The organism is Ruminococcus sporogenes, assembly GCF_054655175.1.
On the sequence record NZ_BAAHOA010000003.1, the window covers coordinates 288357 to 519042 of the forward strand.

220 protein-coding genes, 2 tRNA genes, 2 other RNA genes and 3 pseudogenes (2 of these 227 only partly in view) are annotated in these 230686 nt (G+C 41.1%); 158 read left to right on the plus strand and 69 right to left on the minus strand.

What is annotated here, in order from left to right; translation table 11 throughout:
• The 26 genes from aroQ to ACYQ0N_RS11700 all read right to left on the minus strand — a co-directional run.
• A protein-coding gene (gene aroQ / locus ACYQ0N_RS11575; RefSeq protein ID WP_177531693.1) for a type II 3-dehydroquinate dehydratase crosses the window boundary here: on the minus strand, positions 1-306 show its 5' portion. Its footprint begins 132 nt before the window's first position; only the first 306 of its 438 coding nucleotides appear in the window; its start codon is at positions 304-306; the stop codon falls past the left edge of the window.
• Positions 307-311: 5 nt separating this feature from the next.
• Positions 312-1172 (minus strand): TIM barrel protein, encoded by an 861-nt coding sequence (locus ACYQ0N_RS11580; RefSeq protein ID WP_177531694.1) that lies wholly within the window; start codon positions 1170-1172, stop codon positions 312-314.
• Between the two features lie 43 nt (positions 1173-1215).
• The gene (locus tag ACYQ0N_RS11585; RefSeq protein ID WP_177531695.1) at positions 1216-1704 is read right to left on the minus strand and encodes a YqeG family HAD IIIA-type phosphatase; all 489 of its coding nucleotides are present in this window, start codon (positions 1702-1704) and stop codon (positions 1216-1218) included.
• 176 nt (positions 1705-1880) lie between these two features.
• On the minus strand, positions 1881-2054 hold the full coding sequence (gene rpsU / locus ACYQ0N_RS11590) for a 30S ribosomal protein S21 (RefSeq protein WP_009984057.1): 174 nt from the start codon (positions 2052-2054) through the stop codon (positions 1881-1883).
• Between the two features lie 211 nt (positions 2055-2265).
• The gene (gene leuS, locus ACYQ0N_RS11595; protein WP_460162749.1) at positions 2266-4674 is read right to left on the minus strand and encodes a leucine--tRNA ligase; all 2409 of its coding nucleotides are present in this window, start codon (positions 4672-4674) and stop codon (positions 2266-2268) included.
• Between the two features lie 55 nt (positions 4675-4729).
• Positions 4730-5089, minus strand: a complete 360-nt coding sequence (locus ACYQ0N_RS11600; RefSeq protein WP_460162750.1) for a hypothetical protein — start codon at positions 5087-5089, stop codon at positions 4730-4732.
• Entirely contained in the window at positions 5076-5453 is a 378-nt protein-coding gene (rsfS, locus tag ACYQ0N_RS11605; protein ID WP_177531698.1) for a ribosome silencing factor, read from the minus strand. Before rsfS ends, ACYQ0N_RS11600 begins: the two co-directional genes overlap by 14 nt.
• 19 nt (positions 5454-5472) lie before the next feature.
• Positions 5473-6789 (minus strand): LCP family protein, encoded by a 1317-nt coding sequence (locus tag ACYQ0N_RS11610; protein WP_177531699.1) that lies wholly within the window; start codon positions 6787-6789, stop codon positions 5473-5475.
• The gene (gene yqeK / locus ACYQ0N_RS11615) at positions 6789-7382 is read right to left on the minus strand and encodes a bis(5'-nucleosyl)-tetraphosphatase (symmetrical) YqeK (protein WP_177531700.1); all 594 of its coding nucleotides are present in this window, start codon (positions 7380-7382) and stop codon (positions 6789-6791) included. Before yqeK ends, ACYQ0N_RS11610 begins: the two co-directional genes overlap by 1 nt.
• A 28-nt stretch (positions 7383-7410) precedes the next feature.
• Positions 7411-8004 (minus strand): nicotinate (nicotinamide) nucleotide adenylyltransferase, encoded by a 594-nt coding sequence (nadD, locus tag ACYQ0N_RS11620; RefSeq protein ID WP_177531701.1) that lies wholly within the window; start codon positions 8002-8004, stop codon positions 7411-7413.
• A 1-nt stretch (position 8005) separates the two neighbouring features.
• Complete coding sequence (locus tag ACYQ0N_RS11625) at positions 8006-8299, minus strand: YhbY family RNA-binding protein (RefSeq protein ID WP_177531702.1); 294 nt, start codon at positions 8297-8299, stop codon at positions 8006-8008.
• Between the two features lie 3 nt (positions 8300-8302).
• The gene (gene rdgB / locus ACYQ0N_RS11630; RefSeq protein ID WP_177531703.1) at positions 8303-8893 is read right to left on the minus strand and encodes an RdgB/HAM1 family non-canonical purine NTP pyrophosphatase; all 591 of its coding nucleotides are present in this window, start codon (positions 8891-8893) and stop codon (positions 8303-8305) included.
• Positions 8886-9836, minus strand: a complete 951-nt coding sequence (ftsY, locus tag ACYQ0N_RS11635) for a signal recognition particle-docking protein FtsY (protein WP_177531704.1) — start codon at positions 9834-9836, stop codon at positions 8886-8888. The genes rdgB and ftsY overlap by 8 nt, the downstream gene beginning before the upstream one ends.
• A gap of 38 nt (positions 9837-9874) precedes the next feature.
• Positions 9875-13441 carry a chromosome segregation protein SMC gene (gene smc / locus ACYQ0N_RS11640; protein WP_460162751.1) on the minus strand — a complete coding sequence of 1189 codons (3567 nt, stop codon included), beginning with the start codon at positions 13439-13441 and terminating at the stop codon, positions 9875-9877.
• An 83-nt stretch (positions 13442-13524) separates the two neighbouring features.
• Positions 13525-14556 carry an elongator complex protein 3 gene (locus ACYQ0N_RS11645; RefSeq protein ID WP_460162752.1) on the minus strand — a complete coding sequence of 344 codons (1032 nt, stop codon included), beginning with the start codon at positions 14554-14556 and terminating at the stop codon, positions 13525-13527.
• Positions 14543-15247: a ribonuclease III gene (gene rnc / locus ACYQ0N_RS11650; RefSeq protein ID WP_177531707.1), complete on the minus strand. Its 705-nt coding sequence runs from the start codon at positions 15245-15247 to the stop codon at positions 14543-14545. The genes ACYQ0N_RS11645 and rnc overlap by 14 nt, the downstream gene beginning before the upstream one ends.
• Positions 15248-15264: 17 nt before the next feature.
• Entirely contained in the window at positions 15265-16248 is a 984-nt protein-coding gene (plsX, locus tag ACYQ0N_RS11655) for a phosphate acyltransferase PlsX (RefSeq protein WP_177531708.1), read from the minus strand.
• Between the two features lie 17 nt (positions 16249-16265).
• Positions 16266-17558, minus strand: a complete 1293-nt coding sequence (gene trmFO, locus ACYQ0N_RS11660; protein ID WP_177531709.1) for a methylenetetrahydrofolate--tRNA-(uracil(54)-C(5))-methyltransferase (FADH(2)-oxidizing) TrmFO — start codon at positions 17556-17558, stop codon at positions 16266-16268.
• A gap of 12 nt (positions 17559-17570) precedes the next feature.
• Positions 17571-19649: a type I DNA topoisomerase gene (gene topA / locus ACYQ0N_RS11665; RefSeq protein ID WP_177531710.1), complete on the minus strand. Its 2079-nt coding sequence runs from the start codon at positions 19647-19649 to the stop codon at positions 17571-17573.
• A gap of 41 nt (positions 19650-19690) precedes the next feature.
• Positions 19691-20947, minus strand: a complete 1257-nt coding sequence (dprA, locus tag ACYQ0N_RS11670; RefSeq protein WP_460162753.1) for a DNA-processing protein DprA — start codon at positions 20945-20947, stop codon at positions 19691-19693.
• Entirely contained in the window at positions 20940-21758 is an 819-nt protein-coding gene (locus ACYQ0N_RS11675) for a TrmH family RNA methyltransferase (protein ID WP_460162754.1), read from the minus strand. The genes dprA and ACYQ0N_RS11675 overlap by 8 nt, the downstream gene beginning before the upstream one ends.
• 78 nt (positions 21759-21836) lie before the next feature.
• Complete coding sequence (gene rplT / locus ACYQ0N_RS11680; protein ID WP_177531713.1) at positions 21837-22190, minus strand: 50S ribosomal protein L20; 354 nt, start codon at positions 22188-22190, stop codon at positions 21837-21839.
• A 31-nt stretch (positions 22191-22221) separates the two neighbouring features.
• Entirely contained in the window at positions 22222-22425 is a 204-nt protein-coding gene (gene rpmI / locus ACYQ0N_RS11685) for a 50S ribosomal protein L35 (RefSeq protein ID WP_177531714.1), read from the minus strand.
• A 15-nt stretch (positions 22426-22440) separates the two neighbouring features.
• On the minus strand, positions 22441-22968 hold the full coding sequence (gene infC, locus ACYQ0N_RS11690; RefSeq protein WP_177531760.1) for a translation initiation factor IF-3: 528 nt from the start codon (positions 22966-22968) through the stop codon (positions 22441-22443).
• Between the two features lie 227 nt (positions 22969-23195).
• Positions 23196-23816, minus strand: a complete 621-nt coding sequence (gene spoIIR, locus ACYQ0N_RS11695) for a stage II sporulation protein R (protein WP_460162755.1) — start codon at positions 23814-23816, stop codon at positions 23196-23198.
• 62 nt (positions 23817-23878) lie between these two features.
• Positions 23879-24964, minus strand: a complete 1086-nt coding sequence (locus ACYQ0N_RS11700; RefSeq protein WP_460162756.1) for a DUF3048 domain-containing protein — start codon at positions 24962-24964, stop codon at positions 23879-23881.
• 315 nt (positions 24965-25279) lie between these two features.
• Between ACYQ0N_RS11700 and ACYQ0N_RS11705 the strand changes: the two genes are divergently transcribed.
• A complete protein-coding gene (locus ACYQ0N_RS11705; RefSeq protein WP_460162757.1) occupies positions 25280-26158 on the plus strand; it encodes a leucine-rich repeat domain-containing protein in 879 nt (292 codons plus the stop codon).
• Between the two features lie 46 nt (positions 26159-26204).
• On the opposite strand, the gene ACYQ0N_RS11710 is transcribed toward ACYQ0N_RS11705, so the two are convergent.
• The 5 genes from ACYQ0N_RS11710 to thiS are packed head-to-tail and all read right to left on the minus strand — an operon-like array spanning position 26205 to position 29740.
• A complete protein-coding gene (locus ACYQ0N_RS11710) occupies positions 26205-26783 on the minus strand; it encodes a thiamine phosphate synthase (protein WP_177531718.1) in 579 nt (192 codons plus the stop codon).
• A 2-nt stretch (positions 26784-26785) separates the two neighbouring features.
• The gene (gene thiH, locus ACYQ0N_RS11715; protein ID WP_460162758.1) at positions 26786-27946 is read right to left on the minus strand and encodes a 2-iminoacetate synthase ThiH; all 1161 of its coding nucleotides are present in this window, start codon (positions 27944-27946) and stop codon (positions 26786-26788) included.
• Between the two features lie 4 nt (positions 27947-27950).
• Positions 27951-28721 carry a thiazole synthase gene (locus ACYQ0N_RS11720; protein ID WP_460162759.1) on the minus strand — a complete coding sequence of 257 codons (771 nt, stop codon included), beginning with the start codon at positions 28719-28721 and terminating at the stop codon, positions 27951-27953.
• A 19-nt stretch (positions 28722-28740) separates the two neighbouring features.
• On the minus strand, positions 28741-29544 hold the full coding sequence (gene thiF, locus ACYQ0N_RS11725) for a sulfur carrier protein ThiS adenylyltransferase ThiF (RefSeq protein ID WP_460162760.1): 804 nt from the start codon (positions 29542-29544) through the stop codon (positions 28741-28743).
• A gap of 1 nt (position 29545) precedes the next feature.
• Complete coding sequence (gene thiS, locus ACYQ0N_RS11730; RefSeq protein ID WP_177531722.1) at positions 29546-29740, minus strand: sulfur carrier protein ThiS; 195 nt, start codon at positions 29738-29740, stop codon at positions 29546-29548.
• Between the two features lie 282 nt (positions 29741-30022).
• Here thiS and ACYQ0N_RS11735 point away from each other — a divergent pair, with 282 nt between their 5' ends.
• The gene (locus ACYQ0N_RS11735; protein WP_460162761.1) at positions 30023-31957 is read left to right on the plus strand and encodes an ABC-F family ATP-binding cassette domain-containing protein; all 1935 of its coding nucleotides are present in this window, start codon (positions 30023-30025) and stop codon (positions 31955-31957) included.
• Positions 31958-32070: 113 nt separating this feature from the next.
• Positions 32071-32913, plus strand: coding sequence for an AraC family transcriptional regulator (locus ACYQ0N_RS11740; protein ID WP_460162762.1), 843 nt, complete (start codon positions 32071-32073; stop codon positions 32911-32913).
• 34 nt (positions 32914-32947) lie between these two features.
• On the opposite strand, the gene ACYQ0N_RS11745 is transcribed toward ACYQ0N_RS11740, so the two are convergent.
• The 8 genes from ACYQ0N_RS11745 to ACYQ0N_RS11780 all read right to left on the minus strand — a co-directional run bounded on the left by ACYQ0N_RS11745 (position 32948) and on the right by ACYQ0N_RS11780 (position 40994).
• Positions 32948-33457 (minus strand): TIGR04002 family protein, encoded by a 510-nt coding sequence (locus ACYQ0N_RS11745; RefSeq protein ID WP_177531725.1) that lies wholly within the window; start codon positions 33455-33457, stop codon positions 32948-32950.
• Positions 33458-33478: 21 nt separating this feature from the next.
• Positions 33479-34309, minus strand: coding sequence for a pyridoxamine kinase (locus tag ACYQ0N_RS11750; protein ID WP_177531726.1), 831 nt, complete (start codon positions 34307-34309; stop codon positions 33479-33481).
• Complete coding sequence (gene rsmI, locus ACYQ0N_RS11755; protein ID WP_177531727.1) at positions 34306-35157, minus strand: 16S rRNA (cytidine(1402)-2'-O)-methyltransferase; 852 nt, start codon at positions 35155-35157, stop codon at positions 34306-34308. The genes ACYQ0N_RS11750 and rsmI overlap by 4 nt, the downstream gene beginning before the upstream one ends.
• Before the next feature lies 1 nt (position 35158).
• A complete protein-coding gene (locus tag ACYQ0N_RS11760) occupies positions 35159-35881 on the minus strand; it encodes a tRNA1(Val) (adenine(37)-N6)-methyltransferase (RefSeq protein ID WP_177531728.1) in 723 nt (240 codons plus the stop codon).
• A gap of 113 nt (positions 35882-35994) precedes the next feature.
• Positions 35995-37470 carry a glycoside hydrolase family 43 protein gene (locus tag ACYQ0N_RS11765; RefSeq protein WP_460162763.1) on the minus strand — a complete coding sequence of 492 codons (1476 nt, stop codon included), beginning with the start codon at positions 37468-37470 and terminating at the stop codon, positions 35995-35997.
• Between the two features lie 18 nt (positions 37471-37488).
• Positions 37489-38826: a S1C family serine protease gene (locus ACYQ0N_RS11770; RefSeq protein ID WP_460162764.1), complete on the minus strand. Its 1338-nt coding sequence runs from the start codon at positions 38824-38826 to the stop codon at positions 37489-37491.
• Between the two features lie 18 nt (positions 38827-38844).
• The gene (locus ACYQ0N_RS11775) at positions 38845-40221 is read right to left on the minus strand and encodes a sensor histidine kinase (RefSeq protein WP_460162765.1); all 1377 of its coding nucleotides are present in this window, start codon (positions 40219-40221) and stop codon (positions 38845-38847) included.
• Between the two features lie 68 nt (positions 40222-40289).
• Positions 40290-40994: a response regulator transcription factor gene (locus ACYQ0N_RS11780; RefSeq protein WP_460162766.1), complete on the minus strand. Its 705-nt coding sequence runs from the start codon at positions 40992-40994 to the stop codon at positions 40290-40292.
• Between the two features lie 321 nt (positions 40995-41315).
• Between ACYQ0N_RS11780 and ACYQ0N_RS11785 the strand changes: the two genes are divergently transcribed.
• Positions 41316-41600 carry a co-chaperone GroES gene (locus ACYQ0N_RS11785; protein ID WP_177531733.1) on the plus strand — a complete coding sequence of 95 codons (285 nt, stop codon included), beginning with the start codon at positions 41316-41318 and terminating at the stop codon, positions 41598-41600.
• Positions 41601-41639: 39 nt separating this feature from the next.
• Positions 41640-43268 carry a chaperonin GroEL gene (groL, locus tag ACYQ0N_RS11790; RefSeq protein WP_177531734.1) on the plus strand — a complete coding sequence of 543 codons (1629 nt, stop codon included), beginning with the start codon at positions 41640-41642 and terminating at the stop codon, positions 43266-43268.
• A gap of 77 nt (positions 43269-43345) precedes the next feature.
• On the opposite strand, the gene ACYQ0N_RS11795 is transcribed toward groL, so the two are convergent.
• Genes ACYQ0N_RS11795 through ACYQ0N_RS11805 form a run of 3 tightly spaced genes read right to left on the minus strand, consistent with a single transcriptional unit; the run spans position 43346 to position 46085 of the window.
• The gene (locus ACYQ0N_RS11795) at positions 43346-44539 is read right to left on the minus strand and encodes an MFS transporter (protein ID WP_177531735.1); all 1194 of its coding nucleotides are present in this window, start codon (positions 44537-44539) and stop codon (positions 43346-43348) included.
• A gap of 14 nt (positions 44540-44553) precedes the next feature.
• Complete coding sequence (locus ACYQ0N_RS11800) at positions 44554-45375, minus strand: PIN domain-containing protein (protein WP_177531736.1); 822 nt, start codon at positions 45373-45375, stop codon at positions 44554-44556.
• Between the two features lie 2 nt (positions 45376-45377).
• Positions 45378-46085: a TVP38/TMEM64 family protein gene (locus tag ACYQ0N_RS11805; protein ID WP_177531737.1), complete on the minus strand. Its 708-nt coding sequence runs from the start codon at positions 46083-46085 to the stop codon at positions 45378-45380.
• A 213-nt stretch (positions 46086-46298) separates the two neighbouring features.
• Here ACYQ0N_RS11805 and ACYQ0N_RS11810 point away from each other — a divergent pair, with 213 nt between their 5' ends.
• The 8 genes from ACYQ0N_RS11810 (at position 46299) to ACYQ0N_RS11845 (ending at position 54885) form a co-directional block, all read left to right on the plus strand.
• Positions 46299-47051 (plus strand): hypothetical protein, encoded by a 753-nt coding sequence (locus ACYQ0N_RS11810; RefSeq protein WP_177531738.1) that lies wholly within the window; start codon positions 46299-46301, stop codon positions 47049-47051.
• A gap of 122 nt (positions 47052-47173) precedes the next feature.
• Positions 47174-48499, plus strand: a complete 1326-nt coding sequence (gene xylA / locus ACYQ0N_RS11815) for a xylose isomerase (RefSeq protein WP_460162767.1) — start codon at positions 47174-47176, stop codon at positions 48497-48499.
• 276 nt (positions 48500-48775) lie between these two features.
• Positions 48776-49246: a hypothetical protein gene (locus ACYQ0N_RS11820; protein WP_460162768.1), complete on the plus strand. Its 471-nt coding sequence runs from the start codon at positions 48776-48778 to the stop codon at positions 49244-49246.
• A gap of 4 nt (positions 49247-49250) precedes the next feature.
• Positions 49251-50774 carry a xylulokinase gene (gene xylB / locus ACYQ0N_RS11825; RefSeq protein WP_460162769.1) on the plus strand — a complete coding sequence of 508 codons (1524 nt, stop codon included), beginning with the start codon at positions 49251-49253 and terminating at the stop codon, positions 50772-50774.
• A gap of 148 nt (positions 50775-50922) precedes the next feature.
• Entirely contained in the window at positions 50923-51966 is a 1044-nt protein-coding gene (aroB, locus tag ACYQ0N_RS11830) for a 3-dehydroquinate synthase (protein WP_460162770.1), read from the plus strand.
• A 4-nt stretch (positions 51967-51970) separates the two neighbouring features.
• Positions 51971-53206 (plus strand): 3-phosphoshikimate 1-carboxyvinyltransferase, encoded by a 1236-nt coding sequence (gene aroA, locus ACYQ0N_RS11835; protein ID WP_460162771.1) that lies wholly within the window; start codon positions 51971-51973, stop codon positions 53204-53206.
• Positions 53187-54281 carry a chorismate synthase gene (aroC, locus tag ACYQ0N_RS11840; protein ID WP_460162772.1) on the plus strand — a complete coding sequence of 365 codons (1095 nt, stop codon included), beginning with the start codon at positions 53187-53189 and terminating at the stop codon, positions 54279-54281. The genes aroA and aroC overlap by 20 nt, the downstream gene beginning before the upstream one ends.
• Before the next feature lie 16 nt (positions 54282-54297).
• Positions 54298-54885: a DUF4364 family protein gene (locus tag ACYQ0N_RS11845; protein ID WP_177531744.1), complete on the plus strand. Its 588-nt coding sequence runs from the start codon at positions 54298-54300 to the stop codon at positions 54883-54885.
• A 71-nt stretch (positions 54886-54956) separates the two neighbouring features.
• On the opposite strand, the gene ACYQ0N_RS11850 is transcribed toward ACYQ0N_RS11845, so the two are convergent.
• The 4 genes from ACYQ0N_RS11850 to ACYQ0N_RS11865 form a co-directional block, all read right to left on the minus strand.
• A complete protein-coding gene (locus ACYQ0N_RS11850; protein WP_460162773.1) occupies positions 54957-55601 on the minus strand; it encodes a hypothetical protein in 645 nt (214 codons plus the stop codon).
• 180 nt (positions 55602-55781) lie between these two features.
• Positions 55782-57455 (minus strand): peptide ABC transporter substrate-binding protein, encoded by a 1674-nt coding sequence (locus tag ACYQ0N_RS11855; RefSeq protein WP_460162774.1) that lies wholly within the window; start codon positions 57453-57455, stop codon positions 55782-55784.
• Positions 57456-57539: 84 nt separating this feature from the next.
• The gene (locus ACYQ0N_RS11860; RefSeq protein WP_460162775.1) at positions 57540-58007 is read right to left on the minus strand and encodes a DUF4358 domain-containing protein; all 468 of its coding nucleotides are present in this window, start codon (positions 58005-58007) and stop codon (positions 57540-57542) included.
• A 36-nt stretch (positions 58008-58043) separates the two neighbouring features.
• Positions 58044-58907 (minus strand): GDSL-type esterase/lipase family protein, encoded by an 864-nt coding sequence (locus ACYQ0N_RS11865; RefSeq protein WP_177531748.1) that lies wholly within the window; start codon positions 58905-58907, stop codon positions 58044-58046.
• Positions 58908-59242: 335 nt separating this feature from the next.
• Between ACYQ0N_RS11865 and asnB the strand changes: the two genes are divergently transcribed.
• Genes asnB through ACYQ0N_RS11885 form a run of 4 tightly spaced genes read left to right on the plus strand, consistent with a single transcriptional unit; the run spans position 59243 to position 63442 of the window.
• Positions 59243-61117 (plus strand): asparagine synthase (glutamine-hydrolyzing), encoded by a 1875-nt coding sequence (gene asnB, locus ACYQ0N_RS11870; protein ID WP_460162776.1) that lies wholly within the window; start codon positions 59243-59245, stop codon positions 61115-61117.
• A 23-nt stretch (positions 61118-61140) separates the two neighbouring features.
• A complete protein-coding gene (locus tag ACYQ0N_RS11875) occupies positions 61141-61809 on the plus strand; it encodes an HD domain-containing protein (protein ID WP_460162777.1) in 669 nt (222 codons plus the stop codon).
• 29 nt (positions 61810-61838) lie between these two features.
• Positions 61839-62921: an aspartate carbamoyltransferase gene (gene pyrB / locus ACYQ0N_RS11880; RefSeq protein WP_177531751.1), complete on the plus strand. Its 1083-nt coding sequence runs from the start codon at positions 61839-61841 to the stop codon at positions 62919-62921.
• Between the two features lie 2 nt (positions 62922-62923).
• Positions 62924-63442 carry a cob(I)yrinic acid a,c-diamide adenosyltransferase gene (locus ACYQ0N_RS11885; protein WP_460162778.1) on the plus strand — a complete coding sequence of 173 codons (519 nt, stop codon included), beginning with the start codon at positions 62924-62926 and terminating at the stop codon, positions 63440-63442.
• 88 nt (positions 63443-63530) lie between these two features.
• Here ACYQ0N_RS11885 and ACYQ0N_RS11890 read toward each other — a convergent pair whose 3' ends face one another.
• A complete protein-coding gene (locus ACYQ0N_RS11890; protein ID WP_460162779.1) occupies positions 63531-65108 on the minus strand; it encodes an NAD(P)/FAD-dependent oxidoreductase in 1578 nt (525 codons plus the stop codon).
• A gap of 228 nt (positions 65109-65336) precedes the next feature.
• Between ACYQ0N_RS11890 and ACYQ0N_RS11895 the strand changes: the two genes are divergently transcribed.
• The 7 genes from ACYQ0N_RS11895 (at position 65337) to ssrS (ending at position 72915) form a co-directional block, all read left to right on the plus strand.
• Positions 65337-66683, plus strand: coding sequence for a TrkH family potassium uptake protein (locus tag ACYQ0N_RS11895; RefSeq protein ID WP_177531753.1), 1347 nt, complete (start codon positions 65337-65339; stop codon positions 66681-66683).
• A 66-nt stretch (positions 66684-66749) separates the two neighbouring features.
• Positions 66750-67403, plus strand: coding sequence for a potassium channel family protein (locus ACYQ0N_RS11900; RefSeq protein ID WP_177531754.1), 654 nt, complete (start codon positions 66750-66752; stop codon positions 67401-67403).
• A 136-nt stretch (positions 67404-67539) separates the two neighbouring features.
• Complete coding sequence (locus ACYQ0N_RS11905) at positions 67540-68529, plus strand: deoxyguanosinetriphosphate triphosphohydrolase (RefSeq protein ID WP_177531755.1); 990 nt, start codon at positions 67540-67542, stop codon at positions 68527-68529.
• A gap of 8 nt (positions 68530-68537) precedes the next feature.
• On the plus strand, positions 68538-70283 hold the full coding sequence (dnaG, locus tag ACYQ0N_RS11910; protein ID WP_460162780.1) for a DNA primase: 1746 nt from the start codon (positions 68538-68540) through the stop codon (positions 70281-70283).
• Positions 70284-70330: 47 nt separating this feature from the next.
• Complete coding sequence (gene rpoD, locus ACYQ0N_RS11915) at positions 70331-71410, plus strand: RNA polymerase sigma factor RpoD (RefSeq protein ID WP_177531900.1); 1080 nt, start codon at positions 70331-70333, stop codon at positions 71408-71410.
• Positions 71411-72345: 935 nt separating this feature from the next.
• On the plus strand, positions 72346-72666 hold the full coding sequence (locus ACYQ0N_RS11920; RefSeq protein WP_460162781.1) for a DUF1292 domain-containing protein: 321 nt from the start codon (positions 72346-72348) through the stop codon (positions 72664-72666).
• A 57-nt stretch (positions 72667-72723) separates the two neighbouring features.
• Positions 72724-72915, plus strand: a non-coding RNA gene (ssrS, locus tag ACYQ0N_RS11925) — 6S RNA.
• 46 nt (positions 72916-72961) lie between these two features.
• On the opposite strand, the gene ACYQ0N_RS11930 is transcribed toward ssrS, so the two are convergent.
• Entirely contained in the window at positions 72962-75271 is a 2310-nt protein-coding gene (locus ACYQ0N_RS11930; protein WP_460162782.1) for a glycoside hydrolase family 9 protein, read from the minus strand.
• Between the two features lie 169 nt (positions 75272-75440).
• On the minus strand, positions 75441-75581 hold the full coding sequence (locus ACYQ0N_RS11935; RefSeq protein ID WP_177531891.1) for a cyclic lactone autoinducer peptide: 141 nt from the start codon (positions 75579-75581) through the stop codon (positions 75441-75443).
• Positions 75582-75918: 337 nt separating this feature from the next.
• Between ACYQ0N_RS11935 and ACYQ0N_RS11940 the strand changes: the two genes are divergently transcribed.
• Positions 75919-76656, plus strand: coding sequence for a LytR/AlgR family response regulator transcription factor (locus tag ACYQ0N_RS11940; RefSeq protein WP_460162783.1), 738 nt, complete (start codon positions 75919-75921; stop codon positions 76654-76656).
• 22 nt (positions 76657-76678) lie between these two features.
• Complete coding sequence (locus tag ACYQ0N_RS11945; protein WP_460162784.1) at positions 76679-77938, plus strand: hypothetical protein; 1260 nt, start codon at positions 76679-76681, stop codon at positions 77936-77938.
• On the opposite strand, the gene ACYQ0N_RS11950 is transcribed toward ACYQ0N_RS11945, so the two are convergent.
• Positions 77915-79177, minus strand: coding sequence for a bifunctional folylpolyglutamate synthase/dihydrofolate synthase (locus tag ACYQ0N_RS11950; RefSeq protein ID WP_460162785.1), 1263 nt, complete (start codon positions 79175-79177; stop codon positions 77915-77917). The genes ACYQ0N_RS11945 and ACYQ0N_RS11950 overlap by 24 nt on opposite strands.
• Positions 79178-79318: 141 nt before the next feature.
• Here ACYQ0N_RS11950 and ACYQ0N_RS11955 point away from each other — a divergent pair, with 141 nt between their 5' ends.
• The 4 genes from ACYQ0N_RS11955 to bioA are packed head-to-tail and all read left to right on the plus strand — an operon-like array spanning position 79319 to position 82925.
• On the plus strand, positions 79319-79897 hold the full coding sequence (locus tag ACYQ0N_RS11955) for a biotin transporter BioY (protein WP_460162786.1): 579 nt from the start codon (positions 79319-79321) through the stop codon (positions 79895-79897).
• Entirely contained in the window at positions 79894-80865 is a 972-nt protein-coding gene (gene bioB / locus ACYQ0N_RS11960; RefSeq protein WP_460162787.1) for a biotin synthase BioB, read from the plus strand. The genes ACYQ0N_RS11955 and bioB overlap by 4 nt, the downstream gene beginning before the upstream one ends.
• Positions 80858-81532, plus strand: a complete 675-nt coding sequence (bioD, locus tag ACYQ0N_RS11965) for a dethiobiotin synthase (RefSeq protein ID WP_177531897.1) — start codon at positions 80858-80860, stop codon at positions 81530-81532. Before bioB ends, bioD begins: the two co-directional genes overlap by 8 nt.
• 52 nt (positions 81533-81584) lie before the next feature.
• Entirely contained in the window at positions 81585-82925 is a 1341-nt protein-coding gene (gene bioA / locus ACYQ0N_RS11970; protein ID WP_177531898.1) for an adenosylmethionine--8-amino-7-oxononanoate transaminase, read from the plus strand.
• 345 nt (positions 82926-83270) lie between these two features.
• Here the strand turns inward: bioA and ACYQ0N_RS11975 are convergent, their stop codons facing one another.
• The 5 genes from ACYQ0N_RS11975 to ACYQ0N_RS11995 form a co-directional block, all read right to left on the minus strand.
• A complete protein-coding gene (locus tag ACYQ0N_RS11975; protein ID WP_460162788.1) occupies positions 83271-84248 on the minus strand; it encodes a dockerin type I repeat-containing protein in 978 nt (325 codons plus the stop codon).
• A gap of 170 nt (positions 84249-84418) precedes the next feature.
• Entirely contained in the window at positions 84419-85435 is a 1017-nt protein-coding gene (locus ACYQ0N_RS11980) for a dockerin type I repeat-containing protein (protein ID WP_460162789.1), read from the minus strand.
• A 170-nt stretch (positions 85436-85605) separates the two neighbouring features.
• Positions 85606-86571, minus strand: a complete 966-nt coding sequence (locus ACYQ0N_RS11985) for a dockerin type I repeat-containing protein (protein ID WP_460162790.1) — start codon at positions 86569-86571, stop codon at positions 85606-85608.
• 17 nt (positions 86572-86588) lie between these two features.
• Entirely contained in the window at positions 86589-87524 is a 936-nt protein-coding gene (locus ACYQ0N_RS11990; RefSeq protein ID WP_460162791.1) for a trypsin-like serine peptidase, read from the minus strand.
• 17 nt (positions 87525-87541) lie between these two features.
• Positions 87542-87826 carry a dockerin type I repeat-containing protein gene (locus ACYQ0N_RS11995; protein WP_460162792.1) on the minus strand — a complete coding sequence of 95 codons (285 nt, stop codon included), beginning with the start codon at positions 87824-87826 and terminating at the stop codon, positions 87542-87544.
• A gap of 283 nt (positions 87827-88109) precedes the next feature.
• Here ACYQ0N_RS11995 and ACYQ0N_RS12000 point away from each other — a divergent pair, with 283 nt between their 5' ends.
• On the plus strand, positions 88110-88379 hold the full coding sequence (locus tag ACYQ0N_RS12000; RefSeq protein ID WP_177531904.1) for a hypothetical protein: 270 nt from the start codon (positions 88110-88112) through the stop codon (positions 88377-88379).
• Positions 88372-89829: a proline--tRNA ligase gene (proS, locus tag ACYQ0N_RS12005; RefSeq protein WP_177531905.1), complete on the plus strand. Its 1458-nt coding sequence runs from the start codon at positions 88372-88374 to the stop codon at positions 89827-89829. Before ACYQ0N_RS12000 ends, proS begins: the two co-directional genes overlap by 8 nt.
• Positions 89830-90182: 353 nt before the next feature.
• On the opposite strand, the gene ACYQ0N_RS12010 is transcribed toward proS, so the two are convergent.
• Both ACYQ0N_RS12010 and ACYQ0N_RS12015 read right to left on the minus strand, forming a co-directional pair.
• Positions 90183-90512, minus strand: coding sequence for a helix-turn-helix transcriptional regulator (locus ACYQ0N_RS12010; RefSeq protein WP_177531906.1), 330 nt, complete (start codon positions 90510-90512; stop codon positions 90183-90185).
• A 142-nt stretch (positions 90513-90654) separates the two neighbouring features.
• On the minus strand, positions 90655-90984 hold the full coding sequence (locus ACYQ0N_RS12015) for a helix-turn-helix transcriptional regulator (RefSeq protein WP_177531907.1): 330 nt from the start codon (positions 90982-90984) through the stop codon (positions 90655-90657).
• Positions 90985-91094: 110 nt separating this feature from the next.
• Here ACYQ0N_RS12015 and ACYQ0N_RS12020 point away from each other — a divergent pair, with 110 nt between their 5' ends.
• The 7 genes from ACYQ0N_RS12020 to ACYQ0N_RS12050 all read left to right on the plus strand — a co-directional run bounded on the left by ACYQ0N_RS12020 (position 91095) and on the right by ACYQ0N_RS12050 (position 101621).
• Positions 91095-91517 (plus strand): hypothetical protein, encoded by a 423-nt coding sequence (locus tag ACYQ0N_RS12020; protein WP_460162793.1) that lies wholly within the window; start codon positions 91095-91097, stop codon positions 91515-91517.
• A 318-nt stretch (positions 91518-91835) separates the two neighbouring features.
• Positions 91836-93170: an NYN domain-containing protein gene (locus ACYQ0N_RS12025; protein ID WP_177531909.1), complete on the plus strand. Its 1335-nt coding sequence runs from the start codon at positions 91836-91838 to the stop codon at positions 93168-93170.
• Between the two features lie 630 nt (positions 93171-93800).
• On the plus strand, positions 93801-96095 hold the full coding sequence (locus tag ACYQ0N_RS12030) for a DNRLRE domain-containing protein (RefSeq protein ID WP_177531910.1): 2295 nt from the start codon (positions 93801-93803) through the stop codon (positions 96093-96095).
• A gap of 14 nt (positions 96096-96109) precedes the next feature.
• Positions 96110-97714 (plus strand): leucine-rich repeat protein, encoded by a 1605-nt coding sequence (locus ACYQ0N_RS12035; protein ID WP_460162794.1) that lies wholly within the window; start codon positions 96110-96112, stop codon positions 97712-97714.
• A gap of 288 nt (positions 97715-98002) precedes the next feature.
• On the plus strand, positions 98003-99214 hold the full coding sequence (locus tag ACYQ0N_RS12040) for an AAA family ATPase (RefSeq protein ID WP_177531912.1): 1212 nt from the start codon (positions 98003-98005) through the stop codon (positions 99212-99214).
• Positions 99215-99705: 491 nt separating this feature from the next.
• Positions 99706-99906 carry a hypothetical protein gene (locus ACYQ0N_RS12045; protein ID WP_177531913.1) on the plus strand — a complete coding sequence of 67 codons (201 nt, stop codon included), beginning with the start codon at positions 99706-99708 and terminating at the stop codon, positions 99904-99906.
• 101 nt (positions 99907-100007) lie between these two features.
• A complete protein-coding gene (locus ACYQ0N_RS12050) occupies positions 100008-101621 on the plus strand; it encodes a recombinase family protein (protein WP_460162795.1) in 1614 nt (537 codons plus the stop codon).
• A 102-nt stretch (positions 101622-101723) separates the two neighbouring features.
• Here ACYQ0N_RS12050 and ACYQ0N_RS12055 read toward each other — a convergent pair.
• A tRNA-Pro gene (locus ACYQ0N_RS12055) sits at positions 101724-101800 on the minus strand.
• Positions 101801-101948: 148 nt separating this feature from the next.
• On the opposite strand from ACYQ0N_RS12055, the gene ACYQ0N_RS12060 reads away from it, so the two are divergent.
• Entirely contained in the window at positions 101949-102701 is a 753-nt protein-coding gene (locus ACYQ0N_RS12060; protein ID WP_177531915.1) for an N-acetylmuramoyl-L-alanine amidase family protein, read from the plus strand.
• Complete coding sequence (locus tag ACYQ0N_RS12065; RefSeq protein ID WP_460162796.1) at positions 102691-103311, plus strand: epoxyqueuosine reductase QueH; 621 nt, start codon at positions 102691-102693, stop codon at positions 103309-103311. Before ACYQ0N_RS12060 ends, ACYQ0N_RS12065 begins: the two co-directional genes overlap by 11 nt.
• On the opposite strand, the gene ACYQ0N_RS12070 is transcribed toward ACYQ0N_RS12065, so the two are convergent.
• A complete protein-coding gene (locus ACYQ0N_RS12070) occupies positions 103308-104012 on the minus strand; it encodes an ATP-binding protein (RefSeq protein ID WP_460162797.1) in 705 nt (234 codons plus the stop codon). The two genes, ACYQ0N_RS12065 and ACYQ0N_RS12070, sit on opposite strands and share 4 nt — an antisense overlap.
• A 104-nt stretch (positions 104013-104116) precedes the next feature.
• On the opposite strand from ACYQ0N_RS12070, the gene ACYQ0N_RS12075 reads away from it, so the two are divergent.
• Positions 104117-104791: a Crp/Fnr family transcriptional regulator gene (locus ACYQ0N_RS12075; protein WP_460162798.1), complete on the plus strand. Its 675-nt coding sequence runs from the start codon at positions 104117-104119 to the stop codon at positions 104789-104791.
• On the opposite strand, the gene ACYQ0N_RS12080 is transcribed toward ACYQ0N_RS12075, so the two are convergent.
• The 5 genes from ACYQ0N_RS12080 to ffs all read right to left on the minus strand — a co-directional run bounded on the left by ACYQ0N_RS12080 (position 104768) and on the right by ffs (position 108123).
• A complete protein-coding gene (locus ACYQ0N_RS12080) occupies positions 104768-105292 on the minus strand; it encodes a P-loop NTPase family protein (RefSeq protein ID WP_460162799.1) in 525 nt (174 codons plus the stop codon). The two genes, ACYQ0N_RS12075 and ACYQ0N_RS12080, sit on opposite strands and share 24 nt — an antisense overlap.
• Before the next feature lie 52 nt (positions 105293-105344).
• Complete coding sequence (gene recR, locus ACYQ0N_RS12085; RefSeq protein WP_177531919.1) at positions 105345-105947, minus strand: recombination mediator RecR; 603 nt, start codon at positions 105945-105947, stop codon at positions 105345-105347.
• Positions 105948-105953: 6 nt separating this feature from the next.
• A complete protein-coding gene (locus ACYQ0N_RS12090; protein WP_177531920.1) occupies positions 105954-106298 on the minus strand; it encodes a YbaB/EbfC family nucleoid-associated protein in 345 nt (114 codons plus the stop codon).
• A gap of 82 nt (positions 106299-106380) precedes the next feature.
• Positions 106381-107952, minus strand: coding sequence for a DNA polymerase III subunit gamma/tau (gene dnaX, locus ACYQ0N_RS12095; RefSeq protein WP_460162800.1), 1572 nt, complete (start codon positions 107950-107952; stop codon positions 106381-106383).
• A 72-nt stretch (positions 107953-108024) separates the two neighbouring features.
• An RNA gene (ffs, locus tag ACYQ0N_RS12100) (signal recognition particle sRNA small type) lies at positions 108025-108123 on the minus strand.
• A 544-nt stretch (positions 108124-108667) separates the two neighbouring features.
• On the opposite strand from ffs, the gene ACYQ0N_RS12105 reads away from it, so the two are divergent.
• From ACYQ0N_RS12105 to ACYQ0N_RS12370, 54 genes and pseudogenes are all read left to right on the plus strand, one after another.
• Positions 108668-108754 (plus strand) — tRNA-Leu (locus ACYQ0N_RS12105).
• A 353-nt stretch (positions 108755-109107) separates the two neighbouring features.
• The gene (locus ACYQ0N_RS12110; protein ID WP_460162801.1) at positions 109108-109740 is read left to right on the plus strand and encodes a DUF6329 domain-containing protein; all 633 of its coding nucleotides are present in this window, start codon (positions 109108-109110) and stop codon (positions 109738-109740) included.
• Between the two features lie 39 nt (positions 109741-109779).
• Entirely contained in the window at positions 109780-110805 is a 1026-nt protein-coding gene (locus ACYQ0N_RS12115) for an amidoligase family protein (RefSeq protein WP_460162802.1), read from the plus strand.
• A gap of 12 nt (positions 110806-110817) precedes the next feature.
• Positions 110818-111294, plus strand: coding sequence for a gamma-glutamylcyclotransferase family protein (locus ACYQ0N_RS12120; RefSeq protein WP_460162803.1), 477 nt, complete (start codon positions 110818-110820; stop codon positions 111292-111294).
• A 2-nt stretch (positions 111295-111296) separates the two neighbouring features.
• A complete protein-coding gene (locus ACYQ0N_RS12125; protein ID WP_460162804.1) occupies positions 111297-111557 on the plus strand; it encodes a hypothetical protein in 261 nt (86 codons plus the stop codon).
• Between the two features lie 48 nt (positions 111558-111605).
• Positions 111606-111881, plus strand: a complete 276-nt coding sequence (locus ACYQ0N_RS12130) for a DUF4314 domain-containing protein (protein WP_460162805.1) — start codon at positions 111606-111608, stop codon at positions 111879-111881.
• 93 nt (positions 111882-111974) lie between these two features.
• The gene (dcm, locus tag ACYQ0N_RS12135) at positions 111975-113300 is read left to right on the plus strand and encodes a DNA (cytosine-5-)-methyltransferase (protein WP_460162806.1); all 1326 of its coding nucleotides are present in this window, start codon (positions 111975-111977) and stop codon (positions 113298-113300) included.
• Entirely contained in the window at positions 113293-114060 is a 768-nt protein-coding gene (locus ACYQ0N_RS12140) for a phage antirepressor (protein WP_460162807.1), read from the plus strand. Before dcm (ACYQ0N_RS12135) ends, ACYQ0N_RS12140 begins: the two co-directional genes overlap by 8 nt.
• Positions 114060-114389 (plus strand): annotated as a pseudogene (locus tag ACYQ0N_RS12145) (hypothetical protein); the annotation flags it as partial. The gene ACYQ0N_RS12140 and the pseudogene ACYQ0N_RS12145, both read left to right, overlap by 1 nt.
• A gap of 133 nt (positions 114390-114522) precedes the next feature.
• Positions 114523-115395: an LPD28 domain-containing protein gene (locus ACYQ0N_RS12150; RefSeq protein ID WP_460162808.1), complete on the plus strand. Its 873-nt coding sequence runs from the start codon at positions 114523-114525 to the stop codon at positions 115393-115395.
• Positions 115395-115535, plus strand: a complete 141-nt coding sequence (locus ACYQ0N_RS12155; protein WP_124100690.1) for a DUF3789 domain-containing protein — start codon at positions 115395-115397, stop codon at positions 115533-115535. The genes ACYQ0N_RS12150 and ACYQ0N_RS12155 overlap by 1 nt, the downstream gene beginning before the upstream one ends.
• A 183-nt stretch (positions 115536-115718) precedes the next feature.
• Entirely contained in the window at positions 115719-116573 is an 855-nt protein-coding gene (locus tag ACYQ0N_RS12160; protein ID WP_460162935.1) for a DNA adenine methylase, read from the plus strand.
• Positions 116539-116790: a hypothetical protein gene (locus tag ACYQ0N_RS12165; RefSeq protein WP_460162809.1), complete on the plus strand. Its 252-nt coding sequence runs from the start codon at positions 116539-116541 to the stop codon at positions 116788-116790. Before ACYQ0N_RS12160 ends, ACYQ0N_RS12165 begins: the two co-directional genes overlap by 35 nt.
• An 18-nt stretch (positions 116791-116808) precedes the next feature.
• Positions 116809-117504: a DUF3846 domain-containing protein gene (locus ACYQ0N_RS12170; RefSeq protein WP_460162810.1), complete on the plus strand. Its 696-nt coding sequence runs from the start codon at positions 116809-116811 to the stop codon at positions 117502-117504.
• A gap of 188 nt (positions 117505-117692) precedes the next feature.
• Positions 117693-118502, plus strand: a complete 810-nt coding sequence (locus ACYQ0N_RS12175; protein WP_460162811.1) for a hypothetical protein — start codon at positions 117693-117695, stop codon at positions 118500-118502.
• Positions 118503-118576: 74 nt separating this feature from the next.
• Positions 118577-122521 carry a SpaA isopeptide-forming pilin-related protein gene (locus tag ACYQ0N_RS12180; protein ID WP_460162812.1) on the plus strand — a complete coding sequence of 1315 codons (3945 nt, stop codon included), beginning with the start codon at positions 118577-118579 and terminating at the stop codon, positions 122519-122521.
• A 5-nt stretch (positions 122522-122526) separates the two neighbouring features.
• Positions 122527-123303: a class B sortase gene (locus ACYQ0N_RS12185; RefSeq protein WP_460162813.1), complete on the plus strand. Its 777-nt coding sequence runs from the start codon at positions 122527-122529 to the stop codon at positions 123301-123303.
• A gap of 1 nt (position 123304) precedes the next feature.
• Complete coding sequence (locus ACYQ0N_RS12190; protein WP_460162814.1) at positions 123305-123844, plus strand: hypothetical protein; 540 nt, start codon at positions 123305-123307, stop codon at positions 123842-123844.
• Positions 123845-123855: 11 nt separating this feature from the next.
• On the plus strand, positions 123856-124188 hold the full coding sequence (locus tag ACYQ0N_RS12195; protein WP_124100697.1) for a DUF3852 domain-containing protein: 333 nt from the start codon (positions 123856-123858) through the stop codon (positions 124186-124188).
• Positions 124189-124209: 21 nt separating this feature from the next.
• Positions 124210-124782 (plus strand): hypothetical protein, encoded by a 573-nt coding sequence (locus tag ACYQ0N_RS12200; protein ID WP_460162815.1) that lies wholly within the window; start codon positions 124210-124212, stop codon positions 124780-124782.
• An 87-nt stretch (positions 124783-124869) separates the two neighbouring features.
• Entirely contained in the window at positions 124870-125112 is a 243-nt protein-coding gene (locus ACYQ0N_RS12205) for a hypothetical protein (RefSeq protein ID WP_460162816.1), read from the plus strand.
• A gap of 18 nt (positions 125113-125130) precedes the next feature.
• Positions 125131-125373, plus strand: coding sequence for a hypothetical protein (locus ACYQ0N_RS12210; protein ID WP_460162817.1), 243 nt, complete (start codon positions 125131-125133; stop codon positions 125371-125373).
• Complete coding sequence (locus tag ACYQ0N_RS12215) at positions 125370-125621, plus strand: DUF6809 family protein (RefSeq protein WP_460162818.1); 252 nt, start codon at positions 125370-125372, stop codon at positions 125619-125621. Before ACYQ0N_RS12210 ends, ACYQ0N_RS12215 begins: the two co-directional genes overlap by 4 nt.
• 52 nt (positions 125622-125673) lie before the next feature.
• Complete coding sequence (locus tag ACYQ0N_RS12220) at positions 125674-127077, plus strand: DUF3991 and toprim domain-containing protein (RefSeq protein ID WP_460162819.1); 1404 nt, start codon at positions 125674-125676, stop codon at positions 127075-127077.
• Positions 127078-127086: 9 nt separating this feature from the next.
• Positions 127087-128874 carry a VirD4-like conjugal transfer protein, CD1115 family gene (locus ACYQ0N_RS12225; RefSeq protein ID WP_460162820.1) on the plus strand — a complete coding sequence of 596 codons (1788 nt, stop codon included), beginning with the start codon at positions 127087-127089 and terminating at the stop codon, positions 128872-128874.
• Between the two features lie 3 nt (positions 128875-128877).
• A complete protein-coding gene (locus ACYQ0N_RS12230; protein WP_124101270.1) occupies positions 128878-129135 on the plus strand; it encodes a helix-turn-helix domain-containing protein in 258 nt (85 codons plus the stop codon).
• A 68-nt stretch (positions 129136-129203) separates the two neighbouring features.
• The gene (locus ACYQ0N_RS12235) at positions 129204-129443 is read left to right on the plus strand and encodes a hypothetical protein (protein ID WP_124100702.1); all 240 of its coding nucleotides are present in this window, start codon (positions 129204-129206) and stop codon (positions 129441-129443) included.
• A gap of 5 nt (positions 129444-129448) precedes the next feature.
• On the plus strand, positions 129449-130042 hold the full coding sequence (locus ACYQ0N_RS12240; protein WP_460162821.1) for a DNA-3-methyladenine glycosylase I: 594 nt from the start codon (positions 129449-129451) through the stop codon (positions 130040-130042).
• Positions 130043-130246: 204 nt separating this feature from the next.
• Complete coding sequence (locus tag ACYQ0N_RS12245) at positions 130247-131164, plus strand: conjugal transfer protein TrbL family protein (protein WP_460162822.1); 918 nt, start codon at positions 130247-130249, stop codon at positions 131162-131164.
• Positions 131165-131220: 56 nt separating this feature from the next.
• Positions 131221-131913, plus strand: a complete 693-nt coding sequence (locus ACYQ0N_RS12250) for a metallophosphoesterase family protein (protein ID WP_460162823.1) — start codon at positions 131221-131223, stop codon at positions 131911-131913.
• Positions 131914-131950: 37 nt separating this feature from the next.
• Positions 131951-132214 (plus strand): hypothetical protein, encoded by a 264-nt coding sequence (locus tag ACYQ0N_RS12255; protein WP_124100705.1) that lies wholly within the window; start codon positions 131951-131953, stop codon positions 132212-132214.
• Between the two features lie 4 nt (positions 132215-132218).
• Complete coding sequence (locus ACYQ0N_RS12260; RefSeq protein WP_460162824.1) at positions 132219-132806, plus strand: hypothetical protein; 588 nt, start codon at positions 132219-132221, stop codon at positions 132804-132806.
• Positions 132796-134619 carry a VirB4 family type IV secretion system protein gene (locus ACYQ0N_RS12265; protein ID WP_460162825.1) on the plus strand — a complete coding sequence of 608 codons (1824 nt, stop codon included), beginning with the start codon at positions 132796-132798 and terminating at the stop codon, positions 134617-134619. Before ACYQ0N_RS12260 ends, ACYQ0N_RS12265 begins: the two co-directional genes overlap by 11 nt.
• 54 nt (positions 134620-134673) lie before the next feature.
• The gene (locus tag ACYQ0N_RS12270) at positions 134674-134913 is read left to right on the plus strand and encodes a hypothetical protein (RefSeq protein ID WP_177532917.1); all 240 of its coding nucleotides are present in this window, start codon (positions 134674-134676) and stop codon (positions 134911-134913) included.
• 33 nt (positions 134914-134946) lie between these two features.
• Positions 134947-135117: a hypothetical protein gene (locus ACYQ0N_RS12275; RefSeq protein ID WP_460162826.1), complete on the plus strand. Its 171-nt coding sequence runs from the start codon at positions 134947-134949 to the stop codon at positions 135115-135117.
• 138 nt (positions 135118-135255) lie between these two features.
• A complete protein-coding gene (locus ACYQ0N_RS12280) occupies positions 135256-135576 on the plus strand; it encodes an RNA 2'-phosphotransferase (protein WP_460162827.1) in 321 nt (106 codons plus the stop codon).
• Between the two features lie 82 nt (positions 135577-135658).
• Positions 135659-136861 carry a HipA domain-containing protein gene (locus ACYQ0N_RS12285; RefSeq protein WP_460162828.1) on the plus strand — a complete coding sequence of 401 codons (1203 nt, stop codon included), beginning with the start codon at positions 135659-135661 and terminating at the stop codon, positions 136859-136861.
• Between the two features lie 80 nt (positions 136862-136941).
• Positions 136942-138507, plus strand: a complete 1566-nt coding sequence (locus ACYQ0N_RS12290) for a hypothetical protein (RefSeq protein ID WP_460162829.1) — start codon at positions 136942-136944, stop codon at positions 138505-138507.
• Positions 138508-138512: 5 nt separating this feature from the next.
• Complete coding sequence (locus ACYQ0N_RS12295) at positions 138513-139670, plus strand: antirestriction protein ArdA (RefSeq protein WP_460162830.1); 1158 nt, start codon at positions 138513-138515, stop codon at positions 139668-139670.
• On the plus strand, positions 139667-139903 hold the full coding sequence (locus ACYQ0N_RS12300; RefSeq protein ID WP_460162831.1) for a DUF6103 family protein: 237 nt from the start codon (positions 139667-139669) through the stop codon (positions 139901-139903). The genes ACYQ0N_RS12295 and ACYQ0N_RS12300 overlap by 4 nt, the downstream gene beginning before the upstream one ends.
• Positions 139904-140072: 169 nt before the next feature.
• A complete protein-coding gene (locus tag ACYQ0N_RS12305) occupies positions 140073-140339 on the plus strand; it encodes a hypothetical protein (protein WP_124100713.1) in 267 nt (88 codons plus the stop codon).
• Between the two features lie 360 nt (positions 140340-140699).
• Complete coding sequence (locus tag ACYQ0N_RS12310) at positions 140700-141104, plus strand: hypothetical protein (protein WP_460162832.1); 405 nt, start codon at positions 140700-140702, stop codon at positions 141102-141104.
• A 38-nt stretch (positions 141105-141142) separates the two neighbouring features.
• Positions 141143-144007: a MobP3 family relaxase gene (gene mobP3 / locus ACYQ0N_RS12315; RefSeq protein ID WP_460162936.1), complete on the plus strand. Its 2865-nt coding sequence runs from the start codon at positions 141143-141145 to the stop codon at positions 144005-144007.
• Between the two features lie 114 nt (positions 144008-144121).
• Positions 144122-144430, plus strand: coding sequence for a hypothetical protein (locus ACYQ0N_RS12320; RefSeq protein ID WP_177532727.1), 309 nt, complete (start codon positions 144122-144124; stop codon positions 144428-144430).
• A gap of 325 nt (positions 144431-144755) precedes the next feature.
• A complete protein-coding gene (locus ACYQ0N_RS12325; protein ID WP_460162833.1) occupies positions 144756-145445 on the plus strand; it encodes a hypothetical protein in 690 nt (229 codons plus the stop codon).
• Positions 145446-145457: 12 nt separating this feature from the next.
• Positions 145458-151196, plus strand: a complete 5739-nt coding sequence (locus ACYQ0N_RS12330; protein WP_460162834.1) for a calcium-binding protein — start codon at positions 145458-145460, stop codon at positions 151194-151196.
• 143 nt (positions 151197-151339) lie between these two features.
• Positions 151340-152146 (plus strand): hypothetical protein, encoded by an 807-nt coding sequence (locus tag ACYQ0N_RS12335; protein ID WP_177531877.1) that lies wholly within the window; start codon positions 151340-151342, stop codon positions 152144-152146.
• An 11-nt stretch (positions 152147-152157) separates the two neighbouring features.
• The gene (locus tag ACYQ0N_RS12340) at positions 152158-155724 is read left to right on the plus strand and encodes an Mbeg1-like protein (protein WP_460162835.1); all 3567 of its coding nucleotides are present in this window, start codon (positions 152158-152160) and stop codon (positions 155722-155724) included.
• A 109-nt stretch (positions 155725-155833) separates the two neighbouring features.
• The gene (locus tag ACYQ0N_RS12345; protein ID WP_177531816.1) at positions 155834-156625 is read left to right on the plus strand and encodes a hypothetical protein; all 792 of its coding nucleotides are present in this window, start codon (positions 155834-155836) and stop codon (positions 156623-156625) included.
• Between the two features lies 1 nt (position 156626).
• Positions 156627-160433 carry a calcium-binding protein gene (locus tag ACYQ0N_RS12350; RefSeq protein WP_460162836.1) on the plus strand — a complete coding sequence of 1269 codons (3807 nt, stop codon included), beginning with the start codon at positions 156627-156629 and terminating at the stop codon, positions 160431-160433.
• A gap of 71 nt (positions 160434-160504) precedes the next feature.
• Positions 160505-162634 carry a type I secretion system permease/ATPase gene (locus ACYQ0N_RS12355; RefSeq protein WP_460161987.1) on the plus strand — a complete coding sequence of 710 codons (2130 nt, stop codon included), beginning with the start codon at positions 160505-160507 and terminating at the stop codon, positions 162632-162634.
• A complete protein-coding gene (locus tag ACYQ0N_RS12360; RefSeq protein WP_460162837.1) occupies positions 162627-163868 on the plus strand; it encodes an HlyD family efflux transporter periplasmic adaptor subunit in 1242 nt (413 codons plus the stop codon). The genes ACYQ0N_RS12355 and ACYQ0N_RS12360 overlap by 8 nt, the downstream gene beginning before the upstream one ends.
• 484 nt (positions 163869-164352) lie before the next feature.
• Entirely contained in the window at positions 164353-164880 is a 528-nt protein-coding gene (locus ACYQ0N_RS12365) for a sigma-70 family RNA polymerase sigma factor (protein WP_177531529.1), read from the plus strand.
• 560 nt (positions 164881-165440) lie between these two features.
• Positions 165441-165644 (plus strand): hypothetical protein, encoded by a 204-nt coding sequence (locus tag ACYQ0N_RS12370; RefSeq protein WP_460162838.1) that lies wholly within the window; start codon positions 165441-165443, stop codon positions 165642-165644.
• 25 nt (positions 165645-165669) lie between these two features.
• Here the strand turns inward: ACYQ0N_RS12370 and ACYQ0N_RS12375 are convergent, their stop codons facing one another.
• Positions 165670-166869, minus strand: coding sequence for an IS110 family RNA-guided transposase (locus tag ACYQ0N_RS12375; protein ID WP_460162679.1), 1200 nt, complete (start codon positions 166867-166869; stop codon positions 165670-165672).
• A 284-nt stretch (positions 166870-167153) separates the two neighbouring features.
• Here ACYQ0N_RS12375 and ACYQ0N_RS12380 point away from each other — a divergent pair, with 284 nt between their 5' ends.
• The 7 genes from ACYQ0N_RS12380 (at position 167154) to ACYQ0N_RS12410 (ending at position 172511) form a co-directional block, all read left to right on the plus strand.
• Positions 167154-167501, plus strand: coding sequence for a type II toxin-antitoxin system PemK/MazF family toxin (locus tag ACYQ0N_RS12380; protein WP_124100731.1), 348 nt, complete (start codon positions 167154-167156; stop codon positions 167499-167501).
• Positions 167494-167655 (plus strand): hypothetical protein, encoded by a 162-nt coding sequence (locus ACYQ0N_RS12385; RefSeq protein WP_460162839.1) that lies wholly within the window; start codon positions 167494-167496, stop codon positions 167653-167655. The genes ACYQ0N_RS12380 and ACYQ0N_RS12385 overlap by 8 nt, the downstream gene beginning before the upstream one ends.
• Before the next feature lie 78 nt (positions 167656-167733).
• Positions 167734-169278 carry a recombinase family protein gene (locus ACYQ0N_RS12390; RefSeq protein WP_460162840.1) on the plus strand — a complete coding sequence of 515 codons (1545 nt, stop codon included), beginning with the start codon at positions 167734-167736 and terminating at the stop codon, positions 169276-169278.
• Between the two features lie 55 nt (positions 169279-169333).
• The gene (locus tag ACYQ0N_RS12395) at positions 169334-169609 is read left to right on the plus strand and encodes a type II toxin-antitoxin system Phd/YefM family antitoxin (RefSeq protein WP_460162841.1); all 276 of its coding nucleotides are present in this window, start codon (positions 169334-169336) and stop codon (positions 169607-169609) included.
• Positions 169609-169917, plus strand: a complete 309-nt coding sequence (locus ACYQ0N_RS12400) for a type II toxin-antitoxin system RelE/ParE family toxin (protein ID WP_460162842.1) — start codon at positions 169609-169611, stop codon at positions 169915-169917. Before ACYQ0N_RS12395 ends, ACYQ0N_RS12400 begins: the two co-directional genes overlap by 1 nt.
• Positions 169918-170020: 103 nt before the next feature.
• Positions 170021-170956, plus strand: a complete 936-nt coding sequence (locus tag ACYQ0N_RS12405; RefSeq protein ID WP_460162843.1) for a recombinase family protein — start codon at positions 170021-170023, stop codon at positions 170954-170956.
• The gene (locus tag ACYQ0N_RS12410; RefSeq protein ID WP_460162844.1) at positions 170892-172511 is read left to right on the plus strand and encodes a recombinase family protein; all 1620 of its coding nucleotides are present in this window, start codon (positions 170892-170894) and stop codon (positions 172509-172511) included. The genes ACYQ0N_RS12405 and ACYQ0N_RS12410 overlap by 65 nt, the downstream gene beginning before the upstream one ends.
• Positions 172512-172675: 164 nt before the next feature.
• Here the strand turns inward: ACYQ0N_RS12410 and ACYQ0N_RS12415 are convergent, their stop codons facing one another.
• Positions 172676-173041: a tyrosine-type recombinase/integrase gene (locus ACYQ0N_RS12415; protein ID WP_460162845.1), complete on the minus strand. Its 366-nt coding sequence runs from the start codon at positions 173039-173041 to the stop codon at positions 172676-172678.
• 31 nt (positions 173042-173072) lie between these two features.
• Between ACYQ0N_RS12415 and ACYQ0N_RS12420 the strand changes: the two genes are divergently transcribed.
• Both ACYQ0N_RS12420 and ACYQ0N_RS12425 read left to right on the plus strand, forming a co-directional pair.
• Entirely contained in the window at positions 173073-173120 is a 48-nt protein-coding gene (locus tag ACYQ0N_RS12420) for a hypothetical protein (protein WP_460162937.1), read from the plus strand.
• 220 nt (positions 173121-173340) lie between these two features.
• Positions 173341-174174, plus strand: coding sequence for an Rpn family recombination-promoting nuclease/putative transposase (locus tag ACYQ0N_RS12425; protein WP_460162846.1), 834 nt, complete (start codon positions 173341-173343; stop codon positions 174172-174174).
• 55 nt (positions 174175-174229) lie between these two features.
• Here ACYQ0N_RS12425 and ACYQ0N_RS12430 read toward each other — a convergent pair whose 3' ends face one another.
• On the minus strand, positions 174230-174469 hold the full coding sequence (locus ACYQ0N_RS12430; RefSeq protein ID WP_177531631.1) for a hypothetical protein: 240 nt from the start codon (positions 174467-174469) through the stop codon (positions 174230-174232).
• Between the two features lie 66 nt (positions 174470-174535).
• Between ACYQ0N_RS12430 and ku the strand changes: the two genes are divergently transcribed.
• The 31 genes from ku (at position 174536) to ACYQ0N_RS12585 (ending at position 201921) form a co-directional block, all read left to right on the plus strand.
• Positions 174536-175303 (plus strand): non-homologous end joining protein Ku, encoded by a 768-nt coding sequence (gene ku, locus ACYQ0N_RS12435; protein WP_460162847.1) that lies wholly within the window; start codon positions 174536-174538, stop codon positions 175301-175303.
• Positions 175300-175455 carry a hypothetical protein gene (locus ACYQ0N_RS12440; protein ID WP_460162848.1) on the plus strand — a complete coding sequence of 52 codons (156 nt, stop codon included), beginning with the start codon at positions 175300-175302 and terminating at the stop codon, positions 175453-175455. Before ku ends, ACYQ0N_RS12440 begins: the two co-directional genes overlap by 4 nt.
• Positions 175456-175536: 81 nt before the next feature.
• Entirely contained in the window at positions 175537-175956 is a 420-nt protein-coding gene (locus ACYQ0N_RS12445; protein ID WP_460162849.1) for an Hsp20/alpha crystallin family protein, read from the plus strand.
• A 423-nt stretch (positions 175957-176379) separates the two neighbouring features.
• Entirely contained in the window at positions 176380-178323 is a 1944-nt protein-coding gene (gene qatA, locus ACYQ0N_RS12450; protein WP_460162850.1) for a Qat anti-phage system ATPase QatA, read from the plus strand.
• An 11-nt stretch (positions 178324-178334) separates the two neighbouring features.
• Positions 178335-179159, plus strand: coding sequence for a Qat anti-phage system associated protein QatB (gene qatB / locus ACYQ0N_RS12455; RefSeq protein ID WP_460162851.1), 825 nt, complete (start codon positions 178335-178337; stop codon positions 179157-179159).
• Between the two features lie 3 nt (positions 179160-179162).
• Positions 179163-180521 (plus strand): Qat anti-phage system QueC-like protein QatC, encoded by a 1359-nt coding sequence (qatC, locus tag ACYQ0N_RS12460; RefSeq protein ID WP_460162852.1) that lies wholly within the window; start codon positions 179163-179165, stop codon positions 180519-180521.
• Between the two features lie 20 nt (positions 180522-180541).
• Positions 180542-181267, plus strand: coding sequence for a Qat anti-phage system TatD family nuclease QatD (qatD, locus tag ACYQ0N_RS12465; RefSeq protein WP_460162853.1), 726 nt, complete (start codon positions 180542-180544; stop codon positions 181265-181267).
• Between the two features lie 108 nt (positions 181268-181375).
• Entirely contained in the window at positions 181376-182053 is a 678-nt protein-coding gene (locus ACYQ0N_RS12470) for a hypothetical protein (protein WP_460162854.1), read from the plus strand.
• Between the two features lie 664 nt (positions 182054-182717).
• A complete protein-coding gene (locus ACYQ0N_RS12475; RefSeq protein WP_460162855.1) occupies positions 182718-183800 on the plus strand; it encodes a DUF6329 domain-containing protein in 1083 nt (360 codons plus the stop codon).
• A 39-nt stretch (positions 183801-183839) separates the two neighbouring features.
• On the plus strand, positions 183840-184865 hold the full coding sequence (locus tag ACYQ0N_RS12480; protein ID WP_460162856.1) for an amidoligase family protein: 1026 nt from the start codon (positions 183840-183842) through the stop codon (positions 184863-184865).
• Between the two features lie 12 nt (positions 184866-184877).
• The gene (locus ACYQ0N_RS12485; protein ID WP_460162857.1) at positions 184878-185354 is read left to right on the plus strand and encodes a gamma-glutamylcyclotransferase family protein; all 477 of its coding nucleotides are present in this window, start codon (positions 184878-184880) and stop codon (positions 185352-185354) included.
• 2 nt (positions 185355-185356) lie between these two features.
• On the plus strand, positions 185357-185617 hold the full coding sequence (locus ACYQ0N_RS12490; protein ID WP_460162858.1) for a hypothetical protein: 261 nt from the start codon (positions 185357-185359) through the stop codon (positions 185615-185617).
• A 48-nt stretch (positions 185618-185665) separates the two neighbouring features.
• Entirely contained in the window at positions 185666-185989 is a 324-nt protein-coding gene (locus tag ACYQ0N_RS12495) for a DUF4314 domain-containing protein (protein WP_460162859.1), read from the plus strand.
• Positions 185990-186053: 64 nt separating this feature from the next.
• Entirely contained in the window at positions 186054-187301 is a 1248-nt protein-coding gene (gene dcm, locus ACYQ0N_RS12500; protein WP_460162860.1) for a DNA (cytosine-5-)-methyltransferase, read from the plus strand.
• Entirely contained in the window at positions 187276-188046 is a 771-nt protein-coding gene (locus tag ACYQ0N_RS12505; RefSeq protein WP_460162861.1) for a BRO family protein, read from the plus strand. The genes dcm (ACYQ0N_RS12500) and ACYQ0N_RS12505 overlap by 26 nt, the downstream gene beginning before the upstream one ends.
• Positions 188046-188615 carry a hypothetical protein gene (locus ACYQ0N_RS12510; protein ID WP_460162862.1) on the plus strand — a complete coding sequence of 190 codons (570 nt, stop codon included), beginning with the start codon at positions 188046-188048 and terminating at the stop codon, positions 188613-188615. The genes ACYQ0N_RS12505 and ACYQ0N_RS12510 overlap by 1 nt, the downstream gene beginning before the upstream one ends.
• A 33-nt stretch (positions 188616-188648) precedes the next feature.
• A complete protein-coding gene (locus ACYQ0N_RS12515; protein WP_460162863.1) occupies positions 188649-189518 on the plus strand; it encodes an LPD28 domain-containing protein in 870 nt (289 codons plus the stop codon).
• Complete coding sequence (locus tag ACYQ0N_RS12520) at positions 189518-189658, plus strand: DUF3789 domain-containing protein (protein ID WP_124100690.1); 141 nt, start codon at positions 189518-189520, stop codon at positions 189656-189658. The genes ACYQ0N_RS12515 and ACYQ0N_RS12520 overlap by 1 nt, the downstream gene beginning before the upstream one ends.
• Positions 189659-189841: 183 nt before the next feature.
• A complete protein-coding gene (locus ACYQ0N_RS12525) occupies positions 189842-190696 on the plus strand; it encodes a DNA adenine methylase (protein ID WP_460162938.1) in 855 nt (284 codons plus the stop codon).
• Positions 190662-190913, plus strand: coding sequence for a hypothetical protein (locus ACYQ0N_RS12530; protein WP_460162864.1), 252 nt, complete (start codon positions 190662-190664; stop codon positions 190911-190913). The genes ACYQ0N_RS12525 and ACYQ0N_RS12530 overlap by 35 nt, the downstream gene beginning before the upstream one ends.
• 18 nt (positions 190914-190931) lie before the next feature.
• Positions 190932-192314 carry a DUF3849 domain-containing protein gene (locus ACYQ0N_RS12535; protein ID WP_460162865.1) on the plus strand — a complete coding sequence of 461 codons (1383 nt, stop codon included), beginning with the start codon at positions 190932-190934 and terminating at the stop codon, positions 192312-192314.
• Between the two features lie 137 nt (positions 192315-192451).
• A complete protein-coding gene (locus ACYQ0N_RS12540; protein ID WP_460162866.1) occupies positions 192452-193351 on the plus strand; it encodes a hypothetical protein in 900 nt (299 codons plus the stop codon).
• Positions 193352-193425: 74 nt separating this feature from the next.
• Positions 193426-197370 (plus strand): SpaA isopeptide-forming pilin-related protein, encoded by a 3945-nt coding sequence (locus ACYQ0N_RS12545; protein WP_460162867.1) that lies wholly within the window; start codon positions 193426-193428, stop codon positions 197368-197370.
• A gap of 5 nt (positions 197371-197375) precedes the next feature.
• Positions 197376-198152 carry a class B sortase gene (locus ACYQ0N_RS12550; RefSeq protein WP_460162868.1) on the plus strand — a complete coding sequence of 259 codons (777 nt, stop codon included), beginning with the start codon at positions 197376-197378 and terminating at the stop codon, positions 198150-198152.
• Positions 198149-198688, plus strand: coding sequence for a hypothetical protein (locus tag ACYQ0N_RS12555; protein WP_460162869.1), 540 nt, complete (start codon positions 198149-198151; stop codon positions 198686-198688). The genes ACYQ0N_RS12550 and ACYQ0N_RS12555 overlap by 4 nt, the downstream gene beginning before the upstream one ends.
• Before the next feature lie 11 nt (positions 198689-198699).
• A complete protein-coding gene (locus ACYQ0N_RS12560; RefSeq protein ID WP_460162870.1) occupies positions 198700-199023 on the plus strand; it encodes a DUF3852 domain-containing protein in 324 nt (107 codons plus the stop codon).
• Between the two features lie 122 nt (positions 199024-199145).
• Positions 199146-199388, plus strand: coding sequence for a hypothetical protein (locus ACYQ0N_RS12565; RefSeq protein ID WP_460162871.1), 243 nt, complete (start codon positions 199146-199148; stop codon positions 199386-199388).
• An 18-nt stretch (positions 199389-199406) separates the two neighbouring features.
• Positions 199407-199649, plus strand: a complete 243-nt coding sequence (locus tag ACYQ0N_RS12570) for a hypothetical protein (RefSeq protein WP_460162872.1) — start codon at positions 199407-199409, stop codon at positions 199647-199649.
• Between the two features lie 72 nt (positions 199650-199721).
• Positions 199722-201122: a DUF3991 and toprim domain-containing protein gene (locus ACYQ0N_RS12575; protein ID WP_460162873.1), complete on the plus strand. Its 1401-nt coding sequence runs from the start codon at positions 199722-199724 to the stop codon at positions 201120-201122.
• Positions 201123-201191: 69 nt separating this feature from the next.
• The gene (locus tag ACYQ0N_RS12580) at positions 201192-201509 is read left to right on the plus strand and encodes a hypothetical protein (protein WP_460162874.1); all 318 of its coding nucleotides are present in this window, start codon (positions 201192-201194) and stop codon (positions 201507-201509) included.
• A 37-nt stretch (positions 201510-201546) separates the two neighbouring features.
• Positions 201547-201921: a hypothetical protein gene (locus tag ACYQ0N_RS12585; protein WP_460162875.1), complete on the plus strand. Its 375-nt coding sequence runs from the start codon at positions 201547-201549 to the stop codon at positions 201919-201921.
• A gap of 148 nt (positions 201922-202069) precedes the next feature.
• Here ACYQ0N_RS12585 and ACYQ0N_RS12590 read toward each other — a convergent pair whose 3' ends face one another.
• A complete protein-coding gene (locus tag ACYQ0N_RS12590; protein WP_460162876.1) occupies positions 202070-202234 on the minus strand; it encodes a hypothetical protein in 165 nt (54 codons plus the stop codon).
• 282 nt (positions 202235-202516) lie between these two features.
• On the opposite strand from ACYQ0N_RS12590, the gene ACYQ0N_RS12595 reads away from it, so the two are divergent.
• From ACYQ0N_RS12595 to ACYQ0N_RS12620, 6 genes and pseudogenes are all read left to right on the plus strand, one after another.
• A complete protein-coding gene (locus ACYQ0N_RS12595; RefSeq protein WP_460162877.1) occupies positions 202517-204358 on the plus strand; it encodes a reverse transcriptase domain-containing protein in 1842 nt (613 codons plus the stop codon).
• 111 nt (positions 204359-204469) lie between these two features.
• Positions 204470-205903, plus strand: a pseudogene (locus ACYQ0N_RS12600) (type IV secretory system conjugative DNA transfer family protein); the annotation flags it as partial.
• A gap of 3 nt (positions 205904-205906) precedes the next feature.
• The gene (locus ACYQ0N_RS12605) at positions 205907-206164 is read left to right on the plus strand and encodes a helix-turn-helix domain-containing protein (protein ID WP_124101270.1); all 258 of its coding nucleotides are present in this window, start codon (positions 205907-205909) and stop codon (positions 206162-206164) included.
• Positions 206165-206429: 265 nt separating this feature from the next.
• On the plus strand, positions 206430-207347 hold the full coding sequence (locus tag ACYQ0N_RS12610; RefSeq protein ID WP_460162878.1) for a conjugal transfer protein TrbL family protein: 918 nt from the start codon (positions 206430-206432) through the stop codon (positions 207345-207347).
• 17 nt (positions 207348-207364) lie between these two features.
• Entirely contained in the window at positions 207365-207628 is a 264-nt protein-coding gene (locus ACYQ0N_RS12615; RefSeq protein ID WP_460162879.1) for a hypothetical protein, read from the plus strand.
• Between the two features lie 60 nt (positions 207629-207688).
• A complete protein-coding gene (locus tag ACYQ0N_RS12620) occupies positions 207689-208480 on the plus strand; it encodes a Fic family protein (protein ID WP_460162880.1) in 792 nt (263 codons plus the stop codon).
• A gap of 82 nt (positions 208481-208562) precedes the next feature.
• Here the strand turns inward: ACYQ0N_RS12620 and ACYQ0N_RS12625 are convergent, their stop codons facing one another.
• A complete protein-coding gene (locus ACYQ0N_RS12625) occupies positions 208563-209762 on the minus strand; it encodes an IS110 family RNA-guided transposase (protein WP_460162679.1) in 1200 nt (399 codons plus the stop codon).
• Between the two features lie 281 nt (positions 209763-210043).
• Between ACYQ0N_RS12625 and ACYQ0N_RS12630 the strand changes: the two genes are divergently transcribed.
• The 16 genes and pseudogenes from ACYQ0N_RS12630 to ACYQ0N_RS12705 form a co-directional block, all read left to right on the plus strand.
• A complete protein-coding gene (locus tag ACYQ0N_RS12630; protein ID WP_460162881.1) occupies positions 210044-210631 on the plus strand; it encodes a hypothetical protein in 588 nt (195 codons plus the stop codon).
• Positions 210621-212444 carry a VirB4 family type IV secretion system protein gene (locus ACYQ0N_RS12635; protein ID WP_460162882.1) on the plus strand — a complete coding sequence of 608 codons (1824 nt, stop codon included), beginning with the start codon at positions 210621-210623 and terminating at the stop codon, positions 212442-212444. Before ACYQ0N_RS12630 ends, ACYQ0N_RS12635 begins: the two co-directional genes overlap by 11 nt.
• Before the next feature lie 62 nt (positions 212445-212506).
• Positions 212507-213760, plus strand: a complete 1254-nt coding sequence (locus tag ACYQ0N_RS12640) for a HipA domain-containing protein (RefSeq protein WP_460162883.1) — start codon at positions 212507-212509, stop codon at positions 213758-213760.
• 21 nt (positions 213761-213781) lie between these two features.
• Positions 213782-214157, plus strand: a pseudogene (locus ACYQ0N_RS12645) (type VI secretion protein); the annotation flags it as partial.
• Between the two features lie 71 nt (positions 214158-214228).
• The gene (locus tag ACYQ0N_RS12650) at positions 214229-214957 is read left to right on the plus strand and encodes a Fic family protein (RefSeq protein ID WP_460162884.1); all 729 of its coding nucleotides are present in this window, start codon (positions 214229-214231) and stop codon (positions 214955-214957) included.
• A 284-nt stretch (positions 214958-215241) separates the two neighbouring features.
• Entirely contained in the window at positions 215242-215583 is a 342-nt protein-coding gene (locus ACYQ0N_RS12655) for a nucleotidyltransferase domain-containing protein (RefSeq protein WP_460162885.1), read from the plus strand.
• 222 nt (positions 215584-215805) lie between these two features.
• Entirely contained in the window at positions 215806-217380 is a 1575-nt protein-coding gene (locus ACYQ0N_RS12660; protein WP_460162886.1) for a hypothetical protein, read from the plus strand.
• A complete protein-coding gene (locus tag ACYQ0N_RS12665) occupies positions 217377-218534 on the plus strand; it encodes an antirestriction protein ArdA (protein WP_460162887.1) in 1158 nt (385 codons plus the stop codon). Before ACYQ0N_RS12660 ends, ACYQ0N_RS12665 begins: the two co-directional genes overlap by 4 nt.
• Positions 218531-218767 (plus strand): DUF6103 family protein, encoded by a 237-nt coding sequence (locus ACYQ0N_RS12670; RefSeq protein ID WP_124101276.1) that lies wholly within the window; start codon positions 218531-218533, stop codon positions 218765-218767. Before ACYQ0N_RS12665 ends, ACYQ0N_RS12670 begins: the two co-directional genes overlap by 4 nt.
• A 29-nt stretch (positions 218768-218796) precedes the next feature.
• A complete protein-coding gene (locus tag ACYQ0N_RS12675) occupies positions 218797-219063 on the plus strand; it encodes a hypothetical protein (RefSeq protein ID WP_124100713.1) in 267 nt (88 codons plus the stop codon).
• A 348-nt stretch (positions 219064-219411) separates the two neighbouring features.
• On the plus strand, positions 219412-219816 hold the full coding sequence (locus ACYQ0N_RS12680) for a hypothetical protein (protein ID WP_460162888.1): 405 nt from the start codon (positions 219412-219414) through the stop codon (positions 219814-219816).
• Positions 219817-219854: 38 nt separating this feature from the next.
• On the plus strand, positions 219855-222761 hold the full coding sequence (mobP3, locus tag ACYQ0N_RS12685) for a MobP3 family relaxase (protein ID WP_460162939.1): 2907 nt from the start codon (positions 219855-219857) through the stop codon (positions 222759-222761).
• A 195-nt stretch (positions 222762-222956) separates the two neighbouring features.
• Positions 222957-223649, plus strand: a complete 693-nt coding sequence (locus tag ACYQ0N_RS12690) for a hypothetical protein (RefSeq protein ID WP_460162889.1) — start codon at positions 222957-222959, stop codon at positions 223647-223649.
• Between the two features lies 1 nt (position 223650).
• Complete coding sequence (locus ACYQ0N_RS12695) at positions 223651-229407, plus strand: calcium-binding protein (RefSeq protein WP_460162890.1); 5757 nt, start codon at positions 223651-223653, stop codon at positions 229405-229407.
• Between the two features lie 143 nt (positions 229408-229550).
• Entirely contained in the window at positions 229551-230363 is an 813-nt protein-coding gene (locus ACYQ0N_RS12700) for a hypothetical protein (protein WP_460162891.1), read from the plus strand.
• An 11-nt stretch (positions 230364-230374) separates the two neighbouring features.
• Positions 230375-230686, plus strand: the 5' end (the start) of a protein-coding gene (locus ACYQ0N_RS12705) for a Tle-like phospholipase domain-containing protein (RefSeq protein ID WP_460162892.1). The gene runs 3441 nt beyond the window's last position; only the first 312 of its 3753 coding nucleotides appear in the window; its start codon is at positions 230375-230377; its stop codon lies off the right edge, out of view.

A 230686-nucleotide genomic window follows, 5' to 3' on the forward strand; every position in this document is an offset into this window, starting at 1 on the left:
GTTGCTTATATGTACTTCAATAACCGGTATATTTATCGCCGATATAGCGTCGCGGATAGCATAGCTGTAATGGGTATATGCTCCGGCGTTCAGAACAACTCCGTCATATGACCGTGCCGAATGAAGTCTGTCTATGATCGCGCCCTCGTGATTTGATTGAAATATTTCACATTTGACATTCAGCTCGTCCGCCTTATCCATAACGGCGGCGCTTAGCTCAGAATATCCGTCGGTTCCGTAAATTCCCGGCTCTCTTTCACCGAGAAGATTAAGATTCGGACCGTTTATAACAAGTATCTTTTTCATTGTCATTATCCTTTCTGATTAAAACCCGTATAGCATTGTTTCATAGTCAATGCGTCCTCTGCCTGAGTTCCGGCGCTTTCGCAGATAAATACCGGAGAAAGATTTTTCCTTGAAATAATTTCCATCAATGGTTCAAAATCCGGTCCATATTCCTTATCCTCAAACGTCAAATGCTTTTTTTCTCCTCCGGGGTTTGTATACATAATTTTAGAAAAGTGACTATGAAACATCTTAAGCCTGTCCTCACCTATGGCGTCGGCAACCTTGACAATCATAGCTTCATAATCTGAGGCTGTTTTAATTCCGCCGAAGGTTCTAGCGTTCAGGTGCCCGAAATCTATGCAGGGAATAAAAGTTTCGTCCAGTTTACAAAGCTCTAATACTTCCTCAAGCGTTCCAAGCTGGTTTACCTTTCCCATTGTTTCGGGACAAAAGTGTATAGCCTCAAAGCCCTGTTCAACAGCCTGTTTTCTTGCTTTAATTAGCGTTTCCTTAGCAAGCTCAAGCGCTTCCTCACGACTTATTTTTGAACACGAACCGCTGTGAATTACTATTCTGTCCGCACCCATACGCATTGCCGCGTCGCAGCTTTGTAATATGTATTTTATACTGTTTTCACGTTTTTCTTCCTCAACTGAAGAAAGAGATATAAAATACGGAGCATGAATAGAAAGTCCAATACCGTTTCGCTCCGCTGCTGAACGAACAGTCTGCGCCGTCTTATCGCTCACCCTTACTCCGCGCCCGCACTGATATTCATACCAGTCAAGCCCAAGTTCCTTAAGATATGACGGAGCGTCCGCAGTTGATTTATATTTAGCGGAAAAGCTGTCCGAGTTTCCCGCAGGTCCGAATTTAGCTGACATAATAACTATTTTTCCTCCATTTTTAATTTATAGTAAGTCTGTATTATTTATTTTGAAGCTTCGGCAGAAACGGTTTTTCAGCCCATCTTTTAAGCTTGAAAAATCTTGTTTTCTCATGCTCAATAGGGAAAACAAAAATTCCTCTGATATTTTTAAGATTTGCCCCAAGCATATCCGTAAAAATCTGGTCGCCTACAACCGCAAGCTGTGAAAAGGGTATCCCCAATTTCACCTGAGCCCGGTTGAAGCCGCTTGATAACGGTTTTTTTCCCTCGCTTATAAAATTAAGCCCCAGCATGTCCGCAAAAGGCTTTACTCTTTCCGGATGATTGTTGGATACTATAATTAACTTTATACCGAAGCTTTTCATTTCCTTCAGCCACTCCTCGACGCCTTTACCGGGAACAGGATTATCATGGGTTGTAAGAGTATTGTCAAGATCAAGTAAAAGTCCTTTTATATTATTTTTAAAAAGAAATTCAGGCGTAATATCGTTCACGCGCCTGAAAGCAAAATCCGCTTTAAAAAGCATATCTTCTGTTCCTTTCGCCTAAGGATAGCCGTTTAAACGGCTATCCCCTGATATAATTATACACAAAAGTCATGTCGAATTTAAGAAAATAAATAAGTACGGTAAAAACAAAAAAGCGAGCTTTCGCCCGCTTTTTTCTCTTTGCACCAAGATTGCAACGCAATCGTTAATACTGATCAATATTTACGCTTACGAGCTGCCTCAGACTTCTTCTTACGTTTAACTGAAGGCTTTTCGTAATGTTCTCTTTTACGAACTTCAGCAATAACGCCGTCCTTAGCACAGGATCTCTTAAAACGCTTAAGAGCCGTGTCTAATGATTCGTTCTTACCAACGCGAACTTCTGCCACTGTTTTCCCTCCCTTTGCCTCAAAGACAGAGGTTTTTAGATGCAAACTTCTCTGCTTCTAAATATATACTAATCATTCCGCAGAAACAGCGGAAATGTCAGCTTTTCAAACCTTGTTTTGCTGCAACAGCAGATTTACTTGTAACTTATTATTCATTTTATCATAAATTGCTATTATTGTCAAGCTTTTATTTATGGAAAGTTAAAATTTGTTACTTTACAACAAAATTTATAAGTTTATTTGGTACATATATCTGTTTAATAATTGATTTACCGTCAACCGACTCCCGAATCCTTTCGTCTTTCAGCGCATCTGATAAAACAGCTTCTTTATCTCCGTCCTTGACAACATTCATCTTAGCCTTAATCCTGCCGTTGACCTGCAAAACTATCTCTACCGTATCCTCAACGCAAAGCTTTTCATCATATTCCGGCCACGGCTGTTCGTTCAGAATTTCTCCGAAACTATTAAGATACATTTCCTCAGTAATGTGAGGAGCAAACGGATTCAGCAGTAAAAGAAGTGTTTTCAGTTCAGCGCGGTTAATCTTACCGGTTGAATTTATATCGTTAAGCAAAGCCATCATTGCGGCAATTGCCGTATTGAACTTCAGACTTTCAATATCTTCAGTTACCTTTTTAATTGTCTTATGGAATGCGGATACAAGCTCTTTTCTGAATTCATCGCCTTCGATAAGACACTCCTGAAGCGCCCACACTTTGTCGAGGAATCTCTTACAGCCTTTAATGCTTGACGGGCTCCACGGAGCTGTTTTCTCAAAATCTCCGATAAACATTTCATAAAGCCGAAGCGTATCGGCCCCGTATTCCTTGACAACATCGTCGGGATTAATGACGTTGCCTCTTGATTTGGACATTTTCTGTCCGTCCTCGCCCAATATCATACCATGCGAGGTACGCTTCATATATGGTTCCTTTGTAGTTGTTACGCCTATATCATATAAGAACTTATGCCAGAATCTTGAATAAAGCAAATGCAGCGTAGTATGCTCCATACCGCCGTTATACCAATCCACAGGCATCCAGTAGTCAAGAGCCTCCTTAGAAGCAAGACGTTCTTTATTTTTAGGATCACAGTACCTGAGATAATACCATGATGAACCCGCCCACTGAGGCATTGTATCAGTTTCCCTCTTTGCAGGTCCGCCGCAGTGAGGACAAGTAGTATTTATAAAGCTTTCAAGAGTTGAAAGCGGACTTTCACCATTATCCGTAGGCATATAGCTGCCTACATCAGGCAGAGCTAAAGGAAGCTGATCCTCCGGAACCGCTACCCATCCGCATTTTTCACAATGAACTACCGGAATAGGCTCGCCCCAATAACGCTGACGTGAGAATACCCAGTCACGCAGCTTATAATTAACCTTTGAATGACCTTTGCCGTTTTCCTCAAGCCATTCCTTTATTTTTACCTTAGCCTCCTCCACGGTAAGACCGTCAAGAAAACCGCTGTTTGTCATAATTCCCGTTGCACAATCGGTAAACGCTTCCTTTTCAATATCACCGCCCTTGACAACTTCAATAATAGGAAGACCGAAAACCTTTGCAAACTCATAATCTCGGGTATCATGCGCAGGAACAGCCATAATTGCTCCTGTTCCATAAGTCATAAGAACATAATCTGAAATAAATATAGGAATTTCCTTACCGTTTACCGGATTAACGCCCTTTACTCCTTTAAGCTCAACTCCGGTTTTGTCCTTGTTCATTTCCGTTCTGTCAAAATCTGATTTTTTAGCAGCTTTTTCCTGATAAGCTTTAATTTCTTCTATATTTTCAAGCCTGTCCGCCCATTTTTCTATATAAGGATGTTCGGGAGCAATAACCATATATGTAGCGCCGAAAAGCGTATCAGGTCTTGTCGTATAAACAGTCAATATATCGCCGGCAGTTGATCCGAAATTAACCTCGGCTCCGGTAGAACGTCCTATCCAGTTTATCTGTGTTGATTTTATTCTGTCAAGATAATTCACCTCTGACAGATCGTCCAGCAGGCGCTGAGCATACTCGGTAATTTTAAGCATCCACTGCGACTTTACTTTTCTGATTACCTCTCCGCCGCATCGTTCACAGCATCCGCCTACGACCTCCTCGTTGGCAAGAACAACCTTGCATGAGGTACACCAGTTTACAGCCATTTCCTTTTTATAGGCAAGCCCCTTTTTAAACATCTCTAAAAATATCCACTGAGTCCATCTGTAATATTCGGGATCGGTGGTATCAACTTCTCTTTCCCAGTCGAATGAAAGTCCCAGCATTTTAAGCTGATCCTTGAAATGAGCAATGTTTTTCTTTGTTACCACAGCCGGATGTATCTTATTCTTTATGGCGTAGTTTTCAGTCGGCAGACCAAAGGCGTCCCAGCCCATAGGAAAGAGGACGTTATATCCCTCAAGACGTCTTTTTCTTGAAACTATATCCATAGCCGTATAAGGGCGCGGATGACCTATATGAAGTCCCTGACCTGATGGATAGGGGAATTCAACAAGCGCATAAAACTTGGGTTTAGAATAATCGGTTCCCGCCCTGAAGGTATTATGCTCGTCCCAATACTGCTGCCATTTTTTCTCAATGGCGGTAAAGTTATATTTTTCACTCATTTATATCATTCCTCTTCTTATAGTAGTATCAAACCTATGCAAGAAAAAGCGGCGGCTATTTTCCGTTGCCGCTGAAAAAACCGGACCATTTATTAGTGAAGTGTTTTTTTACATTTGAGCTGAAGCAGATGATAACGGCGCATATCGTATCAACTATACCCTCGATCAGATAAAGCCAGTTGTCACTGAAATTCGTTATATTATTTTTTAGATTTTTTAAAACAATTAAAAGCACAACAACCGCAATAATGTAATTCACATACATAAGACCTGTATAAAGCAGGGCGGCTTCCGCGGCAGCTATAATAACGTCTAAAACCGAGCCTCCTAAAATCAGGTTCAGAACCGACTTTGCAATAAAATAAACACCTACAATAAGAGCAATACTTCTGCCCTGCCGGTTATTTGTCTTCAATCTGATCACCCTCCGTCAGAAATCTCTCAATATCAATTTTTTCTCCGTCAGCCCACAGTCTCTCAAGCTGATAGTAATCTCTTGTTTCCTTATAGAAAACATGCACAACTATATCCCCGTAATCAAGAATAACCCAGCTTGAACCGTTATAGCCTTCTGTTCTGTTAGGCTCTACACCGTTCTGAGAAAGCTGATATTCAACTTCCTCGGCAAGCGTTTTGGTATGAGTTGTACTCGTACCGTTTGCTATAACAAAATAATCCGCCAAAATCGTCAGATCAGTAATCTTTATAGCCTTAATACTCTCCGCCTTTTTATTATCAAGAGTTTTTATGATTGTTCTAAGCATTTCATCCTGAGTCATATATTCTCTCCTTTTTTAATTAATAGCCGTAATTATCATAGCTGTCATAATTATCGTATCCGTCATTATATACATCGTCGCTGCCGTATACCGACTCGGTAATCGGCTCGGTGGTTTTCTTGCTTTCACCCGGAGTAGCGCCGTCGGCTATTTCCTGCAAGGTATCCTGATTTTCATCATAAATATCCGTATTGTAATAATCCGATTCAATAAGCTCGGTAATCGAAAGCGAATCATAGGAAAGCTCGGGCTGATACGGTCTGAAATATTCATTAATCACATCTATGGTCGCGTTTTTATGAATCGACCATACTGAATAATCTCCGTAATACGTCGCCTCTCCCGGAACCATGTGAACCGTTACATCATCAAGATCAATGCTGCTCCCGAAATCCGAAAGTATGCTCATTTCCTGGAGAGTCAGGTCAGTTCCGATATATCCTTTATTATACACCTCAGTCAGAAATTTAGTCAATTGGATAGGACCTAAATCCAGCGCCTTTTCCATTGCCGCTGCAAGAAATATTCTCTGAGCCTTAACTCGTCCTATATCTCCCTCGTTATAGCCCTTTCTGGCACGAACGAAAAGCTCCGCCTGCTCGCCGTTTAAAACCTGTTCACCAGGATACAGCACCTTATCGTATGAATATATTACCTGCTCCGGTAAATTTATGGGAATACCGCCTATAATATCGACCATATCAACAATATCGTCGCATCCGGTGGTTATATACCTGTCTATCGGTATTCCGAACGTATCTCTTACAGCGTCAACCACTCTCTGGATAGGTATAAGATTTTCGTCTCCGAGGGTATAAACACTGTTTATCTTGCCGGTTTCACTGTTAGTGAAATCCGGAACGAAACTGTCGCGCGGTATCTGTAGTATATTGATTTTGTCGTTTATTATATCAAAATGGAAAAGCATGATAACGTCTGAATTAGAGCGTGTTTCGTCGAATCCAAGACACAAAACCGTAAACTGTCCTTCTATTATCTGGTCGTTTGTAAAATCTCTCTTATCGTCTATTTCTCCCGCGTTACTATTAAGTTCATAGCTGTTCGTATCTTTTGAAAGCTCTCCCTCGACGCCTACCATAGGCCTACGTGATTTTACCCAATTAATTATTGAAATATATTCGGTGTATGTACCGCCGCTTTTGTCAGTCTTTGAAACTGCGATAATCGGTATATTCAACACCATAACGGCTATAATGATTATTCCGACGATAATTGAAACAGCAATAATAATTTTTTCCTGAACAGAGGATTTTCTTTTCTTTTTCCCAGAAACCTTTGCGTTATTATTTTTGCTACTACTAATCTTGTTTGCCATTACTTTTTCTCCTTATTTTTCTTACGGATTAGGTATAAATAATTATACTGATTATAAGCTTCAATCGAGTATTCAGGAATATAACCGTGCTTCTTCACCACGCTTGAAACGGAAAATCCGACCGCCTCAAGCATAGCCTTGTAAAAATCAGAATATGCCAGCTTTCTCATTTTTTCAACGTCTTTATAATCCCTGTCCTTAGAAATAAGATCTGCAAGATAGGTTATTTCCTCAAGCTCGGACATTCCCGCTCTGCCGATTGTATGAAATCTGACGGCGTTTATTATATCTCTGTCCGCGACGCCCAAACTCTCCTGTATATAAAAAGAGCCTGCCGGAGCATGCCAGAGAGGCTTTGAAGCAAGCTCCGCATTTGTGATATTACCGCAATTGAGCATAAGCCTTTTAAGCTCGCCGTTATCTTCTTCCTTGCATATATCATGCAAAAGACCCGCGGCGTACGCACGGTCAGGATCGACTCCGTATCTGAATGCAAGCTTACGCGCCTCTGCGGCAACATTCAAAGAATGATTATACCTCTTTTTAGACAGACGACTGTGCAAAAGAGTTTTTATACCGTCAACATCAAACATTTATAATACTCCTTGATAAAGCCCAGACTTACTTATATAAATTTTTCAGTATTATATATTTTACTACTTTTCCGTTCAAATAGCAAGATAAATCACAATTATTTTTTATCATTTTACGCAATTCTGTTGAAGAAATTGTAATGACGTCGGCATTTATCACAATACATTTTCCGTATTCTGACAGCTTATCAGACATTTTCAACAATTCATTAATATCGTCGCCTGTACGGGAAATTGCCGCTACAGACGTATTTTTAAGAATTTCGCGGTATCTGAACCAAGTTTCAAAGCTCAAAAGCATGTCGCTTCCCACCAGCCAGTAAAGCTCGTCTTCAGGATATTCCTTTCTGAAATGCTCTACAGTGTAAATAGTATAGCTTTTGCCGGATTTATTAATTTCATAATCGCTCACTTCAAGTCCGCTGATACCGCTGCATGCTAAGCGGCACATTTCCAATCTGTCCTTTGCTGCTGCATACTCCGCGCTGGATTTGTGGGGAGCGGTCCCGGACGGAATAAGAATAACTCTGTCAAGACCAAGCGATTCCTTAACGCTGACCGCAAGATTTATATGACCGTTATGGATAGGGTTAAAGCTGCCTCCAAATAAACCTGTTTTCATATCAAAGCTTTATGTCGATCACCGGCTCTTTAGGATTTCTCTTAAAAATCACAAAACGGTTTCCTATGACCTGTACTACATCGGCTCCGGTTTTTTCCGCTATTTCCTCCGCCGCTTCCCTTGACGTATATGCGCTGTTATCAAGCACTCTGAGCTTGATTAGCTCTCTTTTTCTCAATGCGTCGCTCACCTGAGAAATAAGAGCTTCGTTGATACCGCCCTTGCCCACCTGAAATATAGTATCCATCGTTCCGGCTATTCCTCTAAGAGCAGCTCTCTGTTTACTGTTCAACATAAATTAGTCCTTTCCGTTTAACAATCTGCAAAGTCCTTCAACAGCCTTTGCTCTGTGACTTATTTTATTTTTTTCATCTGCGGATATCTGTGCAAACGATTTATCTCCGTAAATAAAAACCGGATCATAACCGAAACCGTTTTCACCCAATGGAATATATCCGATTTTACCTCTGCATTCTCCTCTTATATAATGCTCCGCGCCGCTTTCATCTATATAGCATATCACGCATACAAACTGCGCGCCTCTGTCCTTCTCGGAAATTCCCTCTAACTCATTAAGCAGCTTAGCGCACCTGTCGCTGTCCGAAGCGTTTTCTCCGGCGTATCTGTGAGAATATACGCCGGGAGCGCCGTTTAAGAAATCAACCTCAAGACCGCTGTCATCAGCAATAACCGGAGCTTTGCAGCGTTCATAAACGGCTTTTGCCTTCAGTCCTGCATTTTCACTGAACGACGATCCTGTTTCTTCAACCTCTATATCAATACCGGCCTCTCTTTGAGAGATAACTTCATATCCGATTGGAGCTAATATATCAGATAATTCCTTTATTTTACCCTTATTATTGCTTGCAAGTATAATTTTTTTATTCATTTTCATTCTCCTCCGGCTCTCCACTGCCGTCGGTAATAGGCTCAAATAACGCTTTTACAAAATCGTGACTGTTAAATGGCTGAAGATCGTCTATTTTTTCGCCTACTCCAATTAACTTTACAGGTATTCCAAGCTCATTTTTAATTGATATTACAATACCGCCCTTAGCCGTTCCGTCAAGCTTGGTCAGAACTATACCGCTTATAGGAGCAACCTCGCTGAATAATCTGGCTTGATTTACAGCGTTCTGACCGGTTGTCGCATCAAGCACCAGCAGCACCTCTCTGGAACTTTCGGGGGCTTCACGTTCGATAATCCTGTTCATTTTTGCAAGCTCTTCCATCAGATTTTTCTTATTATGAAGTCTCCCTGCTGTATCGCATATAAGTACGTCGCAGCCCCTTGCCTTTGCGGCTGCAATTCCGTCAAAAACAACCGAGGCAGGATCCGAGCCCTCAGCATGCTTGACAAGCTCCGCTCCCGCGCGCTCCGTCCAGACTTCAAGCTGATCAATAGCCGCGGCACGGAAAGTATCCGCAGCGGCTACTATAACCTTTTTGCCCTCGTTTTTCATAGTATGGCAGAGCTTGCCGATAGTCGTTGTTTTACCCGCTCCGTTTACTCCTATGACCATTATTACAGAAGGAGCCTTAGAAAGATCCAAACCGATATCCTCGCCCATCATTTCAAAAACGATTTCCTGAATCATATCCATGATAACAGACGGATCGGTTATTCCCTGTTCCTTAATGCGTTTTCTTAGTTCTTCACATATCTGTACAGAGGTTTCAACTCCCATATCGCTCATTATCATTGTTTCCTCAAGCTGCTCAAAAAGCTCCTCGTCTATTTTGGTAAAGGAATTTACAACCTTCTGCATTTTCTTTACCATTGATTCCTTGGTTTTGCGAAGTCCGTCTTTTATTTTACTAAAAAACCCCATATTTCAATCCTCCTTCAAAAATCAAGCATTATTTCATACTATTGGGCGACTGCGTTTTCAATATCTACCTGCTCCATTTTCAGAAGCTTGGAAATTCCGTCCTCCTGCATTGTTACTCCGTAAAGAACGTTAGCCTCCTCCATAGCGCTTCTCCTATGCGTTACAAGTACAAACTGCGTACTGTCAGTAAATCTTTTCAGATACTGCGCATATTTTTTTACGTTTACCTCGTCCAGAGCCGCGTCTATCTCATCAAGTATGCAAAAAGGCGCCGGACGCAGCTTAAGTATTGCAAAATAAATACATATTGCCACAAACGACTGCTCTCCGCCAGAAAGTGAAATCAGGTTTTTGATAACCTTTCCCGGCGGCGCTACCCGTATTTCAATTCCGGATTCAAGAACGTTTTCCGGATCTGTAAGTATAAGCTCCGCTTTTCCTCCGCCGAACAGCTCGCTGAAAATGTCTTTAAAATTATTATTGATAATTACAAAGCTTTCCGCAAATATCCGGCACATGTCCTGCGTCAGATCTTCAATAAGCCTTTCAAGCTCACGCTTCGACGATTTTACATCGTTTATCTGTCCGGAAAGAAATTTATATCTTTCAGAAACCTCCTTATATTCCTCTATTGCTCCTACGTTTACATTTCCTAAGGCACGTATTTTTCCTTTAACTTCATTCAGACGCTTATTTGCCGAAATAACGTCGGTTATTTTTTCCGCCGATTCCTCCGCTTCCGAACGCGTCATTTCATAAACCTCATATAACTGATTTATTAAACCGTCATAATCGCTTTGAGCAGAAATTTTTCGTTCCTCGGTCTTGGAAATTTCACCGGAATACTTCTCCTTTGCAGTATTCAGCTCCTTTATACCGTTTCTGAGATTAGAAACATAAATATCCTGCTGAGTATGAACGTTCTGCCATGTCTTTATATCATTATTATACTGCGATACAAGACCGCTTATTTCCCCGAAGGAATTTTTTCTCTGTAAAATAGCGGATTTCTTCTCCTCAATTGAGGCTTCAAGCTGTTTTTCTTCTTCTTCAAGTTTTTTCAGCCCTTCAATAGCTTCATTGCTTCCGGCCTTCAGCGATTCAAGCTCTCGCTCGGCAGACTGCCTGTCCTTTACAAGCTCGGCGCTTTTGATTCTTAAAGACGACATTTCAGCCGACAGCTCTTCCCGTCTGCTCCTGATACTTTCCTTTCTTCCCTGATCTCTGGCAAGGTTTTCTTCAGAGATTTTAATAAGAACTTCTATTTCCTTCAGCTTTTCTTTTGAACGTCTGATAAGAATCTCTGAATTATCCTTTCTTTCCTTTAAAGAATCAAATCGACTTTTATAATCTGAAAGCTGAGCAATCGCCTGCTTTTCCATAGCGGCAGCTCTTGAAAGCTCCGATTCAAATCGTATTTTGTCCTGTAAAATTTCCGTCTGCTCCGCCTTGACCTCATCTAATTGTACAGAAAGCCTCTGAACGGCTTCGCTTAGCTTATGAATTTTTTCGTTGCCGTCTTCAAGACGCTCGTTCAGTTCTTTAATCTGAACAGATAAATTATCAAGCTCGTTTTTTCTTGAAAATACGCCTGCCGAATGTACCGCCGAACCTCCGGTAAACGAACCTCCGGCATTTACAATCTGACCGTCCAGTGTTACAATACGAAATTTATAACCGTACTTTTTAGCTATTACCGCCGCACTGTCAATATCCTCGGCAACCGCCGTTCTGCCGAGCAGAGAGCTTACGATCCTTTCATACTGTCTGTCAAAATCCACAAGTTCGCTGCCAAGCGCTACAAAGCCGTTCTCTCCGGAAAGTTCCGGCTGATTGAGATTATAGCCTTTTACAGACGTCATTGGCAGAAATGTCGCGCGTCCAAAACGATTCTCCTTAAGCAATCTGATACAGCGTTTAGCGGCAGTATCGTCCTCAACGATTATATTCTGCATTGCTCCGCCCAACGCAGTTTCAATCGCTGTTGCATATTCCTGCTTAACGCTTACAAGCTGCGCGACAGTACCCCTGATACCTGAAATCCTGCCGGAAGAGGAAGCCCTCATAATTTCCTTTACGGACCGTGCGAAGCCCTCCATATTATTTTCAAGATCTGTTAGCAGCTTTCTTCTCTGCTGTTTTTCCTTAATTTCCAGGCTAAGGTTCTCCTGTTCCCCTTTACGCTTTAAAAGCCTGCTCTGCTTGTCTTTGTAAAGGTTAGAAAAGCCCTGAAATCTGTTTTGCAGTTCTTCGGCTTTTTCATTTGCCGCATTTATTCCTTCGGATATTTCTTTCTTTTCCTTGGCATACTGATCGGCCTGATCTTTTAAAATATTCTCCTGCCCCGACATTATATCAAGCTGCTCCTGCGCCTCGTTAGCGGCAGACTGCGCTCCCGCAAGCTCGGAACGGTATTCGCTCTGCTTAATATAAAGACCGTTTATTTCATTTCCGGCTCTGTCCGAGCTGATTCCTAAGCTCTCATCCTCCAGTCTTGCCGCTTCAAAGCCGCTTTCAACCTCGCTTAATCTTTCTGAAATAATTTTTGATTCCGATATAATACGTTCTATTTCTTTAAGCTTACTTTCAATAACCGTTTTATTTTTTATTTCATTTTCTGAAAGACTTATTTTTCTTTCCTTTATAGAATCAAGACTTGTATTGCTATGGGAAATATCGTTTTCAAAAACCGCTATATCTGATTTATACTGCGACGCTCTTTTCTCCGCTTCTAAAATCTGCTCCCTGAGCCGTTCTACTTTCACGGAGCTTTCCTGTATCTTTTGGTACCCCTCGTTTATTTTAATTTCTTCCCGTTCAATATCGTTCTGAATATTCTCATATTCGTTTTTATTTATCAAAAGAGCGTTTTCCAGATCGTCAAGCTTGCTTCTAAGCTCTCCTATCCTGTGAACCCACACGGATATTTCAAGCTTTTTTCTTTCCTGTGCTAAAACCAGAAATTTTTCAGCCTTTTCCGACTGTACTCGCAGAGGCTCCACACGGCCCTCCAGCTCCAATACAATATCGTTAAGCCTGAGAAGATTTTCCTGAGCCGCCGTAAGCTTTCTTTCGGCCTCCGTCTTTCTGTACCGGAATTTAGAAATACCCGCCGCTTCTTCAAAAATATCACGGCGTTCATTACTTTTCGCGCTTACGATTTCGGCTATTCTTCCCTGCCCTATAATAGAATATCCGTCGCGCCCTAAACCGGTATCCATGAAAAGTTCATTTATATCCTTCAGCCTTACGCCCTTACCGTTAATCCTATACTCGCTTTCTCCGCTTCTATAAAGCTTTCTGGTAACGCTTACTTCATTTTCATCACTGTTTAAGGCTCTGTCCGAATTATCCAGCGTTAAAGTTACCATTGCGAATCCGACCGGCTTTCTGGCAACAGTACCGGAAAAAATAACATCCTCCATCTTATTTCCCCTCAGAGTTTTGGTAGACTGCTCCCCCAAAACCCATCTAATAGAATCGCCGATATTACTTTTTCCGCTGCCGTTGGGGCCGACAACCGCAGTCAGTCCCTTATCAAAGGTCAGCTTAACTTTATCGGGAAAAGACTTAAAGCCCTGTAACTCCAATGATTTTAAATACATATAATCAATAGCTCCTTAGGTAAAAATGCAAAAAATATTCTAAGCTTAAGATTTCTTGCCGCTGATTTTTCTGTTTTGGAGCGTTACTCCTTCATCTCACATTGATATTTCGGAATCTCTTTATCGCCGATTATTCTTATATCAACACCCATTTTTCTGAAATATTCAACATTTGATTTTTTATGCCCCAGCGCTTTACTGACGCAGGAAGGGTTAACAGCAAAGGTAAAAGCTTTTTGTTTACTTTCAATAAAACTATTTCCCGCAGAATTGATTAGAAGTATATCCCGAATAATATACTCCATGCCTTTTCTGTAAAGCAAACCTTCGCAAAGCTCCTTAAACGCAGGATGATAATAGCCCGCAACCATTTCTCCCTCAACTCCGTCCGAGGCATGAAGTCCGCACTTAATAACCTCAATGCCATTAATATCAAACTCCTCAAGCATATATGCGCAAAGCTCAACAACCTCGTCAAAAGGCATAAGCTTATACTTACCTGATTCATACAAATCCGCAAGCTTAGTACCTTTTAATACTACAACCGGATATATCCTTACCGTATCGGGATGAATTTTCATAATTCTCTCAGTTGTTTTGCGTTCATCATAAACAGAGCTCCGATAAAGCCCCACCATCATCTGTAAGCCCAGCTCAAATCCATATTCACGAATTAAAGCCGACGCATTGTAAACGTCCTCTGCGGTATGTCCCCTTTCGTTAGCCTCAAGCACATGATTTTTCATACTCTGGGCTCCAAGCTCTATGGACGTAACTCCATACGACCTTAAAAGCTCCAGAATATCCCTGTCAATGAAATCAGGACGGGTTGATATCCTAACGCCTCTGAAACCTTCCGCGCCGATATAGCATTTTGCAGCTTCGAGAAGAGAAGTCATATATCCTCTGTTTATAGCTGTAAAGCTCCCGCCGAAAAAAGCTATTTCACAGTTTTTTTTATCCCTCACTTCATTCAAAGCCTGACGGCATATTCTATGAACATCGTCGGCTGTCGGAGCATACTGCGCTCCGCTTATCGTTTTCTGATTACAAAAGCTGCACTGATGAGGACATCCGGCATGCGGCACAAATATTGATATATTACTGTGTTTCATATCCCATAAGCTCCAGCGCTTCTTTTGCCGCCATCTGTTCCGCTTCCTTTTTGCTTTTTCCAACGCCGGTTCCTATTACGTTTGAATTAAGGCATACCTGAACCTTAAACGCCTTGTTATGATCCGGACCGGACTGTCCGGCAAGATGATATTCAACCTTTTCTTCCGGATTCTTCTGGATAATTTCCTGAAGGACGGTTTTATAGTCATTAAACGCCGATGATTTTCTGCTGTCTATATCCTCCGGAACAAAACCCAAAACATACGTAGTCGCGGCGTCTATTCCTCCGTCAAGGTAAATAGCCGCGATAACCGCCTCGAAAGCGTCCGCTAAAATTGACGGTCTTTCTCGTCCTCCGGTATTTTCCTCGCCTTTTCCCAGAAGAATAAAATCCCCCAGTCTGATCTGCTTTGCAAACTCATGCAGCGATTTCTCACACACCAAAGACGCCCTTATTTTTGTCAGTTCACCCTCCGGAAGATGTGTAAAATGCAGGAATAGATATTGTGAAACTACTATAGACAGAACGCTGTCGCCTAAAAATTCCAGCCTTTCGTTACTATGGCGAAGCTTCTTTTTTTCGTTCGCATAAGATGAATGAGACAACGCCTCAATCAGAAGCTGCTTATTTTTAAAACTATATTTCAGTCGCTTTTCCAGCTCCTCAATACGCTCGTTCAGCTGTTCCATTCAATTCTTCACCGTCCTTATTTTTCAATTGATTTTATAATTGTTTCCGTAACATTTCCGTCAACGCAGGCCTTAGCCTGTCTTATAGCGTTATAGAACGCCTTGGAGTCCGAGCTTCCGTGCGCCTTGATAACCGGCTTATTGACTCCCAGCAAAACTGCTCCGCCCTCCTCCGTATAATCCATAGCCTTCTTAAACGCCTTGATCTTTTTATAAACGAGCATCGCTGACAGCTTACCCGCTAATCCACCGTATATCTCCTTAAGCTTACCTGAAAAAAACGAACCCATGCCCTCGTAAAGTTTCAGAATAACATTTCCGGTAAAGCCGTCTGTTACCGCAACTTCAAATTCACCCTTAGGCAGTTCCCTTGCCTCAAGGTTTCCACAGAAATTAAGCTCAGATTCCTTTAAAAGCTTATATGCTTCAATTTCAAGCTCTCTGCCCTTTGTATCCTCAATACCAATATTGACAAGTCCGACCTTAGGCTTTGAGATTCCGTTTACCTTTTCCATGTAGGCGGAGGCCATAATACCGAACTGCAGCAGCATTTCCGGACGGCAGTCGTCGTTGGCGCCGCCGTCCACAAGCATTAAACGGCCTTTAGCCGTGGGAAGAATCGGCGCTAATGTCGCTCTTTTAACGCCTTTTATCCTCTTTGTGATAAATGTTGCTCCAACCACAAGAGCCCCGGAGCTTCCCGCGCTTACAAAGGCGTCTCCTCCTTCGTCGCACAGCGCCTTCAGACCAAGCGCCATAGAGCAGTCCTTCCTGCTTTTAATAATTTCCGTCGGCTTTTCGTGAATGTCGATTACAGAATCAGTATGTATTATATCCATACCGTCGATATCGATTCCGTTTTCATCAGAGATCCTTTCTATTATCTCACGGTTTCCGGTAAGCGTTATTTTTACTCCGAGATTCTCCTCGGCAATCTTACATCCTTTTATAACCTCAAGGGGAGCGTTATCTCCGCCGAATGCGTCAACAATAATATTCATAAATCTCAGCTCTTTTATTATAAATTATTTTTAAGCGCCGCCAAGGATCTGTCGGCATATGCGGCATATTTTACTTTCTTATCCTTTATTCTTTCCGGCAGTTCCGGAAGTATGCCCATATTACAGCCCATAGGCTGAAATTCTCCGCTGCAGCCTCCGCTAATATAAGCGGTCAGCGCGCCGATCATAGTTTCATGCGGCAAAACCATAGGAGCCTTTCCTTTTATGCGCCTTACGACGTTGATTCCGGCCATTATACCGCTTGCCGCCGATTCAATATACCCCTCTACTCCGGTGATCTGACCGGCAAAGAAAATATCGGAATCGCTTTTCAGACTATAATCTGAACAGAGAAGCTTTGGACTGTCTATAAAGGAATTTCTGTGCATAACCCCGTAACGGACAAATTCAGCGTTCTCTAACCCGGGAATCATAGAAAACACTCTTTTCTGTTCTCCGAACTTAAGATTGGTCTGAAAGCCGACAAGATTATACATAGTTCCCGCCTTATTTTCTTTCCTAAGCTGCACTACGGCATAAGGTCTTTTTCCCGTCCGCCTGTCTATAAGTCCCACAGGCTTAAGGGGACCGAAACGCATTGTATCCTCGCCTCTTCCGGCAAGCGCCTCTATCGGCATACAGCCCTCGTAGACCTTAAAATCCCTTTTGTCAAATTCTTTCAGCGGAGCTCTTTCCGCTTCTGTCAGAGCATTGTAAAATGCGGCATACTCGCCTTTATTCATCGGACAGTTTATATAATCGGCGTCGCCTCTGTCATAGCGCGACGCAAAGAAAATTTTATCCCTGTCAAGGCTTTCAAAGGTCACTATCGGAGCTGCGGCGTCAAAAAAGCTGAGATAATTCCCGCACTTTTTTCTAATGCTTTCCGCCAGTCCGCCGGAGGTCAAAGGACCTGTTGCAATTATAACCGTTTCATTCTCCGGTATATCGGTAATTTCCCTGTCTATTACGGTTATAAGAGGGTGAGCGGTAATCTTTTCAGTCACGCTGTCGGAAAAACTTTCCCTGTCTACCGCCAAAGCCCCTCCCGCCTCGACTGCATTTGCTTTTGCGCATGGGACTATCAATGAGCCCAGCAGCTCCATTTCCTCTTTAAGCAATCCTGCGGCAGAATCGTGCCTTGAAGCCTTCAAGGAATTGGAGCATACAAGCTCCGCCAGTCCCTTATAATGATGAGCGGGAGTGAACTTGTGCGGCTTCATTTCATAAAGCTCTACAGCGATTCCGGCGTTTGCTATCTGCCACGACGCCTCGCATCCTGCAAGTCCTCCGCCTATAACCTTAACCATCTTAATCTCCCTTTAAGTCAGATCCTTTTCATATCCGCAATCCGGCTTTTCACATATGAGCTTTCCCGACTTTCCGCCCTTTTTGAAAAGCGTGTTGCCGCACTTTGGACATTTATCCTCCACAGGCATATTCCATGTCATAAAATTACAGTTTGGATAATTTTCACAGCCGTAAAAGCTTCTGCCTTTTTTGGATTTTTTCAGTATGATCTTCTGTCCGCATAGAGGACATGTTCCCTTTGTTTCCTGAACTATCTTCTTAGTGTTTTTACACTCTGGAAATCCCGGACAAGCCAGAAATTTACCGAATCTTCCTATTTTTATTACCATGTTTCTTCCACACTGATCGCACACAATATCCGTTTCCTCGTCCGGTACCTTGACTCTTTTTCCCTCCATTGACTTTTCAGCTTTCTCGAGAACCTTTTCAAAATCCTGATAAAACGCGTCAAGCGTATCGACCCAGTCCGTTTCTCCTCGCTCAACCGCGTCCAGATCATTTTCCATCTTAGCGGTAAACTTGGCGTCGACTATGTGCTTGAAATGATCCTTCATAAGATCAGTCGTGACCTCGCCCAGAGCAGTGGGCTTTAGCTGCTTTCCTTCTCTTTCAACATAAAGACGTGAAATAATGGTTGTAATGGTGGGAGCATAAGTACTTGGCCTGCCTATTCCGTTTTCCTCCATAGTCTTAATCAGCGACGCCTCGGAATATCTTGCGGGCGGCTGAGTAAAATGCTGGTTTCCCGCAAGCTCCTTGAGCTTTAAAACGTCTTTCTTTTCAATCGGCGGAAGCATTTTATTGTTTTCCTCGTCCTCTTCCTTTTTTTCTTCATAAAGCCTTGTAAAGCCGTCAAATTTTACCGAGTAGCCTGACGCCTTGAATATGCAGCCCTCGGCTTCTATGGAAACCGATACCGTATCAAGCAAAGCGTTAGCCATCTGACTGGCAATAAAACGTTCCCATACAAGCTTATATATTTTAAACTGATCTGTAGTAAGGCTTGCCTTAACTCTGTCCGGAGTAAGATCCGGAAGAGACGGCCGGATAGCCTCGTGCGCGTCCTGAGCGTTTTTCTTACTCTTGAATACTCTCGGCGACGACGGAAGATAGTCCTTACCGAAAATATTTTCTATACATGAAGCCGCCGCGTCTCTTGCCTCGTCCGATATTCTCAGACTGTCCGTTCTCATATAGGTTATAAGACCTACAGCGCCCATACCCTCTATTTCTACGCCCTCATAAAGCTCCTGAGCCGCCTTCATAGTACGCTTTGCCTGAAAGCCCAGACGCCTTGAAGCCTCCTGCTGAAGAGTTGAAGTTATAAACGGAGGCGCCGGCTGCTTTTTTGTTACCCTTTTCTTAACGTCTGTTACAATATACTGCGCATTTTCCAGTCTTTTAAGTATACTGTCCGTCTGATCCTTATTTTCAAGCTCCGCCTTTTTTCCGTCTATATTTGCAAGCTTGGCGGCAAAAACCTTTCTGCTCGACGGAGCAGTAAATTTAGCGTCAATACTCCAGTATTCCTTGGGAACAAAATTTTTTATCTCATTTTCCCTGTCTACAATCATTCTAACCGCCACAGACTGAACCCTGCCTGCTGAAAGTCCCCTTTTTACCTTTTTCCAAAGAAACGGACTAAGCTTATAGCCTACGATCCTGTCCAGAATTCTTCTTGCCTGCTGAGCGTTAACAAGATCAATGTCTATCTTATGAAGATTATCCATTCCGGCCTTTATACCGCTTTTTGTTATTTCATTAAAGGTAACGCGGTTGTTTTCATTAAGATCAAGACCAAGCATCTGCGCTATATGCCAAGATATAGCCTCTCCCTCTCGGTCCGGGTCAGTCGCAAGGTATATTTTACCGCTTTTTTTAGCGTATTTTTTTAGTTCCTTTATAACGTCCTCTTTACCCTTCATGTTTATATATTGGGGTTGAAAATGGTTTTCAAAATCTATTCCCATTTTAGACTTAGGCAAATCCCTGACATGCCCCATGGACGCTATAACCTCATAATCTCCGCCAAGGTATTTTTTTATAGTCTTAGCCTTAGCGGGAGACTCAACAATAACAAGATCCGACATATATGTTAATATTTTCCGGTTATAAACGGAAAATTCTCCTTTCAATTTTTTTCTGAAAGCCCGTATTTTCTGCCCTCTTTAAGCCGAACAGCTCCAATTATCTCAAGCTCCGTCAGGACCGCCAATATATTCAGCGAATCTATTTCAGTTTTCTCGATAATATCGTCAAGATACAAATCGCCTTTCTTCAAAACGGTTACGACGGCAAGCTGATCCCCGCTCAAATCTTCAAGCAATACGTCAGGTCCGTCGTTATAATCCGCTGTCGTTTCCTTCTGAGCTGTACGCGCTTTTTCCCGCGCGCTTTTCTTTTCTACGGACTTTCCGCGTTTTCTCTTAGCGGTGCGGCTGTCCCTTTTAGGTATATCTCCGCTCTCAGTAACTATCTCCGGTATTTCAAATTCGCTTTTGAGCATTCTGAAATAACTTGAGGTATAATAATCGTAAAGTATATCCAGATGACTGAACACGGGAACGGCGCCGTCCCGCAGATATTTTACCACTCCTGCATACCTTTTGTCAAATATATCCGCAGGAGGAATACAAAAAACAGTTCTTCCCTGCTCTGAAGCATGCTCCGCTGTAATAAGAGCCCCGCTTATCTCATCCGCCTCTGTAACAAGCGTTCCGAACGTCAGTCCGGAAATTATACGGTTTCTTGTATGAAAGCAAAATCTGTCGGGACGCGTTCCGGGAAAATATTCCGAAATAACAATCCCGTTTCGGGCAATTATATCCTTTGCCTTGGCATTTTCACGCGGATAGTCAACATCAAGACCGCATGCAAGCACAGCGGCTGTTCTTCCTCCGACTTTAAGAGCACCCTTATGAGCCGACGAATCAAGACCTAATGCAAAGCCGCTTACAATAGTAAATTCTCTCCTTGCCAGTTCAGAGCAGATAGTTTCGGTAACCTCGAGGCTGTATGCAGAGGGATTTCTCGTTCCGACGCAAGATAATGCCGGATACTTATTAAAGCTTTCAATATCACCCATACAAAACAGTACGGCAGGAGGATTATAAATATTCCTGAGCAGCGGCGGATAATTTTTATCCTCAAAGGTCAGTATATTAAATCCCTTATTACCACAATATTCGAGTATGCTGTCGCACTGTTCTATATGAGTAGTTTTTACGGCACGTATTTCAGCGCTGCTCAACGACGGATGATCTCCTCCGCTGACAGCCTCATAGGCGTCTCTGACATTCCCGAAAGGACTTATCATCTCCCATATTCTTTCGTTTCCGGGACGAAGCGCCATAACAAACCATATCCAGTAGCGTGTATTTTCAGTCAAATCTCATCAGCTCCCACATAATGATACCAGCCGCCATTGCCGCGTTTAACGACTCTGCATTGCCGCTCATTTTAATAGTTATCCGTTCCGAGCATTCCATAGCCGTTTCACTGTCAAGACCGTTTCCTTCGTTTCCGATAAATACCGCACCGCCTTTACTGAAATCAATCCTTTTAACATCGCGCTCCGCATTATTCACAACAGCGGCATAGCTTTTCAGCCCCGCTTCATTCAGCGCTTCCAATAGCTCTTCCTTTTCAACATTCCTGTAAACGGGTATTCTGAATATTGCCCCCATCGTAGAACGTATAGCTTTAGGATTGTATACATCGCAGCTTTTGCAGAAAATTGCTCCGTCCAGTCCAAGAGCGTCGGCAGTTCTTATTATCATTCCGGCATTTCCGGGATCCTGAAGTCCGTAGAGTACTATGTATCTGCCTCCTCTTTTCAGCTTTTCGCCAAGTCCGTCGTCGTTTATAAAACCGCATTGAGCGAATATTCCCTGAGTATTCTCAGTATCAGAAATTTTTCTGCCAAGCTCGTCTGTAATAACCGATATATCAATGCCGTTTAAACAATGTTCATTAATACCTGCGGCATATTTTTCATAAGCGGATTCGGTAAGAAATATTTTTTTAACAGGCGCATTATTTTTAAGGGCGTCCGTCACAAGCCGAAGTCCTTCAAGGGGAAATAATTTATATCTTATACGCTCCTTCTTTGAGGACATTATTCTGCGAAATAGCCTCATAGAGGGATTATCTGCTGATTTTATAAATTTAAAACCGTTAAAATATTCATTTCCCGGCAAATACATCAACCTCGTCTTTCAATCTGAATTTAAACGAAAACACGCTCTAATTACGGATAAGAGCGTGTTTTTATCTGATTAAATGGCAGCCTTTGCCTTCTCTACGATAGCTGTAAAGCCTGCCGGATCATTGATTGCAATTTCTGAAAGCATCTTACGATTCAGGCTGATACCCGACTTCTTAACGCCGTTCATAAACTGTGAATAATTGATGCCGTTAAGCTTGCAGGCAGCGCTGATTCTTGTGATCCAAAGCTGTCTGAAATCTCTTTTCTTCTTCTTACGTCCGGCATAAGCATAGTTGCCGGACTTCATAACGGCCTGCTTTGCCATCTTGAAATGCTTGCTCTTTGCGCCCCAATAGCCCTTAGCAAGCTTGAGAGTTTTATTTCTTCTCTTGCGAGTCATCATCGCACCCTTAACACGTGCCATAGTCTTATACCTCCGTTTTACATCTCAATAATTACTTATAAGGAACTAACTTCTTAATTGTCGGAGCGTTCGCTTCGCTTGCAACTCCTGAGCAGCGGGCGATTCTCTTTCTCTTTGTATCCTTTTGAGTAAGTCTATGTCTTTTGTTTGTGTGCTGATATTTAACCTTGCCGTTTTTAGTCAGCTTAAAGCGCTTCTTAGCGCCTGAATGAGTTTTAACCTTAACCTTTGCCATAACAGGTTCCTCCTTTTATTTAGTAGATGCTTTCGGCGACATGAACATAACAATACTGCGGCCTTCCATTTTAGCAGGCTTATCAACAACGCCGGCTTCTGCGCACGCTTCCTTGAATTTATTAAGAAGCTCTTCGCCAAGCTGAGGATGTGCAATCGCGCGCTTACGGAATCTTACGGAAACCTTGAGTTTGTCCCCGTTTTTTAGAAACTTAATCGCCTGATTTACTTTTGTATTAAAATCGTGAGTGTCTATTGCGGAAAACATTCTTATTTCCTTGATTTCAACTACCTTCTGATTTTTTCTTGCTTCCTTTTCCTTCTTAGCCTGTTCAAAGCAGAATTTTCCATAATCGAGAATTCTGCAAACCGGCGGTTTTGCATTCGGAGCAATCTTAACCAGGTCAAGATCCTTTTCATAAGCCATCTTCTGAGCGTCTCTGGCAGAAATAACGCCGAGTTTTGTTCCGTCAACGTCAATCAGCAATACTTCCTTATCCCTGATTTCTTCGTTGATCTGCAGTTCTTGTTTGCTAATAGTCAGCACCTCCAAGCATTAATTAGGGCGTAAAAATTAATTATCGCCAAAAATAAAAATGAGCGCAGATATAAAATCAGCGCTCAATAAAATCATAGGCGGAAAACCGCGAATTATCTATATTGACCATAACAGCATAACGAGCCGTATGGTGAGAACTGATATTCTGCTTTGTTTTTACTAAATAATTATAATCTGTTTATTACGGTTTGTCAAGTCTTTTCTATAAAAAATCAGAAAATTTTCTTGATTTTACTTTTCAGTCCTTTAAATACCTCTACGCATTTTAACTTAACCTGATAATCATCGGGGTTTTCCATAAGGTCAAGCTCCTCCTTGCTGAAATAGTCCTTTGCGGTTTCATCGTCGGATTCAACGGTTTCCGCGGCCGGTATGCACAGCGGCGGATACATTACGCACCACCAGTTATGCCCTTCCGCTTCGCCTATAGTAACTCGTAAAGCCTCATAATTTCCGGCTGGCATAGTGATATTGCCGTAAACACGGCTGTCAAAATCCATATTAACAAGATTAGTCTGAGCGCCGTAGTCAAAACCGTTCTCTTCTATAACCTGAAGTACGATTCCGTTTATATAATCCAGCCTGCTTCCGGCGGCGCTTTCCATATCCTCGAGAGTTTCGCAACCTCCGAATATCTCGTCAGAGCATTCAAGCAGCCTGTCTCTAACTTTAAGTTTAAGCCGCTGATCCTCTTCGCTGTCCGAATTGGCAAGTATGTGCATTCTGAGAACGTCGTTTTCCAGATTTGAAACGACAAATCCCACCTGTGCAAAATTGGAATATAATATAGCTCCGATCAAGCCTGTAAGTAAAATAATGTCTGTTTTTTTCATGTCAATCACCTCAACGGTAACATTGGCATAAAAATCAGATATTATTCATTCACATAAAAAAGTTACTGCAAATCTATATCCGCACCCTCGATAAATCCAATATAGCTCTTTCCTGCGTTGACTGAAATCAGCTCGCCCGTCTGACCGTATATCTTAACGGGCGCGCCGGCAGATTCTTTAGACCATGAAACCTGCTGAGCTTTCCCCATTGAAATATAATAACCGCTTCCGCCGTCGAGACCTATATCCATAAGCTTTCCGTCGCTTCTGACGGAAATATCGGTTTCAAGCGCAAACACATTTGTAAATTCAAGCTGATTACCGGTAACGCCGTCTTTATGAGGCGATCCGGAATGATATTTTAAATACGTTCCGCTTTCACTGTCAAACTCAAACGTGCTGTAATAATCATAGGAAAATTCCAGCTCCGCAGACATGCAGACGGTTCCCTCCGGAGCTTCGGGAGTATCGGGAGAATTGAAAACAAACGCGCCTCCCGCGTTTTCTTCATTTATATCTGTCCTATAGCCCATATCTGCAATAGCCCGCTCAAGCTCGGAGCCCTTCAGACAGCCGGTATGCTCAGTCGCATAGGACTGCGCTCTGTTCTCATCTCTGACAAAAACGGTACCGTATCCCAAAGATGAATCGTTTCCGTCGAAACGGTCTATACCTAAATCGTTAAGCGTATCCAAAGCTATTGTCCTGTCCGTTCCCCAATGACAATAAATAGCGTCCATTCCATACGCTAAGATAGGGTAATAATAACGGCAGCTTCTTACGGAGCATATATCAGGAACCTCGGTATAATCCGCATAAACAGCCATGAGTCTTGTTATTCCGCCCTCCACAGGAAGCTCGTAAATTATATCCGCGTCGTCTATACCATATTGCGGAAGAGACGCCTTTATGTTGCTTACCATTACAGCAACAGGTCTTTTGCCAACGGCATTTGCATTAAAGCCGTATTCTCCGGTCAGAGGGTTTTTAACCTTGTTTTCCTGTGCGTTTTCATCCTCTGCTTCCGATTTCTCCGATGAATATATCTGATCGGATTCGGAAGAATTCCCGCCTTTTTCAGGCTGTGAACACGCCCCAAGGCATGTTACCATTAACAGAGAAACTGCGATAGCTTTGATTTTTTTCATTTTTTTACTCCATGATAAATTTATATAAAATAACCTTTAAATCCAGAAATAATATTATCAAGCTTCTGCTTGCGTCTAATTTTCATACCGTTAAATACTATCAAATTCCAAAAGTTTTGTCAATATGCTTCCGTCTGAATTTATAACCGAATAATCCTCTTTTTTATTTCGTTTAACGATTATATCCTCATAAAACAGCCGCAGTTTGTCGAGAAAATACGATGAAAACACGTGTGAAACGTATTTACAAACCGTGTCTGTTCGATATAAAATATTATTACAGAATTGTTACAAAAAATAAACGGAGGATTACAAATGAAAAAACTCAGATTCATTTTAGCATTATTTAGCTGTTCAATGCTTATTGCTGAAGGAAGCTTACACGCCGGCGCGCTGAGCTACTGCGGTACGCTTACATATATTATATCCGATAATCATGCGGTTATAACGGGCTTTGAAGGAAAACCTGAGATCTTAGAGCTTCCGTCGGTAATAGACGGAAAAAAAGTAATGGAAATCAGAGAAAACGCATTTTATAAGTGCTCAGATTTAAAAAAGATTGTGATACCGGAAAGCGTTACGGAGATCGGTCATCACGCATTTTATGAATGCACGTCTCTTGAAACCGCGGTAATAAACGGAAAAATTTCAAAAATAGCGGAAGGAACATTCTATGGCTGTAAATCTCTCGACAGCGTCAGTATCAATTCTTCTCCTCTGTCGTTCGGCGATTACGCCTTTTATGGCTGTGAAAGCCTTGAAAGCTTTTCTTTTCCGCCAAGCGTTACTGATATAGGAGAATACAGCTTTGCGGACTGTGCATCCCTATATGACCTTAATATAAACAGAGAACTGAAAAATATAGATTCTTATGCGTTTTATAATTGCGAAAAGCTTAATAAGGTCAGACTTCCCGACGGGCTTTTATCTGTTGGACGATATGCAATCGGTTTTTCCTGCGAGGGCACTCTTAAAGATATAACAATAACAGGAGACTCCGATTCTATAGCCGAGCATTACGCAGATGAAAACAATCTGAAATTCAGAGAAAGAGTTTATTATGAAAACAGAAGCTTTATAAGCGCCGATACCGCCGCAGGCATATTGGCGTGGATTCCGTTTGCCGTCATATATGCCCTTCTCATGTATGCTATAATCACCAAATCAAAAAGAAAAAAGAGAAGAGCCTTCTGAAAAATAAAAAATCCGTCAGAAATTATGCTGAACGGATTTTTTTATTTTAACTCTTATATTCAATTATTCTTTTATACGGCTCACAGCAGGTCATAAGCTCAGACATCAAGCATACCCCATAAGCGCCGTTTTCTATCGGCTCACGATAATTCTCAGCGCAAATACCCCCTATTGCAAATACCGGTATACTTACGCTTTTTACAACCTTCTTCAAAAAAGAAATCCCCCTTGGTTCAAGGTCCTTTTTACATTCTGTTTCATAAATATGTCCTGCGATAAGATAATCCGCTCCAAGTCTTTCCGCAGCTACAGCCTCCTCAGGAGAATGAACTGAAACTCCTACGCGCTCGAAACCGGACGGACGACCGTTTTTGCTTATATCCGAAATTGTCAGATGTACGTTTACAACTCCAAGCGCAGCGGCAGTACGGGGACGGTTAAGCGAAATAACGCGTCTGTATTTATCATTGCCGGCTATAATTTCTTCGGCAAGCTTTAGATATTCATAATCTGTCAGATCCTTTTCACGCAATACTGCCACATAAGGCTCCGCGTCCATGATACTTCTTACCCGACTGACGAAATCGTCCCTGCAAAGCTTTCTGTTCGTAACAGCTATAACCATTATCAAACCCTCACATAGTCTGTAAATACAGGCTGAAGTCCCTTATCAATCAATGCCTTTCTGACCTCTTCAACACTTCTGGGATCCGATATTTCAAACTGCTCGTCGCCCTTTTGTTCATTATCTCCGTGTCCGCCTATTCCGACCTTCACTCCCGCAGATATTTTTGTAGCCGCCAATCCCGCCACATTATCTCTAAATCCCGCTCTCTCCCGTGTTGAAATAGTAATACCGGCATATGGCATAAAAATTCTGTAGGCCAGCATAACCTGCAATAGCTGAGTTTCATGAACATCGTTAGGATTATTGTCCGCATTGTTTATATACGGCCTCAGTCGAGGCAGAGAGTACGATATTTCTGCCCACGGATACTTTTTCTGAATAAAGAAAGCGTGGAGTCCCGCAGCATAAGCGTCCTTTCTGAAATCGCTCAGTCCAAGAAGAGAGCCGAAAGCCACGCCTCTCATTCCTCCCATCAGCGCACGCTCCTGCGAATTGAAACGGTAAGGAAAAACTCTCTTAGGTCCCCTGAGATGAACCTCCTCGTACTTTACGGTGTTATAGGTTTCCTGATAAACGCTGACAAAATCCGCGCCCGCCTTTCTGAGCACAGCATATTCATCGGAATTCATAGGATATACCTCGACCCCGATAGTAGAAAAATATTTTTTTGCAAGACTTACCGCTTCCGCGATATATTCCACCGGAGAAGCAGATTTTGATTCACCGGTAAGCAGAAGTATTTCTCTTAAACCGGTTTCAGAAATAGTTTTGTATTCTGACTCTATCTCGTCAATTGAAAGCTTTCCCCTCCGGATTTTATTAGAGCAGTTGAACCCGCAGTAAACGCAGTAATTTTCACAGTAATTTGCAATATAAAGCGGAGTAAACATACAAACTGTATTTCCAAAATGCTTTGCCGTTTCAATTTTAGCGCGCCGCGCCATTTTCTCCAGCAGCGGCTCGGCGGACGGAGAAAGCAGTACGGCCAGATCCTCCGCGCCGAGCGTTTCCTTATTCAAAACGTTTTTTACATCTATAGCGTTGTATCTGCGATAGTCATACTCGTCCGTCATTTTCAGAACCTTATTCATAATGGAGTGATCTGATTTTTCCATTCCCTCCATATATTCCATATGATCTGTATCCCGAATTTTTATCATATCTTCAATCCTCCAGAAAACCGGTCAGCGGACTTGACGCCTCGGCTTTATTATCCAGTACCCGTCCCGGTCCCGCAAGGTATGCGGCCCTTCCTGCCTCTATAGCGGCTTTAAACGCAGACGCCATCAGAGCTACGTTTCCGGCCGTCGCTATTGCAGTATTCGCCATAACAGCGGCACAGCCCATTTCCATTGCTTCGCATGCCTGAGAAGGTCTGCCGATTCCCGCGTCAACTATAATCGGAAGATTTATTTCATTTATCAGTATTTTTATAAAGTCTTTGGTCGCAAGTCCCTTATTGCTTCCTATCGGAGAAGCAAGCGGCATTACGGCGGCAGCTCCGGCTTCCGCCAGGGCTCTTGCCGCGTTAAGATCAGGGTACATATAGGGCATAACGATAAATCCTTCCTTTGCCAGCATTTCAGTAGCCCTGACAGTTTCAAAGTTATCCGGCAGAAGATATTTCGTATCCCTTATTACCTCAACCTTTACAAAATCGCCGCAGCCCAGTTCCCTGGCAAGACGCGCTATCTTAAGCGCTTCCTCAGCTGTTCTGGCTCCGCTGGTATTGGGAAGCAGGGTTATACTCTCGGGGATATAATCAACAATACTGTCGCTGCTTCCCGCGTCAGCGCGCCTAACCGCAATAGTCGCCATTTCAACTCCGGCACTTTCAATAACCGACTTAGTCATATCCATAGAAAACTTGCCCGAACCAAGAATAAAACGCGAATTAAATTCATGTCCGCCTATAATAAGCTTATCATTATTCATATCAATTTCTCCTTATATTTCACGGCTCTTCAATTCCCATAATGAGCCTTAATATCATATTTGCCTGATGTCCCGCGCAGACCGATACCCTCGGAGCCATAAGTCCGTTACCGGGCCGAGCCTCGCTTTCGCTGTCCCCGCATATATAAAGATTCCGCAATGCCTTAACGGTTTCAATTCTATTTGAGCTTTCAAATCCAGCCATTCCTGATCCGCAGACAAGCTTTTTGTCAGGCAATTCAGTCAGAACTGTTTCTGCAAGCATAGCTTTTGCCTCAGGATTATCAAAGGCTTCGCATATATAATCGCAGTCGTTTAATAGCTCCGCCAAATTTTCACGAGTTATTCTTGCATTTACGCCCTCGGCCTGAATAAACGGGTTTATTTCTCTAATCTGCTCACAAAGAGCGTCCGTTTTGAACATTCCCAGATGCCTTACATAATAATTTTGCCTGTTTAGGTTACTTGGCTCAACCACGTCAAAATCAATAAGCCTTAAAAATCCGACGCCCGTCCTTGCAAGCATTACCGCTATATTAGAGCCGAGTCCTCCGAGTCCGCATACCGCAACCCTTGCTTTCTTTACTCTTTCATGAACCTCCGGTGTATGCCTTGCCGCCATCATGCTTTCAAGCTCTTCATGCGGCGGCATAACGCCTTTTTTTATTATACCGATCGTATCGCCGTCATGAAGAACCATATCGTCATTTGTCTGAAATCCGTTTAAAATAGCAATGCAGTCAGGTGAAAATCTTACGTCCCTCAGCTCAAACAGGGTTTTTAAATCCGTGTATTCCGGCCTTCCGTTTAAAATAATCCTCATATCAGCCGCCTCCGACAAAGCTTACAACCTCAAGACTGTCTTCATCGCATATTATCGTATTGCCGTATTCTGCCTTAGGCACTATATTTCCGTTTTTCATAACGGCTATTTTTTTTATATCAAAACCTCTTTCCTCCATCAAAAGGTCCAATGCCACAGGCTTTTCAATCGATGTTTCCTTTCCGTTTATCTTCATTTTTTTCCTCCTTTTAATAACTTTTTTCTGAAAAAATGCAAAAAAAGGGCTGCACCCGCGGTGGTGCACCCCTTTCGTTCCGAAGATAAATTCTATAAAATTTACGATGTTATTATACTACATTATTTTATGTTTGTCAACTGTTTAATTCAGGAAATGAAAATTCCGGCACAGTATATTTGATTCAACTCACATCCACAAGTAAAAAAATATAAATTATTGCATTTACCTCCGTGTTATGATATAATTTAGACGATTGTTATATGAACGGAGATCTTGAAAATGCTTGTAAACTTAATAAATATAAATAAATTCTATAACGGAAAACAGATACTTAAAAACATAAATCTCTGTATTGACGAAAGAGACAGAATCGGACTCATAGGTATAAACGGCTGTGGAAAGACAACACTGCTGCGTATTCTGACCGGTAAAGAATTACCCGACAGGTCTACCGAAAAGGACGGTATCGTATCCATGGCTTCCAAGACCTCTATAGGTTATCTGGAGCAGATGTCAGGTCTTGACGGGAAAAGCGCCGTCATAGAGGAAATGAAAGACGTATTCAGCCATCTGGACTCCGTGCTTGAGCGCATGAAGCAGCTTGAGCTTCAAATGAAAAACGATGAGTTTATTTCCGAGGACGTTTCAGAGGAGTATTCAAAGCTTGCGGCATATTATGAGGCTAACGACGGTTATACCTCAGAGGTTAAAATCAAAACCGTTCTCAACGGAATGGGATTTTCAGAAAGCGATTACAACCGTGAAATAAGCAGTTTCAGCGGCGGAGAAAAAACTCGTCTTGCAATAGCCAAGCTTCTTCTCGAAGAACCGAATCTTCTTATTTTGGACGAGCCGACTAACCATCTTGATTTCAAGACTATCCTATGGCTTGAGGACTATCTGAAGGATTACAAAGGAGCCTTGCTCATAGTTTCACATGACAGATATTTTCTCGACAGAATTGTAACGTCTGTTTGCGAAATAGAAACGGGTATTCTTACTCGTTATAAGGGAAATTATACAGCCTTTACCCGTCAGAAGAAGGAAAACGTCGCCAGACAAATGAAGGAATATGAAGCTCAGCAGAAGGAAATAGCCAAAATGGAGGACTTCATAGCAAAAAACAAAGTCAGGGCTTCTACGGCCAACAGCGCTAAAAGCAGAGAAAAAGCGCTTGAACGTATGGAGCTTATAGAAAAACCTATTTTTGCCGCAAACAACGCAAAAATACGCTTTGAATATGCCGTTACTCCTCCTTTTGATATTCTAAGCGTAAAAGACGTAGATATTACTGTCGGTAACGGAGCTGATAAAAAGACTCTGGCCGAGCATATCAGCTTTGAGATCAAGCGGGGAGAAAAGCTGGGAATAATCGGCGATAATGGAATAGGTAAATCTACATTTCTGAAGATAATACAGGGCATGCTTCCCTATTCCGGCAGAATAAGATGGGCGTCAAACGTCAGAATTTCATATTTTGAACAGGAAAGCGCCAATCTTGATCCTTATAATACGGTCATGGACGAGCTTCACAGACACTATCCCATACTTACAGACCTTGATATACGTTCCTTGCTGGGAAGGGTAGGTATAACGGGAGAAAACGTATTCAAGGAAACCGGAGTTATCAGCGGAGGCGAGAGAGCCAAGGTATGCTTTGCTTTGATGACGCTTGAAAAAGGAAACGTTTTAATTCTCGACGAGCCGACCAATCATCTTGATCTTGACGCCAAGGAAGCGATTGAACATGCCCTTGACGAATTTGACGGAACAGTCATCTTCGTATCGCATGACAGATACCTTTTAAATAAAATTGCCGGAAAAATCCTTGAAATAAAAAGCGGAGGCGCCGAATTATTTAACGGAGGTTTTGATTATTATCTTGATATATCAAATAAACGCCGTTTGGCTAAGCAGCAACTATCGGACGAAGAAAAATCACGAAAAGCGGCAGAGCTTGCCGCTGAAAAAAATATCAAAGCTTATAAATCCAAGGAACAGCGAAGTATAGAGGCAAAGAAAAGAAACAGAATAAAGGAGCTTGAAGAGAGCATAGAAAATATTCAAAAAGAGCTTGACGCTTTGCAAGCTGAAATAACCTTTGAGGAGGTATATTCAGACTTTGAGCTTATGAATAGCAAATGCAGTATGATTGACGAGCTGAAAAAAAAGGCTGACGAAATGTTCGATGAAATTGTGGAGCTAAGCGAATGATACTAATCGGTCTTTAATTCAGAAACCACTCCCTTCAAAGCATAAAAAGTCGGGAGAAAACATTTTTTTAATGCTATAATACAGTCACAGTCAAGGATAAGGATGGTGCTGACATGACAAGCTGGTCAGAGGGAATCCAAAGCGCTATTAGCTATATTGAAGATAATATCACTGAAAGATTAGCAATAAGCGATATAGCGGCAAAAGCGTATGTATCAGAATATCACTTTCAAAGAATCTTCCATATTCTGTGCGGTTTTACCGTGGGTGAATATATAAGAAACCGTCGGCTTACCATAGCGGCTCAGGAGCTTTCCTCAACGGACTCTAAGGTTATTGACATCGCTTTAAAATACGGCTATGACTCTCCCGACAGCTTTGCCAAAGCGTTTGTCAGGTTTCACGGCGTATCCCCCTCGGCTGCAAAGGAAAAAGGAGCAAAACTTAACTCGTTCGCTCCTTTAAGAATTAAATTAACATTGGAGGGCGGTTCTATGATAGAATACAGAATTGTTGAAAAGGCGGCTTTTACAATTATGGGTAAAGCCAAAAGGTTCAGTTTTGAAAACTGCTACAAAGAAATACCTAAGTACTGGGACGAACACATGAAAAGCGGCGAAAATAATATAGTATGCGGAATGTACGGAATTTGCTTTGACGGCGACAAGGAAGGCTTCGAATATCTTATAGCCGATAACTATATTCCTTGGAATGAAGTACCGGACGGTTATGTAACAAGAACTATCCCGCAAGGTACTTGGGCGGTATTTCCATGCAGAGGCGAGCTTCCTGACGCGCTTCAGAAAGTAAATACAAAAATCTGGAACGAATGGCTGCCAAACTGTAAAAATTATAAGCTTGCAGGAAATTACAATATTGAAATGTATACTCCCCCCTGTGAGAATCCTAAAGATACTTACAGCGAAATTTGGGTGCCTGTGGAAAAAATAAAATAAAAAAAGGAATCGGTTAAACCGATTCCTTTTTTATCTACTTAAATCCAAGTCTTATAGGAGTTTTATCGAGCATAAAGGCAGCGGCGCAAAACAGCGCGCCTGACGCCGCCCCCTGTATAATATTTGCCGGTACCGTATTAAAAAACTGTGCGGCAGGATTTCCATATAATATAACTGCTGCGGCATAATACCCTACAACGGTAACTATGCATGATACGGCAGACGCTGTTACCGTCTTAAAACAAAGCATTTTTTCGTGCTTACCCAATACATAAAAGCATAAAGCATTAAGCGATTTTATTACAAGCGTAGGTATAATATAAATTGGATAACCTGAAATCAGGTCCGCCATAGCGCCGCCTATTCCCGCCGCCGCTACACCGTAAGGCAAAGGAAGAATACAGGCCGCTATATAAATTATACTGTCGCCTATGTGGATATATCCGTTAGCAGCCGGAATATGTAGAATAAAAGCAGTAGTAACACATATCATAGCGGCAAATAAACCGGTAAAAACTAATTTTCCTAATTTTTTGCTGTTCATATTTAAAAGCTCTCCTAAAAATCATCTGAAATAACTGCTTAAATAGTGAAGAATAGGTTCAAAAACCACGCCCTCCTGTAAAGGAGCGCCTGCCGTTACCGTATACTCTATTGATTTGGAAATAAAATCCCCCGCAATTTGCACTGCTTCGGCAAGAGGTTTTCCTTTAAGCAAAAAAGCCGTAACCACCGACGCAAAAATATCTCCGGTACCGGAATATATCCTTGATTCCCTATGAACATAATCAAAATAGAATTCGTTTGAATCATAGGTCATATTAACGATATTTTCAGCTCTTGCAATTCCGGTCAGAACTATGCGGCCGACGCCCATATCCTCAAGACGATACGCCAGCTCCTTTGCAAAGCTGTCCGAAATTTCTTCTCCCGAATATTCGGCTCCTGTGAGAAAGCATGCCTCCGTAATATTAGGAGTTATCAAGTCTGCACAGGCGGCAAGCTTCTTCATCCGGCGGTGCATTTCACTTGTATAGGTTGAATACAGCCTGCCACCGTCCCCCATAACCGGATCAATTATAACATTTATATCCGGATTTTTTTTCTTTCGGTTTAAAATAAATTCCTCAACAATTCTTATCTGATCGGACGAGCCTAAGAATCCGCTATATATCCCATCAAATTCAAGCTTATCCCAATCCCGAAGATAAGGCGTCATAGACGACGTCATATCCTTGAAATAAAATGACGGAAAGCCGGTATGCTTTGACAATACAGCCGTCGGAACAGGACAGGCCTGTACTCCTGCAGCCGGCAGAACCGCCAGAGCCGTGGTAAGAGAGCACCTTCCGAATCCCGATATATCGTTTATGCAAGCTGCTCTGGGTATTCTCATATTTTTTTCTCCTCCGGCTGATGATTGACAATAAACGAATAAATGCCGCTTCTTGAAAAGCCCGTTTCCTTGGCGGCCTTCCTGCATGCCTCCGAAAGCTTCATACCGTCGTCGGCATATTCAGAGGCGAGAGCAGACGCTGTTTCCAAGGTATAGCCGTCAGAAATATCCCTGCGTTCAGCCCCCTCCAATACAAGCACATATTCACCCTTCGGGTTATTATTTTCATAATATAAGATCGCCTCTGAGACCGTCATTCTCAAAACTTCCTCATATACCTTTGTCAGTTCACGGCATAACGAAATTCTTCGGTCCCCAAAATACTTTAAAAAGTCATTCAAAGTATTAATCAACTTATGGGGAGCTTCATAAAAAATAAGCGTGCGAGTTTCGTCCTTTAAACTAAGAAGATGATCGCTGCGCTGTTTTTTATTTACCGATAGAAATCCTTCAAATGCAAATCTTGAAGTATTCAGACCGGACACCGCAAGAGCAGAAACAACTGCGCTCGGTCCGGGTACCACTTTAACATTAATTCCACTTTCAGCGCAAAGCCTTACCAGTTCCTCTCCGGGATCGGAAATACACGGCATACCGGCGTCTGTAACCACAGCGGCGTTTTCTCCGCCTTTAATCCGTGATATAATATTCTCAGCGCAATTTAAGGTACTATGTCCATGATAGCTTATAAGCTGCTTTTTTATATCGTATCTGTTGAGAAGTTTAAGCGTTACTCTCGTATCCTCAGCCGCTATAAAATCCACATCTTCAAGGGTTTTAAGCTGCCTTAAAGTAATATCATCCATATTTCCAATCGGCGTGCCCACAACGTAAAGCGTACCGGTCATTTTATTCAGCCCCCTCTTCAAGTCCGAATGAATAAATTTTTTGCATCTCGTCAGTGTATCCGTTTTCAGTCCATACATAAAGCTGCGGAAGCACTTTTAGATACGGTTTCGAGCCTTTTTTCCCCTCTATTAGAAAAAGCCACGGCGCGCTTTGAGGGTTTTTACTCACAAACCGCAGTCTTTTAGGCTCCATATCATTTTTTTTCATGGCGTCTATCACATCGCAAAGTCTTTCGGGACGGTTGCAAAGACAAAGACGTCCGCCGAACTTAAGCAACCTGGACGCCGCACGGCAAACATCATAAATATTGCACATAATCTCATGACGGGCAATTCTATGAGCGTCAAGCTCGCTTTCGATACCTGAATCCGCCGCTTTATACGGCGGATTACATGTCACAAGGCTGCATTTTCCCAGAGGCGCTCCTTCCCAAAGCTCCTTTAAATCAGCGTTAACAGGTACTATTGTTTCCACGCCGCTTTTTTCAATGCTCATTTTTAACTGTTCAACGGCTTTTTTCTGAATGTCCAGCGCAAAGATTACCTTAGGAGGTTTTACTCTCTGCATTATCATTGGAATTATGCCGCACCCGGTTCCAAGATCGCAGGCAGTATCGTTAGCTTTATATTCGCAAAAATGAGTCAGAAGAAATGCGTCCGTACCGAATCCATGCTCTTCGCTTACACAAATACTTAGCTTTTCCGACAGCTTTTCAAATTTCATCTAATAAACAATCCTTTATAAAAATACTTTTATTAATATAACATAAAACGGATCAGATTTCAACATTTAATGTAAAATCCCGTAAAAAGGACGCTGAAAACGCGTCCTTTTCGTTATTTATATTCACACCTGAAATCCGTAAACACAGCCGTATTGCCGCCTGCCGCATACAATCCGATTATGACACCGGTAAATCCGCCGGAAACCTCGCTGGATAAATATTTGGTCTGAGCGCTTCCAAGAAAGCGATCAGCGCCATCGTATTTGACAAAAAAGCTGTAATTCATATTATCCATTCGAATAATAAGCTCCGCTTCAGTCTGATTCAGACTAACCGTTTCCTGTATATGCTTTATTCCGCCTATATTCAATCTGAGCAGTATTTCAATATCTTCTCCGATTTTTCTTAACGCAATATCGTAATGCTCCAATTCGTTCATATATAAGGCGATACCCGCTTCACCGGAATCAATTCTGACTTTGCAGCAAATCTCTCCGCAGAAATCGCGCTGACGAAGTCCTATAAATGTAGGAGAATCTATATCGCTCAATGTGATATCAGAGCCGTGCAAAACAGCTTTATCATCATAAAGCTCATAGCTGCTGTCCTTCGGATGTCTCAGGTAACACCAGTCAATATTCCATTGCGTATTTTCAAAGGTATAAAGATTCTTTTCATTTTGCTCAAATTCACCGTATATCTCATAGCCTTCGTCGGTTGTCCCGTCCGCTCCGGCGGAAAACCATCCCTGCCCGTCAAAGCATACCGGCGTAAGAAATACTTCCCTGCCCAGATGATGATACGGCATCCACATACCTGATTGTCTGAAACCAAGACTAAGTATATGCCAATCTCCGTGTTTATCCTGAACAAGATCTCCGTGACCAATTCCCTGAATTATAAAAGGAGCCTTATTTCTGTTTGTAAGTACAGGATTATGAGGATAATTTTCAAAATCTCCCCAGACCGACCGTCCCCTCGCATAGGTAATCATGTGACCGTATTCAGTTCCGCCCTCGGCCGCCATAAGATAATAATAGTCGTTTATTTTATACATATGCGGACTTTCAAGATACCTTCCGCCGGAGCCTTGCCAAATGCATTTGCTTTCAGTAAGCTTTTTTCCGTCAGTTATATTTATCTCGCACTGAATAACTCCGCTTCTGCCAAGACTGTCTGTCCCGTTGCTCATAAAATACGTCCTGCCGTCCTCAAAATACAAGGACGGATCAATACCTCCCTGATCGACGAAAACAGGATCGGACCATTCTCCGTAAATATCTTCCGTATATACATAAAAATTCTGGCGGGTAGTATCGTTTGTAGTTACCATATAGAATCTTTTGCCGTCAAATCTTATAGTCGGAGCGAAAACGCCTCCGCTGCTGTTTATTTTATCCAGCATAACCTGATCTTTGCGGGTAAGCACATGTCCGATCTGATTCCAGTTCACAAGATCGCTGCTTTCGAAAAGAGGCACTCCCGGAAAATACTGAAAGCTGCTGCATACCATATAATACCTTCCGTTTGCATAGCATACGCTGGGATCAGGACAAAATCCCTTTAATACCGGATTTTTATATCTCATAAACGTCCCCCGTACAATTTAATAATTTCCTGAAGTATCTTCCATTATCTTGAATTCTATGTCAAAATATGTGATTTTGAGCTCATCGTCTATTCTGGCGCATTTTGCTTTTAAAACATCTCCGGCTTTCTTGCCTTCAAGGATAAGACTTAGCTCGTCGTAATTATGAACCTCTACGCCGTTAATTGATAGAATAAAATCATCTGTCTTTAGCTCCGTATTGGACACGTCGCAATCCTCGCTGATATCGGTCACCCACAATCCGTTTAGCTTTTCAGGAAGCTTTCTGCCGTATTTTTCCTTAAAAACCGAAAGCGTATATTCATTATCCATCGAATAGAATGTTATTCCTATTTTTATTCTGCCGCTTACATAACCCTGAGAAATAAGCTCTTCTATAACAGGCTTGGCCTCGTTAATAGTTATTGCAAAGCCGAGACCTTCATAGCTTGAGCTTACATATTTAGAAGAAGTTATGCCTATGACCTGACCGTACATATTAACCAAGGCGCCTCCGGAATTTCCTGGGCTTATTGCGGCGTTAGTCTGTATACAGTCCATTTCAAATCCGGTTGAATCCGCTTTGATTTTCCTGTTAAGACCGGAAACTATACCGTCGGTAATTGAACCTGTCAGCCCGGCAGGGTTTCCGATTGCCGCAACTCTCTCTCCAAGCACCGTTTCATCGGAATCGCCAAGTTCGGCGGCAGGCAGATTATCAGCCTTTATCTTAATTACCGCTATATCTGTTTTAGCGTCGCGGCCGACTATTTCCGCTTCAAACTGCTTATCATTATATGTGTTTACAATAAAACTGTCCGGCTTCTCAAGCTCCGATTCATCAAGCAATGAATACTGAGAGCCTTCAAGCACATGAGTATTTGTAACGATATAACCGTCTTGAGTTATTATAATTCCTGAACCGCTTCCTATCATAATATCAGGATTAGAGCTGCTGTAAGTATAAATCTCCACTATCTGAGGCCTTATAAATTCCGCAAGCCCCTCGGTAGTATATTTTCCGTTTTCATCACGGTAATCAGAGTCCTTTGAGGCTTCGGGCTTATTCTGAGTCTCAAGCTCGATATCGGTATTAATATTATTATAAGCCTTGTTATAGATTATGCTGCCCTGACGGACATCTGAATAAATACAATAAACTGTCAGAGCAGAAATAACCGCAAAAATAAGTAAAAGCAGGACAACTATTAATACGTTTGACCGTTTCTGTTTTCCGGCGTTTTCATTTCCGGTTATCTCGGCATTCTGAAAATTGTCCGAATATTTAATCTCTGATATCTCCTCTCTTTCCTTTTCACCGCTTTCACTGCTGAATAAATCTTCCTTTTCATCCATATCGGTACAGAAACCTCCTTATTCAGCGATAAAGTCTCTCGGAAATGTCAGCATAAATTCCGTGAATCTTCCCTCTTCGCTGCTTATCGTTATATTGCCGTGATGCTGATTGACAAATTTTCTTACTATAGATAATCCTAAACCTACTCCGTCGGGATTATCGCTTCTCGAATAATCTGATTTAAAAAAACGGTCAAAAACATGTGCGAGATCCTTTTTCGGTATTCCGCTGCCGCTGTTGTTTATAAAAAAATGAATATTTCCGTCGCAATAATCTATAGCGATGGTAATCATACCATTATAATCGACAAATTTTACGGCGTTTTCAAATAAATTATAGAATACCTGGTGCAAAAGTATCCTGTCTCCGCTGACCAGTATTTCAGGATAGCTTATGCTTATAATATTAATATGCTTTTCTTCAATTCTTTTTTCAAACATAAATATTATTTCCGCTAAAACCTCTATTATGTTGAATTGTTCAATTTTAAGCGTGATTTTTCCCGCTTCTATATTAGACGTATTCAGCATATTTTTAATAATCTGCTGCATTCTGTTGGTTTCATTAAGCACCTTAACAAGATATTTATATCTGTGTTCCGCGTCTATCGTTCCGTCGAGCACTGCTCCGAGAAAGCCCTTGATAACAGTAAGCGGCGTTTTAAGCTCATGAGATATATTCGAAACAAATTCAACCATATGCTTATCGCTGTAATTAAGTCTTTCCTGAAGAGCCCTGATTGCCTTAAGAAGCGGCTCATACTGCGGCAGCACCTTTTTGGGAAGCGCTATTTCCGCATATTCTCCCACATAACCGGAGCCGCAGTTCTTTTCTATCTGAAGCACATATTTATACTTATGGTAATTATAAATACAAAGAGTAACAGAAAATACCGCCGTAAGAACCAATAATAACAGCAATAGAATATTTACAGTTTTGTCAGTATGCTCTGATATTATACCGTATGGCATTACGCAGGCTACATAAACCTCAAATGGTTCAAATTCCACCTCAAATTTTTCCATATATGAAACATTTGTAACAGGGTTTATATCGTATTGGATAGCGTCGCCGAATTTCCAGTCAGAATGCTGATAATATTCTTTATTGCAAGAATTAGAAATAATTAAATCTCCATGTTTATCATAAATATATATATCCATATTTAGATTCTTGCTATAAATTTCAAGCATACTGCCGTTTAATTCATTATTTTTGTTTACTTCATTTTCAAAATCATCAAGTATAAGCTTCACCGAATTTTCCGAATTGTGCAAAACGGTGTCCTTTAACGACAAATAGCTCTGAAAAATTAAAACAAGACCCGTAAAAAGAACACAGAAAAATATTATGCCGATTATGAAAAAATAATGCCGAAGAAGATTTTTGGTCATATTATCTCCGTTCAGCCGGCATTAGCCGGCAATTAAAATGTAAATCATGCAACGATCAATTTTCAGCATTACGATTCCTTAATTTCGTTTAATTCAAATTTATATCCGACTCCCCATACAGTCGTAAGATCCCATTGCTTGGAAATTCCGCAAAGCTTTCCTCTCAAGCGCTTGATATGAACGTCAATAGTTCTGGAATCTCCGTAATAATCAAATCCCCAGATTTCGTCAAGAAGCTGATCTCTTGTAAAAACTCTGTTAGGATTGGAAGCAAGATAAAATAAAAGCTCGATTTCCTTAGGCGGAGCGTCAATTACCTTTCCGCCCGCCTTAAGCACATACCTCGTCAGATTAATCGAAAGCTTATCATAATGAACCTCCTGCATCTCAACAGGCTTAGGAAGCTTCCCGGAACGTCTGGCAACAGCCTTGATCCTTGCGAGAACCTCTTTTGTATCAAACGGCTTGACTATATAATCGTCGGCGCCCAGCTCAAGCCCCAGAACCTTATCGAAGATTTCACTTTTTGCGGTCAGCATAATTATAGGCGTATCGGACGCTTTTCTTATCTCCTTGCATATCTGCCATCCGTCCATGCCCGGCAGCATTATATCAAGCAGAACAATATCCGGATTTAGCGAATTGAATTTTACCATCGCCTCGTTGCCTTCGTTTGAGATTATAGTGCTGTAGCCTTCCTTTTCAAGATAAACTCTCAATAAATCGCATATGTTCTTATCATCATCAACTATTAAAACCTTTTCAAGCGGCATAACATACCTCCCCCATATCTAAGCTAAAAAACGCTCAGAAAAATAAAAAAAATAAAATTTATTCTATATACATTTAATAATATCAAATATTCGACAGTTTGTAAATACCCTTAAGAAATTTTTTCAGAAAAATTTGTTTCGCCAATATTAATTTTGCACAGTTTAGATTTTAAATCTGACATATATTTGTGCATAGATACAAAAATTGTAATTATATTCAAAACATACTTGATTTTTCATAAAAAGTTGGTAAAATAGTAATTAGCACTCAAGGAGTTTGAGTGCTAACCAAATCAATAATTTTTTTCAGGAGGAATAAATATGAATATCAAGCCATTGGCAGACAGAATTGTCATTAAAATGACAGAAGCGGAAGAAACCACAAAAAGCGGTCTTATTCTTGCTTCGGCTTCAAAGGAAAAGCCGCAGATCGCAGAAGTTGTCGCCGTTGGTCCCGGCGGAATGGTTGACGGCGAAAAGATAGATATGTATCTTAAAGTAGGCGACAAGGTTCTGCTCAGCAAATATGCCGGAACAGAAGTCAAGGTTGACGATGTTGAATATACAATCCTCCGTCAGTCTGAAGTTTTGGCAATAGTTGAATAATCGGAATAAATCATATTATAAAAAAGGAGTCTGATATTTATGGCAAAGGATATTAAATACGGAGAAGAAGCAAGAAAATCCCTTCAGACAGGCATTGACAAGCTTGCCGATACTGTTAAAATAACGCTTGGTCCTAAGGGAAGAAACGTTGTTCTCGATAAAAAATTCGGCGCTCCGCTGATTACTAACGACGGCGTAACAATAGCTAAGGAAATCGAGCTTGAGGACGCGTTCGAAAATATGGGCGCTCAGATGCTCAAGGAAGTTGCAACTAAGACTAACGACGCGGCAGGAGACGGTACGACCACAGCTACTCTTCTCGCACAGGCAATGATTCGCGAGGGTATGAAGAATATCGCGGCCGGCGCAAACCCGATGATAGTTAAAAAGGGTATGGCAAAGGCTGTTGAAACGGCAGTCGGAACTGTTATCGCAAATTCTAAAAAGGTTGAGGGTAGCGACGACATCGCCAGAGTCGCAACCGTTTCTTCAGCAGACGAAACAGTCGGAAAGCTGATTGCCGACGCAATGGAAAAGGTTACGGCGGAAGGCGTTATAACAATTGAAGAAAGCAAAACTGCTGAAACTTACAGCGAGGTTGTAGAAGGAATGCAGTTTGACAGAGGCTATATTTCACCATACATGGTAACGGATACCGAAAAAATGGAAGCTGTTTACGACGATCCATATGTTCTTATTACAGATAAGAAGATCTCCTCGATTCAGGAAATCCTTCCTCTTCTTGAACAGCTTGTTCAGTCGGGCAAGAAGCTTGTTATCATTGCAGAGGATATCGAGGGCGAAGCGCTCACAACGCTTATACTCAATAATCTTAGGGGCACTTTCAAGTGCGCTGCCGTTAAAGCTCCAGGTTTCGGCGACAGACGTAAGGAAATGCTTAAGGATATTGCCATCCTGACAGGCGGCGAGGTTATTTCTGAAGAGCTCGGCCTTGAGCTTAAGGAAACTACAGTTGAACAGCTTGGCCGCGCAAGACAGGTAGTTATCCAGAAGGAAAATACTATCATTGTAGACGGTATGGGCGACGCTGACGCGATCAAGAGCAGAGTTTCACAGATCAAATCTCAGATTGAAACAACAACGTCTGACTTTGACAAGGAAAAGCTTCAGGAAAGACTTGCCAAGCTTGCAGGAGGCGTTGCCGTTATAAAGGTCGGCGCCGCTACTGAAATTGAAATGAAGGAAAAGAAGCTTAGAATAGAGGACGCTCTTGCAGCTACAAAGGCTGCCGTTGAAGAAGGTATCGTTGCAGGCGGCGGCACTTCTCTCATCAATGCGATTCCTGCTGTTGAAGAAATGCTTCCTTCCCTTGACGGCGACGAAAAAACCGGCGCGCAGATCATACTCAGAGCTCTTGAAGAACCGGTTCGCCAGATCGCTCTTAACGCAGGTCTTGAGGGCAGCGTTATAATTGATACAATTAAGCGCTCAGGTAAAGTAGGCTACGGTTTCGACGCTTATAATGAAACCTATGTGGATATGATTCAGGCGGGAATCGTTGATCCTACAAAGGTTACACGTTCCGCACTCCAGAACGCGGCTTCCGTTGCAGCAATGGTACTGACAACTGAAAGCCTGGTAGCCGATATTCCTGCTCCGGAGCCTGCTCCCGCAATGCCTCAGGGCGGAATGGGAATGGGTTATTAATAAACACATTCTTATAAAATTCAATAAATATATAAAAATTAATCCCCGTTGCTTAAATAAGCTTACGGGGATTTTTCTTATAGATTTTCTATCTCCCTGCTTTTTTTCACGCCGAAAACCAGAATAGAAAAAGGAACAAGGAATAAAACCGACGCCGCGGGAAGTATATAAATGCTTACCGCAAAGCCTATCCTTTCAGTCAACGCACCAAACAGAGCGTTGAAGCCGATATCAAAAAATGTGGAAAGCCCTGTTACAAGCCCCACGGCTTTTCCTCTGGATTCCGGAGGATAATAAAGCTGAATAAGATAGATAAAGGTCGGCCAAAGAACAGAATTTCCCAGTCCGGCCGCACAAAGTATATACATCCCGCTTTTTCCCGCTGCGACACCGACAATATACAGGACGGAATAAAATACCGAAAATATAAAAAGGCTCTTTTTCGGACCGAGCTTATTCACCAAAACTGCAAAAATCAATCGCCCTACTGTCATAAATGCATAAAACAGTCCAGTAAAAAACGAGCCCTCAGAAACTGTAAATCCAAGATGCTCAGAGGCATAAGTGGTAAGCCAATTCTGAAGTCCGTGCTCCGGTATATAATAAAATCCGCACATCAGGATCAGCAGAAAAAAAGCCGGATTTTTTATTATACTCATATATGTAGTCGGCTTAATATTCTTATCGGTACTAATATCAGGTATTTTAACGGCTAAAAGCAGAAAAAACGCTGCGACGCCAACGCCGAACATAACTAAATTGATTATCTGCCATGACCGGAAACCGTCTGCAAAAACAGCGGCGGCATTCTGTCCCCCGCTTATTCCTACGCCTTGCGTAAAATTAAAAAGATTCATCATCAGTCCCGGCGACATGAAAAGTATAGGCGTTATTATATTTACGCTTGTAGACAAAAGCGTCGACGCGCCCATTGAAAATATCATTCCGCATAAAAGCAGCGTATAGCTTTTTGTGAAAAAATACAGCAGCAGCGCAGACATCCACATTAAAAGCGTGCATAGCATAACAGTCTTTTTTTTAAAGGTATCCAGCAGCTTTCCGCCTATAAATAGAAAAATAAGATTTCCCGCATAGCTTACTGATATAATCATCGACACTTTTGTATTTGAAAGTCCGAACGTTTCTTTAAAAACCGGCGCAAATACGCCGCGAAGCGAATCGCTCATGCCGAGCACTATCATAAGAACGCTGCACATAACCGCTGCGATCATCTGATTCTTTTTCGCTGCTTTATCCCTATTATCATACATATCAGTTAGTATCCTCACGCCGTTTTCTTAAGATTTATGTATTCTGATTTTAATAGATTATATATCTCCGTTCCATGACTCTGACCAAACTTAGAAACAAGCTCTCTGTAAAAGGAGTTTTTATCCTTTGACTTCTGCAAAACGGAATTGATTTTTATGATTTCCGACGGAGAATAATCAGGTAAAATAGAACGCAATTTCTGATAAGTAGAATCAAATTTCTTCAATTCAGTAAAATCAGATTTAAGGGCGCCGTAAATTTCCTCTCCCCTTTCCTGCTTGAAACGCGCAACCAGCTCTCTGTGAAAATCCTGCTTATCTGACGTTCCCAGCAACACCGCGCTTATATTAATTATATCGCATGAGGAATAAGCGGGAAGAAGATCGCATAAGGAATTATAGAGGCTGTCCGCACGACCGTTATCGGATTTTACTATCCTGACCTTAGACGGCTTTTCCTTAGATACAAAGGTTCCCGCGATCGAAGTATGACGGACGATCTCAACGCCTTCGGCATAAAGATAATTGTCATAGAAGGATAAATTAGCGTCAAACCCTTTATCATTGCTTATTATATATATGTTCTGAGTAGTGCCCTTTCCTAAAATATAGCCTGCAAACATTGTAAGCTGAAAATCAAGGGCATTTTTTCCCGCAGAAACGGAAAAATACTTTATCTCAGCGCTGGATTCCACTAATTTTTTATGAGCCTCAAACGATAAATTACCGGCATTGGTCGTATAAAAAACATAGACGCTGTCATTTTTTCCAAGCTTTTCAATACCCCTAAAGCCGTCCGCATTGACGTTTTCATAATCGACTAAATATATAGACATTATTATTGTTCTCCTTTTTCAATACTCTTTTTTTGTCTGCTGTTAGTAATATAATTATTCAGAAAAATCCCGATAATTCCCACAGCTCCGGTTATTAGAAAAATAATAACCGTAATTACAGGCTTTCCGTTTCCAAGCGTCGCTCCCATAAATGCGGACGAGGTTACGGACGGAATTCTGGCCAGAGTAGCTATAAAATAAAACCTGTAGCGGTTAATATCCGTAAGCGAAGTCATATATGATATCACGTCTTTGGGGGTTCCGGGAATCATAAGTATGATGAATACAATCAGCTCAAGCTTTTTCTCGTCATGAAGAAACTTGAATTTTTTGAACTTATCCTCCGGCACAAAAGCGTCCACCAACGGTTTACCGAATTTTTTAACAAGATTATATATTATTACGGTTGCGGCAAAAATACCGATTTCACATAAAACAAGCCCCCAGAAAGCGCCGAAAAGCACTCCGCCGATTATTTCAACCGGCCCTCCCGGAATAAAAGCCAGCACAATATGAGTTATTTCCATAAGAACAAATAAAACCGGAGCGAAAATTCCGAAGCCTTCCACTCTTTTCTGAATCATATCGCGTCCCTGCTCGGTAGCGAGAAGTCTGATAAACGGAACGAGAACGAATATCGTCAGTACGGCGCATAATAAAACCATAAATATAACAAAAGATATTTTCAATATCTTTTTTTGTTTAGTCATTTTTTGCGTTCCTTCCCTCTGTATGTTTTTATTATGATTTTTTATAACTATCCAACAATAATTATAGCATTTTTTTTAGATTTTGCAAGATGATTTTTTCCATAAACACTTGTAACTTTAAAAAAATAATGATATAATATGTATTGTCTTAAAAAAGCAATATAACATTATTTAGAATAAAGTCCTTTAAAACGCATTTGAAAGGGGAAATTAATGAAAAGCGCCAAACTCCATTCAAACATCTGGCTTAAAAGAGGAGCTTCGGCTTTAGGTCTCCTCTACGCAATATTTATCTGTATATTATCGTATCATGCAGTTTTCTATGAAATCATTATAACCCAAAGAATAGCGTTCTGTCTGTTATTAACAGTTATTTCTATTGTGGCAGGCGCGGCTATGATTTATTCAAGAAAACAGCTTATGACTAAGATTTCGGGGTTTATTATGTTCCCCGCCCTGCTTCCCGTTGTGCTTTTATGCTTCGGCTCATGGGAAATGATAATTCCTCTGGCGGTCTGCGCAATAGTTATATTTTTCGCCAGCGGCTCTAACGAAGCTGCAAAAACGCTGCTTGGAACCATATATCTTCTGACTTATATATTAGCAGCTTTGGCATATTTTATATTTACAAGCTTTTTGGCTTCTCCGGCAATAAAGGAAACAATAGAAAGCGGGGTATCGCCTTCCGGCAAATACCGCTACGAAGTAATTGAAACGACCGACAGTTCAAACGGAAGCACGTCCGTTATACTCGAACCTAATTTTCTTGATAAAAAATATGCTCTTGTAACCTTCAAGGTAAAAGGATATGACCGCAAGCTTTGCGTTAAAAGACCGAAAACCGAGGTTGAGCTTGAATGGAAGGACGACGATCTTTATATAAACGGAGAAAGATGGTTTACGCCTGAACAGGCAAAAAGGGGTAAATGGTTTGAAAAGGAATCCCGTTCCTTTGACTTTATGTAAATTAGACGCCGTTATAAACCAGGCGTTTAAGCGGCGTTTTAAATTAAGACAGGTTAAGGTAAAACTCAGATATTACCTGAAATCTGTCCAAAACCAAGAATATAATCATACAGGAGGATAATATGAGCGAATTTTTTAAAGGTATAGGAAAAATCTCTTTTGAAGGAAAGGATTCTAAAAACCCGCTTGCTTTCAAGCACTACAATCCGGATGAAGTTATAGGCGGAAAAACTATGAAGGAGCAGCTCAAGTTCGCGCTTTCATGGTGGCATACTATGGGCGGCGACGGAACCGATATGTTCGGCTGCGGCACTACTGACAAGACATGGGGCGAGGACGACTCCGCTGCAAGAGCAAAGGCTAAGGTTGACGCCGCCTTTGAAATTATGGACAAGCTTTCAATAGATTATTTCTGTTTCCATGACCGCGATCTTTCCCCTGAATACGGTTCTCTTTCGGAAACAAACGCTAAGTTAGATGAAATTACAGATTATATAGCAGAAAAAATGAAGGCTGATACTTCAAAGAAGTGTCTCTGGGGTACTGCCAAGTGCTTTGACCACCCGCGATTCATGCACGGAGCCGGAACGTCTCCGTCTGCCGACGTTTTCGCTTTCTCCGCGGCTCAGATTAAAAAGGCTGTTGAAACGACAGTTAAGCTCGGAGGCAACGGCTATGTATTCTGGGGCGGACGCGAGGGCTATGAAACTCTCCTTAACACAAATATGGGACTTGAACAGGACAACATGGCGCGTCTTATGAGAATGACCGTCGACTATGCGCGTTCAATCGGATATAAGGGCGATTTCTATATTGAGCCGAAGCCAAAGGAACCGACAAAGCACCAATATGACTTTGACACTGCGACGGTTCTCGGCTTCCTACGCAAGTACGGCCTTGACAAGGATTTCAAAATGAACATCGAAGCAAACCACGCAACGCTTGCACAGCACACATTCCAGCATGAGCTGAGAGTTGCCAGAGAAAACGGCGTGTTTGGCTCAATCGACGCGAATCAGGGCGATCCGTTGCTCGGCTGGGATACTGACCAGTTCCCTACAAACGTTTACGACACTGCTCTTTGCATGTATGAAGTTTTAAAGGCAGGCGGTTTTACAAACGGCGGTCTGAACTTTGACGCTAAGGCAAGAAGAGGCTCTTTTGAGCTGGAGGATATCTTCCACAGCTACATTGCAGGTATGGACGCATTTGCTCTCGGTCTCAAGATTGCTCAGAAGATGATTGACGACGGCAGAATCGATAAGTTTGTCGCTGACAGATATGCAAGCTGGACAACAGGCGTCGGAAAAGACATTATTGACGGAAAGGCTGATATGGCTTACCTTGAAAAGTACGCGCTTGAAAAGGGCGAGGTTACAGATTCTCTGGACAGCGGCCGTCAGGAAATGCTTGAAAATATCATGAACGATATTATGTTTAGTCTTTAATTAGCAAAAGTTCAGCTCAAGCCTTTTTAAAGAATCACAGGGGCAAGGGACAGAGTCCCTGACGTCGCGTTTTCATACGGCGGAATACCTTGCCGTATTAATGCGTTTTTTCTGGTGAATTGACGTTTCAAACGTTAAGAGGGTGCTTTTTTGCAAATGAAAAAGCGCCCTTATTTATTAAACATAGGTATAATAATTATGAAAAATGTGCAGTAAAGTATTGTTTCGACGATATGTTTGTTTTTGCAAATATTCGGAATTGGAGAAATAATAAAAATGAAGGTTAATAATAATATTCCATTTAAAACATGGAAAAATGCTCTTTTTTCCTTAATAATTTCCTTATTGGAAATTGCAACAACTCAGTTATATATAAATTATCTATATAAAATGAGTAATATTGTATTTAAATTTATGTTTTTGACGATGTATATATTAACAATCTTTTTATATTACCATTTAATATATAAACATAAGAATAATATATATGTAACAGGTGTAAGATGTATAAGCGTTGTTTTTCAATATTTTTATATTTTCATAATATACTCTATTTACCTTAAATTTATACATCATGTTCCTCAACCGACAGAGGGCGGAGGAGGACCGGGCGGAATGTGGATTATATATGCTATATTTTTTATTGCACCTATGCCAATTTGCATTAATATTATTTTGATTATTTATTTAAAAATATGCGAATATATAAATACGGTTTATAAAAAAATAAAAAGCAGAAAGGAATAGTAACATGTCATACATTATAGGCGTAGACTGCGGAACAAGCGGCACAAAGACAGTCCTCTTTGACGAGCTTGGAACAGTCGTTGCTTCACACACTATCGAATATCCAATGTATCAGCCTAAAAACGGCTATGCGGAACAGGATCCCAACGACTGGGCTTCCGCTATGATTGATACGATCAAAGCCGTTATGGCTAAAAGCGGCGTTAAAAAAGAGAACGTAAAAGGAATCGGTATTTCCGGTCAGATGCACGGTCTCGTTATGCTTGATAAGGATAATAACGTACTCAGAAAATCAATTATCTGGTGCGATCAGAGGACAGCCAACGAAGTCGCTGAAATGAACAGCAGGCTCGGCGAAAAAAAGCTTATTGAAATCACCGCCAATCCTGCGCTGACAGGCTGGACAGCCGCAAAAATTCTTTGGGTAAAAAACAACGAGCCTGATATTTACGAAAAGTGCCGTCATATTCTTTTGCCAAAGGACTTCTTGAGATTCGTCCTTACAAACGAATATGCAACAGAGGTTTCGGACGCGTCCGGAATGCAGCTTTTAGACGTTGCAAACCGCTGCTGGAGCAAAGAGGTATGCGATACGCTCGGAATTGATATGTCAATGCTAGGCAATATTTACGAGTCCTGCGAGGTTACGGGAACGCTTACAAAAGGCATGGCTGATGTTCTCGGTCTTTGCGAGGGCACTCCTGTTGTAGGCGGCGCAGGAGATAACGCAGCTGCTGCTGTTGGCACAGGAGTTGTCGAAGACGGAAAAGCGTTTACAACAATAGGTACCTCAGGAGTCGTATTTGCACATACGTCAAATATTTCAATTGATCCTAAGGGCAGAGTGCATACATGCTGCGCGGCCGTACCTAATTCATGGCACATTATGGGCGTTACTCAAGGCGCAGGACTTTCGCTGAAATGGTTCAGGGATAATTTCAGCAGCGCCGAAAAAGAAACGGCAAGGCTTATGGGCGTCGACGAATATTATCTTATGGATAAGGAAGCGGAAAACGTTCCCGTCGGGGCAAACCGCCTGCTTTATCTTCCGTATCTAATGGGCGAAAGAACGCCTCACCTTGACCCTGACGCAAGAGGAGTATTTTTCGGACTTTCGGCAATCCACACAAAAAGGGATATGCTGAGAGCCGTTATGGAAGGGGTTGCCTATTCCCTTCGCGACTGTTTTGAAATCTGCCGTGAAATGGGCATTGATATAAGCGATATGACGGCCTGCGGCGGCGGAGGAACTTCATCGTTGTGGCGGCAGATGCTTGCCGACCTTTATAAATGCCCTGTTAAAACTTCGGCGTCAAAGGAGGGCCCTGCTCTCGGCGCCGCAATACTTGCAGCTGTAGGTGCAGGAATTTACAGCTCTGTTCCGGAGGCGTGCAGCGCTATAGTAAAAACGGACAAAACACAGCAGCCTATTTCAGAAAATATCCCTAAGTATGATAGCTGTTACAAGTTGTATACTGAAATTTACCCCGCATTAAAGGATAAGTTTAAGGTTCTTGCAAAATTATAATCTAACAAATATGACCTAAGATAATCATTCTTAGGTCATATATTTTTTCGGTTTACACTTTAATGCCTTGAAATGCATAAAACATTGTGATATAATAAACATAAGTTTATTTGCCGATTAAAAACGCGCATTTTTCCGGAGGAGCATTATGAAAACTATAATTGTAAAAACAAGCACGCCATATAATATATATATAGAAAGAGGAATCTTAAATAAATGCGGAGCCGTCATATCCGAAACGGTAAAAACCCGTAAAACTGCAATCATAACTGATGATATCGTTGACAGACTTTATGGAAAAGCCGTCGTAGATTCACTTGAAAGCTCAGGCTTTACAGTCTGCAAATTTGTTTTTAAAAACGGTGAAGGCTCAAAATCAACAGAAACGCTTAACGAAATTTATAACTTTCTCTGTGAAAATAACATAACGCGTACAGACTGCGTTATAGCTCTCGGAGGCGGCGTCGTCGGAGATATAACAGGCTTTGCGGCAGCTACGTTTTTAAGAGGACTTGACTATATACAGATACCGACAACGCTTTTAGCTCAAGTTGATTCCTCTGTCGGCGGAAAAACCGCAATTGATCTACCATGCGGAAAAAACCTGGTCGGAGCTTTTAAACAACCGGCCTGCGTTATCTGTGATCCGGACGTTTTGTCCACACTTTCCGAAACCATACTTTCCGACGGAATGGCGGAAGCCATCAAGTATGGAATGATTCGCGACAATAGACTTTTCGAGCTTATTGCTTCGCATAATATAAAAAACATTTTTGAAATTATAGACGACGTGGTTTACACAAGTATATCTATCAAACGTGACGTAGTTGAAAACGACGAATTTGATACGGGAGAAAGAATGATCCTAAATTTCGGTCATACGCTGGGACACGCTATAGAAAGCTATTATAACTATGAAAAATATACGCATGGAAGCGCAGTAGCGATCGGTATGTGCATGATTACAGAAAAAACCGGCGATAAAAAAATACTGGACAAGCTAAAAAAATGCGTTACCGCATATAACCTGCCCGTTAAGTCTGATGCTCCGATTCATGAGTTACTAAAGCTTTGCTCTAATGATAAAAAGCGTGAAAGCGGAAATATAAATTACATAATATGCCCTGACATCGGAAAAGCGATAATTGAAAAGATCACAATTGCGGAATTTGAAAATCTCATGGGGGACTGAAAGCATGGATATTAAAATCATACCTTCAAAGCTGAGAGGAAACGTCAGTATACCGGCTTCTAAAAGTATAGTGCACAGAGCCCTTATCAGCGCTGCTCTGGCTGACGGAGTTTCCGTAATTTCAAACGTTACATTTTCTCAGGATATCTACGCCACCATTGACGCTCTTAAAGCAATAGGCGCCGAAATCGGAGTTTCAGGAAATACTGTTACCGTAAAAGGATTATCAGAAAATACTCCTGAAACTGCAGATATAAACTGCGCCGAAAGCGGCTCTACACTGCGTTTTTTAATACCGGTAACCTCGGCTCTCGGTATAAGCGCTGTATACAGCGGTCGCGGACGTTTGCCGGAAAGACCGATAACTCCGTATATACGAGAGCTTTCCGAAAAGGGAATCCATTTTGATTACAATAACACCATGCCGTTTACTGTCAGCGGAAAGCTCAGATCCGGTATCTTTAAGCTTGAGGGAAACGTTTCCTCCCAATTTGTAACAGGACTCTTATTCGCTCTGCCTCTTCTTGAAAATGATTCGGAAATTGTTCTGACATCTCGGCTTGAGTCAAAGCCGTACGCAGATATGACTATTTCGTGCTTAGATAAATTCGGCGTAAAAATATCTGAAACCGGTAACGGCTATTATATAAAGGGCGGACAAAAATACAAACCTGTAAGTCTTACTGCGGAAGGCGATTATTCTCAGGCGGCATTTTTCTATGTGGCAAATATTCTCGGAAGCGATATAAAAATAAATAATTTGTCAGATAACAGCAGTCAGGGTGATAAGAAAATTGTTGAAATTATAAACGGCTTATGCTATAATAATAATGAAAAACCTGACGGATTCCGTCTTGACGCGTCCGACGTACCGGATCTTGTTCCTATACTCGGAGTGCTCGGAGCCTACTGTGAGGGAAAATCCGTCATATACAATGCAGCCCGCCTGAAAATAAAGGAAAGCGACAGACTCGCCGCTACTGCCGAAGCGGTCAACGCGCTTGGCGGAAAAATTATTCCTAGCGAAGACGGATTGATTATACATCACTCAGAACTCACGGGAGGTACGGCAGACAGCGCAGGAGATCACAGAATAGCGATGAGCGCCGCAATAGCCGCTACAATATGCAGTCAGCCGGTTATTATAAAAAACGCAGAATCAGTTGAAAAATCATATCCGGATTTTTTCAGGGATTATATAAATTTAGGAGGAACTGTCAATGTCATCACTTTGGAATAACCGCATTTCCATTTCTATTTTCGGAGAGTCCCACGGTCCCGCTATCGGAGTCGTAATTGACAATCTGCCGCCCGGAGAGCATATCGATATTGAAGAGCTTGGACGGTTTCTCTCAAGAAGAGCTCCGAAAAAAGACGGAACGACTACGATGAGAAGCGAGAAGGATCTGCCTCAGATAATGTCCGGTCTTATAAATGATAAAACTACGGGCACTCCTCTCTGTGCATTTATCCAGAATACTGACACGCGCTCAAAGGATTATTCCAATATTTCAAAGCTTGCTCGTCCCGGTCATGCAGATTACACCGGCGCCGTTAGATACAAGGGCTTTAACGATATCAGAGGCGGCGGACATTTTTCGGGGCGACTTACGGCTCCCCTATGCTTTGCAGGAGCGATATGCGGTCAAATACTTGAAAAAAGAGGTATTTATACCGGCGCTCATATAGCTGAAATTCATAATATAAAAGATGATATGTTTGACAGAACTAATGTGAATAAAAATGAAATACTTGATGTAAGATACAAGAAATTTCCCGTGATAAACGACAGCCGAGGCGAGGAAATGTTTGAAGATATTCAGAAGGCAAGAATCGGCTGCGAATCTCTCGGCGGTATTATCGAATGCGCCTGCGTAAACGTACCTGCCGGAATAGGATCTCCGATATTCGACGGACTTGAAAATACTCTGGCTCAATTAATATTCGGAATTCCCGCAGTTAAGGGACTTGAATTCGGCGCCGGATTCCTTACAGCTAAAATGGTAGGAAGTCAGAACAACGACGATTTTTATGTTGACGAACGCGGGCACGTAAAAACGAAAACTAACAACCACGGCGGAATCCTCGGAGGAATTTCTTCGGGTATGCCGATAACTCTCAATGTCGCAATAAAACCGACTCCGTCAATTTCGAAGCCGCAGTACACGATAGATTTAGGCGATATGAAAAACGATGTTCTCAGCATTAAAGGCAGGCATGATCCCTGCATAGTTCCAAGAGCAGTACCATGCGTAGAAGCCGCGGTTAATATTGGTATATTATCTCATATGATTGATTATCCGAACTTTATCTGATTATACGGTGAAAATAATGGAAAATTATTCAAAGATGTCCGAGCTTGCTTCAACTGAGCTTAAAGACGTTCAGACAGTAAAAATTCTTATCTGCTATCTTCTTTACAGAATAAACAAACCTGTTGATTCTGAACAGCTTTACGATATAGCAGTAACGACTGAAATTATAAATTACTTTTTCTATCAGGACGCAATGGACTATCTTATTAAAAATAATTCTATACATTCTGAGGACGGAAAAAACAATACAAAAATTTATACCCTGACAGAAAAGGGCATAAGCTGCGCAAAAACGCTGAGAGGCTATGTTCCCAAATCCTACAGGGATAAGATAGTTCAAGCAGCGCTAAGATATTTTGCAAAGCTTAAATATGAAAGCGAAGTAAAAATCGAATATATAGAGCTTGATAAGGGTTATTATGTACATTGCCGCTGCCTTGATATCGGAGACGATCTGCTTGATTTAAAGCTTTTTGCTCCCGACCGTACTCAGGCTGAAATGATTGGCAATAAAATAATGCTTAATCCAACCGGATTTTATAGTAAAATACTAAGCTTTGCCTTGGAAAATAAAGAGGAAGAGTTTAATCCTGACGATTTATAATCTAAAAAAAGAGCACGGCGCTAATTAAAGCGCCATGCTCCTTTTTATTTAACCTAAAACCATATAACGACTTAGTCCAAAGATTCTATTGAAACAATATTTCCGCTCAGATCATCATAATATCCGGCGTTGCCGCTTGAAAGCATACAGCTTTCCGCAGCGTCGCTGTCTATAATGAATTCAACGACGTTACCGGAATTTTCACCCCTTGGAACATAGCAATTAGTTGAGTCGGTATGCATGTCCGCCTTTACATCCGCTACGACTGCGCTGAAGCTGTAACCGCTGTCAAGATAAATCATAAATCTTTCGCCGCAGCCGCTTGTAAAGCCTGTTCCCAGCGCAACGCAGTAGTCATCCCCTATTTTTCTGAAACCTCTGCCGTCAGTATAAGCCTGCTGCTGCATTTCATACTGAACCGATGATGTATCCGTTATACACCTGTAATCCATATACGCCTTAAACGAGGAATCAAATCCCTCACAGAATACGCTTTCAATCTCAGATTCATAAGATTCTTCATACTCTTCTTCGGTCGAGTCTTCTGCTTTCCTTTCTTCCGCTGTAATCTCCTCATCATTCTGCGTTTCTTCAACGGTTTCTTCTCTTGCCGCTTCCCTTTCAACCAGTTCCTCTGTTACAGCAGACTTATCTGCCTGCTTATAAAGAGTTCTCTGCCGATTATAAGCTTGGTCGGAAGTCTGTCCACTTCCCAAAGCTATCGCAATGGAAGATAAAACACCAATTAAAAAATTGCACTGATATAAAATAGATATCGCCTCCGTTTGTTTTGTTTTGGCGTATATATTTTATATTCTATTCTATCCGGATATGGTTTATGCAATAATTGGAAAATTTATTTCCAAAAAAAAGGGACGTTAAAACGTCCCTGCCGATTATTCATAATATTTAGCATGCCTGAAAAACAACTGCTTTGTAAATGGATCAAATATAATATCATGATTTCCAGCGCCCAATATCTGATATTCCTTTTTATAGAAAACAGGAATAAAAACAAAATCATTCAGTATCATTTTTTCTGCGCTAATGTATTTTTCAACGCTGTCATTATGATTTCCAAGCCGCTTTATTTCATCTACTAACTGCTGAAATGAAGCGTTGGAATATCCGAAGTCGTTATTGCCGGATTCAAATTCCTCAAGAACAGCTAAAGGACTATTATAACTGCCGGTAAGAGGATAAACCGCCATAATATAATCCCCTCCGCTAAGCCGTCTTTCATACTCGTCAAAGGAAACCTCCTCAATACCAATATAAAACCCAAATAGAGTTTGCCAATTCTGAGTAACTAGATGAAGATATTCGGTATCCATAATACCCTCCGGAACAAGCAGCTTGATATTTTCAAGGGACTGAAGGCCCATCTGAGACATTCCGGCTTCAAAGAAACTAACAGCCTTATCCGGATCGTAATCAATCATACTTCCGTCGGAATTTGAGGAGGACGCAAGCTTATCGGAATTTATTTCACGGTAGCTCTTATTCAGAAAAGAAACGCCCGGTGGAATTAAACCGTATGCAGCCAGCATATCGTCTGAAAGCTTTCCTTCAAAGGACGCTTTATCTATACCGTATGCCAACGCCTTTCTGATATTCTGATTTGAATATCTTTCATTTTTCGAATTTATCACTATACCTAACGTATAATTATAATAACTATTTACTACATTATCCTTATACTTTTTTTCGTCATATTCAAAAGTCAGCAATACGTCTGATGAAGCTTCCGAAAAACTTTCAGCGGATTCGTTCTGAGAATTCTTAATATAGAAATTCAGATAAGAAGGATATATACGGTCAAACTCACTGTTTTTTTCATTTCTTCTCATATATATAAAATTATCATGCCCATAAGGATCATAAAACCATTGTCTTATAAAAAACGCACCGTTAGAAGCCACAGACTTATCGTCAAGACCATACCTTCCCTTTGTACCGTAAAAAAATTCCTCATTGCAGGGCATCGCCGCAGTTGACGAAAGCGAATTAAGAAATCCTGCGCTTGCATATTCAAGCTCAAAAACAAGCTCAGTATCGCTTAAGGCTTTAACTCCGATTTCCGTATAATCAGCCGCTCCATTTGTAATCATGCCGGCATTTTTCAGACAATCAAACTTTTCCCGAAAAGGGGAATGCGTTTCAGGATTAAATATCCTATGAAAAGCAAATTCAAAATCATAAGCCGTAACAGGCGTTAGCTCATTGCTGTCCGGCTCCTCGTCATCATCGCTGTCAAAAAACCAATAGCAATCGTTTCTCAATGTAAACGTATATATCAGACCGTCGTCTGATACAGTATAATCCTCAGCAATGTTTTTAGCAATTACACCGCTGTCGTCTATTTTCATAAGTCCGGAAAATAAATTGCCTATCACAGTCATAGAGCATTCGTCAGAAGCGGATTGAGGATCAAGGCTTTCCGGGTTACCGGGTAATGCATAATCAAAGGAATAATTCGCTCCCTCCGGCTTCTGCTTTTCACAGCCTGTAAACATAGAGGAAACCGCAAGCAATCCGGCGGTTAATATATATATAAATTTGTTCTGCAATTTTTAGTCACCTTCCAAAAGTCTCGCGTTTCTATATTTCAAATCAAAATCGGGTATGCTCAATGAACACACCCGTATATGTAATTACTTAAAATCTGACTTCAATACTTCTTCAGCCTTTTCATTATCATTTGTGCAAAGCCAATATACATAATCCCCTTTTGTTTTCACCTGGGTATCGCAAAGCTTATCATACTCCTCCGGAACATAATCCTTAAAAACGTCCTTTTGTCCGTCGAGCCTTTCTTCGACAGCCAGTTTTACCTTTTCCTTATCCTTAGCCTTTATTATGCACACCTCGTCCGCGTCGGCTCCGGAGCCTGCCCACCAAAGCGAAAACTCCTCATATTCATCTTCTGTCAGACCGTATTTTATTTGAAAATTCTCCTCAGCAACTTCTACCATTTCCGGAAATTCGACTCCGCATTCCATAACGTCTGCCGTGATTTCATTCAGAGGCTTAGACGCCTCCGCCTTATCCTTTCCGCATGCTGAAAGAGTAAAAATTGACGACATCATAATCGCCGCCGGAATAATTGCCCTTATTCTCATAGTTTACTGTCCCTTCTGTATCTTTTATTCTAACCCCTATTTTACCGTATGCGACAAAATATAATCAAGCATAACGGAATAGGTGGTTTTTACAAAATGCATACCGTCCTTTTCAGCCATATCCGAAGGAAACTTTCCGTCGTTTCCCTTTAAGGCGGTATTTATGTCCACATAATATATTTTCTTTTTATCAGCCATCTTTAATAATTCAGAATTATATTTATCTATTTCCGAATTTAAAATAGGTTCATTATCCGCCGTTTCCCTTTCAGCAGTTACCGGAGGAACTGACAGTATATATATTTTTGTATCAGGCAGCTCCTTAATTATCTCATCTACAAACTGAGAATAATAGCTAATCATATCTGAAACCGACAGCCAGGCTATACCGTTGCTGCCAAGCATAATATAAACGTTTTCGGGCTTTGCTTCCTTAAGAGCCTCCAAAACCGTTACATCTCCGTAAGCAGTTTTCATTGTTTCCGTATTAATTTTTTCAATATTCATTCCGATTTCTGCAAACACATTTTTAACAGGCACAAGCTGAAAATCGGCAAGTCCTACTGAAATGGAATCCCCTACGAAAGCGCATTTTCCGAAGTATGTTTCCGTCAACGGCTCCGACGCCGGTACAGGATTGATTATCCGGGATTCATTTTCATTATTGATTTCCGTTTCAAGAGGTTCTGTATTTTCTGCTTGTGAATCCGACTGGCTTTCTGCTGAAAAGCCCAGAAAATTCATTTCCTTTGAATTCAAATTTGCTTCAGCCATATATATGACAAAGCAAACGGCAAAAACAACGGCCGCAATAAATACCGCCGCCTTAAGCCTGAATCTTATAACAGGCCTATCCTTGCTTTTAACATAGCTGTTGGTTCTGGAACCTCTTCCTGACATAATTTATTTATGCCTCCCGTTAAACAATAATTATTAAAATACTTTTAAATCAAATCATGTCAATTATTCAGTCAAAATTGTAAAAAATATTATTTTAACCTATACGTTCAGACTTTGCCATAAACGTCTCAACAAAAGAGGAAATTCATTTTTTATCGACCGGATTTTTCTTTTTTCTCTATAAAAATCCATAAAATAATTATAACTCACTTACAAAATTTTTGCAATAGTTTTTGTCAATTTAATTCTATAATTATTGCAAACTCCGCCAACATATAGTATAATATAGAAAGCATATAGAGAATTAACATTCAATTGAACGGAGGAAATCAAGTATGTGTGGATTCGTAGGCTTTACCAACTGTATAGATGATTCCAACAAAGCGCTGGAAAATATGATGAACAGGATTATTCACAGGGGCCCTGATTCCGGAGGCAGCTATATTGACGGCGATATTGCTCTGGGTTTCAGGCGGCTCAGTATTATAGACTTAGAACAGGGAGATCAGCCTATTTTAAATGAAGACAGTTCAAAGATATTGCTTTTCAACGGAGAAATTTATAATTTCCGGAGTATACGCGAAAAGCTTGTTGAAGCAGGTCATATTTTCAAAACCAAAACCGACTCTGAGGTCCTCCTGCACGGATATGAAGAATACGGAAAAAATCTGCTTAATATGCTAAGAGGAATGTTTGCATTTGTAATCTGGGATAAAAACACAAAAGAGCTTTTCGGCGCCCGTGATTTTTTCGGCATAAAACCGCTTTACTATTCTCTCTCAGGAAAAAGCTTTTTATTCGGCTCGGAAATTAAAAGTTTTCTCCCTCATCCTCACTTTAAAAAAGAGCTTAATACCGCCGCCCTTGAAAATTACCTTACATTCCAATATTCTCCGCAGACTGAATGCTTTTTTAAAAATGTCTACAAGCTGCCTGCCGCTCATTGCTTTACCTATAAAAACGGAGAACTAAATATTGAACGATACTGGGAAATCAAATTCGAGGCTGATGAAAAGCCTGATCTTGAAAGCTGGGTAAATAAGATTTCAGATACCTTCCACGATTCGGTTGAGGCTCATAAGATCGCCGATGTTGAAGTGGGAAGCTTTCTTTCCAGCGGCGTCGATTCAAGCTACGTTGCCGCAGTTGCAGACGTTGACAAGACCTTTACCGTAGGCTTCGGCAAGGATGAAAAGTATAACGAAATAGGCTGGGCAAAGGAATTCTCAAAGGCGATCGGCAAAGAAAATACAAGCAAGGTCATCTCTCCGGAGGAATACTGGAGCAGTCTTGAAAAAATCCAGTATCATATGGACGAACCGCTTGCAGATCCGGCTGCCGTCGCGCTTTATTTCGTATGCAATATCGCGTCTCAAAAGCTCAAGGTAGTTCTTTCAGGCGAGGGAGCGGACGAAATTTTCGGCGGTTACAACGTATACAGCGAGCCCGACGGCACCTTCTACGACAAGCTCCCTAAGGGCTTAAAACGGGGAATTGGAAATATTGCCGGAAAGCTGCCTGCCCACAGAGGAGTTAATTTCTTTATCAGAAAAGGCAAAGAGCTTGAAGAACGCTTTATCGGCAACGCATATATGTTTACGCCTGAAGAAAGAAAACAATTACTGAAAATAAAGACGGACGCGCCCGATCCTACAGTTATCACCAAGCCGTTTTACGACAAGGTCAAGGATAAAGACGAGGTAACTAAAATGCAGTATCTCGATCTGCATCTTTGGATGACCGGAGATATTCTGCTTAAAGCGGACAAAATGAGTATGGCAAATTCTCTTGAGCTTCGCGTTCCGTTTCTTGATAAGGAAGTAATGGCGGTAGCCGAAAAAATACCGAGAAAATACCGTGTAACACATAAGGAAACTACTGACGAGCATACTAAATATATTACCAAATACGCTATGCGCCTTGCGGCCAAAAAGGATACCCCTCCTCAGACAGCAAAGACCGCCGCTAAGAAAAAGCTGGGCTTTCCTGTGCCGATCCGCGTCTGGCTCAGGGAGGATAAATACTACAATATTGTCAAGGATAAATTTACAGGCACAGCGGCACGTAAATTTTTCAACTGCGATATTCTTATGAAGCTTCTCGACGATCATAAGAACGGAAAATGTGACAACAGCCGTAAGATATGGACTATTTTTATTTTCCTTGTATGGTACGGCGTTTATTTCGAGGGAAGCCAATTTGTCAAATAAACGAAAGGACGCTTATTAATTAAATGTCGAGCAACGTAACATATAAATATATAAAGCAAAACCCGGATATTATGGAATATATCCGCCGGGCAGACCGCGCTCTTGAGGCTCAAGGATATACCGAGCACTCTTTCGCACACGTTGAAATCGTAGCGCAGAACGCCAGCCTTATTCTTACCGAACTGGGTTATGACGAAAGACAAATAGAGCTCGCTAAGATTGCGGGTATCATGCACGATATCGGCAACGTCATAAACCGGATAGACCATGCTCAAAGCGGCGCGGTAATGGCATTTAGACTTCTTGATAACCTAAGTATGCCGGCTGATGAAATATGCTCTATAATATCAGCAATAGGAAATCACGACGAATCAACCGCCCAGCCTATAGACGCTATTTCCGCCGCGCTTATAATCGCCGATAAAACAGACGTAAGAAGAAGCAGGGTCAGAAATACCGATTTCCTCACTTTTGATATACACGACAGAGTAAATTACGCCGTTGAAAAATCAGCTCTTTATTTTAACGAAAGCAAAACCGCTATTGTGCTGGATCTGAAAATAGACACTGAAATTGCGCCGGTTATAGAATATTTTGAAATATTCCTAAACAGAATGCTTTTATGCAAACGCGCCTGCTCCTATCTGGGAGTTCAATTTAAGATGATTGTAAACGGTTCTTCGCTCTTATAGCGCGGATATAAAAAATACAGGAGGTCAAAATGATTTCGCAGTATCCCCATCTGATTGATTTAAACGACTACCCCATTTCCTGGTGGAATAAAATAATCCGGCTCGGCCACGATATAAAGCTTCACCCTCAGAGATATTCCCACGCCTGCGTAGGCAAAATAATGGCTACTCTTTTTTACGAACCGTCAACAAGAACGCAAATGTCATTTCAGTCCGCAATGATACGTCTAGGCGGAAATATAATCGGTTTCGATAACCCGTCCACATCGTCGGTTTCAAAGGGTGAAAGTTTGAAGGATACCACAAAAATAGTCAGCAGCTATTCAGATATTCTTATAATACGTCATCCTCAGCCTGGAGCGGCAAAGGCGGCGGCGCTAACGGCCGATTGCTCGGTTGTAAACGCCGGCGACGGAGGACATCTTCATCCGACGCAGACTCTGACCGACCTTCTGACTCTTCACGAGGAAAAAGGACGTCTTGATAATCTTAACGTCGGACTGTGCGGAGACCTTGTCAACGGAAGAACCGTTCATTCACTCTGTAAGGCTCTGTCCGCCTATTCGGGCAATACCTTTGTTCTCGTTTCGACTCCGAATCTCAGGCTCCCTTCATATGTAAAGGATATTATAACTGCCAGCGGAAGCAGATATACCGAGGTTTCCTCGCTGGACGAGGTGATAAACGATCTCGATATGCTTTATATGACGAGAATCCAGCGGGAACGCTTTGCAAGCGAGGCGGAATATCTTGCTGAAAAGGATACATATGTACTCGATAAAAAAAAGCTGAAAAAAAGCCGTCGGGATATGATAGTTATGCACCCTATGCCAAGAGTAGACGAAATTTCAGTAGACGTAGACGAGGACGAAAGAGCGGTTTATTTCAAACAGGCAAAGTACGGCATGTATGTGAGGATGGCTCTGATCATGACGCTGCTTGAAAGCGGAAGTCCGACAAATTTACTTAAGGGCGCCGTAAGAAACGGTATAGGCTGTCAGAATCCGGTATGTATAACAAATTCCGAGCAGTATCTGCCTAAATCCTTTTACGGCGCAGGAGATACGCTTGAATGTGAATACTGCGACGAAAGAATACTTCTTGAGCATTGATTATGTATATGAAACAGCTTTATTACGGAAACGGCAAAGGAAAAACGACTGCCGCGCTCGGTTTGGCTCTTAGAGCAGCCGGAAGCGGAATGAACGTACATATTGTTCAGTTTTTAAAGGGATCTGAAACCGGAGAGCTCCACGCCCTTGAAAGACTTGAAAATATAACGGTCAGCCGGCCGGATAAAAATTACGGCTTCTCATTTTCCATGACGGAAAAGACCAGATCAGAGATTACTGAAATTCATAATAAATTGTTGAAAAACGCCGTTGAACTGATAAAAAGTAAAAAAATACAGGTTCTGATACTTGATGAAATAACAGACGCGTATAACCTTGGCCTTATTGACATCAATGCCGTTGATTCTTTTATTTCCGGAAATTCTGAAGCGGAAATTATTATGACCGGTCATAGCCCCGAACAGATTTTTATAGACAGCTCTGATTATGTCAGTGAAATAAATGCAATAAAACACCCTTATGAAAAAGGAATAACGGCAAGGAAGGGCATAGAGTATTAGACGGAAATATTATAAGAATATAGCTTTCCCAAAAAATAAAAGCAGACGCTTATTAAATAAAGGCGTCTGCTTTTATTTTGCAAAATCATTACGGAGAAATAACCTTCATTATCTCGATTGCCGTTTTAATACCGTCAACCGCCGCCGACATTATCCCCCCCGCATAGCCGGCTCCTTCTCCGCAGGGATAGAGATTTTTCAGAGATACGCTGTTTCTGTTTTCAGTACGGCTTATTCTTATCGGAGACGACGTTCTTGTTTCAGGACCCGTCAGAAGCGCGGACTTATATCCGAAACACCGCAGCCTTTTAGAAAACGCATTAATTCCTGCTGCAAGCGAATCTGTGATAAACGAAGGAAATATCTCTCGGAAATCACTCTTTTCTATTCCCCTTTCATAAGTTCCCTTTATATTTGTTTTCAGATCGGGATTTCCGTTTAAAAAACCGCCTGTTGTCGTAGCAGGAGCGCCCTTTCCCAATGTAATATCATACGCTCTGCGCTCAATATTACGGGCAAATTTAACGCCGTCCATTATTCCTCCGCCGAAGTCCTCCGGTGAAACAGAAACCGCAATTGCCGCGTTGGCATTTTCTCCATTACGGGCAAACTCGCTCATTCCGTTGGTTACGGTTGTATTTTGCTCGCTTGCCGCCGGAACAACAGTTCCCCCGGGACACATACAGAACGTATAGACGCATCTCCCTCCGGTTAGTCTGTGAGAAAGCTGATATTCTCCTACAGGAAGTAACGGACAATCCGCATATTCGCCGTAAAGGCTCTCATTTACATCCTGCTGTCTGTGCTCTATCCGCACTCCTACCGAAAACGGCTTAGGCTCCATAAAAATATGATTTTTCTGAAGCATTTCAAAAGTATCCCTTGCAGAGTGACCGATTGCCGTCACAACAACAGAGGTTTCGGTTTCATTTCCGTTCCACAGCGCTTTTTTGATTTCTCCGTTTTCTATAACTATATCGTCAAGTCTCGAATTGAATCTAACCTCGCCCCCGCATTCTGTTATGCGGTTTCGGATTTCCTTTACTATCTTACGGAGATTATCGGTACCAATATGCGGCTTTGCTTTTATTAATATATCGTCAGGAGCGCCGAACGCGTTTAGCCTTTCCAAAACATATCTGCAAAGCGGATCGTTTATCCTTGTTGTCAGCTTACCGTCAGAAAAGGTTCCCGCCCCTCCCTCGCCAAATTGAACATTTGATTCGGCGTTCAGCTCTCCGCCTGACCAATAGCGCTTTACGCTGTCTATACGTCTGTCGGCGTCCTCCCCTCTTTCAAGGATAAGAGGTCTGTAACCGTTTTCTGCCAGAACAAGACCGCAGAACATACCGGCAGGACCAAAGCCCGCTATAACTATACGACCGTTCTTTTTTTTACCTGATATTACAGGATTAAAAACGCTTTTTTCTATTCTTTTTACATCCTTTTCATTAACGCATAGTTCCATGCCGCTGTCATAAAGCTCTGCATACACCGAATGAACAAAATGTATATCGCCGCGCTTTCTTGCGTCAAGAGAGGTTTTGTATATTCCGGTTTTAACCGTCAGATATTCTGATATTCCTGCTCTTTTCAATGCTCTTTTTATAACCGAACCGGTTAACTCTCCCAGCTCTCCCCTTATATTATTTATTATCAGCGGCATTTCTGATTCCTCCGTTATTTTATATATGTTTAAATACATTATAGCATATATCCCTGATGTAAACAACCGATTTTGAATTATCAGCGGATTAAACGGCATTATATAAATTGTAAGATGTTATAATATATCAATAATTTCCTTAACCATTTCTTAATTGACAGTCTGCATAAAATGATGTATAATATTAACTGTTTAAAATGCTTGGGCATTTATCAAAGGGAGTTGATTATGAAACTTAACATTAAAAAGGGTATTACGTACCCTAAAATTGTTGCTTTCGGTTTCTTTATTCTTATAGCGGCAGGTACAATTTTACTGCTTCTTCCCATTTCAAGCCGTCAGGAAGGATCGACAGGCCTAACCGACGCGCTTTTTACTGCAACATCCGCTTCTTGTGTTACAGGATTGGTAGTTGCGGATACTTATACGCACTGGACGCTTTTCGGTCAAATCGTAATAATATGTCTGATACAAATAGGAGGTCTTGGCTTTCTTACAATTCTGACAATGTTCTCCATGCTTTTTCACCGAAAAATTGGGCTCAAGGAAAGAAGCCTGCTTCAGGAAAGCGTTAATACAATGTATATCGGCGGAATCGTCAGGCTTATAAAAAAAATCCTTACAGGAACTTTTATTATAGAATTTATAGGAGCCGTTCTGCTTGCGACAAGATTTATACCGAAAATGGGAATCGGTATAGGAATCTACAACAGCATATTTACATCGATATCCGCTTTCTGCAACGCGGGCTTCGATCTCATGGGACGGTATGAAGAATATTCGTCCTTAACCATGTTCAGAGAAGACATCGTTGTTAATATTACCGTTGTCGCTTTAATACTTATCGGCGGTATAGGTTTTTTTGTATGGGACGATATATCGGTAAACAAACATCATATAACAAAATATCAGCTTCATACAAAGCTTGTGCTGATTGCAACCGGAATACTTGTAATCTTCGGAACAGCAGCCTTTTACATCTTAGAAAACGGCAACGAGCTGAAAGATCTTCCGATACATCATAAAATATCATCGTCCATGTTTATGGCTGTAACTCCAAGAACAGCAGGCTTCAATACAGTGGACGTTGCGTCAATGAATCCGGCAAGTAAAATGCTGACAATAATATTCATGTTTATAGGAGGAAACTCCGGTTCAACCGCAGGCGGTATTAAAACAACCACCGCCATGATACTTATACTGTCGGTATGGGCAAGCCTGAGAAACAATAACGGCATAAACGTTATGAAAAGACGTCTTGAGTCGGACGCTCTCAAAAGAGCCGCTTCCGTAGTCACAATAAATATTTCCCTTATAATTATATGCGAGCTGCTTATATGCGCCTCACAGCCGGAGCTCGACCTTACCGACGTAACCATCGAGGTTTTCTCGGCTATTGACACGGTAGGCATGTCCACCGGCGTTACAAGAGACTTGAACACCTTTTCACGATACATAATCGTTTTTCTTATGTACTGCGGACGAGTCGGAAGCTTATCCTTCGCGCTTCTTTTTACTGAACAGAAAGCGCCGAATATTGTTCAGAATCCGGTTGAAAAAATCAACATAGGATAAAATAAATTACAGCAAACTTAATTTGGCAAGCCGCCGCCATAAAAGCGGCAGAATGGAGAAATGAAAATGAAATCTATTCTGATAATCGGTCTCGGACGATTCGGAACGCATCTTATTCATAGATTTTACGACTTAGGAGACGAAGTTATGGCAGTCGATATAAGCGAGGAAAAGGTACAGGAGGCTATGCCTTTTGTAACAAGCGCCAAAATCGGAGACTGTACAAAGCTCGATACTCTAAGGACGCTTGGAATAAAGAATTTTGATCTCTGTTTCGTCTGCATCGGAGAAAACTTCCAGAGCAGTCTTGAAATAACAAGCCTGCTGCATGATATGGGAGCCGCTAAGGTTATAAGCAAGGCAAATACGGAAATTCACGCTAAATTTCTGCTCCGAAACGGCGCTGACGAGGTTACTTACCCTGAAAGGGACAGCGCACAGAAGCTTGCAACCAGATACAGCGTAGACAATATTTTTGATTTTATTGAATTGACAAAGGATACTGCAATTTACGAAATACCGATACTTGAAAGCTGGATAGGAAAAAGCATAGTCAAGCTTGACGCAAGAAAGAAGTATCATATCAACATTCTGGCGATAAAAAACAACAATTCCATTCAGGCCCTGCCGGGCGCTGAATATATATTCAGAACAGACGATCATGTTATTGTTTTAGGGCATAATGCCGACGTTGAAAGGCTTCTGAAAAAAATGGACTGATACATTAAATTACGAGCGGCTTTTGATAAGCCGTCTTTTTTTTGATATTTTTTGCCGAAAACTCTTGAATTAGGCGGATTTTCATGATATAATTAATAATGTATAAATGTATGCAGAGGGAAGGGAATGATCAGCTATGACTGTAAGAGAACAAACTGAAACCATAGAACTGAATACCCTCAGTCCATATGCCTGTAAATCATTCGGAAACGGAAGACGCGTCAGACATGAAGAAAAATGCCCGTTCAGAACTGAATTCCAGCGTGATAGAGACCGGATTCTTCACTGCAACTCCTTCAGACGTCTGAAGAGAAAGACGCAGGTATTCCTCTCCCCCGTCGGCGATCATTACCGTACACGATTAACGCACACCCTTGAGGTATCACAGATCGCCAGAACGATTGCAAGAGCGTTGCGCCTCAACGAGGACTTAACAGAGGCGATCGCTTTAGGTCATGATCTCGGACATTCTCCTTTCGGACACTGCGGTGAAACGATTCTCAATGAGATATGTCCTTACGGCTATAAACACTATCTCCAAAGTATAAGAGTAGTAGATTATATAGAAAATAACGGAAATGGTCTTAATTTGACATATGAGGTAAAAAACGGGATCGCATGCCATACTAACGCGGTTGCAAAAACCGCCGAGGGAAATGCGGTAAGACTGTCGGATAAAATAGCCTATATAAATCATGACATAGAAGACGCTTTACGCGCCGGAATACTGAAAAATTCAGACCTGCCGGAATTTCCCGTAAGAATTCTTGGAAAAACTAAATCCGAACGAATAACTTCATTGGTCAGCGCTGTTATTGAAAACGGCGCCGAGGAAATCAAGATGACAGGAGATATAAAGATAGCGCACGACGAGCTGCGTTCATTTATGTTTGAACGAGTTTATACCAACCCTTCTGCTAAATCAGAAGAGATTAAGGCAAAAATACTGGTGGAACAGCTTTACGATTATTTTAAAAAACGTCCGGAAAAGCTCCCGGAGGAATACAGAAAAATAGCGGACAGATTTGATGCGGACAGAGCTGTATGCGATTATATTTCCGGAATGAGCGACGGCTATGCAGTCGATCTTTTTAATGAACTGTTTGTTCCGCGTTTTTGGAAGTAGGTGAGATTATGCCTCTTCCAGAAGAATTCTTATACCAGCTTAAGCTTGCTAATCCTATTGAATCGGTTATAGGAGGCTATACCGGACTGAGAAGAAGCGGACGGGATCATGTTGCCTTATGTCCGTTTCATTCAGAAAAAACGCCGTCCTTTCACGTTTATTCCGACACGCAGAGCTTCTATTGTTTCGGCTGCGGCGCCGGCGGAGATGTCATAACCTTTATAAAAAGAATTGAAAACCTTGATTATATAGAAGCCGTGCGTCTGCTTGCACAGCGCGGCGGATTGGACATGCCCGAAAACTCTTCCGATAATACTGTCGGAGAGCTGAAAAAACGTATTTATGAAATAAACCGCGAAACTGCCAATTATTATTTCCGGCAGCTTGTTGCAGGAAACGATAAAAGAGGCTTGAAATATTTCGCATCAAGAGGCTTGAAACCGGAAACTATAAAAAAATACGGTCTGGGCTTTGCTCCTCCAAGCTGGGACGGTCTGAAAAAACATCTTGCCGGTATGGGCTTCAGCGAGAAGGAAATGATAGCGGCAGGCGTCAGAAGCGTAAGCAGAAATGAAAAAAATGTTTATGATACCTTCCGCGACAGAGTTATATTCCCCATAATAGATTTAAGAGGAAATATAATCGCTTTCGGAGGAAGGGTTCTTGATGACAGCGTCCCGAAATATCTTAATACAGGAGATACTCCGGTATTCAAAAAAAGCAGAAATCTTTTCTCACTCAATTTCGCTAAAAATGCGGCTGTTAAAAGGTTAATACTGGCAGAAGGTTATATGGACGTAATCGCTATCAATCAGGCAGGCTTTGAAAACGTAGTAGCTACGCTTGGTACTGCTCTCACGCCTGATCAGGCAAGGATCATGAAATCCTATGCAGATGAAGTAATCATATCATATGACAGCGACAGAGCCGGACAGAGCGCTACTCAACGCGCCATTAATCTTTTGAGCGCGGCTGGATTAACAGCAAAGATAATAAAGATGGACGGCGCTAAGGATCCTGATGAATATATAAAGAAATTCGGAGCCAAGCGGTTTAAAATGCTTATAGATAATTCGGACGGCGCAATAAATTTTGAGCTTGAAAAGTGCAAAACAGGACTTGATCTTGAAACTGATACAGGTAAAGTGGAGTTTCTAAAAAAAACCGTTAAGATTTTGTCGCAAATATCAAACGAGCTTGAACGAGACGTTTATATTTCTAAAATAGCGAAGGAAAACGAAATAAATATAAGCGTTCTGAGAGAACAGGTTAAAAGTGAAATAAGAAAAAATCGTAATATCGCAAAAAAAAGCGAATGGCAGGCTATCCGATCAAAACCGTTTTATTCAGATCCCCTTGTACCGGAAAAATCCTCTGCGCTTAAACAGGTTAAAGCCGAAGAAGGCATTCTGGCATATCTTTTTCGGAATCCTGACGCAGTTGAAAATGTTAAGGAAAAGCTGTCTCCGGATTTCTTTATAACTGATTTTTATCGCCGTGTTTATGTTACATACTGCAATAAAATACCGGATTATCAGTTTTTTTCGCTTTCTATGTTTTCCGATGTATTTAACGACGAAGAAATGGGTAAAATAACCGGAATAGAGGCCAAAAACAAAGAAATTGTACTAACTAATCAAAATCTCAATGATTATATTAAAATTTTGCAGGATTATAAAAATAATCCTTTAAATAAAAACAAAAACCAGATTTCAGACGACGACCTGTTAAATATCGTAAAATCCAAAAGATAAAAAATAAAGCCGCCGTTATCGGCTTGGAATGGAGCGTTTTTATGTTAATGGACAAAAAAACAACTATCGAAAACCTTATTGAAAAAGGAAAAGCTAATGGAAAGCTTTCAACCAAGGAAATAACCGACGCGTTGGAAGAGCTTGATTTCGACGTCGACCAAATGGATACCTTTTATGATAACTGTGCCAGCAACAATATTGAAATAGTAGACGATTTTTCCACAGACACTGATTTAAAAATCGGTCTTGATTCAGGTATCGGAGACGATCTTGAAATGGCTCTGTCTACTGAAGGCATTGCTATAGACGATCCGGTAAAAATTTACCTTAAGGAAATCGGACGCGTTCCTCTTTTAAGCGCAGAGGAAGAAATCGAACTTGCTCAAAGAATGTCGCAGGGAGATTCGTATGCAAAAAAACGTCTTTCTGAAGCAAATCTGCGTCTTGTTGTAAGTATAGCGAAAAAATATGTTGGACGCGGAATGCAATTTCTGGATCTTATTCAGGAGGGAAATCTCGGACTTATTAAGGCGGTTGAAAAATTTGACTACACAAAAGGCTTTAAGTTTTCAACGTATGCCACATGGTGGATCAGACAGGCTATAACAAGAGCTATCGCCGATCAGGCAAGAACAATAAGAATACCGGTTCATATGGTAGAAACTATTACTAAGGTAAAAAAAGTTTCCAGTCAACTTCTCCATGAAAACGGACATGATCCGACCGCTGAGGAAATTGCTTTAAAGCTTGAAATGCCGGTTGAAAGAGTAAGGGAAATCATGCGTATTGCACAGGATCCTGTTTCCCTTGAAACTCCTATCGGCGAGGAAGAGGACAGCCACTTGGGAGATTTTATTCCTGACGACGACGCGCCTGCTCCGGCTGAAGCAGCGTCGCTGATTCTTCTTAAGGAACAGCTAAACGATGTTCTGGCAACTCTGACTGACCGGGAAGCAAAAGTATTAAAGCTCAGATTCGGTCTTGAGGACGGACGTTCCAGAACACTTGAGGAAGTCGGAAAAGAATTCGACGTTACACGCGAACGTATAAGGCAGATAGAAGCAAAAGCATTAAGAAAGCTAAGACATCCAAGCAGAAGTAAGAAAGTCAAAGATTTTCTTGATTAATCTTTGACATATACATATGAAAAAAAGAGGACTTCAATAAGAGTCCTCTTTTTCTATATTAAATTTTAATAATAAATTCACTTTTATTGGAGGTTAAAATGATTTACAACAATTTTATCTCAGTACATCGGTACCACCCTTAAATTGATTTTCAATAATCAGGCTGAATTTTCTGGCGGTCTCACTCCTTTATGATTATGTGATCCTAAGATTCCAAAATAATGCTTTCATTCCACATCAACCCTTTACCGAATTTTTTATTGTAATTAAATATCAATTAGTACATCGGTACCACCTTTTCAAACTATTTATCTTTGCTTTTTATGTAAAGACATTACGTCATAAAATTGAGATTAACCCAACCTCAAAAATATGAAATTGAAGCTGTTGTTGAAACAATAACCGCATCCTCCATTTTACAACCCAAACGTCTCAAATAAATTTCAAAGAAAATCTCATGTTACTCTAAACGGAATAATGATTCTTATTTTCATGAATTCCCAATTATTTCATTTAAAACTTTTTTGAACATTGAGTCACCAACAACAGCTTCGTAAAACTGTTCTTCAATAGATTCCACCGGCAACTCCCTCCATCTTGATATAAATTTATTCCCGCAAAAGAATTTCCCGAAATTCTTAAATCAGCCTTGCGAAAATATCATCGTGAAAGAAACGTCAACAATACATTGATAAAACTTAATACATCAACACTTTTTAAATCTGACATCTATGCCTTTATGATTTATTATTGACTGTTGTTCTTTCGTTGTATATATAATACCACATTCTTTAGTCAATGTCAACAGTTTCAGAATAAAAAAATACACAATTTTATAAAAAATGTTTAAACACAATGCCTATTGACTTTATTTCTATATTGTAGTATAATTATTTTTGTTAGGGCAAAAATATTATTGAATTGGAGAAAAAATAATGTCAGATATGAACGAATACCAGCCGGATCTTTTTACCTTAGAAGACGAGGACGGCAATGAAGAAACCTTTGAGCTTATTGACGTTGTAAAAGAAGAGGACACAACTTACTACGCTCTTATTCCCCAACAGTCTGATCCTGACAACCTTGAAGAAGACGATTATTTTGTAATACTTAAGCAAGATGACAACGATCCGGACGGAATGCTCGTTTCAATAGAAGACGAATCGGAATTAGACCGTCTGGCCGAGATCTTTATACAAAGACTTTATGCTGACGACGAATACGACTGCGGAGACGACTGCGACTGTTGCAGCTAAATTTTACTATTGATTTTTTATTAAAAATATGTTATAATAATAACAGAAAAACAAATATGTATTCTGCCTTGTACGTGTCAATATGGTTTTTATAATCCAACACTTTATAAAAGGGAATCTGACTCTGACTGATGATTGCAGACCTCCCGTCTTTATGACGGACGAAGGGAGCGTGAGGCTTTCAGGAGGATACCCACCTTGCTTAACAGCTTGGTTTTATGCGCCATATGACGGCAAGGCGGTTTATACTTTCTTAAAAAATAATCCCGTGTTCAGATGAACACGGGATTTCAATTTATATATTCAAAATTATTCTTCTTAGATTTAACGCGTCAAACACGTCGACGCTTCCGTTTCCGTCAACATCGGCAGCAGTACTGTCGGCAATTTCAACAGGAATATTCAATAAAAATTTCTGTAACAAAACCAAGTCTGCAACATTTACATTGCCGTCTTTATTAAGATCTCCGGCTAAGCCCCCTTTATCAGGAGTAGTACCGTCAGGTTCCGTGCCGCCAATCAATACTCCGTTAGAATAAACGCATATATTAGGCGCTTTCTGCATTTCTCCGCTGTAACCGTTATAGCTTCCACTGTCAACCTCAAGCATACCCTGCATGCTCCAGTCATCCGAAGTATCCCAAGGCGTACTCCAAGATCCTATTTGAAGCTGATATTTCTTGTTGGAATTTGCTATAACATATCCATCCCATGTCACTTCAATATAATAAACGCTGTCCTTATAAAGCGTCGGACCTGTAAGAACTCCGTCAAAATCCGTTTCCGTCTCTGCCTGATCATAAGTTTCACGCATCTGTATAGCCGATACGCTATCCATTCCCTTTGTATCAAAATAGTATCTTACCGATACGTCCTTTAAAGCTTCAACAGAATCAGTGCACACATAAAGAGTCAGATCAGTACAGCCTATTCCTCCGTTTTGCTTCTGGTTAGAAACAATTCCTTCAACCCAATAATTGTTTCCTCCGCTTTCTCCCCCGCTGCTTTTATCCGGAGGAGGAAAATCCGGCGTTGTCTGCATCGAAGCGTCTCCGAAAAACTCATATAGTCCGGCGCAGGCTCCGACAAACGCCGCATTATAATCTATAGTAACCTCGTTGTAAATCCAATCCGCAGTAGTGTCGTTATGCTTATCCGACGCATCAGGACCGCCTACAAGAGCGCCGTATAAAACATGCTTCTGTTCTCGCGTATCCTCAGCCATCGTCAAGCCCGACGACGCTCTGTGATGAGGATACTTTACCGCATTGTCATTATATCCTACCACATATGCGGTTCCGGCAGTATTATTTCCCAGAAGATATTCCATCTGTTCCTTTGCCCATTCACTGTATTTCGAAGCTTTTCCGTTATTATTATACTTATCAAATACAAGAGCCGCCAGCTGAGCCGCCGTATTATATCTTGCAGAGCCCCAGGTACTCAAATAGAAATAACCCTGAGGAGAAATTGTTCCCAGTCCACCGCTCATACAATTCTGAATCTGCTTTTCTATCTGACTCCAAAAATCCTTAATTTCATACTCATTTTTACCGCTTATCGTCCTGTATCTGTCAAGGATAGAATTATCCTGGTCGTTACACTCGGATATTAAACACATAGCCCCTGTCCAGACATCGTTCCAGCAATGAACATAAGTTGGGGGAGCATAATAATCGTTGCCTAACACGCCGAGAGCCTCGTCAAGATAATTTGTATCGCCGGTTGCCTTATAAAGCCACATGCCTGCCCAGCAATAATCATCCTGCCATTTTGATGAATTATAATAACTTTTAGGACCGTCGGCATTATCGCTCAATTGCTTCTCATTAGTCTGGGCAAATTTAAACAGCGCCTTTGCATAATCCAAGCTCTTAGCGGCATATTCAGCGTCGGTATCCTTGAAATTAAGGTAATTTGCCGCAAGAGAAGCTGCTGTAGCGGCAACATAATCAGTCTGGGGTTTATCGGCTGTAAGGAAAAAACCCTTACGCTCCATACTGTCAATCTCAGGAGCGTTCCAATATGCATGATCTATATCTCCGTCACCGACCTGATAGCAGAACGCTACTACATCGCCGTTTGAATCCCTGAAAGTACATTTCATAAAGTAATCGTTGAAATACTTTAATATTGTTTCAATGTGGTCGTCCTGACCGGTTTTTATATACGAATCCCTGAATTCATAGTATCCCCACCCTAACGTTGATCCGGAATAAGCCTCCGGCATACCGAATTTGACATGATCTCCCGCGTCATGAAAGCCTCCGGCAACATCTACATAACCGTCTCCGTCCGGATCAAGTATACTTTTATTTTCCGAAATAAAGCCGGCGGAAAGGTTTGTATTTTCGGTATCCAGCGGAAGCTGCGAATCATAGGTATGGCAATCCCCTCTCCATGTAAACCGAGTATTTTCTCCCACCTCAGTTCCGCACATATTCGCGTCATAAAAATAAATAGAATATTGAAGCGCCTTGGCAAAGTTGCCGTAATCCTCGGCGGCCGAAGCGCTCTGAGTAAACGACGAAAGCGGAGAAGTCAGATACAATGCCGTGGTAAACGCACTCATTGCCGCTGCCGACAGCCTTTTCAGCAATTTCACAATAAATTCCTCCTGTTAAAATTTTAAAATACAGTTTCAAACACTTTTATTTTATCATATTGCAGAAAAAATTTCAATAATTTCTGATGAAAATATTAAATATATATAAATTTATATAAAAAAATACGGCACAGCTAAAAAACTGCGCCGTATTAAGTAACTGTTATTATTACTTAACGATTTCCTTAAGAGCCTTTGGCTCCTTAGGCTGATGACAGCCATACAATGAAGCTGAACCGCAAGCCTTAACTGCTGTGTTCATGCCAACCTTTGCTGCTGCTTCCATGATTTTTCTTGAAATCTTCTTCATAACAAATTCCTGCCTTTTTATTTTTATTTTCTGTCTAAAGGACTTTACCTTTTGACAAATATATGATAACATATTTTGGAATAAAAATCAAATGATTTTCTTAAAAGAATAATCTTTTTACATCAAATGCGGAATTTAATAATTTATTCATAATTTATTCATATTTTATAAACAAACGCTTAAAACTTTATACATTAATAAAATAATTTTCAAAAAATCTATAATTTCTTTAAGTTTGTTCACAATTTATTCGAATTTATATGTTATAATGGTTTAATAAAGAAATACATAAGTATTATTTGAATTATTATAAATATTATAACGAATGGAGAGCAATATGATAAAAACAGCTATTTGTGATAATAACCTTAATAACGCAATTATAATAAAAAATTCTATTGAACAGTTCTCAAATAAATTTCGTCTGAGATGCGATATAAGCATTTACACCTCCGGAAACGAGCTTATAATTGATCATCATAAATACAAAGCAATATTTATCAATACTAATATCAAAGATAAAAGCGCGGACAATATTGCCAGATACATTCGAATGTCGGGTGAAAAAACAAGGCTTATTTTTATTTCCGACAATGAAAGAACAGCATGCCAAATTATAAAATACCAGCCGTTCGGTTTTATACATAATATCAATCTTCAGTCGGAGCTGACTGAATTGCTGCCCTCTCTTTTTCTTGAGATTAACGGCGAGGACCAGTATTTCACATTTAAATCAGAATCGGGTACAGTAAACCTGAAAATAAAGGATATTAACTACTTTGAAACCTTCGGCCACGTTATTGAAATAAATACAGACAATAAGGTTATTCCTATCAGAACAACTCTAAAGCTTCTGGAGGATAAATTTAAAGGCTTCGGATTTTTCAGAATTCATAAAAGCTATCTGGTTAATGTCAGATCGGTATTTTCAGTCAATCGGCATTACGTTACCCTTAATAACATGAAAACCCTTCCCATCGGAAAAAGCAGAACAGAGGTATTAAATAACATAATCAAATACCGATTTGCTCAGCATAAATCGAGTTCTGCTGATCCGTGTTCAATAAGACTATAAATAATGAGGTTAATAATACAGTATGAACGAATATATAAATATTATCTGGCACCTTATAGAACTTGCAGCCTGTGTTGTTGAATCAATCATGATAACGTCTTTTATGGTGAACATGCTTGGATATAAGGATCCGAAATATAAATTTACAAAATTTATGCTATGCGTAGTTATTTCTGTGATAAATTCAACCGTTGTTTCAACAATTATACCGGTGGATTCTTTTATCGGATCTATGCAGATGATAATATGTCTGATATTTTCCTTGATATTCCTTAACGGACGGATATTCTACAAAATTCTTACATCATTACTGTCAGTATTTTTTGTATTAATTATAAACTCTATTATTTTAACGCTGGTTAGCTGTATTTTTAAAACGCCGATTTACATACTCATTTCTTCGTCCGGTATTGTAAGATTATTGATATTAATTTCTACAAAATCCATTTACTTCATTATTACAAAATTTATTATTAAAATCACCAGAAATAAAAAGCTGCATTTTTCAAGAAATGAAAGCAGATATATAATGAGCGTATTTATATTAACGATTGTCGCATGCAATATACTTTTTGAGGTTATTTCATCAGTAAAATATTCAACGCCGTTTTCATTAACCGCTATCGCGGTATTAGTTTCAATAAACGTTTTAAATTATATAATAATACATAAATGTCATCAGATAAATATAAATAAGGCAAAGATAAACCGTATAGCTCAGGAAATAATAAGGCATGAGGAACAGATTAACCAGTTATCTGCCGGTTCACTGAAAACAAATAGAAAAAGTCAGGAAACCTCTGAAAAGAACGAATGCAATAATTTTGAAAATCCTGCTTTTACTAATTATAAAAGTCTGAACACTATTATCAACAATGCGGTAAAGGACTGCCGTGAAAAAAATATTTCAGTTAATTGCAGTATTTCGCCGTATATAGAAAACTTTCCGGAAAACGAGATAATTTCAATAATTTCAAATACCCTTAAAGAATCTATAAGCGCATCAAAAAGCAGCAGCTTTCAGCCGGCGATAGATCTCGAAATACTGAATAATAAAAATTATCTCAGCATTATTATTTCTCACTATCTCAAAACTACTGATATTTATCTTACGGACGATATATCAGAAGATGAAATTACGGTTCCTTTTAACCCTTATCATAATAAAAAAATTTCAAATATAATGGATAAATATAACGGAATTATACTTTTTAATAAAAACAGAAATAAGATCATTACAAATATATGGCTTGATTTTTCAAAGGCGTCCCTTATCAAATGATATAAACTCCCGCCTTACTGCTGAAGCAAGATAAAGAGATCCGCATATTAAAACCGCAGCGTTTCTTTCTTCTGCAACGCCGACCGCCCTTTCAATCGCATTCTTATAATCCATTGCTTCACACGGGCATGTAAAATAATCTTTAAGCTCTGCCGACGGTATGTTATTATCAATATAGCCGTCAGCGCATATTGCGGCATCAAGAATACCGGACAGCCGCTCTGCCGCATATTTTACGTCTTTACCTCTAACCATTCCCACAATACCAATAACCTTGCAGTCCAGCTCATTTAATATTTCTATAAGAGAATCAATACCAGACATATTATGTCCGCCGTCGGCAATGACAGGCGGATTTTTGCTTATCAGTTCTATTCTGAGCTTAACCTTAGCTTTTTTTATTCCGTCCCTTATATTTTTATCTGAAAGATCAAAGACGCCCTTCCTTAACAATTCGGCGGCTTCAATTGCAGTTAAGGCATTATTAATTTGGTGCTTTCCGCACATTCTGATCTGAAATTCTTTTCCCTTATATATAAATCTGCTGCCTAAAATATTTGAATCTAAACAAATGCAGTCAGCAGTATCCGGTATAATCAGCAAACTATGGCTTTTCTCGGCTTTTAATTTTACAATTTCCAATGCTTCAGACGTATTGTCAGACGCTAAAATAACGGGGCAGCCCTTTTTTATTATACCTGCTTTCTGTATAGCTATTTCCCCTATAGTGTTTCCCAGAATCTGAGTGTGATCCAAGGAAACGGAGGTTATTACAGACAATAAAGGATCGTCGATTATATTTGTAGCGTCAAGCAATCCGCCTATTCCCGCTTCAAGAAATACAATATCGCATTTTTCCTCTAAAAAATAAATCAGCGCAATAGCAAATGTTATTTCAAATTGTGAATAGCATTCTCCTGATACTGCTTCTTTCACCCTGACGCATATCTCTCCAAGTCTTTCGTCAGATATATTTTCTCCATTTATTCTGATTCTGTCATTATATTTTTCAATATAAGGAGATGTAAACTGGCCCGTTTTATACCCTGCCTGAATAAAAATATCCGACAGATATTCAAGTGTCGATCCCTTACCGTTAGTACCTGCTATATGAACAAATTTAAGCATTTTATGAGGATTTCCAAGTCTTTTTAGCAAATCAGAGATTCTTGACAAATCATTAACCCTTTTTCCCGAATGGCTAAAGCCTTGAACATAGCTTACAGCGTTGAATGACATAATAATTCTCCCAAATAGTTTTTTGTTTATTATAGCACTCAAGGCACAATTTGTCCAGATTGTCACCCATATATTAAATCAAGGTTGACAATACAGCTGGCCTGTGATATAATCAATAAAAAAGTAAAACGGAGGTTTTTCATGGAAACAATCAAGGAAAAAAAAACAATTAAAACAACAGATATGGTCTTATGCGCAATGTTTGCCGCGCTTATTGCTGTAGGAGCGTTTATACGAATACCTATACCATACGTACCGTTTACTTTGCAGCTATTCTTTACAACACTTGCCGGACTGCTTCTGGGACCAAAGCTTGGAGCTGCCAGTTCTCTTGTTTATATGATTACAGGTCTTATAGGAATACCTATTTTTACTGAAGGCGGAGGTCCCGGATATATTTTTAAGCCCAGCTTCGGATATATAATAGGCTTTGTAATTGGCTCGTTTGTAACCGGAATGATTGCGTCAAAGGCTGCAAGACCGTCGTTTAAAAGGCTTTTAACAGCTTCCTTAGCAGGACTTGTTATAGTATATGCAATAGGAATGATTTACTGCTTTCTTATTACCAATTTTTATCTTGGAACTGATATGAGTGTAAAAACAGTGTTTTTATACTGCTTTCTATTTATCATTCCCGGCGATCTCGCCTTAACATTTTTGGCGTCATTTTTATCACAAAGACTAATACCCATTCTTAACAGAGAAAGAGAGAAAAAATGAGCAATATTAATAATTTAAAGGAAAAGGTTTTATCAGGAATAAATATTTCCAAACAGGAAGCTATGACCTTGTGGAACAGCGATTATAATGAGCTTTGCAGCAGCGCTGATGAAATCAGACGACATTTCTGTGAAAACCGATTTGACATATGCACAATAATCAATGGAAAAAGCGGAAAATGTACTGAAAATTGCAAATTCTGCGCTCAATCCTCATTTTATCATACTCACGCAGACGAATATCCTCTGCTTGATACCGAAAGCATAGTAAATGAAGCCGTAAGCAACTCAGAGCAGGGAATTCTACGATTTTCAATTGTCACCTCAGGAAAAAGGCTCTCGGATTCAGAAGTTAATAAAATGTGTGAAACTATAAGAGAAATACATAAAAAAACAAATATTTCCGTCTGTGTTTCATTCGGATTGCTTAATGAAGAACAATATAAAAAATTAAAAAATGCAGGAGTATCGAGAGTTCATAATAATCTTGAAACTTCAGAAAATTATTTTAAAAACGTCTGTACTTCTCATACGTTTGAGGATAAGATACATGCTGTCAAAGCGGCACAAAATGCCGGACTAAGCGTATGCAGCGGAGGAATAATGGGACTTGGTGAAACTGACGAGGACAGAACTGATATAGCTTTTACATTGCGTGAGCTTGGTATCAAGTCTGTTCCTATCAATATGCTAAATCCTATTCCCGGTACGCCGTTTGAAAATAATCAAAAATTGACCGAAAAGGATATGTGCCGTATCTGTGCAGTTTACCGTTTTATACTTCCGGACGCGTCAATACGTCTTGCAGGAGGAAGAGGTCTTATGGAAAGTAAAGGAAAAGAATGCTTTAAATCCGGAGCAAACTCAGCCATTTCAGGAAATATGCTGACTACATCGGGAATAACAATTAAAACTGATATGAAGCTTCTGAAGGAACTGAATTATAGGACGGCGCTTTGCAATGAGTAAAGGAATATTTGTAACAGCTACAGGAACGGACATTGGCAAAACCTATGTTACCGCTCTTATTATCAAAAAGCTTAGGGAATACGGGATAAACGCAGGTTACTACAAAGCGGCGCTGAGCGGGGCGGAAACTATTAAAGAAAGCGACGCAGGCTATGTAAACCAAACAGCCAAAATAAACCAGAACCAAGAATCTCTTATATCTTATTTATATAAGTCTCCCCTTTCTCCCCACCTTGCTTCACAAATTGAAGGAAATCCTGTGGATTTAAATAAAATAAAGGACGACTTTAAGTCTGTTTGTCATAAATATGATTATGTTACAGTCGAAGGAAGCGGAGGTATTATATGTCCTATACGATGGGATAACAGCGAGCATATTTTACTGGAAGATATAATAAAGACCTTAGAGCTGAACACAATCATTATTGCCGACAGCGGTCTGGGAACAATTAATGCCACTGTTCTGACAACAGAATACCTTAAATCTAAAAATATAGGAATTAAGGGAATTATTTTAAATCATTATACAGGAAATCATATGCAAAAAAACAATATGGACATGATTCAGGAACTAACGGGCGTTCCGGTTATTGAATGCGTAGCTCCGAACGATAAAAATATAAATATAAGCAAAAATGCTCTTGAAACGATTTATGAACAAATATAATTACTAAAAACCTTGCCGCTTTATTTTATATATCGGCAGAACGGAGATTAATATGACTCTTGAAGAAAAGGACTTGAAATATATCTGGCACCCCTGCTCACAGATGAAGGATTATGAAGAGCTTCCGCCAATTGTTATAGATCACGGAAAAGGCGTTTATCTTTACGACAAAAGCGGAAAGAAATATATAGATATTGTAAGCTCATGGTGGTGTAATCTTTTAGGGCACTGTAATCCTGATATAAATCAAGGAATTAAGGAACAGCTTGATAAACTCGAACATGTAATTTTTGCAAATTTTACACATGAGGGAGCAATCAGCTTATGCGAGCAGCTATCAGATGTAATTCCACCAGGATTAAGTAAATTCAACTTTTCTGACAACGGCTCGGCCGCTGTTGAATGCTCTTTAAAAATGGCATTCCAATATCAGTATCAGACCGGTCATCCGGAAAAAACGCGATTTATGTGTCTTTCAGACGGCTATCACGGTGAAACCATCGGCGCTCTTTCAGTGGGAACGCTTGATTTATACGCAAAAATATATCAGCCTATGCTTTTGAATACTATTCGAATTCAAGCGCCTGATTGTTACCGTTGTCCTTTTGAAAAATCTCGTGATAACTGCAAATGTGAATGCTTTAAATATGCTGAAGACGCATTTGAACAATATGCTGATGAAACATGCGCAATGATAGTTGAACCGCTTTTACAGGGAAGCGCGGGAATGAAGATATATCCGCCTTTATATCTTAAAAAGCTGCGCGCGCTATGCGATAAATACAATGTTCTTTTGATAGCCGATGAAATTGCAACCGGTTTCGGCAGGACGGGAAAAATGTTCGCCTTTGAACATGCGGGAGTATCTCCGGATATAATGTGCATATCAAAGGGACTGACTGGCGGATATATGCCAATGGCAATTACAATTACAACAGATAACATTTATAACGCATTTTATGATGATTACAGCTCTGGCAAGGCATTTATGCACAGTCATACCTACAGTGGCAATCCTTTAGGCTGTGCCGCTGCGCTTTCTGTATTGAAAATTTTCCGTGAACAGCCGATACTCAAAAATGCTTCAAAAACTGCGCGATACTTAAACAGCAGACTTAATGAGAAGCTTGGAAATCACAAAAATATCGGTGAAATACGTTCAATCGGGCTTATTAATGCAATAGAATTGGTTACTGACAAAAAATATAAAACTCCTTTTGACAGCTCGCTCAGAATTGGTTATCAGATTTATAAGGAAGCATTAAAGCTGGGGCTTATTCTACGTCCCTTAGGCAATGTTCTATACTTTAATCCACCTCTGAACATAAGTAAAGACGAAATTGACCGTTCAATAGAAATATGTCTACAGTCTATTAATATTATACTGAATTAATCTCAATAGAATTTAAAAAGTCCCTGTAATTACTTACAGGGACTTAACAAGAGAAACTGGAAGAAGAGTGAGATAAATAATTCAGTTCTCTTGTCGTCAAATTTATAATGTCTGCTATTTGTGAGAGCAGATCTACTAATATGCGATTCAAGTAAAATGTAAATTATATATATAGATATACAAAAACATTAATCGACAAAATTTATATTGCCTTATTTCTATGCTTTTATTATACAACTTTTATATTGATTTTTCAATATAAAACATCATTTTTAATTGTAAACTTTTTGTGAACAACCTGCCAATCACTGTTAATGTAATCAAGCGATTTCTATTTATAGTCTTTTATTCGGCTTTTGACTCTTCCATAATAATTCTTGCAATTTCAATCGCGTCATAAAGATCCGTTACTCCATCGCGGTTTATGTCCGCAATAAGTTTTGTGTCTTCGTCAAATTCAGATATATCCATTATATATTTTGCAATCTCTATCGCGTCATATAAATCTACCTTATCGTCGTTTGTCGTGTCGCCCCAAATTGGTTCAACATTATATAAGCCGTTTGACATGGTATCGGAAACAAGATAAAACCACTTCGGATATAGGTTTATAACATTTTTATCTTTTTCCATTATTTCATCACATATTTCTATTACCATTTCGTATGCATCTACTAAATCATATTTGTTATTATCATAAATTAATTCTAAATCATTACCCTCCAATGAATATATTGAAAATTCCGATTTTGCTATAATATCTTCGTATAAATTACTGCCATCTGAATCATTATATTTAAAAGATAAACACAATGTCATACCACTGTCACTAAAACCTCTCAATAAATCTCCATTACGCATATAAGTTTCATAAAAGATTTCAGCAGTTTCTACTATTCCTCTTATTTTCCAAAGTTTAATCAATTCAACCGCTTTTTCTTCCGTTAAATCTTCACCATTTATAATATAAGTACAGTCGCTGCCTACAGGAGTTGTTATCGAACCTCCCATATAAATCCCGTTAATATACGATCCGCCTAATCCAACAAATCCAATGCTAGAAGTATATGCTGATATTTCTGCATTTTCAATATCAAGTTCTTCTGCTGTTGGTGCTTCTCCGTCCGGCATTGTTACAATAATACCTTTATACTCCGTTCTGACTGTTTGCTTTACCGGATAATTTTTATGCATTGTTGAAACAACACCATATTCTTGCACTATAATAGACTCAGTCATACCGGCAGAAACAGACATTGCTCCGATTGACGCTATCATAACTACCGATGATATCAATGCTAACAGCTTTTTTGCTTTTTTCATAAAATCAACCTCCTGAAATATTTATTTCCGCACTATTTACTTTACAAATATATTATACATCATTTATCGCAGTTTTTCAACACCTTTTTCGACATTTATTTGTAAACTTTTTATAAACAAATTGCCAGTCCCCACCATTCAGGGACTGGCAATTATTTATTAATATTATTTTATTCGGCTTTTGACTCTTCCATAATAATTCTTGCAATTTCAATCGCATCATAAAGATCCGTTACTCCATCGCGGTTTATGTCCGCAAGAAGTTTTGTGTCCTCGTCAAATTCAGATATATCCATTATATATTTTGCAATCTCTATTGCGTCATATAAATCTACCTTATCGTCATTTGTCGCGTCGCCCCATTTAGGCTGTATTGAATAGACTGCATCAGTTGCGTTATCAGAATATAAATATCCAAACCAAATATCAACATTTTCTATTTCATCATAGGTTGATATCAAAATATTCTTTAAAGCAACAATATCATTGTATGCATTCATACTATCAAAAGCATTAGTTTTTAAATCTATATAATCCGAATCTTCTAAATCACAATAAATTAAAATCGTCGAATCCTTTACTTCTATTTCATATTCTGAATATTTAAGTATTTCCTTTATTTCCGGATAATTTTCGATACTAAAATCAACTTCTGATGAATCATTTTTTAAATCAACAGTAACAACAACTTTATTATCTGATAATATTGCAATATTACCATTAGAAACAAGATGTGCATAAAGGACATCTGCTTTTTCAACTATACCACGAATTAAAAGCTTTTTAGAAAACTCAATTGCCTCATCTTCGCTCATTACTTCATCAGTGTCCAACATATATTGATTTGCTTCTGACGCTATGCTCTCTTCAAATCCCCACCCCATAGTGCCGTCATTTACAGAAGTATATTGTAATTTCTCATAATTAACCGCATTATATTCACTGATTTTGCAGTCAATACCGATTTCTTCAACAGTAGGAGCATTTGCATCAGGCATAGTAACTACAATTCCTGTATAAATTAAATTTTCATATACACGAATAGGTTCAATATAACCATTTTCGTTAGTATATGTAGAATCATAATACTTTTCTCCTGCTATCCCAGCAGAAACAGACATTGCTCCGATTGACGCTATCATAACCGCCGATGATATCAATGCTAACAGCTTTTTTGCTTTTTTCATAAAATCAACCTCCTGAAATATTTATTTCCGTACTATTTACTTTACAAATATATTATACATCATTTATCGCAGTTTTTCAACACCTTTTTCGACATTTATTTGTAAACTTTTTATGAACAAATTGCCAGTCCCCACCATTCAGGGACTGGCAATTATTTATTAATATTATTTTATCCGGCTTTTGACTCTTCCATAATAATTCTTGCAATTTCAATCGCGTCATAAAGATCCGTTACTCCATCGCGGTTTATGTCCGCAAGAAGTTTTGTGTCTTCGTCAAATTCAGATATATCCATTATATATTTTGCAATCTCTATCGCGTCATATAAATCTACCTTATCGTCATTTGTCGCATCGCCCCAAATTGGTTCAACATTATATAAGCCGTTTGACATGGTATCTGAAACAAGATAAAGCCATTGCGGATATATGTCAATAACGTTTTTATCCTTAATTTTTATTTCTTCACATAATTTCATTACCATATCATATGCTTTTGATAAATCATATTTATCACTATCATAACTTAATTCTAACCTATTATCATCTAATGAATAAATCGAAAATTCCGATTCTGCTATAATATCTTCGTATAAATTGCTGCCATCTGAATTATTATATTCAAAAGATAATCGCAATGTCACATTATTTCCACTATAACCAGTATTTAAAGTGCCATTCTCCATATGAGTTTCATAAAACATTTCAGCAGTTTCTACTACTTCTCTTATTTTCCAAAGTTTAATCAATTCAACCGCTTTTTCTTCCGTTAAATCTTCACTATCAATAAGATAAGTATAGTCGCTGCCTACAGGAGTTGTTATCGAACCTCCCATATAAATCCCGTTAATATACGATCCGCCTAATCCAACAAATCCAATGTTAGAAGTATATGCTGATATTTCTGCATTTTCAATATCAAGTTCTTCTGCTGTCGGCGCTTCTCCGTCCGGCATTGTTACAATAATACCTTTATACTCCGTTCTGACTGTTTGCTTTACTGGATATGAATGACCATTAGGAAAAGAATTATATATTATTTCTTCTGTTGTACCAGCAGAAACAGACATTGCTCCGATTGACGTTATCATAACCGCCGATGATATCAATGCTAACAGCTTTTTTGCTTTTTTCATAAAATCAACTCCTAAAATCAAAGATAATTATTTGAATATGCAAATTGTAAAATTTCAGATCCTATTATAATTCCATAAGTATGTGAACCATTATTATCATTATAGGAAGTAGAAACAAGTGAAATAGCCGTTCTATAACGTTTTAAAACATAATCTTCATTTGTTGTGTTTGGAACACCAAAATAGCTTTCTGTATAAATTGGTGAACCGCTTGTTTGATAATATGAATATAAATTAGTTTCATAATTATTTGAAATACCAATATTATTTATATTTATTATCAAACCATTTGAAATCTTCAATTCATTTCCTTGATATCCCATGCAATGAATAGGAACACTTTTTCCCTTTATTGAACTTGTTCCCATTCCTAATAGAAATGAGCCATACTGGCTTAAATCTTCTGACACGGTTAATATAGCATAATCTACATCTTGAGAACATAAGCCAGGTATATTATTTATGGTTTCATAATTAATATAAGCCTGAGGAACATGCGCCGCTACCACATTAAATGTTATAGCTTCACTTGTATATGGATTAGCATTTGGTATTGTTACAGTAGCAGAATCTGAAAAATTATATGCGCAATGTGCCGCAGTCATAATTTCATGATCGCCAATTATAAAACCTGTTCCAGCTGTACATACAACATTATTATCGTTATACGTATAAAAATATAAAGAAACAACCGCAGTATCCAAATCAGCATTAGGTCTTGGATCTACATAATCGCTCATTGCTCTTGCCGTCATAGCGGTTATATTCTGATCAACGGGAATTTCCGGAAGATTATAAGTTTCCTGTGTTCCTGTTGCATATGTATATTTTACATAATCCGTACCTCCGGTTGCGCCGACGCTCGTCATGCTGTCATATCCGCTCATCACCAAGGTAAAACACATTACCAAAAATACCGCCGCTGCCGACAGCTTATTTTTATATTTAACCATAATTGTTTATCCTCCTTTTACTGCATTGTAATTGTAACATCTCCAACCATTGCTACGTACGCCATAATTGACATATAATCCAAATGATCTACTACCCCGTTATTATTTACATCAAGCGCCGTATTATCAGACGCTTTGGAATTTCCCGATAAAGCCATGCTAATGGCTACCGCATCAGCGATATTTACACGTCCGTCATTATTCACGTCATAACCTTCCGGAGCAACGGCAGATACATTCATGGACGATACCGCCATAATTGCCGCCGCCGATATTGACGCGAAAATTCTTTTACACTTCATAACATCTCATCCTTTCTTAAACCAATCGTCCAGTTATTCCTTCCATTATTATTATATAATAAGAATAAAAAAAATACCATTAGCATTTTTACCAAATATATCCATAGTAATTTGTTACATTTAATAATTTATGAACTACATATGAAGATTTTGTTGACAGACTATTAATATGTAAAAACTATAAACCAACCAAGAAATAACCTTTGTTTTAAAAACATCTTGAAAAATAAAGCAAAAGTTGTTATACTATAATAAGTATTTTACAGCAAGGAGGTTTGAGCTGATGAACGAATCATATAGTTATCTGATAAAGTTTTTGTTTATGTTTCTTGCGATACTGGCTTTAATTTTCATTTTATCGCTTTTAACTCCGAAAATGGCGGCTTTCGTCGATAAAGTAATAGCCAAGCTCTTTAAAAAGAGTCCCGAAAGGGTGGACGATGATATATATAAGGTCAGGAGCATATACGATGCTCCGCCGAAGGACGAAAAGAATGAAAAAAATTCTGATAATCTAAATTCAAATAATAACGGAGATGTTAAAAATGGCTAAGAATAACGGAAAAATGGTCGAGGCTATAACGCCTATGGACGAAGACTTTGCTAAGTGGTATACGGACATTGTAAAGAAAGCGGAGCTTATTGAATATACCAGCGTTAAGGGCTGTATGGTAATCCGCCCTTACGGTTATGCGATCTGGGAAAACATTCAGAGCATTCTCGACAGAATGTTCAAGGAAACCGGTCACGAAAACGTCTGCATGCCTATGTTTATACCGGAAAGTCTGCTGCAAAAGGAAAAGGATCATGTTGAGGGCTTTGCGCCGGAGGTCGCATGGGTGACGCACGGCGGCAGCGAAAAGCTTGAGGACAGGCTATGCGTCAGACCGACGTCAGAAACGCTTTTCTGCGAGCATTATTCAAATATAATTCACTCATACCGCGACCTGCCTAAGCTTTATAACCAGTGGGTAAGCGTTGTAAGATGGGAAAAAACTACAAGACCGTTCCTGCGCTCAAGGGAATTCCTCTGGCAGGAGGGACATACAATACACGCAACCGCTCGGGAAGCGGTTGAAGAAACCGAACGAATGCTCAATGTCTACGCCGATTTCTGCGAGAATTATCTTGCTATGCCGGTTGTCAAGGGCCGAAAGACCGACAGCGACAAATTTGCCGGAGCCGAAGCGACCTACGCCATAGAGGCGCTGATGCACGACGGTAAAGCGCTCCAGGCCGGAACATCTCATTATTTCGGCGACGGCTTTGCAAAAGCGTTCGACATACAGTATACCGACAAGGAAAACAAAAAGGTTTATCCTCATCAGACAAGCTGGGGCGTTACAACCCGCCTTATCGGCGCTATAATCATGACTCACGGAGACGACAGCGGTCTTGTTCTTCCGCCTGCAATCGCGCCCGTACAGGCGGTAATAGTGCCTGTGGCTATGCATAAGGAGGGCGTCCTGGAAAAGGCGAAGGAGCTTTACAATAAGCTGATTTCCTGCGGAGTCCGCACAAAGCTTGACGATACCGACAATTCGCCCGGCTGGAAATTTGCCGAATATGAAATGAAAGGAGTCCCTGTAAGAATCGAAATCGGCCCTAAGGATATCGAAAATAATCAGTGTGTGGTCGTAACCCGTCACAACAGGGAAAAAACCGTTGTTTCACTTGAAAACATGCTCGAAGTATTTTCCGGTACCGTTATGGATAAGCTCAAGGAAGTTCACGACGGTATATACGACAAAGCGTTGGAAAACAGGAAAAACAAAACCTATTCCTGCAAGTCCATTGAGGAGATAACGAAGGCTCTCAATGAAAACGGCGACGGCTTTATTAAAGCGATGTGGTGCGGAGACGAGGCCTGCGAGGAGAAAATAAAAGAAGAGACCGGCGTAGGATCCCGCTGCATACCGTTTGAGCAGGAAAAGATTTCAGATAAATGCGTTTGCTGCGGCCGACCTGCGGATAAAATGGTTTACTGGGGCAAAGCATACTAAAATAAAAACGGAGGTATTGGCAGATACCTCCGTTTTTTTCCGCTTTTGTGAAAAGCAAAGCAAAAGTTTAAAAATGTTTCTGCTTTTAGAAAAAAGCAAAGCAAAAGTATTTTTCATTTCTTTGCTCGCAAGGTTTGGCTTTTGTGAAAAGCAAAGCAAAAGTATTTATTCATTTCTTTGCTCGCACAAAGAAACGAAACAAAGAAATGCGCCGGCTCATTCGCCGCCGGACCGCTCATGCCGCGTAAAGCGGCAAATTTTATACATTAAATTATAAAGATAACTAAATTGACGCCCATTAAAAGCTTACATATTTCGGATGGAAAAATCTCCTATGTTTTATAAGAATGTAATTATATTTTATTTTCTTTGTCATATATGCCTTGAACATATGCAGATATCAGATTTCTACTTGTTGGTCTAACCGCTCGGTATTTTGAAATTAATAAAATCTCATCTTTTGTATATTTTCCTGTTGAAATAATAGCTTTAGTATCAGATAGACCAAGTATATAATCGCAACTTGCATTAAATATTTTTGACATTTTAATAAGATTTTCAACACTTGGATAATGCTTGCCATTTTCATACGCGCTAACTGTTTCCTGTGATAATGATAATTCAATGCTTAATCTTATCTGTGTCATTCCTTTGCTTTCTCGTAATTCTTTAATTCTATTCATAAATCATCACCATTCTTATTAATAATTATACAGCAATAACTTGTATTTATAACAGGATCATGTTATAATTAAACAGGTTTATACTGTAATTTGGCAAAAATAAAGAAACATTTAATTAAAGATGTTTCTTTGTTTGCTATATTTAATTATTAATTTCTTTATCTAATATTCCTTGAACATAAGACAGAATCAACTTTCTACTTGAAAAACTTAATGCGCGATATTTTGATAATAAAGCAATTTCATCATCTGTGTAATTTCCGGTTGATATAATTTCTCTTGTGTCTGAAATTCCTAATATATAATCACAACTTGAATTGAAAATTTTTGACATTTTTAAAAGATTTTCTACACTTGGATAATGCTTTCCGTTTTCATAAGCACTTACAGTTTCTTGTGAAACAGATAATTCTATACTTAATTTTATTTGTGTCATACGTTTGCTTTCACGAAGTTCTTTGATTCTGTTCATTTACTCACCACCATTCACATTAATAATTATACAGTACAAACCTATAAATATTAGATGTATAAATTGTAATTTCACAATTATATACTGTATTTTATTGGGGAGTAATTGTTATGGGCATAAAAAAGATAACAGGAGTAGTATTAGCAAGAAGGGCAGGATTTTTAAAAGTATTACTTGATAGCAGAAAAGATGACGGGTATGATATATTAGAGGCGTCAATGGCGGCAAGAAAATTAAATGTAGGAGATAGATTCAGCCTTTATGCAACATCAAGCATGGTAAAACTTGTCAAAGGCAAAAAGGTTTATACATATAAAGATGCAACGGAACAGCCTGATGGATATGAAATTTATGAATTAATATTAAATGCAAAACAGTTAAAAATCATAAACAAACTATTGTCTAACGAATATTCTTTTTTAAATTATAAACGTGAAAATCCAGACATTTTTTATTCATATGATGAAAAAGATGAGGAAAGCCGAAAATTAATAAAAGATATTGCCCAAAAAATATTTTTTATGCTAAATTAATTCAATTAAATCATATTCTTATAAAACATAGGAGAATATTCCATCCGAGATATGTAAGCTTTTAATGGGTGTCAATATAGTTATCTCACCCACTCATGTATAAAATTTGCCGCTTTATGCGGCATAAGCGGTCCGGCGGCGTTTGAGCCGGTGCATTTCTTTGTTTCGTTTCTTTGTGCAAGCAAAGAAATGAAAAACACTTTGCTCATATTAACCCAAAATAATATTTTTTAAGACAAAATACGCTATTTTAATCGCTTTCCGCCAATTCTAAGATGTGTTATAATTGTAGATATAAATCAAATATGGAGGATTTTTATGTATTATAAAGAAAACACTAAGGATATAGTTTCCATAGTAGCTTATATGAGCGGCGTTCAAAGGCGCGCTCTCATAGAAAATTATTTTTCCGAATGCCCCGACGCGCTCAAGCAGCTTGATAATATATCCGAGCTGAGAATAATAAGAAGTCTTTGCAAGCTGAGGACAACCCTTTTCCTTAAATTCAAAAAAACAGACGATTTAATGAAATATGATCTTAAAAACCTGAATTCTATAAGCTGGTTTTCATATCAGGATATAAAAGAGCTTGAGGAAAACGGAATCCCTATCCTTAAAGTTAATTACAGATCTTCTAAATATATGTCGGATTTTAACAGGCTTATTCAGGAGCATATAAATTCCTGCAAAAACTTCTTCCCCGCCTGGCTAAACTGGGATTATATCAAGGATTTATTCGTTATACCCAAAGGTCAGGTGGAAAGCGTTGTAATTAAAGAATTTAATAAATATATGGAAAACTTAGGCAATTATCCGTATCAGGTTTACCTGCATTGGAAGCCCTACGACTGCGGCAATATGCTTTTTAACGATAAGAAATTTGTAAGCATTATCTACGATCTTAACGACGATTTCTTTAATGAAAATGAAAAAGTAACCGACGCCGCCGATTACACAAAAACAAATATCTATGATTTTATACAAAGAAACGAAAGCACCGCCATTGTGGTGGACTGCGAAAATTCCAACGTCTATAAGCTCTACGCAATGCTGAAAAATCTTAATCAGGAGGAGCTTTCGAAAATCAGGAAAATTATCCTCTTTGACGATTACCACACAACCAGCGCATGGGACCGCCTTGAAAAATTCACAAGCATACCTGTCGAGCACATAGAAGTGGAGAGAGTCGTCGATAACAAATCGCTTGTGGATATAAAAATGACCGCGGGAGTGTGCCGCGAGTTTTACGACAATAAAATAACGTCGTTTATACTCGCCTCCAGCGATTCTGATTACTGGGGACTTATCTCTTCCCTGCCTAACGCGGATTTTCTCGTTATGTATGAATACAACAAATGCGGCAGCGCAATCAAGCAGGCCCTCGACACAAGAGGCATATATTATTGCTCTATCGACGATTTCTGCTCAGGCAATATTGAAGTGTTTAAAAACAGCGTCCTGCTGGATCTGCTAAAAAGCCGTATAAATGAAATTCCCGATATAAACGGTCGAGACCTCGTTGACGAAATATATCAGTCGGCAAGGCTTGAAGCCGGAGATACGGAAAAAAATCAGTTTTTTGAAAGATATATAAAAACGCTCAGACTTTCCGTGGATTTAAACGGAGTTTTCACTATACATATAAAGGAATAGATATGATTTAAAATCTTATTCTGAAAAAAACGCGCTTGTGAGTAATGTAAGCCGCGATAGTTATAATTTTTGGAGCAAAACAGATGTTAATCAGGTTTTGCTCCATTTTTCTTTACAAATATTTAATTATTCTGAAAATCCAATAGCTAAGAATATAGACCTGTCCTGACTGTTTCTAAATACCGACGTCATGATAAGGACTAATCATGCCGCTTTTGGACGCCAAAAAAGCCCGTAAATACGTGACTTCAATAGGGAACAAAAAACCGGTTGAGAATAGCAATTCGTCAGCAGTTACGGCTGACGAATTTTTTATTACAAATCAAATAGAACTAATAATATAAGAATTTTAAAATATTAAAAGTAATAGATGGATAACTAAATGCGGATTACCATCGTGATCAACGAACAAGCTTTTAAGTAATACAACAATTAAAGCTATCCGAATTTAAGCGAATGATTGTGCTGCATATAGTTGTATTATAAACATATTTAGTTGTAGAAATTTGCCAATTATTATTGACAATCTATTTATATTATAGTATACTATAATAAATAAAAGCCGTTCAAATGAAGCTTTAACACACGTCATTTATTCAAATAAATTTATTACTTTGAGGAGGATTTACTATGCTTAAAAAGGGTCTATCTGTTTTAACAACCATTTCAATTTTATTTTTAACAGTATCCAATGTATGTTCAAGTGCAGTTAGTGCAGATGGACCGGTAGAAATTTTGTCTCTGCGCTCTGAATATGGAAAACATTTCAATAATGGTGATGGCACAATAACTGCCTATATAAATACTGTGCCTATTCATTATTGGCAGAATAATCAATGGATGGATATTGACAACACATTGGTCTTGGACGAATACGGAAACTATACTAATGAAAGCAATTCTTTGAGTGTTACTATTCCTTCACAACTTTCTGTAAATAATGATGAAGCCAAAACAGAAAATGCTGTGAAGTTAGAATACGAAGAATTCAGCCTTTCTGTCTCATTAACTGATTTATCCATAAATGAATCTGAAAAAGATGTATATGCAGATATAGAGAATTATGTTCAGCAAAACGACAGCGCTGCAAAGATAAATATAATTAACAATACGCAAACTGATTGTTCAGATAACAACATTCCGATTGATGTAATTGATTCATACAACAACATTGCTTCGGCTGCGGTTTTTGAATCTGTGTACGATGATATTGATCTTTCAATTGATATTCAGCCGGCGTCTGTTATTGAATCTGTTACGTTTAATAGTTTTGAGGATATTCCGGATTCTTTAACATATTTTATTGATGCCGATGGGCTTGACTTAGAATGTAAAGACAGCAATGTTATTGATTTTATCAATGACAATGGCGAATGTGTTTTTGAGATTCCTGCAATATTTATATATGACTCATCAAATGAAAGTAAAAGTTATGCCGTTGATTATGACATCAGTGACAGCGATGATGGTTATTTGCTTACAGTTTACCCTGCCTCTAATCTGACTGAATCGGAAAATACTGTTTATCCCTTAACTCTGAATTCTGAATATACTGTTGAACGAAGTGTAAACACGTACTGTAATTCAGAATCATCGCCAAACGAAATAATCAGAGATCAATATATGCGTGTTAGCAATACAAGTGGACATGGATATCAAACCTATGTTTCTTGTAACGATTCATTTGTTAATTATGGCAGCAATGCAACTATTTTGAATGCTAAATTTAATATCTTTTTACGCGGCAATTACATAAATTCTTCTAAACATATAAAAATATATTCACTGCAAACACAGCCGATGAATTGTACTTGGAATAATGCTTCAGCGTTAGATGAATATAATACTTTAGTTGGCGGTTTTGATGTAGTATATACTGAGATGAATTCATGGAAAGAAATTGATGTGACAGCTTTAACACAGGCATGGCTTAATTACGGTAATTCATCTCAGAATATAGGAATACCATGCTATGGATTTAAAATGGTTGCCGATAGCGCCCCCTATGCCGCAATAGTTGCAAATTCGGAAAGAGCGGGTAGTAATAAACCATATTTTGAAATTACTTACTCACTCTCTTCAGATTATACGTTAGATTATGCTCCATATAAGTATAATAATATAACCTCTAATCTTGGAAATATATACAATTTACAAAATAGAATGAATTGCTATGCTTATGCACTGCAAGTTTATTATAAAGGAACGGGAAGTTATTTGCTGTATCCAGGAGAATTTGGAATCGGGCAAAGTATACAGGGGGATGAGTATACTTTTGCAAACTTTGGCGAATTATTATCAGAATATAATCGTTTTGAGCGTCAAATTGAGTATAAAATTGATGAAATAAATGATTATAGAGATGTATACCCAAGCCAGATTCATGGTATTGTTAATAATAACAATGAATTCAAACAGTGTATGAACGAATATATGACCTTTATAAAAAATCAAATGATTAGAGATGGTAAAGCAATTAATTTTACACTGCAGGAATATAACAATTCTGACATACTGAATCCAAATAACAATTATTTTTCTCCCCCAATCGGATATGATGAAAATAATGAAAGAATAATTGCTATGACTGCATATTATTTATATAATAGTAGGTTTAATGGAAGCTTGTCTATGCACTACTACTTAAGAAATGGTAATGGGACTTGTCCAAAGCATGGCGGAAATTGCAGCGTCTGGTCACAAAAGATGGGAACCGGAAAGGTTACTGACTCGGATTATTACGGAACAGTAATATGCGACCAAACAATCTATGATTCTGCATATAAAATAGGCGCTTATAATATGGCGAGCTGCGATGAATTGATCAAATTTTATACTATAACAAAAGACTCGAATATATACAACTCCGGGCATGATTATGGACATGACAGTGATTCAACAGGAACGGTCTATTACGGCAATTAAAGGAGGCGGTAAAAATGAAAAAAATATTCTCTTGGTTTACAGCGGCAATATGTACTTTTTCTATAACGTCGACTAACGCCTCACATGCAGAACAGATAAAAGATAATTTATGGGAAAAGTTCATCAAGTATGAACTTTGCATTACAGACTACAGAGCTTTAACAGATGAAGAAAAAGAGTTATGTAAATTTATTTTCGATACTGAACAGGCGGCAAATGATAATATTATCTGTGAACGTGCAAGGCGTATACTTGCAGGGGACGATGTCGGTGAGAGAATTACGATTGAACAGCTTGAAAACGCATACGGTATTTGGGATAATTACTCTATCCATAAGGACGGCTGGCAGACTTATATCCACTGTGTTCCCGATGTGATACGTTTAGGCGACGGAACGTATTTTAACTCTTTGGCCACAGGCATAAGCGAATACTGGCTTGATGATAGCGGAAGTACTTATGTAGTATTCAATGAAAAAACTTCTTCTGATGATATAAGAAGCTTCGATGTTTTTGATAAAAACGGTGAACTTTTGAAAAATATTCCGTCTGCTATGCCGGAATGTCCATATAAGGATTTCAGAGGTAATGCAGAATATATGGAGAAATTCGGCTTTATTGAGAAGAATGGCGGCTACTATTACACGAAAGCTGACGGAACAGCAGTTTTTGCGTGGAGTGATTATACAGCAAGCGACAGCAGTGAGCCTGTAACGGAACCATTTATTGTCGAAAGTGATATTAACGGCTGCCCTGTTGTGGCTATTGAAACCGGAGCCTTTTCTAATTCAGCATTAACTGAAATAGTTTTGCCGGATACACTTGAATTTATTGACAGATTAGCTTTTTCAACATGCCGTAATCTTGAAAAAATAAATTTCCCCGAAAATCTAAAATATATTGGAAATCTTGCTTTTTTAGGATGTGATTCACTTAATGAAATAGAATTACATTGTCCGAATTTAAAAATTATGAAAGAAGCATTTTCAGATTGTAATGAGCTTATTAATGCTATTTTAGATGTAAAAGAAATTGATGAGTCGGCTTTTGTTTCCTGCAAAAAACTTCAATATGTGACTATAGGTGAAAATGTTACAAGGCTTGGTGCCAATGCATTTGAAAATTGCAGTGAGCTTGAAGCTTTGGAATTGTCTAAAGGAACAAAAATAATTGGTCAGGCTGCATTTTTGAATACTGAAATAAAATCAATAACACTTTTACCGACCGTTAAAATTATAGGTGCATATCCGCGAAAGACAGGCAGAGAATTCACATCCGGCATTGAATCACAGCCTGCAAGAAGACCTCTTACCGACGATCCGGTATGTGCATTTGACAGCGACTGTATTATATATGGCTACAGAGGGACAGAAGCAGAGCGCTATGCAAAGGAATGGAATTTGGAATTTATAGTTCTTGAAGCTGAATCAGGAGATGTAAATTTCGATGGCGAATTCAATATTTCTGATGTTGTCACACTGCAAAGATGGCTCGTAGGTAAGTCTAATACAGAATTAACTTATTGGAAATCCGCAGACCTATGCGAAGATGACCGACTTGACGTATTTGATCTTTGCATGATGAAACGTATGCTAATAGTTAAAATTAATTCAAATTAATTTTGACATACCCCTGTGTCACAGTGCGACGGCATAAATACACAACAGACCCCTGTGTCAAAAATTAATTTCCTGTGCAAAACAGAAAAATTCTCTTTTTCCTCTTGACAAGAGCGCTCATATGCGATAACATGAAGATGACGATATAGCTGTCAAAGCTCGTAAAGATTTAAGAATCTTTGCGAGCTTTTTTGTTTGCCTAAAAAAGTTTTTATTAATGCGCCGCAGAGTTATCTTGTGTGCGCCGCACAGTTGAAATACAATAAAATCAGAAAGGGGAAGTGACAAATGAACGAAAGAAAAAAGTTAGAATTCATAAGCAGCGTCACAATCATGAATACGCCAATGAAAAAGCAGCGATTTATTGTAGATGAAATGATTTATCCGGGACTTCATATACTGTCGGGCGACCCTAAAATAGGCAAGTCGTGGATGATGATGGATATGTGTTTGTCAATCGCAAAAGGAGAAAAGTTTCTCGGACGCAAGACTGAACAAGGGCACGTTGTGTACATGGCGCTTGAAGATACGTTTGTCAGCTTGCAGTCAAGGATGTATGAACTGACGGACGAGCCAAGCGGTAATCTTCAGTATGTGCTTCTCGGTAATTCTATAGGGAACGGACTTGAAGAAGATTTGCAGGAATGCAAAAGGCTGTTTCCGGATTTGAAGTTAGTTGTGATCGATACACTTCAAAAGGTCAGAGAAACTGTCGACATGAAATACGGAACGGATTACAGAGAACTGTCTGTTTTGAAAAGTATTGCCGATCAACTTGAAATTGCAATTGTACTTGTGCATCATAATCGTAAGACACATGATTCAAACCCCAACAATATGATTTCGGGTACGAACGGTATTGCAGGCTGCGCAGATGGTCTGCTTGTGTTCACCCGAAACAGTAATCAGGCTAAGCTCAATATCAGTGGTAGAGGCGCTCCGTCCTTGGAGCTGAATTTAATGAGAGAGAAAGCAAAGTGGAAACTGCTTGACGATGTTCCTGAATACAAACCCGATTTATTTCCCTCCGCTGTTCATGATTTTATGCGCGAAAAGAAAAATGTTAAAGGAACTGCATCAGAGATCTGTAAAATGCTGAATGAAAAGTTTCCCGAACAGGATTTCAATAACAACTGGCTGTACCGTGATTTGCTTCAGCACGATGACGAAGTCCGTTCGCTTGGAATAGACTACGGCAAGACAAAAAGCAACGGCATACGAAATATTTATATCAGTTATGATATTGAAAAGGACAGCAGTGGCAGTAAAAGACTGTGTGCTGAAAGTGTTGTCCCTGCCGTCCCTCAATGTCTTGAAAACATCCCAAATACGTTGATTGAGGCGACAGAGGAAAATAAATTGACTGTAGGTAATGCCGTCCCTGCTGTCCCTATAGCAAGCGGCTATTTCATACAATTTGTTGCGGACAGACTTCATGCAAAGCTTTCAAGTCAGGGTTATGATGTGCCGAAGTTTAATTCGGAGAATCGAAAAAAATAAAGCCGATTTGCGCCCTCCTAAGATCAGTCGGGCAAGTTATCGATAGAAAGCATAAAAGCGGCACACAAGCAAACGTGGAGCGTTTGAGGGCGAATCAATAAAACTATGCAGAGGTGATGCGAAATGTGGAACTGACAGTTTGCACAAATGGAGAGACTTTGAGATGCTTCCGAAACTCAAAGATTATGTTGCAAGTTAAAGCATAGAGGTCAAAGCCCCCCTATGCAGCTACAGCGAACGAGCAAAGCTCGCCGCAAAAATGGCTGTTCTGCGAGGTTTTCGGAAATCTATTGTGCATAATTTCAATGGGGTCGTAAATTCAAATTTAGAATTATTCAGGGGTCGCAGAGCTGAAACATTAAGCTGAATCGGCGTATTTTGGGGAGTTGTGCATGATGTCAAATAATAAAAATCTAAGAAAGGAAAAATTAAAATGCTCAATTTAATATTTATAACGGGAGCGAACGCAAAGACATCAGGGAGGGTTATATATGGAAAATATTTACAAAGAAGTACAGGAAGACACAGGTTCAAGTCAGTATCGTCGCCGTCATAATTATATGCGCAGTGAAACTGTCATTGACGGAATTGTTTACAATATCAATTCAGTGTTTGACTTGAACTCAAAGTCTACAGCGGAGGATAAGCTGAAACTTCTCCTCAAAAATGCAGCTGAAAAAATGTCGTTTTAAATAGAATTATGCTGGACTTTCATGACCGATTGTGATATACTGTCTGTAATATCTCAATCGGTTTGACAGAGTCCATAAACGGACGGAAAGAGAGGTTTATCATGTCAGACACGAATAAGATAACGGCTTTGTACTGCAGGCTCAGCCACGAGGACGAGCTTGCCAGAGAAAGCAACAGCATTTCAAATCAGAAGGATATACTCCGCAAATACGCTGATGAACATGGATTTTTCAACACTGAATTCTATATTGACGATGGATTTTCAGGAGTGAATTTTGAAAGGCCAGCTTTTAAACGCATGCTTGAGGACGTTGAAAATGGGAAAATAGAAACGGTAATTACAAAGGATCTGTCCCGATTTGGCAGGAATCATCTGTATGTCGGATTATACACAGAGGAAATTTTTCCGAAAAATAATGTTCGATATATTGCCATAAATGACAATGTGGACACCGCAAATTCAAACTCGTCGGGCATGGATATGGCAATGTTTTTCAACATATTTAACGAGTTCCATGTCAGAGATACAAGCAAGAAAATCAAAGCAAGCTGTGTGATAAAATCCGAAAGAGGTCAGCGAGTGGCATCCAGACCGCCTTACGGTTACATGAAATCTTCGGAAGATCACAACAAAATACTTCCGAATCCCGAAACAGCGCCGATTGTAAAATACATTTTTCAGCTGTGTGCAGGAGGTCTGGGACCGGCTCAGATCGCCAACAGGCTTGAGAAAGAACAGATTTACACTCCGGCAATGTACGAATACAGCAAAACGGGAAACGTGATTTCCAACTTCGACACAAGCTATCCTTACCGCTGGAATCCTACTGTGGTAGCAAATATTCTTGAGGATGTAAGCTATATCAGGCATACTTGTAATTTCAGATTCGGCAGAGCTTCCTATAAGGATCATCGAAAATTAAGACTGCCGGAAAGCGAACATAAGCTGATTGAAAATACTCACGAGTCATTGATTGATGTCAATACTTGGGAGATCGTTCAGCGGCTCAGGCAGAGTAAACGCAGAAAAACAAGTCTTGGCGACAAAAGTATTTTCGCCGGAATCACATTCTGTGCGGATTGTAAACACAAATTATACTTCCACAGACACTCGCATGAAAAGCCTGAAAATTGGAAATTTGTCTGCTCCTTATACCGCAAAAATAGCAGGGAGCAATGCACCATGCACGGTATCAAGGAGAGCCATCTGAATGAAATTGTGCTTTCCGAAATCAGAAATGTGACCGAATTTGCAAGAGAGCGTACAGATGAATTCGCTGAGTTTATCAGTCATAAGTCGAATACCTCCGCTAAAAAGGAACTTGTTAATGCTGATAAAAAGCTGAAAAAGTGTGAAAAAAGGCTTGCGGAGGTTGAAACAATTTTTAGAAAGCTTTATGAAGATCATGTGCTTGGAACAATTGATGACGAGCAGTTCAGAATGCTGTCGCGGGGGTATACCGAGGAGCAAAATCAGCTTAAAGCTGATATTTCGGAGTTGAATAATTCAATATCCGAATTGAAAAATCAAAGTGCAAACACTTCAAAATTTACTTCGCTTGCTAAGAAATACACCGATATCACTGAGCTTACTCAAGAGATACTTCACACCTTTGTGTCGAGAATAGAAGTTCATGAAAAGCAGAAGGATGACAACGGCAGCGTTTCGCAGGAAGTCGATATCTACTTTACACATATCGGTACTGTGAAATAGCAAAAGGAAAAGGTCGAGCAATTACTCGACCTTGTACATAAGTTACGCTGTTCCCTATCTGCGCCGCGTAAATACGGGCTTTAAGGCGTTTTTATTTATATATGGTCGAGGTGACGGGACTTGAACCCACGGCCTCTGCGTCCCGAACGCAGCGCTCTACCAAACTGAGCCACACCTCGATAACATAAATATTATATCACATTTTTTTTATTTTGTAAAGAGGTATTTAAAAAAATTCCATTCATAACTATCAGCTTTACATTTCAGTGAATTTATTATATAATTAAAACCGGATAAAATAATTATATTCTTTTTAGGAGGAATGGTATGTCGTATAAAACACAAAGAAAATTAAAAATAAGATATGACAGGATCATTTCCGTTATTGTGATATTTATTCTTGCCGTCTATGTTGTAAAACAGCTTTTCGGAAATGAAGTTAAGGAGGAAATACCTACGTTGGCGTCCGGTTCCGATTCAGAGGAATTCAAGCCTGTTATATATCTCAGTCCTTCTAATCAGACCGATAATGCTTACGCCTCCGGAGATACTACCGAAGCAAAAGTGATGAGAAGCGTGAGCGACAGCGCCAGGAAATACCTTGAACAAAACGGAATTACAGTATATACGGCCGGAGAGGATTATTCTCTTCAGGAAAAGGTTGAGTTTGCAAATGAAAATAACGTAACGGCGCATGTGGCTATACATTCAAATGCCGGAGGCGAAAGCGGCAGCGGAGAAGGTACGGAATGCTTTTATAACCCTGAAATATACGGAAGTAAAATACTTGCGGAATATATTTACGGCAAGGTATCACGACTTACCCCTACGGAGGACAGAGGAATGTTCAACGGCGCAGAAGGGACGACCTATCTTTACGAGGTGGCAACGTCAAAGGCGGCGAGCTGTCTGCTTGAGGTTGAATTTCATGACACAGCAGAACACGCAAAATGGATAATCGAGCATACGGACGAGCTTGGCAGAGCAATATCCGACGGCATTATGCAGTATATAGCATACCTTGAAACGGCTGCCGCTGAGAAAAATACGGAAATACGGGAGGACAGCGTTGGAGAATAAAATCAACTATCATAAACGGCTTGAAAAAACAATAGAATCTTCATGCGCGGACGGACGGCGGCCCCTCATTCTCCTGCATAGCTGCTGCGGTCCCTGTAGCAGCTATGTTCTTGAATACCTGATTCAGTATTTTGACATATTGCTTTATTTTTTTAATCCTAATATACATCCGGAAACAGAATATATAAAAAGATTAGAAACACAGAAAGACGTTCTGATTAAAATGAAATTAAACGACACTGTAAAATTGATAGAGGGCAAATACGATCCCGATATATTTTTCAAAGCCGTTAAAGGTCTGGAAAATGAGCCTGAGGGCGGAAAACGCTGCGAAATATGTATTAAAATGCGCATAAAAGCAGCAGCGGAAACCGCAAGAGAATACAAAACGGATTTTTTTGCAACTACGCTGACCGTAAGTCCTCATAAAAATGCGGTTTATATAAATGAAACAGGGAATTCCCTGCAAATAGAAGATGGAATTCCCTATCTTGAATCAGATTTTAAAAAGAAAAACGGTTATAAACGGTCAATTGAATTATGCCGTGAGTATAATTTATACAGACAGAATTACTGCGGATGTATTTACAGTCTTAGAAATGACGATTAATCCAATATTCTTCCATCTGTGGATATTGTAACTATACTCCACGGTATAAACTTTCCGCTCGCCTGTAGAGCGCTTTTTGCAGCGTACTCTATTCCGCCGCAGCACGGTACCTCCATACGCACTACCGTAACGCTGTTGATATCGTTGTTTTTTATTATTTCTGTCAGCTTTTCAGAATATTCGGTATTATCAAGCTTTGGACATCCGATAAGCGTGATTTTGTTTCTTATAAAATCCTTATGAAAGTCAGCGTATGCGTAAGCCGTGCAATCTGCGGCTATCAGCAGATTCGCTCCGCTGAAATAGGGAGCATTAACCGGCGCAAGCTTGATCTGTACGGGCCATTGTCTTAATTCTGAAGAATGAACCGTTTTTTCCGGCGAATTTTCAGCTTTTCGCTCCAGCGTTTTGGATTGAGTTCCCGGACATCCGCACGGCAGCGGTTTATCAGCAGAATTGTTTTTTGCCGTCTTATTTTTCATTACGGCTTTTTCGTCGTATGCCGCGGCTTCCCGTTCCACAAAGGTTATCGCACCTGTGGGACAAGCCGGCAGACAATCTCCAAGACCGTCGCAGTAGTCGTCTCTTAATAGTCTTGCCTTCCCTTCTATCATACCGATTGCGCCTTCGTGGCAGGTCTCGGCGCAGAGACCGCATCCGTTGCATTTCTCTTCGTCTATATTAATAATCCTTCTAATCATTTTATTTCCTCCGTAAAAATTGTTTATTGGTTTTCTGCTGTGACTAAATTATAATACAGATAATAAAATAAGTATGTTGTTAAAACAACATTTCAGGAGGAATTATGGATTCTGAAAATTTACTTAAAACAAAATTGTTTAAAAATTTAAACGACAACGAATTTCAGATACTCGCTAGAAACCTTGGATTTTATAAACACAAATTTAAAAAGGGTGAAAATATACTCCGTACCGGAGAAACCATAAATTCATTCGGACTTGTGATTTCAGGCAGCGTAAATATAGAGTATAACGATATTTTCGGAAATACAAATATAATAGGAAACGCGGATTCAGGACAGGTATTTGCGGAAGCTTACTCCTGCCTGCCGGAGGAACCGCTGATGGTGAGCGTTTCAGCCGCCGAAGATTGCGAGATTCTTTTTATAAGCACGAAAAATATTTTTTCCGGCATAATCGGCGATTATGATGTTTACCGTAAATTCATATCAAATCTAATAGCTGTGCTTGCCGGAAAGAATATCGGATTATCAAGGAAAATAAACGATATTACGCCAAAAACAATTCGCGAACGTCTTATTTCCTATTTGTCATCTCAAGCCGTCAAGCAGGAATCCAATTATATAACGATACCGTTTAATCGCCAGCAGCTTGCGGATTATCTTTGCGTAGATCGGAGCGCAATGTCCAATGAATTAAGTAAAATGAGGCGCGACGGCTTACTGACCTTTGATAGAAATATGTTTAAGCTGAATTTATTTGCATTCATGGATAAATGACTTGTTTAATACCTTAGCTTTTACATCCCTGCGGCTTCTGCATATAATTGTTTTATCAGAATATTTACCGCATACTGAATTAAAACGCTTTCTCCGATCAGCTTTTCTGCCTTCATAGAGCACCCATTTTACAAATTCTGAATCAAGCTTTTCCGGACATCCCTCCGTTATGCTTTCTCGGCTTTTTTTCTTATATGTTAAATATCTTTTTAAAGCTCCTATAAAACACCTTATCCGTGAAAAATTCATAAAAATAATAAGATCAGATTCTTTCATTCTGCGGTCATAAAGCCAGTTATTGTAATTTCCATCTATTACCCATTCATTATTTTTGAGAAAATTCTCTATTATTTCGATGCATTCCTGTTCAGGCCGTTCCTTCCAACCGGGAAGAAATCTTACTTTGTCAAGATACAAAAGCGGAACGTCGGAAATTTCGCTTAATTTCTTTGCAAGCGTCGATTTTCCCGATCCGCTGTAGCCTATTACTGATACTTTCATTTTTTACACCTCCGCAAATAAAAACCGTACCGGATACAACCGGTACGGTTCATTACATTTCACTTCTGTTTTCAAGAGCCTTAAATAAGGTTACCTCGTCCGCATATTCAAGATGCCCGCCGACCGGTATTCCAAATGCCAGCCGCGTAACCTTTATTCCTAAAGGCTTTAGTAATCTTGCAATATACATGGCCGTAGCCTCCCCCTCAACGGTTGGGTTTGTAGCCATTATAATTTCGCGGATATTTTCCTTGCCGACTCTATCAAGCAGTTCCTTTATTTTTATATTGTCCGGACCGATTCCGTTAATCGGAGACAGCAGACCGTGAAGGACATGATATGTTCCGCCGTATTCATTAGTTCTTTCAAAGGCCGTAACGTCTTTAGGCGTTTCAACAACGCAGACAACAGAATCGTCTCTGTTGGTATCAGAGCAGATCGGACAAACGTCAAATTCAGTTAGATTCTGACATATCTTGCAATAGCCGACATCTGTTTTGGCTGAAATTATAGCTTCTGCAAATTGCCTGGCTTCTTCCTCGCTCATTGACATAACGGCATATGCCAGCCGCTGAGCAGTTTTCATGCCGATACCCGGCAACTTTGCAAACTGTTCAGAAAGAACTATCAAAGGAAGCGCGCTGTTATCAGCCATATTATCTTAGAATAATCCCGGCAGCGCAACTCCGCCGGTTATTTTATTCATTTCCTCTTCGGTAGTTTTTTCAACGTTTGCCATGGCCTCGTTTATTGCGCTGATAACCAGATCCTGAAGCATTTCTATATCTTCCGGATCAACTACCTCCGGCTTGATAGTAAGCGATTTGATATTTTTCGCACCTGTTACCACTACCTCTACCTGTCCGCCTCCGGAGGTTGCGGAAAATTCTCTCGCTTCTATATCGTTCTGAAGCTCTGTTATTTCATCCTGCATTTTCTGAGCCTGCTTTATCATAGAATTCATATTCTGAGCTCCGCCGATATTCTTAGGTACTCTTGATTTCATTTTTCTAACTCCTTTATATTTAAGTATAAGTATTTTTAGTTTAAGGCTGGAAATATATTTTATTCAAAAGGCTGCCTTAACTTTATTCAACAGCGGTTTCAATGCCGCTGTTTATAGCTTTTTCTACCAGCTCGTCAGCCTTTTTCTGTTCATTCTGCGCTGCCGAGCATCTTGCCTTGATAATATACGGCTTACCCATAACTGTCTGGATTGCCCTGTCAAGCTGAAGCGCATTATCCTTTACTTTAAACAGCTTAAGGAAAAATTTATTTTTTGCGTCAATCAGCATGATATTTTTATACACATAAGCCATAGAACCGGTAAGCGTTCCCGAAACCGAAGGGCATATGCGCATAAATTCCTCTAAAACGTCGGACCATTCCGCAAGCTGCTTAAAATCCGACAGCTTAGGACTTGCTTCGGAATTTACCGGAGCGGCATTGCTTTGCAATTCTCTGTCCGCATTGGCAGCCGATATTTCATTAGGTTTATTTGAACTGTTATCCGACTGTTTTATTTTATCATAAATTTGAGTATTGTCAAGTGTTTTTTGTGAAATCTGTCTTGCACACAGCTTTATAAGACACATTTCTATTTCAACGCGCTTATTTAACGATCTTCCTATTTTTTCATTACAATCCTGTAAAATATTAAGCTTGCTTAATATCTCCTGCAAATCCATTTTTGCCGCGATTTCAGTCAGCCTTTGGATTTCGTCAGGCATACAGGCAAGCAGTTCCGAGCGTTCGGGACATACCTTAATAAGCATTAAATTACGGAATTGCTCCGTCAATTCAACGCAAAGCTTTTGCATATCCTTTGATAAACTGTAAAGATTGTCCGCAACCGCAAGAGCGTTTCCTGGATTTTTTTCAGCGGAAGCGTTTATTATTTCAAATAAATGCTCCCGACCGGCAATTCCGGCAGCGGCAGAAACCGTATCGGAATCTATATTGCTTGAAAACGCCGCGCACTGATCCAAAAGCGATAAGGCGTCTCTCATACCGCCGTCCGAAAGCTTTGCAATAAAACGCGCCGCTTTTTCATCAAGAGATATATTTTCCTGATCGGCAATATATAAAAGACGTTTGGTTATATCGTCCGGAAGTATACGTCTGAAATCAAAACGCTGGCACCGAGATGAAATCGTGGCCGGAACCTTATGCACCTCGGTTGTCGCCAGAATAAATTTTACATACTCCGGAGGCTCCTCCATTATTTTGAGAAGCGCATTAAAAGCGTTGGGAGTAAGCATATGGACTTCGTCGATTATATATACTTTATATCTGCATCTTTCAGGCGTGTAGGCGGCGCCGTCTCGAAGGCCGCGTATATCGTCAACGCCGTTATTTGACGCCGCGTCAATTTCTATAATATCAGAAAGAGCAAAATTATCCGCGTCATGGCAGACGCTGCATTCGAGGCAGGGATTTCCGTCTGATTCGTCGAGACAGTTTACAGCCTTAGCAAAGATTCGTGCGCATGTTGTTTTTCCTGTGCCTCGGGATCCTGTAAACAAATACGCATGAGCCGTTCTGCCGCTTTTGATTTGATTTTTTAAAGTGGTTGTTATATGCGGCTGTGAAATAACGTCGTCAAAGGACAGCGGCCGCCATTTTCTGTATAAAGCCTTGTAAATAACGGTCACCTCCATATGAATCTCGCTATTTTCGGCAATGTAATTATTTTATAAAAAAATTTTTTATATAAAAATTTCCGGAACATAGGTGTGCAGGCTGACTGCGGCACACAAAACGATCCGCTTAATGCTGCTCGGTTCCCCGCCTGACATGGTTCACGGTGTTTCATTGCACAGGGCCCGCACACCTATATTCCGGAATAATTTAATTCCTATTAAGTATCTTCATTATTATATCATATTTAAAAATAAATTTCAAGTGTTTTACAGGATTTTTATAGATTTTCTTGAAGAATACTTTCAGCTTTATTGTAAAGTTAACCGTGAACGCATATTAATTATTATCCGAACCGACGTTTGAAATATTCATTAGCTCTGTAAGAGAAAGGGCTGTTTTATTGTTTTTTTGATTATAAAACATGCTGTAGCCTTAGTTTTTACTCTACCTGCTATTTACCTTTAACTTAATCGTATCAGTATAATCCTTTTATTGGAATCACAGTATGAAAAACCGTAATTATGTGATAAATATAATTGAGTTGTCAAAATGGAAATCGCTAAGCACATTGCTATTGAATATTCTCATTTACCCCCAAAAAGTAAATGCTGTTGCCGTGAAAAAAATGCTTGACAATTTATCGTAAGTATGATATAATAATTTACATTGATTATAAGGTGATTTTATATTTTTGAATTTGAGCCGAGTAAAAATTTCAGATTCATAATATATGCGGATATGGCGGAATAGGCAGACGCGCTGGCTTCAGGTGCCAGTCGGGGAAACTCGGTGCAGGTTCAACTCCTGTTATCCGCACCATATAGCACTGACAAAATAGATGAAAGTGCCAAAAAGCCCGTAGCTACGGGCTTTTTTGATACCCAAACGGCGAAAAAAAGAAGTTAAAAACCATAGATGAAAAAAGCCGAAAAACACCGGCTGACGGGATTCGAACTCCCGACATTTAAATAATTCAGAATATAAAGGCATATTTGAGAAAAATAATCTCAGATATGCTCTTTGTATATATAAAAATAGTATACAAATTTTCAAGGACCGTTTTGTCTGATATCACGAAAGTGATGTTAAACAAAGCGGTCTTTTTTATGCCCTGAAGGAGGCGACAGCAAAAGGCATATAGAAACCGCAAATAAATATTACGGAGGGATAAAATGAAAAAGTTAAGTTTTAACAGTACGCTCAATCACAAGAGGGACGGTTACAATACCTATGAGGTAAGTGTGGAAAAGGTCATAACTCTTTGCGGCGATGAATTTTCAAAGCTGAAAAACTTCACCCTTGACGATAACCGTTACATTGCCCGGTATCATAAACTGATGTGCATTGACAGCGAAAATGTTGCACACTGTCTGCTTTTTGTTGACAGCAAAAGCGGCGACGGCATGCTTGTCGAGTCTGAGGGTGCAGGTTATGCCCGAAAGTCGCAGTTCATTCCCAATGCAAGAGCATTGATCGAAAACAACGAGATGACCGAAGCTGAAAGGAGAATACACGAAAGGCTTAAGGAGATTACAAAAGGTATAGCCGTGAAAGCGCATTGCGGAAATAAGCGCGTCTGTTTTGAGGATGTTCTCAACGAAGAAACTATGGACGAGATCAAAACGGCTTTCATTCAGGCGGTTGGTGAAATGCTTGAACAGCGTGAAGATATCCGTTCTGTACAGATCAATGAACTTGATATTCCTTTTCAATCGGAAATAGAGGTAGAAGCTAAGCCGCTGCATACGGAAGAGGAAATGGAAATCAGCCGGAATGAAGAACCAGAAATGAATCTTAAAATGTAAAGGGAAAGCGGCCTTTTTGCGGATAAGGGAGGTGAAAATTTGTCAGGAAACTTTGACGGTATCAAAAGACGGAATTTCGGAATCGAAATAGAAATGACGGGACTGACCAGATGTCAGGCAGCAAAAGCGGCGGCAAAGACGCTCGGCGGACAGATATCCCATAACGGAGGGTATTACGATAAATATTCCGTAAGCGACAGCAAGGGCAGAAGCTGGTCGTTCGTATCGGATTCCAGTATTATCTGCAAAAACCGAAACGGCGAGGCGGCTTCCAGAGCCTACAGCGTGGAGCTGAATTCTCCTGTGCTGGAGTATGATGATATACCTCTGCTGCAGGAGGTGATTAGGGCTCTGCGGCATGCCGGAGGAATTACCGGACCCGCATATCAATGCGGAACGCATATCCATATCTCAGCGGACGATTACACACCCCGGCAGCTTAGAAATCTTGTAAATATCTTCTCAAGCAAGGAAGATTACCTGTGGGAAGCATTGCAGGTCTCGTCAGCCCGCGAGTGGTACTGCAAGAAAATCGACAGAAGTTTTGTGGAAAAACTAAATAAACGAAAGCCGGATACGATAGAAGAAATAAAAATGCTGTGGTATAACGGAAATATGTCGGAGGAGCATACCCATTACTCAGAAACAAGATACAGAGCGCTTAATCTTCATAGCTACTTTCAGCACGGTCATTATGAGATCAGATGCTGCAACGCAAGCCTTCATGCCGGAGAGATCAGAAGCCAGATAGTCCTGGCTCTGGCAATAAGCAACGCGGCGGTTACAAGAAAGTTCTGCTCCCCTAAAGTAAGCGGCAGCGACAATATGCGTTACAGCTTTCGGGTATGGCTTCTGAATCTCGGACTCATAGGAGACGAATTCAAAAACTGCCGCGCTCACCTGTTAAAACGCCTTGCCGGAGATATAGCGTGGAGGCATCCGGAGGACGGTATAGCCGCAAGGGAAAGGCTTCGTCAGAAGCGTAGCGCTGAAAATGAGCAGAGCTGTGATGAAGAACCGGAGCAGTCGGAAAGCGAAGGCGAGGAATTTGAAATTGCAATGTAGAAAGGAGCTCTTATGGAACAAAAACAATTGTATATAGCCTACGGTTCAAATATCAATCCTGAACAGATGGCGTATAGATGTCCCAATTCCAAAGCTGTGGGAACATCAGTGATCAAGGATCATGAATTGGAATTCAGAAGTTACGCCACTATCGTTCCGAAAAAAGGCTCAAGCGTTCCCGTTGTGATCTGGGAGCTTGAAGAAAGCGATATTACCGCTCTGAACCGATACGAAGGCTATCCCCGGCAGTACAGACAGGAAAAAATGACGTTTGAGCTTGGCGGCAAAAAATACGAGGGCATGGCGTATCTTATGAATAGCGGAGAGATATCTCCTCCTGCCCGGCAGTATTACGATATTATCCTGCAGGGCTACAGAGAATACGGTCTTGACGAAAGCTGTTTGCAGACCGCTCTGGAAAACTCGATTCAGCATGAAATTGACGAGAATTTGAACGATGACTTTCAGATGACTATAGGAGGCGGCTGAATATGCAGTATAAGGACTATTATGTAAAAATAACCCCCGGCCAAAGCCTGATAAGGGAAGCTGAAAACGGTACGGACATTATGTGCGAAGGGTTCAGGATCGAGGTTTTCACAGACGGATCGGAAAAAGAAAAGCTGGACGAATTTTCTGCGGCTGTGAATTATGAGCTGCTTGAAAACAGTATGCGGGAGGCGGAGCAGTTTGCAAAGGACTGTATTGAATGCGGTATGAAGGAATATTACAGAAATATTGAAGGGTCGTGATATCAATGGGCTAATATACTATAAAAAAAGAAACTATACGGAGGAAATATGATGATATATGATCAGAACAAGGTTGAAATACTCAGACAGAGATACCCTGAAGGCACAAGAATCTGCCTTGACAGCATGGAAAACGATCCGCACCCGATCCCGTCAGGCGCTGTGGGAACGGTAAAAGCAGTGGATGACGCGGGTAATATTCTAATGAAATGGGATAACGGACGTTCCCTTTCGCTGATACCCGGCGAGGACTGTTTTCATAAAATTCAGCAGGAGGAAACGGAGAGTCTGTCCGAGGAAGCCGAAATGGATATGTCAATGTAGGAAGCCGGAATAAACCTGTCAATATGAAAGGGGGCGTTTGAGATGAGGACCGCAGAACCATATAAGCCAAAACCAATAGAGCATTAAGCCGTTATGAGAGATCATAGCGGTTTTTTTATTGCCCTTAACAGAAAGGAAAATAACATAATAAGAGTATTTGACGTATTTTCAGGGATCGGAGGATTCCGTTCAGGACTTGAGAAAGCGGGAGGCTTTGAGATCATAGGCTGGTGCGAGATCGACAAGTACGCTAAAAAAGCATATGAAACAATGTATGACACGGAAAACGAGGTGTATTATGACGACGCAAGAACGATCAACCCAAATGAATTACTCGATTTCGACCTTATTTGCGCAGGCTTCCCTTGCCAGAGCTTTTCAATCGCTGGAAAACGGGGAGGATTTAACGACGCGAGAGGAACGCTGTTCTTTGAAATTGCCAGAATCGCTGCCGTTAAAAAACCTAAATATCTGCTGCTTGAAAACGTACCCGGATTGTTATCGCATGACGGCGGCAGGACGTTTGCGGTCATCCTCGGTACGCTGGATGAACTGGGGTACGATGTCGCATGGCAGGTGCTTAACAGCGCAAATTTTGGAGTCGCCCAATCCCGAAAGAGAGTGTTCATTATCGGATTTCTTAGAGAAAAACGCTCCGGAAAAGTATTGTCTTTCACCGAAGCAAATCCAAAAACTCTTGTACAGCGCATACCTGGACGGGAGGGCTGCCGAGTCTACTCCACCGACGGACTGAGCATAACGCTGACAAGTCAGGCGGGAGGCTTCGGCGGAAAAACGGGACTTTATGAAATCTTAGGGCTTCCCATAAAGGTAAAGACCAAGTCGGGATATCAGACAGCGTTGCCGGGCGACAGCATAGACCTTGCATATCCGAATCTTAATTCAAGGCGCGGAAGGGTCGGGAAAGATATGGCTCATACGATAACAACAAGCTGTAATCAGGGGTATTACGCTATGTGCATAGATATGAATCCCGATCCTAAGGTGACGGAGCTTGCCAGATGCATAACCACACGTCAGGACAGCGGAATAGACAGCCATAAAGGAGAAAAATCCGGAGTTATCGTTATGGAAGAACCGAGAGCAATATTGAATTCCTTTAAGCCGCGTACAAGGCAGCTAGGCAGACGGGTAAAAGAATCTAACGAACCGATGTTCACGCTTACTGTGACAGACAGGCACGGCGTAATTTACAACGGACTTATCCGCAGGCTCATGCCGATAGAATGCTGGCGTTTGCAGGGGTTTACGGACGAGCAGTTCAATAAAGTCAAAGCAGCCGGAATGTCCGACGCGCAGCTCTACAAGCAGGCGGGAAACGCCGTGTCCGTACCTGTAGCGGAAGCGATAGCAAGGAATATATTAGAGCTTGAAAAGGAGGATGAGAAACATGAATAATATGATCAGGATTTTTGAGAACGAGGAATTTGGTCAGATAAGAACGCTGACCGATGAAAATGGAAGGACCTTATTCTGCGGAACAGACGTTGCAAAAGCTTTGGGCTATCGCTCGCCGAAAGACGCGGTTTCGGCACATTGCAAGGGGGCGGTAAAACGCCGCCTCCTTACCAATGGCGGCAGTCAGAATATAAAATTCATTCCGGAGGGTGACGTTTACAGGCTTGCGGCACACAGCAGACTTCCGAGAGCGGCGGAATTTGAGGCGTGGATTTTTGACGGGGTACTTCCGACCCTCCGCAGAACAGGCGGCTATGTGGGTAATGCGGATATGTTCGTGGACAATTATCTGTCTTTTTGTGAAGAACCGGTAAAGGAGCTTTTCAAGCTTCAGTTCCGCTGTATTGATCAGCTCAACGAGCGTATCCGGCATGACAAACCGCTGGTGGAGTTTGCGAATCAGGTTTCAAACACCGATAATCTCATCGATATGAACGAAATGGCAAAGCTTGCGAGAGCAGAAAGCGCCCCCGTCGGCAGAAACAGACTGTACGCCGTTCTCAGAGGAATGGGTATCCTTATGACCGACAATCTCCCCTATCAGAAATATATAGACAGAGGATATTTTAAAGTGAAGGAGTCGGTTTTTAAAACCTCCGCAATGACAAAAACCTATCGGCAGACCTATGTCACAGGCAAGGGTCAGTTGTTTGTCATAGGTCTGCTGAAAAAATATTATGGGAAGGAGTTTTTGCATTAATGGAAATCAAGAGCGTATCTTTGCATGATCTGAGAAAAATGAACGACAGCGAGGGGCTTGTTCTGCAGGGCTGCGGCGGCGACCTGAAAGAATGGGTCGACGGCATAAACGATATGTTAACGGAAAGCGGAATATTGCAGAATGAAAGTCGATTTGAAAAGGTATATAGCTTTAATAACGTAAATCTTACCTGTCTGCTGTTTCCGTTTGACGACGTTCAGCTTAATGTCGGCAGGCTTGCAATGTGGAGATTGCAGACTCACGAGCAGTTCGGCGGCACATGGCTTTCCGATTATGTTCCTAACAGGCTTGGCGGCTTTGTTTCAGAAAATGAACAAACCGAAGATTTCAAAATGGAGATGATGTAATGGCGTATTTATTTACAGAAATGCTGACAGGCGGTGTTTTAGGAACAACAGCCGTGCCGCTAAGTGAAAAACAAAAGCGGAAAGGAGAAAGCGAATGCCAAATCATGTGACAAACGTAATCAAATTAAACGGAGACAGAAAGCAGATTAGTGAGCTTTTGGAGCAAATCCAAAACGATGAGCACGGGCTTGGAACTATTGATTTTGAGAAGATAATTCCTATGTCTGAAAATATCTACCGCGTCAATCTCGGTCGGGAGGAAACGAATCTCTACGGCAAAAACAACTGGTACGACTGGTGTATATCGAACTGGGGTACGAAGTGGTCAGCCTATGGCTATGAGAAAGACTGTGATTACTCAAACGCCGAAGAACTGCGCTTCTTGACCGCCTGGGCAGCGCCTCATCCTGTCATTCAGCGACTATCGGAAATGTTTCCCGAAATCAAAATTATTCATGAATGGGCTGACGAGGACATCGGCATGAACTGCGGCAGATACGCGTATTACGACGGAGAACGCTATGAAGAATACTATGCCGAAAATGAAAAGGAACGGCTTGAATTCGCGGCGAGGGTTATGGACGTTGATCTTGAGGATTACGGACTTTTCCTCAACGCTTCTGAAACAGGATACGTCAATATCGGGAGCGCCGACGAATATGAGCGTATAGAATTATTCGGACAGACCGCGCTGTTTACCAACGACAGAATAACAGACGCGGATATTCCCAAAGGAACGTATTGCTACGATTTAAGGCTGTCAGACGATGGAGAGCGTTTCTGTTCCATTGAAAAAAGGGTCGCGGTAAATCGCGGCGGTTCGGTCGTAACCAAAGAGCCGCTTGATCTGGGAGAAAAGGGATTCATACCTCTGACCGAGGATACGGAGCCGAACTTTATGGGCGAAATCGTTACGTTCGCCGATTTTATCGAACAAACTCAAGAGCTTGGAATGGAGATGAAATAATGCTGAATTTATTCATAGGTCTGGCGATAGGAGGAACAGCGGGACTTACTGTCGGATGCCTTCTGGTATCGGCAAAAAACGCCGACAGAGAAATCGAAAGACTTAACAAAGAATTAAATAACCTTAAAAATGACATTTGATTTTTAAATCAAAACAAAAGGCGCGGATTGAAAAGTATGCGATAATAAAGCTATAGCGCAAATTGCGCCGTCCGCGCGAGGACAAGTCGTTTTGCCAATGACAGAAAAGATTCTGTAATCGGCAAAACGGCTTAACTTCTGTCATTGGCTTTAACGGCGGATAGGAGTAAAATGGACAGTTTCATGTCGTGGGTAGGCGGCAAAAAAGCGCTGAGGGACGAGATTCTCTCAAGGTTTCCGCTTTACTATGAGAAATATATCGAGGTTTTCGGAGGGGCAGGCTGGGTACTGTTTCATAAACCGCCGGGCATGGATTTCGAGGTCTGGAACGACTATAACTCAAACCTTGCAAATCTGTACCGCTGCGTCAGGGATAAACCGAATAAGCTCAAATACAAGCTCAGGTACGTCCTTAATTCCCGCGAGGACTTTAATTGGATCTCGGCTCTTCATAAGAAAGGACTGTTCGGCAGATTCCGTGACGTTGACAGGGCGGCTAAGTTCTATCAGCTGATACGGTACAGCTATGCAAGCGGTCTTGACAGCTTCGGCAGTCAGCCTCATTCCATGTGGGCGGATTTTCCGCAGATAGATATGGCGGCGAGAAGATTGCAGAAGGTTGTGATCGAGAATAAGGATTTTGAAGGGCTGATAAGGCATTACGACCGCCCCGTCAGCTTTTTTTACTGCGATCCCCCGTACTTTTCCACGGAGAACTACTACAAGGACGTCGGCTTTAAAAAGGAGGATCATATCAGGCTCAGAGATACGCTTCTGAAAATCAAGGGAAAGTTTTTGGTATCGTACAACGACTGCCCTGAAATCAGGAAGCTGTGGAACGGACCGGGCATATATATTGAGGAAATATCAAGACTTAACAATCTTGCCCAGAGGTATGAAGGCGGCTGTATGTACAGCGAGCTGTTTATCTCAAACTACAGGCAAACGGAAAGAAACGCGCTTCAGCTTTCAATGTTTGACGAAAATACGGGAGGTATTTTAAATGAGAAAAATATTAATGACGCAGGCGATGACTGAAAACGGAATATCCAGATTTGACGGTCTCTATGATGAGAATGGATTTCCCGTGACGGCGGAGCTTGAAAAGAATGAGGACGGAGTCGTTTTCACCCTGCTTCACAAAGAGCTTACGGAGGCGGAAAAGCAGGCGGTCTGCGATGAATACGACGACTGCGCCGGCTGTCCCATCCGCGGTATATGCGCGGAGGACTTAGGCACAGACAATTTGTTTTAAAGAAAGGACAGATAAATTATGAAAATCAGGATATTTCAGATAGACCATGAAAAGGACGAAAACAAGCTTGCGTTTATGAATTACGATCATGCGCAGTCCCGCGGCGGCGTGAACCCGTCTATATACCGTCAGGTTTACGGCGGTACAGTAACCTGCGGAAATCTTGAAGAAGTCTTTGCGCTTTGCAATTCGGATAAATTGCCTCCCGGCTACTGCGGAGAAGCAATGTCGGTAAGTAATGTGATAGAGGTCTGCGGCGGAAAGGACAAGGGCTTTTACTTCTGCGACAGCGTGGGCTTCAGACCGATAGATTTTGATATTTCGCAGACAAACCATAAGGATATGATGAGGATACTCATAGTCGAGGTCGGAAAAGCGCCCTATGAGACGGAAATCATTCACAGTATTCATGCAATGCAGTCGGTGGTCGGAGGTCTTATTGAACCGATATATTTCGAGCCTGACAACGACGCGGTCGCATGGTGCAACGAAGAATTTCTGCTCTATGATTATGAACCCAACAGAGTCATAGGCGGAGTCCTTGTTCATGGTACGGTATATATTTCAGGCAATACATTCACAAAAGACGGCTGGGACAGCTGTTCTCTGACTGACGGGCAGATCAGTAAATATTCAGAGATGTTTGCACTGTCTGCGTTAAATCCAGAAGAAGAAATATCCCAGCAGAACGACGGATTAATAATTATTATGTAAAGATATTGACAAATGCCAAAAATCGTGGTATTTTTTAAATGTAAGCTTTTATTGGTTATGCTGTAAAAACCCTTGCTCGGTTTGTCTGACAGGTAGAATTTTTCCGTAAACGGTAGATATCCGCGCAGCAGTGTGGTATGCTGGAATTAACAGCGGAGGCTGAAATATATACACGGGGTGTGACAATTATGAAAAGGACATTGGCGGTATTGATAATATGCGGACTTATGCTGTCAGGCTGCGGAAAAACAGAATCGGACGGAACTGAGCTTCGGGCGGGAAAAACCGAATCGGCTTCGGCTGCCTCAACGGTAACGACTACGCCCGTATCAACGGCTTCTTCCGTTAAGACGACCGCTGTAAAAACAACATCCAAAACATCAGCAAAAACAACGGTAAAAACCACGTCTGAAAGTACGGCGAAAAGTACGGAAAAGAAAAGCGGTACCAAAAAGAGCAGCAAGAAGGCCGACGTAACTACCCAAGCGCCGCAGTACGGTAACGAACAGGATAATAACGGCAATTATCAAACGGGAGGAAATAACGGCGGTCAAACTCAGCCGCAAAGTCAGAATACGACAGCTTCGCAGAAAACCGAGAAGCCAAGTCAAACTCAGAAAAAAACCACAACTGCAAAGAAAACAGAAAAGCCAAAGCCGACAGAAGCTCCTGAGCCTGAGCCGCAGGGACTTTCACAGGCAGATATATCAGAGATAAACGAATATATCAAACAGGCTGCTAAGTCTTACGGTATGGCAGGAACTAATATATTAAGCGGATACGTTGATGTATGGAGTGAATATTCATTTAATCCTCCGATTAGCACCGCTATATGCAGCTCGGTATCTTCAATAAAAAACAGCATTGACCATGATATCAAAGCAATATATGATGAATGGGCTGGCGATATGTCACAGGAAGAAATTTCTCAGTATCTCTATTTAAATGTTTATTGGGAAAAGGACGGAGATAAATATTGGATATATTTAATGTGGTAAAATGAAATAAAATAAGCGTAAAGACCGATGGTAAAAACATCGGTCTTTTTCATGTTTAAGAAAGGAAATCGTATATGAAGAATGTATTGAAAAAAGGAATATCGATTTTATCGGTAATCGCGATCATATTGACCATGCTTCCCGCGGCGTTCACAGCGTTTGCGGCGGAAACAAAAGTGCAGATAGAAAACGCCGACGCGCTTGCTACAAAAAAGGATATAACCATAGGCGAAGGATATACGGTCCGCGCCGAAGATTACTGGTGTATGATACACACAGCCGACAGCATGAGGGCTGTATACTGCCTTGAACCGGGCAAATCTGTTGCAAGCGGAGATGGATATACCGAAGATGAAACAAATAAATATTTGGAAAGCGTATCAAATAAAGAGCTTGATTCAAATGATATACGAAGCTTGATAGGCAGAGTTTTTCTTTATGCATATACAGGTAAACTTGATACGTTAGAATCATATTACCGTTACACGGCAACACAGTTACTTGTATGGGAAACGCTGGTAGGTCAGAGAGATATAAATTTCAATAGAGTTGATAACGGCTATACCTCTGTTGAAAAGCTTCTTGATAATTTTCAAAGCGACTATGCCGCTCAGATAGTAAGCGGTTACTATTACGAGTATGAAGCCGATATCAAAGAACATTCAAAATCCATATCGTTCGCAAAAAGTACGACCTCCTCTGCCAAGAAAAATGCAGTGCAGGCAAACAGCGACGGAACATATACTTTTACCGATAAAAACAATGTTCTATCAGACTTTGACGCGGCAGTCACAGACGGCTCCGTTATATCAAAATCGGGAAACGCTTTAAAAATAAAGGCGGACAGCGGAAAGACCGCTGTGGTTACTCTGACTCAGAACAACGTTAAGGAATCGGGAGAGCTGACCGGATTCCTGACGCTTACAAGCGATTCAAAGCAGACGTTAGCGGAGCTAAAAGCCGATCCGAGAAAATACTACGCGGCGGTCAAGGGCGTAGAAAACGGAACGCTTGAAATTATCAAGACCTCCGAGGACGGTATAGTAGCGGATATTGAATTTATCGTCTTAGGAAACGGAAAAACGTATAAGGTAAAAACGGACAGGAACGGTAAAATAAATATACCCGATCTTGCTGCGGGAGAATATACCGTAACCGAGGTCGTACCTGCCCGTTATGAAAAACAGCAGACGAAAAAGGTTACGGTTTCGGCGGGCAAAACAGCTTCCGTTTCGTTCTCCAATACGTTAAAGACAGGAGCTATAAAAATAAACAAGCAGTCGGAGGACGGAGAAAACGGCGGCAGAACCTTTACGATTTCCGGCGGCGGCAAAACCTATACTGTTACCACCAACGGCGAGGGTACGGCAGTTCTTTCCGATATTCCCGTATATGATAAGGATAATAAAAAGATCGCTTACACCATTTCCGAGAAAAACGTACCCGTTAAATATGTTGTTCCCGCGGACCAGACAGCGACCTTGACAGCCGACGCGACAGTTTCAAAAACATTTAAAAACGCTCTTAAGAAATTTACCGCCGAGGTAATAAAAAAGGATTCCGAGAACGGCGATCCACAGGGCAATGCAAGCCTTGCGGGAGCGGTCTACGGACTGTACAGGGACGGAGAGCTGATCGATACCTACACTACCGACGAAAAGGGATATTTCAAAACAAGGGAATATGTCTGCGGAAATTATACGATTCAGGAAATAAGCCCGTCGGAGGGGTACAGGCTTGATCCGACTGTCTATTCAATCGGTGCAGAAGCTGAAAATTACACCATTGAAAGCAATCTGATTTCAGTAAATGTAACCGAAGATGTTATCAAAGGCAAAATCTCAATTATTAAGCACAGCGACGACGGAACGACGCAGATAGAAACTCCCGAAGCAGGAGCGGAATTCGAGGTTTACCTTAAATCGTCAGGAAGCTATGAAAGCGCAAAGGATTCTGAAAGAGATTATCTTGTATGCGATGAAAACGGCTGTGCAGCTACAAAAACGCTGCCCTACGGAACATATACGGTTCATCAGACCAAGGGCTGGGAAAACACAGAATGGATAGAGGATTTTGACGTAATTATCAGCGAAAACGAAAAGGAATATTTCTACCTTATCAACGACGCAGCGCTGACCTCCTACGTCAGGATCGTGAAAAAGGACGCTGAAACAGGCAATCTGATCCCCGTTTCGGGTATCGGCTTTAAGGTTTGGGACTGTAAAAATTCCCGTTATGTTGAACAGAAAATAAACTATCCGACGGAAATGATCCTTGACGTATTCTATACTGACGAAAGCGGAACGTTAACGCTCCCCAACGAGCTTGTATACGGAGATTACGAGCTTCATGAGGTGCAGACGGCGGAGGGATATTTTCTCGGCAGTGAAGCCGTTCCCTTTACGGTCGACGGTAAGGAAGAGGTTATAACGGTTGAAAAATTCAACAAGGCTCAAAAGGGAAAAATCAGCGTTCAGAAAACAGGAGATATTTTTGCAGGAGTGAATATCGCTTCGTCAGCTTATGCCGATGAAAACGGAAATGCTATAGAAAACCTTACGACCTACACTCCGGTATTTTCAGACGGAAAGCTTTCCGGCGCGGTATTTCAGATAATTGCAGGCGAGGACATAATAACGGCCGACGGAACGGTAAGAGCAAACGCAGGAGACATTGTAGCTGAAATCGCAACAGATGAAAACGGCTATGCTGAAACCGATCCGCTCTATCTCGGAAAGTATGAAATAAAGGAAATTCAGGCTCCCGACGGATATGTTCTTAACGGCGAATCGCAATTTATCGAGCTTACCTATGCGGGACAGGAAGTCGAGATAAGAGATACGGTAAACGCGGAATTTTTCAATGAATATCAGGGCGTAGAAATAACGCTTTCCAAGCTTATGGAACAGGACGGGCTGTTTAATATCGGCAATTCAGACGAGTATACAAACGTCCGCTTCGGACTGTTTGCCGCAGAGGCTCTGACCGCCGCCGACAGTACGGTTATTCCTGCCGACGGACTGATTTCTGAAATCAGCCTTGATGAGAATATGACCGCAAAATTTGACGTTCAGCTTCCGTTCGGAAAATATTACGTTCAGGAAATCGGCACAGACGAGCATTACGTCCTGAACGGTGAAAAATATCTTGTAACATTTGAATATCAGGGACAGGATATTCAGACGGTTTCAATCGACTGCGGAACATTTGAGAATCGCCTTAAGCGTGGAAAAATAGAAGGTATCAAGACAAACGAAAGCGGCGACCCTCTTGAAAACGCTCTGTTCGGCCTGTTTGCAATGGACTGCACAGAATTTACGGAAGAAAATGCGTTAATGACAGCCAAGTCGGACGACAAGGGCTGTTTTTCTTTTGCCGACATTCCCTTTGGCGAGTATGTTATCAGAGAACTTTCAGCGCCCGACGGATATATTTTAAGCGATGAAAGCTATACCGTAAATATCCGAGAGGACGAAGAAGTTATTGAAATTACCGTTGAAAACAAGCCTGTAACTGTGGAAATATCCAAGCGGGACGCGGACGGGAACGAGCTTAAAGGCGCGCAAATGCAGCTGCTGGATGATAAGGGAACAGTTGTGGACGAATGGACTTCCGACGGAACTAATCATATTGTCGCAAAGCTTTCCGCCGGAAAATATATTCTGAAAGAAACCGCCGCTCCGGAGGGATATACGCTGGCGACGGATATTTGCTTTGAAGTCCTTAATGACGGTACGGTCACGGTTGACGGCGCTGAAACGACCGCCGTATCTGAAAACGGCAATCCGCTGATCGTTATGATTGACGAGGCTGAACAGAAAGAGATACCGCAGGATACTCCTCATACCGGCGACAGCCGAAGCAATACCGCCGCATGGCTTATGATAGCCGGAGGACTGTCAGGTCTTTGCGCTCTGCTCGTAAGCTGTAAAATACGAAAAAGAAAAGAGCTTGAGAGAATACGGACGGAAGAAATAAGGAAAGCGTCGGAGTGTCCCGACTTTATTGACAAGGACTGAGCTTTATGAAGAAAACTAAAATAATGAGAACGGCGGCAGCTATTACAGCTGCCGTTTTAATTTCGGGAGGCGTATATTTAATGTTTCGCAACGATCTTGCCCAGAAGCTAAGTTACAGAAAGCTTAAGCCGTTTATGCCCGACATTGCCGTGTTTGACGAGCGTATGCCCGATCGTGCGGAAATAACTGACGAGCCTGACAATTCCGCGCGTTTGCCAGAGGATAAAAAGCGGGAGCTGACAGAACAGGTTCGTGAGGTTTGCTGCAATTTTGACGGTTCCATAGGCTGGCTGTATGTTCCTGATACGGGCATAAACTATCCCGTTATGTATTCGGGAGATAACGATTATTACCTTCACAGGTCGTATGACGGCGGCTATTTGTATTCGGGGTCCGTTTTTCTTGACGGCAGATGCGCGCGGGAGTTTTCAGACGGAATAAATATTCTCTACGGTCACAATATGCGTAACGGCTCTATGTTTGCAGATGTAATTAATTTTACGGACGAGAGCTATTTTGAAGCTCGCGCCGTCGGCTGGCTGACTGTTTCGGACAGCGTGTACCGTATTGACTTTTTCTCGCTTTCACAGCCGGAATGCTACAGCGGCTTTTACGACGTGACAAAAGATATATCCGTCTGGCTTGACGGTCTGAAAGAAAACTCTTTTATTTGGAAAAATATCGGCGTATCTGAAAAAGATAAGTTTATTTCACTGTCCACCTGTACCGGAGCGGAGGGAACCTCCAGAACTGTGCTGACGGGAAAGCTTACAGAGGTATGACATGAGCAGAAAAGAAAAAAAGACGGAATATGCTTCAGAGCTTGAGAAATCCTTTGAACGCTGGGAGTATTTAAAGGAACACGGCGGCTCCGATCCGTCTTATTCAGACGGAGTCAATATGAATCTTGTAAGAAATCATATTCTGTATTTCAAGCATAAAATTGAAAGCGGTATGTCTGAAAAGGATTATCCTCAGATATATTTTTGCAAGACGCCGCCGGAAACAGATCGGGACTATATGGCGAGAGCCGATGAAATACGGGAAAACGCAAGAAGTTCTCTGGAGATCATGGAACAGGATGAGAATCTGCTGTATCTCCGTGAAAGGATCAGGGAATTGTCCGACCGCCAGATAAAAGATATGAATATTTTAGTTGTAATTAATTACCCGAAAGCTCTGCATACTGCAATAGCTGAAGACGATCTCATAACGATGCGCAGATTTGAAAATACAGACAATTACCTTAAAAGCTTCAGACGGACCGCTGAAAAAGCGGCTATGGCAGAACCGGAAGAAAATCTGCAGCTTTCAATGTTCTGAATGGAGGAAAAATGAAAAAGAAGAAAATAACCGCGCTTTTAATTTCCGTATGCCTGCTGACTGTATTCTGCTGTATAACGGCATACGCCGACGGAGATGTCGCAGGCGCTGTGCAGAGTACATGGTACTCTGCAAAAAGTCAGATAAAATCGATCGTTAACAACGTCGTATTCCCTGTGATAGACGTAGTTCTGGCAATTCTGCTCTTTGCCAAGCTTTCTTTGGCGTACATGGACTACCGCAAGCACGGTCAGTTCGAATGGACGGCTCCGGCAATAATTTTCGGCTGTCTGCTGTTTTCACTGACCGCTCCGCTTTACGTCTGGTCTATCGTTGGAATGTAAAAAAATAAAAAGGAGAAAAATATGATAACAGAATATATAACGGCTGTATATAAGGATAGAAAAGTAGAATGTCTGAAGCTTGGCAGGCTTTATTTATGTTCTGATACCCTAACGGGACATCGTCTGATATTTAATATGGATAATTTTAAAGAACTACTGACTAAAAACGGATATACGGTCAAAACGCAGGCCTTGGAGCTGAATTTGGCTTCCGGCTTCAATGAACTGGAACTGCGTCAATATATAAACGGAGAAAGCTGCGTATATCTATTTTCCGGACTGGCCGTAAAGGCGGATCAGAAGGAACTGGATTTCCGATGCAAAGAAAATATAACCTTAGACGAAGCCGCTGAAATATGGAAGCTTGAAGGGGAATTCAAACTTGTAAATCGGATCAATATACCGGATAACGAGCGGACAAAAAAGTTTCTTAAGGAAGAAAAAGAACTGTATAACAAGCTAAACACGGTTTTGGGGCTGTTTGTTACTGATGCAGAAAGACTTGCCGCTGTCACATCGGCATACGAATTGCATACGCAGCAGGAAATGGAAATGTCCTCCGAAGATTTCAGGCATATAGCCGGTATGCAATAAAAACGGGAAAAAATGCCGCGGAAGATTGTTGGGTTATGATATAGCTATTTGGCGGATAGTGTGGTATTGTAGTGTCGGAGGTGAAAAATGGAGATCAGAAAAATATATGAGAGCTTTGCCGAGGACCTGGACATACCGCTGCGGGACAGCAGCGAATATAACCTTAAATATAATGAGCTGTTTAGGCTGATAAAACAGGTATCCGACAAGGAGCTGGCTAAAAAGCTGGAGGACGGAGTGCAGGAGTTAAGCGAAGCGGTATCATCTGTATCGTCCGAGGCCGGAATAAAGCTCGGAGCGCAGTTGATAATTACGCTGCTAAAGGATTGACGATCGGAGGTGAAAGGGATGGATATAACAGACGAGCTGTACGATAAATTTACACAGGAACTGGACCGGTCGCTGTACTTAAGCTCCGAGTACGGCGACATCATAGACAGATTCAATAAGCTGTTTGATAAGTACGCTGATAAGGAAGGCGCTCAGAAATTAGACGAGTTGATCGGAGAGTTCGGAACAGTCGTAGCAAAAAATATCGGAATATCTGCAATGAAGCTCGGAGCAAAGCTTATAGCCTCCCTGCTGAAATGAATGATATTGTAACCGAACTGTACAGCAAGTATATGGAGGAAATAGCGTTTGAAACGACAAAAAGAAAAAAGTTTCGTGAGCTTAACAAAAAAATATTTGAGGTGTTGACAGCTCAGAAGAAGCTCCCGAATGAAGTTCAGGAAGCAATAGAAAAATATGAAGAGCTAAATGCGGCAATCAACAGTATTTTTTCAGAGGAAGCCTTCCGCATGGGCTTCAGGCTTGGGGCAGGTTTAAAAAGGAATTGAAAAATAAGGAAAGGCGGCCGCAGGGCTGCTTTTCTTTTTCAGGAGGTGGAAAATGCCGTATATCCCATTTACAGAAGAACAAAAAATTGCTGCGAACAGCGTAGATTTAGCCGATTTTCTGAGGCTGAGAGGAGAAAAGCTGGAATCGGCGGGGCGGGAACACAAGCTCGTTTATTACGACGGCAGCGGCAAGCACGACAGTATTACTATAAACGGATCAAGATGGTTCGACCATAAAAATCAGGTGGGCGGCGGAGCCGTAAGGTTCATGCGGTATTTTTACGGTATGGATTTTCAGACCGCGGTTCAGGAGCTGTTAGGTCGCACGGTTACTCCCCTGTCCCACAGTCCGCCTAAAGCGGCTGTGCGGGAGGAAAAACCGAAAGAATTCAAATTACCCGAAGCAAACGGCAATATGCACAGAGTGTTCGCCTACCTCATAAAACAGCGGTTTATTGCTCCTGACATTATCTCGTACTTTGCAAAACGGCATACGCTTTATGAGGATAAGGAGCATCACAACGCCGTTTTTGTAGGAATTGATGAAAACGGGGTACCGCGACAGGCAAGCAAGCGTTCAACTAATTCTTTCGGAAAAACTTTCAGAATAACCTGCGGGGGTTCGGATACTCGGTACAGCTTTGCACACTTCGGCGAATCGGAAAAGCTGTTTGCGTTTGAGGCTCCCATAGACCTTTTATCGTATCTCACGCTGAATCCTCAGAACTGGCAGAAACACTCGTATATCGCCATGAACGGCGTGTATGAAAACGCCATTATTACCGCTCTGGAAACTCATAAGCATATATCTGAGATTATTATCTGCACCGACAACGACGAGGGCGGGATCGACGCTGCGGAAAGGCTTACGGATATATTAAAGGAAAAGGGTTATACGAATATATCAAGGAAATTGCCGGAGTTTAAAGACTGGAACGAATGTCTTAAAGCTGAAAACGGCGTTGAAGCTCTTGCGGCTGTTCCTCACAGGAGAAAAGAAATCTATTATGAAACTTTGTCAGAGCTGCGGTATTTCAGGTGCATTCCGGACCGTATTATCGACAGGCTTTCTAAGACGCTCCGAAACGGACAGTATCGGTATTTAGCCGAGTACGCGCTTGCGGCCTCGGCATTCTTTATCGGCGGAAAGAACGAAAACGCCATGTTTGACAGGCTCAAAAGCAAGCTGTTTAATGAATACCGGGCATATTCCGACAAGGGTAAAACGACTTCCAAGAAGGATGATCTGAAAAACGCATATAAGGCGGTAACTCGTGATCTGCGGTATAATCAATCCCGTACCAAGGAGGAAATCATACAGACCTCAAAGCTACTGTTTCAGCTTGCGGACTGCGCGGTACGCTGTGAAACGGAACAGGAAATGTCCGCTCCTGTGATCTCGCAGGAAGAAGCGCGGGAAGAAATATCCGAGGCGATAAGCTTCGGGTTCGGATAGGAGGGCTAAATGAATCAGACTCAGATAATCGGAATTATAGTCATGCTTGCGGTATTCGCAGTTATGATGATTTTAGCTTACTGTTCCAACAATTATTCCCTCAATGGAATAAAGAATAAAACTGTGGGAAACGGCCAGTACGGCACAGCGAGATTTGCAACAAAAGCAGAGGTAAAAAAGACATATACCAAAGTCCCATTTGAGCCTGAGAAATGGCGTAAGGGCGAGAGTTTACCGCACAGCTCCAACGGAGATGTTGTTCAGGGTACTGTAGTCGGCTGCAGAACAAAAGGAAAAAAGACTGTCGCGCTTGTGGACGAGGGCGACGTTCATACCATGATGATAGGCGCTGCCGGAGTGGGCAAGACCGCATACTTTTTATATCCGAATATAGAGCTAGCCTGCGCAAGCGGTATGTCTTTTGTCAGCACAGACACAAAAGCAGACGTTGTTCGAAACTACGGAACTATCGCTTCAAAGTACTACGGCTACAACGTTTCCGTTATCGATCTCCGTAATCCTACACGCTCGGATGAAAATAATATGCTACACCTTGTCAACAAATACATGGACGTTTATCTCAAGGACAAAAATGATCTGTCCGCAAAGGCAAAAGCGGAAAAATACGCCAAGATCACAGCAAAAACCATTATCAGCATAGGCGGCGCCGATTCCTCCGCAATGGGTCAGAACGCGTTTTTCTACGATGCGGCGGAAGGGCTGCTTGCTTCGCTTATTTTACTGATCGCGGAATTCGGAGAGAAAAACGAAAGGCATATCGTTTCCGTGTTCAAGCTTATTCAGGACCTGTTAAAGCCTATAGAGAGCGGCGGAAAACAAAAGCCGAAAAACGGCTTCAAGGTATTGATGGAAAAGCTGCCTGACGAGCACAAGGCAAAATGGCTTGCAGGCTCCGCCCTTCATTCCGCGGATCAGGCGATGATGTCGATCATGTCCACGGCGCTGTCAAGACTCAACAGCTTTATCGACTCGGAAATGGAGCAGATTCTGTGCTTCGGCACGGCGATCGACGCGGAACGTTTTTGCTCCGAGAAATCGGCGATATTCATTATACTGCCGGAAGAGGATCAGTCGAAATATTTCATGGTTTCATTGCTGATCCAGCAGCTTTACAGGGAAATTCTTGTGATCGCCGATGAAAACGGAGGCAAGCTTAAAAACCGCGTTATGTTCTACTGCGATGAGTTCGGAACTTTCCCTAAGATAGAGGGAGCTGAAGCGATGTTCTCCGCAAGCCGTTCAAGACGGATAAGCATTGTTGCGATTATTCAGTCCTTTGCGCAGCTCGATAAGAATTACGGCAGAGAGGGACAGGAGATCATAACCGACAACACGCAATTAACTATATTCGGAGGCTTTGCCCCGAATTCACAGTCTGCGGAAATTCTGTCCAAATCATTGGGAGAACAGACGGTATTGAGCGGTTCTGTTTCGCACGGCAGAGATAAAAGCCAGTCGCTGCAGATGATCGGCAGACCGTTAATGACAACGGACGAGCTTAAAAGTATGCCCAAAGGACAGTTCATTGTTATGAAAACAGGAACTCACCCCATGATATCTCCCCTGAAGCTGTTTTTCAAGTGGGGTATCAGCTTTGAAGAACCGTACAGCCTTGAGGATAAAGGCTCAAGAACGGTCACATATATGAAAAAGGAGACTTTGACGCGGGCGGCAGAGCTTAAATACGCCAAAAAGAAAATCGAGGCTCCGGAGGATCAGGCGGTAAGCTATGAGGATATGCTGAGAAAAAAGCTGCCAAAGACGGGAGGCGCATAACGCTTGAGGTTTTCAAGAGAGATATACGAATACGATCTGCCTCACAGGGCGGTGGCTGTGTATATGTACCTGTCCAACCGCGCGGGAAGAAAAAAGAAGTGTTTTCCCTCCGTTAAAACTATATCGGAGGATCTGAGCGTTTCAAAGTCAACGGTATTCAGGGCGCTGAACGACTTGGAAAAAGCAGGGCTCATAGAACGCAGGGAAAGGTACAGGACAAGCGGCGGAAGAAGCTCGAACCTTTATCTTATTAAAAGTTGAAAACCGGATTTTATTATGGTATAATGTAAAATAATATGGCTTGAGAAATTGTACAAAGGAGAATTAAAATGCCGGACGAATATACCCTTGACCGTGAAACCTACCGCTCTGTAAAGAAAATGGACAGAGAACAGCTTCAGAAGCTTCTGACGAGCATATATGTATCGGGCAAAAGGGACGAGGAATCAAAGGCTGTCGATTATGACGAGCTGAAAGCCGCTATAGGACGGATAAAGGGCATAGGAGAAAGCAGACTGAACGAAATTATGAACGTTATACAAAGCTTTATGGATAAAGCGGAAGGCTGAGATTTATGGAAAATGCTAAAAGGTGCGGATGGTGTCGGGACAACGGTCTTATGCAGAAATACCATGACGAGGAATGGGGCGAGCCTGTTCATGACGACAGAAAACAATTTGAATTTCTGATGATGGAGGTCATGCAGTGCGGATTAAACTGGTCGTTAATGCTGAAAAAGCGGGAGATATTCCGAAAGTGCTTTGATAACTTTGATTATGAAAAAACAGCGCTTTACGGAGAAACTCAGATTAACGATATTCTGAATACGCCGGATATGATAAGGTCGGAGAGAAAAATCAGAGCCATTATCAATAATGCAAATATGTTTTTGAAGATCAGACAGGAATTCGGCTCCTTTGATAAATATCTGTGGGGTTTTTCGGATAACAAGACAATTGTGTATAAGGCTCATGCGGACGAAGGCGTTCCGGCAAGCAACGAGCTGTCAGACAGAATAAGCGTTGACCTGAAAAAAAGAGGCTTTAAATATCTCGGCTCAATAACGGTTTATTCTCATCTGCAGGCCTGCGGAATTATAAACGATCACTGCACAGAATGCTTCAGATACGGGCAGCTGATCGGCAAAGATAACGTTATAATAAAATAAGGAATACCGTCGGATAAATCCGGCGGTATTTTCATATATACGGAGGGTGAAAATGAATGCAAAGAGAAAACGGCGCGGAATATACAGGATATCTAAAAGGTATTCGCTGATACGGATACGCAGACGGCGCCGCTTTTACTGTTTTAAAAAATCATCAGAGGAAAAAATACGAACAGATCAGTTTGATCGGAAAGGAAAACGGCAATGTTTGAATGGATAGGCGACGCTGTGGAATGGGTAGGAGAAAAGCTGTTCGGGGTGGTGGAATCGGTAGGTTCGGCGATCTCCTCGGCTGTCTGGGACGTTATGCTTGAATGGATGTACGATACTATATACGGAGCGGTTGCCGATCTGTTCGGAATGATAAACGGAATGGGCGCGGGAATCTTTTCGCTTGCATGGGTGGAAGCCTTCCTTAAGCTTTTTTCACTGTTCGGCTGGGCGCTGTTTGCAGTAGGGCTTGTTGTCGCTGTGTTTGATACGGCGATCGAATATCAGACGGGACGGGCGAATATTCAGGGAACGTGCCTTAATGTTCTTAAAGGCTTTATGGCTGTAATGCTGTTTACTCAGCTTCCTGTGGAGCTGTATAAATTCTGCATAACGCTTCAGAGCACATTCTCAGGCGATCTTCTCGGCTCGTTTATAGGGGCGAACAAGGGCGATCTCGGAGCTACGGCGACAATAGTACTGCACTCTACGATAGGTTTATCAGGACTGCTTGGAATACTGACGGTTATCGCCCTTGCCTACTGCGTTCTAAAGCTGTTTTTTGCCAATATAAAAAGAGGCGGAATACTGCTGTGTCAGATCGCCGTGGGAAGTCTGTATATGTTTTCCGTTCCCAGAGGATACTCGGACGGCTTCAGCAGCTGGTGCAAGCAGATTTTCGCTTTGTGTCTGACTGCGTTTTTACAGACCAGTCTGCTGTTTTTGGGACTTCTTACATGGCAGACCAACAGGCTTTTAGGACTTGGAATAATGCTTTCGGCAAACGAGGTTCCGAGGATCGCTCAGCATTTCGGACTGGACACAAGCGTAAGAGTCAATATGACGAGCGTCTCCCACACTGTGAATACCGCCGTAAGGGCGGGTCAGTTCGTAGCGAAAAAGCTTGCGTGATTTAGTTGACTTTGCCAGATTCCGGTGATATACTGTGTAATCAGGAGGGATGACGGATGATATATATAACCGGAGATACGCACGGAGATTTTAGGAGAATAAAGGAGTTTTGCAGGCTAGTCGATACGACGGCCGAGGATGTTATCGTTATACTTGGCGACGCCGGAATAAATTATTACGGTAACGAAAGCGACGGACGGTTAAAATATATTCTTTCCAAGCTTCCTGTTACACTTTTTTGTATTCACGGAAACCATGAAATGCGTCCTCAGAAGCTGCCGGACTATGAGCAGATAATATGGAACGGCGGAATTGTATACAAAGAAAGCAAGTATCCGAATCTGCTGTTTGCAGCCGACGGAGAAATATATGACCTGGACGGACTGAAATGTCTCGTAATAGGCGGAGCTTACAGCGTAGATAAGGGATACAGGCTTATGAAGGGATACGGCTGGTGGGATGACGAGCAGCCGTCGGAAGAAATAAAAAGAAAAACAGAGGCTGTACTGAAAGACAATCCTATAAATATTGTTCTTAGTCATACCTGTCCGTTAAAATATCAGCCTGCGGAGGCTTTTCTAAGCTGTGTAAATCAGAAAACGGTTGATACAAGCACAGAGGAATGGCTGGATCATATTGAAGAAATTACAGACTATAAAAAATGGTACTGCGGTCATTATCATATCCGCAAAAGAACAGATAAGCTTCAGTTTATGTTTGATGACATTGAAAAATTAAAAATCCGCTGATTTGCAGCGGATTTTTTAATACCCGAAAGGAGAAAGTATGAAAAAAACATATATCTATCCCCAGAATATGAAAGCCGGATCAAGGCTGTGGCTGTGGAGTATAAGGGATTTCCTTATCATATGCCTCGGACTGATACTGTCCGTGGTTTTGCTAACTCAGCTCTGGACCTTTCTGCCCTTTGCGGTAACGGCTGTGTTTGCGTTTTTATCAATAAGGCTTGAAGAAACCACGGTCATGGACTATATAGTCTGCGCCTTCCGCTTTTTTGTAACGGCGCAGCAGATATATTACTGGAGGTAACAAGATGAAAAACAAAAAATCAACGCAAAGCCTGTTCGGACTGAAAAGCTTCGGCAGATACGGACTGAAAACGGAAAAAGGCGAGCTGTCCTTTTTCAGCGTTCAGCCCACCAATATATCCGTATTGTCAAATGAAAATATTGATACGAAGATACGCCGCCTTATGACGCTGCTGAGCATGATACCGGAGCTTGAAATAATCTGTCTTGACAGCTGCGAATGCTTCGACGGCAACAAGATCAATATCAGAAACAGGATAGACTGCGAAAAAAATCCCGCTGTCATAAAGCTGCTGGAACAAGACATGAAGTTTTTAGACGACATTCAGCTTGAAATGTCTACCGCAAGACAGTTTATGTTCTGCGTAAGAACAAAGGACAAAAAGGAATCGCAGATATTTCAGCAGATAAACCGCGCTTCCAAAATAATATCGGAGCATGGCTTTGACGTCAGAAGAATGAATAAGGAGGATATAAAGAGAATGCTGGCTATTTACTTTGACGTTTCTATGAACGGAGATAAAATCGAGGACGCGGAGGGAGAAAAATATATTGAGCCGATACAGGATAAGGAGAAGCCGTATGCTGTTTAAAAAAAGAGCGATGACTCCGGAACAGGCGGAGGAAATCAGAATACAGGAGTTTTTTGACCGCGTCGTTCCCGGCACGGTCCGTTTTTTTACCGACCATTTTATCTGCGGCAATTCGTATAAATGCGTGTGGGCGGTCAGAGAATGGCCGCCTACCACCGAAGAACAGGCTATCCTCGCCCATCTTGCCGACAGAAGCTCGGTTACTTTAAGAATATATAACCGCCTTGTGGACAGCGCCGAGCAAAGGCAGATAATTCAGCATGCCGCAAGAAGAAACAAGCTTATGTCGACTGTAAACGACGTAACGGAATCGATTGCCGCGGAAAGCAATTTACAGGACGTTGTTCAGCTTATTGCCGATATGCGCCGAAACAAGGAACCGCTGCTGCACTGCGCCGTGTTTATCGAACTGAAAGCGGTAAGCGAGGACAAGCTTAAGGAGCTTCAGTCGGATATACTAATGGAGCTTACGCGCTCAAAAATAACTGTCGACAGACTGATCCTCCGTCAGAAAGAAGGCATGCTCTCAGCTTTGCCGTTCGGATACAATGTGTTCGGCAGTCTGTATGAACGCGTTCTTCCGGCAAGCTCGGTCGCAAATCTCTATCCGCTGAATTACAGCGGAAAAACCGATGAAAAGGGCTTCTATATCGGAAAAGATAAGTTCGGAACAAACATTTTGGCGGACTTTGATAAGCGAAGCGACGACAAGACAAACGCAAACGTTCTCATTTTAGGAAACAGCGGTCAGGGAAAGTCGTACCTTATGAAGCTTTTGCTTACCAATATGAGGGAGAGCGGAAAAAGCATAATAATTTTAGACGCTGAACAGGAGTACAAGGAGCTGACGGAAAATCTGGGAGGAACCTATCTCGATTTCATGTCGGGAGAATATATGATAAATCCCCTTGAACCCAAAACCTTCGGAGAAGCTGAGCGTGACGGGCAGTCTCCGGAAGCGTTCAGAAGGGTAACAAGGCTAAGTCAGCACATATCATATTTAAAGGACTTTTTCAGAGCATACAAAGACTTTTCTGACAGCGAGATAGATACGATAGAAATTATGTTAATGAAATTGTATGCAAGATTCGGTATTGACGACCTCACTGATTTCAACAGGCTGAATCCGGAGGATTATCCTACAATGACCGATCTTTATGAACTGACGGAAAAGGAATTCATGATTTTCGACGAGGAAAAGAAGCGTTTGTACACAGAGGAAATACTGCAGAACATCTGTCTGGGACTGCATTCTATGTGCAGAGGAGCTGAAGCAAAGTATTTCAACGGGCATACTAACGTTAAGGATTCAAAGTTTCTGTGCTTCGGAGTAAAAGGTCTTATGGATACAAACAAAAGGCTTAAAGACGCTCTTTTGTTCAATATTCTGAGCTACATGTCAAATCAGCTTTTAGGCGAAGGGAACACCGCCGCGGCAATAGACGAGCTTTATTTATTCCTTTCAAATCTGACAGCCATCGAGTACATCAGAAACGCCATGAAAAGAGTGCGGAAAAAGGAATCTGCAATGGTGATCGCAAGCCAGAATATCGACGATTTCCTGCTGCCCGAGATCAGGGAGCTTACTAGACCGCTGTTTGCTATTCCTATCCATCAGTTTCTGTTCAACGCGGGCAACGTAGAACCAAGAGCGTATACAGATATGCTTCAATTAGAAATGTCGGAGTTTTCGCTCGTAAAATATCCACAACAGGGCCTGTGCCTTTATCGCTGCGGTAACGAGAGGTATCTGCTTCAGGTTCACGCGCCGGAGTACAAGGAAAGGCTGTTCGGCAGGGCGGGAGGTAGATAGTTGAATTATTATTATTTGTATGGTATACTATTATAAAAACATACAGAGGTGATTATGACGGCTGATATGGATAAGCTGCAGAAAGAACGTGAAGCGTCGTATGAATATGGACTGCCTGAATATTTACAGCACGATCTGGACGAATACAAACAGGCTCTGCAAAACGGTTCCGATATTCTTGACTGCTTGTGGGGTGAGCTTTACGGCAGTATCAACATAGCTGAAATCAATGATGGATTTATTACTTCCGAGCATGCAGATTATTTGCGCAGGAAGTTTTTGTGGAGGGAATAAAGTGAAGGATAAGATAGATTTTACAGGATGCAGATGGTGATCGCAAGCCGGAATATCGACGATTTCCTGCTGCCCGAGATCAGGGAGCTTACAAAAACGCTGTTTGCTATTCCTATCCATCAGTTTCTGTTCAACGCGGGCAACGTAGAACCAAGAGCGTATACCGATATGCTTCAATTAGAAATGTCGGAGTTTCGCTCGTAAAATATCCCCAACAGGGTCTGTGCCTTTATCGCTGCGGCAACGAAAGGTATCTGCTTCAGGTTCACGCGCCGGATATGTGGCTGTGTTGATTTTAATGTCTGAATATGGTATACTTTAGTAAACGGGACGGTGATAGAAATGGACATAACAAACGGCTTTACAAATCAGGTCAATGCAGAGAAACTCTCTCCTCCGGATTATCTTTATTACGCTATAGGAGAAAACCGTGTAAATTCAATCTGGACAGACGGCATATATGCACAGGGAAATCGGTATGTCCATCTGTCAAATAACCCTGAAACAGCTTTAAGAATCGGAAGAATATACGGAAAGCCTCACGTTTTTAAAATACGGTCAGGCGAAATGTACCGCAGAGGCTTTAAATTTTATCTTTCAGAAAACGGAGTATGGATGACAAAACGCGTTCCGGTGCAGTTTATCTCAGACAATATGACGTGAGGATAAAATTTAATAATATATGTTCTTGATATGCTCCTGATTTTGATGTATAATATTTTTAATCGCCAAAGGGGGTGCGGTAATGCGTTATGTGCTGATGCAGAAGAACTATCCGGTGATGGATCTGGATATCAGAGCGGACGGAACGGAAATCTGTTTCGGAAACAGAATATATGATAAAAGACGTATACCTGTCGGAATCGCAGTATCCGAAGATACGCCTTCTCAGAGAGATCTCGCGCACTGGTGGAAAAAACGCTCGATCCCTGCAAGCAGAAGCGGAATAGACAGGGTCTTGCGTATGCTTAATATGCATGCGCCGCAGGAGCTGCTGACCAAATGCTTCGGCTTGAGTCTTTCAGACCAGTATTGGGTAAAACCGACTGATATGCAGACAGACTGGGAAGAAATAAATTTCTTTGATCACGAATTTTCAGAGGATATAGGCAATATACTGTTCGGGAACAAACCAGAATCAGGCAGCTTCAGTCTGATGTCGCCTGATTGTACAGCCGACGGATGGCTGAAGAAAAAATGGAAGATCATAGGCGGAACAAGATGCCTTGTCAAAGGCGGCGCAAGCTTCTTTCAGGAACCGTTCAACGAGGTTATCGCGAGCATGACCGCTCAGGCGCTGAAAATTCCTCATGTGGAATACCGTCTCGCTTTTGAAGGGAAAAATCATATGCCCGTCAGCGTATGCGCGGATTTTATTACACGGGATACCGAACTGATTCCGGCGTCTGCCGTAAACCGTGTTCTGCCCAGAGAGGAAAGCGAAAGCAAATATCAACATTTTGTGAAGTGCTGCCAACATCTGAAAATCCCCGGATATGTGAAAAGTCTTGATGAAATGCTGACGCTTGACTATATCATAGCAAATCAGGACAGGCATATGGGAAACTTCGGTGTTCTGCGAAATGCGGATACTCTGAAATATATAGGCTTTGCTCCTGTGTTTGACTGCGGCACCAGTCTGAGATACGATACGCCGACGGGATATATCGATCCGGACTTAAATGTTGAATCGCAGCCGTTTGCGGATTTTCACGATGAACAGATCAGGCTGGTAAAACACCCTGAAGCCTTTGATCTGAAAGCTCTTGACGGAATTGAGGATAAGATAATGGAGATTTTTCAGGATGAAAGAGCAAGCGCGTATATAGATGAAAAGCGTCAGATCAAAATACGCGAGGTGCTGAAAAGAAGATGGGAAAAGCTTGATATGATTTTTACACAGGATATGTATATGGAGAATAAAGAAGTTCCGGAAATAAGTATGTAATAGACTATATATAGCTAAAGGACGGCTGAAGTAAAACAGCCGTCCTTTTCATATATATACAAAGGAAAGAAGGGTTGTGTATGAGTATTACGGCAGCGGCAGTAAAAAAAGCTGCCGCCATTTTACTTCCAAGCAAAAGTGCGAGAAGGACTATAGGCTTTGTCGCAGCTTTTTTAATAACGCTCGCTCTGCTTCCGGTAATGCTGCTGCTGGCAATGGGTCATCAGCTGACAAAGGCGGAGGATGAATACGGAAATATAGATTTCAGTCAGTTTATGCAAAGTTTGTCTCCGGAACAAAAGGAGCGTTTCTCACAGATGGAGGACGACGGCAAGGCTATTGAAAAGGAAATGGAAAAGCTCGGAATTAAGGATATGATCGTCAAAGCTCAGATAATATATCTCACATATTTTGACGACGTTCACAAGGATGAGGATTTTTTTGCGGAATACTGTTCGCTTTTCAAAGAGAACGATAATGAAAAGCTGATTGAAAATCTCAATAACAAATACAATCTGAGCATTGATTACAGCGAATTTATGCGGTCATATTCTGTGATAGTTAACGTCAGCATAAATCCGTATCTGTTTGTGAATTTTGATTTAAAGAACAACATAGACCTGTCAGTCTGGGCAGAAAACGCATATAAAACTCAGTGGGGCTGTGTTCCCCATACCGACGGCAGTCTGCTGACAGATGAAAAATACAAGGCGCTAAAGGAAAAATATCCGGAGGATATAACCGAGGACTGTGACAAATGGCTCAGCCGCAGAACTGTTGACAATTACAATCTACTGAAATCATATCTATGGTACGACCACGAAAGCAGAACGATTTCAGAGGATAATTATTCAATTTCCGATATGACTGTTCAGGAGCTGTTCGATTCAGCAACCGTTAAAGGCAGTATTGATACTATTCCGGAAACGAAGGGTTCGTCTGTTTTAAAAGAGAATATGATAGGAATTTATGTGGGAAACGGTAATGTAATATATGCAAAATCTGTTAAGGACGGGATAGTAAAAGAAAACATCTCAGCCGGAGGCTGGACCTCGTGGTTTGAAATACCGTGGATTCAATACAGCGATGAAAAAAACTTCGGCAATGAAATCAAATTTGAAGAATATGACGAAAAGAAGAAAAATAATCTGGGACTTGTTCAGTGGGCAATTCAGGCTCACGAAAACGGCTGGGGGTATGTTTACGGAACCTACGGCAACGTTCTTACGGAAAGCTTGCTCAAGGACAGAGCCGCTGTGTTCGGCAGCGAAGTCACAAGCTACATGGATTTCATTCGTCATAACTGGCTCGGTAAACGCACCGCAGACTGCGTCGGTCTTATCAAAGGCTACGGTTGGTACAACCCTGATTCAGGCGAAATTGTTGTCGGTTCAAACGGCATGATGGACGTGGGCGCAAACGCTATGTTTGCGAACGCAGCTGTCAAAGGCACGATAGATACCATACCGGAAGTACCCGGACTTGCCGTCTGGTCGGACGGTCACATCGGTATATATATCGGCAACGGCGAAGTGATCGAAGCCATGAATACGCTCCGAGGCGTTACAAGAACAAAGCTTGCAGGACGCGAATGGACGCACTGGCTTCAGATTCCGTATATCAGTTATGTTGAAGAAAAGGAGTAAAATAAATGAAAATATATTTTAAAAATGGAATGTCAAAGGATTTCCCCATGACAGTTTTTGAATTGGAGGACGCTTTGGATATGCTCGGAACGGATAATCCCGTGGTAGATTTCAGGATTTCCGAGCATGAAAATATGGACTTGCCAAAGAGCCTGTGCAGAGATTTTACTGCAGATATTTACAAGCTGAATCTGTTTGCGGAACGCTTTGAAAGGCTTGAATATCCTGAAAGAGCAGCGATGGAAAGTCTGTTGGCTTCAAACCCTGAGTGTGAATTTGAAGATATGCTTCTGATGACCTACGGTTTGGATTCTGTTCCCGTATGGCCGTGCAAAGATTACTATGAGCTCGGAGAAGCAATGATAGAAAACGATATGGTAGAAGAACTCAGAGAGCTGCCTGACGAATATATCGATCTGATCGACCGTGAAAAGATCGGCAGACTTGTTCACGACAAAGTAAACGGTATGTTCATTTACCGTTACTACTGCGTTCCTTCCGAATATGAGCGGCCGACTATTAATATTGAAATCGGCAGGCCTGAAAAATGTTTTTTTCGCTTGCTGATCGCGCCGGCGCCGACAGACAGTGAATCAACCGAACAGTTCGCGCAATGGATTTCTTTGCCCTGCAATAAAGAAAATCTGAATGACATTGCTAAGGATCTTGGTATAGGCAGAGTTCAGGACATGGTTTACTATGATTTTCAATCTGCATTGCCGCGGATCACAGTTGAAAGCTTCGATAACATGAATCATATTGAAGAACTGAACGCCCTGGCGGAAAAGCTTTCAACGCTCTCTCATGCTGACTTTGTCAAGCTGAAAGCAGTAATGGAAAGTCAGGAATTCACAGAAATATCCGACGCGGCAGAATGCCTAAACTGTCTTGACAGTTACGGATTTGTCGGAAATATCTGCAATGCAAACGAGTTCGGCAAAGAATATCTTTCAAGAAATCTGCCGACGAATTTTGATTTATCTGTGCTTGAGGAAATGGATTTACAGGATTTCGGCAGTAAAATTCTGAGCTATAAAGGCTCTCTGGCAACCTCTTATGGAGTGATATACGGCAATAATATGGACCTGTTCTCTGCCCTGACCGTACAGCCGGAACGGGAAGAAATACAGGAATTGAGTATGGAAACGGAGATGAGTCTATGAAAAGATCGGTTGCAGTTTCGGTCAATGAAGAAAAATTGTCAGCAATAGAAATGTATTTAGAGCAGAAGAATACTACGCTTGCGGCGGAGCTTGATAAGTATGTCGATCAGTTATATCAGAAAAACGTGCCGCAGAATGTTAGAGATTTTATTGACATGATGTCATCAAAGAAGCCTTCGGCAAAACGTGGGAAGCCCTCGCCTGCCGAATCAGAAAAGCAGTCTGAGCAGTAACTCCCCCCTGTTCGCACCGTGTGCCGCTGTCTGAGATTGTTGCTGCGGAGCGTGAAGCGGAAATGAAAACGCAGGACTACATTCCGTTTGGCATAACCTTCGGATGAAAATAACCGATAAACCCGAACAGCTTACGTTCGGATTCCCAAAAACGTAAAGGAGATTTTGTATGAATTATAGAGGCTTATATATTTCAAAGTGCCGTGACACAGGCATTGAACGAGAGGACAAGAACGGCAATACGGTAACCGCAGAGGGCTGGTTTTATCAGGTTTTCACAGATGATTCGATGGCTGAGGAAATAGACAACTTCTGTGGAGCCGTAGGATATGAGCTGTCCGATGACAGTGAGGAAACCGCTGAGCAGTTCGCCCGTGAGGTCGTTGATATGGAAATAAAGGAATATCAGCGCTATAAAAACGAGCTTACAATGTGAGAGAACGTGATTTAACCGCCCTGTCGCCAACCGTGTGCCGTCGTGTGCGATTCTATAGGCACAGGCAGGGTAAGTTTACCCTTAAGGACAAGCAGGGCTGATTTAGGGCGTTTTGCGCAGAGTTTCAGAAAGGCGGAAATACAGGAATCAAAGAAGATTTGAGGTGAAATATTGTCTAGCAAGTTAAAACGTCGGGGTTGCAACCCCGACGCAGACACAGCGGACGGCAAAGCCGACCGCAATTTTTCGGGACTTGGGCAGTTTCATGGTAAGGGGTTGTAAATCCAGCCTTTCTGAAATTTAGGGGTTGTAACCGCAGAAAGCAAAGAAATTACGGCATTTTTAAAGGAGTTGGAGCATATGAGTTTTGAGAATAAGGTCAAATTTGCTCTTTGGGCGTATCCTGAAACGCTGAAGAACGTAGAGGTTCATTACAAAAACGACAATTGCAGATCGCAAAGCGAGTTTATAGAGAAAGCAATTAAGTTCTACATCGGCTATCTCAGCGAGGAAGATAACATAAACTATCTCTCCCCTATGATAACCGAAACGGTCAAGGCGCAGATAAAGGGTACGGAGCAACGTCTTGCACGTTTGCTTTTCAAGGTCGCCGTGGAGCTTGGAAAGCTGTCGCATATGACCGCCGCTGTAAACGAGGTTGACGGTGATACGCTTAACAGTCTCCACGCTATGTGCGTAAACGAGGTGAGGAAAATAAACGGCATCATTGATTACGAGGACGCGGCTGAATATCAGAACAGCTGATACTTTAACGAATGGAGATGATATAACTGGCGAAAATAATCGTAACAAGCCGTTATTTAAAAAGCGGCAGCGGAAACAGAAAACAGTTGTACCGCTATGTAAAATACATAGCGACCCGCGAGGGTTCAGCGCCGATACCGAATACAAACGAACACGCTCCTGCCGCTAAAAAACAGCAGGAGCTGATTTTTTCTCTGCTAAAATGTTTCCCCGACGGCAAAGAGTTATTTGAATACGAGGACTACCAAAAGAATCCCACTATCAAAAACGCTTCCGCTCTCATATCGGAAATACTTGACCGGAACATGGACCGCCTTACAAGCCGTAAAAACTATGTAAGCTATCTTGCTAACCGTCCGGGCGCTGTTAAATTCGGTAAGCATGGTTTGTTCTCGCAGTCGGACGAGCCTGTCGAGCTTGAAAAGACCGCAAAAGAGATAGCGGCTCACGGAGGAAACGTCTGGACTCATGTCGTTTCCCTGCGCAGGGACAGCGCTCAGGCGATGGGCTATGACAATTTAAAAGCGTGGCGGGACTTAGTCAAGCGGCAGATCGCTAATATTGCAAAGAGTCAGAAAATCGAAATGAAAAATCTCAGATGGTACGCCGCGTTTCATGATAAGAAAACCAATCCTCACGCGCATATAATCGTGTACTCCGCCAACGAGCGCGAGGGATTCCTCACCAACCGCGGAATAGAAAAAATACGAAGCGGCTTTGCAAACGATATCTATCAGGACGAGCTGCACCATTTATATCAGCGCCAGACCGACCTGCGAAATCTTCTGAAAAAAGAGTCGGCAGAGTTTATGCGTAGGCTTGTAAATGATATTGCAGGAAACGCCTTTGAAGATACGGAGCTGATAAAGCTTGTTGGTAAACTTAACGATCAGCTTAAATCTGTAACGGGCAAAAAAGTATACGGATATTTAAAGCCGGAGGTCAAGCAGACGGTCAACGCAATTTTTGCAAGGCTTGCGGAAAATGATTCTATTCAGAAAATGTATAAGCTGTGGTGTGAAATGGAACAGCAGAAGCACGACGTTTATTCCTCTGCAAAGCTTCAGTTTCCGAAGCTGACCGACAACAAGGAATTTAAATCTGTCAAAAACATGATCGTTCAGACTGTGCTGGATATGAATAGTCCTTTTATTGATATTGAGAGTGAAGAACCTGAGCCGACAGAGTATTTCAATGAAGATACCGATAATTTTATTTCAGTAAATTCTGCTCTTGATGATCTTATGGAATATGATTTTAATCGAAACGTTGAAAATGAAGTGACAGCTGATACTGTCAATACTCCTAAAAGCAAATACCACATTAAATGGAGTAATGCATACAAGGAAGCCTGCAGACTGATCTATGATAAAAACGCAAAGCCTGAAGATTTTCAAAAGGCTGAACAGATTTTACTTTCTGAATCAAAGTCAGGCAACGTGCTGGCAATTCATGATTTAGGAAAGCTGTATTCCACAGATAAGCTTGGTGAAAAGGACGATGAAAAGTCATATCAGTACTATGAGGAAGCGTTACAGGGTTTTATTGAAATAGAACCGATATCAGATAAATTAAAACCTTATCTGCAATACAGAATCGGCAAAATGTATTGTTATGGGCTGGGAACGGAACAGGATTATGAAAAAGCTTTTGTTTGGTTTTTGAAATCGGCTCAGGAGGGAAACAAGTTTGCGCAATACAGTCTTGCCAATTTGTATTACTACGGCAACGGCGCGAAAAAGAATTTTAAGGAAGCTTTGGGATGGTATATGAGATCGGCGAAACAGGGACAGCCCTATGCTGCTTACGCCGTAGGTAATATGTATGAAAATGGTGAATTGGCGGAAAAGGATAAGAAAAAATCACAGGGATATTACAATCAGGCTCTTTCGGGATTTTTAAAGCTTGAAGCTAACGGTCAGGCGGACGATAACCTGTTTTACAAAATAGGAGTGATGTACAAAAACGGTTTTGGAACAGAGGCTGACATGGATAAGGCTATAGATTATTTTAAACGTTCCGCAGAGCTGAACAACAAAAACGGGTTATATGAATACGGCAAGGCTCTGCTGCTTGGAGAGAATATTACTCAGGATATACCAAAGGCTATGGATTGTCTTGAAAAAGCGGTAAGGCTAGGAAATCTGAATGCCAAGCGATTTCTTGCGCTTGAATATATCAGCGGAGAACATATTGAACAGGATATTGACAAGGGTATTGAAATGCTGACCGAATGCGCTGACGGCGGCGATCCCCTCTCCTGCTTTATGCTCGGCAGAATATATTTCAAGGGGGAATTTGTGAACAGGGATCTGAGCAAGGCTGAGAAATATCTGCTTAAGTCAGATAAAGACAATGGACACGCTTGCTATTATCTCGGCAGGCTGTACCTCGAAGAAGAAATATATGATCTTAACAAAGCTGTTGAATGGCTTGAAAAGGCGGTAAATTATGATGAAATTAAGGCGTATGCTTCATATTCGTTAGCTAAAATACTTTTGGAAAATAACAAATATCATAATTCGGAACGTGCGGTTAAGCTGCTGGTATCGGCAGCGGATGAAAACAATTGGGCTTCGTTTCTGCTGGGATGGCTTTATCTTTTCGGTACGGAGGATATTGAGAAAGATAAGGAGATGGCAATGGAATGGCTTAACAGGTCGGCTGACGACGGAAACGTTTATGCTCAGAATTTTCTGAATGAAAGCAGAAGCTTTGAAAACACAATGCTGTCAAATACGGTTTTAAGCTTGTTTATCAATCTAAACCGATGTATTGAAGATGATTACATAAGAAGATACAGATCGGTCAGGATGTCCGCAGACAAAAAGCTTAGGCGTATGATAAATGAAAAGAAACAGGCTCTGGGAATCAGGGAGGAACAGGGACAGAGTTATGTATAAATTCTGATAAGTTAATTATTAGTAAAAACAAACAATTATTTCTTTGACAAACTGACTTCATGCAGGAGAACAGTCAGAAAGAAAAAATGTACAGCAGATAGGAGGAATGTAGTTGTGAAGCAAACCATTAAAGAATTTATTCAGGAACATCAAGACGCAGAACTCCATCTTATGACGCCCGGAGGTTATATAGACATGTTAGCAAAAGAAGCTGACTTGCTCTTGAACGGTGAAGATGTAGCTGCACATTTTGGTGTGAGAGGAACAGATTATATGATTTCCGCCGAAGAAGTTTTGAAACAGGAAATCTACAGTGTCAATCAAGATGAACAAAATGCCCGTTTTTATATAATAACTGAAATGCCGGAAAAAGAAGTGCAGGCTGAAAGTTTCGATTGTACAATGGGAGGAATTCAGCTATGAACATAAAGTTGATTACAGAAGAAGATACAGATCGGTCAGGATGACGACAGACAGAATGCTAAGACGTATGATAAATGAAAAGAAACATGCGCTGGGGATCAAGGCGGAACAGGGACAAGGTTATGTATAAATCTGCTAAAATTTTATTGCTATTTTTATGCAAATTATAGATTTTTTAAAAATTGCCAAGAATTTTTAATTAAACTCTTGAATTATTATGTATATTGTGCTAATATTTTAATTAATATAGGTATATTAAGTGATATTTTATAATACTTAATATGATATATAAATAATCTTAATAACTATATTAGATGGAGGTTCTATGAAAAGAAAACTTGTTTTAATTATGGCAGCTGTTATTTTAGCTTCGAATTCAACAGCCTGCAAAAATTCTGAAAACACATTATCGACCGATAATGATAAAAGCCGGAGTACACAAAGCAGTATTTCCGAATCGGTATCGGAAAGTACGGAAAGCGATACTCAGAGCAAAACTGAGGTTCAGTCGGAAATAAATGAGTACGACGGAACATTTAACGAGGATGTTTTTGATAAGATCGTCAGTAACGTTGTTATAGGCGATAAAACTTTTTCATTTCCATGCTCGCTGGAGGATTTGGGTGAGGGTTTTTCTTATCAAAACGAAACAATGATAGTTGATGAAGAATCTGAACTCAGAAGCTGTGTTCTGCTATATGAAGGAGAGTCTTTGGCTACGGTAACAATGCATTGTGCGGTAGATGATAAAGATTATAGTGATAATAAGATAGGTTCAATAGGGTTTACATTTTTGAATGACGATTTACCAAAAGGAATAAGCTTGTCAGTTGGCAGTATTGAAATCAATGACTACAAGGAAAAGGTTATCCAATATTTCGGAGAGCCAATTGAAAAAGTCAATATGAATAATAAAAAGATAGAATATAAATATGAAATATCAGATACGAAACATCTGGAATTTGTAATTAATTCCGAAGGTCTGATAAAAAGAATTAGTTTTACATATTTTTAGGAGGAAAATAAAATGTCAATTAATATTGATACCGGTTTTGAAATTATATTAAAATTAGATAAGGACATGAAAAAAGTAGAAAATACAATAATAAAACTATCTGATGAAAAAACATATACTATAGATGGATTTTGTGAAATATTAAAAAATAATATTGTTTCGTGGGGAGACATTTCTATAAGATTTACGCTGGAAGGTCTTAATAATACAGTAAATTACGGTAAACTATCAAAATTTATTACTGACTCGCCTGATACAGCTGCTTTAAACGAAGCATTAGATAAACTTGCTTCAAGTAATAAGGATTATAGCAAGTGGATTAAAAACTATGATTCGCTTTATAAAGGAGCAAAAGATATAGTTGCTTTAGTTGGAGAAGCTGAAAACATAGCAACATCATTAGAATTAATATCTAATTATAATGATGAACTTTCAAGAAATGAAGCTATCGCATTAATGAGTAGTAATATTTTAAAAATGGGAAGTACCTTAACCGGAAATATTCCCGGTATTCTCGGAGATGTTATCTCAGAACAATTCAGTTTGGCAAGCGAAATTTTATCATCGGGAGCCTCAATTATAAATAAACATATAGATCAAATCAAATCGGTTGAAAAAGAAATCGATGAAATTATAAACGGAAAAACCAGCGATTTCGATTTTGATAGTTTAAATGCGGCAAAAGACGAATTGGATATTTTAGCTAAAGTGGATGATTTGTCCGAGTTTGTTTCATATTCTGAAGATATAAGGGAGTTATATAAGGCTTTTGACGTTGACAAAGCAAATGAAGTCAATAATATTATAATTTCATTGAACAACAAAATAAACGAGCTTCAAAATTATCATGAAGCCTATGAGGAATTAGCCAAAGCGATAAACGACTGCTACGAACCGGAGATACTTGGCTTTATAGGCGATAACGTTGACGAGGATAAACTTGCTGATTATGCGAATGCATTCTTTAAACGGTTTGGAAAATATATTGACGGTACTGAAGAATTTAATGGTTCAGATTTTGAAGATGAGTTAGCTGATTTTAAAAATCATCATGAAAAAGGAGAAAGCGGCGAAATAGAATTTATGGATGCCGAAGCAGTAGCCAAGCAAAATATTGCCGAAGCTGAGAAAAGCGCCAATAATGCCGAAAGGGCAAAGGTCGATCCTCTTATTCTTGATATTAACGGAGACGGATTTAATATTGAAACAAAAAAATACGGCGCTCATTTCGATTTAAACTGCAACGGCTTTGCGGAAAGAATCAACTGGACACGTCAGGATGCGATATTAGCGCTTGATAAAAACGGAAACGGAAAAATTGACGACGGCAGCGAGGTTTTCGGAGATTTTCATCTTCTTGCAGACGGAACAAAGGCTAAAAACGGCTTTGAAGCATTGGCGCAGTATGATACTAACGGCGACGGTGTTATTGATGAAAACGACGAAATATTTAATCAGCTTAAACTATGGGTTGATTCGGACGGCGACGGATTATCGGGCAGCGGAGAATTGAAATCGCTCAAGGATATGCATATAAAGGCTATAAATCTCAATTACGAATATGTAAACCAGCCTACAGATTCCGAGGCATTGATAGGTAACGTTGCGACTTTTGTCTACGAAGATGATACTATCGGAAATATAGGAGAAATGTGGGTTTCCTCAGACCTTTACGACGCTATCGAAACTGTTATTATAGGAGTGTCTGAGGCAGCTGACGGTCTTCCGAACGTGAGAAGCTTCGGTACTGTTAATTCTCTGCATAATGCAATCGCTATGGATGAAACCGGAAAGCTTACGGAGCTTGTGAACAGCTTTATTTCAGAAACTGATAATGATATTAGGATTTCAATAGTAGAAGAAATCCTGCATTTTATTTGTCATACGGAAAATATAGAATCCGGCAGCCGAGGCTCATATATCGACGCAAAGGATTTAGCTGTAATTGAATCTTTTATGGGACAGGATTTTATGGGAGTAAACGGAGGCAATCCTAATTCTGCCGCGTCTCCTATTCTTAAAAGCGTTTACAGTAATTTAGTTGAGATGTATTGCTTTGCTATGATAGGAAGTCAGATAACAGAACATCTTGATTACATAACGGCTCATACGGAGGATGACGGAAGCATTACTCCAAATATGACATTTTTCAATAAGCATATGTATTACTCAATGAAGCTGGGACAGATAAGTGAAAAGACTTTTTCTGATATATGCTCCTATCTCGGCTATTATGGTTCAAACATTCAGAATGATTATCAGTTGTTTATAGAATTCAGGACATATATGGAGGAAACGGCTCCTCAATATCTTGATATAATTGATTCCTCTGTTTTCGGAGCAATAAGAGGAAATGATGGTAATAACGCATTAAACGGCACTAATGTCTCAGACGTAATTTATGGCGGCGGAGGAAACGACCGGATAACCGGAGGAAACGGAAACGATCTGCTGTTCGGCGGAACAGGAAACGATACAATATCCGGCGGCTCAGGAAACGATATGCTCTACGGCGATTCAGGAAACGATACCCTTGACGGCGGAACAGGCAATGATACGCTTAAGGGCGGAGAAGGAAACGATATCTATGTGTTCACAAAGGGATACGGTCACGATACAATAATCGACTCCGACGGTCTGAATACGCTTAGGTTTTCAAACCTTGCCCCAAGCGATATCCTTGTAAACGGAACAGGTGAATATGACGTAACCATCACAATTAAGGGTACAAACGATACCCTCGTTATCAGAGATTTCCGTAAGGGAGAGGAATACAGAAATTATGACCTTGAATTTAACGGCATAAAAATGCACGTTACCGATAAGGGCAGTCCGTTCAGGCATATTTACGGCGGAAACGGCGACGACGTTCTCAAGGCTGTAGTTGAGGATTCTGTTATGCATGCCTTCGGCGGCGATGATACCGTTTACGGAAGCAAAGGCAGCGACGCTATTTATGGAAATGAAGGGAACGACACTATATACGCCGGAAGCGGAAACGACTTTGTATTCGGCGGCTCTGATAATGACGTTATTTACGGTCAAGATGGAAACGATATAATTTACGGCGACGAAGACTTTGATATTCTCGACGGCGGAACAGGAAATGATATTCTTTACGGCGGAACGGGAAATGATACATATGTATTCGGCAGAAATTACGGTACCGATATTATCAGCGACAGCGAAGGGATATCAACTGTTAAGCTTGCCGACGATACAGTCTTGTCTGATCTTGATATACGCTCTGTAGGCAACGATGTTATTATCAGCATTAAGGATACCGGGGACAAGCTGATCATTACCGATTTTGCAGACGCGCCGGAAAATTACGTTCTGCAAATAGGTGAAGAAACGCTTTACATAAAGGATAATATCTCAGACACTGTAAACACATACATTTCAGGTACGGAATATTCAGATTATATGCTTCTTGAAAGCGGTAAAGCCAATATCGCGGCAGGCGGTAACGGAGATGATTTCCTTATAGGAGGAACGGAATCCGATTACATATTCGGGGATTCGGGAAACGACAGAATCACAGCGAATAATGGCGACGATGTCATATTCGGCGGAAGCGGAAACGATTCGTTGTTCGGAGAAAACGGAAATGACTATATATCCGGCGGCCAAGGCGATGATTATATCAACGGCGGCGACGGTGACGACATTATTGACAGCGGAGCCGGAAACGACTTTATCGACGGAGGAAACGGGAACGATACATATATATTTAAACCGGGTTACGGAAATAATTCTATCATGGACATTGAAGGAACAAACACCATTATGTTCGGAGATGGCTTTACGGCGTCAGGTCTGAAGGCTTACCGTTCAAACTGGAACGACATCCTAATAACCTTCGACGGATATGATGATACTCTTATTTTAAAGAATTACTGTATAAGCAAAGAAGCAAGAAACTTTACTCTTGTGTTTGCAGACGGAACAGTTACAGAAGCGACAGCTCAGGACAGCCCTCTCAGAACAATTTACGGTACTGACGGCAGCGAGTATATGATCTCAATTTATGAGGACGGAATTACTAAAATCGGCAGAGACGGAAACGATCAGCTTGTAGGCGGAGTCGGAAACGACTTCCTCTATGGGGATAATGGCGACGACAGGCTTACGGGAAATGACGGAAACGACATACTCGACGGCGGCGAAGGCAACGACTTCCTTTACGGCGGATCCGGAAATGATACATATATCTTTAAAAAAGGATATGGTACAGATACGATCGGTGACGGACAGGGCGCAAACACAATTGAAATATACGGATATACTTCAAATCAGATAAAGGCTTATCGCACAAACTGGAACGATATTACTATAACCTTTGAAGGCTCTGATGATAAGCTTGTTATCGAAGGCTTCTTTACTTCCGAAGCAAACAGAAACTTCAGTCTTACGTTCAACGGAGGTTCTAAGATTCATGCTGCTGCTTCCAATAGCCCTCTGAGGACCATATACGGAACTGATTACAGCGATTACCTTACAGCTATGGATGACAGAGGCGTGACTCTTATCGGAGAGAACGGAAATGACAGTCTTAACGGTGGCAACGGAGCGGACAAGCTTTACGGCTCAAGCGGCGATGACCGCCTGTACGGAAACGGAGGAAACGACATACTTGACGGCGGCGAAGGCAGCGACTTCCTTTACGGCGGAGCAGGAAACGATACATATATATTTAATGTAGGTTATGGATCGGATACAATAAACGATTCGGAGGGAATCAATACGATTTCATTCGGCAATGGACTTAACTTAGAGGCTATGACTGCATATCGTACAAACTGGAACGATCTTACTATCACATTCGATGGAACAGATGACAGGCTCGTTATTCAGGGATATTTCAGTTCCGAAAACAACCGCAATTTCAATGTTACGTTTGCAGACGGAACAAGATATGCGTTTGACGATACCGAAAACCCAATAAAACAAGTACACGCTACTGAATATGACGACTGGATGTCTGCGTGGAGCAATAACGGTATTGTATTTTATGGCGACGGAGGAAACGATACGATAAACGGCGGCGCTGGAAATGACGCGCTTTACGGCGGAACAGGAAACGATTATCTGTACGGAAATGACGGAGATGATATCCTTGACGGCGGAGAGGGCAATGATTATCTGAACGGCGGCAACGGAAACGATACATATATCTTCGGCAGAAATTACGGTACGGATATTATTGAAAATTATGACGGAAATAACAAGGTCGTATTAAGTGGTATTGATCCTGACGAGGTCACATTTACTAAAACAAATCAATCCGAACTGACTGTATCAATAAACGGCAGCGAGGATAAGCTGACTATAAGGAACTTTAATTCCGAAAGCTTTACCTTTGAATTTGCAGGCGGAGCAGTAGGAACAGTAAATAAGGATACATGGGAGCTTGAGCTTAGTCAGCCAGCAAGCAATGAAATATCTGAGGAAGATGTCGTACAGTCAAACGCCGAGCTTCTCTCGGATATCTATTCAGACGAAAGTATGTCTTCAGATTTGCTCACAGAAATAAACGACACCGTTCTGATTGATTCTTCAAGCGCTGTTTCTGCGGCAAAGGAAACAGAGGAAACCGCAGATCAGACGGATATACAGGTAATGATACTAACCGAAAATATGTCAGCTTTCGGTACGGAGAACAATGTTTCTGACAGCATGAGCATTAGCGATCCGATGCAGGATATATCGACGGTTAATCAGCTTCTGATAAACAGTCAGGCTCAGTAAATTTCTGATTATACGCATAAACCCTTAATTTTTCATACCATTTTGTATTTAATTATTGCTAAATATGTGAACTTGTGTTATTATATATTAAGTGGTAATTTTATACAATCTGGTATTAGAAAAATATATAAAGGGAGGTCTTTATGAAAATATTAAAAAGAATCTATATATTACTGCTGTCAGCAGTATTAATAATCGGAGGGAGCGGATGCAGTGTGAAAAACGAAAGCAGCGAAACAAAAAGACCTGAACCAACATTAAACGAATGGCAAAAGGATTTTCTTTCAGAACAGAAATTGCCAACTGAATATGAAGAGCTTAATTTAACTCAACGACTATCTGTAGCGGCAATTTACGAGATGATAATGTATCTTGAGGATAAGTATGGTGTAACCTTTGAATACACAGGATACGTAAGACCTCAAATATTAGAAAATGAATATATGACTGCCATACCAAAAGGCGGAAATGAATTAACAGACACTGTTACAGTAACTCGACAGGATGACGGTACGCTTAAAGATGATTATCCTAATATAGTTGTAAGACCTTATTTTGAACAGATGATAACCGATTATGTAGAGGATTATTTTGGGTCTGACGATATTAGGGTGTTTTCCACAGTTACTAAAACTTCTGTTAATGATTTAACTATTATCACCGAGGAAACTATAAGTGGAAATATATCAGGTAGGAGTACTGTATTCATAAGTAAAGATTTAGGTTCAAAAGAAGAAATGATAAAATTTGCAAATGATTATTGCATATGGTTAAAGAAACATGATATAAGTTGTGATAGTCAGGTTATGTTATTATATAACCCAGATATTTCTAAAATAAACAGAATAAATTATTCTGATTATTTTGGCAAAGAATATATAAAAATTCGGTTAATGTGTTATGTAGAAAAAAATGGCGAAATAAAAATTGAGGAAAGACAAGTCAGATAAGGAGTTTTAAAATGAATATAACTGATCAGGAATTATTAATGTTAGAGCAGTTAACTTACTTGGATAGTAGAGTTGCAGAGGTAGCAGGGGTTGAAAAATTTGATATTAATGGAGAATACATAAACTCAACCATATATGAAATACTTGAAAAATTCGACCAAACCGCAATATCAAACCTTGAAGCGATGGAAGATAAAGCGATTCCCGGAGCAGAGGTAAGCGGAAAAGAATGGGCAGATATTATTACATATCTTAAAACAAGCAATTTAAAGGATTTGGTTTTAACAGAAGCAAATACAGAAGTAGGGGCTTTATGCTTTACTGACGGAACTTCTAATACAAATGAAGCTATAGTCGCCTTCAAAGGAACACTCAATATGAAAGAATGGCAAGATAATGTTGAGGGCGCTAATATGGTTGAAACTGAAGCTCAAAAGGCGGCTCTGAATTTCGTAAATAATTTGTGCTATGAACGTATAACGCTCACCGGGCATTCCAAAGGTTCTAACAAAGCAATGTATACAACAATTTTATGCGATAAAGTAGTAAGATGTGTAGGATTAGACGGCCAAGGATTTTCCAGCTTATTTATCAATTATGATGAATACCGAGATAAAATTTTAAGAAGGGCCGGACTTATAACCAATTATTCACTTTCTACAGATTTTATTCATGGTTTGTTATATCAAATACCAGGTACACATCAGTTATACTGTAAAGGATTTGGTGTGTATGAACCAGCACAGCATCATAGCCCAAATTCGTGGATCGCTCAGGACAAAAATGGCAATATGCTTCTCGACGAAAACAACAAACCATATTTTATATTGACGGAAGAAGATAAGTCAATGACAATGCTTCATGAATGCATAATTTATTTGCTGAATGCGGGAGATGAGGATGACTTAAATTCGATGGTTAAATATATATCTGAGATAATGCCGATTGTACGTAAGTCGGAAATAGATAAAAATGAATTAATGTCTTTTCTTTTTAGTGATACTGATACATTGTCAACTGTTTTAGGCTGTGCATTTGCTTATTTAGAAGAATATGATAAGCATGATGTTGATATAATGGCTTTCTTAAATACTTTAGGAATTGAATTAGATTTGGAAGGAACAATCTATTTTACTTTAGGCAGCGCTGCACATTTGCAATTGATAGATGGGAAAAAGGATAGGATTATTTCCAGATTAGCTTGGACTGCTTTGGAAGGCATGATAGGTGACTATATTACCAAATCGGAATTTTTGAATTTGTGGAATGATGTTGAAAACAAATATATGGAATTCAGGGATAAGGAATACCACGAAACGGCTCTTCTGGGAGAATCAATTATAAAATCATGGTTTATTTTTAACATCTTACAAGATTTTTCTGATGACAGAAAAACTGCGTGGAACGAATTCTGGAGCAGTCTGGGGGATGTGATTACTGAAATTAATTCAGGAAAAATAGATAATACGGAGGCTTGGACTACGTTATGGCTTAACATTGGAAAATTCGCATATAATGAAGTAGCATCATGGATCGGTTTTTGGGGAGAAGCAACTCAAGCTACAATTGAAAGTTTAAAAGAATGGATAGACTATTTTACGGATATAGGACAAAAAATTGAAGGTATCTGGGATTCATGGCTTGATTTCTGGAATGATTCTACAGATGAAATAAAGAATATTTTAAATAACGATGAGTACAATCTTATATTAGGCGGAGTAGAAGATGATAATTTAAACGGAACTTCTGGAAAAGACTTGATGTTAGGATTTGGCGGCAGCGATGTTCTTGACGGAGAAGATGGTGATGACTTAATATACGGTGGTTTCGGTGATGACAGTCTGCGCGGAGGAAATGGCGATGATGAGTTATATGGCGGATTGGGTGAAGATGATCTTTGGGGAGAATCCGGTAACGACAAGTTATACGGCGGGAATCATGATGATAAGCTGTATGGTGAGGCCGGCAATGATGAGTTATATGGTGAAGATGGAAATGATGACCTGTATGGCGGAGACGGAGATGATAAATTATTCGGCGGCGAAGGAAACGATTATCTTTACGGTGATAACGGCAATGATTATTTAGAAGGCGGCAACGGACGTAATCATATGTATGGCGGAGAGGGAGATGACACTCTTGTCGGCGGAGAAGATACCGACTATATGTACGGAGAAAACGGAAACGATACATTCTACGGAGGAAACGGTCCTAACTATATGTACGGCGGTGAGGGCGATGATAACTTCACAGGCGGCGAAGGCTACGACTACATAGAGGGCGGTAACGGCAGCGATACTATGAACGGCGGAAATGGATTCAATGAAATGTTCGGTCAGGAAGGCAACGACTATATCTACGGCGGAAATGACAATGATCACATTGACGGCGGCGTAGGCGACGATCAGCTTTACGGCGGTAACGGCAATAATACAATTATCGGCGGAGAAGGCGATGATATAATCTATGACGGAAACGACGGAAGCCATATTTACGGAGGAACAGGAAATGACAGAATATTCGCAGGCGGCGGAAATGATGTGATTGATCCCGGAGAGGGCGACGATTACATTCAGGACGATCACGGCGACGATACAATTATTTTCAAGGCGGGCTATGGTACAGATACTATTTCCGATGCTGCGGGAAATAACACAATAAAGCTTTCGGGACTTTCAATGTCAGACGCAGTTATGTCAAGAATAAACGGAAGCGATTTAAAGATAGGCTTTGGCTCTGATAATATCATTATAAAGCAGTATTTTGACGGAGCAGGCTTCCAGAACTTCAATATCAACGGCACGATGATAAACGATTTGATTACAACACTGCACGGCTCTGACAGTAACGACTGGATGTCCGCTTGGAGCGATAATGGCGTTACAATAAGCGGCGAAGGCGGTAATGATACAATTAACGGCGGAAACGGCGATGATATCCTCGACGGAGGAACAGGAAACGACTGGCTGTACGGAGGAAACGGAAACGATACATATATCTTCGGCAAAGGCTACGGAAACGACACGATCGAGGACTGGGGCGGAAGCAGTATCGTAAAGCTTAAGGACATAAGTTCAAATGAAGTTACAATAACAAATCTGTGGGATTCCACGCTTGAAATGACTGTAAACGGTACTCAGGACAAGCTTACCATCAACGGATATAAATGGAATCAGGGCGGCTATACCTTTGAGTTTGCAGACGGAGCAGTAGGAACAGTAAATAAGGATACATGGGAGCTTGAGCTTATTCAGCCTGCAAGCAATGAAATATCTGAGGAAGATGTCGTACAGTCAAACGCCGAGCTTCTCTCGGATATCTATTCAGACGAAAGTATGTCTTCTGATTTACTTACAGAAACAAGCGGCACCGTTCTGATTGATTCATCAAGCGCTGTTTCTGCGGTAAAGGAAACAGAGGAAACCGCAGATCAGACGGATATACAGGTAATGATACTGACCGAAAATATGTCCGCTTTCGGTACGGAGAACAATGTTTCTGACTGCATAAGCATTAGCGATCCGATGCAGGATACGTCAGCTTTGAATCAATTGCTTGTCGGTACGCAGGTACAGTAAAACTTATATATTTCCTGATGGATTAAGCTGATTTTTTCTTGCGATTAAGGATATATATTATAATGAATCGAAAGGATAAATAAAGAACAGTTATACATGGAGGTAATATATGAGAAAATTTAAAAGCTTAATAATGTTGGGAGTGATGTTTTTGGGTATGTTCAGTTTTACCGGCTGTTCATTATTTAATAATAATCAGAATCCGGAAAAGTTTTCTTATACTCGGCTTGAGGCTTTGGAGGATACGATAGAACCTCTTGTTTCTGATTATTTTAACGAAAAATATGGCGTTGAAGCTGTTATCACTTATAAAGGGATTGCAGGAGGTGTTTTTTTAGGACCAGACCCCTCGTCGGTACAATATTATCTTGTAACAGTAAATATCGCTGACGGCGGTATTGACAATAAATATTATGTAGATGTACATGGGAGAGAAGTGGAAGGAGTTGATGAGCTATATGTGAAAAGGGAATCTTATTACGGGCAGATGATTAAAGAAAGAATGGAGGAATGGCTTGATGGATATGTGAGCGAGACAAATATACAAGAGTATTATATTTTGTACCATTCCACAATGAGCAACTATTTTCCAAGTGAATACGAAGTAACCGCTACAGCAGATGAAATTATAAAATCCGTGAGCAGCATAGAGGATAATAAAGAAAGACCCAGTTTGCCTCTTTATGTACTTATACCCGAAAGCGAATACGAAAAGCATAGCAACATAGAGAATGAATTTGGCGCTATTAGAAATTATCTTGTCGAGCTGAAATCCAAAATAAAAATCAGCGTTTACATTTGCAGCAACGAGGAATATGAAAAGCAAAAGGCTGGAGATGATTCCCGCGTTCAGCCTGTATTTGAATTTGAAATAACGGGGAAAAATTTAGGAGGAACATAAAATGAACTTAAATAATAATCAATTAGTCTTGCTGGATAATATCGCATATTTTACAGAACTTCATGATAAATATATCAACAGTAAAGGAAAGTTTACAATATCTTCAATTGTTGATGGATATAAAAATGGAGATTATTCCACACCAATTGACATGGTAGCAAGTGATGATTTCGATAAGATTATTTCATATATAGAAAAAAATCCGGCACTTATGGAATTAGAAGTTATTAATGTATCGGAAACCAACTCTGGAACACACAGCTTCTGTGTTAAGGATTCGGAAAATAATATTACCGTTATATATTCCGGCGATTATGCTTACGGCGATTCATGGGTTGATAATTTCGTTGGAGCAGTGCAAGAAGATAGCAATGAACAGGAAAACGCTTTAAAATTCTTTAATGAATGCTTAACTAAAGCAGAAGTATATGGTGAGATTGGTAACGTTACGGTAAGCGGTCATTCAAAGGGCGGTAATTTGGCTCAATATGTTACTATAGTTTCAGGATTAGCAGATTATTGTCTTTCCTATGATGGTCAGGGTTTTTCAGATGGATTCATGAGTAAGTATGCAGACGAAATTGCTGCAAATGGCAGTAAAATTACTAGCATATCCGCAAATTATGACTTCGTGCATTGTGTATTAAATCCTATTCCTAATGCTCAACATTACTTTGTTGATGTAGATATAATTCCAGATGAATTGTCGGTCCGCACATTAGCATGGTTTCATATGCCAATTTTAATTTTAGACGAAAATGGAAATATCCTGCCTTTTGTAGAGGAAAGCGAATTTTCAAAAATGTTACATGTAATATCAAATTCAATAGTTGATATTGGAGATAATGATTTAGATAACATGAAATCAGTTCTTGAAAATATCGGAACTGTTATCAATAAAGTATTTGCAGGTGAAGATACTAACAAAATATTACCGTATATTTTTAACAATGAGATGAAATCATTTGCGGTAAAAATGCTTCCGGCAATTACTGCTGACGGAATAATAAGCGGAGGCGTTGCTATATCTGAATTGATATCTGATGAAGGATTAAGATTTGTGTTAGAACATACTTCTGAAGAAGCATTAGCATTCTTTTTCGGTGATGATTTGGCAGAGGCGCATACAGATATGACAGTTGATATTACTGGTGTTTTCACGGCGCTTGGAGAGTATGTAACATTAGGATCATATTATTTATTATTTGGAGATTTACATAATTTATTAACTGGAGATCCAGAAGGAAGCTTTTTTAATGAAATATTCGATGAAATCGGTGATAACTTATCATACCACTTAGAGAATCTGTTATCAAGCTGGTATGAAGGAATGGAAATGATAGGCGAGTTCTTTGGGAATGCACTTGATTCCTTTGTAGATTGGTGTGGTGATGTTTGGGATGGTGTTACAGGATTCTTCTCAGACTTGTTCTCTTGGAATGATGACGGTGTTATTATGGGTACAAATGATGATGATAATTTAGAAGGAACAGACAATGATAATGTCATTTATGGTAATGATGGAGATGATATTATCGAAGGAAAAGGTGGAAATGATGTAATCTTCGGCGGCAAAGGAAATGATGAAGTATACGGCGGAGATGGAGAAGATGTATTGTATGGTGATAATGATAATGACATCCTTTATGGAGATAGCGGAACAGACAAACTTTTTGGTGGCTTAGGAAACGACGAACTCCATGGCGGAGCAGATAATGATGAGTTATTCGGTGACGATGGAGATGACGTACTCTATGGTGATTCCGGAAATGACAAACTCTTCGGAGGAGATGGTAATGACGAACTCCACGGCGGAACCGGAAATGACGAGCTGTTCGGCGGAGAAGGCAACGATACCCTGTATGGAGACGACGGCGATGATTACCTTGAAAGCGGAAACGGAAATAATACCTTGTACGGCGGCGAGGGTAACGACACACTCGTAAGCGGAGAAGATACTGACTACATGTACGGCGGAGCCGGAAATGACTACTTTATCGGCGGAAACGGATCAAACTATATGTACGGCGAAGATGGGGATGACCGTATGCAGGGCGGCGAGGGCTATGATTACATGGAAGGCGGCGCAGGAAACGATAATATGTCCGGCGGAAATGGTTATAACAAAATGTACGGTCAGGAAGGCGATGATTTCATCTACGGCGGAAATGATAACGACTATATCGACGGCGGAGTAGGCGATGATCAGCTTTACGGCGGCAACGGCAATAATACAATTATCGGCGGTGAAGGCAATGATGTCATATATGACGGAAACGACGGAAGCCATATCTACGGCGGTACAGGCAATGACAGTATTTACGCCGGCGGCGGAAACGATGTAATTGATCCGGGAGAGGGCGACGATTACATTCAGGACGATCACGGCGACGATACGATTATTTTCAAGGCGGGCTATGGTACAGATACTATTTCCGACGCTGCGGGAAATAATACAATACAACTTTCGGGACTTTCAATGTCAGACGCGGTTATGTCAAGAATAAACGGAAGCGATTTAAAGATAGGCTTTGGCTCTGATAATATCATTATAAAGCAGTACTTTGACGGAGCAGGCTTTCAGAATTTCAATATCAACGGTACGATGATAAATGACTTGATAACAACACTGCACGGCTCTGACAGTAACGACTGGATGTCCGCTTGGAGCGATAATGGCGTTACAATAAAGGGTGAAGGCGGTAATGATACTATCAACGGAGGAAACGGCGATGATATCCTCGACGGAGGAACAGGAAACGACTGGCTTTACGGAGGAAACGGAAACGATACATATATCTTCGGCAAAGGCTACGGAAACGACACGATCGAGGATTGGGGCGGAAGCAGCCTTGTAAAGTTTACAGATATTAATATTGATGAAGTTTCTATTTCCAAATTGAACGATTCGACGCTGGTTCTTACAATTGACAGCACAGGCGATACATTGACTGTAAATGGATACAAGTGGAATCAAGGCGGTTATATATTTGAATTTGCCGACGGAACAACAGACAGCATAAATAAGGATACATGGAAATGGGAAAGTGGTTTCGGCAGCACGGCAGGAGAAGCTACTCAGCCTGAACAAAATATCATTAACGGTACTGCCGGCAGCGACAATCTTTATGGTACTGACAGTAATGACATCCTCGACGGCGGTGAAGGCAACGATACTCTTTGCGGTGGAAATGGTGAAGATACATATATTTTTGCTAAGGGATACGGCAATGATACCGTTAATGAATGGAGCAGCGATCATAGTGTTATTCAGCTCAAAGGTATTAATTCAGATGAAGTGACAATAACTGACCAATGGGGTTCAAATTTAATTCTTTCTATTAACGGAACAGAAGATACGCTAACAATTAATAACTTCAAATGGGGTCAGTCAAGCTATACCTTTGAATTTGCAGACGGAGCAGTAGGAACAGTAAATAAGGATACATGGGAGCTTGAGCTTAGTCAGCCTGCGAGCAATGATGCAATTGTTCAGGAAACCTCTGAGGAAGAAATTATACAGGCGAGTGCAGATTTGCTCAGCGATATGTACGCTGACGACAACGTTACTTCTGAATTACTCACAGAAACAAGCGGCGCCGTTCTGATTGATTCATCAAGCGCTGTTTCAGAGGCAAAGGAAACAGAGGAAACCGCAGATCAGACGGATATACAGGTAATGATACTGACCGAAAATATGTCCGCTTTCGGTACGGAGAACAACGTTTCTGACTGCATGAGCATTAGCGATCCGATGCAGGATACGTCAGCTTTGAATCAACTGCTTGTCGGTACGCAGGCAGAGTAATATAAATTCTGATTAAAAGTGCGGCAGTAAAAAAAGCTGCCGCATAATTTATGTAAAAAGGAAGTCGAAGCATGGAGAAAAAACAAGACAGCGGACTTAGCTGCTTTATGATAGTTATGAAGTTTCACGGTATACCTATCACAAAAGAGCAGGCTGAAACGCTATCAGTTCTTGATCCCGAACAGAAAACCGGAGAAATAGAAATAATAGAATCCGCAAAGAAATTGAAAATGCGGGCAAAGCTTTGTAAGCTGAATTTAAAAAAGCTGAAGGACGTAAAGGCGCCGATTATTGCAAAGAATAAAAATGACGAATTTTTCATCATAGCTAAGTCCAAAGAAGATAAATATATGATTCTCTTTGCGGATAAAACACAACCTGAAATCAAAAGCCGTGAAGAACTTGAAGAAATTTGGGATGGCACAGCGATCCTTATTACCAAAAAAGGAATAATGGACAGAGAAGCGGTATTCAGCTTCAAGTGGTTTATACCCACGATACTGAAATTCAAAAAGGAATTTATACAGGTACTGATAGCCGTATTTACAGTACAGATTTTAGGAATCCTTACTCCCGTTATGACTCAGGTCGTTGTGGATAAGGTTTTAGTCCATAGAAGTATGTCGACGCTTAACGTGCTTGCAATCGGCATCGCAATTGTATACATATACGAGCTGATTCTGTCCCTTGCCAAAAACTATGTGTTTACCCATACGACAAACAGAATAGACGTAATGCTCAGCTTCAAGCTGTTTCGGCATTTGTTCGCACTTCCCTTGAAATACTTTGAATCAAGACGAGTCGGCGAAACGGTGGCGAGAGTAAGAGAGCTTGACAGTATCAGAAATTTTCTGACAGGCACTCCGCTTTCCTCAATGATAGATTTTATTTTCATAATCGTATACATAGTAGTATTGTTTTTCTACAGCAAAATGCTGACAGTTATCGTCCTCTGCTCTATACCCGTTTACGCAGTACTTTCGGCTATAGTTACTCCCCTTTTCAAAAAAAGACTGGACGAAAAGTTTGAAACGGGAGCGAACACTCAGTCCTTTTTGGTTGAATCCATAACGGGAGTGCAGACCGTAAAATCCTATGCCTTAGAGCCAAAGTTCGAGAAAAAATGGGGCGATTTGCAATCCGATTACGTAAAGGCAAGCTACAAAACCTCTATGGTTTCCGCAACCGCCGGAACGACCGGACAGTTTATTCAGAAGGTATTCGACCTGTTGATTCTGTTTTTCGGCGCAAAAGCGGTAATGGACGGTAATTTTACAGTGGGGCAGCTTGTGGCGTTTCGAATGCTTTCCGGCAGAGTAAGCGGTCCTGTTTTAAGACTGGTACAGCTTTGGCAGGAATATCAGCAGGCGTCGCTTTCAGTAAAAAGAATCGGCGATATTTTTAATACAGCCCCTGAACCGATTCTAAACGCAAATCAGACTGCTATGCCCGGCGTTCAGGGTAAAATTATATTCGATCAGGTGCATTTCAGATACAATCCGCAGGGCGGAGAGGTTATCAAGGGAATGAGCTTTGAAATAGAGCCTGACACCATTGTAGGAGTTGTAGGCAGAAGCGGTTCGGGAAAGAGCACCATTTCAAAGCTGATTCAAAGACTTTATTTGCCGGAGGGCGGTAAAATATCCATAGACGGTATGGATATTTCACTTGTGAATCCCGCAATGCTCAGAAAGCAGATCGGAGTAGTATTGCAGGAAAACTTTATGTTCAACGGAACCGTCGCGGAAAATATTTCAATTCACTGTCCAACAGCAAGTATGGAGCAGATCATTCATTCTGCAAAAATAGCGGGCGCGCATGATTTTATCCTTGAACTTCCTAACGGCTATGAAACGATTATCGGCGAGAAAGGCATGGGACTTTCCGGAGGTCAGAAGCAAAGAGTCGCTATTGCGAGAGCAATACTTAACAATCCCAGAATACTTATATTTGACGAGGCTACGTCTGCTCTTGACTATGAATCCGAGAGTATAATTCAGAATAACCTTAAAGAAATATGCAAAGGAAGAACAGTGCTTATTATTGCTCACAGGCTTTCAACGTTAAAGGACGCGCAGAAAATCATGGTGATTGATAAGGGCAATCTTGTGGAATACGATACTCATGAGAATCTGATGAAACGGGAAGGGCTGTATCATTATTTGTATAACCAGCAGAAAAGGGGCGATATTGATGGATAATAAGCTGACGGAATACGTATTGAAGCACAGCAAAAGCAAGGATAAGGAGCTGAAGTATGATTTTATGCCGTCCTTGCTTGAAATTATTGAACGCCCTGCCCATAAAGCGGGAACGGTAATAATACTCGGAGTTTTTACGCTTATGATCGCGGCAGTCATTTGGGCTTGCCTTTCGAAAATAGACGTGGTAGTTACTGCCGGCGGAAGCGTTCAGCCATCAGGAAATGTAAACGTGGTGCAGGCCTATTCAGGCGGAACAGTAAAGTCAATAAACGCTGCCGAAGGAGAATATGTGAAAAAGGGAGACGTTCTGATAGAGCTTGATACGGAATCCCTTGATATTGATACAAACCAGCTTAACAGTCAGAAAGAAATTCTTGAAGCACAGCGGAAAATATATACAAAGATTAAAAACGGCGACGATATTTCAAAGGTTAAAATTGAAGATTACGAAGCTGAGCTTAAACCGTATATTCAGTCAATTCTGGACGCAGACGCAAGCTATAATAACACTCTTGACAGTCTTAAGAAAGATAAGGAAAACGCCGATTTAAATCATCAGATTTCACAGCTGCAGCTTGAAGAATACGAAGAAAGCGGAACAAGCCGTCAGGCTGAAATGCAGGAGCTTATAGTAAAGCAGAACGAGCTTGCGCTGAAACAGTCGGAAACAAAAATAAAGGATACAAAAACCCAGTACAGCGCACAGATCAATTCAAAGCTTTCGGAGATAAGCGGTCAGCTTGACGAAATAGAAACCAACCTTGAAAAATACGCCTTGTCTAAGGATTATCAGTATATAACGGCGCCTGTAAGCGGATATATAAACAGCGTAAATGTGAACACCGTCGGAGCGGCGGTAACGAACGCACAGGAGCTTGTAACGATAGTACCTGATAATATGCCTGTTGAAATGGTGTGCTATGTAAAGAATATGGATATTGCCGACATAGAAATCGGAATGGAAGCGGAAATCAAGCTGGAGGCGTACCCGTATAACAAGTACGGAACGGTAAAGGGAAAGGTGAAATATATCAGTCCCAGCGCGTTTGTCAGCGAGCAGACGGGCAGCGTTTATCTTGTGAAGCTTGAAATTACAGATAAAAATGATGAGATAGATGTGATTTCAGGATTGTCCGGAAGCGTGGAAATAAAGACGGATAAGAGAACGGTTATGGATTACTTCTTAGAGCCTATTAAAAAAGGCTTCGGGGAAGCTCTGAGGGAGAAATAGTTTTGAAATTGACACCTCCCCCCTATCACAGTGAAATGGGAAAGTTAATAAGAAAAAGGAATATATATAAATACAAAGAGAAGTGTATAGATTAATATTCAAAACGGAACGTGTAAAAGCGTTCCGCTTTTTTTGTCTGCGAATTTATTAATTGTTTCATAAATATCAACTGCCAAACTACGCCATAGCGTAACTTCAGGCTGGCATATTAATGTTTAATAAATAATTTATACTATTTAAGCACACTTTTCGAAATATATATAAAAACATAGATAATTTAGTGATATAATAAAAATTAGAAAAAGCAACCAATAAAACCAAAGAGTAAACAAGCTTTTAAGGCGTGTTTAGCTCAAACTCTGTTGTGCTTTAAAGGCAGAACGGAGTTTTTTTATGCTCATTTTTAAGTGGCAGTGCTTTGTCGCCGGATATCCTTAAGCCTTCGTTTGATTCGAAACAAGAAAATCAAAACGGAGGAATTGAAATGAAAAGGACGGAATTTAAAAAAATTGATATGAAGCTTGTTAAAGAGATCATCAGTAAAAAAGGGTTTTACTATTTTTCACTGGACAGGGTTTATGAAAGATTTTGCGGTGCAAACTACATAATCGTTACCGACGATCCACATTTTAAAGAGCGGCATCCGAGGTTTGCAAAAGAAATTATTATGACTCCGGCACAGTTTGAGCTGTACGCCGCAGAGTACAATGACCGAATCGCATATGACGACAGAGAACGAAAAAGAATACTTAAAAAAGAAGAAAGACTTTTGAATGAAGCTGAGCTTACAGCTGATGACACTGTGGAAAACCAGGTTATGCGTAAGCTTCAGAACGAGCAGATATATTCAGCTGTGAAAAACCTGACCGATAAGCAGAAAAAACGCGTCATTCGCTATTTTTACTATGGTTTGACCGAACGTAAAATAGCAGAGATTGAGAACGTATCGTACAAACAAATACGGAAGTCAATAGAGCAGGCGAAAAAGAAAATAAAAAAATTTCTAAAATAGGGGTCTCAAAACGCCCCTCCCATTCCCTTAATAAGTAGAGGGGCAAAAAAGCCTCCTACGGAACCTTGAAAACAGAATAGCAGTACCGGAAATACTTTAATCCTGCGGGCGGTATAAAATCTCGTCAGCCAGGGAAGCCATACGCCTGCGGTAAATATGAAGCTTCAAAATCCGAAACAGCTTTTCGGAACGGCAATGAAACGCAGGAGGATAATGATACTTCCGTCCAGTCACAGCGCCCCTTGACCGGGGAATCAAGCAATGAGGGCGGCTCTGTGAGAACCACAGAGGGATGAGATTTCCATGAGATCGATAAGCTGTCGATCGTTTCCGGTATTCCGAACGTGATCGGATAAAACGCTTTTTAAAGCGTTGGATAAATTTCACGATAAATCGTCTGATGCAACGAATCAGACGAAGGCAAAACGATAAAAGCTTGTCCGCGCCGTAATCATGTTTATTCCATAAAGGAAAGCGGATGTAAAGGACGGCGCGGATATAGCTTAAGTGCGGGAAATTCCCGCGCTTAAGCTATATAAACGACAGAAAGAGCTGATTAAATGAGTAATGTTTCTAAGGATAAAAGACGCAGAGAGGAATACGGCTGGCAGCCTATGGCCGGCGACGGATCAGGTATTTCGCTGAACGTTCCCTGCGTCAGATTACCGGATGATCATAAATGCAAGGGCTGCGTATGGTACAGCAGGGATACCGACGTTCTGTATTGTCCGTTTGCCAGATGCATAAGGAAAGACCAGCTATAAAAAGTCAATACCCAAAATGAAAAAATCAAGATAAATTTTTAGGATTTTTCGTAGGGGTTGGCAAATAAGGTCTGTTCTCTTTGAGAATAACAAAAATAATATTACAAAGCTTGCGAGCAACACCTCCGACAGCAGTGAGATGGTGCTTGCCTCTGGCTCTGAGAGATTGATAATATTCAGATAAAACGGGGTCGCAGAAAGCGGCACGCTGTGCGGCAAGCCAGATAGCTCTGCGCAGATAAGGTGAACCACGCTTGGAGATTTTGTTTTTAGTTCCTGAAAACTCTCCCGATTGTTTAACGGTAACGTCAAGTCCTGCAAAGGCAACAAGCTGATTAGGACGTTCAAAGCGGTTGATATCGCCGATCTCACTGACGATGATTGCACCAAGAACATCACCGATACCGGTGATAGTGGTTATGTATTGATTGGTTTCGTGAAGAAGATTTGAAATCTGTTCTTCAAGCTCAGAAAGCTGATTTTCAAGGAAAACAACCTGCTGCATAAGCTGCTTGATCTGAAAAGAAAAAGCGTCTTTTGCAAAGGCGATACCAAAGGTGTTTTTAGCAGCAGCTTTGAGTTCTTCAGCCTTCTCTTTGCCAAATTTACCGTGACTTGCTTTGTTCAAAATGTTGGTAAGCTTTCTTGTGGAAATTGCAAGCATATCTTCAGGTGTTGGGCAGTTCAGAAGCAACTCGGTTGATGAGCTTCCGAATGTATCTGAAAACAGCTTGTCATACTCGGGGAATACTTGGTCAAGCAATGCAATTACACGTCTTTTGCAGTCGCCGCAGGCGTCCACAAGTGCAAGACGATAGCGTGAAAGCTGTCTTAATGCAATGATATTTTCCTCAGAAAGCGAGGTTGCGGAATATTCTCCGAAACGCATAATCTGAGCGATGATATATGAATCCTTAGAGTCGTTCTTGGTCTGACGAATATACATTTTTCTGAAAGCTTCGGACTGAATAGGGTTGATAACCTTGACAGTATATCCAAGCTCAAGGAAAAAAGCATATACGGAAAGCCAGTAGTGACCAGTTGCTTCCATTCCGATGATAACATCGTCAGGAGCAATTTCAAATTTTTCAAAAACAGCAAGGATTTTTCCACAGCCTTGCTTGTCGTTGGAGAAGGGGATGCTGTCAAGCAGAGTTTTGCCGTTTATGTCGATGACGGAAGCCTCGTGCTTGTATTTAGCGATGTCAATTCCGCAATAAAACATTGTGATACACCTCGTAAAATTTTGTTACAGCAAAGGTTATCCTCTGTATTTTACGGAAATACAACCTCGTTAGATATTCAGCACTTAAATGCTATCCAGCTCATTCGCATCTGTCCGTAAAGCAGAGGCGCTACTCTTTCAAAGGAAGCCTTGCTTCAAGGAAGCGAACAGCGCCCTCTGACTGTACAGATTTATTATCTCACATTTCTGTGTGATAAACAAGAGGTTTCATAGGGGTTCTCTTTAAATTACCCTTAAATTTATTATACGAGGAAGCGATAAAAATGCTGATTAAGCGGGGAGATATATTCTATGCGGATCTAAGTCCCATCATAGGTTCAGAGCAGGACGGAATACGTCCCGTTCTGGTTATACAGAACGATACAGGAAATAAATACAGTCCTACCGTTATAACGGTACCCATATCATCCAAAAAGAAAAACAGCCTTCCGGTCCATGTTCCTCTTTCGGGAACGGAAGTACTGCCGAAGGAATCAATGATCCTGACGGAGCAGATAAGGACGTTAGACCGAAGACGGCTGAAAAAATACTTGGGTTCTCTGGATAATGAGATAATGGATAAGGTCAATGAAGCGCTGAAAATAAGCATGGGGGTTGAAGATAATGAATAAATACGGTCAGGCGGAGTACGCCGCGGAAATTTTAAAACAGATAACGGAAAAAATGCTCTCGGCAGGTATTATTACAGACGAGCAGAAAAAGCGTCTCGATAAGCTTAACACTGAAGATTGCTATAGTCGTTTCTGCACAGTATTGGCGGCTTGAATTTGTCAGGTTTGATGATACCATTCAACAAAAAAGTGTGGTATTCTTGTTGGTAAAAAGAATAAAGGAGTGAGGAAAATGCCTGCGGTTACAGTGATACAGCCGACATTGACAGAAGAAAAAACAGCAAAAATACGCTGTGCCGCCTATTGCAGAGTAAGTTCTGACAGCGAGGATCAGCTTAATTCCTTTATGGCGCAGACAAGGTACTACAGTCAGCTTTTTGAGGATTCAGAAGCGGAAGAGCTCATCGACATATATGCCGACGAAGGGATCACAGGCACCCGTGAGGACAAGCGCGGCGAGTTTAAGCGGATGATGAAGGACTGCCGCAGAGGTAAGATAGACAGGATCTATACGAAATCTATCAGCAGATTTGCCCGTAATACAAAAGACTGTCTGAAAAATGTAAGAGAACTGAAATCCCTTGGAATAACGATATTTTTTGAAAAAGAAAATATCGATACCGCAAAGATGACCGATGAAATGATGATAACCATTATGGGCGGTCTTGCGCAGGAGGAATCGACTTCGATCTCGCAGAACTTACGTTGGGGAATAAAAAAGCGAATGGAAAACGGCACAATAAAAATGTGTACTCCGCTTTTCGGGTACGACCTTGTAAACGGAGAGTTAGCTTTAAATTCCCAAGAAGCCGAAATAGTCCGGCAGGTATTTGATTGCTATCTGAACGGCAGCGGCACTGCAAAAATAGCTAAAACGCTAAATAGTTTAAACGTCCAAAGGAAAGGCAAACCATGTCATTGGACTGCGGGTACAGTTAAACTAATGCTTACAAATGAAAAATATATCGGAGATCAGCTCTTTCAGAAATATTATACAACGGTTACGCTTCCATTCAGACATATACTGAACAAAGGCGAATGTGAGCAATACTATTATTCCAAAAAACATGAACCGATAATTTCAAGAGAAGATTTTGATAAGGTTCAAGCACTAATAAAACAGAGAAGCAAATATTTTGGAAATACAGAATTTAAGCAATATCCGTTAAGCATGAAAGTATTCTGCGGTAACTGCGGGAAATTGTTTAAGCGTATAAAAATCAGAGGAAAAATATATTGGGTATGCCGTACTCATAATAACAGGGCAAAAGATTGTACGAATAAGGCAATAGTTCAGGAATTGATTTACGATTCATTCATCAGACTATATAACAAGCTGTATTTCAATTACAAAGAGATACTTCTCCCCTTACATACCGCTCTTCAGAATCTTAAGCTCAGAAAGTTCAGCGGTCAGGCTCAGGTAATGGAAGTCCGCAAGGAGATCGCAAAGCTTCGGGAGCAGTCTCATGTTCTCGCGCGGCTGAAAACAAAAGGATTTCTGGACGAGGCAAAATACATTGAGCAGACTGCGGAGCTTACAGCTAAAATCAATAAACTGCAAACGGAGCTGAAAAAGCTTACACGTTCCGACAATGAGGATGAAACGCTTAATCAGATTGAAATGCTGATCGACTTTTTTGAAAAGCAAGATGATCCTATAACTAAGTTTGAAGAATCGGAATTTGAAAGCATTGTTGATAAGATTGTTGTCATAAATCAGCATGAACTGGAATTTCACTTGATCGGTGGATTGAAGTTTAAAGAAAAAATATAGACCGCATTGACAATTTAGCGTAATTGTGATAAAATATATTCAGGAGGCGATGATTATGGATATGAATATGATCAGACCTGTTTCGGATTTAAGAAACAATTTTGCCGATATTTCAAAGACCGTTCACGAAACCGCACAGCCTGTTTTCCTTACAAAAAACGGTTACGGCGATATGGTAGTTATGAGTATGGAAGCGTTTGAGAAAATGCATTTTGAAAGCGACGTATATTTCAAGCTTGCCGAAGCTGAAAGAGAAGCTGAGGAAACCGGCGAGCGCTTTTCTTCAAAGGATGTTTTAAACGCAATGAAAGCGGCGGCGAGAAAAGAATAATGTATACGATCGAGTATTTACCGATAGCAGGACGCGATATGGTTGACATTGCAAAATATATCGGCGTAAAGCTTGAAAATCCCGAAGCCGCTGAAAGACTGGCTGAGAAAATGATTGAAGCTGCCGAAAAGCTGACGGATATGCCGTATAAGTGTCCGGTGTATATTCCTGTAAAACCGCTGAGGCATGAATACCGCAAGCTCATAGTTCAGAATTATATCATGTTTTATTGGGTCGACGAGGATAAAAAACTCATAACAATAGCAAGGGTTGTTTACTCCGGAAGAGATTATGAAAACCTATTATAACGAAATGCCTTATGATAAAAAATCGTAAGGCATTTTTGTTGATATTGGTACTGGATTTCCGCAGAGCCTTGTGGTATTCTATTGATTGAAAGGAGTGAAATCAATGCCCAAAAACAGAGTTATCCCGTTTGGTTACTGTATGAGAAACGGAGAAATAACCGCCGAACCGAAAGAAGTCTATGCCGTATCAACGATTTTCAGCGAATATCTGAAAGGCGGCAGCTTGCTTCAAATAGCAAAGCTGATGGAGTCTGAAAAAATCAGATATACCGCCGATTCTGATAAATGGAACAAAAACATGGTCAAGCGTATAATAGAAAATGAGAAATATTTAGGTAACGATAAATATCCGCAGATAATTGACGAAAATATTTTTAAGCAGGCAAATGAAAAACGGGTACGGAAAGCCGCTGCGCTTAATCTGATATGTGATGATTTAAAAGAAATCAGAAAAATCACATACTGCGCCGAATGTGGTCAAAGACTTTCACGAATCGGGGGTAATTCAAAATATGAAAAATGGGATTGCAAAAATCCCTGCTGCTTTAAATTTGAATATCGGCTGACGGATCAGATGATAAACGGAGCTTTATTAACTGCTCTGAACTCTGCTATTGCAAATCCAAGCTTAATAGAATGCGAGAGCGAAATCAGCGCCTACTCCCCCACTTCCGATATTCTTCGTCAGCAGAATGAGATCAGCCGGATGACAGATTCCCCACAGGTGGATTTTGAAAAAGTCAAGGCGGAGATTTTCAGACTGGCTGAAATAAAATACGAGCGCTGTACATACAGCGATAAACCGCAGAAAACAGCGAAACTCATATCCTTACTTAAAAATCATAATCAACTGAATACACTGGATATCGGCTTATTTAAGTCTTGTATAAACAAGATTTTGATAAGCCGTTTCTGTACTATAGAGGTCGAGTTTATCAATGGAATAAAAATAAAAAATACCATTAGGAGGGAAAATGATGAATACAGCGCCGAATGTCAGAATAATACCTGCGAAAACGCAGACAGCGGAAAACCGTGATAAATATCACCAATTAAGAGTTGCCGCATACTGCCGTGTTTCCACCGAGCAGGAGGAACAGCAGAACAGCTATCAGGTGCAGATCGCATACTACACCGATTTGATTAACAGAAAAAAAGAATGGACTCTGGCCGGAATTTTTGCCGACGAAGGGATCAGCGGTACTCAGACAAAGAAAAGAACGGAGTTCAACCGCATGATCCGTATGTGCAGAAATAAAAAAATTGATCTGGTGATCACCAAATCAATATCAAGATTCGCCCGAAATACAGTTGACTGCCTTCAATATGTCAGACAGCTGAAAGACCTTGGAATCGGAGTAATATTTGAAAAGGAAAACATAAATACTCTGACCATGACTTCGGAATTTATGATAGCTCTGTACGGCAGCTTCGCTCAGGCGGAATCGGAATCAATAAGTAAAAACGTTAGCTGGGGTAAAGAAAAAGCGTACCGTAACGGTAAAGTTCCGTTTCAGTACAAGCATCTGCTGGGGTATAAAAAAGGAGCTGACGGAAAGCCGGAGATAGTTCCCGATGAAGCTGAAACGGTGAGAGCTATATACGATCTCTTCCTTGACGGCTTCAGCATGACCGATATTGCCAATAAGCTGACGCTTTCGGGCAGAAAAACAGCTCACGGAAATACGGAATGGCACAGGGAGATAGTAAGGTCGATACTCAGAAATGAAAAATATGCTGGCGACGCTTTAATGCAGAAAACCTTTACCGTTGACTGTATCACTCACAAGGTAATGAAAAATAACGGAGAGAGGCCCATGTACCTTGTGACCGACCACCACTCCCCAATCGTAGACAGAGATACCTTTAACCGTGTTCAGCAGGAGCTTGCAAGACGTAATTCCAAACGGAAGATTTCGGATAAAACAATCACGGAACAAGGCAAGTACAGCAGCAAATATGCGCTTTCCGAGCTTCTCATCTGCGGAAGCTGCGGAACTCCGTACAGACGGCAGATATGGAAGTCAAACGGTAACAGATACGCTGTATGGCGGTGCATAAGCCGACTTGAACACGGAAAAAGATACTGTACGAACTCGCCTACTTTAAATGAAACAGTTCTGGAAAAAGCTATTCTGAATGCGGTAAACGAGTATTTCGGCTGCCGGGATGAGATAGCAGAAATACTTAAAGCCAATATCGGCAGCGTCTTGGAATATCAGGGGCAGGATGAGATAATATCGATAGAAAACCGCTTAAAGGAAATCGATCGGTCGAGAAACGATCTGATCGGGCTTATAGCTTCCGGCGGCTGCGACGAGGATAAGCTGGATGCCGAATTCGCAAAGCTTTACCAAGAAGAACAAAGCCTTAAGGAACAGAAAGATGACTTAAAAGAAAAAATGCGTTTATCAGCCGATACGCAGGATAAAATCGATTCGGCTATGGATATGATAAAGGGTGAAAGCTTAAGGCTTGAATTTTTTGATAACGTCATAATCCGAAAGCTTGTAGAATGCATTAAGGTTAAAAGCAAGACGGAGCTGCTCATAATTTTCAAAGGCGGAGTCGAGGTTAAGGCAGAGATGAGATAAGAATATCGGAATAATTTTCCTCTTGAAAAACCTAGTTTGTTGATATATAATTAAAACATAGTTAAAACTAATTCAATAAAAAACGGATATCCGAAAAGATACCCGTCGAAAGATGTCGTAAAATAAATCGTTTTACGAAATTCACAAACAGGCATAGAACAGCGCTAACACGCCAGCCGATTGACGTATTTGCGTTTTAATTTTTCCGAGGAATGGACATAAGTATTGAGTGTAATTTTGACGTCGCTGTGACCGAGCAGCTCGCTTAAAGTCTTAATATCAAACTGCTTTTCCACGCACATTGTAGCATAGGTATGGCGCAGAGCATGGAATGATATATCGGATATTTTACATACCGCAAGAATTTTCTTAAATTTATGCTGTAATGTTCTTGGCTCGGTCGGTTTTTCCCTGCCGGAAAGAATAAAAATATCAGGCTTCTGCCTGAACTTTTTCAGCATTTCAATAATAAATAAGGCGGGAACAACGAGCAATGCCAACTCAGGAGCCAGCGGAACGTCTAACCCCAATACCGGAGCAGCTTCGGCTGCGGCAGCGGGAATAATCTTATTATCAGCAATCGGCGTTATCGCATCAAGAAAGAAGTAACCTCCTTTACATCTTCATGGTTTATTTCACTGCTTCCGACTTAACTTTAGCGCTGAAAGCAAAAACAAGGGTACAGTTATCTGTACCCTTGTTTCATTAACTTCGGCTCCACTGGGACCGAAGTAAAATTTACTTTTATAAAGCTTGCAATGATTGGCATAGTATGATATAATGAAGTTAGAAAAAGGACGGAAAACAGACGTAACGGAGGCTGATACCAATGGGCAGAAACATAGTAAAAGCAAAGCTGGATATAATATTCAAGACGATGTTTTCAAAATCGGAAAACGAGGATATATTGCATAGTTTTTTATCGACTATGCTTGAACTGCCATATGATTCGATAAAAGAGATAGTGATTCAGAACTCCGAAATACTGCCGGAAACGATAACTGGGAAATTCAGCAGACTTGATCTGAAAATGCAAGTGGACGATAAATTGGTCAATGTGGAAATGCAGATAAAGAACGAGCCTGACTTCAACGACCGCGTATTGTATTACTGGTCTAAGCTGTACAGCGGCGATCTGAAAAGCGGAGACGAATACGGCGATCTGAAGCAGAGCATATCGATCAATATAATAAACTTCAATATGTTTGAATGTCCCGAATTTCATTCATGCTTCAAGGTACTGGAAGTAAACAGGCACGAGCTGCTGACGGATAAGTGCGCGATACACTTTTTTGAGCTTAAAAAGATAAACAAAAAGGTAAATAAGAATAACCGCATGGAGCTTTGGCTTCAACTGATAAACGCGGAGAGCGAGGAGGAATTGGAAATGCTGAGACAGACAAATGTGCCGGAGATACAGAAAGCGGTAATGGTAATACACCAGATGAGCGAGGATGAGAAGATACAGGAGCTTGCGAGATTAAGAGAAAAGGCTCTGCATGATGAAGCCAGCGCGTTAGGTCATGCAAGACGTGAGGGCGAGCAGATCGGCATGGAAAAAGGCATAGAAAAAGGTAAAGAAGAAGAAAGAGCCAATATCGCAGCAAGGTTAAAAGAGCTTGGCTTGTCAGACGATATGATAAAAGCCGCTCTTAATAAATAACAAAAATAATAAGGATACAGCTAAAATAAACGCTGTATCCTTAATTTTACCCAAATTATCTTTTCCCCTCAACAAACCATCTCGGATCCTCATAATACAAATAGGACTGCCGACCTGAAATGCGGCAGGTATACCTCATTCCGATACCTACCGCTTTAAGACTGGCGGCTCTGCGTTTGTCAAGGATTCTATCTATCTCATAAACCGTACCGTCCTCCCATGTTACGGAAAGCGGAGTAATGTTACCCTCAACGTCAAACCGCGCCGTTACCTCAACATAAACCTTTCTTGCCATATCGTCACCGTAATTAGTATTACTTTTTACGGAATGGATATACTACTAAAAAAGGAGATGTTCAATATGGCAGTATCGCACAGAGGAGCAATTTCATTCGGCTTGGTTCATATTCCCGTAGGACTGTATACAGCCACACAGGATAACGATATACATTTTAATCAGCTTTGCAGAGAGGACGGCAGCAGAGTAAAGTACAAAAAGGTCTGCGCTTCCTGCGGCAAGGAGGTATCGTCAAAGGATATTGTAAAGGGCTTTGAATACGACAAGGACAAATTTGTCATTATGTCTGACGAGGATTTTGAAAAAGCCAAGTCCGAAAAGGATAAAACCATTCACATTCTGCATTTTACAGAATTAAATTCCATACGTCCGATTTATTATGATAAAACCTATCACGCGGTTCCGGAAGCCGGAGGCGATAAGGCGTTTGAGCTGCTTCGTAAGGCTATGAAGGACGAAAACAAGGTTGCTATCGCCAAAACCGTTATGGGTACCAAGGAAAAGCTTTTAACTTTGATTCCTACCGATAACGGCATACTCATTGAAACAATGTTTTTCGCAGACGAGGTAAAGCAGGCGCCTAAAGAGCCCGCGCACCCCGACATAAGCGAGGCGGAGCTTACAATGGCGAAAACCCTGATCAATTCAATGGTTAAGGACTTTGAACCGAATTTGTATAAGGACGAGTATCAGGTAAAACTGCGTGAAATAATCGAGCAGAAAATTGCCGGAAAAGATATCGTCGCTTCATCTCCGGAAATCAAGGTAACGGCTATTGATATTATGGAAGCCTTAAAGCAAAGTCTCGAGCAGATAGGCGCTAAAAAATGACCGATATATGGGAAACTAAAGATATCAATCCAATGTTAATCGGAGCGGAGGGAGAGCCCTTTGACAGCGAGGAATATATCTATGAACTATATGATGAAAACAAAAAGCGGCGGAATGCGTCAGCCTGTTTTCAAAGGGTTAAGAGAGGATAAAGCGCCGGAGGATTGTGTAACGAATAAAAGGGTTGAAAAATAGAATAATAAAGAAATACAATAAAATCAGGAGGAACAATTATGTTTGGACTTACCCCATATGAAAGAAATGATTTGTGGAATCCGTTCAGGGAATTTGAAAAGGACTTTTTCAAGGACTTTTCTTCAGTAAACCGCTGCCGTACAGATATCAGGGACGAGGACGGAAAATATATTCTGGAATGTGAAATGCCCGGTTTTAATAAGGAGGACATAAAAATTGACGTAAACGGAAGCGTTCTTACCCTGTGTGCAGAGCATAAGTCAGAAAACGATGAGAAGAATAAAAACGGAGAATATATCCGCAGAGAAAGAAGCTACGGCTCATATTGCAGAAGCTTTGATATATCAAATATAGATGAAAGCGCGATTGAAGCGGAGTATACAAACGGCGTTTTAAAGGTTACGCTGCCTAAAAAAGCTGAGCAGCAGCCGGAAATAAAGAGAATAGAAATAAAGTAAGCAAACGGAGCGATGGCATTCTCTGTTTTTTGACTTTTGAACTGCTGTAAAACAAAATATTACCGTTACAGGCGTATGGAACGAATGGACTCCATACGCCTTTTCTCTTACACGAAATCAAACAGGAGGTAACTCAAATATTATCTATTAGTTGGGGCGTGAAGATTCGTAAGCTTTGCAAGAAATTTGTACAGAGGAAATATTTGTTTTCGCTTAATGGCAGATTGCATAAAAACAACATAGTAAAATATATAAATTTGTAGAAAATGTATTGCAAATGCTCTTTGTTTGGCAATATGTATTGTAATTAACAGAAGCGTGGTGTATAATGGTTGTTAAGAAAGATAATTGGATATTAATATGTGTCAACAAGGGAAAATGATTATTATTTCTTAAGTAAAAAACTATTATTTGGAAGGTAATATGATGATTTTATCGGATAACGAAACGAAAGTTGATATGTTAAATAGTAGAGCAATTGCTAAAACAATTGCTAATATAATTCAGGATTGTGATGATCGGCCAATTTCTATTGGTGTTCACGGCGACTGGGGTGCGGGTAAATCTTCTGTTTTGGCAATGGTCGAAGATGAACTTAGTTCAGAAGATAAAAAAGAAGATAGAATCGTGTGTATTCGTTTTAATGGTTGGCAGCATCAAGGTTTTGAAGATGCAAAAATAGCTTTAATGAGTGCTATTGTTTCTGAATTATCTTCAAATATAACGATATCAGAAGAAGCAGAAGATATATTACAAAAACTATGGAAAAATATAAATTGGTTTTCTGTTGTAAAGACAGCGGGCAGTGCTGCTTTTTCTCTCGCAACAGGTCTACCGCCAATTGGATTACTAAACACTCTAAAAGATAAATTAAAAAGTACGATTTCAAGTGAAAATAAGATAAATAGCGTATTAGACAGTATAGAAAGTTATATGACTGATGCAAAGGTTTTTGAAGATGTATCTCTGAATAAGGAATTTTCTGAATTTCAAAAATCATTTGAGGAGTTATTAAAAAAATCAAAAATAGATAAGTTGGTTATCTTAATTGATGACTTAGACAGATGCCTCCCTAAAGTAACTATTGAAACTTTAGAAGCAGCTCGCTTGTTTATGTTTACAAAATATACAGCTTTTGTTATAGCTGCTGACGAAGCAATGATTGAATATGCTGTTCACAGTCATTTTCCCAATTTGCCAACAGATAATGATAATAGTGATGATTATTCAAAGCGTTACCTTGAAAAGCTTATTCAAGTTCCATTTAAAATTCCTGCTCTTGGAAAAGTAGAATCAGAGATGTACATTACTCTTTTAATGATAAGTTCTCAAATAACAGATAATAACAAAGAGTTCAATGCTTTACTTGAAGTAACAATTAATAAAATGAAAAAGCCATGGGAGAATTCCGGATTTAGTGAAGAAGAATTGCGAAATACATTGGAATCAAATTATGATTCACTCGTTGAAAAAATATCTGTAGCAAATCAAATTTCAGATATTTTATCAGGAAACACTCAGGGTAATCCTCGAAAAATCAAGCGGTTTATCAATATGTTGTTGTTGCGTAAACAAATGGCAGATGCTCGTGGTTTCGGGGATTCAATTCGGATTCCAATCCTGGCTAAATTGATGCTTGCAGAATATTATTTTCCAAATCAATATAAAGAAATTGCCACACTTACTAATGATTATGGTCAATGTCATTTATTAATTGAATTTGAAAAACAATTGACAACCAACGATTCAAAATCAAATGATGAATCTGATCATGATGCTATTGTCATGTTAGCTCCAAGAAATGGACAAATGCAGGAAACACCCAAAATAGACGAACATATTGAACGTTGGAAAAAAGATAGGTCTTTTTCCAAATGGGTTATAAGTGAACCTACATTAAAAGATGTCGATTTACGCCCATATTTCTTTGCATGCAAAGAGCGGGAAGACTTTTTCTTTGAACAGATAAAATCTGAGCAGTTGAGAGAATTAGTATATGTATTGATGAGCGGTAAAATGGCGATTGCTGGCAAAAACGATGAGATTAAAAATTTGTCAAATGATGAGGCTCGATTGGTATTTAACCAGTTGAAAACGAAAGTAAAAAAGATTCCAGATACATCTATGCAACCTAATGGAATTAATGGGATACGAATCCTTGTAGAACATCACAAAGAACTTGAAAATAGTTTGTTAAGCTTTATTGAATCATTTCAAACAGATACAGTTGGTGCTTGGATTTGTGCAGGATGGAAAAATTGTATTACAACCGTTGAAGGCAAAGAAAGGCTTCGTAAATATATTAAAAAATTGAAAACAGCTGGTACAAAACTCACAAAAATAGCTGCAGAAACTGCATTAAAATGAGGTGAAGAATCATGGGAACATCAACAAGTAATCGAGGTCAAAACGGGAATACACCATTAGTACCATCTTGGCTGGATGACGATCTAAATGACATGCCGCAACAAGATTCTAAAATACCTGTAGATAATGAACAGTATGATGATACCCAGTCTTTTGATTCAAAGCGATTTACATCTCCTAGAAGTGATTTTACTCGCTACATAAATAGCGGTGGAAATAAAACTGACAGGCTGCATAAAGCTATTTCGTCATATGTGAGAAAATCAGCTGGCGGCTCCCAAAATGCAACAATACGCTTAGGCTCAGCACGAAGAAGTACGGCAAAATTAGTAAGCATTATGAGCGGTTTTGCTGGGGGCAATATTTCCGCTACAGCAAATAGGTTCAATCTTGGAGATATAATCGGGAAACCAGCTAAAGAAGTTTTTCTTCGAATCATGGACTTTGTTTGCCCGGATGGTGGGAGAACTGATGAGGGAATTGCAAGAAGTGCATATATAGATGCATTATCTACGATACCGGATTTAGAAAATAAACAAATCGAGTCACTATCTCCTTCAGAATTTCTTGCATTTACTGAAATATATATGGCAGATGTTGTACAACAAAAACTTCTTAATGATATTGCTAATAAGATGTTTTCGCTGCCAGACAATATATCTACTATTGAAAATATAGAAAACCAGATGAAGGAATTTATACAAAATGCTATTTCAGATTCTATTTCAAGGTTAAATGTTGATATTTGTAACATTAGTCAACAGCAAGCTCAAAATGTTGTAGATTCAATTTATAATACAACGTTTGATATAATGTCTTCGTATGAGGAGGAATAGTTTATGAGCAAATATAAACTGATTGGTAGCTATGATGACAATGCTGTTAATATGAAAAAAACAGGGAATACTGTAATTGCTCAAATACCCTTAAAAAATGAAAGCGAGCATTTAATATACATAGATAATATTCTTAATGATCTTAGAAAAAAAGAAATTTATCCTACAGAAGACGGATTTGATATTATTGAATTAGCAATACTGGTTTATCTTGCTGATACAAGAATTTCTCGAATCAAACATGCAGAAGATAGTTGGACAAGGGAAATTGCTATTGAACTTCCGGTTTTCAACTTAAACATTTGGACATCTGTAAAAAATCTATTCTCACAAATGTTGAATTTTCTTACAGGAGACCGTTGGGAAATTGAGTTTGTTAAACGTGAAAATGTCCTCTCCGAAAACAAAGAACGTAAAACTAGTTATGATGCCGTGTCGCTGTTTTCGGGCGGCATGGATAGCCTTATTGGAACAATTAATCATCTGGAACAAAATCATAAGATTGCTTTGGTAAGTCATGCAGGTGACGGATATACAAAGGATGCTCAAAAAGCTTTACTTGCTGAGTTCAAAAACAGATATTCCGATATAACACCAACATATTTTAATCTTTGGCTTTCCTTTGGCAAAGATATGTTGCTTGATGGAGATATAGAGAATTCAACAAGAAGTCGTTCGTTTTTATTTATATCTTTTGGTATTTTCATTCTTAGTGGATTGAAGGACAATAATGTTCTTCAAGTACCTGAAAATGGTCTTATAGCGCTTAATGTACCGCTTGATAATCTGCGTGTTGGATCTCATAGCACTAGAACCACACATCCATTCTATATGAATCTTTGGAATAAGGTATTATTAAGTTTAGAATTGCCATACTCAATAGTCAATCCATATTGGAATAAAACAAAAGGTGAAATGGCTGATGAATGTTTGAATAAGGATATTTTGTTGGAAACAATTCGAAAATCTACATCGTGTTCTTCACCACAAAAAGCTCGATGGTCTGGGCTGCCATCCCAGCATTGTGGATATTGTGTACCTTGTCTTATTCGTCGTGCAGCTATGCATAAAGCGTATAAATTTGAAAATGACCCAACAACTTACTCGGTAAACTCCGTTAAAGAAATTATCAATGCCCATTCTAAGCGTAAAGGAGAACAGCTTCGCTCGTTTCAAATAGCAATAAAGCGCCTTAAGGATAACCCAGACTTAAAAAGTATTCTTATTTACAAAGGTGGCAGACTTGATGGAGATGAAAAGTACATAAATCAGTTATCTAATGTTTATTATCGTGGCTTGATAGAAGTTGATAACTTTATTTCCGAATACTTGAAGCAAGAAGAACATAAAACTGATAAATAGATTTTTTAAGGATAATTGATATGATTTACGATTCACATTGTCATTTAGATTTGATGCCATCAATGATAGAGTTTGCTCAAAATGCCAAAAAAAGCAACATAAATATTTTAGCTGTAACAACCACGCCGAAAGCATATGAAAAAGAAATAGATTATTTTCATTCATATGAAAATATAAAGGTTGCGTTGGGATTACATCCCCAGCTAGTTTCTGAACGATACAATGAGCTACCTCTAGTTGAAAAATACATTGAAAATGCTGCTTACATTGGTGAAATAGGATTGGACTACAATCGTCAATTCTACTCCTCAAAAAATAAACAAATAGATGTTTTCGAGAATATAATCAAATGGTGCTCATCAAAAGGTGGAAAGGTGATTTCTATTCATTCTGTTTTTGCTGATAAAAATGTACTTGATATTCTTGAAAAGTATGATTGTACTAAGAATAATAAATGTATTCTTCACTGGTTTTCAGGTTCATTATCACAGTTGCATAGAGCCGTTAAAATGGGGTGTTATTTTTCGATAAATGAGATGATGACTCAATCAATAAACGGTCGTAAGTTAATATCGAATATTCCTATTGATAAAGTTTTGATTGAATCAGATGCACCTTTTATCAATAAAATAAACACGCTGCAGCAACTTGAATCAGCGCTACTTAAAGTCGAATTGTATTTAAGTACTATTGAAAATAATGGTTTGGAAATGATTCATTTAACTAGTAAATCACTATTTATATAAAGCTATGTATGTGAACTAAACACTTGTGAATTTTATGTAGATATAAAGCTAACAGTGTTTTAATTTACAATTTACTCTTAATTCACAACAACAGATTGGAGGACTATTATGACATATAGATATTATTTAGTTCGTAGAGCCATATATGAAAAGGATCCCACAAGTAAATTGAAAAAGTGCCGAAATTTAAAGGATATGAAGAGATTATTTAAACTGCCATACTGGATTATGATTTTTTTAGTTATGTGTTCTTTAATATTTATTGCTTTAATTTTAATATTGAAATTAAATAGTATGTTGATTTATATTTCCTATTTTATTATTATAATAGCTTCATTTGTTTTAGAAATACCTCGTGAAGATAAAATATATCATATGGAAGAGCGAAATAAAGAAATTCAAGTTAAAGAGAGTGAGTATGAAGACTATATAAATGATGTTAGAGAGCTTCTTACCAAATTAGGAATAAACACATGTGATAAGATTGGAAAACTTAAGGAGGAATGCGAAGAAATTTTAAACAAAAGAAACTCTAGGTTTTCAAATATAAATAATAGAATTATTGATATGCTAATAGGAGTTCCACTTGGTGCCTTGATAGCAAGTACTATATATGCTGACACAAAAACACAAAATGAGGGTATTGCTTTTATTCTATTTATAGGATCAATATTTCTTATAATCGTTCAAATTTCAAAAGTTTTGCAATATTACACAGATGCAAATTTTAAAGATAAATATCTTTTGGATGTTTTAAATGAACTAAGTTATTATAGTGATAAATAAGTAATCCTAATTGATGAACCTAACCCATCTGAATCTTTTAGTCCAATCTTACTTTTGGAGTTTGCTGGATTTTTGCTTATTTTTTAAATTGATTGATAACCTTCACGCAGTTTGAACCTTACAGTCCAAACTGCGTTGTCTTTTATGTTGAGAATCCAGTAAATAGTCTTTTCTTTATTTTGTATTATTAGGCAGAGTTCGCATTATAAAATAAAAAAGTTAAATTTCAAAAAGGAAAAAGTCAAAAACCTGAAATCCGAACCCTTTAGTCCACTTTTATCATTCATCTATTTTGTCAGTGCTTGACATATAGCACTGACAAAATAGATGAAAGTGCCAAAAAGCCCGTAGTTACGGGCTTTTTTGATACCCAAACGGTGAAAAAAAGAAGTTAAAAACCATAGATGAAAAAAGCCGAAAAACACCGTCTGAAAGGATTCGAACTCACGACATTTAAATATTTCAGAAGATTGAGGCATATTTGAGAAAGATAATCTCAGATATGCTCTTTGTAAATATAAAAAATAGTATACAAATTTTCAAGGACCGTTTTGTCTGATATCACGAAAGTGATGTTAAACAAAGCGGTCTTTTTTTATGCCCTGAAGGAGGCGACAGCAAAAGGCATATAGAAACCGCAAATAAATATAACGGAGGAATAAGAATGAAAAGACTGCATTTTAACAGTACGCTCAATCACAAGAGGGACGGTTACAATACCTATTATGTCAGCGTGGAAAAGGTCGTTACGCTTTACGGCAATGAATTTTTAAGGCTGAAAAACGATACCCTTGACGATAATTACTGGATCGCCAGGTATCATAAGCTGATGCGCATTGACATAAACGACATTGCCCATTGCGTTCTTTTTGTTGACAGCGAAAGCGGCGACGGAATACTTGTCGATTCCGAGGGCGCAAAATATGCCCGAAAGTCGCAGTTCATTCCCAACGCAAGAGCATTGCTCGAAAACAACGAGCTGACCGGAGCTGAAAGGAGAATACACGAAAGGCTTAAGGAGATCGCAGCAGATATCGCCGAAAAGACGCGTTACGGAGAAAGCCGTTTTGAGCCTGAGGAGGTCCTGACGAAAATAATAACCGACGATCTCAGAAGCAATATCATGCAGGCAGTCATAGAAATGCTCCGTGAAAGAGACGATATTCAGTCCGCGGAGATGATCGGACAGTCTGTTAAGGCGGAAGCCAAGCCGACGCATTCTCTGAAGCTTTACTGTCCGCTGGTAGTTATTGCGGAAGCCAAGCCGACGCATTCTCTGAAGCTTTACTGTCCGCTGGTAGTTATTAATGAGGATTGCGACAAGATTTCCTGTGAATTCGCCGTCGGCTGTGCGGACGAGATCAATGAATTCATTCAGGAGTTTTCATTACCGGAGGAAGAACGCCGCGGACTTATGGCGTACTATGACAAAGAAACGTCCGTATGCGAAAAGGTCTATTCAGCGTTTCCGTCGGTCGGAGAGGTAAACGGAGAGCTTATGGGAATTTTTGATTGTCAGATTTCCGGAGAGCTTACGGACAGCGAGCTTGAAGAGCTGCGAGGTTATCTTAAAGGTCAGGCAAGCGACGGCTGGGGCGAAGGTCTGGAGCAGCGTGAGATTGAAACCGGAAAACTGGGTAATATTTGCGTCAGCTTCTTTAATAACGGAGCAAGCTGGTCGCTGCAGACGGAGGAGGAAATGGAAATCAGCCGGAATGAAGAACCCGAAATGAATCTTAAAATGTAAAGGGAAAGCGGTCTTTTTGCGGATAAGGGAGGTGAAAATTTGTCAGGAAACTTTGACGGTATCAAAAGACGGAATTTCGGAATCGAAATAGAAATGACGGGACTGACCAGATGTCAGGCAGCAAAAGCGGCGGCAAAGACGCTCGGCGGACAGGTATCCCATAACGGAGGGTTTTACGATAAATATTCCGTAAGCGACAGCAAGGGCAGAAGCTGGTCGTTCGTATCGGATTCCAGTATTATCTGCAAAAACCGAAACGGCGAGGCGGCTTCCAGAGCCTACAGCGTGGAGCTTAATTCTCCTGTGCTGGAGTATGATGATATACCTCTGCTGCAGGAGGTGATCAGGGCTCTGCGGCATGCGGGAGGAATTACCGGATCCGCGTATAAATGCGGAACGCATATCCATATCTCAGCGGACGATTACACGCCCCGGCAGCTTAGAAATCTTGTAAATATATTCTCAAGCAAGGAGGATTACCTGTGGGACGCATTGCAGGTCTCGTCAGCCCGAGAGTGGTACTGCAAGAAAATCGACAGAAGTTTTGTGGAAAAACTAAATAAACGAAAGCCGGATACGATCGAGGAAATAAAAATGCTGTGGTATAACGGAAATATGTCGGAGGAGCATACCTATTACTCAGAAACAAGATACAGAGCGCTCAATCTTCATAGCTACTTTCAGCGCGGTCATTATGAGATCAGATGCTGCAACGCAAGCCTTCATGCCGGAGAGATCAGAAGCCAGATAGTCCTGGCTCTGGCAATAAGCAACGCGGCGGTTACAAGAAAGTTCTGCTCCCCTAATGTAAGCAGCAGCGACAATATGCGTTACAGCTTTCGGGTGTGGCTTCTGAATCTCGGACTCATAGGGGACGAATTCAAAAACTGCCGCGCTCACCTGTTAAAACGCCTTGCCGGAGATATAGCGTGGAGGCATCCGGAGGACGGTATAGCCGCAAGGGAAAGGCTTCGTCAGAAGCGTAGCGCTGAAAATGAGCAGAGCTGTGATGAAGAACCGGAGCAGTCGGAATGCGAAGGCGAGGAATTTGAAATTGCAATGTAGAAAGGAGCTCTTATGGAACAAAAACAATTGTATATAGCCTACGGCTCAAATATCAATCCTGAACAGATGGCGTATAGATGTCCCAATTCCAAAGCCGTAGGAACGTCAGTGATCAAGGATCATGAATTGGAATTCAGAAGTTACGCCACTATCGTGCCGAAAAAGGGCGCGAGCGTTCCCGTTGTGATCTGGGAGCTTGAAGAAAGCGATATTACCGCTCTGAACCGATACGAAGGCTACCCCCGGCAGTACAGACAGGAAAAAATGACGTTTGAGCTTGGCGGCAAAAAATACGAGGGCATGGCGTATCTTATGAATAACGGAGAGATATCTCCTCCTGCCCGGCAGTATTACGATATTATCCTGCAGGGCTACAGAGAATACGGTCTTGACGAAAGCTGTTTGCAGACCGCTCTGGAAAACTCGATTCAGCATGAAATTGACGAGAATTTGAACGATGACTTTCAGATAACTATAGGAGGCGGCTGAATATGCAGTATAAGGGCTATTATGTAAAAATAACCCCCGGCCAAAGCCTGATAAGGGAAGCTGAAAATGGTACGGAGATTCTGTGCGAAGGGTTCAGGATCGAGGTTTTCACAGACGGATCGGAAAAAGAAAAGCTGGACGAATTTTCTGCGGCTGTGAATTATGAGCTGCTTGAAAACAGTATGCGGGAGGCGGAGCAGTTTGCAAAGGACTGTATTGAATGCGGTATGAAGGAATATTACAGGAATATTGAAGGGTCGTGATACCAATGGACTAATATACTATAAAAAAAGAAACTATACGGAGGAAATATGATGATATATGATCAGAACAAGGTTGAAATGCTCAGACAGAGATACCCTGAAGGCACAAGGATCTGCCTTGACAGCATGGAAAACGATCCGCAGCCGATTCCGTCAGGCGCTGTGGGAACGGTAAAAGCAGTGGACGACGCGGGTACTCTGCATTGCAAATTTGACAATGGAAGAACGCTTGGAGTTATACCCGATGTGGATCACTTCCATAAACTCGATCAAGAACAGACTCCGACCAATGAGCAAACAGAGGAAAATATTCAGTGCGAGGAAATCACTGAGGATATTGAAGAATCAGAAGAAATGGAAATGTCAATGTAACGGTTAAGTTTTGAAAAAGACTTAGCCGTTTTTTATTACACAAACAAGAAGGGATTGGTGATAAATGATAAAATATTTTGAAGCGTTTGCGGGAATCGGAGCTTTCCGCTCGGCATTTGAAAAGACAGGCGGGTTTGAGTGCGTCGGATGGTGCGAAATCGACCGGTTTGCGCGGAAAGCCTACAGAACGCTGTATGACACAAGGGGGGGAATTTTTTATGAGGACATCACAAAAATCGATTACGGAGGTATGCCGGATTTTGATCTGCTCGTCGGCGGACCGTGCTGCCAGTCCTTCAGCGTCGCGGGGCGCAGAAAAGCTTTTGAGGACGATAGAGGAAACCTCTTTTTCAACTATATCCAAATCCTTGAAGCCAAGCGCCCCCGTTACTTTATCGCTGAAAACGTACCCAATCTGCTTGGTATATCGCAGGGGGAATGTTTCAGAATCATCCTTGAAAAGATTTCTGAACTGGGGTATAGTATGTGCTGGCGAGTGCTTAACTCTGCCGGATTCGGGATACCGCAGTCAAGAAGAAGGCTGTTCCTTGTCGGATATCTTGGAAACAGATGTCCCGCCAAAGTATTGGCTTTCGGAGGAAATGATGAGGAAAATTGCGAAAAAGGAAAACCTGAGCAGCTGATAGGCGGCAGTCAGGGATCAAGAGTGTATTTAACAAACGGCACAGCAGTGACCCAGTGCAGCGGTTCGGGTGGCATAGGCGGTAAGACAGGGCTGTATTTTATCGACATGAATCCCGATCCTCAAATGACAGATACTGCGAGATGTATAACCGCAAGGCAGAACAGCGGAGTATCTCACCATAAGGGAGAGCATTCCGCTGTTTTCTGCGATTTGAATGAGAATCCTCAGATTACAGAGAATGCAAGATGTCTGCATACAAGAATGGATTTGGGAGTAACAAACGGAGCTCATAAGGGGGAAAGATCGGGAGTTCTGGTCGATGACGGACCAAGAGCGATACTCAATCCGTTTAAGGAAAACACTCGTCAGAACGGCAGACGGATAAAAGAACCTAACGAACCGATGTTTACGCTTACGGTGACAGACCGTCACGGGATTGTTCACAAAGGTCGTATTCGCAGGCTAATGCCTGTGGAGTGTTGGCGTCTGCAGGGTTATGAAAAGGCTCAGTTTGAAAAAGTCGCAGCCGCGGGAATGTCCGACGCGCAGCTCTACAAGCAGGCGGGAAATTCAATTACGGTAAATGTGGTTGAAGCTATCGCGAGAAATTTACTGGAATTTGACGAGGAGGAAAACGCAAATGGAAAATATGATCAGGATTTTTGAAAACGAAGAATTCGGCAAAGTGAGAACGGTTATTAAAGACGGCGAGCCTTGGTTTGTGGGGAAAGATGTTGCGGAAATTCTTGGCTATACAAATACGAGAGATGCGCTTGCAAAACACACTGATACTGAAGATAAAGCTGACGTCGCAATTCACGACGGCAGGCAAAACAGAAAAATGACAATTATCAACGAAAGCGGACTTTACAGTCTGATACTTTCCAGCAAGCTTCCGAGAGCCAAAGAGTTTAAGCGGTGGGTCACAGCCACGATTTTACCAACTTTGAGGAGAACAGGCGGCTACGTCGGCAGCGAAGAAATGTTCATAGAAAACTACCTCCCGTTCCTCGACGAGCCGTATCAGAATCTTTTCCGCTTGCAGATGATAGCGATAAATCAGCTTAACGAGCGTATCCGGCATGACAAACCGCTGGTGGAGTTTGCAAATCAGGTTTCAAATACCGATAATCTCATCGATATGAACGAAATGGCAAAGCTTGCGAGAGCAGAAAGAATTTCTATTGGCAGAAACAGGCTGTACGCCGTTCTCAGAGGAATGGGTATCCTTATGACCGACAATCTCCCCTATCAGAAATATATAGACAGAGGATATTTTAAAGTGAAGGAGTCGGTTTTTAAAACCTCCGCAAGGACAAAAACCTATCGGCAGACCTACGTCACAGGCAAGGGTCAGTTGTTTGTCATAGGTCTGCTGAAAAAATATTATGGGAAGGAGTTTTTGCATTAATGGAAATCAAGAGCGTATCTTTGCATGATCTGAGAAAAATGAACGACAGCGAGGGGCTTGTTCTGCAGGGCTGCGGCGGCGACCTTAAAGAATGGGTCGACGGCATAAACGATATGTTAACGGAAAGCGGAATATTGCAGAATGAAAGTCGATTTGAAAAGGTATATAGCTTTAATAACGGAAATCTTACCTGTCTGCTGTTTCCGTTTGACGACGTTCAGCTTAATGTCGGCAGGCTTGCAATGTGGAGATTGCAGACTCACGAGCAGTTCGGCGGTACATGGCTTTCCGATTATGTTCCTAACAGGCTGGGCGGTTTTGCTCATGATATAGAACAAAAACAGAAAAAGCCTGAATGTCCCCTCATAGGTCAGAACGGAAACATATTTAACCTTATGGGAATAGCTTCACGTACCTTGAAAAGAAACGGAATGGCAGATGAGGCAAAGGAAATGTGCAGCCGTATCACCTCTTGCAGCAGCTATGACAAGGCGCTGTGTATTATCGGAGAATATGTGGAGATCACGTCTGTCAATGAAGAAGAAAATCTTGATATGGAGATGGGCTGACGCTGAAAGCGGAGGCTCAGAAAGGAGAGTAAAATGCCAAATCATGTAACAAACCGAATAAAGATTACAGGCGATCCCGATACGGTAAAACGTGTTATGGACGCAGTCAAAAATGAATCAGGGATAGGAACGATCGATTTTGAAAAGATCATTCCTATCCCTGAAAATATTTATCGGGGTGGTCTCAGTCGGGAGGAATTTAAGCTCTACGGCAAAAACAACTGGTACGACTGGCGTATAGCAAACTGGGGTACAAAGTGGTCAGCCTATGGCTATGAGAAAGACTGTGATTACTCAAACGCCGAAGAACTGCGGTTTCTGACCGCCTGGGCAGCTCCCCATCCTGTCATTCAGCGACTATCGGAGATGTTTCCCGAAATCGAAATTATTCATGAGTGGGCTGACGAGGACATCGGCATGAACTGCGGCAGATATGCGTATTACGACGGAGACCGTATTGAAGAATACTATCCCGAAAGCGAAAAGGAGCGGCTTGAATTCGCGGCGAGGGTTATGGACGTTGATCTTGAGGCTTACGGACTTTTCCTCAACGCTTCTGAAACAGGATACGTCAATATCGAGAGCTCCGACGAATATGAGCGTATAGAACTATTCGGACAGACCGCGCTGTTTACCAACGACAGAATAACAGACGCGGATATTCCCAAAGGAACGTATTGCTACGATTTAAGGCGGTCGGACGATGGAGAGCGTTTCTGTTCCATTGAAAAAAGGGTCGCGGTAAATCGCGGCGGTTCGGTCGTAACCAAAGAGCCGCTTGATCTGGGAGAAAAGGGATTCATACCTCTGACCGAGGATACGGAGCCGAACTTTATGGGCGAAATCGTTACGTTCGCCGATTTTATCGAACAAACTCAAGAGCTTGGAATGGAGATGAAATAATGCTGAATTTATTCATAGGTCTGGCGATAGGAGGAACAGCGGGACTTACTGTCGGATGCCTTCTGGTATCGGCAAAAAACGCCGACAGAGAAATCGAAAGACTTAACAAGGAATTAAATAACCTTAAAAATGACATTTGATTTTTAAATCAAAACAAAAGGCGCGGATTGAAAAGTATGCGATAATAAAGCTATAGCGCAAATTGCGCCGTCCGCGCGAGGACAAGTCGTTTTGCCAATGACAGAAAAGATTCTGTAATCGGCAAAACGGCTTAACTTCTGTCATTGGCTTTAACGGCGGATAGGAGTAAAATGGACAGTTTCATGTCGTGGGTAGGCGGCAAAAAGGCGCTGAGGGACGAGATTCTCTCAAGGTTTCCGCTTTACTATGAGAAATATATCGAGGTTTTCGGAGGGGCAGGCTGGGTACTGTTTCATAAACCGCCGGGCATGGATTTCGAGGTCTGGAACGACCATAACTCAAACCTTGCAAATCTGTACCGCTGCGTCAGGGATAAACCGAATAAGCTTAAATACAAGCTCAGATACGTCCTTAATTCCCGCGAGGACTTTAATTGGATCGCGGCTCTTCATAAGAAAGGACTGTTCGGCAGATTCCGTGACGCTGACAGGGCGGCTAAGTTCTATCAGCTGATACGGTACAGCTATGCAAGCGGTCTTGACAGCTTCGGCAGTCAGCCGCATTCCATGTGGGCGGATTTTCCGCAGATAGATATGGCGGCGAGAAGATTGCAGAAGGTTGTGATCGAGAATAAGGATTTTGAAGGGCTGATAAGGCATTACGACCGCCCCGTCAGCTTTTTTTACTGCGATCCCCCGTACTTTTCCACGGAGAACTACTACAAGGACGTGGGCTTTAAAAAGGAGGATCATATCAGACTCAGAGATACGCTTCTGAAAATCAAGGGAAAGTTTTTGGTATCGTATAACGACTGCCCTGAAATCAGGAAGCTGTGGGACCGACCGGGCATATATATTGAGGAAATATCAAGGCTTAACAATCTTGCTCAAAGGTACGAAGGCGGCTGTATGTACAGCGAGCTGTTTATCTCAAACTACAGGCAAACGGAAAGAAACGCGCTTCAGCTTTCAATGTTTGACGAAAATACGGGAGGTATTTTAAATGAGAAAAATATTAATGACGCAGGCGATGACTGAAAACGGAATATCCAGATTTGACGGTCTCTATGATGAGAATGGGTTTCCCGTGACGGCGGAGCTTGAAAAGAACGAGGACGGAGTCGTTTTCACCCTGCTTCACAAAGAGCTTACGGAGGCGGAAAAGCAGACGGTCTGCGATGAATACGACGACTGCGCCGGCTGTCCCATCCGCGGTATATGCGCGAAGGACCTAGGCTCAGACAATTTGTTTTAAAGAAAGGACGGATAAATTATGAGATTTCTGTACAGAAAATCCTATGAAGAGGCAAAAATATGCGAGGAAACCGAACTATGGCGGGAAAGCCGTATAGAAAATATACGCTGCTGCAAGGAGATTGACAAAGCGGTTTCCGAAAGCTTCGACGGATACAGCTTAAGCGATTCGGGAGCGGAGAGCGTAATTGCAAGATTCGGATACGACCGCGCCATGTGGGTACTTGCGGCAAGTATCAGAAACAACGCTAACGACGGCAGGTTCTCGGAGGATAATAAGGCGTGGGCGAAGTCTGTGATTCCAAGCCATATATCTCAAAAAGAAACGATAGAATACTGCTCGGACTGTCACCCTGCCGTGCTTAACGGCTTTACCGAGCAGGTCCGTGAAAAATATGCCCGGTTAGGGCTTCTCGGCAGCAAGCAATGCGTTCATTCAGATGAACCGCAGGACTATACGAATAGGCTGATGATAATAAAGCCGGAGCTTCTGACAGAGGAATACAGAAAGCCGGAATACCAGTATTTCTACGCCACTGACGGCTGCGGATGCGATCCGGAAAAACCCGGCGGACTGGTGTTCGGTAACTATCTCATCGACGGGGACAGAGCTTCTTTGCGCCGCGGGGAATTCATAGGCATCGCGGACAGAGAGCAGCTTCCGAAGTGGGCGGTGAAACGGCTCGAGTATATGTCAGCTCCGCAGATGAAGATAAGGATATTTCAGATAGACCATGAAAAGGACGAAAACAAGCTTGCGTTTATGGACTACGATTACACACAATCGCACGGAGGTGTAAAGGCTGAAAACTACCGTCAGGTATACGGCGGTACAGTAAACTGCGGAAATCTTGAAGAAGTTTTTGCGCTTTGCAATTCGGATAAATTGCCTCCCGGCTACTGCGGAGAAGCCATGTCGGTAAGCAATGTGATAGAGGTCTGCGGCGGAAAGGACAAGGGCTTTTACTTCTGCGACAGCGTGGGCTTCAGACCGATAGACTTTGATATATTACGGACAGATCATCTGGATATGATGAGAATAGTCGTCGCGGAGGCTGTAAAAGCGCCCTATGTCGCTGAGATCAGACGCGAGCTTCAGGCAATGCAGTCAGTGGTGGGAGGGCGTATTGAACCGATATATTTCGAGCCTGACAACGACGCGGTCGCATGGTGCAACGAAGAATTTCTGCTCTATGATTATGAACCCAACAGAGTCATAGGCGGAGTACTTGTTCACGGTACGCTGTATATTTCAGGCAACGAGCTTACAAACGACGGCTGGGACAGCCGCTCTTTGACCTCCCGCCAGATCGTCAAATACCTTGCGGCGCTGGCACAGCCCGTATTAGAGCTGGAGGAATCACCTTCCCTGCAGGAGGACGGCTTGACGATTATTATGTAAAGATATTGACAAATACCAATAATTATGGTATTTTTTAAACGTAAGCTTTTATTGGTTATGCTGTAAAAACCCTTGCTCGGTTTGTCTGACAGGTAGAATTTTTCCGTAAACGGTAGATATCCGCGCGGCAGTGTGGTATGCTGGATTTAACAGCAAAGGCTGAAATATATACACGGGGTGTGACAATTATGAAAAGGACATTGGCGGTATTGATAATATGCGGACTTGCGCTGTCAGGCTGCGGAAAAACAGAACCGGACGGAGCTGAGCTTCGGGCGGGAAAAACCGAATCGGCTTCGGCTGCCTCAACGGTAACGACCGCACCCGTATCAACGGCTTTGTCAGTTAAGACGACAACTTCCGTAAAAACAACAGAATCGCCGAAAACAACGGTAAAAACCACGTCTGAAAGTACGGCGAAAAGTACGGAAAAGAAAAGCGGTACCAAAAAGAGCGGAAGCAGGAAGGCCGACGTAACTACCCAAGCGCCGCGGTACGGTAACGAACAGGATAATAACGGCAATTATCAAGCGGGAGGAAATAACGGCGGTCAAACTCAGCCGCAAAGTCAGAATACGACAGCTTCGCGGAAAACCGAGAAGCCAAGTCAAACTCAGAAAAAAACCACAACTGCAAAGAAAACCGAAAAGCCAAAGCCAAAACCGACAGAAGCTTCTGAGCCCGAGCCGCAGGGACTTTCACAGGCAGATATATCAGAGATAAACGGATATATCAAACAGGCTGCTAAGTCTTACGGTATCGGAACAGAGTGCCCGGACTGTAACAATGAAGGAGCCGTAATTTTAAGCGGTTACGTTGATCCTTGGAACGGTTATTCGTGGGATACGCCTATAGCCGGAGATTTTCATGAAACAGTTTCCGAGTATAAGACGGGCGTTGATTCCCGCATTAAAACCATGTATAGCGAATGGCTTGATAATGGTGAAACCAAAGAAGATATTTCTGAGTGTATATATATTTATATATATTGGGAAAAGCAAGACGACGGAACCTACGACTTGTATTTGATGTGGTAAAATGAAATAAAATAAGCGTAAAGACCGATGGTAAAAACATCGGTCTTTTTTATGTTTAAGAAAGGAAATCGTATATGAAGAATGTATTGAAAAAAGGAATATCGATTTTATCGGTAATCGCGATCATATTGACCATGCTTCCCGCGGCGTTCACAGCGTTTGCGGCGGAAACAAAAGTGCAGATAGAAAACGCCGACGCGCTTGCTACAAAAAAGGATATAACCATAGGCGACGGATATACGGTCCGCGCCGAAGATTACTGGTGTATGATACACACAGCCGACAGCATGAGGGCTGTATACTGTATGGAGCCCGGAAAATCCGTTGCAAGCGGAGATATGTTTAATGAAGATGCCGCTATGGATTATTTAAAGACTGTAAGAAATAAAACTTTAAATACAGAAGAAATCCATACTTCAATAGGAAGAATTTTTTTATACGCATTTACAGGTAATCTTGATACGTTAGAATCATATTACCGTTACACGGCAACACAGTTACTTGTATGGGAAACGCTGGTAGGTCAGAGAGATATAAATTTCAATAGAGTTGATAACGGCTATACCTCTGTTGAAAAGCTTCTTGATAATTTTCAAAGCGACTATGCCGCTCAGATAGTAAGCGGTTACTATTACGAGTATGAAGCCGATATCAAAGAACATTCAAAATCCATATCGTTCGCAAAAAGTACGACCTCCTCTGCCAAGAAAAATGCAGTGCAGGCAAACAGCGACGGAACATATACTTTTACCGATAAAAACAATGTTCTATCAGACTTTGACGCGGCAGTCACAGACGGCTCCGTTATATCAAAATCGGGAAACGCTTTAAAAATAAAGGCGGACAGCGGAAAGACCGCTGTGGTTACTCTGACTCAGAACAACGTTAAGGAATCGGGAGAGCTGACCGGATTCCTGACGCTTACAAGCGATTCAAAGCAGACGTTAGCGGAGCTAAAAGCCGATCCGAGAAAATACTACGCGGCGGTCAAGGGCGTAGAAAACGGAACGCTTGAAATTATCAAGACCTCCGAGGACGGTATAGTAGCGGATATTGAATTTATCGTCTTAGGAAACGGAAAAACGTATAAGGTAAAAACGGACAGGAACGGTAAAATAAATATACCCGATCTTGCTGCGGGAGAATATACCGTAACCGAGGTCGTACCTGCCCGTTATGAAAAACAGCAGACGAAAAAGGTTACGGTTTCGGCGGGCAAAACAGCTTCCGTTTCGTTCTCCAATACGTTAAAGACAGGAGCTATAAAAATAAACAAGCAGTCGGAGGACGGAGAAAACGGCGGCAGAACCTTTACGATTTCCGGCGGCGGCAAAACCTATACTGTTACCACCAACGGCGAGGGTACGGCAGTTCTTTCCGATATTCCCGTATATGATAAGGATAATAAAAAGATCGCTTACACCATTTCCGAGAAAAACGTACCCGTTAAATATGTTGTTCCCGCGGACCAGACAGCGACCTTGACAGCCGACGCGACAGTTTCAAAAACATTTAAAAACGCTCTTAAGAAATTTACCGCCGAGGTAATAAAAAAGGATTCCGAGAACGGCGATCCACAGGGCAATGCAAGCCTTGCGGGAGCGGTCTACGGACTGTACAGGGACGGAGAGCTGATCGATACCTACACTACCGACGAAAAGGGATATTTCAAAACAAGGGAATATGTCTGCGGAAATTATACGATTCAGGAAATAAGCCCGTCGGAGGGGTACAGGCTTGATCCGACTGTCTATTCAATCGGTGCAGAAGCTGAAAATTACACCATTGAAAGCAATCTGATTTCAGTAAATGTAACCGAAGATGTTATCAAAGGCAAAATCTCAATTATTAAGCACAGCGACGACGGAACGACGCAGATAGAAACTCCCGAAGCAGGAGCGGAATTCGAGGTTTACCTTAAATCGTCAGGAAGCTATGAAAGCGCAAAGGATTCTGAAAGAGATTATCTTGTATGCGATGAAAACGGCTGTGCAGCTACAAAAACGCTGCCCTACGGAACATATACGGTTCATCAGACCAAGGGCTGGGAAAACACAGAATGGATAGAGGATTTTGACGTAATTATCAGCGAAAACGAAAAGGAATATTTCTACCTTATCAACGACGCAGCGCTGACCTCCTACGTCAGGATCGTGAAAAAGGACGCTGAAACAGGCAATCTGATCCCCGTTTCGGGTATCGGCTTTAAGGTTTGGGACTGTAAAAATTCCCGTTATGTTGAACAGAAAATAAACTATCCGACGGAAATGATCCTTGACGTATTCTATACTGACGAAAGCGGAACGTTAACGCTCCCCAACGAGCTTGTATACGGAGATTACGAGCTTCATGAGGTGCAGACGGCGGAGGGATATTTTCTCGGCAGTGAAGCCGTTCCCTTTACGGTCGACGGTAAGGAAGAGGTTATAACGGTTGAAAAATTCAACAAGGCTCAAAAGGGAAAAATCAGCGTTCAGAAAACAGGAGATATTTTTGCAGGAGTGAATATCGCTTCGTCAGCTTATGCCGATGAAAACGGAAATGCTATAGAAAACCTTACGACCTACACTCCGGTATTTTCAGACGGAAAGCTTTCCGGCGCGGTATTTCAGATAATTGCAGGCGAGGACATAATAACGGCCGACGGAACGGTAAGAGCAAACGCAGGAGACATTGTAGCTGAAATCGCAACAGATGAAAACGGCTATGCTGAAACCGATCCGCTCTATCTCGGAAAGTATGAAATAAAGGAAATTCAGGCTCCCGACGGATATGTTCTTAACGGCGAATCGCAATTTATCGAGCTTACCTATGCGGGACAGGAAGTCGAGATAAGAGATACGGTAAACGCGGAATTTTTCAATGAATATCAGGGCGTAGAAATAACGCTTTCCAAGCTTATGGAACAGGACGGGCTGTTTAATATCGGCAATTCAGACGAGTATACAAACGTCCGCTTCGGACTGTTTGCCGCAGAGGCTCTGACCGCCGCCGACGGTACGGTTATTCCTGCCGACGGACTGATTTCTGAAATCAGCCTTGATGAGAATATGACCGCAAAATTTGACGTTCAGCTTCCGTTCGGAAAATATTACGTTCAGGAAATCGGCACAGACGAGCATTACGTCCTGAACGGCGAAAAATATCTTGTAACATTTGAATATCAGGGACAGGATATTCAGACGGTTTCAATCGACTGCGGAACATTTGAGAATCGCCTTAAGCGCGGAAAAATAGAAGGTATCAAGACAAACGAAAGCGGCGGCCCTCTTGAAAACGCTCTGTTCGGTCTGTTTGCAATGGACTGCACAGAATTTACGGAAGAAAACGCGTTAATGACAGCCAAGTCGGACGACAAGGGCTGTTTTTCTTTTGCCGACATTCCCTTTGGCGGGTATGTTATCAGAGAACTTTCAGCGCCCGACGGATATATTTTAAGCGATGAAAGCTATACCGTAAATATCCGAGAGGACGAAGAAGTTATTGAAATTACCGTTGAAAACAAGCCTGTTACTGTGGAAATATCCAAGCGGGACGCGGACGGAAACGAGCTTAAAGGCGCGCAAATGCAGCTGCTGGATGATAAGGGAACAGTTGTGGACGAATGGACTTCCGACGGGACTAATCATATTGTCGCAAAGCTTTCCGCCGGAAAGTATATTCTGAAAGAAACCGCCGCTCCGGAGGGATATATTTTGGCGACGGATATTTGCTTTGAAGTCCTTAATGACGGTACGGTCACGGTTGACGGCGCTGAAACGACCGCCGTATCTGAAAACGGCAATCCGCTGATCGTTATGATCGACGAGGCTGAACAGAAAGAGATACCGCAGGATACTCCTCATACTGGCGACAGCCGAAGCAATACCGCCGCATGGCTTATGATAGCCGGAGGACTGTCAGGTCTTTGCGCTCTGCTCGTAAGCTGTAAAATACGGAAAAGAAAAGAGCTTGAGAGAATACGGACGGAAGAAATAAGGAAAGCGTCGGAGTGTCCCGACTTTATTGACAAGGACTGAGCTTTATGAAGAAAACTAAAATAATGAGAACGGCGGCAGCTATTACAGCTGCCGTTTTAATTTCGGGAGGCGTATATTTAATGTTTCGCAACGATCTTGCCCAGAAGCTGAGTTACAGAAGGCTTAAGCCGTTTATGCCCGACATTGCCGTGTTTGACGAGCGTATGCCCGATCGTGCGGAAATAACTGGCGAGCCTGACAATTCCGCGCGTTTGCCGGAGGATAAAAAGCGGGAGCTGACAGAACAGGTTCGTGAGGTTTGCTGCAATTTTGACGGTTCCATAGGCTGGCTTTATATTCCTGATACGAGCATAAACTATCCCGTTATGTATTCGGGAGATAACGATTATTACCTTCACAGGTCGTATGACGGCGGCTATTTGTATTCGGGCTCCGTTTTTCTTGACGGCAGATGCGCGCGGGAGTTTTCAGACGGAATAAATATTCTCTACGGTCACAATATGCGTAACGGCTCTATGTTTGCCGATGTAATAAGCTTTACGGACGAGAGCTACTTTGAAGCTCGCGCCGTCGGCTGGCTGACTGTTTCGGACAACGCGTACCGTATTGACTTTTTCTCGCTTTCACAGCCGGAATGCTACGGCGGCTTTTACGACGTGACAAAAGATATATCCGTCTGGCTTGACGGTCTGAAAGAAAACTCTTTTATTTGGAAAAATATCGGCGTATCTGAAAAAGATAAGTTTATTTCACTGTCCACCTGTAGCGGAGGGAACCTCCAGAACTGTGCTGACGGGAAAGCTTACAGAGGTATGACATGAGCAGAAAAGAAAAAAAGACGGACTATGCTGCAGAGCTTGAGAAATCCTTTGAACGCTGGGAGTATTTAAAGGAACACGGCGGCTCCGATCCGTCTTATTCAGACGGAGTCAATATGAATCTTGTAAGAAATCATATTCTGTATTTCAAGCATAAAATTGAAAGCGGTATGTCTGAAAAGGATTATCCTCAGATATATTTTTGCAAGACGCCGCCGGAAACAGATCGGGACTATATGGCGAGAGCCGATGAAATACGGGAAAACGCAAGAAGTTCTCTGGAGATCATGGAACAGGATGAGAATCTGCTGTATCTCCGTGAAAGGATCAGGGAACTGTCCGACCGCCAGATAAAAGATATGAATATTTTAGTTGTAATTAATTACCCGAAAGCTCTGCGTACTGCAATAGCTGAAGACGATCTCATAACGATGCGCAGATTTGAAAATACAGACAATTACCTTGAAAGCTTCAGACGGACCGCTGAAAAAGCGGCTATGGCAGAACCGGAAGAAAATCTGCAGCTTTCAATGTTCTGAATGGAGGAAAAATGAAAAAGAAGACGCTTTTAATTTCCGTATGCCTGCTGACTGTATTCTGCTGTATAACGGCATACGCCGACGGAGATGTCGCAGGCGCTGTGCAGAGTACATGGTACTCTGCAAAAAGTCAGATAAAATCGATCGTTAACAACGTCGTATTCCCTGTGATAGACGTAGTTCTGGCAATTCTGCTCTTTGCCAAGCTTTCTTTGGCGTACATGGACTACCGCAAGCACGGTCAGTTCGAATGGACGGCTCCGGCAATAATTTTCGGCTGTCTGCTGTTTTCACTGACCGCTCCGCTTTACGTCTGGTCTATCGTCGGAATGTAAAAATGAAGGGAAAAGGTATAGCCGATATGCAATAAAAGCGGGAAAAAATGCCGCGGAAGATTGTTGGGTTATGATATAGCTATTTGGCGGATAGTGTGGTATTGTAGTGTCGGAGGTGAAAAATGGAGATCAGAAAAATATATGAAAGCTTTGCCGAGGACCTGGACATACCGCTGCGGGACAGCAGCGAATATAACCTTAAATATAATGAGCTGTCCGGGCTGATAAAACAGGTATCCGACAAGGAGCTGGCTAAAAAGCTGGAGGACGGAGTGCAGGAGTTAAGCGAAGCGGTATCGTCTGTATCGTCCGAGGCCGGAATAAAGCTCGGAGCGCAGTTGATAATTACGCTGCTAAAGGATTGACGATCGGAGGTGAAAGGGGTGGATATATCAGACGAGCTGTACGATAAATTTACACAGGAACTGGACCGGTCGCTGTACTTAAGCTCCGAGTACGGCGACGTCATAGACAGATTCAATAAGCTGTTTGATAAGTACGCTGATAAGGAAGGCGCTCAGAAATTAGACGAGTTGATCGGAGAGTTTGGAACAGTCGTAGCAAAAAATATCGGAATATCTGCGATGAAGCTCGGAGCAAAGCTTATAGTCTCTCTGCTGAGATGAACGCGTATAAAGAAAATCAAAAAATAAGGAAAGGCGGCCGCAGGGCTGCTTTTCTTTTTCAGGAGGTGGAAAATGCCGTATATCCCATTTACAGAAGAACAAAAAATTGCCGCGAACAGCGTAGATTTAGCTGATTTTCTGAGGCTGAGAGGAGAAAAGCTGGAATCGGCGGGGCGGGAACACAAGCTCGTTTACTACGACGGCAGCGGCAAGCACGACAGTATTACTATAAACGGATCAAGATGGTTCGACCATAAAAATCAGGTGGGCGGCGGAGCCGTAAGGTTCATGCGGTATTTTTACGGCATGGATTTTCAGACCGCGGTTCAGGAGCTGTTAGGTCGCACGGTTACTCCCCTGTCCCACAGTCCGCCTAAAGCGGCTGTGCGGGAGGAAAAACCGAAAGAATTCAAATTGCCCGAAGCCAATGAAAATATGCACAGAGTGTTCGCCTACCTCATAAAACAGCGGTTTATTGCTCCTGACATTATCTCGTACTTTGCAAAACGGCATACGCTTTATGAGGATAAGGAGCATCACAACGCCGTTTTTGTAGGAATTGATGAAAACGGGGTACCGCGACAGGCAAGCAAGCGTTCAACTAATTCTTTCGGAAAAACTTTCAGAATAACCTGCGGGGGTTCGGATACTCGGTACAGCTTTGCACACTTCGGCGAATCGGAAAAGCTGTTTGCGTTTGAGGCGCCCATAGACCTTTTATCGTATCTCACGCTGAATCCTCAGAACTGGCAGAAACACTCGTATATCGCCATGAACGGTGTGTATGAAAATGCCGTTTTAACGGCGTTAAAGAATCATTCAAACCTCAATGAAATTGTGCTTTGCGTAGATAACGATGAAGGAGGAATCGAAGCTGTTGATAGGTTAAAAGACATTCTTGGGGATAACGGATATACCGATGTAAAACGGCTTGCGCCAAAGTTCAAGGACTGGAACGAGGATTTGAAAGCGCAAAATGGTGCAGAACCGCTTCCTGCCGTGCCTCATAAGCGAAAGGAAAAATATCTGCGGCAGGCTGAGAATTTAGAGTATCTGAAATGCCGTCCGGATAAGCTGATCTCACGGATCTATGCGACATTCAAAAACGGACAATACAAGTATCTGGCTGAGTATGCTTTGGCAGGCTCGGCTTTTTTTATTGGGAAAAACAGCGAAAATTTGATGTTTGAAAAGTTAAAATTCAAGCTGAAAGATGAGTATAAACCCTATACCGACAAGGGCAAAAAAGCCGCTAAACAAAGAAATCTGCATGACTGTGTTAAGGCGGTAATGAAAGACTTACGGCAGACAGCCCGTACCCGTGAGCAGTCGGTACAGACTGCAAAATTGCTGTATCAGCTTGCGGACTGCGCGGTACGCTGTGAAACGGAACAGGAAATGTCCGCTTCTGTGATCTCGCAGGAAGAAGCGCAGGAAGAAATATCCGAGGCGATAAGCTTCGGGTTCGGATAGTTGTTTTTTGATAAAATGTGTGATATACTATTTGTCAAAGCAGTAAGCGTTAACGGCTAAGGAGTAATTATGTCAAGGAAAAATCACAAAATAACAGATGGCAGACTGCTTCGCACGGATAAAACTATGCGGCATTTAAAAGAAAAACAGATCGAGAAAATATCCTCATGGCTGAGGTCAGAGTATTTCAAAGCAGTCAATGAAAAACAGAGAAAGCCTACTAAATCGGAGATAGATGTAATAACGGATATAGTATATGAAAAAATCGAGAAAGCGCGGATATGGATACCATATTATGAAGTGCGGAAATTCATGATGTCTAAACAAACGAAGTTTTGGAATCAATGGTTAAAACAAAATAATCAGAATGAAAGTCACGGCGGTTAAATAACCGTTGTGACTTTTATTTTTTGGAGTGTTAAAAATGAGTCAGACTCAGATAATCGGAATTATAGTCATGCTTGCGGTGTTCGCAGTCATGATGATTTTAGCTTACTGTTCCAACAATTATTCCCTCAATGGAATAAAGAATAAAACTGTAGGAAACGGGCAGTACGGCACAGCGAGATTTGCAACAAAAGCAGAGGTAAAAAAGACATATACCAAAGTCCCATTTGAGCCTGAGAAATGGCGTAAGGGCGAGAGTTTACCGCACAGCTCCAACGGAGATGCTGTTCAGGGTACTGTAGTCGGCTGCAGAACAAAAGGAAAAAAGACTGTCGCGCTTGTAGACGAGGGCGACGTTCATACCATGATGATAGGCGCTGCGGGAGTGGGAAGTGCGTTCGTAAGAGCATAATAAATGCTCGTGGATAAGCAAAAATTCTGTCTTTGGCAAGACAGCAGTAAAAGTGTCTATAACCGAGAAATCGGTGTAAAAACTGTCATCGTTCAACTTATCTGAAAGGGAAACCTGACAGGGAGTATAGCATGTTGATGAGCCTGAGTCAGTCAAGATACCATGACTGCGACTGAGGGCGTGATGAAAGGTCAGATATGAGGGTAAATGTTTGATTACATGAACGATAGTCCAAGGTATTATAACCGGAATACAAACGCAAAGGAGAAATCCAAAGGGTATCTGTTACGTTTGTTGATACAGGAAGCCGCATAGTTTCCTCGTGCGGGTGTTCACGACACTCTGTATCAGCCGTCTGCAATAAGCAGAAAAGGACGAAAGTCGTACTCCGACGGTCTGACAAGCTGTGTTTTTGCTTATCTAAGCGAAGATTGCCTAAATCCGAACGCCTGAAAAAGGGCTATACGGGGCAGCCCGTTGAATATCGGACATGGCAACGGAGTTCCCATAGTAGTCCGAGACGTTAATGGCGTTCACATGGCGAAGGGGAACAGTTTGTCTTTTTAATACAAATGAAGAAAGGTGCGTGAGGCATTTGAGAAATCCAAATGACGTATTAAAGAGTTTACAGTCAAATGCGTGTAAAGAAAATTACAAATACAAACGTTTGTACAGAAATCTGTATAATGCGGAATTTTTTCTGAAAGCATATCAGAATATATACGCCAAAGAGGGAAATATGACCGCAGGAACAGACGGAAAGACAATAGACGGAATGGGAACGGAACGAATTCAGAAGATTATTGAAAGTCTGAAAAATCATTCATATCAGCCAAAGCCTGCAAGGCGAGAATATATCAGGAAGAAAAACAGCGATAAAAAGCGACCTCTTGGAATACCGTCCGCAGATGATAAGCTGGTGCAGGAGGTTGTCAGAATGCTTCTTGAAAGCATTTATGAGCCGACATTTTCAAAATTTTCACATGGATTCAGACCGAACAGAAGCTGTCATACAGCAATGATTCAGATAAAAGCAAACTTTACAGGCGTGACATGGTTTATTGAGGGAGACATAAAAGGATTTTTCGATAATATAGACCATCACACGCTGATAAACATTTTGCGTAAACGTATTCATGACGAATACTTTATCTCTCTGATATGGAAATTTCTGAAAGCGGGATATATAGAGGACTGGAAATATGTGCAGACATTCAGCGGTACTCCGCAGGGGTCTATCATAAGTCCGATATTGGCGAATATTTATCTGAACGAATTTGATAAGTATATGGAAAAATATATGTCCGAATTCAGACAAGGAAAACGCCGTAAAACGAATCCCGAATATATCAGATACCGAAATAAAGCGGTAAGACATCAGGTAAAGAAAATATCAGAGGATGAATGGAAATCAATGAGCAAGCCCGATAAAATAGCTATGTTAAAGGATTACAGAAAAACGAGAAACGCAATGCTGAAAATACCGCAGTCTGATTTAATGGACGATAATTACAAACGTCTGTTTTATGTCAGATACGCTGATGATTGGTTGTGCGGAGTAATCGGAAGCAAGAGCGACGCTGAAAAGATAAAGGCGGATATCAAAGAATATTTACTGGAAAATCTTAAGTTGTCTCTGTCGGAAGAAAAAACGCTTATAACCAACGGTCAGAAAAAAGCAAAGTTTCTCGGATACGAGGTGTTTGTTTCAAATGATACTGCCGTTCAAAAAACAGCAAGAGGTTTTACGCAGAGAGTACACTACAAAAATCTGATGATATATGTTCCGAGGGAAAAGTGGCAGAATAAGCTGATTGAACTTGGTGCTTTAAAGCTGAAATATCATAAAGGTCAGAATTACAAAGAAGTATTCGAGCCTGTTCACCGAACAAAGCTGATAAACTGCGATGATATTGAAATCGTTAAAAAGTACAATACCGAAATCAGAGGAATGTACAATTACTACAGAATTGCCGATAACGCAAGCGTGCTGAATAATTTTTACTATGTGATGAAATTCAGTATGCTAAAAACTTTTGCGGCAAAGTACAAAACCAATATCGGTAAAATACGCAATAAATACGGTCACCAACGATTCGGAGTAAAATATCAGACGAAAAGCGGCGGTGAAAATATTATGTATTTTTATGACGAGGGTTTTAAAAAGAATAAAACTGCAATTTTACAGTCAAGTGTGGATATTGTTCCGATTGATTACTCTGCAAACAGCAAAACAAGTCTTGTTGAGCGAATAAAGGCAAGGAAATGTGAAATATGCGGAAAAGAAAACGTTCCCATTGAAATCCACCATGTCAGAAAACTGAAAGACTTAAAAGGCAAAAGTTGGTGGGAAAGGTTTATGATAAGCAGACGAAGAAAAACAATGGCGCTTTGCAAAGAATGCCATGACAATTTACATGCAGGAAGATTAGATTAAACTTACAGACAAATGGAGAGCCGTATACACTGAGAGGTGTACGTACGGTTCGGAGGAGGGTTCTTGAAAACCTGCTGCGGTAACGCAGTAAGGCGTTGAGTTCCTATCCTACAGACGGCGTACTTTTTGTATCCGAATATCGAACTTGCCTGTGCAAGCGGAATGTCTTTTGTCAGCACAGACACAAAAGCAGACGTTGTTCGAAACTACGGAACTATCGCTTCGAAGTACTACGGCTACAACGTTTCCGTTATCGATCTCCGTAATCCTACACGAAGTGACGAGAACAATATGCTGCACCTTGTCAACAAATACATGGACGTTTATCTAAAGGACAAAAAAGATCTGTCCGCAAAGGCAAAGGCTGAAAAATACGCAAAGATCACAGCCAAAACCATTATCAGCATAGGCGGCGCCGATTCCTCCGCAATGGGTCAGAACGCGTTTTTCTACGACGCGGCTGAGGGACTTCTCGCTTCTGTCATTCTTTTGCTTGCTGAATTTGGGGATAAAAACGAAAGGCATATCGTTTCCGTGTTCAAGCTTATTCAGGACCTGTTAAAGCCTATAGAGAGCGGCGGAAAACAAAAGCCGAAAAACGGCTTCAAGGTATTGATGGAAAAGCTGCCTGACGAGCACAAGGCAAAATGGCTTGCAGGCTCCGCCCTTCATTCCGCGGATCAGGCGATGATGTCGATCATGTCCACGGCGCTGTCAAGACTTAACAGCTTTATCGACTCGGAAATGGAGCAGATTCTGTGCTTCGGCACGGCGATCGACGCGGAACGTTTTTGCTCCGAGAAATCGGCGATATTCATTATACTGCCGGAAGAGGATCAGTCGAAATATTTCATGGTTTCATTGCTGATCCAGCAGCTTTACAGGGAAATTCTTGTGATCGCCGATGAAAACGGAGGCAAGCTTAAAAACCGCGTTATGTTCTACTGCGATGAGTTCGGCACTTTTCCTAAAATAGAGGGAGCTGAAGCTATGTTTTCCGCAAGCCGTTCAAGACGGATAAGCATTGTTGCGATTATTCAGTCCTTTGCGCAGCTCGATAAGAATTACGGCAGAGAGGGACAGGAGATCATAACCGACAACACGCAGCTGACCATTTTCGGAGGTTTTGCCCCGAATTCACAGTCTGCGGAAATTCTGTCCAAATCATTGGGAGAACAGACGGTATTAAGCGGTTCTGTTTCGCACGGCAGAGATAAAAGCCAGTCGCTGCAGATGATCGGCAGACCGTTAATGACAACGGACGAGCTTAAAAGTATGCCCAAAGGACAGTTCATTGTTATGAAAACGGGAACTCACCCCATGATATCTCCCCTGAAGCTGTTTTTCAAGTGGGGTATCAGCTTTGAAGAACCGTACAGCCTTGAGGATAAAGGCTCAAGAACGGTCACATATATGAAAAAGGAGACTTTGACGCGGGCGGCGGAGCTTAAATACGCCAAAAAGAAAATCGAGGCTCCGGAGGATCAGGCGGTAAGCTATGAGGATATGCTGAGAAAAAAGCTGCCAAAGACGGGAGGCGCATAACGCTTGAGGTTTTCAAGAGAGATATACGAATACGATCTGCCTCACAGGGCGGTGGCTGTGTATATGTACCTGTCCAACCGCGCGGGAAGAAAAAAGAAGTGTTTTCCCTCCGTTAAAACTATATCGGAGGATCTGAGCGTTTCAAAGTCAACGGTATTCAGGGCGCTGAACGACTTGGAAAAAGCAGGGCTCATAGAACGCAGGGAAAGGTACAGGACAAGCGGCGGAAGAAGCTCGAACCTTTATCTTATTAAAAGTTGATTAAATGGAAAGCCGCTGTAGAACAGATCAGATATTACGTACAGCGGAATAATAAAAATAAGGAATACCGTCGGATAAATCCGGCGGTATTTTCATATATACGGAGGGTGAAAATGAATGCAAAGAGAAAACGGCGCGGAATATACAGGATATCTAAAAGGTATTCGCTGATACGGATACGCAGACGGCGCCGCTTTTACTGTTTTAAAAAATCATCAGAGGAAAAAATACGAACAGATCAGTTTGATCGGAAAGGAAAACGGCAATGTTTGAATGGATAGGCGACGCTGTGGAATGGGTAGGAGAAAAGCTGTTCGGGGTGGTGGAATCGGTAGGTTCGGCGATCTCCTCGGCTGTCTGGGACGTTATGCTTGAATGGATGTACGATACTATATACGGAGCGGTTGCCGATCTGTTCGGAATGATAAACGGAATGGGCGCGGGAATCTTTTCGCTTGCATGGGTGGAAGCCTTCCTTAAGCTTTTTTCTCTGTTCGGCTGGGCGCTGTTTGCAGTAGGGCTTGTTGTCGCTGCGTTTGATACGGCGATCGAATATCAGACGGGACGGGCGAATATTCAGGGAACGTGCCTTAACGTTCTTAAAGGCTTTATGGCTGTAATGATGTTTACTCAGCTTCCTGTGGAGCTGTATAAATTCTGCATAACGCTTCAGAGCACATTCTCAGGCGATCTTCTCGGCTCGTTTATAGGGGCGAACAAGGGCGATCTCGGAGCTACGGCGACAATAGTACTGCACTCTACGATAGGTTTATCAGGACTGCTTGGAATACTGACGGTTATCGCCCTTGCCTACTGCGTTTTAAAGCTGTTTTTTGCCAATATAAAAAGAGGCGGAATACTGCTGTGTCAGATCGCCGTGGGAAGTCTGTATATGTTTTCCGTTCCCAGAGGATACTCGGACGGCTTCAGCAGCTGGTGCAAGCAGATTTTCGCTTTGTGTCTGACTGCGTTTTTACAGACCAGTCTGCTGTTTTTGGGACTTCTTACATGGCAGACCAACAGGCTTTTAGGACTTGGAATAATGCTTTCGGCAAACGAGGTTCCGAGGATCGCTCAGCATTTCGGACTGGACACAAGCGTAAGAGTCAATATGACGAGCGTCTCCCACACTGTGAATACCGCCGTAAGGGCGGGTCAGTTCGTGGCGAAAAAGCTTGCGTGACAAAGAAAGGAGAAAGTATGAAAAAAACATATATCTATCCCCAGAACATGAAAGCCGGATCAAGGCTGTGGCTGTGGAGTATAAGGGATTTCCTTATTATCTGTCTCGGACTGATACTGTCCGTGGTTTTGCTGACTCAGCTCTGGACCTTTCTGCCCTTTGCGGTAACGGCTGTGTTTGCGTTTTTATCAATAAGACTTGAAGAAACCACGGTCATGGACTATATAGTCTGCGCCTTCCGCTTTTTTGTAACGGCGCAGCAGATATTTCTGTGGAAGTAAATTTTTTTATTGCTTATTGCCGTAATACATGGTATAATAAAAGCGAGGACGGTGAGCGCATTGAAATATGAAAGAATTACAGAATTAAAAGCGATATATCATGAAAGAAAGCGTCATATAGCAAAGGAAACGCTTGAAAGCTATTCAAGAGCTTTTTCGATAGAATATACTCATAACTCAACGGCAATCGAAGGCAATACGCTTACTATGATCGAAACGAAAGCCATTCTTGAGGACGGCTTGTCTGTGGGAGGAAAAACCCTCAGAGAAATCTATGAGGTAGTAAATCATGAAAAAGCTTTTAACTATGTATGTAAATGCATATCGGAGAACAAGGAGCTCAGTGAAAGCATAGTCAAGGATATTCATGCCGTTACAATGGAAAATATAATGACCGGAGGTATATACAGAAGCGTTGACGTGTATATATCCGGCACAGAGCATACTCCCCCGTCTCCCAATGAAATGTACAATCAAATCAAAATGTTTTACTGCGATCTGAAAAACAGGAAGGATTTAAACGACATAGAGCTTGCGGCATGGACTCATGCGGAATTTGTAAGGATACATCCTTTCACAGACGGAAACGGAAGAACGGCAAGACTTATTATGAATTATCAGCTGATGAAAAACGGATATCTTCCTGTTTCAATTGATAAAAGAAATCGTCTGGAATATTATGAAGCGCTTGAGGAATACGCCGTAAACCGAAATCTCTCGCCGTTTTCAGATATGATATTTTCACTTGAAACACAACGGCTTGAGAAACTGATTTCAATGGCTCAGGAAATTCATGAGGAAGAAACTGAGGAACAAGCTCAGGAATTAGGAATACAGAATAATATACTTTAAATGTAACGTCTGATTTGCATAAATCAGGCGTTTGTTATTTTGAAAGACCAGCTATAAAAAGTCAATACCCAAAATGAAAAAATCAAGATAAATTTTTAGGATTTTTCGTAGGGGTTGGCAAATAAGGTCTGTTCTCTTTGAGAATAACAAAAATAATATTACAAAGCTTGCGAGCAACACCTCCGACAGCAGTGAGATGGTGCTTGCCTCTGGCTCTGAGAGATTGATAATATTCAGATAAAACGGGGTCGCAGAAAGCGGCACGCTGTGCGGCAAGCCAGATAGCTCTGCGCAGATAAGGTGAACCACGCTTGGAGATTTTGTTTTTAGTTCCTGAAAACTCTCCCGATTGTTTAACGGTAACGTCAAGTCCTGCAAAGGCAACAAGCTGATTAGGACGTTCAAAGCGGTTGATATCGCCGATCTCACTGACGATGATTGCACCAAGAACATCACCGATACCGGTGATAGTGGTTATGTATTGATTGGTTTCGTGAAGAAGATTTGAAATCTGTTCTTCAAGCTCAGAAAGCTGATTTTCAAGGAAAACAACCTGCTGCATAAGCTGCTTGATCTGAAAAGAAAAAGCGTCTTTTGCAAAGGCGATACCAAAGGTGTTTTTAGCAGCAGCTTTGAGTTCTTCAGCCTTCTCTTTGCCAAATTTACCGTGACTTGCTTTGTTCAAAATGTTGGTAAGCTTTCTTGTGGAAATTGCAAGCATATCTTCAGGTGTTGGGCAGTTCAGAAGCAACTCGGTTGATGAGCTTCCGAATGTATCTGAAAACAGCTTGTCATACTCGGGGAATACTTGGTCAAGCAATGCAATTACACGTCTTTTGCAGTCGCCGCAGGCGTCCACAAGTGCAAGACGATAGCGTGAAAGCTGTCTTAATGCAATGATATTTTCCTCAGAAAGCGAGGTTGCGGAATATTCTCCGAAACGCATAATCTGAGCGATGATATATGAATCCTTAGAGTCGTTCTTGGTCTGACGAATATACATTTTTCTGAAAGCTTCGGACTGAATAGGGTTGATAACCTTGACAGTATATCCAAGCTCAAGGAAAAAAGCATATACGGAAAGCCAGTAGTGACCAGTTGCTTCCATTCCGATGATAACATCGTCAGGAGCAATTTCAAATTTTTCAAAAACAGCAAGGATTTTTCCACAGCCTTGCTTGTCGTTGGAGAAGGGGATGCTGTCAAGCAGAGTTTTGCCGTTTATGTCGATGACGGAAGCCTCGTGCTTGTATTTAGCGATGTCAATTCCGCAATAAAACATTGTGATACACCTCGTAAAATTTTGTTACAGCAAAGGTTATCCTCTGTATTTTACGGAAATACAACCTCGTTAGATATTCAGCACTTAAATGCTATCCAGCTCATTCGCATCTGTCCGTAAAGCAGAGGCGCTACTCTTTCAAAGGAAGCCTTGCTTCAAGGAAGCGAACAGCGCCCTCTGACTGTACAGATTTATTATCTCACATTTCTGTGTGATAAACAAGAGGTTTCATAGGGGTTCTCTTTAAATTACCCTTAAATTTATTATACGAGGAAGAAAAAATGAAAAACAAAAAATCAACGCAAAGCCTGTTCGGACTGAAAGGCTTCGGCAGATACGGACTGAAAACGGAAAAAGGAGAACTGTCCTTTTTCAGCGTTCAGCCAACCAATATATCCGTATTGTCAAATGAAAATATTGATACGAAGATACGCCGCCTTATGACGCTGCTGAGCATGATACCGGCGCTTGAAATAATCTGTCTTGACAGCTGCGAATGCTTCGACGGCAACAAGATCAATATCAGAAACAGGATAGACTGCGAAAAAAATCCCGCTGTCATAAAGCTGCTGGAACAGGACATGGAGTTTTTAGACGACATTCAGCTTGAAATGTCTACCGCAAGACAGTTTATGTTCTGCGTAAGAACAAAGGATAAAAAGGAATCGCAGATATTTCAGCAGATAAACCGCGCTTCCAAGATAATATCGGAGCATGGCTTTGACGTCAGAAGAATGAATAAGGAGGATATAAAGAGAATGCTGGCTATTTACTTTGACGTTTCTATGAACGGAGATAAAATCGAGGACGCGGAGGGAGAAAAATATATTGAGCCGATACAGGATAAGGAGAAGCCGTATGCTGTTTAAAAAAAGAGCGATGACTCCGGAACAGGCGGAGGAAATCAGAATACAGGAGTTTTTTGACCGCGTCGTTCCCGGCACGGTCCGTTTTTTTACCGACCATTTTATCTGCGGCAATTCGTATAAATGCGTGTGGGCGGTCAGAGAATGGCCGCCTACCACCGAAGAACAGGCTATCCTCGCCCATCTTGCCGACAGAAGCTCGGTTACTTTAAGAATATATAACCGCCTTGTGGACAGCGCCGAGCAAAGGCAGATAATTCAGCATGCCGCAAGAAGAAACAAGCTTATGTCGACTGTAAACGACGTAACGGAATCGATTGCCGCGGAAAGCAATTTACAGGACGTTGTTCAGCTTATTGCCGATATGCGCCGAAACAAGGAACCGCTGCTGCACTGCGCCGTGTTTATCGAACTGAAAGCGGTAAGCGAGGACAAGCTTAAGGAGCTTCAGTCGGATATACTAATGGAGCTTACGCGCTCAAAAATAACTGTCGACAGACTGATCCTCCGTCAGAAAGAAGGCATGCTCTCAGCTTTGCCGTTCGGATACAATGTGTTCGGCAGTCTGTATGAACGCGTTCTTCCGGCAAGCTCGGTCGCAAATCTCTATCCGCTGAATTACAGCGGAAAAACCGATGAAAAGGGCTTCTATATCGGAAAAGATAAGTTCGGAACAAACATTTTGGCGGACTTTGATAAGCGAAGCGACGACAAGACAAACGCAAACGTTCTCATTTTAGGAAACAGCGGTCAGGGAAAGTCGTACCTTATGAAGCTTTTGCTTACCAATATGAGGGAGAGCGGAAAAAGCATAATAATTTTAGACGCTGAACAGGAGTACAAGGAGCTGACGGAAAATCTGGGAGGAACCTATCTCGATTTCATGTCGGGAGAATATATGATAAATCCCCTTGAACCCAAAACCTTCGGAGAAGCTGAGCGTGACGGGCAGTCTCCGGAAGCGTTCAGAAGGGTAACAAGGCTAAGTCAGCACATATCATATTTAAAGGACTTTTTCAGAGCATACAAAGACTTTTCTGACAGCGAGATAGATACGATAGAAATTATGTTAATGAAATTGTATTCAAGATTCGGTATTGACGACCTCACTGATTTCAACAGGCTGAAGCCGGAGGATTATCCCACAATGACCGATCTTTATGAACTGACGGAAAAGGAATTCATGATTTTCGACGAGGAAAAGAAGCGTTTGTACACAGAGGAAATACTTCAGAACATCTGTCTGGGACTGCATTCTATGTGCAGAGGAGCTGAAGCAAAATATTTCAACGGGCATACTAACGTTAAGGATTCAAAGTTTCTGTGCTTCGGAGTAAAAGGTCTTATGGACACCAACAAAAGGCTTAAAGACGCTCTTTTGTTCAATATTCTGAGCTACATGTCAAATCAGCTTTTAGGCGAAGGGAACACCGCCGCGGCAATAGACGAGCTTTATTTATTCCTTTCAAATCTGACAGCCATCGAGTACATCAGAAACGCCATGAAAAGAGTGCGGAAAAAGGAATCTGCAATGGTGATCGCAAGCCAGAATATCGACGATTTCCTGCTGCCCGAGATCAGGGAGCTTACTAGACCGCTGTTTGCTATTCCTATCCATCAGTTTCTGTTCAACGCGGGCAACGTAGAACCAAGAGCGTATACCGATATGCTTCAATTAGAAATGTCGGAGTTTTCGCTCGTAAAATATCCCCAGCAGGGTCTGTGCCTTTATCGCTGCGGCAACGAAAGGTATCTGCTTCAGGTTCACGCGCCGGAGTACAAGGAAAAGCTGTTCGGCAATGCGGGAGGTAGATAGTTGAATTATTATAGTTTGTATGGTATACTATTATTGATAAACTCAGTATTGGAGTGAGAAAAGTGAAATGCGTATTAATGCATAAAAAAATACCGGCAGCATATCTTGAGCTTGACAGCGAAACCGGATATATATTAAAAATATATGAGGTCTGCAGACCGGAACATCTGCCCGTAGGCGTTGGCTTTAAAAAGGGTATTGCCGACAGAGCGGCATTAAACGAATGGTGGACTGACAGAGCAATTCCGGCAAGCCGTTCAGGTATACATGAAGCAATGGAAGTCCTTAAAATCCATGATACAAAAACGCTTTTAACACGCTGTTTCGGATTGAGTTTATCGGATCAATACTGGATAAAGCCCGATAAAAGCGATGTGAAATGGGAAGCTATCAACTTTTTTGACAACCCGTTTTCCGACGACATCGGCGACGTTCTGTTCGGGAACAGCAATAAAACAAATGGATTTGATTTCAGTTCTCCCGACAATACCTCGGACGGATGTTTGAAAAAAAGGTGGAAAATTATAGACGGAAAAAGGTGTCTTGTAAAAGGCGGCAGCAAACCGTTCCAACAGCAGCCGTTCAACGAGGCGATCGCGTCGCTGATTTGTCAAAGACTTGAGATACCTCATGTCGATTATTCCGTAATATGGAGCGGCGACGAGCCTTACAGCGTTTGCGAAGATTTCGTCAGTTGGGAAACTGAGCTTATAGGGGCATGGCGGGTGATCCAAACTCGGAAAAAGGATAACAGCGTCTCTGTTTACAGACATTATGTAAATTGCTGCGAGGCGTTGGGCGTAAAGAATATAGAGAGGTTTCTTGACCGCATGATCGTTCTGGACTATATCATAGCCAACGAGGACAGACATTTTAATAATTTCGGACTGCTGAGAAACGCTGAAACTCTGGAATGGATCGGCGCGGCCCCTATATTTGACAGCGGAACATCGCTGGGATATGACAGTCTGACGGTTCAGATAGCGAACAATAAGACGGCGCAGTGCAAACCGTTTAAGAAATCCCATATTGATCAGCTTAAGCTTGCTACGTCGTTTGAATGGGTGGACTTTGAAAAATTATACGGAATAGAGGATGACATAAAGGAGATATTGTCCTCAGAAAACGCGGAAAAATATATTGACGAGGAAAGAAAAAATGCAATCGCTCAATCCGTTGCGAACAGGATCGAGATCGTGCATAGAATGGCTGCTGTAATGGAAAATACCATCGTTGACGACATAAAAAACGATGTTGAAGAAAATATTGCAGAGGATTATTTGAAGGAAGTTGACGCGCATACCTTGGATATGTAACCATGTAATACAATTTTGAGAGCCGCATTGCCGGCTCTTTATTTGTTCTATTCAAATCTGACAGCCATCGAGTACATCAGAAACGCCATGAAAAGAGTGCGGAAAAAGGAATCTGCAATGGTGATCGTAAGCCGGAATATCGACGATTTCCTGCTGAGATCAGGGAGCTTACAAAAACGCTGTCTGCTATTCCTATCCATCAGTTTCTGTTCAACGCGGGCAACGTAGAACCAAGAGCGTATACCGATATGCTTCAATTAGAAATGTCAGAGTTTCGCTCGTAAAATATCCCCAACAGGGTCTGTGCCTTTATCGCTGCGGCAATGAGAGGTATCTGCTTCAGGTTCACGCGCCGGAGTACAAGGAAAAGCTGTTCGGCGTGGCGGGAGGAAGATAAATCTTAAGTACGCTTGTTTGCTTAAATTTAATGTGGTATAATCAGTACAAAAAGCTTCGGGAGGAATATTCATGGAAAATAAGTTCAGACTGACAGTTGAAGAAAATATATTTATAGCAAAACGAAATATCGTTGATTATATATGGAAATCAGCCAATCTTGAGGGTATCAATGTTACATTTCCTCAAACCTATGCCATTATTGAAAAATCGAAAGTATCAGGAGTAGATGTAGAGGATATTCTGAAAATTACGAATTTAAAACATGCGTGGCAAATGCTTTTCGATACAATAAACAAACCGTTGGATTTAGACTATATATGCCGGATACATGCGGAAGTTGCAAGAGATGACGCGCCTATGCGGGGGAAACTCAGAACAGGCGCTGTGTATATATCTGGAACTGACTACGTTCCCTCCGTACCTTCCGAAAAATCTGCAAACGCTATGCTTGAAGAACTGAAGAAAACAGAAAATCCTACCGAACGTGCAATAGAAACAATGTTCAGATTAATGAAAGCGCAGCTTTTCTGGGACGGAAATAAAAGAACGGCAATGCTTGCAGCCAATAAAATAATGATGCAGAACGGCTGCGGAATTATTTCAGTACCTAATGAATATCTGGAAGAATTCAATGAAATTCTCTGCGATTATTATACAAACGACACGCTTGAAAAAGCAATGAGGTTTGTATATGACAAATGCATAGACGGAATAGATTTCAGACTTCAGGAGCAGCCGGAAAAGGAAAAACGGCAAAGTGAAGAACCCGAAGAAAATCAGGGCATAGCAATGTCCTAACAGATAAATGTAACATAGAGCCGGATATGTGGCTGTGTTGATTTTAATATCTGTATAATATGGTCAGGCGAAATGTACCGCAGAGGCTTTAAATTTTATCTTTCAGAAAACGGAGTATGGATGACAAAACGCGTTCCGGTGCAGTTTATCTTTGATGATCTTAATTGAGCTGTAAATTCGGTTTGTATTTTTATCCGTTGAAAAAAGAAAGAAGAATTCATGTATAGCTTGATTCTTAGAGATAAATGTGATATGATTTAAACAGAACACGGAGGCGAATGTCAATGTATATTTTTCCGAAGCGTTGCGAAGGCGCTGATGAGCTCAAATACATTTTTCCATCTAAACAGAAAGCCGTTCAGAAGGCCATAGAACTTGCCATGAAGGACAGCAGAATAAAGAGATTAATTATATTCGGAAGCGCCATAACTATGAATTGCGGAACAAACAGCGATTTGGATATTGCTTTAGATGTTCCAAACATGAATTTTGATGAATTTACAAAACTTGCAAGACCGTTTTTTACTGAAATTCCTTCTGAAGTTGACATTATTCATTATAATGAAATTCGCAGTGAATTGCTGAAAACGGAAATAAATAGAGGAGTGTGTGTATATGCCGGATAGCAATGACTATTGCAGCCGTTTATCACATGCCGCAGGCAATTGAAAAAAATATTTAAAAGCATAATTATGAAAATAATATAAAGAAACAGTACATTACCCATAGTGCTGCGTTGTCGGATCTATTTTTATAATTCCAAGAAAAAACCGCATATAGCTCTAAAGGACGGCTGAAGTAAAACAGCCGTCCTTTTCATATATATACAAAGGAAAGAAGGGTTGCGTATGAGTATAACGGCAGCGGCGGTCAAAAAAGCCGCGGCGGTTTTGCTTCCCAAGAAAAAGGTAAGGAAAGCTATAGGCTTTGCCGCCGCTTTTTTAATAACGCTCGCTCTGCTTCCGGTAATGCTGCTGCTGGCTATGGGGCATCAGCTGACAAAGGCGGAGGATGAATACGGAAATATAGATTTCAGTCAGTTTATGCAAAGTCTGTCTCCGGAACAAAAGGAGCGTTTCTCACAGATGGAGGACGACGGCAAGGCTATTGAAAAGGAAATGGAAAAGCTCGGAATCAAGGATATGATCGTCAAAGCTCAGATAATATATCTCACATATTTTGACGACGTTCACAAGGATGAGGATTTTTTTGCGGAATACTGTTCGCTTTTCAAAGAGAACGATAATGAAAAGCTGATTGAAAATCTCAATAGCAAATATAATCTGAGCATTGATTACAGCGAATTTATGCGGTCGTATTCCGTGATAGTTAACGTCAGCATAAATCCGTATCTGTTTGTAAATTTTGATTTAAAGAACAACATAGACCTGTCGGTCTGGGCTGAAAACGCCTATGAAACTCAGTGGGGCTGTGTTCCCCATACCGACGGCAGTCTGCTGACAGATGAAAAATACAAGGCGCTAAAGGAAAAATATCCGCAGGATATCACCGCAGACTGCGACAAATGGCTGAGCCGGAGAACTGTTGATAATTACAATTTGCTGAGATCGTATCTATGGTACGACCACGAAAGCGGAACGATTTCCGAGGATAATTATCCGATCTCCGATATGACCGTTCAGGAGCTGTTCGATTCGGCGGACGTAAAAGGAAATATCGAGACTCTTCCTCAAACCAAGGGTATAGCTGTTTTAAAAGAGAATACGATAGGTATTTATGTGGGAAACGGTAATGCGATATATGCGAAATCTGCCGAGGACGGGATAGTAAAGGAGAATATCTCAGCCGGAGGCTGGACCTCGTGGTTTGAAATACCGTGGATACAGTACGGCGATGAAAAAAGCTTCGGCAATGAAATCAAATTTGAAGAATATGACGAAAAGAAGAAAAATAATCTGGGACTTGTTCAGTGGGCGATCCAGGCTCATGAAAACGGCTGGGGATATGTTTACGGAACCTACGGAAACGTTTTGACGGAGTCGCTTTTACAGGACAGAGCCGCTGTGTTCGGCAGCGAGGTCACAAGCTATATGGACTTTATACGTTCAAACTGGCTCGGCAAAAGGACGGCGGATTGCGTTGGGCTCATCAAGGGGTACGGCTGGTATGACAGCAAAAGCGGAGAAATAAAGGTCGGTTCTAACGGCATGGCTGATGTTGGAGCGAATGGAATGTTTGCTGCGGCGGAGGTCAAGGGCACGATAGATACCATACCGGAAGTACCCGGACTTGCCGTTTGGTCGGACGGTCACATCGGTATATATATCGGCAACGGCGAAGTGATCGAAGCCATGAATACGCTCCGAGGCGTTACAAGAACAAAGCTTGCAGGGCGCGAATGGACGCACTGGCTTCAGATTCCGTATATCAGTTACGTTCAAGAAAAGGAGAAAAATAAATGATAATATATTTTGAAAACAAACTATCAGCGAATTTACCCATGACAGCATTTGAATTACAGGACATTCTGGACAGACTAAGATTTGCAGATTCCGTGGTAGATTTCAGGATTTCCGAGCATGAAAATATGGACTTGCCAAAGAGCCTGTGCAGAGATTTTACTGCAGATATTTACAAGCTGAATCTGTTTGCGGAACGCTTTGAAAGGCTTGAATATCCTGAAAGAGCAGCGATGGAAAGTCTGTTGGCTTCAAACCCTGAGTGTGAATTTGAAGATATGCTTCTGATGACCTACGGTTTGGATTCTGTTTCCGTATGGCCGTGCAAAGATTACTATGAGCTCGGAGAAGCAATGATAGAAAACGATATGGTAGAAGAACTCAGAGAGCTGCCTGACGAATATATCGATCTGATCGACCGTGAAAAGATCGGCAGACTTGTTCACGGCAAAGATAATGGTATGTTCGTTCACGGTTATTATTGCGTACCGTCAAACTACGAAACGCCCGACATAAATATTGAATTTGGCAAGCCTGAGAACTGTTTTTTCCGTCTGCTGATTGCGCCGAAACCGACAGGCAGTGAATCCACCGAGCAGTTCGCGCAATGGCTTTCTTTGCCCTGCAATAAAGAAAATCTGAATGACATTGCTAATGATCTTGGTATAGGCAGAGTTCAGGACATGGTTTCCTATGATTTTCAATCTACATTGCCGCGGATCACAGTTGAAAGCTTCGATAACATGAATCATATTGAAGAACTGAACGCCCTGGCGGAAAAGCTTTCAACGCTCTCTCATGCTGACTTTGTCAAGCTGAAAGCAGTAATGAAAAGTCAGAAATTCACAGAAATATCCGACGCGGCAGAGTGTCTGAATTGTCTTGACAGTTACGGATTTGTCGGAAATATCTGCAGTGCAGACGAGTTCGGCAAAGAATATCTTTCGAGAAATCTGCCGACGAATTTTGATTTATCTTTGCTTGAGGAAATGGATTTACAGGATTTCGGCAATAAGATTCTGAACTGCAAAGGCGCTGTGAAAACCTCTTACGGAGTGGTATGCGGCAATAATATGGACCTGTTCTCTGCCCTGATCGTACAGCCGGAACAGGAAGAAGTACAGGAGTGTAATATGGAAACGGGGATGAGTCTATGAAAAAGTCGGTTGCAGTTTCAGTCAATGAAGAAAAATTGTCAGCAATAGAAATGTATTTAGAGCAGAAGAACACTACGCTTGCGGCGGAGCTTAATAAGTATGTGGATCAGTTATATCAGAAAAACGTGCCGCAGAATGTGAGAGATTTTATTGACATGATGTCGTCAAAGAAGCCTTCGGCAAAACGTGGGAAGCCCTCGCCTGCCGAATCAGAAAAGCAGTCTGAGCAGTAACTCCCCCCTAAACGTAAAGGAGATTTTGTATGAATTATAGAGGCTTATATATTTCAAAGTGCCGTGACACAGGCATTGAACGAGAGGACAAGAACGGCAATACGGTAACCGCAGAGGGCTGGTTTTATCAGGTTTTCACAGATGATTCGATGGCTGAGGAAATAGACAACTTCTGTGGAGCCGTAGGATATGAGCTGTCCGATGACAGTGAGGAAACCGCTGAGCAGTTCGCCCGTGAGGTCGTTGATATGGAAATAAAGGAATATCAGCGCTATAAAAACGAGCTTACAATGTGAGAGAACGTGATTTAACCGCCCTGTCGCCAACCGTGTGCCGTCGTGTGCGATTCTATAGGCACAGGCAGGGTAAGTTTACCCTTAAGGACAAGTAGGGCTGATTTAGGGCGTTTTGCGCAGAGTTTCAGAAAGGCGAAAATATATGTATGAGGTGAAATATTGTCTTGCAAGTTAAAACGTCGGGGTTGTAACCCCGACGCGGACACAGCGGACGGCAAAGCCGACCGCAATTTTGCGGGACTTGGGCAGTTTCATGGTAAGGGGTTGTAAATCCAGCCTTTCTGAAATTTAGGGGTTGTAACCGCAGAAAGCAAAGAAATTACGGCATATTTAAAGGAGTTGTAGCATATGAGTTTTGAGAATAAGGTCAAATTTGCTCTTTGGGCGTATCCTGAAACGCTAAAGAACGTAGAGGTTCATTACAAAAACGACAATTGCAGATCGCAAAGCGAGTTTATAGAGAAAGCAATTAAGTTCTACATCGGCTATCTCAGCGAGGAAGATAACATAAACTATCTCTCCCCTATGATAACCGAAACGGTCAAGGCGCAGATAAAGGGTACGGAGCAGCGGCTTTCAAGACTGCTTTTTAAAGTCGCCGTGGAGCTTGGAAAGCTGTCGCATATGACCGCCGCTGTAAACGAGGTTGACGATGATACGCTTAACAGTCTTCACGCTATGTGCGTAAACGAGGTGAGGAAAATAAACGGCATCATTGATTACGAGGACGCGGCTGAATATCAGAACAGCTGATACTTTAACGAATGGAGATGATATAACTGGCGAAAATAATCGTAACAAGCCGTTATTTAAAAAGCGGCAGCGGAAACAGAAAACAGCTTTACCGTTATGTAAAATACATCGCGACCCGCGAGGGTTCAGCGCCGATACCGAATACAAACGAACACGCTCCTGCCGCTAAAAAACAGCAGGAGCTGATTTTTTCTCTGCTAAAATGTTTCCCCGACGGCAAAGAGTTATTTGAATACGAGGACTACCAAAAGAATCCCACCGTCAAAAACGCTTCCGCTCTCATATCGGAAATACTTGACCGGAACATGGACCGCCTTACAAGCCGTAAAAACTATGTAAGCTATCTTGCTAACCGTCCGGGCGCTGTTAAATTCGGTAAGCATGGTTTGTTCTCGCAGTCGGACGAGCCTGTCGAGCTTGAAAAGACCGCAAAAGAAATAGCGGCTCACGGAGGAAACGTCTGGACTCATGTTGTTTCCCTGCGCAGGGACAGCGCTCAGGCGATGGGCTATGACAATTTAAAAGCGTGGCGGGACTTAGTCAAGCGGCAGATCGCTAATATTGCAAAGAGTCAGAAAATCGAAATGAAAAATCTCAGATGGTACGCCGCGTTTCATGATAAGAAAACCAATCCTCACGCGCATATAATCGTGTACTCCGCCAACGAGCGCGAGGGATTCCTCACCAACCGCGGAATAGAAAAAATACGAAGCGGCTTTGCAAACGATATCTATCAGGACGAGCTGCACCATTTATATCAGCGCCAGACCGACCTGCGAAATCTTCTGAAAAAAGAGTCGGCAGAGTTTATGCGTAGGATTGTAAATGATATTGCAGGAAACGCCTTTGAGGATACGGAGCTGATAAAGCTTGTTGGTAAACTTAACGATCAGCTTAAATCTATAACGGGCAAAAAAGTATACGGATATTTAAAGCCGGAGGTCAAGCAGACGGTCAACGCAATTTTTGCAAGGCTTGCGGAAAATGATTCTATTCAGAAAATGTATAAGCTGTGGTGTGAAATGGAGCAACAGAAGCACGACGTGTATTCGTCGGCAAAGCTTCAGTTTCCGACATTAGTTGATAATAAGGAATTTAAATCCGTCAAAAACATGATCGTTCAGACTGTGCTGGATATGAATAGTCCTGTTGTTGATATTGAGATTGAAGAACCGGAACTGACAGAAAAAACTGATAACGATGATATAACAGATATTCCTCCAATGTTTGATAATGCCAATATGGCTGACGGAGATTTTACTTGGAATGATAAAAATGCAGTGACATCTGATACTTACAAAACTCCGAAAAGCAAATACTATTTAAAATGGAGCAATGAATACAAGGAAGCCTGCAGGATCATCTATGACAAAAGCTCGAAGCCTGAAGATTTTAAAAAGGCTGAACAGCTTTTGCTGTCAGAATCAAATTCAGGAAATATACTGGCAATTCACGATTTAGGAAAGCTGTATTCCACAGATAAGCTCGGAGAAAAGAATGATGAAAAATCATTTTCATTTTACAGGGAAGCGCTTCATGCTTTTACGGTAATAGAACCGAACGCTGATTCCATGTTCCCCTATGAGCCGAGATACGAAGGTCAGAATATGAAGTCTGCGGATATGCGCTCTTACGTTTGGTACAGAATAGGCAAAATGCACTGCTACGGACTGGGAACGGAACAGAACTATGAAAAAGCGTTTGAATGGTTTTTAAAATCGGCTCAGGAAGGAAACAAATTTGCGCAATACAGTCTTGCTAACCTTTATTACTACGGCAACGGCGCGGAAAAGAACCTTAAGGAAGCCTTCGGCTGGTATATGAGATCGGCGAAACAGGGACAGCCTTATGCTTCATATGCTGTGGCTCAGATGTATAGCAAAGGCGAATATGTTGAACATGATGAAAAAACTGCTCAGAAATATTACAATCAGGCTCTTTCGGGATTTTTAAAGCTTGAAGCTGACGGTCAGGCGGACGATAACCTCTTTTACAAAATAGGGGCGATGTACAAAAACGGTTTTGGAACAGAGGCTGACATGAATAAGGCTATAGGTTATTTTAAACGTTCCGCAGAGCTGAACAACAAAAACGGGTTATATGAATACGGCAAGGCTCTGCTGCTCGGAGATAAAGATATACCAAAGGCTATGGATTTTCTTGAAAAAGCGGTAAGGCTCGGAAATCTGAATGCCAAGCGTTTTCTTGCGCTTGAATATATCAACGGAGAACATATTGAACAGGACATTGACAAGGGTATTGAAATGCTGACCGAATGCGCTGACGGCGGCGATCCCCTCTCCTGCTTTATGCTCGGCAAAATATATTTTAAGGGGGAATTTGTGAACAGGGATCTGAGCAGGGCTGAGAAATATCTGCTTATGGCAGATAAGGACAGCGGACACGCTTGCTATTACCTCGGAAAGCTTTATCAGGAAGAAGAAAAATATGACATTGACAAAGCTGTTGAATGGCTTGAAAAAGCGGTTACCTATGACGATATATCGGCGTATGCTTCGTATTCGTTAGCTAAAATACTTTTGGAAGATAACAAATATCATGATACACAAAAGGCAATAAAACTACTTGAACTATCTGCCGAAGAAAACAATTGGGCTTCGTTTCTGCTGGGAAGGCTTTATCTTTTCGGTACGGAGGATATTGAGAAAGATAAGGAAAAGGCAATGGAATGGCTTAACAGGTCGGCGGACGACGGAAACGTTTATGCTCAGACTTTTCTGAATGAAAACAGAAGCTTTGAAAACACAATGCTGGCAAATACGGTTTTAAGCTTGTTCATAAATCTCAGCAGATGTATTGAAGATGATTACAGAAGAAGATACAGATCGGTCAGGATGTCCGCAGACAAAAAGCTTAGGCGTATGATCAATGAAAAGAAACAGGCGCTGGGGATTAAGGAGGAACATGAGCAATATTTTGGCTAAATCTGCTAAAATTTTATTGCTATTTTTATGCAAATTATAGATTTTTAAAAAATTGCCAAGAATTATTAATTAAACTCTTGAATTATTATATATATTGTGCTAATATTTTAATTAATATAGGTATATTAAGTGATATTTTATAATACTTAATATGATATATAAATAATCTTAATAACTATATTAGATGGAGGTTCTATGAAAAGAAAACTTGTTTTAATTATGGCTGCTGTTATTTTAGCTTCGAATTCAACAGCCTGCAAAAATTCTGAAAACACATTATCGACCGATAATGATAAAAGCCGGAGTACACAAAGCAGTATTTCCGAATCGGTATCGGAAAGTACGGAAAGCGATACTCAGAGCAAAACTGAGGTTCAGTCGGAAATAAATGAGTACGACGGAACATTTAACGAGGATGTTTTTGATAAGATCGTCAGTAACGTTGTTATAGGCGATAAAACTTTTTCATTTCCATGCTCGCTGGATGATTTGGGTGATGGTTTTTCTTTTTGGGATGAAAGCATGATATATGAGGAGGAAACCGAACTTAGAAGCTGTGGATTGTTATATGACGGTAAATTGCTGGCTACGGTCACAATGCATTGTGCAGCAGACGATAATGATTATAGTGATAATGATATTATTTGTATAAGCTTTACTGCGAGTGCTTTTAAAAGGCAGGATACGATTGATAATATTTCAATAGGCGGAATAACCTTTGAGAGTACAGAAGCAGAAATAAATCAAATGTTTGGTGAACCGACAGACAATCATGAAGATTCAAGTCACTTTAGCTCATATTTATATTTAATTGATAAAAAGCGGCTGACTCTTTCTTTTAATTATGGGCATCTAAATATTATAGATCTTAATTTTGGAGGAAAATAAAATGTCGATTAATATTGATACAGGTTTTGAGATTATATTAAAACTAGACAATGATATGACAAAAGTAGAAGAAACAATGATAAAACTATCTGACGAAGAAACATATACCGTAGATGGTTTTTGTGAAATATTAAAAAATAATATTGTTTCGTGGGGAGACATTTCTATAAGATTCACATTAGAGGGTCTTAACAATGAAGTGAATTATAGTAATCTCTCGGATTTTATTACTGACTCACCTAATACAGCTGCTTTAAATGAAGCATTAGATAAACTTGCTTCAAGCCATAAGGATTATAGCAAATGGATTAAAAACTATGATTCGCTTTATAAAGGAGCAAACGATCTGGTTGCTTTAGTTGATGAAGCTATTAATATATCAGATACTATAAAAAATTTAACTGATTATTCGGAAGATAATGCTGAGAGAAGAAATGCAATAGCAAAAATAGGAACAAGTATTTTAAGCATGGGAAGTACCTTAACCGGAAATATTCCCGGTATTCTCGGAGATGTTATCTCAGAACAATTCAGTTTGGCAAGCGAAATTTTATCATCGGGAGCCTCAATTATAAATAAACATATAGATCAAATCAAATCGGTTGAAAAAGAAATCGATGAAATTATAAACGGAAAAACCAGCGATTTCGATTTTGATAGTTTAAATGCGGCAAAAGACGAATTGGATATTTCAGCTAAAGTGGATGATTTGTCCGAGTTTGTTTCATATTCTGAAGATATAAGGGAGTTATATAAGGCTTTTGACGTTGACAAAGCAAATGAAGTCAATAATATTATAATTTCATTGAACAACAAAATAAACGAGCTTCAAAATTATCATGAAGCCTATGAGGAATTAGCCAAAGCGATAAACGACTGCTACGAACCGGAGATACTTGGCTTTATAGGCGATAACGTTGACGAGGATAAGCTTGCTGATTATGCGAATGCGTTCTTTAAACGGTTTGGAAAATATATTGACGGTACTGAAGAATTTAATGGTTCAGATTTTGAAGATGAGTTAGCTGATTTTAAAAATCATCATGAAAAAGGAGAAAGCGGCGAAATAGAATTTATGGATGCCGAAGCAGTAGCCAAGCAAAATATTGCCGAAGCTGAGAAAAGCGCCAATAATGCCGAAAGGGCAAAGGTCGATCCTCTTATTCTTGATATTAACGGAGACGGATTTAATATTGAAACAAAAAAATACGGCGCTCATTTCGATTTAAACTGCAACGGCTTTGCGGAAAGAATCAACTGGACACGTCAGGATGCGATATTAGCGCTTGATAAAAACGGAAACGGAAAAATTGACGACGGCAGCGAGGTTTTCGGAGATTTTCATCTTCTTGCAGACGGAACAAAGGCTAAAAACGGCTTTGAAGCATTGGCGCAGTATGATACTAACGGCGACGGTGTTATTGATGAAAACGACGAAATATTTAATCAGCTTAAACTATGGGTTGATTCGGACGGCGACGGATTATCGGGCAGCGGAGAATTGAAATCGCTCAAGGATATGCATATAAAGGCTATAAATCTCAATTACGAATATGTAAACCAGCCTACAGATTCCGAGGCATTGATAGGTAACGTTGCGACTTTTGTCTACGAAGATGATACTATCGGAAATATAGGAGAAATGTGGGTTTCCTCAGACCTTTACGACGCTATCGAAACTGTTATTATAGGAGTGTCTGAGGCAGCTGACGGTCTTCCGAACGTGAGAAGCTTCGGTACTGTTAATTCTCTGCATAATGCAATCGCTATGGATGAAACCGGAAAGCTTACGGAGCTTGTGAACAGCTTTATTTCAGAAACTGATAATGATATTAGGATTTCAATAGTAGAAGAAATCCTGCATTTTATTTGTCATACGGAAAATATAGAATCCGGCAGCCGAGGCTCATATATCGACGCAAAGGATTTAGCTGTAATTGAATCTTTTATGGGACAGGATTTTATGGGAGTAAACGGAGGCAATCCTAATTCTGCCGCGTCTCCTATTCTTAAAAGCGTTTACAGTAATTTAGTTGAGATGTATTGCTTTGCTATGATAGGAAGTCAGATAACAGAACATCTTGATTACATAACGGCTCATACGGAGGATGACGGAAGCATTACTCCAAATATGACATTTTTCAATAAGCATATGTATTACTCAATGAAGCTGGGACAGATAAGTGAAAAGACTTTTTCCGATATATGCTCCTATCTCGGCTATTATGGTTCAAACATTCAGAATGATTATCAGTTGTTTATAGAATTCAGGACATATATGGAGGAAACGGCTCCTCAATATCTTGATATAATTGATTCCTCTGTTTTCGGAGCAATAAGAGGAAATGACGGTAATAACGCATTAAACGGCACTAATGTCTCAGACGTAATTTATGGCGGAGGAGGAAACGACCGGATAACCGGAGGAAACGGAAACGATCTGCTGTTCGGCGGAACAGGAAACGATACAATATCCGGCAGCTCAGGAAACGACATGCTCTACGGCGATTCAGGAAACGATATCCTTGACGGCGGAACAGGCAATGATACGCTTAAGGGCGGAGAAGGAAACGATACCTATGTATTCACAAAGGGATACGGTCACGATACAATAATCGACTCCGACGGTCTGAATACGCTTAAGTTTTCAAATCTTGCCCCAAGCGATATCCTTGTAAACGGAACAGGTGAATATGACGTAACCATCACAATTAAGGGTACAAACGATACCCTCGTTATCAGAGATTTCCGTAAGGGAGAGGAATACAGAAATTATGATCTTGAATTTAACGGCATAAAAATGCACGTTACCGATAAGGGCAGTCCGTTCAGGCATATTTACGGCGGAAACGGCGACGACGTTCTCAAGGCTGTAGTTGAGGATTCTGTTATGCATGCCTTCGGCGGCGATGATACCGTTTACGGAAGCAAAGGCAGCGACGCTATATACGGAAATGAAGGGAACGACACTATATACGCCGGAAGCGGAAACGACTTTGTATTCGGCGGCTCTGATAATGACGTTATTTACGGTGAAGATGGAAACGATATAATTTACGGCGACGAAGGCGATGATGTTCTCGACGGCGGAACAGGAAATGATATCCTTTACGGCGGAACGGGAAATGATACATATGTATTCGGCAGAAATTACGGTACCGATATTATCAGCGACAGCGAAGGGATATCAACTGTTAAGCTTGCCGACGATACAGTCTTGTCTGATCTTGAAATACGCTCTGTCGGCAACGATGTTATTATCAGCATTAAGGATACCGGGGACAAGCTGATCATTACCGACTTTGCAGACGCGCCGGAAAATTACGTTCTGCAAATAGGTGAAGAAAGTCTTTACATAAAGGATAATATCTCAGACACTGTAAACACATACATTTCAGGTACGGAATATTCAGATTATATGCTTCTTGAAAGCGGTAAAGCCAATATCGCGGCAGGCGGTAACGGAGATGATTTCCTTATAGGAGGAACAGAATCTGATTACATATTCGGGGATTCGGGAAACGACAGAATCACAGCGAATAATGGCGACGATGTCATATTCGGCGGCAACGGAAACGATTCGTTGTTCGGAGAAAACGGAAATGACTATATATCCGGCGGCAAAGGCGATGATTATATCAACGGCGGCGACGGTGACGACATTATTGACAGCGGAGCCGGAAACGACTTTATCGACGGAGGAAACGGGAACGATACATATATATTTAAACCGGGTTACGGAAATGATTCTATCATGGACATTGAAGGAACAAACACCATTATGTTCGGAGATGGCTTCACGGCGTCAGGTCTGAAGGCTTACCGTTCAAACTGGAACGACATCCTAATAACCTTCGACGGATATGATGATACTCTTGTTATAAAGAATTACTGTATAAGCAAAGAAGCAAGAAACTTTACTCTTGTGTTTGCAGACGGAACAGTTACAGAAGCGACAGCTCAGGACAGTCCTCTCAGAACAATTTACGGTACTGACGGCAGCGAGTATATGATCTCGATTTATGAGGACGGAATTACTAAAATCGGCAGGGACGGAAACGATCAGCTTGTAGGCGGCAGCGGAAACGACTTCCTCTATGGGGGTAATGGCGACGACAGGCTTACGGGAAATGACGGAAACGACATACTCGACGGCGGCGAAGGCAACGACTTCCTTTACGGCGGATCCGGAAATGATACATATATCTTTAAAAAAGGATATGGTACAGATACGATCGGCGATGGACAGGGCGCAAACACAATTGAAATATACGGATATACTTCAAATCAGATAAAGGCTTATCGCACAAACTGGAACGATATTACTATAACCTTTGAAGGCTCGGATGATAAGCTTGTTATCGAAGGCTTCTTTACTTCCGAAGCAAACAGAAACTTCAGTCTTACGTTCAACGGAGGTTATAAGGTTCACGCAACCGCTTCCAACAGCCCTCTGAGGACCATATACGGAACTGATTACAGCGATTACCTTACAGCTATGGATGACAGAGGCGTGACTCTAATCGGAGAGAACGGAAACGACAGTCTTAACGGCGGCGGCGGAGCGGACAAGCTTTACGGCTCAAGCGGCGATGACCGCCTGTACGGAAACGGAGGAAACGACATACTTGACGGCGGCAAAGGCAGCGACTTCCTTTACGGCGGAGCCGGAAACGATACATATATGTTCAATATCGGTTACGGTACGGATACTATTAATGACAGCGAAGGTACCAATACGATTTCATTCGGCAATGGAATTACCTCAGAGGCTATGACTGCATACCGTACAAACTGGAACGATCTTACTATCACATTCAATGGAACAGATGACAGGCTCGTTATTCAGGGATATTTCAGTTCCGAAAACAACCGCAATTTCAATGTCACGTTTGCAGACGGAACAAGATATGCGTTTGACGATACTGAAAACCCCATAAAACAGGTACACGCTACTGAATATGACGACTGGATGTCTGCGTGGAGCGATAACGGTATTGTACTTTATGGCGACGGAGGAAACGATACGCTAAACGGCGGCGCCGGAAATGACGCGCTTTACGGCGGAACAGGAAACGATTATCTGTACGGAAATGACGGAGATGACATCCTTGACGGCGGAGAGGGCAATGATTATCTGAACGGCGGCAACGGAAACGATACATATGTATTCGGTAGAAATTATGGTACGGATATAATTGAGGATTATGACGGAAATAACAAGATCGTATTAAGCGGTATTGATCCTAACGAGGTCACATTTACTAAAACAAATCAATCCGAACTGAATGTATCAATAAACGGCAGCGAGGATAAGCTGACTATAAGGAACTTTAATTCCGAAAGCTTTACCTTTGAATTTGTAGGCGGAGCAGTAGGAACAGTAAATAAGGATACATGGGAGCTTGAGCTTAGTCAGCCTGCAAGCAATGATGCAATTGTTCAGGAAACCTCTGAGGAAGAAATTATACAAGCGAATGCAGATTTGCTCAGCGATATGTACGCTGACGACAACGTTAATTCTGATTTACTCACAGAAACAAGCGGCGCCGTTCTGATTGAGTCATCAAGCGCTGTTTCTGCGGCAAAGGAAACAGAGGAAGCCGCAGATCAGACGGATATACAGGTAATGATACTGACCGAAAATATGTCCGCTTTCGGTACGGAGAACAATGTTTCTGACAGCATGAGCATTAGCGATCCGATGCAGGATATATCGACGGTTAATCAGCTTCTGATAAACAGTCAGGCTCAGTAAATTTCTGATTATACGCATAAACCCTTGATTTTTCATACCATTTTGTATTTAATTATTGCTAAATATGTGAACTTGTGTTATTATATATCGAGTGGTAAATTTATACAATCTGGTATTGGAAAAATATATAAAGGGAGGTCTTTATGAAAATATTAAAAAGAATCTATATATTACTGCTGTCAGCAGTATTAATAATCGGAGGGAGCGGATGTGAATTGAATAATAGTGAAATTGTAAAGGAGGAGCAAGCAGCCCACGATAAATGGCTGAGGTGGAGGAAGGAGTTTCTTGCAGAACAGGAATTGCCAACGGAATATTCTCAATTAAGCGATTCACAGAAAACTTCAGTAAAAGCAATATATGAAATGATTATGTATTTGCAGGATAAATACGGCATTGAATTCGAATACACAGGATATGTAAGACCTCAGATATTGGAAGATGAATATTTGACTGCCATTCCTAAAGGTGGGAATGAAAAAACAGACACTGTTACAGTAACTCGTCAGGATGACGGCACGCTTACAGACGATTATCCTAATATTGCTGTAAGACCTTATTATGAACAGATGATTACTGATTATATTGAGGATTATTTTGGGTCTGATAAAATAAGAGTATTTTCTGAAATTTTTAATACTAAAATAGAAGATTTTTCAAATATTACAAACGAATCAATGGAACATAATGTTTCGGCATTTAATATAATTTTCATTGAGAAGGAAATATGCTCGACACATGAGTTTAATGAATTTGCCGATAATTACTGTAAATGGTTAAAAGAAAATGGTTTAAGTAGTGAAAACCGAGTGATGTTATTATATAATATAAGTATTAATAAAATAGATGAATTAAATCCATCTGATTATTTTGGTAAAACATATGTTGAAATGGAATTAAATTGCTATGTTAACAAAAATGGTGTAATTCAAATAAGTGAACGAGAAGTAAGATAAGGAGTTTTAAAATGAATATTACAGATGAAGAGTTATTAATGATTGAGCATTTAACTTATTTAAATGAAAGTGTAGCAAGTGCTGCAAAAGTGGATTTTAATTACATAAATAATAAATACGAAAGTTATACAATTTCACAAATACTTGCAAGGTTTGACTCAACCGCGATAGCAAACCTTGAAGCTAAAGGAGACGAACCTTTGGCGGCAGAGGTCAGCGGTTATGAGTGGGCGCAAATAATAAAATATTTACAAAATAATACAAGGCTAAATAAGTTAGTTCTGACAGAAACAATGGAAACACCAAAAGGAGTTCCATTGGCG

Bases quoted from the DNA above. Each gene is read 5' to 3' on its own strand.
- ACYQ0N_RS11580 (WP_177531694.1), bottom strand. From the start codon at position 1,172: ATGTCAGCTAAATTCGGACCTGCGGGAAACTCGGACAGCTTTTCCGCT.
- ACYQ0N_RS11585 (WP_177531695.1), bottom strand. From the start codon at position 1,704: ATGCTTTTTAAAGCGGATTTTGCTTTCAGGCGCGTGAACGATATTACG.
- leuS (WP_460162749.1), bottom strand. From the start codon at position 4,674: ATGAGTGAAAAATATAACTTTACCGCCATTGAGAAAAAATGGCAGCAG.
- rsfS (WP_177531698.1), bottom strand. From the start codon at position 5,453: ATGACTCAGGATGAAATGCTTAGAACAATCATAAAAACTCTTGATAAT.
- ACYQ0N_RS11610 (WP_177531699.1), bottom strand. From the start codon at position 6,789: ATGGCAAACAAGATTAGTAGTAGCAAAAATAATAACGCAAAGGTTTCT.
- yqeK (WP_177531700.1), bottom strand. From the start codon at position 7,382: ATGTTTGATGTTGACGGTATAAAAACTCTTTTGCACAGTCGTCTGTCT.
- nadD (WP_177531701.1), bottom strand. From the start codon at position 8,004: ATGAAAACAGGTTTATTTGGAGGCAGCTTTAACCCTATCCATAACGGT.
- ACYQ0N_RS11625 (WP_177531702.1), bottom strand. From the start codon at position 8,299: ATGTTGAACAGTAAACAGAGAGCTGCTCTTAGAGGAATAGCCGGAACG.
- rdgB (WP_177531703.1), bottom strand. From the start codon at position 8,893: ATGAATAAAAAAATTATACTTGCAAGCAATAATAAGGGTAAAATAAAG.
- ftsY (WP_177531704.1), bottom strand. From the start codon at position 9,836: ATGGGGTTTTTTAGTAAAATAAAAGACGGACTTCGCAAAACCAAGGAA.
- smc (WP_460162751.1), bottom strand. From the start codon at position 13,441: ATGTATTTAAAATCATTGGAGTTACAGGGCTTTAAGTCTTTTCCCGAT.
- ACYQ0N_RS11645 (WP_460162752.1), bottom strand. From the start codon at position 14,556: ATGAAACACAGTAATATATCAATATTTGTGCCGCATGCCGGATGTCCT.
- rnc (WP_177531707.1), bottom strand. From the start codon at position 15,247: ATGGAACAGCTGAACGAGCGTATTGAGGAGCTGGAAAAGCGACTGAAA.
- plsX (WP_177531708.1), bottom strand. From the start codon at position 16,248: ATGAATATTATTGTTGACGCATTCGGCGGAGATAACGCTCCCCTTGAG.
- trmFO (WP_177531709.1), bottom strand. From the start codon at position 17,558: ATGGTTAAGGTTATAGGCGGAGGACTTGCAGGATGCGAGGCGTCGTGG.
- topA (WP_177531710.1), bottom strand. From the start codon at position 19,649: ATGTCGGATCTTGTTATTGTTGAGTCTCCCGCTAAGGCTAAGACTATA.
- rplT (WP_177531713.1), bottom strand. From the start codon at position 22,190: ATGGCACGTGTTAAGGGTGCGATGATGACTCGCAAGAGAAGAAATAAA.
- rpmI (WP_177531714.1), bottom strand. From the start codon at position 22,425: ATGGCAAAGGTTAAGGTTAAAACTCATTCAGGCGCTAAGAAGCGCTTT.
- spoIIR (WP_460162755.1), bottom strand. From the start codon at position 23,816: ATGAAAAAAACAGACATTATTTTACTTACAGGCTTGATCGGAGCTATA.
- ACYQ0N_RS11700 (WP_460162756.1), bottom strand. From the start codon at position 24,964: ATGAAAAAAATCAAAGCTATCGCAGTTTCTCTGTTAATGGTAACATGC.
- ACYQ0N_RS11705 (WP_460162757.1), top strand. From the start codon at position 25,280: ATGAAAAAACTCAGATTCATTTTAGCATTATTTAGCTGTTCAATGCTT.
- ACYQ0N_RS11710 (WP_177531718.1), bottom strand. From the start codon at position 26,783: ATGGTTATAGCTGTTACGAACAGAAAGCTTTGCAGGGACGATTTCGTC.
- thiH (WP_460162758.1), bottom strand. From the start codon at position 27,946: ATGATAAAAATTCGGGATACAGATCATATGGAATATATGGAGGGAATG.
- ACYQ0N_RS11720 (WP_460162759.1), bottom strand. From the start codon at position 28,721: ATGAATAATGATAAGCTTATTATAGGCGGACATGAATTTAATTCGCGT.
- thiF (WP_460162760.1), bottom strand. From the start codon at position 29,544: ATGAGGATTATTTTAAACGGAAGGCCGGAATACACGGATTTAAAAACC.
- thiS (WP_177531722.1), bottom strand. From the start codon at position 29,740: ATGAAGATAAACGGAAAGGAAACATCGATTGAAAAGCCTGTGGCATTG.
- ACYQ0N_RS11735 (WP_460162761.1), top strand. From the start codon at position 30,023: ATGCTTGTAAACTTAATAAATATAAATAAATTCTATAACGGAAAACAG.
- ACYQ0N_RS11740 (WP_460162762.1), top strand. From the start codon at position 32,071: ATGACAAGCTGGTCAGAGGGAATCCAAAGCGCTATTAGCTATATTGAA.
- ACYQ0N_RS11745 (WP_177531725.1), bottom strand. From the start codon at position 33,457: ATGAACAGCAAAAAATTAGGAAAATTAGTTTTTACCGGTTTATTTGCC.
- ACYQ0N_RS11750 (WP_177531726.1), bottom strand. From the start codon at position 34,309: ATGAGAATACCCAGAGCAGCTTGCATAAACGATATATCGGGATTCGGA.
- rsmI (WP_177531727.1), bottom strand. From the start codon at position 35,157: ATGACCGGTACGCTTTACGTTGTGGGCACGCCGATTGGAAATATGGAT.
- ACYQ0N_RS11760 (WP_177531728.1), bottom strand. From the start codon at position 35,881: ATGAAATTTGAAAAGCTGTCGGAAAAGCTAAGTATTTGTGTAAGCGAA.
- ACYQ0N_RS11765 (WP_460162763.1), bottom strand. From the start codon at position 37,470: ATGAGATATAAAAATCCGGTATTAAAGGGATTTTGTCCTGATCCCAGC.
- ACYQ0N_RS11770 (WP_460162764.1), bottom strand. From the start codon at position 38,826: ATGGATGAAAAGGAAGATTTATTCAGCAGTGAAAGCGGTGAAAAGGAA.
- ACYQ0N_RS11775 (WP_460162765.1), bottom strand. From the start codon at position 40,221: ATGACCAAAAATCTTCTTCGGCATTATTTTTTCATAATCGGCATAATA.
- ACYQ0N_RS11780 (WP_460162766.1), bottom strand. From the start codon at position 40,994: ATGCCGCTTGAAAAGGTTTTAATAGTTGATGATGATAAGAACATATGC.
- ACYQ0N_RS11785 (WP_177531733.1), top strand. From the start codon at position 41,316: ATGAATATCAAGCCATTGGCAGACAGAATTGTCATTAAAATGACAGAA.
- groL (WP_177531734.1), top strand. From the start codon at position 41,640: ATGGCAAAGGATATTAAATACGGAGAAGAAGCAAGAAAATCCCTTCAG.
- ACYQ0N_RS11795 (WP_177531735.1), bottom strand. From the start codon at position 44,539: ATGTATGATAATAGGGATAAAGCAGCGAAAAAGAATCAGATGATCGCA.
- ACYQ0N_RS11800 (WP_177531736.1), bottom strand. From the start codon at position 45,375: ATGTCTATATATTTAGTCGATTATGAAAACGTCAATGCGGACGGCTTT.
- ACYQ0N_RS11805 (WP_177531737.1), bottom strand. From the start codon at position 46,085: ATGACTAAACAAAAAAAGATATTGAAAATATCTTTTGTTATATTTATG.
- ACYQ0N_RS11810 (WP_177531738.1), top strand. From the start codon at position 46,299: ATGAAAAGCGCCAAACTCCATTCAAACATCTGGCTTAAAAGAGGAGCT.
- xylA (WP_460162767.1), top strand. From the start codon at position 47,174: ATGAGCGAATTTTTTAAAGGTATAGGAAAAATCTCTTTTGAAGGAAAG.
- ACYQ0N_RS11820 (WP_460162768.1), top strand. From the start codon at position 48,776: ATGAAGGTTAATAATAATATTCCATTTAAAACATGGAAAAATGCTCTT.
- xylB (WP_460162769.1), top strand. From the start codon at position 49,251: ATGTCATACATTATAGGCGTAGACTGCGGAACAAGCGGCACAAAGACA.
- aroB (WP_460162770.1), top strand. From the start codon at position 50,923: ATGAAAACTATAATTGTAAAAACAAGCACGCCATATAATATATATATA.
- aroA (WP_460162771.1), top strand. From the start codon at position 51,971: ATGGATATTAAAATCATACCTTCAAAGCTGAGAGGAAACGTCAGTATA.
- aroC (WP_460162772.1), top strand. From the start codon at position 53,187: ATGTCATCACTTTGGAATAACCGCATTTCCATTTCTATTTTCGGAGAG.
- ACYQ0N_RS11845 (WP_177531744.1), top strand. From the start codon at position 54,298: ATGGAAAATTATTCAAAGATGTCCGAGCTTGCTTCAACTGAGCTTAAA.
- ACYQ0N_RS11860 (WP_460162775.1), bottom strand. From the start codon at position 58,007: ATGAGAATAAGGGCAATTATTCCGGCGGCGATTATGATGTCGTCAATT.
- ACYQ0N_RS11865 (WP_177531748.1), bottom strand. From the start codon at position 58,907: ATGTCAGGAAGAGGTTCCAGAACCAACAGCTATGTTAAAAGCAAGGAT.
- asnB (WP_460162776.1), top strand. From the start codon at position 59,243: ATGTGTGGATTCGTAGGCTTTACCAACTGTATAGATGATTCCAACAAA.
- ACYQ0N_RS11875 (WP_460162777.1), top strand. From the start codon at position 61,141: ATGTCGAGCAACGTAACATATAAATATATAAAGCAAAACCCGGATATT.
- pyrB (WP_177531751.1), top strand. From the start codon at position 61,839: ATGATTTCGCAGTATCCCCATCTGATTGATTTAAACGACTACCCCATT.
- ACYQ0N_RS11885 (WP_460162778.1), top strand. From the start codon at position 62,924: ATGTATATGAAACAGCTTTATTACGGAAACGGCAAAGGAAAAACGACT.
- ACYQ0N_RS11890 (WP_460162779.1), bottom strand. From the start codon at position 65,108: ATGCCGCTGATAATAAATAATATAAGGGGAGAGCTGGGAGAGTTAACC.
- ACYQ0N_RS11895 (WP_177531753.1), top strand. From the start codon at position 65,337: ATGAAACTTAACATTAAAAAGGGTATTACGTACCCTAAAATTGTTGCT.
- ACYQ0N_RS11900 (WP_177531754.1), top strand. From the start codon at position 66,750: ATGAAATCTATTCTGATAATCGGTCTCGGACGATTCGGAACGCATCTT.
- ACYQ0N_RS11905 (WP_177531755.1), top strand. From the start codon at position 67,540: ATGACTGTAAGAGAACAAACTGAAACCATAGAACTGAATACCCTCAGT.
- dnaG (WP_460162780.1), top strand. From the start codon at position 68,538: ATGCCTCTTCCAGAAGAATTCTTATACCAGCTTAAGCTTGCTAATCCT.
- rpoD (WP_177531900.1), top strand. From the start codon at position 70,331: ATGGACAAAAAAACAACTATCGAAAACCTTATTGAAAAAGGAAAAGCT.
- ACYQ0N_RS11920 (WP_460162781.1), top strand. From the start codon at position 72,346: ATGTCAGATATGAACGAATACCAGCCGGATCTTTTTACCTTAGAAGAC.
- ACYQ0N_RS11935 (WP_177531891.1), bottom strand. From the start codon at position 75,581: ATGAAGAAGATTTCAAGAAAAATCATGGAAGCAGCAGCAAAGGTTGGC.
- ACYQ0N_RS11940 (WP_460162783.1), top strand. From the start codon at position 75,919: ATGATAAAAACAGCTATTTGTGATAATAACCTTAATAACGCAATTATA.
- ACYQ0N_RS11945 (WP_460162784.1), top strand. From the start codon at position 76,679: ATGAACGAATATATAAATATTATCTGGCACCTTATAGAACTTGCAGCC.
- ACYQ0N_RS11950 (WP_460162785.1), bottom strand. From the start codon at position 79,177: ATGTCATTCAACGCTGTAAGCTATGTTCAAGGCTTTAGCCATTCGGGA.
- ACYQ0N_RS11955 (WP_460162786.1), top strand. From the start codon at position 79,319: ATGGAAACAATCAAGGAAAAAAAAACAATTAAAACAACAGATATGGTC.
- bioB (WP_460162787.1), top strand. From the start codon at position 79,894: ATGAGCAATATTAATAATTTAAAGGAAAAGGTTTTATCAGGAATAAAT.
- bioD (WP_177531897.1), top strand. From the start codon at position 80,858: ATGAGTAAAGGAATATTTGTAACAGCTACAGGAACGGACATTGGCAAA.
- bioA (WP_177531898.1), top strand. From the start codon at position 81,585: ATGACTCTTGAAGAAAAGGACTTGAAATATATCTGGCACCCCTGCTCA.
- ACYQ0N_RS11975 (WP_460162788.1), bottom strand. From the start codon at position 84,248: ATGAAAAAAGCAAAAAAGCTGTTAGCATTGATATCATCGGTAGTTATG.
- ACYQ0N_RS11980 (WP_460162789.1), bottom strand. From the start codon at position 85,435: ATGAAAAAAGCAAAAAAGCTGTTAGCATTGATATCATCGGCGGTTATG.
- ACYQ0N_RS11985 (WP_460162790.1), bottom strand. From the start codon at position 86,571: ATGAAAAAAGCAAAAAAGCTGTTAGCATTGATATCATCGGCGGTTATG.
- ACYQ0N_RS11990 (WP_460162791.1), bottom strand. From the start codon at position 87,524: ATGGTTAAATATAAAAATAAGCTGTCGGCAGCGGCGGTATTTTTGGTA.
- ACYQ0N_RS11995 (WP_460162792.1), bottom strand. From the start codon at position 87,826: ATGAAGTGTAAAAGAATTTTCGCGTCAATATCGGCGGCGGCAATTATG.
- ACYQ0N_RS12000 (WP_177531904.1), top strand. From the start codon at position 88,110: ATGAACGAATCATATAGTTATCTGATAAAGTTTTTGTTTATGTTTCTT.
- proS (WP_177531905.1), top strand. From the start codon at position 88,372: ATGGCTAAGAATAACGGAAAAATGGTCGAGGCTATAACGCCTATGGAC.
- ACYQ0N_RS12010 (WP_177531906.1), bottom strand. From the start codon at position 90,512: ATGAATAGAATTAAAGAATTACGAGAAAGCAAAGGAATGACACAGATA.
- ACYQ0N_RS12015 (WP_177531907.1), bottom strand. From the start codon at position 90,984: ATGAACAGAATCAAAGAACTTCGTGAAAGCAAACGTATGACACAAATA.
- ACYQ0N_RS12020 (WP_460162793.1), top strand. From the start codon at position 91,095: ATGGGCATAAAAAAGATAACAGGAGTAGTATTAGCAAGAAGGGCAGGA.
- ACYQ0N_RS12025 (WP_177531909.1), top strand. From the start codon at position 91,836: ATGTATTATAAAGAAAACACTAAGGATATAGTTTCCATAGTAGCTTAT.
- ACYQ0N_RS12030 (WP_177531910.1), top strand. From the start codon at position 93,801: ATGCTTAAAAAGGGTCTATCTGTTTTAACAACCATTTCAATTTTATTT.
- ACYQ0N_RS12035 (WP_460162794.1), top strand. From the start codon at position 96,110: ATGAAAAAAATATTCTCTTGGTTTACAGCGGCAATATGTACTTTTTCT.
- ACYQ0N_RS12040 (WP_177531912.1), top strand. From the start codon at position 98,003: ATGAACGAAAGAAAAAAGTTAGAATTCATAAGCAGCGTCACAATCATG.
- ACYQ0N_RS12045 (WP_177531913.1), top strand. From the start codon at position 99,706: ATGGAAAATATTTACAAAGAAGTACAGGAAGACACAGGTTCAAGTCAG.
- ACYQ0N_RS12050 (WP_460162795.1), top strand. From the start codon at position 100,008: ATGTCAGACACGAATAAGATAACGGCTTTGTACTGCAGGCTCAGCCAC.
- ACYQ0N_RS12060 (WP_177531915.1), top strand. From the start codon at position 101,949: ATGTCGTATAAAACACAAAGAAAATTAAAAATAAGATATGACAGGATC.
- ACYQ0N_RS12070 (WP_460162797.1), bottom strand. From the start codon at position 104,012: ATGATTAGAAGGATTATTAATATAGACGAAGAGAAATGCAACGGATGC.
- ACYQ0N_RS12075 (WP_460162798.1), top strand. From the start codon at position 104,117: ATGGATTCTGAAAATTTACTTAAAACAAAATTGTTTAAAAATTTAAAC.
- ACYQ0N_RS12080 (WP_460162799.1), bottom strand. From the start codon at position 105,292: ATGAAAGTATCAGTAATAGGCTACAGCGGATCGGGAAAATCGACGCTT.
- recR (WP_177531919.1), bottom strand. From the start codon at position 105,947: ATGGCTGATAACAGCGCGCTTCCTTTGATAGTTCTTTCTGAACAGTTT.
- ACYQ0N_RS12090 (WP_177531920.1), bottom strand. From the start codon at position 106,298: ATGAAATCAAGAGTACCTAAGAATATCGGCGGAGCTCAGAATATGAAT.
- dnaX (WP_460162800.1), bottom strand. From the start codon at position 107,952: ATGGAGGTGACCGTTATTTACAAGGCTTTATACAGAAAATGGCGGCCG.
- ACYQ0N_RS12110 (WP_460162801.1), top strand. From the start codon at position 109,108: ATGAAAAAGTTAAGTTTTAACAGTACGCTCAATCACAAGAGGGACGGT.
- ACYQ0N_RS12120 (WP_460162803.1), top strand. From the start codon at position 110,818: ATGGAACAAAAACAATTGTATATAGCCTACGGTTCAAATATCAATCCT.
- ACYQ0N_RS12125 (WP_460162804.1), top strand. From the start codon at position 111,297: ATGCAGTATAAGGACTATTATGTAAAAATAACCCCCGGCCAAAGCCTG.
- ACYQ0N_RS12130 (WP_460162805.1), top strand. From the start codon at position 111,606: ATGATGATATATGATCAGAACAAGGTTGAAATACTCAGACAGAGATAC.
- dcm (WP_460162806.1), top strand. From the start codon at position 111,975: ATGAGAGATCATAGCGGTTTTTTTATTGCCCTTAACAGAAAGGAAAAT.
- ACYQ0N_RS12140 (WP_460162807.1), top strand. From the start codon at position 113,293: ATGAATAATATGATCAGGATTTTTGAGAACGAGGAATTTGGTCAGATA.
- ACYQ0N_RS12150 (WP_460162808.1), top strand. From the start codon at position 114,523: ATGCCAAATCATGTGACAAACGTAATCAAATTAAACGGAGACAGAAAG.
- ACYQ0N_RS12155 (WP_124100690.1), top strand. From the start codon at position 115,395: ATGCTGAATTTATTCATAGGTCTGGCGATAGGAGGAACAGCGGGACTT.
- ACYQ0N_RS12160 (WP_460162935.1), top strand. From the start codon at position 115,719: ATGTCGTGGGTAGGCGGCAAAAAAGCGCTGAGGGACGAGATTCTCTCA.
- ACYQ0N_RS12165 (WP_460162809.1), top strand. From the start codon at position 116,539: ATGAGAAAAATATTAATGACGCAGGCGATGACTGAAAACGGAATATCC.
- ACYQ0N_RS12170 (WP_460162810.1), top strand. From the start codon at position 116,809: ATGAAAATCAGGATATTTCAGATAGACCATGAAAAGGACGAAAACAAG.
- ACYQ0N_RS12175 (WP_460162811.1), top strand. From the start codon at position 117,693: ATGAAAAGGACATTGGCGGTATTGATAATATGCGGACTTATGCTGTCA.
- ACYQ0N_RS12180 (WP_460162812.1), top strand. From the start codon at position 118,577: ATGAAGAATGTATTGAAAAAAGGAATATCGATTTTATCGGTAATCGCG.
- ACYQ0N_RS12185 (WP_460162813.1), top strand. From the start codon at position 122,527: ATGAAGAAAACTAAAATAATGAGAACGGCGGCAGCTATTACAGCTGCC.
- ACYQ0N_RS12190 (WP_460162814.1), top strand. From the start codon at position 123,305: ATGAGCAGAAAAGAAAAAAAGACGGAATATGCTTCAGAGCTTGAGAAA.
- ACYQ0N_RS12195 (WP_124100697.1), top strand. From the start codon at position 123,856: ATGAAAAAGAAGAAAATAACCGCGCTTTTAATTTCCGTATGCCTGCTG.
- ACYQ0N_RS12200 (WP_460162815.1), top strand. From the start codon at position 124,210: ATGATAACAGAATATATAACGGCTGTATATAAGGATAGAAAAGTAGAA.
- ACYQ0N_RS12205 (WP_460162816.1), top strand. From the start codon at position 124,870: ATGGAGATCAGAAAAATATATGAGAGCTTTGCCGAGGACCTGGACATA.
- ACYQ0N_RS12210 (WP_460162817.1), top strand. From the start codon at position 125,131: ATGGATATAACAGACGAGCTGTACGATAAATTTACACAGGAACTGGAC.
- ACYQ0N_RS12215 (WP_460162818.1), top strand. From the start codon at position 125,370: ATGAATGATATTGTAACCGAACTGTACAGCAAGTATATGGAGGAAATA.
- ACYQ0N_RS12220 (WP_460162819.1), top strand. From the start codon at position 125,674: ATGCCGTATATCCCATTTACAGAAGAACAAAAAATTGCTGCGAACAGC.
- ACYQ0N_RS12225 (WP_460162820.1), top strand. From the start codon at position 127,087: ATGAATCAGACTCAGATAATCGGAATTATAGTCATGCTTGCGGTATTC.
- ACYQ0N_RS12235 (WP_124100702.1), top strand. From the start codon at position 129,204: ATGCCGGACGAATATACCCTTGACCGTGAAACCTACCGCTCTGTAAAG.
- ACYQ0N_RS12240 (WP_460162821.1), top strand. From the start codon at position 129,449: ATGGAAAATGCTAAAAGGTGCGGATGGTGTCGGGACAACGGTCTTATG.
- ACYQ0N_RS12245 (WP_460162822.1), top strand. From the start codon at position 130,247: ATGTTTGAATGGATAGGCGACGCTGTGGAATGGGTAGGAGAAAAGCTG.
- ACYQ0N_RS12250 (WP_460162823.1), top strand. From the start codon at position 131,221: ATGATATATATAACCGGAGATACGCACGGAGATTTTAGGAGAATAAAG.
- ACYQ0N_RS12255 (WP_124100705.1), top strand. From the start codon at position 131,951: ATGAAAAAAACATATATCTATCCCCAGAATATGAAAGCCGGATCAAGG.
- ACYQ0N_RS12260 (WP_460162824.1), top strand. From the start codon at position 132,219: ATGAAAAACAAAAAATCAACGCAAAGCCTGTTCGGACTGAAAAGCTTC.
- ACYQ0N_RS12265 (WP_460162825.1), top strand. From the start codon at position 132,796: ATGCTGTTTAAAAAAAGAGCGATGACTCCGGAACAGGCGGAGGAAATC.
- ACYQ0N_RS12270 (WP_177532917.1), top strand. From the start codon at position 134,674: ATGACGGCTGATATGGATAAGCTGCAGAAAGAACGTGAAGCGTCGTAT.
- ACYQ0N_RS12275 (WP_460162826.1), top strand. From the start codon at position 134,947: ATGGTGATCGCAAGCCGGAATATCGACGATTTCCTGCTGCCCGAGATC.
- ACYQ0N_RS12280 (WP_460162827.1), top strand. From the start codon at position 135,256: ATGGACATAACAAACGGCTTTACAAATCAGGTCAATGCAGAGAAACTC.
- ACYQ0N_RS12285 (WP_460162828.1), top strand. From the start codon at position 135,659: ATGCGTTATGTGCTGATGCAGAAGAACTATCCGGTGATGGATCTGGAT.
- ACYQ0N_RS12290 (WP_460162829.1), top strand. From the start codon at position 136,942: ATGAGTATTACGGCAGCGGCAGTAAAAAAAGCTGCCGCCATTTTACTT.
- ACYQ0N_RS12295 (WP_460162830.1), top strand. From the start codon at position 138,513: ATGAAAATATATTTTAAAAATGGAATGTCAAAGGATTTCCCCATGACA.
- ACYQ0N_RS12300 (WP_460162831.1), top strand. From the start codon at position 139,667: ATGAAAAGATCGGTTGCAGTTTCGGTCAATGAAGAAAAATTGTCAGCA.
- ACYQ0N_RS12305 (WP_124100713.1), top strand. From the start codon at position 140,073: ATGAATTATAGAGGCTTATATATTTCAAAGTGCCGTGACACAGGCATT.
- ACYQ0N_RS12310 (WP_460162832.1), top strand. From the start codon at position 140,700: ATGAGTTTTGAGAATAAGGTCAAATTTGCTCTTTGGGCGTATCCTGAA.
- ACYQ0N_RS12325 (WP_460162833.1), top strand. From the start codon at position 144,756: ATGAAAAGAAAACTTGTTTTAATTATGGCAGCTGTTATTTTAGCTTCG.
- ACYQ0N_RS12330 (WP_460162834.1), top strand. From the start codon at position 145,458: ATGTCAATTAATATTGATACCGGTTTTGAAATTATATTAAAATTAGAT.
- ACYQ0N_RS12335 (WP_177531877.1), top strand. From the start codon at position 151,340: ATGAAAATATTAAAAAGAATCTATATATTACTGCTGTCAGCAGTATTA.
- ACYQ0N_RS12340 (WP_460162835.1), top strand. From the start codon at position 152,158: ATGAATATAACTGATCAGGAATTATTAATGTTAGAGCAGTTAACTTAC.
- ACYQ0N_RS12345 (WP_177531816.1), top strand. From the start codon at position 155,834: ATGAGAAAATTTAAAAGCTTAATAATGTTGGGAGTGATGTTTTTGGGT.
- ACYQ0N_RS12350 (WP_460162836.1), top strand. From the start codon at position 156,627: ATGAACTTAAATAATAATCAATTAGTCTTGCTGGATAATATCGCATAT.
- ACYQ0N_RS12355 (WP_460161987.1), top strand. From the start codon at position 160,505: ATGGAGAAAAAACAAGACAGCGGACTTAGCTGCTTTATGATAGTTATG.
- ACYQ0N_RS12360 (WP_460162837.1), top strand. From the start codon at position 162,627: ATGGATAATAAGCTGACGGAATACGTATTGAAGCACAGCAAAAGCAAG.
- ACYQ0N_RS12365 (WP_177531529.1), top strand. From the start codon at position 164,353: ATGAAAAGGACGGAATTTAAAAAAATTGATATGAAGCTTGTTAAAGAG.
- ACYQ0N_RS12370 (WP_460162838.1), top strand. From the start codon at position 165,441: ATGAGTAATGTTTCTAAGGATAAAAGACGCAGAGAGGAATACGGCTGG.
- ACYQ0N_RS12375 (WP_460162679.1), bottom strand. From the start codon at position 166,869: ATGTTTTATTGCGGAATTGACATCGCTAAATACAAGCACGAGGCTTCC.
- ACYQ0N_RS12380 (WP_124100731.1), top strand. From the start codon at position 167,154: ATGCTGATTAAGCGGGGAGATATATTCTATGCGGATCTAAGTCCCATC.
- ACYQ0N_RS12385 (WP_460162839.1), top strand. From the start codon at position 167,494: ATGAATAAATACGGTCAGGCGGAGTACGCCGCGGAAATTTTAAAACAG.
- ACYQ0N_RS12390 (WP_460162840.1), top strand. From the start codon at position 167,734: ATGCCTGCGGTTACAGTGATACAGCCGACATTGACAGAAGAAAAAACA.
- ACYQ0N_RS12395 (WP_460162841.1), top strand. From the start codon at position 169,334: ATGGATATGAATATGATCAGACCTGTTTCGGATTTAAGAAACAATTTT.
- ACYQ0N_RS12400 (WP_460162842.1), top strand. From the start codon at position 169,609: ATGTATACGATCGAGTATTTACCGATAGCAGGACGCGATATGGTTGAC.
- ACYQ0N_RS12405 (WP_460162843.1), top strand. From the start codon at position 170,021: ATGCCCAAAAACAGAGTTATCCCGTTTGGTTACTGTATGAGAAACGGA.
- ACYQ0N_RS12410 (WP_460162844.1), top strand. From the start codon at position 170,892: ATGATGAATACAGCGCCGAATGTCAGAATAATACCTGCGAAAACGCAG.
- ACYQ0N_RS12425 (WP_460162846.1), top strand. From the start codon at position 173,341: ATGGGCAGAAACATAGTAAAAGCAAAGCTGGATATAATATTCAAGACG.
- ACYQ0N_RS12430 (WP_177531631.1), bottom strand. From the start codon at position 174,469: ATGGCAAGAAAGGTTTATGTTGAGGTAACGGCGCGGTTTGACGTTGAG.
- ku (WP_460162847.1), top strand. From the start codon at position 174,536: ATGGCAGTATCGCACAGAGGAGCAATTTCATTCGGCTTGGTTCATATT.
- ACYQ0N_RS12440 (WP_460162848.1), top strand. From the start codon at position 175,300: ATGACCGATATATGGGAAACTAAAGATATCAATCCAATGTTAATCGGA.
- ACYQ0N_RS12445 (WP_460162849.1), top strand. From the start codon at position 175,537: ATGTTTGGACTTACCCCATATGAAAGAAATGATTTGTGGAATCCGTTC.
- qatA (WP_460162850.1), top strand. From the start codon at position 176,380: ATGATGATTTTATCGGATAACGAAACGAAAGTTGATATGTTAAATAGT.
- qatB (WP_460162851.1), top strand. From the start codon at position 178,335: ATGGGAACATCAACAAGTAATCGAGGTCAAAACGGGAATACACCATTA.
- qatC (WP_460162852.1), top strand. From the start codon at position 179,163: ATGAGCAAATATAAACTGATTGGTAGCTATGATGACAATGCTGTTAAT.
- qatD (WP_460162853.1), top strand. From the start codon at position 180,542: ATGATTTACGATTCACATTGTCATTTAGATTTGATGCCATCAATGATA.
- ACYQ0N_RS12470 (WP_460162854.1), top strand. From the start codon at position 181,376: ATGACATATAGATATTATTTAGTTCGTAGAGCCATATATGAAAAGGAT.
- ACYQ0N_RS12475 (WP_460162855.1), top strand. From the start codon at position 182,718: ATGAAAAGACTGCATTTTAACAGTACGCTCAATCACAAGAGGGACGGT.
- ACYQ0N_RS12485 (WP_460162857.1), top strand. From the start codon at position 184,878: ATGGAACAAAAACAATTGTATATAGCCTACGGCTCAAATATCAATCCT.
- ACYQ0N_RS12490 (WP_460162858.1), top strand. From the start codon at position 185,357: ATGCAGTATAAGGGCTATTATGTAAAAATAACCCCCGGCCAAAGCCTG.
- ACYQ0N_RS12495 (WP_460162859.1), top strand. From the start codon at position 185,666: ATGATGATATATGATCAGAACAAGGTTGAAATGCTCAGACAGAGATAC.
- dcm (WP_460162860.1), top strand. From the start codon at position 186,054: ATGATAAAATATTTTGAAGCGTTTGCGGGAATCGGAGCTTTCCGCTCG.
- ACYQ0N_RS12505 (WP_460162861.1), top strand. From the start codon at position 187,276: ATGGAAAATATGATCAGGATTTTTGAAAACGAAGAATTCGGCAAAGTG.
- ACYQ0N_RS12510 (WP_460162862.1), top strand. From the start codon at position 188,046: ATGGAAATCAAGAGCGTATCTTTGCATGATCTGAGAAAAATGAACGAC.
- ACYQ0N_RS12515 (WP_460162863.1), top strand. From the start codon at position 188,649: ATGCCAAATCATGTAACAAACCGAATAAAGATTACAGGCGATCCCGAT.
- ACYQ0N_RS12520 (WP_124100690.1), top strand. From the start codon at position 189,518: ATGCTGAATTTATTCATAGGTCTGGCGATAGGAGGAACAGCGGGACTT.
- ACYQ0N_RS12525 (WP_460162938.1), top strand. From the start codon at position 189,842: ATGTCGTGGGTAGGCGGCAAAAAGGCGCTGAGGGACGAGATTCTCTCA.
- ACYQ0N_RS12530 (WP_460162864.1), top strand. From the start codon at position 190,662: ATGAGAAAAATATTAATGACGCAGGCGATGACTGAAAACGGAATATCC.
- ACYQ0N_RS12535 (WP_460162865.1), top strand. From the start codon at position 190,932: ATGAGATTTCTGTACAGAAAATCCTATGAAGAGGCAAAAATATGCGAG.
- ACYQ0N_RS12540 (WP_460162866.1), top strand. From the start codon at position 192,452: ATGCTGGATTTAACAGCAAAGGCTGAAATATATACACGGGGTGTGACA.
- ACYQ0N_RS12545 (WP_460162867.1), top strand. From the start codon at position 193,426: ATGAAGAATGTATTGAAAAAAGGAATATCGATTTTATCGGTAATCGCG.
- ACYQ0N_RS12550 (WP_460162868.1), top strand. From the start codon at position 197,376: ATGAAGAAAACTAAAATAATGAGAACGGCGGCAGCTATTACAGCTGCC.
- ACYQ0N_RS12555 (WP_460162869.1), top strand. From the start codon at position 198,149: ATGAGCAGAAAAGAAAAAAAGACGGACTATGCTGCAGAGCTTGAGAAA.
- ACYQ0N_RS12560 (WP_460162870.1), top strand. From the start codon at position 198,700: ATGAAAAAGAAGACGCTTTTAATTTCCGTATGCCTGCTGACTGTATTC.
- ACYQ0N_RS12565 (WP_460162871.1), top strand. From the start codon at position 199,146: ATGGAGATCAGAAAAATATATGAAAGCTTTGCCGAGGACCTGGACATA.
- ACYQ0N_RS12575 (WP_460162873.1), top strand. From the start codon at position 199,722: ATGCCGTATATCCCATTTACAGAAGAACAAAAAATTGCCGCGAACAGC.
- ACYQ0N_RS12580 (WP_460162874.1), top strand. From the start codon at position 201,192: ATGTCAAGGAAAAATCACAAAATAACAGATGGCAGACTGCTTCGCACG.
- ACYQ0N_RS12585 (WP_460162875.1), top strand. From the start codon at position 201,547: ATGAGTCAGACTCAGATAATCGGAATTATAGTCATGCTTGCGGTGTTC.
- ACYQ0N_RS12590 (WP_460162876.1), bottom strand. From the start codon at position 202,234: ATGCGGCTTCCTGTATCAACAAACGTAACAGATACCCTTTGGATTTCT.
- ACYQ0N_RS12610 (WP_460162878.1), top strand. From the start codon at position 206,430: ATGTTTGAATGGATAGGCGACGCTGTGGAATGGGTAGGAGAAAAGCTG.
- ACYQ0N_RS12615 (WP_460162879.1), top strand. From the start codon at position 207,365: ATGAAAAAAACATATATCTATCCCCAGAACATGAAAGCCGGATCAAGG.
- ACYQ0N_RS12625 (WP_460162679.1), bottom strand. From the start codon at position 209,762: ATGTTTTATTGCGGAATTGACATCGCTAAATACAAGCACGAGGCTTCC.
- ACYQ0N_RS12630 (WP_460162881.1), top strand. From the start codon at position 210,044: ATGAAAAACAAAAAATCAACGCAAAGCCTGTTCGGACTGAAAGGCTTC.
- ACYQ0N_RS12635 (WP_460162882.1), top strand. From the start codon at position 210,621: ATGCTGTTTAAAAAAAGAGCGATGACTCCGGAACAGGCGGAGGAAATC.
- ACYQ0N_RS12650 (WP_460162884.1), top strand. From the start codon at position 214,229: ATGGAAAATAAGTTCAGACTGACAGTTGAAGAAAATATATTTATAGCA.
- ACYQ0N_RS12655 (WP_460162885.1), top strand. From the start codon at position 215,242: ATGTATATTTTTCCGAAGCGTTGCGAAGGCGCTGATGAGCTCAAATAC.
- ACYQ0N_RS12660 (WP_460162886.1), top strand. From the start codon at position 215,806: ATGAGTATAACGGCAGCGGCGGTCAAAAAAGCCGCGGCGGTTTTGCTT.
- ACYQ0N_RS12665 (WP_460162887.1), top strand. From the start codon at position 217,377: ATGATAATATATTTTGAAAACAAACTATCAGCGAATTTACCCATGACA.
- ACYQ0N_RS12670 (WP_124101276.1), top strand. From the start codon at position 218,531: ATGAAAAAGTCGGTTGCAGTTTCAGTCAATGAAGAAAAATTGTCAGCA.
- ACYQ0N_RS12675 (WP_124100713.1), top strand. From the start codon at position 218,797: ATGAATTATAGAGGCTTATATATTTCAAAGTGCCGTGACACAGGCATT.
- ACYQ0N_RS12680 (WP_460162888.1), top strand. From the start codon at position 219,412: ATGAGTTTTGAGAATAAGGTCAAATTTGCTCTTTGGGCGTATCCTGAA.
- ACYQ0N_RS12690 (WP_460162889.1), top strand. From the start codon at position 222,957: ATGAAAAGAAAACTTGTTTTAATTATGGCTGCTGTTATTTTAGCTTCG.
- ACYQ0N_RS12695 (WP_460162890.1), top strand. From the start codon at position 223,651: ATGTCGATTAATATTGATACAGGTTTTGAGATTATATTAAAACTAGAC.
- ACYQ0N_RS12700 (WP_460162891.1), top strand. From the start codon at position 229,551: ATGAAAATATTAAAAAGAATCTATATATTACTGCTGTCAGCAGTATTA.